The organism is Micromonospora sp. NPDC048930, from assembly GCF_043197935.1.
Taxonomy (GTDB): Bacteria; Actinomycetota; Actinomycetes; order Mycobacteriales; family Micromonosporaceae; genus Micromonospora.
The window spans coordinates 55,724-285,504 of sequence record NZ_JBICUB010000002.1; the positions used below are offsets into that span (position 1 = coordinate 55,724).

Annotated in this window: 203 protein-coding genes, 1 tRNA gene and 2 pseudogenes (2 of these 206 running past the window's edge); 87 read left to right on the top strand and 119 right to left on the bottom strand. The window is 73.4% G+C overall.

Going from position 1 to position 229,781, the window contains the following annotated elements; all coding sequences use genetic code 11:
• The 4 genes from ACGFI9_RS05640 to ACGFI9_RS05655 form a co-directional block, all read right to left on the bottom strand.
• On the bottom strand, positions 1-890 hold the 5' portion of the coding sequence (locus ACGFI9_RS05640) for a DUF4331 domain-containing protein (protein ID WP_393175357.1). Its footprint begins 508 nt before the window's first position; 890 of the gene's 1,398 nt are visible here — the first part of the coding sequence; the start codon lies at positions 888-890; its stop codon lies off the left edge, out of view.
• Positions 891-941: 51 nt separating this feature from the next.
• Positions 942-1,220: a hypothetical protein gene (locus tag ACGFI9_RS05645; RefSeq protein WP_393175359.1), complete on the bottom strand. Its 279-nt coding sequence runs from the start codon at positions 1,218-1,220 to the stop codon at positions 942-944.
• A gap of 151 nt (positions 1,221-1,371) precedes the next feature.
• Positions 1,372-3,879, bottom strand: coding sequence for a bifunctional FO biosynthesis protein CofGH (locus tag ACGFI9_RS05650; protein WP_393175361.1), 2,508 nt, complete (start codon positions 3,877-3,879; stop codon positions 1,372-1,374).
• A 304-nt stretch (positions 3,880-4,183) separates the two neighbouring features.
• Positions 4,184-5,062 carry a hypothetical protein gene (locus tag ACGFI9_RS05655; RefSeq protein WP_393175363.1) on the bottom strand — a complete coding sequence of 293 codons (879 nt, stop codon included), beginning with the start codon at positions 5,060-5,062 and terminating at the stop codon, positions 4,184-4,186.
• 117 nt (positions 5,063-5,179) lie between these two features.
• Here ACGFI9_RS05655 and ACGFI9_RS05660 point away from each other — a divergent pair, with 117 nt between their 5' ends.
• Positions 5,180-5,959, top strand: coding sequence for a transposase family protein (locus tag ACGFI9_RS05660; RefSeq protein WP_393175365.1), 780 nt, complete (start codon positions 5,180-5,182; stop codon positions 5,957-5,959).
• Positions 5,960-5,994: 35 nt separating this feature from the next.
• On the opposite strand, the gene ACGFI9_RS05665 is transcribed toward ACGFI9_RS05660, so the two are convergent.
• The gene (locus ACGFI9_RS05665) at positions 5,995-7,974 is read right to left on the bottom strand and encodes a zinc ribbon domain-containing protein (RefSeq protein WP_393175367.1); all 1,980 of its coding nucleotides are present in this window, start codon (positions 7,972-7,974) and stop codon (positions 5,995-5,997) included.
• Positions 7,975-8,218: 244 nt separating this feature from the next.
• Between ACGFI9_RS05665 and cofD the strand changes: the two genes are divergently transcribed.
• Positions 8,219-9,166 carry a 2-phospho-L-lactate transferase gene (cofD, locus tag ACGFI9_RS05670; protein ID WP_393175369.1) on the top strand — a complete coding sequence of 316 codons (948 nt, stop codon included), beginning with the start codon at positions 8,219-8,221 and terminating at the stop codon, positions 9,164-9,166.
• Complete coding sequence (locus ACGFI9_RS05675; RefSeq protein ID WP_393175371.1) at positions 9,163-10,251, top strand: coenzyme F420-0:L-glutamate ligase; 1,089 nt, start codon at positions 9,163-9,165, stop codon at positions 10,249-10,251. The genes cofD and ACGFI9_RS05675 overlap by 4 nt, the downstream gene beginning before the upstream one ends.
• A 52-nt stretch (positions 10,252-10,303) precedes the next feature.
• Here ACGFI9_RS05675 and ACGFI9_RS05680 read toward each other — a convergent pair whose 3' ends face one another.
• Both ACGFI9_RS05680 and ACGFI9_RS05685 read right to left on the bottom strand, forming a co-directional pair.
• A complete protein-coding gene (locus tag ACGFI9_RS05680) occupies positions 10,304-11,287 on the bottom strand; it encodes a winged helix-turn-helix domain-containing protein (protein ID WP_393175373.1) in 984 nt (327 codons plus the stop codon).
• 255 nt (positions 11,288-11,542) lie between these two features.
• Positions 11,543-12,628 (bottom strand): hypothetical protein, encoded by a 1,086-nt coding sequence (locus tag ACGFI9_RS05685; RefSeq protein WP_393175375.1) that lies wholly within the window; start codon positions 12,626-12,628, stop codon positions 11,543-11,545.
• 39 nt (positions 12,629-12,667) lie between these two features.
• Between ACGFI9_RS05685 and ACGFI9_RS05690 the strand changes: the two genes are divergently transcribed.
• The gene (locus ACGFI9_RS05690) at positions 12,668-13,243 is read left to right on the top strand and encodes an NUDIX hydrolase (RefSeq protein ID WP_393175377.1); all 576 of its coding nucleotides are present in this window, start codon (positions 12,668-12,670) and stop codon (positions 13,241-13,243) included.
• 21 nt (positions 13,244-13,264) lie between these two features.
• Here ACGFI9_RS05690 and ACGFI9_RS05695 read toward each other — a convergent pair whose 3' ends face one another.
• Entirely contained in the window at positions 13,265-14,356 is a 1,092-nt protein-coding gene (locus ACGFI9_RS05695; RefSeq protein ID WP_393175379.1) for a mannose-1-phosphate guanylyltransferase, read from the bottom strand.
• A gap of 63 nt (positions 14,357-14,419) precedes the next feature.
• On the bottom strand, positions 14,420-15,565 hold the full coding sequence (locus tag ACGFI9_RS05700) for a glycosyltransferase family 4 protein (RefSeq protein WP_393175381.1): 1,146 nt from the start codon (positions 15,563-15,565) through the stop codon (positions 14,420-14,422).
• Positions 15,566-15,716: 151 nt separating this feature from the next.
• On the opposite strand from ACGFI9_RS05700, the gene ACGFI9_RS05705 reads away from it, so the two are divergent.
• Positions 15,717-16,406, top strand: coding sequence for a TIGR03089 family protein (locus ACGFI9_RS05705; RefSeq protein ID WP_393175383.1), 690 nt, complete (start codon positions 15,717-15,719; stop codon positions 16,404-16,406).
• A gap of 187 nt (positions 16,407-16,593) precedes the next feature.
• Here ACGFI9_RS05705 and ACGFI9_RS05710 read toward each other — a convergent pair whose 3' ends face one another.
• The gene (locus tag ACGFI9_RS05710; RefSeq protein ID WP_393175385.1) at positions 16,594-18,582 is read right to left on the bottom strand and encodes an acetoacetate--CoA ligase; all 1,989 of its coding nucleotides are present in this window, start codon (positions 18,580-18,582) and stop codon (positions 16,594-16,596) included.
• 151 nt (positions 18,583-18,733) lie between these two features.
• A complete protein-coding gene (locus ACGFI9_RS05715) occupies positions 18,734-19,252 on the bottom strand; it encodes an acyl-CoA thioesterase (protein WP_393175387.1) in 519 nt (172 codons plus the stop codon).
• Positions 19,253-19,275: 23 nt separating this feature from the next.
• Between ACGFI9_RS05715 and ACGFI9_RS05720 the strand changes: the two genes are divergently transcribed.
• Complete coding sequence (locus ACGFI9_RS05720; RefSeq protein ID WP_393175389.1) at positions 19,276-19,935, top strand: hypothetical protein; 660 nt, start codon at positions 19,276-19,278, stop codon at positions 19,933-19,935.
• A gap of 54 nt (positions 19,936-19,989) precedes the next feature.
• Here the strand turns inward: ACGFI9_RS05720 and ACGFI9_RS05725 are convergent, their stop codons facing one another.
• Entirely contained in the window at positions 19,990-21,153 is a 1,164-nt protein-coding gene (locus ACGFI9_RS05725) for an acyl-CoA dehydrogenase family protein (protein ID WP_393175391.1), read from the bottom strand.
• 249 nt (positions 21,154-21,402) lie between these two features.
• On the opposite strand from ACGFI9_RS05725, the gene ACGFI9_RS05730 reads away from it, so the two are divergent.
• Both ACGFI9_RS05730 and ACGFI9_RS05735 read left to right on the top strand, forming a co-directional pair.
• Positions 21,403-22,830 carry a UDP-glucose dehydrogenase family protein gene (locus tag ACGFI9_RS05730; RefSeq protein WP_393175393.1) on the top strand — a complete coding sequence of 476 codons (1,428 nt, stop codon included), beginning with the start codon at positions 21,403-21,405 and terminating at the stop codon, positions 22,828-22,830.
• Positions 22,831-22,981: 151 nt separating this feature from the next.
• On the top strand, positions 22,982-27,889 hold the full coding sequence (locus tag ACGFI9_RS05735) for an SCO7613 C-terminal domain-containing membrane protein (protein WP_393175396.1): 4,908 nt from the start codon (positions 22,982-22,984) through the stop codon (positions 27,887-27,889).
• A 74-nt stretch (positions 27,890-27,963) separates the two neighbouring features.
• On the opposite strand, the gene purE is transcribed toward ACGFI9_RS05735, so the two are convergent.
• Together purE and ACGFI9_RS05745 are read right to left on the bottom strand one after the other, a co-directional pair.
• Positions 27,964-28,452, bottom strand: a complete 489-nt coding sequence (gene purE / locus ACGFI9_RS05740; protein WP_393175398.1) for a 5-(carboxyamino)imidazole ribonucleotide mutase — start codon at positions 28,450-28,452, stop codon at positions 27,964-27,966.
• Positions 28,449-29,609 carry a 5-(carboxyamino)imidazole ribonucleotide synthase gene (locus ACGFI9_RS05745; protein WP_393175400.1) on the bottom strand — a complete coding sequence of 387 codons (1,161 nt, stop codon included), beginning with the start codon at positions 29,607-29,609 and terminating at the stop codon, positions 28,449-28,451. The genes purE and ACGFI9_RS05745 overlap by 4 nt, the downstream gene beginning before the upstream one ends.
• Before the next feature lie 129 nt (positions 29,610-29,738).
• Between ACGFI9_RS05745 and ACGFI9_RS05750 the strand changes: the two genes are divergently transcribed.
• The gene (locus tag ACGFI9_RS05750) at positions 29,739-30,389 is read left to right on the top strand and encodes a pyridoxal 5'-phosphate synthase (protein WP_393175402.1); all 651 of its coding nucleotides are present in this window, start codon (positions 29,739-29,741) and stop codon (positions 30,387-30,389) included.
• Positions 30,390-30,393: 4 nt separating this feature from the next.
• Here ACGFI9_RS05750 and ACGFI9_RS05755 read toward each other — a convergent pair whose 3' ends face one another.
• From ACGFI9_RS05755 to mca, 4 genes are all read right to left on the bottom strand, one after another.
• Positions 30,394-32,487 carry a thioredoxin domain-containing protein gene (locus ACGFI9_RS05755; protein WP_393175404.1) on the bottom strand — a complete coding sequence of 698 codons (2,094 nt, stop codon included), beginning with the start codon at positions 32,485-32,487 and terminating at the stop codon, positions 30,394-30,396.
• A 184-nt stretch (positions 32,488-32,671) separates the two neighbouring features.
• A complete protein-coding gene (locus ACGFI9_RS05760) occupies positions 32,672-35,203 on the bottom strand; it encodes a putative bifunctional diguanylate cyclase/phosphodiesterase (RefSeq protein ID WP_393175406.1) in 2,532 nt (843 codons plus the stop codon).
• A 181-nt stretch (positions 35,204-35,384) separates the two neighbouring features.
• On the bottom strand, positions 35,385-35,678 hold the full coding sequence (locus tag ACGFI9_RS05765) for a hypothetical protein (protein ID WP_393175408.1): 294 nt from the start codon (positions 35,676-35,678) through the stop codon (positions 35,385-35,387).
• Between the two features lie 48 nt (positions 35,679-35,726).
• Positions 35,727-36,608 (bottom strand): mycothiol conjugate amidase Mca, encoded by an 882-nt coding sequence (gene mca, locus ACGFI9_RS05770; protein WP_393175410.1) that lies wholly within the window; start codon positions 36,606-36,608, stop codon positions 35,727-35,729.
• A 212-nt stretch (positions 36,609-36,820) separates the two neighbouring features.
• On the opposite strand from mca, the gene ACGFI9_RS05775 reads away from it, so the two are divergent.
• A complete protein-coding gene (locus ACGFI9_RS05775; protein WP_393175412.1) occupies positions 36,821-37,255 on the top strand; it encodes a DUF4307 domain-containing protein in 435 nt (144 codons plus the stop codon).
• Between the two features lie 144 nt (positions 37,256-37,399).
• Positions 37,400-37,900, top strand: a complete 501-nt coding sequence (gene greA / locus ACGFI9_RS05780) for a transcription elongation factor GreA (protein WP_393175414.1) — start codon at positions 37,400-37,402, stop codon at positions 37,898-37,900.
• Positions 37,901-38,026: 126 nt separating this feature from the next.
• Here greA and ilvA read toward each other — a convergent pair whose 3' ends face one another.
• From ilvA to ACGFI9_RS05800, 4 genes are read right to left on the bottom strand one after another with little or no spacing between them, the layout of a single operon-like run.
• Positions 38,027-39,247, bottom strand: coding sequence for a threonine ammonia-lyase (gene ilvA / locus ACGFI9_RS05785; RefSeq protein WP_393175416.1), 1,221 nt, complete (start codon positions 39,245-39,247; stop codon positions 38,027-38,029).
• Entirely contained in the window at positions 39,244-40,161 is a 918-nt protein-coding gene (locus ACGFI9_RS05790; RefSeq protein ID WP_393175418.1) for a DUF4328 domain-containing protein, read from the bottom strand. The genes ilvA and ACGFI9_RS05790 overlap by 4 nt, the downstream gene beginning before the upstream one ends.
• 48 nt (positions 40,162-40,209) lie before the next feature.
• The gene (locus ACGFI9_RS05795; protein ID WP_393175420.1) at positions 40,210-41,622 is read right to left on the bottom strand and encodes an amidase; all 1,413 of its coding nucleotides are present in this window, start codon (positions 41,620-41,622) and stop codon (positions 40,210-40,212) included.
• A 16-nt stretch (positions 41,623-41,638) separates the two neighbouring features.
• The gene (locus tag ACGFI9_RS05800; RefSeq protein ID WP_393175422.1) at positions 41,639-42,781 is read right to left on the bottom strand and encodes a cystathionine gamma-synthase; all 1,143 of its coding nucleotides are present in this window, start codon (positions 42,779-42,781) and stop codon (positions 41,639-41,641) included.
• Positions 42,782-42,890: 109 nt separating this feature from the next.
• Between ACGFI9_RS05800 and ACGFI9_RS05805 the strand changes: the two are divergent.
• From ACGFI9_RS05805 to ACGFI9_RS05840, 8 genes and pseudogenes are all read left to right on the top strand, one after another.
• Positions 42,891-43,308 (top strand): annotated as a pseudogene (locus ACGFI9_RS05805) (HIT family protein).
• 57 nt (positions 43,309-43,365) lie between these two features.
• Positions 43,366-44,028 (top strand): peptide-methionine (S)-S-oxide reductase MsrA, encoded by a 663-nt coding sequence (gene msrA / locus ACGFI9_RS05810; RefSeq protein WP_393175424.1) that lies wholly within the window; start codon positions 43,366-43,368, stop codon positions 44,026-44,028.
• A gap of 204 nt (positions 44,029-44,232) precedes the next feature.
• Entirely contained in the window at positions 44,233-46,017 is a 1,785-nt protein-coding gene (locus tag ACGFI9_RS05815) for an N-acetylglutaminylglutamine amidotransferase (protein ID WP_393175426.1), read from the top strand.
• Positions 46,018-46,019: 2 nt separating this feature from the next.
• Positions 46,020-47,846: an N-acetylglutaminylglutamine synthetase gene (ngg, locus tag ACGFI9_RS05820; protein WP_393175428.1), complete on the top strand. Its 1,827-nt coding sequence runs from the start codon at positions 46,020-46,022 to the stop codon at positions 47,844-47,846.
• Positions 47,843-49,018, top strand: a complete 1,176-nt coding sequence (locus tag ACGFI9_RS05825) for an osmoprotectant NAGGN system M42 family peptidase (protein ID WP_393175430.1) — start codon at positions 47,843-47,845, stop codon at positions 49,016-49,018. Before ngg ends, ACGFI9_RS05825 begins: the two co-directional genes overlap by 4 nt.
• A 588-nt stretch (positions 49,019-49,606) precedes the next feature.
• Entirely contained in the window at positions 49,607-50,536 is a 930-nt protein-coding gene (locus ACGFI9_RS05830; protein WP_393175432.1) for a ribonuclease Z, read from the top strand.
• A complete protein-coding gene (locus ACGFI9_RS05835; RefSeq protein WP_393175434.1) occupies positions 50,533-51,042 on the top strand; it encodes a GNAT family N-acetyltransferase in 510 nt (169 codons plus the stop codon). Before ACGFI9_RS05830 ends, ACGFI9_RS05835 begins: the two co-directional genes overlap by 4 nt.
• Before the next feature lie 70 nt (positions 51,043-51,112).
• Positions 51,113-52,063 (top strand): S1C family serine protease, encoded by a 951-nt coding sequence (locus tag ACGFI9_RS05840; protein WP_393175436.1) that lies wholly within the window; start codon positions 51,113-51,115, stop codon positions 52,061-52,063.
• Between the two features lie 51 nt (positions 52,064-52,114).
• Here ACGFI9_RS05840 and ACGFI9_RS05845 read toward each other — a convergent pair whose 3' ends face one another.
• Positions 52,115-53,485 (bottom strand): cystathionine beta-synthase, encoded by a 1,371-nt coding sequence (locus ACGFI9_RS05845; RefSeq protein ID WP_393175438.1) that lies wholly within the window; start codon positions 53,483-53,485, stop codon positions 52,115-52,117.
• 75 nt (positions 53,486-53,560) lie between these two features.
• A complete protein-coding gene (locus ACGFI9_RS05850) occupies positions 53,561-53,917 on the bottom strand; it encodes a YkvA family protein (protein WP_393175440.1) in 357 nt (118 codons plus the stop codon).
• A 144-nt stretch (positions 53,918-54,061) separates the two neighbouring features.
• Between ACGFI9_RS05850 and ACGFI9_RS05855 the strand changes: the two are divergent.
• From ACGFI9_RS05855 to ACGFI9_RS05870, 4 genes and pseudogenes are all read left to right on the top strand, one after another.
• A pseudogene (locus ACGFI9_RS05855) lies at positions 54,062-55,185 on the top strand (SGNH/GDSL hydrolase family protein).
• Between the two features lie 111 nt (positions 55,186-55,296).
• Positions 55,297-56,094 (top strand): SGNH/GDSL hydrolase family protein, encoded by a 798-nt coding sequence (locus tag ACGFI9_RS05860; protein WP_393175442.1) that lies wholly within the window; start codon positions 55,297-55,299, stop codon positions 56,092-56,094.
• A gap of 76 nt (positions 56,095-56,170) precedes the next feature.
• Positions 56,171-57,433 carry an acetyl-CoA C-acetyltransferase gene (locus ACGFI9_RS05865; protein ID WP_393175444.1) on the top strand — a complete coding sequence of 421 codons (1,263 nt, stop codon included), beginning with the start codon at positions 56,171-56,173 and terminating at the stop codon, positions 57,431-57,433.
• A 40-nt stretch (positions 57,434-57,473) separates the two neighbouring features.
• Complete coding sequence (locus ACGFI9_RS05870) at positions 57,474-58,955, top strand: CHAD domain-containing protein (RefSeq protein ID WP_393175446.1); 1,482 nt, start codon at positions 57,474-57,476, stop codon at positions 58,953-58,955.
• 22 nt (positions 58,956-58,977) lie between these two features.
• Here ACGFI9_RS05870 and ACGFI9_RS05875 read toward each other — a convergent pair whose 3' ends face one another.
• The 4 genes from ACGFI9_RS05875 to ACGFI9_RS05890 form a co-directional block, all read right to left on the bottom strand.
• Positions 58,978-59,298: a hypothetical protein gene (locus ACGFI9_RS05875; protein ID WP_393175448.1), complete on the bottom strand. Its 321-nt coding sequence runs from the start codon at positions 59,296-59,298 to the stop codon at positions 58,978-58,980.
• A 16-nt stretch (positions 59,299-59,314) separates the two neighbouring features.
• A complete protein-coding gene (locus ACGFI9_RS05880; protein WP_393175450.1) occupies positions 59,315-60,073 on the bottom strand; it encodes a Bax inhibitor-1/YccA family protein in 759 nt (252 codons plus the stop codon).
• 123 nt (positions 60,074-60,196) lie between these two features.
• Positions 60,197-61,033, bottom strand: a complete 837-nt coding sequence (locus ACGFI9_RS05885) for a Bax inhibitor-1/YccA family protein (RefSeq protein ID WP_393175452.1) — start codon at positions 61,031-61,033, stop codon at positions 60,197-60,199.
• Between the two features lie 110 nt (positions 61,034-61,143).
• Positions 61,144-61,224, bottom strand: a tRNA-Leu gene (locus ACGFI9_RS05890).
• A 103-nt stretch (positions 61,225-61,327) separates the two neighbouring features.
• Between ACGFI9_RS05890 and ACGFI9_RS05895 the strand changes: the two genes are divergently transcribed.
• Positions 61,328-63,166, top strand: coding sequence for a hypothetical protein (locus ACGFI9_RS05895; protein ID WP_393175454.1), 1,839 nt, complete (start codon positions 61,328-61,330; stop codon positions 63,164-63,166).
• A gap of 52 nt (positions 63,167-63,218) precedes the next feature.
• On the opposite strand, the gene ACGFI9_RS05900 is transcribed toward ACGFI9_RS05895, so the two are convergent.
• The 10 genes from ACGFI9_RS05900 to ACGFI9_RS05945 all read right to left on the bottom strand — a co-directional run bounded on the left by ACGFI9_RS05900 (position 63,219) and on the right by ACGFI9_RS05945 (position 71,960).
• The gene (locus ACGFI9_RS05900; RefSeq protein WP_393175456.1) at positions 63,219-64,547 is read right to left on the bottom strand and encodes an NAD(P)/FAD-dependent oxidoreductase; all 1,329 of its coding nucleotides are present in this window, start codon (positions 64,545-64,547) and stop codon (positions 63,219-63,221) included.
• 102 nt (positions 64,548-64,649) lie between these two features.
• The gene (locus ACGFI9_RS05905; protein WP_393175458.1) at positions 64,650-65,222 is read right to left on the bottom strand and encodes a hypothetical protein; all 573 of its coding nucleotides are present in this window, start codon (positions 65,220-65,222) and stop codon (positions 64,650-64,652) included.
• Positions 65,219-66,583, bottom strand: a complete 1,365-nt coding sequence (locus ACGFI9_RS05910; protein WP_393175460.1) for a DUF58 domain-containing protein — start codon at positions 66,581-66,583, stop codon at positions 65,219-65,221. Before ACGFI9_RS05910 ends, ACGFI9_RS05905 begins: the two co-directional genes overlap by 4 nt.
• Entirely contained in the window at positions 66,583-67,569 is a 987-nt protein-coding gene (locus ACGFI9_RS05915) for an AAA family ATPase (protein WP_393176614.1), read from the bottom strand. Before ACGFI9_RS05915 ends, ACGFI9_RS05910 begins: the two co-directional genes overlap by 1 nt.
• Before the next feature lie 20 nt (positions 67,570-67,589).
• Positions 67,590-68,174, bottom strand: coding sequence for a hypothetical protein (locus tag ACGFI9_RS05920; protein WP_393175462.1), 585 nt, complete (start codon positions 68,172-68,174; stop codon positions 67,590-67,592).
• Positions 68,175-68,208: 34 nt separating this feature from the next.
• Positions 68,209-68,955 carry a DUF4129 domain-containing protein gene (locus ACGFI9_RS05925; protein ID WP_393175464.1) on the bottom strand — a complete coding sequence of 249 codons (747 nt, stop codon included), beginning with the start codon at positions 68,953-68,955 and terminating at the stop codon, positions 68,209-68,211.
• Positions 68,956-68,975: 20 nt separating this feature from the next.
• Positions 68,976-69,689 (bottom strand): uracil-DNA glycosylase, encoded by a 714-nt coding sequence (locus tag ACGFI9_RS05930; protein WP_393176616.1) that lies wholly within the window; start codon positions 69,687-69,689, stop codon positions 68,976-68,978.
• A gap of 19 nt (positions 69,690-69,708) precedes the next feature.
• Entirely contained in the window at positions 69,709-70,395 is a 687-nt protein-coding gene (locus ACGFI9_RS05935) for a dienelactone hydrolase family protein (RefSeq protein WP_393175466.1), read from the bottom strand.
• A gap of 246 nt (positions 70,396-70,641) precedes the next feature.
• Entirely contained in the window at positions 70,642-71,631 is a 990-nt protein-coding gene (locus ACGFI9_RS05940; RefSeq protein ID WP_393175468.1) for an HAAS signaling domain-containing protein, read from the bottom strand.
• Positions 71,628-71,960 (bottom strand): PadR family transcriptional regulator, encoded by a 333-nt coding sequence (locus tag ACGFI9_RS05945; protein WP_393175470.1) that lies wholly within the window; start codon positions 71,958-71,960, stop codon positions 71,628-71,630. The genes ACGFI9_RS05940 and ACGFI9_RS05945 overlap by 4 nt, the downstream gene beginning before the upstream one ends.
• Positions 71,961-72,033: 73 nt before the next feature.
• Here ACGFI9_RS05945 and ACGFI9_RS05950 point away from each other — a divergent pair, with 73 nt between their 5' ends.
• Positions 72,034-72,663, top strand: a complete 630-nt coding sequence (locus ACGFI9_RS05950) for a LysE family translocator (RefSeq protein ID WP_393175472.1) — start codon at positions 72,034-72,036, stop codon at positions 72,661-72,663.
• Positions 72,664-72,734: 71 nt separating this feature from the next.
• Positions 72,735-73,406 carry a hypothetical protein gene (locus ACGFI9_RS05955; RefSeq protein ID WP_393175474.1) on the top strand — a complete coding sequence of 224 codons (672 nt, stop codon included), beginning with the start codon at positions 72,735-72,737 and terminating at the stop codon, positions 73,404-73,406.
• An 80-nt stretch (positions 73,407-73,486) separates the two neighbouring features.
• Here ACGFI9_RS05955 and ACGFI9_RS05960 read toward each other — a convergent pair whose 3' ends face one another.
• From ACGFI9_RS05960 to eno, 5 genes are all read right to left on the bottom strand, one after another.
• Entirely contained in the window at positions 73,487-74,416 is a 930-nt protein-coding gene (locus ACGFI9_RS05960) for an exopolyphosphatase (protein ID WP_393176618.1), read from the bottom strand.
• Between the two features lie 343 nt (positions 74,417-74,759).
• Positions 74,760-75,272: an amino-acid N-acetyltransferase gene (locus tag ACGFI9_RS05965; RefSeq protein ID WP_393175476.1), complete on the bottom strand. Its 513-nt coding sequence runs from the start codon at positions 75,270-75,272 to the stop codon at positions 74,760-74,762.
• Position 75,273: 1 nt separating this feature from the next.
• Positions 75,274-75,831 carry a DUF501 domain-containing protein gene (locus ACGFI9_RS05970; RefSeq protein ID WP_393175478.1) on the bottom strand — a complete coding sequence of 186 codons (558 nt, stop codon included), beginning with the start codon at positions 75,829-75,831 and terminating at the stop codon, positions 75,274-75,276.
• A gap of 23 nt (positions 75,832-75,854) precedes the next feature.
• The gene (locus ACGFI9_RS05975) at positions 75,855-76,490 is read right to left on the bottom strand and encodes a septum formation initiator family protein (RefSeq protein WP_393175480.1); all 636 of its coding nucleotides are present in this window, start codon (positions 76,488-76,490) and stop codon (positions 75,855-75,857) included.
• A gap of 29 nt (positions 76,491-76,519) precedes the next feature.
• Positions 76,520-77,803 carry a phosphopyruvate hydratase gene (gene eno / locus ACGFI9_RS05980; protein WP_393175482.1) on the bottom strand — a complete coding sequence of 428 codons (1,284 nt, stop codon included), beginning with the start codon at positions 77,801-77,803 and terminating at the stop codon, positions 76,520-76,522.
• Positions 77,804-78,014: 211 nt separating this feature from the next.
• On the opposite strand from eno, the gene ACGFI9_RS05985 reads away from it, so the two are divergent.
• Both ACGFI9_RS05985 and ACGFI9_RS05990 read left to right on the top strand, forming a co-directional pair.
• Positions 78,015-78,707 carry a hypothetical protein gene (locus ACGFI9_RS05985; protein WP_393175484.1) on the top strand — a complete coding sequence of 231 codons (693 nt, stop codon included), beginning with the start codon at positions 78,015-78,017 and terminating at the stop codon, positions 78,705-78,707.
• Positions 78,704-79,597, top strand: a complete 894-nt coding sequence (locus tag ACGFI9_RS05990) for an NAD(+) diphosphatase (protein WP_393175486.1) — start codon at positions 78,704-78,706, stop codon at positions 79,595-79,597. The genes ACGFI9_RS05985 and ACGFI9_RS05990 overlap by 4 nt, the downstream gene beginning before the upstream one ends.
• 18 nt (positions 79,598-79,615) lie before the next feature.
• Here ACGFI9_RS05990 and ACGFI9_RS05995 read toward each other — a convergent pair whose 3' ends face one another.
• From ACGFI9_RS05995 to mfd, 4 genes are all read right to left on the bottom strand, one after another.
• Positions 79,616-81,235, bottom strand: coding sequence for a DUF885 domain-containing protein (locus ACGFI9_RS05995; protein WP_393175488.1), 1,620 nt, complete (start codon positions 81,233-81,235; stop codon positions 79,616-79,618).
• A gap of 91 nt (positions 81,236-81,326) precedes the next feature.
• A complete protein-coding gene (locus tag ACGFI9_RS06000; RefSeq protein WP_393175491.1) occupies positions 81,327-82,325 on the bottom strand; it encodes a nucleoside triphosphate pyrophosphohydrolase in 999 nt (332 codons plus the stop codon).
• A gap of 5 nt (positions 82,326-82,330) precedes the next feature.
• The gene (locus ACGFI9_RS06005; protein WP_393175493.1) at positions 82,331-83,104 is read right to left on the bottom strand and encodes a hypothetical protein; all 774 of its coding nucleotides are present in this window, start codon (positions 83,102-83,104) and stop codon (positions 82,331-82,333) included.
• Positions 83,105-83,160: 56 nt separating this feature from the next.
• Complete coding sequence (mfd, locus tag ACGFI9_RS06010) at positions 83,161-86,805, bottom strand: transcription-repair coupling factor (RefSeq protein ID WP_393175495.1); 3,645 nt, start codon at positions 86,803-86,805, stop codon at positions 83,161-83,163.
• A gap of 132 nt (positions 86,806-86,937) precedes the next feature.
• Between mfd and ACGFI9_RS06015 the strand changes: the two genes are divergently transcribed.
• Positions 86,938-87,858, top strand: coding sequence for a helix-turn-helix domain-containing protein (locus tag ACGFI9_RS06015; protein ID WP_393175497.1), 921 nt, complete (start codon positions 86,938-86,940; stop codon positions 87,856-87,858).
• A gap of 233 nt (positions 87,859-88,091) precedes the next feature.
• Here ACGFI9_RS06015 and ACGFI9_RS06020 read toward each other — a convergent pair whose 3' ends face one another.
• A complete protein-coding gene (locus ACGFI9_RS06020) occupies positions 88,092-89,132 on the bottom strand; it encodes a S66 peptidase family protein (protein WP_393175499.1) in 1,041 nt (346 codons plus the stop codon).
• An 83-nt stretch (positions 89,133-89,215) separates the two neighbouring features.
• Here ACGFI9_RS06020 and ACGFI9_RS06025 point away from each other — a divergent pair, with 83 nt between their 5' ends.
• Both ACGFI9_RS06025 and ppc read left to right on the top strand, forming a co-directional pair.
• Complete coding sequence (locus ACGFI9_RS06025) at positions 89,216-90,268, top strand: hypothetical protein (RefSeq protein ID WP_393175501.1); 1,053 nt, start codon at positions 89,216-89,218, stop codon at positions 90,266-90,268.
• Positions 90,269-90,392: 124 nt separating this feature from the next.
• Positions 90,393-93,179, top strand: a complete 2,787-nt coding sequence (ppc, locus tag ACGFI9_RS06030) for a phosphoenolpyruvate carboxylase (RefSeq protein WP_393175503.1) — start codon at positions 90,393-90,395, stop codon at positions 93,177-93,179.
• Between the two features lie 196 nt (positions 93,180-93,375).
• Here the strand turns inward: ppc and ACGFI9_RS06035 are convergent, their stop codons facing one another.
• The gene (locus ACGFI9_RS06035) at positions 93,376-94,185 is read right to left on the bottom strand and encodes a hypothetical protein (protein ID WP_393175505.1); all 810 of its coding nucleotides are present in this window, start codon (positions 94,183-94,185) and stop codon (positions 93,376-93,378) included.
• Positions 94,186-94,238: 53 nt separating this feature from the next.
• Here ACGFI9_RS06035 and ACGFI9_RS06040 point away from each other — a divergent pair, with 53 nt between their 5' ends.
• Both ACGFI9_RS06040 and ACGFI9_RS06045 read left to right on the top strand, forming a co-directional pair.
• The gene (locus ACGFI9_RS06040) at positions 94,239-95,483 is read left to right on the top strand and encodes a DNA recombination protein RmuC (protein WP_393175507.1); all 1,245 of its coding nucleotides are present in this window, start codon (positions 94,239-94,241) and stop codon (positions 95,481-95,483) included.
• A gap of 82 nt (positions 95,484-95,565) precedes the next feature.
• Positions 95,566-98,874 carry a S8 family serine peptidase gene (locus ACGFI9_RS06045; RefSeq protein WP_393175509.1) on the top strand — a complete coding sequence of 1,103 codons (3,309 nt, stop codon included), beginning with the start codon at positions 95,566-95,568 and terminating at the stop codon, positions 98,872-98,874.
• A gap of 74 nt (positions 98,875-98,948) precedes the next feature.
• Here ACGFI9_RS06045 and ACGFI9_RS06050 read toward each other — a convergent pair whose 3' ends face one another.
• Positions 98,949-99,359, bottom strand: coding sequence for a hypothetical protein (locus tag ACGFI9_RS06050; protein WP_393175511.1), 411 nt, complete (start codon positions 99,357-99,359; stop codon positions 98,949-98,951).
• Positions 99,360-99,402: 43 nt separating this feature from the next.
• Positions 99,403-100,389, bottom strand: coding sequence for a 4-hydroxy-3-methylbut-2-enyl diphosphate reductase (locus ACGFI9_RS06055; protein WP_393175513.1), 987 nt, complete (start codon positions 100,387-100,389; stop codon positions 99,403-99,405).
• 149 nt (positions 100,390-100,538) lie between these two features.
• On the opposite strand from ACGFI9_RS06055, the gene xseA reads away from it, so the two are divergent.
• Together xseA and ACGFI9_RS06065 are read left to right on the top strand one after the other, a co-directional pair.
• Positions 100,539-101,705 carry an exodeoxyribonuclease VII large subunit gene (xseA, locus tag ACGFI9_RS06060; RefSeq protein WP_393176620.1) on the top strand — a complete coding sequence of 389 codons (1,167 nt, stop codon included), beginning with the start codon at positions 100,539-100,541 and terminating at the stop codon, positions 101,703-101,705.
• Between the two features lie 13 nt (positions 101,706-101,718).
• Positions 101,719-101,931 carry an exodeoxyribonuclease VII small subunit gene (locus tag ACGFI9_RS06065; protein WP_393175515.1) on the top strand — a complete coding sequence of 71 codons (213 nt, stop codon included), beginning with the start codon at positions 101,719-101,721 and terminating at the stop codon, positions 101,929-101,931.
• 47 nt (positions 101,932-101,978) lie between these two features.
• On the opposite strand, the gene ACGFI9_RS06070 is transcribed toward ACGFI9_RS06065, so the two are convergent.
• The 3 genes from ACGFI9_RS06070 to ACGFI9_RS06080 form a co-directional block, all read right to left on the bottom strand.
• Entirely contained in the window at positions 101,979-102,821 is an 843-nt protein-coding gene (locus tag ACGFI9_RS06070; protein ID WP_393175517.1) for a hypothetical protein, read from the bottom strand.
• 215 nt (positions 102,822-103,036) lie between these two features.
• Complete coding sequence (locus tag ACGFI9_RS06075) at positions 103,037-103,846, bottom strand: hypothetical protein (RefSeq protein WP_393175519.1); 810 nt, start codon at positions 103,844-103,846, stop codon at positions 103,037-103,039.
• A gap of 112 nt (positions 103,847-103,958) precedes the next feature.
• Entirely contained in the window at positions 103,959-104,726 is a 768-nt protein-coding gene (locus ACGFI9_RS06080; protein ID WP_393175521.1) for a DUF4245 family protein, read from the bottom strand.
• Positions 104,727-104,885: 159 nt separating this feature from the next.
• On the opposite strand from ACGFI9_RS06080, the gene glpX reads away from it, so the two are divergent.
• Positions 104,886-105,917 carry a class II fructose-bisphosphatase gene (glpX, locus tag ACGFI9_RS06085; RefSeq protein ID WP_393175523.1) on the top strand — a complete coding sequence of 344 codons (1,032 nt, stop codon included), beginning with the start codon at positions 104,886-104,888 and terminating at the stop codon, positions 105,915-105,917.
• Entirely contained in the window at positions 105,914-106,879 is a 966-nt protein-coding gene (locus ACGFI9_RS06090; protein ID WP_393175525.1) for a DMT family transporter, read from the top strand. The genes glpX and ACGFI9_RS06090 overlap by 4 nt, the downstream gene beginning before the upstream one ends.
• Positions 106,880-106,931: 52 nt before the next feature.
• Here the strand turns inward: ACGFI9_RS06090 and ACGFI9_RS06095 are convergent, their stop codons facing one another.
• The gene (locus tag ACGFI9_RS06095; protein ID WP_393175527.1) at positions 106,932-107,849 is read right to left on the bottom strand and encodes an NAD-dependent epimerase/dehydratase family protein; all 918 of its coding nucleotides are present in this window, start codon (positions 107,847-107,849) and stop codon (positions 106,932-106,934) included.
• Between the two features lie 137 nt (positions 107,850-107,986).
• Here ACGFI9_RS06095 and ACGFI9_RS06100 point away from each other — a divergent pair, with 137 nt between their 5' ends.
• Positions 107,987-108,679 (top strand): TetR/AcrR family transcriptional regulator, encoded by a 693-nt coding sequence (locus ACGFI9_RS06100; protein WP_393175529.1) that lies wholly within the window; start codon positions 107,987-107,989, stop codon positions 108,677-108,679.
• A 7-nt stretch (positions 108,680-108,686) separates the two neighbouring features.
• Here the strand turns inward: ACGFI9_RS06100 and ACGFI9_RS06105 are convergent, their stop codons facing one another.
• The 6 genes from ACGFI9_RS06105 to ACGFI9_RS06130 form a co-directional block, all read right to left on the bottom strand.
• On the bottom strand, positions 108,687-109,655 hold the full coding sequence (locus tag ACGFI9_RS06105; protein WP_393175531.1) for an NAD(P)/FAD-dependent oxidoreductase: 969 nt from the start codon (positions 109,653-109,655) through the stop codon (positions 108,687-108,689).
• An 85-nt stretch (positions 109,656-109,740) separates the two neighbouring features.
• Positions 109,741-110,421, bottom strand: a complete 681-nt coding sequence (locus tag ACGFI9_RS06110) for a rhomboid family intramembrane serine protease (RefSeq protein WP_393175533.1) — start codon at positions 110,419-110,421, stop codon at positions 109,741-109,743.
• Positions 110,422-110,537: 116 nt separating this feature from the next.
• A complete protein-coding gene (locus ACGFI9_RS06115; RefSeq protein ID WP_393175535.1) occupies positions 110,538-111,212 on the bottom strand; it encodes a lytic transglycosylase domain-containing protein in 675 nt (224 codons plus the stop codon).
• A gap of 320 nt (positions 111,213-111,532) precedes the next feature.
• Positions 111,533-112,945 (bottom strand): PhoH family protein, encoded by a 1,413-nt coding sequence (locus tag ACGFI9_RS06120; protein ID WP_393175537.1) that lies wholly within the window; start codon positions 112,943-112,945, stop codon positions 111,533-111,535.
• A gap of 346 nt (positions 112,946-113,291) precedes the next feature.
• Positions 113,292-113,717: a hypothetical protein gene (locus ACGFI9_RS06125; RefSeq protein ID WP_393175539.1), complete on the bottom strand. Its 426-nt coding sequence runs from the start codon at positions 113,715-113,717 to the stop codon at positions 113,292-113,294.
• 31 nt (positions 113,718-113,748) lie between these two features.
• Positions 113,749-114,090 carry a hypothetical protein gene (locus ACGFI9_RS06130; protein ID WP_393175541.1) on the bottom strand — a complete coding sequence of 114 codons (342 nt, stop codon included), beginning with the start codon at positions 114,088-114,090 and terminating at the stop codon, positions 113,749-113,751.
• 264 nt (positions 114,091-114,354) lie between these two features.
• Here ACGFI9_RS06130 and ACGFI9_RS06135 point away from each other — a divergent pair, with 264 nt between their 5' ends.
• The 3 genes from ACGFI9_RS06135 to otsB all read left to right on the top strand — a co-directional run bounded on the left by ACGFI9_RS06135 (position 114,355) and on the right by otsB (position 116,221).
• Positions 114,355-114,795 carry a helix-turn-helix domain-containing protein gene (locus tag ACGFI9_RS06135; RefSeq protein WP_393175543.1) on the top strand — a complete coding sequence of 147 codons (441 nt, stop codon included), beginning with the start codon at positions 114,355-114,357 and terminating at the stop codon, positions 114,793-114,795.
• Between the two features lie 179 nt (positions 114,796-114,974).
• Positions 114,975-115,328, top strand: coding sequence for a hypothetical protein (locus tag ACGFI9_RS06140; protein ID WP_393175545.1), 354 nt, complete (start codon positions 114,975-114,977; stop codon positions 115,326-115,328).
• Positions 115,329-115,396: 68 nt separating this feature from the next.
• Positions 115,397-116,221 (top strand): trehalose-phosphatase, encoded by an 825-nt coding sequence (gene otsB / locus ACGFI9_RS06145; RefSeq protein ID WP_393175547.1) that lies wholly within the window; start codon positions 115,397-115,399, stop codon positions 116,219-116,221.
• Positions 116,222-116,423: 202 nt separating this feature from the next.
• On the opposite strand, the gene ACGFI9_RS06150 is transcribed toward otsB, so the two are convergent.
• From ACGFI9_RS06150 to ACGFI9_RS06165, 4 genes are all read right to left on the bottom strand, one after another.
• Positions 116,424-117,194, bottom strand: coding sequence for an isoprenyl transferase (locus ACGFI9_RS06150; RefSeq protein WP_393175549.1), 771 nt, complete (start codon positions 117,192-117,194; stop codon positions 116,424-116,426).
• A gap of 31 nt (positions 117,195-117,225) precedes the next feature.
• Positions 117,226-118,392 (bottom strand): geranylgeranyl reductase family protein, encoded by a 1,167-nt coding sequence (locus ACGFI9_RS06155; protein WP_393175551.1) that lies wholly within the window; start codon positions 118,390-118,392, stop codon positions 117,226-117,228.
• Between the two features lie 94 nt (positions 118,393-118,486).
• Positions 118,487-119,350: a hypothetical protein gene (locus ACGFI9_RS06160; RefSeq protein ID WP_393175553.1), complete on the bottom strand. Its 864-nt coding sequence runs from the start codon at positions 119,348-119,350 to the stop codon at positions 118,487-118,489.
• Between the two features lie 40 nt (positions 119,351-119,390).
• Entirely contained in the window at positions 119,391-121,232 is a 1,842-nt protein-coding gene (locus ACGFI9_RS06165) for a phosphoenolpyruvate carboxykinase (GTP) (protein ID WP_393175555.1), read from the bottom strand.
• A gap of 135 nt (positions 121,233-121,367) precedes the next feature.
• Between ACGFI9_RS06165 and ACGFI9_RS06170 the strand changes: the two genes are divergently transcribed.
• On the top strand, positions 121,368-122,246 hold the full coding sequence (locus ACGFI9_RS06170; RefSeq protein WP_393176622.1) for a GtrA family protein: 879 nt from the start codon (positions 121,368-121,370) through the stop codon (positions 122,244-122,246).
• A 63-nt stretch (positions 122,247-122,309) separates the two neighbouring features.
• Complete coding sequence (locus ACGFI9_RS06175) at positions 122,310-123,008, top strand: GtrA family protein (RefSeq protein ID WP_393175557.1); 699 nt, start codon at positions 122,310-122,312, stop codon at positions 123,006-123,008.
• Between the two features lie 100 nt (positions 123,009-123,108).
• Here ACGFI9_RS06175 and ACGFI9_RS06180 read toward each other — a convergent pair whose 3' ends face one another.
• Positions 123,109-123,681 carry a PH domain-containing protein gene (locus tag ACGFI9_RS06180; RefSeq protein ID WP_393175559.1) on the bottom strand — a complete coding sequence of 191 codons (573 nt, stop codon included), beginning with the start codon at positions 123,679-123,681 and terminating at the stop codon, positions 123,109-123,111.
• Positions 123,682-123,809: 128 nt separating this feature from the next.
• Positions 123,810-124,685, bottom strand: coding sequence for a biotin--[acetyl-CoA-carboxylase] ligase (locus tag ACGFI9_RS06185; RefSeq protein ID WP_393175561.1), 876 nt, complete (start codon positions 124,683-124,685; stop codon positions 123,810-123,812).
• A gap of 97 nt (positions 124,686-124,782) precedes the next feature.
• Here ACGFI9_RS06185 and ACGFI9_RS06190 point away from each other — a divergent pair, with 97 nt between their 5' ends.
• A complete protein-coding gene (locus ACGFI9_RS06190; protein ID WP_393175563.1) occupies positions 124,783-126,366 on the top strand; it encodes an acyl-CoA carboxylase subunit beta in 1,584 nt (527 codons plus the stop codon).
• 47 nt (positions 126,367-126,413) lie between these two features.
• Here ACGFI9_RS06190 and ACGFI9_RS06195 read toward each other — a convergent pair whose 3' ends face one another.
• From ACGFI9_RS06195 to ACGFI9_RS06210, 4 genes are all read right to left on the bottom strand, one after another.
• Positions 126,414-127,283 carry a hypothetical protein gene (locus ACGFI9_RS06195; RefSeq protein WP_393175566.1) on the bottom strand — a complete coding sequence of 290 codons (870 nt, stop codon included), beginning with the start codon at positions 127,281-127,283 and terminating at the stop codon, positions 126,414-126,416.
• Complete coding sequence (locus tag ACGFI9_RS06200) at positions 127,276-127,779, bottom strand: SigE family RNA polymerase sigma factor (RefSeq protein WP_393175568.1); 504 nt, start codon at positions 127,777-127,779, stop codon at positions 127,276-127,278. Before ACGFI9_RS06200 ends, ACGFI9_RS06195 begins: the two co-directional genes overlap by 8 nt.
• A gap of 58 nt (positions 127,780-127,837) precedes the next feature.
• Positions 127,838-128,821 (bottom strand): ketopantoate reductase family protein, encoded by a 984-nt coding sequence (locus ACGFI9_RS06205; protein WP_393175570.1) that lies wholly within the window; start codon positions 128,819-128,821, stop codon positions 127,838-127,840.
• A gap of 65 nt (positions 128,822-128,886) precedes the next feature.
• Positions 128,887-129,630: a M50 family metallopeptidase gene (locus ACGFI9_RS06210; protein WP_393175572.1), complete on the bottom strand. Its 744-nt coding sequence runs from the start codon at positions 129,628-129,630 to the stop codon at positions 128,887-128,889.
• A gap of 200 nt (positions 129,631-129,830) precedes the next feature.
• Between ACGFI9_RS06210 and ACGFI9_RS06215 the strand changes: the two genes are divergently transcribed.
• The gene (locus tag ACGFI9_RS06215; protein WP_393175574.1) at positions 129,831-130,583 is read left to right on the top strand and encodes a GH25 family lysozyme; all 753 of its coding nucleotides are present in this window, start codon (positions 129,831-129,833) and stop codon (positions 130,581-130,583) included.
• A 73-nt stretch (positions 130,584-130,656) separates the two neighbouring features.
• On the opposite strand, the gene ACGFI9_RS06220 is transcribed toward ACGFI9_RS06215, so the two are convergent.
• Together ACGFI9_RS06220 and ACGFI9_RS06225 are read right to left on the bottom strand one after the other, a co-directional pair.
• On the bottom strand, positions 130,657-130,887 hold the full coding sequence (locus ACGFI9_RS06220) for a hypothetical protein (RefSeq protein ID WP_393175576.1): 231 nt from the start codon (positions 130,885-130,887) through the stop codon (positions 130,657-130,659).
• An 85-nt stretch (positions 130,888-130,972) separates the two neighbouring features.
• Positions 130,973-132,925, bottom strand: coding sequence for a protein kinase (locus ACGFI9_RS06225; RefSeq protein ID WP_393175578.1), 1,953 nt, complete (start codon positions 132,923-132,925; stop codon positions 130,973-130,975).
• 91 nt (positions 132,926-133,016) lie between these two features.
• Here ACGFI9_RS06225 and ACGFI9_RS06230 point away from each other — a divergent pair, with 91 nt between their 5' ends.
• The 5 genes from ACGFI9_RS06230 to ACGFI9_RS06250 all read left to right on the top strand — a co-directional run bounded on the left by ACGFI9_RS06230 (position 133,017) and on the right by ACGFI9_RS06250 (position 137,626).
• Positions 133,017-133,229, top strand: coding sequence for an acyl-CoA carboxylase subunit epsilon (locus ACGFI9_RS06230; protein WP_393175580.1), 213 nt, complete (start codon positions 133,017-133,019; stop codon positions 133,227-133,229).
• An 87-nt stretch (positions 133,230-133,316) separates the two neighbouring features.
• Positions 133,317-133,769 (top strand): hypothetical protein, encoded by a 453-nt coding sequence (locus ACGFI9_RS06235; protein ID WP_393175582.1) that lies wholly within the window; start codon positions 133,317-133,319, stop codon positions 133,767-133,769.
• Between the two features lie 1,435 nt (positions 133,770-135,204).
• Positions 135,205-136,296: a type VII secretion-associated serine protease mycosin gene (gene mycP / locus ACGFI9_RS06240; RefSeq protein ID WP_393176624.1), complete on the top strand. Its 1,092-nt coding sequence runs from the start codon at positions 135,205-135,207 to the stop codon at positions 136,294-136,296.
• Positions 136,297-136,306: 10 nt separating this feature from the next.
• Entirely contained in the window at positions 136,307-136,963 is a 657-nt protein-coding gene (locus ACGFI9_RS06245) for a Maf family protein (RefSeq protein ID WP_393175584.1), read from the top strand.
• A gap of 9 nt (positions 136,964-136,972) precedes the next feature.
• The gene (locus tag ACGFI9_RS06250; protein ID WP_393175586.1) at positions 136,973-137,626 is read left to right on the top strand and encodes an O-methyltransferase; all 654 of its coding nucleotides are present in this window, start codon (positions 136,973-136,975) and stop codon (positions 137,624-137,626) included.
• A 223-nt stretch (positions 137,627-137,849) separates the two neighbouring features.
• Here the strand turns inward: ACGFI9_RS06250 and ACGFI9_RS06255 are convergent, their stop codons facing one another.
• From ACGFI9_RS06255 to ACGFI9_RS06270, 4 genes are all read right to left on the bottom strand, one after another.
• Entirely contained in the window at positions 137,850-139,127 is a 1,278-nt protein-coding gene (locus ACGFI9_RS06255) for an MFS transporter (protein WP_393175588.1), read from the bottom strand.
• A gap of 66 nt (positions 139,128-139,193) precedes the next feature.
• Entirely contained in the window at positions 139,194-139,949 is a 756-nt protein-coding gene (locus ACGFI9_RS06260; RefSeq protein ID WP_393175590.1) for an ABC transporter permease, read from the bottom strand.
• Between the two features lie 23 nt (positions 139,950-139,972).
• Complete coding sequence (locus ACGFI9_RS06265; RefSeq protein ID WP_393175592.1) at positions 139,973-140,932, bottom strand: ATP-binding cassette domain-containing protein; 960 nt, start codon at positions 140,930-140,932, stop codon at positions 139,973-139,975.
• 120 nt (positions 140,933-141,052) lie between these two features.
• Positions 141,053-141,664, bottom strand: a complete 612-nt coding sequence (locus tag ACGFI9_RS06270; RefSeq protein ID WP_393176626.1) for a PadR family transcriptional regulator — start codon at positions 141,662-141,664, stop codon at positions 141,053-141,055.
• Positions 141,665-141,796: 132 nt separating this feature from the next.
• Between ACGFI9_RS06270 and ACGFI9_RS06275 the strand changes: the two genes are divergently transcribed.
• Both ACGFI9_RS06275 and ACGFI9_RS06280 read left to right on the top strand, forming a co-directional pair.
• Entirely contained in the window at positions 141,797-143,548 is a 1,752-nt protein-coding gene (locus ACGFI9_RS06275; RefSeq protein WP_393175594.1) for an acetyl/propionyl/methylcrotonyl-CoA carboxylase subunit alpha, read from the top strand.
• A 157-nt stretch (positions 143,549-143,705) separates the two neighbouring features.
• Entirely contained in the window at positions 143,706-145,145 is a 1,440-nt protein-coding gene (locus tag ACGFI9_RS06280) for a GuaB1 family IMP dehydrogenase-related protein (protein WP_393175596.1), read from the top strand.
• Between the two features lie 39 nt (positions 145,146-145,184).
• Here ACGFI9_RS06280 and ACGFI9_RS06285 read toward each other — a convergent pair whose 3' ends face one another.
• On the bottom strand, positions 145,185-145,733 hold the full coding sequence (locus tag ACGFI9_RS06285; protein WP_393175598.1) for a TetR/AcrR family transcriptional regulator: 549 nt from the start codon (positions 145,731-145,733) through the stop codon (positions 145,185-145,187).
• Between the two features lie 87 nt (positions 145,734-145,820).
• Here ACGFI9_RS06285 and ACGFI9_RS06290 point away from each other — a divergent pair, with 87 nt between their 5' ends.
• From ACGFI9_RS06290 to ACGFI9_RS06305, 4 genes are all read left to right on the top strand, one after another.
• A complete protein-coding gene (locus tag ACGFI9_RS06290) occupies positions 145,821-146,264 on the top strand; it encodes a DoxX family membrane protein (protein WP_393175600.1) in 444 nt (147 codons plus the stop codon).
• 95 nt (positions 146,265-146,359) lie between these two features.
• Entirely contained in the window at positions 146,360-146,881 is a 522-nt protein-coding gene (locus ACGFI9_RS06295; protein WP_393176628.1) for a MarR family winged helix-turn-helix transcriptional regulator, read from the top strand.
• Positions 146,875-148,608, top strand: coding sequence for an ABC transporter ATP-binding protein (locus ACGFI9_RS06300; RefSeq protein ID WP_393175602.1), 1,734 nt, complete (start codon positions 146,875-146,877; stop codon positions 148,606-148,608). Before ACGFI9_RS06295 ends, ACGFI9_RS06300 begins: the two co-directional genes overlap by 7 nt.
• On the top strand, positions 148,605-150,680 hold the full coding sequence (locus tag ACGFI9_RS06305; RefSeq protein WP_393175604.1) for an ABC transporter ATP-binding protein: 2,076 nt from the start codon (positions 148,605-148,607) through the stop codon (positions 150,678-150,680). Before ACGFI9_RS06300 ends, ACGFI9_RS06305 begins: the two co-directional genes overlap by 4 nt.
• A 109-nt stretch (positions 150,681-150,789) precedes the next feature.
• Here the strand turns inward: ACGFI9_RS06305 and thrS are convergent, their stop codons facing one another.
• Positions 150,790-152,022, bottom strand: coding sequence for a threonine--tRNA ligase (thrS, locus tag ACGFI9_RS06310; RefSeq protein ID WP_393176630.1), 1,233 nt, complete (start codon positions 152,020-152,022; stop codon positions 150,790-150,792).
• A 493-nt stretch (positions 152,023-152,515) separates the two neighbouring features.
• Between thrS and ACGFI9_RS06315 the strand changes: the two genes are divergently transcribed.
• The gene (locus ACGFI9_RS06315; RefSeq protein WP_393175606.1) at positions 152,516-153,142 is read left to right on the top strand and encodes a DedA family protein; all 627 of its coding nucleotides are present in this window, start codon (positions 152,516-152,518) and stop codon (positions 153,140-153,142) included.
• Between the two features lie 348 nt (positions 153,143-153,490).
• Positions 153,491-154,105, top strand: coding sequence for a DUF998 domain-containing protein (locus ACGFI9_RS06320; RefSeq protein WP_393175608.1), 615 nt, complete (start codon positions 153,491-153,493; stop codon positions 154,103-154,105).
• Here the strand turns inward: ACGFI9_RS06320 and ACGFI9_RS06325 are convergent.
• Positions 154,083-155,486, bottom strand: a complete 1,404-nt coding sequence (locus ACGFI9_RS06325; protein WP_393175610.1) for an NAD(P)H-quinone dehydrogenase — start codon at positions 155,484-155,486, stop codon at positions 154,083-154,085. The two genes, ACGFI9_RS06320 and ACGFI9_RS06325, sit on opposite strands and share 23 nt — an antisense overlap.
• Before the next feature lie 106 nt (positions 155,487-155,592).
• On the opposite strand from ACGFI9_RS06325, the gene ACGFI9_RS06330 reads away from it, so the two are divergent.
• Complete coding sequence (locus ACGFI9_RS06330; RefSeq protein ID WP_393175612.1) at positions 155,593-156,048, top strand: gamma-glutamylcyclotransferase; 456 nt, start codon at positions 155,593-155,595, stop codon at positions 156,046-156,048.
• 74 nt (positions 156,049-156,122) lie between these two features.
• Here ACGFI9_RS06330 and ACGFI9_RS06335 read toward each other — a convergent pair whose 3' ends face one another.
• Genes ACGFI9_RS06335 through ACGFI9_RS06350 form a run of 4 tightly spaced genes read right to left on the bottom strand, consistent with a single transcriptional unit; the run spans position 156,123 to position 159,481 of the window.
• Positions 156,123-157,085, bottom strand: coding sequence for a GNAT family N-acetyltransferase (locus ACGFI9_RS06335; RefSeq protein WP_393175614.1), 963 nt, complete (start codon positions 157,083-157,085; stop codon positions 156,123-156,125).
• Positions 157,086-157,126: 41 nt separating this feature from the next.
• Positions 157,127-157,867 (bottom strand): hypothetical protein, encoded by a 741-nt coding sequence (locus ACGFI9_RS06340; RefSeq protein ID WP_393175616.1) that lies wholly within the window; start codon positions 157,865-157,867, stop codon positions 157,127-157,129.
• Positions 157,868-157,904: 37 nt separating this feature from the next.
• Positions 157,905-158,846 carry a hypothetical protein gene (locus tag ACGFI9_RS06345; protein ID WP_393175618.1) on the bottom strand — a complete coding sequence of 314 codons (942 nt, stop codon included), beginning with the start codon at positions 158,844-158,846 and terminating at the stop codon, positions 157,905-157,907.
• A gap of 5 nt (positions 158,847-158,851) precedes the next feature.
• Complete coding sequence (locus ACGFI9_RS06350) at positions 158,852-159,481, bottom strand: MBL fold metallo-hydrolase (RefSeq protein ID WP_393175620.1); 630 nt, start codon at positions 159,479-159,481, stop codon at positions 158,852-158,854.
• 122 nt (positions 159,482-159,603) lie between these two features.
• Between ACGFI9_RS06350 and ACGFI9_RS06355 the strand changes: the two genes are divergently transcribed.
• Complete coding sequence (locus ACGFI9_RS06355; protein WP_393175622.1) at positions 159,604-160,620, top strand: DUF4349 domain-containing protein; 1,017 nt, start codon at positions 159,604-159,606, stop codon at positions 160,618-160,620.
• On the opposite strand, the gene ACGFI9_RS06360 is transcribed toward ACGFI9_RS06355, so the two are convergent.
• Positions 160,577-161,836, bottom strand: coding sequence for an amidohydrolase (locus ACGFI9_RS06360; RefSeq protein ID WP_393175624.1), 1,260 nt, complete (start codon positions 161,834-161,836; stop codon positions 160,577-160,579). The two genes, ACGFI9_RS06355 and ACGFI9_RS06360, sit on opposite strands and share 44 nt — an antisense overlap.
• A 750-nt stretch (positions 161,837-162,586) precedes the next feature.
• A complete protein-coding gene (locus ACGFI9_RS06365; protein WP_393175626.1) occupies positions 162,587-164,170 on the bottom strand; it encodes a methylmalonyl-CoA mutase in 1,584 nt (527 codons plus the stop codon).
• Positions 164,171-164,378: 208 nt separating this feature from the next.
• Between ACGFI9_RS06365 and ACGFI9_RS06370 the strand changes: the two genes are divergently transcribed.
• The 4 genes from ACGFI9_RS06370 to lepB all read left to right on the top strand — a co-directional run bounded on the left by ACGFI9_RS06370 (position 164,379) and on the right by lepB (position 169,520).
• Entirely contained in the window at positions 164,379-166,457 is a 2,079-nt protein-coding gene (locus ACGFI9_RS06370; RefSeq protein ID WP_393175628.1) for a serine/threonine-protein kinase, read from the top strand.
• A 49-nt stretch (positions 166,458-166,506) separates the two neighbouring features.
• Entirely contained in the window at positions 166,507-168,177 is a 1,671-nt protein-coding gene (locus ACGFI9_RS06375) for a phospho-sugar mutase (protein ID WP_393175629.1), read from the top strand.
• A 66-nt stretch (positions 168,178-168,243) separates the two neighbouring features.
• Positions 168,244-168,759 (top strand): SigE family RNA polymerase sigma factor, encoded by a 516-nt coding sequence (locus tag ACGFI9_RS06380; protein WP_393175631.1) that lies wholly within the window; start codon positions 168,244-168,246, stop codon positions 168,757-168,759.
• A complete protein-coding gene (gene lepB, locus ACGFI9_RS06385) occupies positions 168,756-169,520 on the top strand; it encodes a signal peptidase I (protein WP_393175633.1) in 765 nt (254 codons plus the stop codon). The genes ACGFI9_RS06380 and lepB overlap by 4 nt, the downstream gene beginning before the upstream one ends.
• A 41-nt stretch (positions 169,521-169,561) precedes the next feature.
• On the opposite strand, the gene ACGFI9_RS06390 is transcribed toward lepB, so the two are convergent.
• The 4 genes from ACGFI9_RS06390 to upp form a co-directional block, all read right to left on the bottom strand.
• Positions 169,562-170,242, bottom strand: a complete 681-nt coding sequence (locus ACGFI9_RS06390) for a GPP34 family phosphoprotein (RefSeq protein ID WP_393175635.1) — start codon at positions 170,240-170,242, stop codon at positions 169,562-169,564.
• A gap of 109 nt (positions 170,243-170,351) precedes the next feature.
• Positions 170,352-171,377 carry a CU044_5270 family protein gene (locus tag ACGFI9_RS06395; protein WP_393175637.1) on the bottom strand — a complete coding sequence of 342 codons (1,026 nt, stop codon included), beginning with the start codon at positions 171,375-171,377 and terminating at the stop codon, positions 170,352-170,354.
• A 100-nt stretch (positions 171,378-171,477) separates the two neighbouring features.
• Positions 171,478-172,017, bottom strand: coding sequence for an RNA polymerase sigma factor (locus ACGFI9_RS06400; RefSeq protein WP_393175639.1), 540 nt, complete (start codon positions 172,015-172,017; stop codon positions 171,478-171,480).
• A gap of 147 nt (positions 172,018-172,164) precedes the next feature.
• Positions 172,165-172,797 carry a uracil phosphoribosyltransferase gene (gene upp, locus ACGFI9_RS06405; RefSeq protein ID WP_393175641.1) on the bottom strand — a complete coding sequence of 211 codons (633 nt, stop codon included), beginning with the start codon at positions 172,795-172,797 and terminating at the stop codon, positions 172,165-172,167.
• A gap of 136 nt (positions 172,798-172,933) precedes the next feature.
• On the opposite strand from upp, the gene deoC reads away from it, so the two are divergent.
• The 10 genes from deoC to ACGFI9_RS06455 all read left to right on the top strand — a co-directional run bounded on the left by deoC (position 172,934) and on the right by ACGFI9_RS06455 (position 184,777).
• Positions 172,934-173,893: a deoxyribose-phosphate aldolase gene (gene deoC / locus ACGFI9_RS06410; RefSeq protein ID WP_393175643.1), complete on the top strand. Its 960-nt coding sequence runs from the start codon at positions 172,934-172,936 to the stop codon at positions 173,891-173,893.
• 5 nt (positions 173,894-173,898) lie between these two features.
• Positions 173,899-175,329 (top strand): aldehyde dehydrogenase family protein, encoded by a 1,431-nt coding sequence (locus tag ACGFI9_RS06415; RefSeq protein ID WP_393175645.1) that lies wholly within the window; start codon positions 173,899-173,901, stop codon positions 175,327-175,329.
• Entirely contained in the window at positions 175,322-176,146 is an 825-nt protein-coding gene (locus ACGFI9_RS06420; RefSeq protein WP_393175647.1) for an aldehyde dehydrogenase family protein, read from the top strand. The genes ACGFI9_RS06415 and ACGFI9_RS06420 overlap by 8 nt, the downstream gene beginning before the upstream one ends.
• Before the next feature lie 195 nt (positions 176,147-176,341).
• Complete coding sequence (locus ACGFI9_RS06425) at positions 176,342-176,773, top strand: BlaI/MecI/CopY family transcriptional regulator (RefSeq protein ID WP_393175649.1); 432 nt, start codon at positions 176,342-176,344, stop codon at positions 176,771-176,773.
• A gap of 10 nt (positions 176,774-176,783) precedes the next feature.
• Positions 176,784-177,689: a M56 family metallopeptidase gene (locus ACGFI9_RS06430; protein WP_393175651.1), complete on the top strand. Its 906-nt coding sequence runs from the start codon at positions 176,784-176,786 to the stop codon at positions 177,687-177,689.
• Between the two features lie 90 nt (positions 177,690-177,779).
• A complete protein-coding gene (locus ACGFI9_RS06435) occupies positions 177,780-179,027 on the top strand; it encodes a cytochrome ubiquinol oxidase subunit I (RefSeq protein WP_393175653.1) in 1,248 nt (415 codons plus the stop codon).
• 11 nt (positions 179,028-179,038) lie between these two features.
• On the top strand, positions 179,039-180,046 hold the full coding sequence (locus tag ACGFI9_RS06440) for a cytochrome d ubiquinol oxidase subunit II (RefSeq protein WP_393175655.1): 1,008 nt from the start codon (positions 179,039-179,041) through the stop codon (positions 180,044-180,046).
• Positions 180,043-181,722, top strand: a complete 1,680-nt coding sequence (gene cydD, locus ACGFI9_RS06445) for a thiol reductant ABC exporter subunit CydD (protein WP_393175657.1) — start codon at positions 180,043-180,045, stop codon at positions 181,720-181,722. Before ACGFI9_RS06440 ends, cydD begins: the two co-directional genes overlap by 4 nt.
• The gene (gene cydC / locus ACGFI9_RS06450; protein ID WP_393175659.1) at positions 181,719-183,893 is read left to right on the top strand and encodes a thiol reductant ABC exporter subunit CydC; all 2,175 of its coding nucleotides are present in this window, start codon (positions 181,719-181,721) and stop codon (positions 183,891-183,893) included. The genes cydD and cydC overlap by 4 nt, the downstream gene beginning before the upstream one ends.
• Before the next feature lie 212 nt (positions 183,894-184,105).
• Positions 184,106-184,777 (top strand): permease prefix domain 1-containing protein, encoded by a 672-nt coding sequence (locus tag ACGFI9_RS06455; RefSeq protein ID WP_393175661.1) that lies wholly within the window; start codon positions 184,106-184,108, stop codon positions 184,775-184,777.
• 134 nt (positions 184,778-184,911) lie between these two features.
• On the opposite strand, the gene ACGFI9_RS06460 is transcribed toward ACGFI9_RS06455, so the two are convergent.
• A complete protein-coding gene (locus ACGFI9_RS06460; RefSeq protein WP_393175663.1) occupies positions 184,912-185,253 on the bottom strand; it encodes a PadR family transcriptional regulator in 342 nt (113 codons plus the stop codon).
• Positions 185,254-185,371: 118 nt separating this feature from the next.
• Between ACGFI9_RS06460 and ACGFI9_RS06465 the strand changes: the two genes are divergently transcribed.
• The 3 genes from ACGFI9_RS06465 to ACGFI9_RS06475 all read left to right on the top strand — a co-directional run bounded on the left by ACGFI9_RS06465 (position 185,372) and on the right by ACGFI9_RS06475 (position 190,080).
• Positions 185,372-186,334: a DNA primase gene (locus tag ACGFI9_RS06465; protein ID WP_393175665.1), complete on the top strand. Its 963-nt coding sequence runs from the start codon at positions 185,372-185,374 to the stop codon at positions 186,332-186,334.
• Positions 186,335-186,374: 40 nt separating this feature from the next.
• Positions 186,375-188,720 (top strand): transposase, encoded by a 2,346-nt coding sequence (locus tag ACGFI9_RS06470; protein WP_393175667.1) that lies wholly within the window; start codon positions 186,375-186,377, stop codon positions 188,718-188,720.
• Positions 188,721-188,853: 133 nt separating this feature from the next.
• Positions 188,854-190,080 (top strand): ABC transporter substrate-binding protein, encoded by a 1,227-nt coding sequence (locus ACGFI9_RS06475; RefSeq protein WP_393175669.1) that lies wholly within the window; start codon positions 188,854-188,856, stop codon positions 190,078-190,080.
• Positions 190,081-190,229: 149 nt separating this feature from the next.
• Here the strand turns inward: ACGFI9_RS06475 and ACGFI9_RS06480 are convergent, their stop codons facing one another.
• The 4 genes from ACGFI9_RS06480 to ACGFI9_RS06495 all read right to left on the bottom strand — a co-directional run bounded on the left by ACGFI9_RS06480 (position 190,230) and on the right by ACGFI9_RS06495 (position 195,261).
• On the bottom strand, positions 190,230-190,823 hold the full coding sequence (locus ACGFI9_RS06480) for an ATP/GTP-binding protein (RefSeq protein WP_393175671.1): 594 nt from the start codon (positions 190,821-190,823) through the stop codon (positions 190,230-190,232).
• 1 nt (position 190,824) lies between these two features.
• Entirely contained in the window at positions 190,825-191,202 is a 378-nt protein-coding gene (locus tag ACGFI9_RS06485; RefSeq protein WP_393176632.1) for a DUF742 domain-containing protein, read from the bottom strand.
• A gap of 100 nt (positions 191,203-191,302) precedes the next feature.
• Positions 191,303-191,707, bottom strand: a complete 405-nt coding sequence (locus ACGFI9_RS06490; RefSeq protein WP_013731521.1) for a roadblock/LC7 domain-containing protein — start codon at positions 191,705-191,707, stop codon at positions 191,303-191,305.
• On the bottom strand, positions 191,704-195,261 hold the full coding sequence (locus ACGFI9_RS06495; RefSeq protein ID WP_393175673.1) for a nitrate- and nitrite sensing domain-containing protein: 3,558 nt from the start codon (positions 195,259-195,261) through the stop codon (positions 191,704-191,706). The genes ACGFI9_RS06490 and ACGFI9_RS06495 overlap by 4 nt, the downstream gene beginning before the upstream one ends.
• Before the next feature lie 343 nt (positions 195,262-195,604).
• Here ACGFI9_RS06495 and ACGFI9_RS06500 point away from each other — a divergent pair, with 343 nt between their 5' ends.
• Positions 195,605-196,063 carry an ATP-binding protein gene (locus ACGFI9_RS06500; protein ID WP_393175675.1) on the top strand — a complete coding sequence of 153 codons (459 nt, stop codon included), beginning with the start codon at positions 195,605-195,607 and terminating at the stop codon, positions 196,061-196,063.
• Here ACGFI9_RS06500 and ACGFI9_RS06505 read toward each other — a convergent pair whose 3' ends face one another.
• Genes ACGFI9_RS06505 through ACGFI9_RS06520 form a run of 4 tightly spaced genes read right to left on the bottom strand, consistent with a single transcriptional unit; the run spans position 196,064 to position 198,782 of the window.
• Positions 196,064-197,140: an adenosine deaminase gene (locus ACGFI9_RS06505; RefSeq protein WP_393175677.1), complete on the bottom strand. Its 1,077-nt coding sequence runs from the start codon at positions 197,138-197,140 to the stop codon at positions 196,064-196,066.
• Positions 197,141-197,185: 45 nt separating this feature from the next.
• Complete coding sequence (locus tag ACGFI9_RS06510; RefSeq protein ID WP_393175679.1) at positions 197,186-197,599, bottom strand: PPOX class F420-dependent oxidoreductase; 414 nt, start codon at positions 197,597-197,599, stop codon at positions 197,186-197,188.
• A complete protein-coding gene (locus ACGFI9_RS06515) occupies positions 197,596-198,165 on the bottom strand; it encodes an NADPH-dependent FMN reductase (RefSeq protein WP_393175681.1) in 570 nt (189 codons plus the stop codon). The genes ACGFI9_RS06510 and ACGFI9_RS06515 overlap by 4 nt, the downstream gene beginning before the upstream one ends.
• A complete protein-coding gene (locus ACGFI9_RS06520; protein WP_393175683.1) occupies positions 198,153-198,782 on the bottom strand; it encodes a YitT family protein in 630 nt (209 codons plus the stop codon). The genes ACGFI9_RS06515 and ACGFI9_RS06520 overlap by 13 nt, the downstream gene beginning before the upstream one ends.
• A 57-nt stretch (positions 198,783-198,839) precedes the next feature.
• Here ACGFI9_RS06520 and ACGFI9_RS06525 point away from each other — a divergent pair, with 57 nt between their 5' ends.
• Both ACGFI9_RS06525 and ACGFI9_RS06530 read left to right on the top strand, forming a co-directional pair.
• Positions 198,840-199,316: a MarR family winged helix-turn-helix transcriptional regulator gene (locus ACGFI9_RS06525; protein ID WP_393175685.1), complete on the top strand. Its 477-nt coding sequence runs from the start codon at positions 198,840-198,842 to the stop codon at positions 199,314-199,316.
• 1 nt (position 199,317) lies between these two features.
• A complete protein-coding gene (locus ACGFI9_RS06530) occupies positions 199,318-200,223 on the top strand; it encodes a putative RNA methyltransferase (RefSeq protein ID WP_393175687.1) in 906 nt (301 codons plus the stop codon).
• A 7-nt stretch (positions 200,224-200,230) separates the two neighbouring features.
• Here the strand turns inward: ACGFI9_RS06530 and ACGFI9_RS06535 are convergent, their stop codons facing one another.
• From ACGFI9_RS06535 to ACGFI9_RS06575, 9 genes are all read right to left on the bottom strand, one after another.
• Complete coding sequence (locus ACGFI9_RS06535; protein WP_393175689.1) at positions 200,231-200,911, bottom strand: DUF4272 domain-containing protein; 681 nt, start codon at positions 200,909-200,911, stop codon at positions 200,231-200,233.
• A 102-nt stretch (positions 200,912-201,013) separates the two neighbouring features.
• The gene (locus ACGFI9_RS06540) at positions 201,014-202,294 is read right to left on the bottom strand and encodes a thymidine phosphorylase (protein WP_393175691.1); all 1,281 of its coding nucleotides are present in this window, start codon (positions 202,292-202,294) and stop codon (positions 201,014-201,016) included.
• Between the two features lie 156 nt (positions 202,295-202,450).
• Entirely contained in the window at positions 202,451-203,170 is a 720-nt protein-coding gene (locus ACGFI9_RS06545; RefSeq protein WP_393175693.1) for a cytidine deaminase, read from the bottom strand.
• Between the two features lie 93 nt (positions 203,171-203,263).
• Positions 203,264-204,544 carry an ABC transporter permease gene (locus tag ACGFI9_RS06550; protein ID WP_393175695.1) on the bottom strand — a complete coding sequence of 427 codons (1,281 nt, stop codon included), beginning with the start codon at positions 204,542-204,544 and terminating at the stop codon, positions 203,264-203,266.
• Positions 204,545-204,546: 2 nt separating this feature from the next.
• Positions 204,547-205,905 (bottom strand): ABC transporter permease, encoded by a 1,359-nt coding sequence (locus ACGFI9_RS06555; RefSeq protein WP_393175697.1) that lies wholly within the window; start codon positions 205,903-205,905, stop codon positions 204,547-204,549.
• On the bottom strand, positions 205,902-207,473 hold the full coding sequence (locus ACGFI9_RS06560) for an ABC transporter ATP-binding protein (RefSeq protein WP_393176634.1): 1,572 nt from the start codon (positions 207,471-207,473) through the stop codon (positions 205,902-205,904). The genes ACGFI9_RS06555 and ACGFI9_RS06560 overlap by 4 nt, the downstream gene beginning before the upstream one ends.
• Before the next feature lie 209 nt (positions 207,474-207,682).
• Positions 207,683-208,753, bottom strand: coding sequence for a BMP family protein (locus ACGFI9_RS06565; protein WP_393176636.1), 1,071 nt, complete (start codon positions 208,751-208,753; stop codon positions 207,683-207,685).
• A 276-nt stretch (positions 208,754-209,029) separates the two neighbouring features.
• Positions 209,030-209,374, bottom strand: coding sequence for a hypothetical protein (locus ACGFI9_RS06570; protein ID WP_393175699.1), 345 nt, complete (start codon positions 209,372-209,374; stop codon positions 209,030-209,032).
• Positions 209,375-209,432: 58 nt separating this feature from the next.
• On the bottom strand, positions 209,433-210,440 hold the full coding sequence (locus ACGFI9_RS06575) for a hypothetical protein (protein WP_393175701.1): 1,008 nt from the start codon (positions 210,438-210,440) through the stop codon (positions 209,433-209,435).
• A gap of 100 nt (positions 210,441-210,540) precedes the next feature.
• On the opposite strand from ACGFI9_RS06575, the gene ACGFI9_RS06580 reads away from it, so the two are divergent.
• Positions 210,541-211,149 carry a TetR/AcrR family transcriptional regulator gene (locus ACGFI9_RS06580; protein WP_393175703.1) on the top strand — a complete coding sequence of 203 codons (609 nt, stop codon included), beginning with the start codon at positions 210,541-210,543 and terminating at the stop codon, positions 211,147-211,149.
• Between the two features lie 107 nt (positions 211,150-211,256).
• On the opposite strand, the gene ACGFI9_RS06585 is transcribed toward ACGFI9_RS06580, so the two are convergent.
• The 4 genes from ACGFI9_RS06585 to ACGFI9_RS06600 all read right to left on the bottom strand — a co-directional run bounded on the left by ACGFI9_RS06585 (position 211,257) and on the right by ACGFI9_RS06600 (position 217,000).
• Positions 211,257-213,068: a glycoside hydrolase family 13 protein gene (locus tag ACGFI9_RS06585; RefSeq protein WP_393175705.1), complete on the bottom strand. Its 1,812-nt coding sequence runs from the start codon at positions 213,066-213,068 to the stop codon at positions 211,257-211,259.
• A gap of 142 nt (positions 213,069-213,210) precedes the next feature.
• Entirely contained in the window at positions 213,211-214,110 is a 900-nt protein-coding gene (locus ACGFI9_RS06590) for a sugar ABC transporter permease (RefSeq protein WP_393175707.1), read from the bottom strand.
• Complete coding sequence (locus tag ACGFI9_RS06595) at positions 214,107-215,750, bottom strand: ABC transporter permease subunit (RefSeq protein WP_393175709.1); 1,644 nt, start codon at positions 215,748-215,750, stop codon at positions 214,107-214,109. The genes ACGFI9_RS06590 and ACGFI9_RS06595 overlap by 4 nt, the downstream gene beginning before the upstream one ends.
• A complete protein-coding gene (locus ACGFI9_RS06600) occupies positions 215,750-217,000 on the bottom strand; it encodes an extracellular solute-binding protein (protein WP_393175711.1) in 1,251 nt (416 codons plus the stop codon). The genes ACGFI9_RS06595 and ACGFI9_RS06600 overlap by 1 nt, the downstream gene beginning before the upstream one ends.
• A 197-nt stretch (positions 217,001-217,197) precedes the next feature.
• Here ACGFI9_RS06600 and ACGFI9_RS06605 point away from each other — a divergent pair, with 197 nt between their 5' ends.
• The 3 genes from ACGFI9_RS06605 (at position 217,198) to ACGFI9_RS06615 (ending at position 220,743) form a co-directional block, all read left to right on the top strand.
• Positions 217,198-218,274 carry a LacI family DNA-binding transcriptional regulator gene (locus ACGFI9_RS06605; RefSeq protein ID WP_393175713.1) on the top strand — a complete coding sequence of 359 codons (1,077 nt, stop codon included), beginning with the start codon at positions 217,198-217,200 and terminating at the stop codon, positions 218,272-218,274.
• A 305-nt stretch (positions 218,275-218,579) separates the two neighbouring features.
• Positions 218,580-220,223, top strand: coding sequence for a glycoside hydrolase family 13 protein (locus ACGFI9_RS06610; RefSeq protein WP_393175715.1), 1,644 nt, complete (start codon positions 218,580-218,582; stop codon positions 220,221-220,223).
• A 154-nt stretch (positions 220,224-220,377) separates the two neighbouring features.
• Complete coding sequence (locus tag ACGFI9_RS06615) at positions 220,378-220,743, top strand: VOC family protein (protein WP_393175717.1); 366 nt, start codon at positions 220,378-220,380, stop codon at positions 220,741-220,743.
• A gap of 6 nt (positions 220,744-220,749) precedes the next feature.
• On the opposite strand, the gene ACGFI9_RS06620 is transcribed toward ACGFI9_RS06615, so the two are convergent.
• The 6 genes from ACGFI9_RS06620 to ACGFI9_RS06645 form a co-directional block, all read right to left on the bottom strand.
• A complete protein-coding gene (locus tag ACGFI9_RS06620) occupies positions 220,750-221,193 on the bottom strand; it encodes a hypothetical protein (RefSeq protein ID WP_393175719.1) in 444 nt (147 codons plus the stop codon).
• Between the two features lie 324 nt (positions 221,194-221,517).
• Positions 221,518-221,886, bottom strand: a complete 369-nt coding sequence (locus ACGFI9_RS06625) for a GntR family transcriptional regulator (RefSeq protein WP_393175721.1) — start codon at positions 221,884-221,886, stop codon at positions 221,518-221,520.
• Complete coding sequence (locus ACGFI9_RS06630) at positions 221,883-222,818, bottom strand: YihY/virulence factor BrkB family protein (RefSeq protein WP_393175723.1); 936 nt, start codon at positions 222,816-222,818, stop codon at positions 221,883-221,885. The genes ACGFI9_RS06625 and ACGFI9_RS06630 overlap by 4 nt, the downstream gene beginning before the upstream one ends.
• A 57-nt stretch (positions 222,819-222,875) precedes the next feature.
• Positions 222,876-223,460, bottom strand: coding sequence for a 2'-5' RNA ligase family protein (locus tag ACGFI9_RS06635; protein WP_393175725.1), 585 nt, complete (start codon positions 223,458-223,460; stop codon positions 222,876-222,878).
• A 22-nt stretch (positions 223,461-223,482) separates the two neighbouring features.
• Entirely contained in the window at positions 223,483-224,508 is a 1,026-nt protein-coding gene (trpS, locus tag ACGFI9_RS06640) for a tryptophan--tRNA ligase (RefSeq protein WP_393175727.1), read from the bottom strand.
• 33 nt (positions 224,509-224,541) lie between these two features.
• Positions 224,542-225,567, bottom strand: a complete 1,026-nt coding sequence (locus tag ACGFI9_RS06645; RefSeq protein WP_393175729.1) for a hemolysin family protein — start codon at positions 225,565-225,567, stop codon at positions 224,542-224,544.
• Between the two features lie 176 nt (positions 225,568-225,743).
• On the opposite strand from ACGFI9_RS06645, the gene galE reads away from it, so the two are divergent.
• Genes galE through ACGFI9_RS06660 form a run of 3 tightly spaced genes read left to right on the top strand, consistent with a single transcriptional unit; the run spans position 225,744 to position 229,073 of the window.
• Positions 225,744-226,727, top strand: a complete 984-nt coding sequence (gene galE, locus ACGFI9_RS06650) for a UDP-glucose 4-epimerase GalE (protein ID WP_393175731.1) — start codon at positions 225,744-225,746, stop codon at positions 226,725-226,727.
• Positions 226,724-227,923 (top strand): galactokinase, encoded by a 1,200-nt coding sequence (galK, locus tag ACGFI9_RS06655; protein WP_393175733.1) that lies wholly within the window; start codon positions 226,724-226,726, stop codon positions 227,921-227,923. Before galE ends, galK begins: the two co-directional genes overlap by 4 nt.
• A gap of 31 nt (positions 227,924-227,954) precedes the next feature.
• Positions 227,955-229,073 (top strand): tetratricopeptide repeat protein, encoded by a 1,119-nt coding sequence (locus ACGFI9_RS06660; RefSeq protein ID WP_393175735.1) that lies wholly within the window; start codon positions 227,955-227,957, stop codon positions 229,071-229,073.
• Positions 229,074-229,293: 220 nt separating this feature from the next.
• Here ACGFI9_RS06660 and cysN read toward each other — a convergent pair whose 3' ends face one another.
• On the bottom strand, positions 229,294-229,781 hold the 3' end of the coding sequence (gene cysN / locus ACGFI9_RS06665; RefSeq protein ID WP_393175737.1) for a sulfate adenylyltransferase subunit CysN. 817 nt of this gene lie beyond the right edge of the window; only the last 488 of its 1,305 coding nucleotides appear in the window; its start codon lies beyond the right edge, outside the window; its stop codon occupies positions 229,294-229,296.

Below are 229,781 nucleotides of genomic sequence, written 5' to 3' on the forward strand. Positions count from 1 at the left end.
TCGGTGGGCGGCAGGCTGTTCCACAGGTCCTTCCTGGACATCGGCACGACGACCTCGTTGAACAGCGGGTTGCCCAGCCGGGAGACCTGCGTGAAGGGGCCGGCGGCGGTGTCCGCGGCCACCCGGTCGCCGAGCACCCGCACCTGCTGCCGGGAGGCGGTGGTCCACACGCCGATGGTGGCGGCCCGGTCGGCGTAGCCGTACCGGCTGGCCTTGCGGCGTACCCGGCTCAGCGGCACCTGGACGGCGATGCTGTGCACGTTGGTCCGGTCCAGCGCGTTGACCGGCTCTCCCTCGGTCTTGAAGATCTTCTTGCCGGCGACGTGGAGCTGCTGGAACGGCCGCAGCGTACCGAGGTCGAAGATGGCGCCCAGATCGACGAAGAAGCCGTCCGCCCGCTGCCCCGCGAAGACCTTCTCCCCCGTCGACAGCCGGTACGTGGCCTGCCGGACGAGGTCGTGGTATTTCGGCGTGGAGAGCGGACCGACGTTGCACGGCGGGCAGGGCAGTTTGTGCGCAAGCACCCGCTCCCGCCCGTCCGCGACCCGGGTCAACCGGTAGAACTGCCGCCGGTTCCAGTTCTTGCTGTCCAGCGACTCGATCGGTCCGGTGTTGTAAAGAAAACTGTTCGGATTCGTGATCTCGGTGGTGAATTCGAACCGGTAGGTGACATCCGGATAACCATCACCATCGTTGTCGATGTGAATCTCGTACCGGACGTCGTCGCCGAACTCGAAGAAGTTCGGGCCGCCGGACGGAAGCTGCACCGGCACGTAGTTGGCGATCAACGTGACCGTGTCCGGGTGGTCGGGACTGACGAACGCGTACAGGTCGGAACTGTCGGCCACCGGATCCTTGGCTATCTCCGGGGCCTCACGGTGAGAGGACATGACGGACCACACCTTCGTCGGAAAAGAAGAGGTCGAGGGAAAGAGCGGCGGTCAGCGTCGACCGGCAGCGCGCACCAGCCGGTCCGCCAGGGCCCGGTCGCGTACCTGGATCCGGGTCGCGCCGACGAAGACGTCCATCGCGCCGGAGGCCGCGTCGCGGAGGTGGACCACGATCGGCTCGTCCCGGCGGCCCGCGGAGGGCGCGTTCTGTGCGGCCGACAGGCCCGGCACGGTGAGGGCGGCGGCGCCCAGGGTGGCGCTCGCGGCGGCGGTCAACGTCTGCCGGCGGGTCAGTCGCGGCCAGGGCCGCTTCCGCTGATCACTGGTCATGGGCAACCTTTCCGGGCCGGCGCCGCAGCGCCCGCGGTGGGCGGGAGACCCGGACGCCGCCGGGTGTCCCGAGGGGGTCACCGGCGGCGGCCCTCGCCGCAACCGCCGCCGGCATCCACTGGTACGGCCGGCGGCGGGGAAAGGTTCGACGTCAGGCCGGGGCGTGACCGTACGCGGTCGTCCGCTTGCGGGCCGGTCGACCGGCCGCCGCCGCGATCGCCCGGAGCTGCTCCTCGGTCCGGGCCGAGCCGTTGCCCGAGCCGGCCATCCGGGAGATGGTCTCCTCCATCAGGGTGCCGCCCAGGTCGTTGCAACCGCCCTTGAGCATCGCCACGGTCCCCTCGTCGCCGAGCTTCACCCAGGAGCACTGGATGTTGGCGATCCGGCCGTGCAGCAGCAGCCGGGCCATCGCGTGCACCGCCCGGTTCTCCCGCCAGGTCGGCCCGGGACGGGCAATCCCGGCCAGGTAGATCGGCGCGTTGGTGTGTACGAACGGCAGCGCCACGAACTCGGTGAAGCCGCCGGTCCGGTCCTGCACCCCGGCCAGCACCCGGAAGTGGGCGAGCCACTGGCCCGGATGGTCCACGTGGCCGTACATCATCGTGGAGCTGGACCGGATGCCCAGCTCGTGGGCCGTGCTCACCACCTCGACCCAGGCGGCGGCCGGCAGCTTGCCCTTGGTGAGCACCCAGCGCACCTCGTCGTCGAGGATCTCCGCGGCGGTGCCCGGGATGGTGTCCAGCCCGGCCTCGCGGAGCTGGAGCAGCCACTCCTTCACCGGTACGCCGGCCTTCGCGGCAGCGGTGACGATCTCCATCGGGGAGAACGCGTGCACGTGCATCTCCGGCACCCGGGCCTTGATCGCCCGGACGATGTCGGCGTACCCGGTGACCGGCAGCTTCGGGTCGATGCCGCCCTGGAGGCAGACCTCGCTGGCGCCGGCCGCCCACGCCTCCTCGGCCCGGTCGGCCACCTCGTCCAGGGAGAGCCGGAACGCGTCCGCGTCGGTCTCCCGCTGGGCGAAGGCGCAGAACCGGCAGCCGACGTAGCAGACGTTGCTGAAGTTGATGTTGCGGTTGACCACGTACGTGACGTCGTCGCCGACCGCGTCCCGGCGGACGTCGTCGGCGATCCGACACAGCTCGTCCAGCGCCGGCCCGTCCGCCCCGAACAGCGCCAGCGCCTTCGCCTCGTGCGCCGGATCGAGCAGCGCCGCCGGGTCGTCGGCGGCCAACCGCAGGCCCGCCGCCAGGTCACCCGCGCCCAGAGGTACGCCGCCCGCGGTGACCCGGCCGGCCACCGCCGACCAGTCACCGTAGACGCTGTCGAAGTCGCCGCGCCGGTCCCCGGTCCGGCCGGTGGTGTCGATGGTGACGTGCAGGTCGGTCCGCCCACCGAACACCTCCTCCGGCTCCTGCCAGGGCCGGCCCACCGGACGGGCCGCCTCCACGGCGAGCCCGGTCTCCGGGTCCGCGAGGGCGGTGACGTGCGGCAGCAGGCGCGGGTCCAGCCACGGGTCGCCGGCCCGCACGTACTCCGGGTAGATGGTCAGCCGCTCGCGCAGGGTGAAGCCGGCCTGCGCGGTGTGCCGGGCCAGCTCGTCGAGCTGCGGCCAGGGGCGCTCCGGGTTGACGTGGTCCGGGGTGACCGGCGAGACGCCGCCCCAGTCGTCGATGCCGGCACGCAGCAACAGGTCGTACTCGCCCTCGATGAGGTTCGGCGGGGCCTGGATGCGGGCCTTCGGGCCGAGCAGGATCCGGGCCACCGCCACCGTGGCGGCCAGGTCGTGCAGCTCCGCGTCGGGCATCCCACGCATCGCGGTGTCCGGCTTGGCGCGGAAGTTCTGCACGATCACCTCCTGGAGGTGGCCGTACTCCCGCATGCTCCGGCGGATCGCGAAGAGCGCGTCCACCCGCTCGGGCAGGGTCTCCCCGATGCCGATCAGGATGCCGGTGGTGAACGGCACCCCGACCCGGCCGGCGTCGTCGAGCACCCGGAGCCGGACGGCCGGCTCCTTGTCGGGCGACCCGAAGTGCGGGCCGCCCGGCTCGGACCAGAGCCGGGTGGCGGTGGTCTCCAGCATCATGCCCATGCTCGGCGCCACCGGCTTGAGCCGTTGCAGCTCCGACCAGGAGAGCACGCCCGGGTTGAGGTGGGGCAGCAGTCCCGTCTCCTCCAGCACCGCCACCGCACAGGCGCGCAGGTAGTCGAGGGTGGAGTCGTAGCCGCGCTCGTCCAGCCACCGCCGGGCCGCCGGCCAGCGCTCCTCCGGACGGTCCCCGAGGGTGAACAGCGCCTCCTTGCAGCCCTGCGCGGCGCCCTCCCGGGCGATCGCGAGGACCTCGTCCCGCTCCAGGTACGCGGCCGGCAGCCGGTGCGGCACCGTGGCGAAGGTGCAGTAGTGGCAACGGTCCCGGCAGAGCCGGGTCAGCGGGATGAAGACCTTCTTGGAAAAGGTGACCACGCCCGGCCGGCCGGCCTCGCGCAGCCCGGCGTCACGCACCTCACCGGCCACCCGCAGCAGCTCATCCAGCGCCGCGCCGCGCGCGGTCAGCAGGGCGCTCGCCTCGTCGACGTCGAGCGCCCGCCCGGTCGCGGCCCGGCGCAGCGCCCGCCGGACACTCGCCTCCGTCGGGGCGGCCTCGGTGCGATCAACCATCCGCCCAGCCTAGGCGCTGGACCACCCACGCCCACCCGACCCCGTCATCCGCGCCGCAATCCGGGCACCGCGACACCCCGCCGGGTGGCCACCCGTTCCCGGAAGGAGTGGCCACCGCGACGTCCCGCATGGCCACTCGTTCCCGGAAGAGTGGCCATGCGGGACCTCCCGCATAGGCACTCGTTCACGGAAAGAGTGGCCTCCCGACGTGGGGAAGCCACTCTTTCCGTAAATCAGTCGCCTCGCCGCGCGGCGCGCGGCGCGCGGTGCGCGGTGCGCGGTGCGGCGCGGCGAGGCGGGGTGGTCAGCGGGGGTGGTTCGGGTCGTCGCGGTCGAAGCGCTGGGTGCGGTCGTTGTCCTGCGGGGCCGGCTGGCCGAACTCGGCCGGCTGCCGCGGGATGGCCTGGGTCGGGTCCGCCGACGGCGGCTGACCGAACGGCGGGGCCGGGTGCGGCGCGCCGAACGGTGGGGCGGACTGCGGGGCGTGCGGCGGCGCGGCGTTGAACGGCGGGGCCGACTGCGGCGGGCCGTACTGGCCGGGCACCGGGTAGCCGCCGGGCTGGTGGGGCTGGCCGCCGGGGGCGTACCCACCCTGGCCGGGGGCCGGGTAAGCGCCCGGCTGGCCGGGGTAGCCACCCGCCTGCTGCGGCCAGCCCGGCTGGGGCTGCCCGTACACGCCGGGCTGCGGCTTGGGCTTCGGGACGTAGTAGAGGCGGCGCCAGATGTGGAACACCACGAACGCCGCGATCGCGAAGATGGCCAGCCAGGCCACCCGGATCAGCATGCTGAGGAAGGCGTCCAGCACCTCGCCATCGGTGAGCCGGCCGAAAAGCGCGATCAGGAAGGTCAGCGCGCCGAACAGGGCGGCGAAGGCGTACTCGCCCAGCGCCGCCTGGGTGATCAGCTTCGCTCGGGGCAGCACCGGGCTCACGTGGGTGGCGAGCAGGACGGCCAGCAGCGGCAACGCAGCCGACTCGAGGCCGATGAAGACGAAGAAGGTGCTGCTCGCTCGGCCGGTGAAGGTGCTGTAGTCGTCCATCGGCACCAGCAGCCGGAGCAGGCCGACGAAGAGCAGCACGGCGTTCGCGCCGAGCAGGACGAGCGCGGCCAGTTCGCGCAGTGGCTTGGTCACCTGGCTGGCCTGCGTCGCGTCGCCGGACGCGGGCTCGGCGGGGCTGGTCACGAACTCCCCCTGGGGACGAAAACGGACAGTTGCCGACGTGAGCTTCTCTGATCAGCTTAAGGGACGTCTCGTAACCCCGGCCTCTATCCGTTGAGGACGGTCGTCGATGATGCCTGGGTGCAGGTAATCTCCGCAGCTCGGGCCGAGTGGATCTTCCCGTTCACCGGGCTGACGCCAGCCCAGTTCCGCCGGCTGGTCCGGCTGGTCGCCGAGCGTGGCGGGGACTCGATCGCCGACGGCCGGCCGGGCCGGCAATGGGCCCTCGACCTGTCCGACCGGGTGCTGCTGGTCGCCGCGTACTGGCGGACCAACCTGACCATGCGGCAGATCGGCCCGCTGTTCGGGGTATCGCACTCCGCCGCCCACCGGGTCATCGACACCCTCGGGCCGCTCCTCGCACTCGCCCCGATGCGGCGGCGGCCGGTCGACCAGATCGCGATCGTCGACGGCACCCTCATCCCGACACGCGATCACCGCCTGGCCGCGGCGAGCAAGAACTACCGGTACTCGACGAACCTGCAGGTCGCCATCGACGCCAGCACCCGCCTGGTCATCGCCCTCGGCGACCCGCAGCCGGGCAACCGCAACGACACGATCGTCTACCGCACCTCCGGCATAGACCAGAAGCTCGCCGGGCGCCCGGTCATGGCCGACGGCGCCTACCGCGGAAACCCCGAGGTGATCATCCCGTACCGCAAGCCCGCCGACGGCAGCGACCTGCCAACCTGGAAGGAAGACCTAAACCGCGAACACCGCACCATCCGCGCCCGCGTCGAACACACCCTGGCCAGGATGAAGAACTGGAAGATCTTGCGCGACTACCGCCGCGCCGCCCACACATTGACCGATGCTGCTTCCGGCATTGCCAACCTGCACAACATCGCTTTGACCTGGTGACCGAGAAGCCCGGCGCAGGCAACCACTCCATCCAGTTACGAGACAGCCCTTAGTGATCCTGGGCCGGGTTGAGTTTCCGGGATCGTTTCCCATCGTGGTGGGGTCGCGTGGGCGTGGAAGTGGAATCCCGCGCCCAGTGCGGCTCCTCGGGGCCGGTGGCCGGTGGTGGGTGTGCTGATCGTTGTCACGCTCTGGTGCCGGTGGGCTGCGCGGGGCAGCTTCCGGTCCGTTGGTGCGTGTCCCTCCGGACGCTTGCCCGCCAGGCCGTGAGGCCGGGTGGGGGAGGGTGCCCTGCGTCGCCTGGGCGCGGGGCGTGGTGGCGTGTGCCGGGTAGGGCCGGTCTTCGACCGCTCCTCCCGGCTGGTCCTGGTGGTGGGGGTGAGGACGGCTGTGGCTTCGAGGGGGTCCACGACTGAGCGGATCACCATCTGCCCGCTGGTCTTGTCGGTGACGGTCTTGGCCTGGTGGGTCAGGCCGCGGGCGGCGATGCGCCGCCATGCACCCTGGTCGCGGTCGCCCTGCCAGCCGCAGCTTTCCGTGGGGCAGATGGCCCACTTCCAGCCCGCCATGGTCGGCTTGTCGGGCGCTTTGCGGTGTTGCAGCGGGGTCAGGCATTGCGGGCAGTGTTTGGAGGTGTTGCGGGCCGGGACGGTGACCACGGCGATACCGGTCTCGGCGGCGAGGTGCCGCATCCGGTCGACGATCTGCCCGCGGACCTGCTGGGACAGTCGCGTGTTCAGAGTGGCGCCCATGCCCCGTGCTTCCAACGACCGCAGGTCTTCCACATAGATCACGCTCGCCCCGGCGGCGATCGCCTGGTCCACGGCCCACCGGGCGGCAGCCCACGCGAGCGCGTCGTTCAGGTTCGAGCGGCGCTCCGACACGTGCCGGATCTCGCCGCGCAGCACGGCAAGCTTGCCGACGAGTTGATGCTGCGAGTCGACGCCGATGAGCCGCACGTACTGGTCGGCCTTGGCGTGCAGCCGCTCACTCTGGCGGCGCAGGCGGTGCTGCTTGGCGAGAACCCCGGCGGCCCGGAACTGGCCAACCGCCCTCAACCCGGTGATCCGCCCGTCGGTGTGCAGTCGCAGGGCCCCCGCGCACAGCAGGGTATTCAGGCCCCAGTCCACGCCAAGCGCCACCCTGTGCCCGGCGCGCCGGACCTTCGGCACCGCATGGCTGTATGCGACATCGGCGCGCACCGTGCCGCCGGTGACGGCCAGGGTGGGCAGGTGCAGCACCGCCGAGGCAGGAACCGTGGGCGGCAAGCTGATCCGGCAGGCCACCCACGTCCAGTCCCGATACCCTCGCGGATCCGCACGGGTGGGCAACTGCAAGCGCAGCAACGCCCTCCCGGGATCAGTGTCGCAGCGCTCGATCGTGGCCTGCTGCCTGTCACACGCGGCCAGCAGCAGCATCCGCGCGACTCGCGGGACGCCTTCCAGCTCGAACACATCCACCGGCAGCCGGCCATGCGCGGCGAGGAACTTGACGGCCTGCCGGGTGCGGCCCTTGATGACGCTCGACGGCAGATGCTCCCCACCCGGGACCGCCTCGCGCACCTGCGCCCACTCCTGCCCGGTGCGCATACCCGGGTAGACCGGCCAGGTCGCCACGATCCCCGCGGTCAGCTCAGCCCGCCACTTCACCGACCGAAGAGCACGTCCCGCCTGCTCCTGCGCCATCCGCACGACCCGGTCGTTGACCTTCACACCCTCCGCAGTGGTGACGGTCCAACCCAGGCGCCGCAACGCCATCCACGCGTTCGACGGCAGTTTTCGGCCACCCGCATCCACGCCGCAGGCCAACACCTCCACATCCACGGCGTTCCAATGCTCAACCAACAAGCCGGAAACCATGCCCGCCACCAGATCGGCACACCAGCCGACACGCTGCGCAAGCACCGCCCGGGACAGCACCTCGCCGGTCTTCTCATCCACACCCGCACGCACAAGACTGCGGGCACACGCAATGCGGGTGGTCACGCCCTCGGCCAGCGGCAGCTTCCCGCTCACCAACTCACCGCCTCGACAACGATCCAGGAAAGCCCCCGCTCACGCCCGACCCACGTCACCGGAACACTCCCCGAAACCCGAAGAAACATCACCGGGAAACCCGAAACGCCTCACGCCCCTGCGGAAGCCGAAGAGGTTCCACACCGTCAAACTATGATCACTGAGGATTCCTAATCAAGCCGGTCAGCCTAGTCTCTCCAGCCGGCACCCGATCGACGGCCGCGCGTGCGGAAGGATGGACGTCATGCGCATCGTGGTTCTGACCGGCGGAATCGGGGGTGCCCGGTTCCTGCTCGGGGTCCGGGCGTACGCCCGGGAGGTGGGGGCCGAGGTGACGGCCGTGGTCAACGTCGGCGACGATCTGCTGCTGCACGGGTTGAAGGTCTGCCCCGACCTGGACAGCGTGATGTACACGCTGGGCGGCGGCGCCGACCCGGAGCGGGGCTGGGGCCGGGTGGGCGAGAGCTGGACGGTCAAGTCGGAGCTGGCCGCGTACGGCGCCGAGCCGACCTGGTTCGGGCTGGGCGACAAGGACATCGCCACGCACCTGGTCCGTACGGCGATGCTGAACGCCGGCTATCCGCTGTCCCAGGTGACCGAGGCGCTCGCCACCCGCTGGCAGCCCGGCGTACGACTGCTGCCGGCGACGGACGACCGGCTGGAGACGCACGTGGTGGTCGACCTCGACGGCGGCCAGCGGGCGATCCACTTCCAGGAGTGGTGGGTGCGGTACCGGGCCGACGTCCCGACCCACCGGTTCGTCTTCGTGGGGGCGGAGACGGCGAAGCCGGCGGCCGGTGTGCTGGAGGCGATCGGCGCGGCCGACGTGGTGCTGGTCGCGCCCAGCAACCCGGTGGTGAGCATCGCCCCGATCCTGGCCGTGCCCGGGCTGCGCGAGGCGGTGACCGACGGGCCGGCCCCGGTGGTCGGGGTGTCCCCGATCATCGGCGGCGCCCCGGTGCGCGGCATGGCCGACCGCTGCCTCGCCGTGCTCGGCGTGGAGTGCAGCGCGGCCGGGGTGGGCGGCCTCTACGGTGGCCGGTCGGCCGGCGGCCTGCTCGACGGCTGGTTGGTCGCGCCCGAGGACGAGGGGACACTGGTGCCGGACGTGACGGTACGGTCGGCACCGCTGCGGATGACCGACGAAGCGGCCACGGCGACGATGGTCCGGGCCGCGTTGGAGCTGGCGTGAGGCTGGAGATCCTGCCGGTGCTGGGCATCGGCGACGTGACCGAGGGCGACGACCTGGCGGCGGTGATCGCCACCGCCGCGCCGTGGCTGCGCGACGGCGACGTGCTGGTGGTGACCAGCAAGATCGTCTCGAAGGCGGAGGGCCGGCTGGTCGACGTGCCGGCGGACGGCCCCGAGCGGCTCGCCGCCCGGGACGAGGTGCTCGCCGGGGAGACGGCCCGGGTGGTGGCCACCCGCGGCGCGACCCGGATCGTGCAGACCCACCACGGCTTCGTGATGGCCTCCGCCGGGATCGACGCGTCGAACGTGGACAAGACCCGCCTGGTGCTGCTGCCGAAGGACCCGGACGCGTCCGCGCGGGCGCTGCGGGCCGCGCTGCGCGAGCGGTACCACCTGGACGTCGCGGTGATCGTCAGCGACACCATGGGCCGGCCGTGGCGCAACGGCCTCACCGACGTGGCCCTCGGGGTCGCCGGGATGCCGGCGATCCGCGACCACCGCGGCGAGATCGACCCGTACGGCAACGAGCTCCAGCTGACCCAGCTCGCGGTGGTGGACGAGCTGGCCGGCGCCGGTGAACTGATCAAGGGCAAGTGCGACCAGGTGCCGGTCGCCGTCGTCCGGGGCTACCCGGGCGTGGCCGGGGCCGAGGACGGCGAGGGCGCCCGCGCCCTGGTCCGGGACGCCACGCTGGACCTTTTCTCGCTGGGCACCGCCGAGGCGAAGGCCGCCGGGTTCCGGGAGGCCGCCACCCTGGCCGAAGGCCCGGGCGCCGAGCCGGCCGACCCGGCTGCCGTCGACCGGGCGATCGCCGCGGTCGCCGAGGTGGTCGCGCCCGGCACCGTCTTCACCCACGTCACCGACGAGGAGGTACGCGCCGGCCTGGTCGCCGGCGTGCCCGGCTGGCCCGAGCAGGCCACCGGGCTGGTGCTGGGCGCGCCGCCGGCCCCGGTCGGTCCGGTGGAGCTGGTGCGGTTCGGCGCCGATCTGCAGCGGCTGCGTACCGCGCTGGCCGCCGAGGGTGTCCCCTCCGCGCTGCTCCCGCCACCGGCGGGCAGCACCGCCAGCGCCGCCCTGGCGATCTGACCCCCGAGCCGCAGCAGGGCGGCGGGCGGCGCGCGCGGCGGGCGGCGCGGCGTCAGGCGTCGAGGACGGCGCGGCCGAGCGGGGTCAGGGTGTGCAGCACGGTGTTGCGGTCGCGGTGGCTGACCAGCAGCCCGGCGTTGCGCAGCACGCTGGCGTGCTGGCTGGCCGCGGCGGCGGAGATGTCCAGCCGGCGGGCCACCTCCCCGGTGGTGCAGCCGTTGTCGGCGGCCGCCAGCACGGCGGCCCGGGTACGCCCGAGCAGGGCGGCGAGCGCCTCGCGGTCGCCGTCCGGGTCCCGGGAGACGGCGAGCCCGCCGAGCCGGTCGACCGGGTAGACCAGCACCGGGGGCAGCGTCGGGTCGAGGAGGGCGACCGGGATCCGGGCACAGAAGAACGACGGGACCAGCAGCAGGCCGCGCCCGTCCAGGCGCAGCTCACGGGTGTCCGGGTAGTCGAGCACCTCGAGGACCCCGTCCGCCCACCGCATGCTGGGCCGCAGGCTGGCGAGCAGCCCCTCCGGTCCGCCGTCGAGCATGGCCCGGGCGCGCCGTGCCCGGTCCGCCTCCACGGCGGCCTGGATCCGGGTCCAGTACGGGGCGACCGCGAGCGCCTGGTAGCGCGCCATCGAGTCGGTGAGGTGCCGCAGCACCTCGGGCTCGCCCCGGGCCAGCGCGTCGGCCGGGGCGGGCAGGCTGTTCTCTTCGGCCAGCACGGTGAGGTCCCGGCGCAGCATGCCGATCGGGGTGCCCCGGACCGCCGCCAGCCCCGCCTCGAACCCGTCCCGCGAGGCGTACGGGGTGAGGAAGTCGGGGAAGTAGCCGCGGGGCGGGTTGAGGGCGAAGAGGAGCCGGAACTGCTCGGAGCCGCTCTCCGTACGCAGGGCGCGGGCCACGGCCCGGCGCCACTCGAGCATCAGCGGTTCCCGCCCGCGACCCTGAAGCAGGTGCAGGCTGAGGACCAGTTCCCAGACCGGGTCCGCGGCGGAGGCCACCCTGGTGCGCAGGATGTCCTCGCTCGAGAAGATGATCTTCAGCATGGAGCGCTCTCCTGGGGGCGGGCAGAGGGATTACCCACCTCCCCTGGCACTGTACCCGCCGGCACTAATCTCCACTTTTAAGCGTGAACTGAAAAACCTCGACGGCGATCTGAGGGGTTGGGCACACTACCGTTGCCCGGCGCGGCCGGCGGTGCCACCACCGGTCCTGGGCAACCGGGCGACCGGGCGGCACCACGAGGGTCTGCGGCTTCCTCCGCAGGGGTGCCCCCGGTCGTTCTCCCGGCACCCGCCGGCTCAGCCGATCCAGAGCGCCACCCGGTGGTCCTCGTCGGTGACGTAGAAGCAGCTTCCGTCCAGCTCGGCCAGCCCCTCCACGTGGTGGAACGGCGCCAGTTCGGTTACCAGCTTCCCCGCCACCCGGGCGTCCGGCGTCGGCTCCCACCGGAAGGCGACGTGCCGCGAGGTCACCTCGCCGCCGTGCGGATGGTCGTCCAGCAGCACCGAGCCCTTGCCCAGCGCGTCGATCGAGCCGATCACCGCCGCGTACCCGCCGTCGGGGGTGGGGGCGACCGCCCGGAAGCCGGTCAGCGTGCCCGCCGGGGTCACCCCGGTCAGGGCGTACGCCCCGACAGCGCGGGGCGAGCCGTCCGACAACTCCAGCTCGGCGCGTCTGACGCCGCGCCGCGACCTGGAGCCGTCGTCCACGAACATGTCGGCCACCCCGGCCAGCTCGACCAGGATCGGCTCCCCCTCGGCGGTCACCGGGAACCGCAGCCCGAGCAGCACCGTCCCGGCCGGCGTGAACGCCGCCGCCTCGACGTTGACCGGCAGGTCGTCCTCGGCGAGCCGGGTCACCCAGCTCTTGGCCCGGGCGGTGCCCCGGGCCAGGGTCTCCACGATGAACCGGTCCCGGACCCGGTCCCCGGCCGGCAGCGTGCTGAACGGCGCGGCGGCGAGCGCGTCATTGACCGCCCGGTGCAGCCGGAACCGGTTGCGCACCACCTCCAGCGGCAGCGTCCCGGCGGCGGCGTCCGCCTCGCGGAACCGGGCCACGAACGCCCGGCGAGGGCGCAGCGGGCCGGCCTTCGAACCGAACTGCGAGCCGAAGACGTACACCCAGCCGTCGTGGTGGGCGAGCGCCTCGCCGTCCTCGGTGCGGCCGTTCTCCCGGCCGGCGTCGGCGGCCACGTGGTGCGCGACCCACTCGCCGTCGTCCCGCTCCAGCAGCAGGGCCAGGCAGCGTTCCACCGGTCCCTCGTCCAGCACCGTCCAGAAGCCCCGACGGGCGCGGTGTGCGCGCAGCAGCGCCGGGGAACAGACCGGCAACAGGTCGCTCGCCTCGTTGCCGGCGACGACGAACTCCAGGAGTCGCAGGGTCACCCGGCCAGGGTACGGAGCGACCGCTCGTAGAGTGTCCGGGTGCACACCGACCTGGGGACGTACGCCGACCTGCACGCCGACGCCGTCGCGGTGCTGAGCCGCTGGACGGCGACCAGCCCGACCGCCGCCGCGAACCGGGACCGGACCCTGGAGCTGCTGGCCGCCGGGCCGGTGGCGATGAGCCGGGAGCACCGGCCCGGGCACGTCACCGCCAGCGCCCTGGTGCTCGACGCCGACGGCGCCCGGGTGCTGCTCTGCCTGCACGGGAAGTTCCGCAAGTGGGTGCAGCTCGGCGGGCACTGCGAGCCCGGCGACCGGACGCTGGCCGCCGCCGCGCTGCGCGAGGCCGCCGAGGAGTCCGGGATCACCGGGCTGGTGGTGGACCCGGTGCCGATCGACGTGGACGTCCACCCGGTCGCCTGCCAGGGCGGTTCCCTGCACTACGACGTCCGGTTCGCCGTGCTCGCCCCGGCCGGGGCGATCGAACGGGTCAGCGACGAGTCCGAGGCGCTGGGCTGGTTCCCGCCGGACCGGCTGCCCGAGCCGCTGGCCGACGGTACCGTCCAACTCGTCGCGCCGGCCCTGGCCACGCTGGCCCGCCGCGCCGCCGGCTGACCGGCGGCGCGGCGCACCCGGTCAGGTCAGGCTCTCCTCGCCGCGTTCCTTGAGCTCGTCGACGACCTTCTTCACGTCCTGCGCGCGGTCCCGCGGGCAGACCAGCAAGGCGTCCGGGGTGTCCACGACGATCAGGTCGTGGAGGCCGACGGCGGCCACCAGCCGGCCGGACTGGGGCACCACCACGGTGCCGGTGGTGTCGTGCAGCACCACCCCCGGCTTGCCCTCGCCGCCGAGCACCACGTTCCCCCGGGCGTCGGCGGGGAGCACCTCGCCGAGGGTGTGGAAGTCGCCGACGTCGTTCCAGCCGAAGTCGCCGGGCACCGTCGCCACCCGGCCCGCGGTCGCCGCGCCCTCCATCACCGCGTAGTCGACGGAGATCTTCGGCAGGGTCGGCCAGACGGTGCCGAGGACGTCGTCCTGCTCCGGGGTCCCCCACGCGGCCGCGATCGCGGTGATCCCGGCGTGCAGGGCCGGCTGCTGCCGGGCCAGCTCCGCCAGGAAGACGTCCACCCGCCAGACGAACATGCTGGCGTTCCAGAGGTGCCGGCCCGAGCGGACGTAGACCTCCGCCACCTCGGCGGCGGGCTTCTCCTTGAACTCGGCGACCGGGCGCAGCGGGCCGTCACCCACCGGCTCGCCGGTCTCCAGATAGCCGTAGCCGGTCTCCGGCCGGGTCGGGGTGATGCCCACCGTCATCAGCAGCCCCTGCTCGGCGCCCCGGATCGCCTGCCGCACCACCTCGGCCCACCGGGCCGGGTCGCCGATCAGGTGGTCGGCGGCGAACGAGCCCATCACCGCCGCCGGCTCGCGCTCGGCGATCACCGCCGCCGCCAGGGCGATCGCCGCGCAGGAGTCCCGTGGCGAGGGCTCGACCAGGATGTTCTCCTCCGGCAGGCCAGCCAGTTGCCGGGCCACCGCCGCGACGTGCGCGGCCCCGGTGACCACCAGCGTGCGCTCGGGTGTGGTCAGCGGCGCCAACCGGTCCACCGTCGCCTGGAGCAGCGAGGCCGGGGTGCCGGTCAGCGGGTGGAGGAACTTCGGATGGCCGGCACGGGACAGCGGCCACAACCGTGTGCCACTGCCTCCCGCCGGGATGACGGCGTAGAACATCAGCACATCATGCCCGAACCGTCATGCTACGGACGCGGGGTCGCTAGGACGGGCATCTGACATTCAGGAACGGGCCCGGCTCCACGCGGCGATGTGCACCTCCGCGCTGGACTCCCAGGTGAACTCCTTGGCCCGGTCGAAACCGGCCTTGGCCAGGGCGAGCCGCCGCTGCTCGTCGTCCAGCAGGGCGGCCAGGTCGGCAGCGATCTGGTCCGGGTCCTCGCTGGTGTACGCCACGGCGTCCCCGCCCACCTCGGGCAGGGAGAGCCGCGGTGTGGTCAGCACCGGCGCCGCGCAGGCCATCGCCTCCAGGATCGGCAGGCCGAACCCCTCACCGTACGACGGGTAGGCGGCGACCAGCGCCCCGCCGAGGAAGCCCGGCAGGTCGGCGTAGCGGAGGTAGCCCGGACGGAGCAGCCGCAGGTGCGACGGGACCTCGGCCACGGCCCGGTCGATGTCGTCGTCGTGCCCCTGGCCACCGGCGATCACCAGCGCCGGCGGGTTGGTCCGGTCGGCCACCGCGCGGGCCCAGCCACGGATCAGGTTGGGTACGTTCTTGCGCGGCTCCTTGGCCCCGAGGAAGGCGATGTAGCTGCTGCTGCCCAGGCCGAGGCGGGCGCGGACGCGGGCCTTCTCCTCCTCGCTCGGGGCGTGGAAGGCGGCCTGGTCGACCCCGTGGTAGGCCACGTCGATCCGGGTCGGATCGGCGTCCAGCAGCCGGATCAGCTCGTCCCGGGTGGCCTTGCTCGGCACGATCACCCGGTCGGCGCGGCGCAGCGAGGTCTTGATGGCGCTGCGGAAGAACGTCCGGCGGGACTTGTCGTAGTGCTCCGGCTCGGTGAAGAAGGTCGCGTCGTGCACGGTGACCGTCACCGGACAGCCGGCCCGTAGCGGGCAGGTGTAGAAGGGCGAGTGCAGCACCTCGGCGCCGACCTGCTGGGCCAGCAGCGGCAGGCCGGTCTGCTCCCAGGCGAGCCGGGCCGGACGGTGCGCGACCGCCGCCGGAGCGGGGATCACCTCGGCCCCGGGCAGCATCCGGGTGTAGCGCTCGAGATCGGTGCGGAGGCTGACCACGGCCAGGTCCACGGCGGACCCGCAGACGCCGCCGAGCGCGCCGAGCAGGCCGTCGACGTATCTACCGACGCCGCCACGGTCGGCGGGGACACTCGTGGCGTCGATGAGCACGCGGGGCGGGCGACCGGCGGTCACGGGGCGACTCCTCAGGCTGGCGGGTCTGTGGGGAACAACACTGTCGGCAAGCCTACGCCGGGCCGGGGTCCCGACGCTGACTGCGACCCGACGGTACGCCGACTTGTCGTTGTCATCGAGTACGGGCATCGACCGCGTATCGTTCGCGCCGATGGCCGACAACATTGCCCGGGTGTTCGCCGACGCGATCGCGACCGACCCGACCCGACCCCTGCTCACCTGGTACGACGACGCCACCGGCGAGCGCACCGAACTGTCCGGCGCGACGCTGGCGAACTGGGTGGCCAAGACGGCGAACCTGCTCGTCGACGAGGTCGCCCTCGCCCCCGGCGACCGGGCCGCCGTGCTGCTGCCCCCGCACTGGCAGACTGCGGCCGTGCTGCTCGGCTGCTGGTCGGCGAAGCTGACCGTGCTCGACACCCCGGGCGACGTGGACGTGCTCTTCGCCGCCGCGACCGGGGCGGACGCGGCACAGCGGTGGTCGGCCGGCGAGCGGTACGTCCTCGCGCTGGACCCGTTCGCCCTGCCGATGCGGGCGGTGCCGGCCGGCTTCGCCGACTTCGTCACCGCGGTCCGCGGGCACGGCGACCACTTCACCCCGTACCCGCAGGGTGGCGAGGCGGACGCGGAGCTGCTGGCCCGCGCGGAGGCCCGGGCCGCGGAGCTCTGCCTCACCCCCGGCGACCGGATCCTGGTGGACGCGACGGCCTATCCGGACCCGGCCGACTGGCTCCTCGCCCCGCTCACCGCCGGCGCCACCCTGGTCGCCTGCGCCAACCTCGACCCGTCCCGCCTCGACGCCCGCACGGCCACGGAAAAGGTCACCCGCACCCTCGCCTAACCCCCACCCCCCGTCCCCTCCCGTCCCCGGGCGAGGCCCGCCTCGGCGATCTTGCACCTTGGGTTGGCCTTTTGCGGCTTTGCGCCTGTTTAGCGGGCACCGCAAGTGCAAGATCGCCGGCGCGCAGAGCGCGGACGGCGCGGGGGCGGGGGGCGGCGGTGGGGTGGGGTGGGGTGGGGTGGGGTGGTCAGGCTGGGGTTGGGTGGTCTGACTCGGCGCGGCGCTGGGCGAAGGCGGCGAAGGCGGTCAGGGAGTCGGGGTTGGCCAGGGCGCCCTTGGCCGCGGCGCTGTCGACCGGGGTGCCGGTGAGGATCTTCTTGACCGGCACCTCCAGCTTCTTCGCCGAGAGGGTGCGCGGCACGGCACGGACCTGGTGGATCTCGTCGGGGACGTGCCGGGGCGACAGCGCGGTACGCAGCTCGCGGCAGATCTTCTTCCGCAGCTCGTCGTCGAGCTCCAGCCCCTCGGCGAGCACCACGAACAGCAGCAGCTCGCCCGCCCCGCCCTGGTCGTCCTCCAGGTGCACGACCACCGAGTCGACCACCTCGTCCAGCCCTTCGACCACCGAGTAGAACTCGGCGGTGCCGAGCCGGACGCCGCCCCGGTTGAGGGTGGCGTCGGAACGGCCGGTGATCACGCAGCCGCCCCGCTCGTTGACGGTGATCCAGTCACCGTGCCGCCAGACGCCCGGGTAGACCTCGAAGTACGCCTCCCGGTAGCGGGTGCCCTCCGGGTCGTTCCAGAAGCCGACCGGCATGCTCGGCATCGGCTCGGTGATCACCAACTCGCCCAGCTGGCCGATGACCGGGGTGCCGTCGGCCGAGCGGGCCTCGACCTTGGCGCCGAGCGCCCGGCAGGTGATCTCCCCGGCGTGCACCGGCAGCAGTGGCACGCCGCCGACGAAGCCGGTGCAGACGTCCGTGCCGCCGGAGAGCGACTGGAGCTGGAGGGTGTCGCCGACGTTCTCGTACACCCAGGTGAAGCCCTCGGCGGGCAGCGGCGCGCCGGTCGAGCCGACCCCGCGCAGCGCGGAGAGGTCGGCGATCGCCTTCGGGACCAGGTTGGCCTTGCGGCAGGCCAGCAGGAACGGCGCCGAGGTGCCGAAGTACGTGGTGCCGGTCTCGGCGGCCAGCCGCCAGAGCGCCCCCAGGTCCGGGTGGCCCGGGTTGCCGTCGAAGAGCACGATGGTGGCGCCCACCGCCGGTCCGGAGACCAGGAAGTTCCACATCATCCAGCCGGTGGTGGTGAACCAGAAGAACCGGTCGGACGGGCCCAGGTCGTGGTGCAGGGCCAGCATCTTCAGGTGCTCCAGCAGGATGCCCCCGTGGCCGTGCACGATCGGCTTGGGCAGGCCGGTGGTGCCGGAGGAGTAGAGCACGTAGAGCGGGTGGTCGAACGGCACCGGCGTGAAGGTCAGCGGCTCGTCCGTCTCCGCCGCCAGCTCGGCCCAGGAGATCGCGCCCTCTGGTGGGGCACCGGCCGGATCGAGGTACGCGATGCCGACGGTGTGCGCCACCGACGGCAGCGCGGCCCGGATCGCGGCCACCTCGCCCCGGCGGTCGACCGGCTTGTCGCCGTACCGGTAGCCGTCGACGGCAACCAGCACCTTCGGCTCGATCTGCTGCCAGCGGTCGGTGACGCTGCGGGTGCCGAACTCGGGGGCGCAGGAGGAGAAGATCGCGCCCAGGCTGCTGGTGGCCAGCAGCAGCACGAAGGTCTCCGGGATGTTCGGCGCGTACGCCGCCACCCGGTCGCCCCGGCCGACGCCGAGCCGGCGCAGCCCGGCGGCCACCCGGCGGACCTGCTCGCGCAGCTGCGCGGCGGTCAGCGTCTCCGGCGCGCGGGTCTGCCCGTACGCGACCAGCACCGGGTCGTCGTCGCCCCGGCCCGGCATCCGCAGCACGTTCTCGGCGTAGTTGAGCGTCGCCCCGGGGAACCACCGGGTGCCCGGCATGGCCCGGTCGGCGAGCGTGGCGGTCGGCGGGGTGTGCGCGATCACCGCGAAGTAGTCCCAGATCGACCGCCAGAAGGCGTCGAGGTCGGTCACCGACCAGCGCCACAGCGCGTCGTAGTCGGCGAACTCCAGCCCGCGGTGCTCGGCCAGCCAGCGCAGGTAGTCGCCGATCCGGGACCGCTCACGTACGTCGGCCGGCGGCGTCCACAGCACGTCACCCACTGCTCCACCCTCCCTGAGGCCCCGTCACGACACTGTGCATGGGCCGTGGCGCCATCTTGCCCTACCTCGCCAGGCCATTGTCCGCACCGGGTGCCGCCGAGGGGGCGTGGCCGGGCCACACCCCCTGGCCCTGGTATGTGTGGACCGGCCCTCAGCCGGCCCGGTGCGCCTGGATGGCCCGGCGCCGCGCCAGCCGGTGGGCGCGGCGGATCTCCGCCTCCCGGTAGCGCCGCTCGTCCTCCGCGGTCTCCGGCAGCACCGGCCGGACCGGCCGGGGCGCGCCGCCGACGTCCACCCCGACGAAGACCAGGTACGCGGTGGCCACCCGGACGGGCTCGTCCTCGGCCGAGTCCCAGCGCTCGGCGACCACCTTCACCCCCACCTCCATGGAGGTGTTCCCGGTCCAGTTCACCTGGGCGTGGGCGTGCACCAGGTCACCCACCCGGACCGGCTCGGAGAAGACGATCTCGTCGATCGAGGCGGTGACCGCGGTGCCACCGCTGTGCCGGGCGGCGGCCGCCCCGGCGACGTCGTCGACGAACTTCATCAGTACCCCACCGTGCACGGTCCCGTACAGATTGACATCGACTGCGGTCATGATCCGGCTGAGCGTGACCCGCGAGTAGGAGGTCGGCTTGCCGGCCGGCCCGGTGGAGGGGTGATCTGTCATGCCAGAAACGGTACGGTGCGCGGATGCGACATCTCTGGAGCTTCCTCGCCGGGTTGGTGGTGGCGCCCGTCACCTGGGTGCTCGTCACCCTCGGTCAGGACGGATCTGGACGCACCATCCACCGCTGGGTGGATCTGGGTACGTACAGCACCCCCAACCTGATCGAGCCGGCCGTCTACCTGGGCGTCGCCGGCATCCTGCTCGGCCTGCTCGCCACGCTGCGCTTCTCGCCGTCCGGCCCGCTGGTGGCCGGGCTGCTGCTGGTCGTCCCGTACCTCGGGATGTTCGTCGCGCCGTTCACTGTCCGTGACTGGATCCCCGAGAGCTGGAAGCTGCTCGGGGACCCGATGCCGCTGCGCCAGCCGCTGGAGAACGGGACGCTGTTCCTGATCGGCATGCTGCTGCTGATGGCCGTGTTCAGCGGCCAGCGCTGGCGGCAGTGGCCCGGACGGCCGGCGACCGAGGCGGAGCTGACCCCGGTCGACAAGCCGAGCGAGAGCCCCGGTTCGTTCGGCGACTGGCCCGCGACCGACCCGAAGAAGGACGCCGCCACCGCCCCGCTGAGCCTGGGCCATCCCGACACCACCCCCACCGAACCCCTGCCCCGCCGCACCGCCGGCGAGTCGCCCTGGTCCGCGCCCCCGCGCGCCGGGCGACCGGAGGGCACCACCGAGATCCGTTGAACAGCCGCGGGCGGGCCGTGACCCCGGCCCGCCCGCCCGATCATCGCGCCGGCGTCAGCCCTTGAGCAGCTGACGGGCCATGACGATGCGCTGCACCTGGTTGGTGCCCTCGTAGATCTGGGTGATCTTGGCGTCCCGCATCATCCGCTCGACCGGGTAGTCGCGGGTGTAGCCGTACCCGCCCAGGAGCTGCACCGCGTCGGTGGTGATCTCCATGGCGGCGTCCGAGGCGAAGCACTTCGCGGCGGCGCCGAAGTAGGTCAGGTCCGCGTCGCCCCGCTCCGACTTGCCGGCGGCGGCGTAGGTGAGCTGGCGGGCCGCCTCCAGCTTCATGCCCATGTCGGCGAGCATGAACTGGATGCCCTGGAAGTCGGCGACCGGCTTGCCGAACTGCTTGCGCTCCTGGACGTACCCCTTGGCGTAGTCCAGCGCGCCCTGCGCGATGCCGACCGCCTGGGCGGCGATGGTCACCCGGGTGTGGTCCAGGGTGCGCATGGCGGTGGCGAAACCGGTGCCCTCGGCGCCGATCATGCGGTCCGCCGGGATGCGCACGTTGTCGAAGTAGACCTCGCGGGTGGGCGAGCCCTTGATGCCGAGCTTCTTCTCCGGCGCGCCGAAGCTCACCCCGGCGTCGGACTTCTCCACCACGAAGGCCGAGATGCCCTTGGACCGCGCTGTGGGATCGGTCACAGCGAAGACCGTGTAGTACTCGGAGACGCCGGCGTTGGTGATCCACCGCTTCACGCCGTTGAGCACCCAGTGGTCGCCGTCGCGGACCGCCTTGGTGGTCATCGAGGCGGCGTCGCTGCCCGCCTCGGGCTCCGAGAGGCAGTACGAGAACATCGCGTCCCCGGCGGCGACCGGGGTCAGGTACCGGCGCTTCAGCTCCTCGGAACCCGCCAGCAGCAGCGGCATGGTGCCGAGCTTGTTCACCGCCGGGATCAGCGAGGACGAGGCGCAGGCCCGGGCCACCTCCTCGATCACGATCGCGGTGGCCAGCGCATCCGCACCGGCGCCGCCGTACTCGACGGGGATGTGCGGGGCGTGGAAGTCCGCGGCCCGCAGCGCGTCGTACGACGCCTTCGGGAACTCACCGGTCTCATCCGCCTCGGCGGCGTGCGGAGCCACCTTCGCCGCACACACCTCACGGACCGCTTCCCGGATCGCGTCGTGCTCCTCGGGCAACCGGTAGACGTCGAACGACTGCTCTGCGGCCATGTCGGCCCCTCTCCTTCACCGCTAAGATGCGCAGTCTGTGGCGCCCGGTGGCCGCCGACTGCCGCAGACTGAAGAATAGCCACCAGGGTTCGCCAGACATTACCGGCGGGTAGGCTCGCGCCGGGCAGGCGTGGCCATCTCACAACTACCCTCACACGTAGACGACAAGGTCCCCTCGGTGTCCGGCCCTGGCGCCGGAGCAGAATGCGACGCAAGGAAGCGCCGCCAGTGCGAGCGGAGAAGACAGGCGTGACCATCCCGTACCCGAACACCCAGCCGGTACCGGCCATCGCGGCGGTGACCCCGCCCTCGGGCGCGGCCCGGCCCCGCGTCACCTTCCTCGGCACCGGCTACCTCGGTGCGACCTACGCCATCTGCTACGCCGAACTGGGCTACGAGGTGCTCGGCTTCGACGTCGACGCGGACAAGATCGCCAAGCTGAACGCCGGCGAGGTCCCGATCCACGAGCCCGGGCTGGACGAGCTGCTCCGGCGCAACCTGGCCGCCGGCCGGCTGCGGTTCAGCACCGACATCCAGGAGACCGCCGACTTCGGTGACGTGCACTTCATCTGCGTCGGCACCCCGCAGCGGGCCGATGGCATGGGCGCCGACCTGTCGTACGTCGAGGCCTCGGTGACCAGCCTGGCCCAGCACCTGACCCGCAAGGCGCTGATCGTGGGCAAGTCGACCGTGCCGGTGGGCACCGCCGAGTGGGTGGAGCAGCTGGTCGGCAAGCACACCCCGGCCGACCTGGGCGTCGAGGTGGCGTGGAGCCCCGAGTTCCTCCAGGAGGGCTTCGCCGTCGACGACGTGCTGCGGCCCAACCGGATCGTGGTCGGGGTCAAGAGCGAGTGGGCCAACGGCATGCTCTACGCCGCCCACAAGGGCGTCTTCGACTTGGCCGCCACCGAGGACCGCGAGGTGCCCCTGGTGGTCACCGACTTCGCCACCGCCGAGCTGGTCAAGGTCGCCGCGAACGCCTTCCTGGCCACCAAGATCTCCTTCATCAACGCGATGGCCGAGGTCTGCGAGGCCGCCGGCGGCGACGTCACCCAACTGGCCCGCTCGATCGGGTACGACCCCCGGATCGGCAACCGCTTCCTCCAGGCCGGCCTCGGCTTCGGCGGGGCCTGCCTACCGAAGGACATCCGGGCCTTCCAGGCCCGCGCCCAGGAGCTCGGCGCCGGCGAGGCGCTGCGCTTCCTGCACGAGGTCGACCTGATCAACCTGCGCCGGCGCACCCGGGTGGTCCAGCTCGCCGCCGACCTGCTCGGCCGCCGCTCCGGGCCGGCCGGACCGGACCTCTCCGGCACCCGGATCGCCGTGCTCGGCGCCACCTTCAAGCCCAACACCGACGACGTCCGGGACGCCCCGGCGCTGGCGGTCGCCGCGCTGCTCGACAAGGCCGGCGCCGAGGTGCACGTGTTCGACCCGCAGGGCATGGAGAACGCCCGCCGGGCGGTGCCCGAGCTGACGTACGAGGCGAGCATGACCGACGCGGTCCGCGACGCCGACCTGGTCTGCGTCCTCACCGAGTGGGCCGAGTTCCGCAACGCCGACCCGGTCGCCCTCGGCGAGCTGGTCAACGGCCGCAAGGTGGTCGACGGGCGCAACTGCCTGGACTCCACACTGTGGACGCAGGCGGGCTGGGAGTACCGCGGCATGGGCCGCCCCTGACCCCTGGACACCTCGACCGGCCGTGGCGCATCGCCACGGCCGGTCCTTTTTGTGCTCCGAACGCGCCGGCAACGGTCGAAATCCGCGCTCCGCCAAGGCATGCTGCGACAGTGGGGGTCCGTACCACGGGCCGGCCGGACGGAGGAATGTCGTGCAGACCTTCAGGTGCGCCTCGTGCGGACGGGAGATCAAGCCGGCCGTGATCTGCCCGTACTGCGGGGCGGACCAGCCACAGTGGGCCGAGCACCTGGCGGACATCGAGCGCTCGATCGCCGAGATGAAGGCGCGCGACGCCGAGATCGCCCGCGAGCAGCGGCAGATCGCCGCCAAGATGCAGGCCGCCCTCTTCCAGCGGGACATCCTCGCGCACGCCGGTGAGGAACGGGTCAAGCAGGCCAGCCGGCCCCGCCGGGTGCTGCGCCGCCGGCCCGGCCGACGCCCGCCGACGGCCACCACCGGCGCGCCGCCCCGGGTGCCTCGGCAGGGCACCCCGCCGCCCGGCCCGGACGACCTCCCGCCGCCGTCCCGGACCAGGGCGCAGTGGCTCGACGTGGACGACCCGGAGCACCCGCCGGAGGCCTCCTCCCGCGAGGTGCAGAACATCCCCCTCGGGCTCGGCGCGCTGCTGCTCGGCGTCGCGGCGGTGGTCTTCGCGGCCGTCGCCACCAGCTCGATGGACGCGCTGGCCCGGCTCGGCGTGCTGCTGGTCGCGACGGTGCTGATGCTGCTCGCCCCACCGGTGCTGGCCCGCCGGGGGCTGACCTCGACCGCCGAGACGATCGCCGCGGTGGGCCTGCTCCTGCTGCCGCTGGCCGGATACGCGCTCTGGGCCGTGGACCGGATCGGCGGCGCCACCTCCGGGCCGGCCTTCGCCGGATCGATCTTCCTGATCACCACCGTGGTCTCCGTCGGGTACGCGTACGGGACCGGCCTGCGCGCTCCCCGTTTCGCCACCGTCCTGGCCGCCCAGCCGGTGCTGCCGCTGCTGGCGTACGAGCGGATCACCGGGCCGGCCGGCTGGGCGCTGGTGCTCACCGTGGTGGCCGTCGTCGACCTCGCCCTGGCCCGCTCGGCGGTGGTCGTCGAGCGGCCGGTCCGGCGGGACCTGCCCACCCCGCCGGCCGAGCCCGCCCCGCCCCGGCAGCGCTCGGCCGACGATCGGCCCGAGGCGGACCCGGAGGAGTCGGCCGAGGTGCTCGGGGCAGAGCCGGCCGACGGGGACCCGGCGGTCCGGCCGGCCCGTCCGGTGCCGTGGCTGCGCGAGCTGACCTGGCTGCTGCACGGCGTTGCGGTCGCGGTCGCGTTGGCGTACGCGGTCACCGCGCTGCTGCGCGCCGACACGGTGCCGGCCGCCGCCGGCGCGGGCAGCGCGCTGCTGCTGGCCGCTCTGGTGGGGCTGGCCGGCACGCTGGTGCTGCGCCGGCCGCCGCTGCCCGACGTGGGCGCCGGCCTGGTCACCCTGGCCGTGATCGGCGCCCTGGGCCGGGTCGCCTCGGTGGCCGTTCCCGGCCGGTCGCTGCTGCTCATCGCCGCGGTCATCGCGGTCACCGGGTTCGCCGTCCGGGCCGTACCCCAAGCGGCCCGGCGCGGCCCGCAACTCGCCTCGGCGGTGGCGTTGACGGTCAGCGGCCTGGTGGTGGCCGGCGGCGCGCTGCGCGCCGGGCTGGCGCCGGTCCGCGCGTCGCTGCCCGCCTGGTCGGCGGACCTGAGCCGGTGGCCCGCCGAGCTGGCCACGGCGGTCGGACCGACCGGCTGGCAGCTCGCCGCGAGCGCCCTGCTGCTGACGGTCGCCGCGGTGATCGCCCTGCCGCCGGAGATCCGGCGCGAGTTCGCGGTGGTCGGCGCGGCGCTGACCGCGCTCGCCGTACCGGCCTCCCTCGGGCTGGGCTGGGCCGCCGCCTGCTGGCCGATGCTGCTGACCGCGGTGGGCATCGGCGTGCTGGGCCTCAACGCCGGCACCCGGCGCGCGGCGGTGGTGCACGCGGCCACCGCCGCCGGGCTGGGCCTGATCGGCGCCGGTGCCTCGCTCGCCCGGCCCGCGCTCACCGCCGCCGCGCTGACCCTGCTCTTCCTGGCCGGCGCGTTGGTGTCGCTCGCGCCCCGGGTCCGGATCGCCGCCGCCGCGGCCGACACGGTGTGCGCCTGGGCGGCCGGCGGGGCCGCGTTCGCCCTGCCCGGGGCGGTGGCCGCGTTCGTCGCCGCCACCGAGCCGGCCGTCCCGGCCGTCACCCCGACGGTGCTGCGTGAGGTCACCGTCCCGATCCTCGCCGCGAGCTTCCTCGGCGTCTGCGTCACCCTCGGCTACGCCGCCCTGGTGCAGGTCGCGCAGCGGCACCTCAGCGTGCCGCACACGGTCGGCACCGTGCTGGGCGCGGTCGGGGTCGCCGCGGCCGCGTTCGGGGCACCGGGCGCCACCGCCGCCGACGCCTGGGTGGGCGGCCTGCTGCTGCTCGCCGCCGCGCTGCTGGCGCTGGCCCCCAGGATCGACGCCGGCCGCCGCTCCGACCTGTCGCTGGACGGCTCCGACCTGGCCCTGGCCGCCACCACCGCGGCGCTGATCGCCACCCTGGCCCGGATCGCCGCCGTGCTAGCCCCGGGTGGTCAGCTCGTGGTGGCGGCCGCGCTGGTGCTGGTGGTGGCCGTCGCCGCACGGGCGATGCCCGAGGAGTGGCGGCGCGGTCCGATCCTCGGCATCGCGGTCGGCGGCACGTTGATCGGTCTGATCGCCAGCTGGAGCGCGCTGCGCGGCGGCGTCGGCGTGCTGGCCACCCCGGGTCCCATCTGGGCCGGTGACCTGAGCGGTTGGCCGGCCGCCCCGACCGGCGGGGCCACCTGGCAGGCCCCGGTCGCGCTGGCCCTGCTGGCGGTGGCCGCCGGCATCCTGCTGCCGCCGCCCTGGAAGTACGACGTCGCCGGGGCGGCCGCCGTGCTCGCCACCATCGGCGCCCCGGCCGCCTTCGACCTGCCCTGGTGGTCGCCGGTGCTGGTGGGCGCCATGGTCGCCACGGTCTTCGGGACGGCGGCGGTGGCGGCGGTGGACCCGCGCGCCGCGCTGTCCCGGGCCACCGTCGCGGGGGTGGTCACCCTGCACGCCGCCGGTGCCGGGCTGGTCCGCCCGTGGACCACCGCACTCGCCCTGGGCAGCATCGCGCTCATCGGGGTGGTGGTGGCGGCCCTGGCCCGGGTGCTCGCGCCGGCGCTGATCGAGGACGTACGTACCGAGGGGATGCCGGCGCACCTGGTGCAGGTGGGCGGAGCCGCGGCGGGCGCCGCCCTGCTCGCGCTGCCCGGGGCGGTTGCCGCCCTGGCCGCCGAGTCCGGGCGGTCACCGCAGGTGGTGCTCACCGCCGCGCTGGCCGCGTCCAGCATCGGCCTGGCCGCGGTCGCCACGGTCCGCCGGCAGGTCCCGCAGTACCTGCCGTACGCGAGCGTGGCCGTGGTGGGCGGTGCCACGATCAGCGCGGTCGCCGCCGTGCTCACCCACCTGCCCTCCGGGGTGTACGCCGCCGCGGCGGCGCTGCTCGGCGTGCTCGCCGAGCTGGTCCGGGCCGCCACCGTCCCGCCGGCCGGCTCCGCCCAGCCGGTACGCCGCTGGTCGGTGCTGCTGAACGGGGCGCTGCGCCGGCTGCCGGACGACGGTTCGGAACTGCGCTGGCGGGTCAGCCCGGCGGCCGGGGCGCTGGCCGCGGCGGTGCTGCCGGTCGCCCTCGCCCTGGTGACCCTCGCGCCGCCGCTGCTGGTGGCGCTGGTGGAGCCGATGCGGGTGCTGCCCCGGATCTGGCAGGGGCCGCCGCCCGGGCTGCTCACCCCACCCGCCGAGGCGGTGGACCCCACGCACGTGCTGACGGCGCTGCTGCTCACCGCCACGGCGGCGCTCGCCGCCACCGGGTTCAGCGGCGGCCGGCGGTCACGGGCCGTGCCGGTGGTGCTGCCGGGCGCGGCCGTCACCCTGCTCATCACGCCGGTGGCACTGGGTCACGGCTGGCCGGAGAGCGCGCTGGCCGGGCTCGCCGTCTTCACGCTGGCCATGCTCGGCCTGGCGCTCACCCCGCCGCCGCCGCTGGCCGAGCCGGCCCGCTCGCTGCGGGTGACCCGGGTGCTGGTCTTCGCCATCGGGCTGGCCGCCGGGGGCGCCGGCCTGGCCGGCAGTCTCGCCACCCGGGAGCTGACCCTCTTCACGCTCGGCGGGGCGGTCGGCGTCGGCGTGGTCGCCGCGCTCTTCGGCACCACCCAGCGGGCCCGCATCCTGGGCTGGCTCTTCGCCTCGCTGATGGCCCAGCTCTTCGTGCTCACCCTCGGGCTGGTGGCCGGGCTCGCCGCGGTCTGGTCGGCGTTCGGGGTACTGGCGGTCGGGGCCGCGCTCCAGGTCGTCGCCGCCACCCTCCCCCGGCTGCGCCGGCCGGAGGCGTACCGGGAGGCGGCCACCGTGGAGTGGAGCGGCTACGCCGCCGCCCTCATCGCGCTGGCGCTGGCGTACGACTCGCCCCGGCACATCGCCGCGCTGCTGGCCGCGTGGGGTGCCGTGCTCGGCGTGGCGGCGGGCCGCCCCGGCCGGCGGCCGGTGGAACGGCGGATCCTGTTCTGGTCCGTGGTGGCCTGCGAGATCAGCGCCTGGTGGATCCTGATGCGGGTGGCCGACGTGGCGCTGCCCGAGGCGTACACCCTGCCGTTCGCCCTGCTCGCCCTGCTGGTGGGGGTGCTGGAGCTGCGCCACCACCCCGACCAGTCGAGCTGGGTGGCGTACGGCCCGGCCCTGGTCGCCGCGTTCCTGCCCACGCTGGCGATCGTGCTGGCCACCGACACCAGCATGCTGCGCCAGGTCCTGCTGCTGCTCGGCGCCGTGGCGGTGCTGATCTTCGGCTCGACGACCCGGCAGCAGGCGCCGGTGATCGTGGGCGCCACGGTCACCGCGATCGCGGCGGTGCACGCGCTGATCAGCCTCGGCCCGTGGCTGGTGCTGATCCCGGCTGGCTTCCTCCTGCTGGTGCTCGGCGCGAGCAACGAGCGCCGCCGCCGCGCCCAGGAGCGCCTGCAGACCGCGCTGCGCGGCATGAGATGAAAACGGAGGGCCTGGCGTCCGCCGTCGGGGGCGGGCAGCGGGTGCCGGGTCCCCGGCCAGAGGCGGGCGGGTGGTCAGAGGGAGGCGCGGAGGGCGGCGTCCTTCTCGGCGACCAGGTTCTCCAGGCTCGCCTGGTAGTCCGCCATCCGCCTGAGCAGGACCGGGTCGCTCGCGGCCAGGATCCGCACCGCCAGGAGCCCGGCGTTGCGGGCGTTGCCGATGGAGACCGTGGCCACCGGCACGCCGGCCGGCATCTGCACGATGGAGAGCAGCGAGTCCATCCCGTCCAGGTGCTTGAGCGGCACCGGCACGCCGATCACCGGCAGCGGGGTGACCGAGGCGACCATGCCCGGCAGGGCAGCCGCCCCGCCGGCCCCCGCGATGATCACCTTTACCCCCCGGGCGGCGGCCTCGCGCCCGTAGTCGATCATCTTGACCGGAGTACGGTGCGCCGAGATCACCTGGACCTCGTACGGCACCTCGAACTCGTCCAGCGCCTCGGCGGCGGCCTTCATGGTCGGCCAGTCCGAGTCGCTGCCCATGATCAGCCCGACGGTGCTCATTCGCGCCCCTCCCGGAGCCAGCGGGCGGCTCGTGCGGCCCGGGCCCGTACATCGTCCAGGTCGTCACCGAGCACCGTGACGTGCCCGATCTTGCGGCCCGGGCGCACCTGCTTGCCGTACAGGTGGACCTTGGCCCCTGGCTCGGCGGCGAACAGGTGGTGCAGCCGCTCGTCGATGGACATGCCGCCCGGCTCGCCGCCGAGCACGTTCGCCATCACCACGACCGGCGCGGTGAGCGAGGTGTCCCCCATCGGGTAGTCCAGCACCGCCCGCAGGTGCTGCTCGAACTGGGAGGTCCGGGCCCCCTCGATGGTCCAGTGCCCGGAGTTGTGCGGCCGCATGGCCAGCTCGTTGACCACCAGCCCGGCGGGCGTCTCGAACAGCTCCACGGCCAGCAGGCCGACCACGCCGAGCGCGGTGGCCAGGTCGATGGCGAGCTGCTGGGCGCCGACCGCCAGCTCCTCGGGCACGCCGGGCGCCGGGGCGAGCACCTCCACGCAGATCCCGTCCCGCTGCACCGTCTCCACCACCGGGTACGCGGCGACCTGCCCGAACGGCGAGCGGGCCACCTGCACGGCCAACTCCCGGCGCAACGCGACCCGCTCCTCGACGATCAACGGGGTGCCCCCGGCGAGCAGGGTCGCGGCCAGCTCCTCGGCCTGGACGGCGTCCTCCACCAGCCAGACGCCCCGGCCGTCGTAGCCGCCCCGGGCCGCCTTGAGCACCACCGGCCAGCCGACCTCGGCCCCGAAGGCGACCAGGTCGGCGGGCTGCTCGACCGGCTGCCAGGCCGGGTTCGGCGCGCCCAGCTCGGCGAGCCGCTCGCGCATCACCCGCTTGTCCTGGGCGTGCAGCAGCGCGTCGGCCGGCGGGAAGAGCTTCACCCCCTCCTCGGCGAGGGTGCGGATGTGCCCGCTGGGCACGTGCTCGTGGTCGAAGGTGACCACGTCGCACCCCTTGGCGAAGGTGCGCAGGGCGGCGAGGTCGGTGTGGTCGCCGTACTGGACGTCGGCCGCGACCAGCGCGGCACCGTCGTCCGGGGCGAGGGCCAGCACGCGCAGCGACTGGCCGAGGGCGATGGCGGCCTGGTGGGTCATTCGGGCGAGCTGGCCGCCGCCCACCATGCCGACGACAGGCAGTCCGGTACGGGAATCCATAGCGCCGCCAGCCTATCCGGGCGGCCGGCCGCCCCGGCCCGGAGGTCCAGGAAGCGGCAGGCGGCATGGACGACGGCCCGGGGACCGGCGGGGGCCGCACCGCCACACGTCAATTGGCATGATCAGGTCATGAGCATCCGCGACCTGCTGCGTGGGCTTCCCGTGCTCGCCCACGAGATGCCCCCGTTCGACCCCGGCGACGTGCCCGACGCGCCGGTTCCGCTCTTCGCGTCCTGGCTGGCCGGGGCGATCGCCGCCGGCGTGGACGAACCGCACGCGATGACCCTCTCGACCGTGGACGCGGACGGCGCCCCGGACGCCCGGGTGCTCATCCTGAAGGATCTTGACGACGAGGGCTGGTCCTTCGCCACCAGCTCGACCAGCGCCAAGGGGCGGCAGCTCGCCACCGAGCCGCGGGTGGCGCTGAGCTTTCACTGGCGGGAGCAGGGCCGGCAGGTCCGGGTCCGCGGGGTTGCCCGGCCAGCCGACCCCGAGGTGTCCCGGCGCGACTTCCTGGCCCGCCCGCTCGGCTCCCGGATCGCCACCATGGCCGGCCGGCAGAGCGAGCCGCTCGACCGCCGGGAGGCGCTCGACGGAGCGTTCGCGCGGGCTCGCGCGCTGGTGCTCAACACGCCGGATCTCGCCCCCGAGGCGCACACCGTCTACCTCGTCCGTCCGGAGACGGTCGAGTTCTGGCAGGCCGACCGGGAGCGCCGGCACGTCCGGCTGCGCTACCGCCGTGCCGGGGAGGGCTGGGAGCGGGAGCTGCTCTGGCCGTAACGGCTCAGCGGAGCTCGGCGATCAGGTCGTCGACCGAGGTCACCGGCCGCTGGCAGACGAAACCGCGACAGACGTACGCGGCGGGCCGCCCGTCGACCATCGGCCGGTCGGCCAGCAGCGGCACGCCCGGCTGGTCGCTCCGGCCGGCCACCACCACCGCGCCGGGCGGGGCGTGCCGGCGGGCGGCCGCCACGAGCGGGTCGCCCGCCGGGTCGTCGGTGACCACGGCGATCTCGTACGGCCCGGAGAGCAGCGCCTCCCCGACGGTGGCCGCGTACCCGGTGAACCGGGCGTGCCGGCCGACGAGCGGCGCGACGGTCGACAGCGTGGCCTCGGCCGCCTCCCGGTACCGGGTCTCCCCGCTCAGCGCCGCGTACGCCACCAGCGCCGCGACGATCGCCGACCGGCCCGACGGGGTGGCGTTGTCGGTGGGGTCGGCCGGCCGGGTGACCAGCCGCTCGGCGTCGTCGGCGGTGTCGTAGAAGCCGCCGTCCGGGGCGGCGAAGCGGGCCAGCGCCACGTCGAGCAGCTGTCCGGCCAGGGTCAGCCACCGCCCCTCGCCGGTGAGCTGGTGCAGGGCGCAGAACGCCTCGGCCACGCAGCCGTAGTCCTCCAGCACCCCGGCCGGCTCGCCGACCGCCTTGTCCCGGGAGACCCGGCGCAGCCGCCCGTCCACGATGTGCACGCTCGCCAGGTGATCGGCGGCGTCGCGCATCGCGCCGTCGGCGACGATGGTGATCCCCTCCATCAGGTTGGCGTCCTCGTCGTCGGGGGACGCGTAGAGCGCGGCGACCTGCTGGAACTCGGCGATCGCGGTGATCGCCAGCCCGTTCCAGGCGGCCACCACCTTGTCGTCCCGGGCGGGCTGGGGGCGGGTGTCGCGGGCGGCCAGCAGCCGGCCGACCACGTCCTGCCAGCGGGCGCGGACCGCCGGGTCGGCGTCGTCGATGTCCCGGGCCAGCTTCAACACGCTGCTGCCCTGCTCAACGCCCCTCCTTCCGTCCGGAGTGCCGTCTTGCGGCGCGGAGGCGGAATGAGGGGCGAAGGTGCCCGCCTCGGTCACGCCGAACAGGTCGGCCGCGAAACGGCCGTCCTCCTCCCCCAGCACCTCGACGAGTTGGGCCGGCGTCCAGACGTAGGTGAGTCCCTCGACGCCCTGGGTGTCCGCGTCCAGCGCCGACGCGAAGCCCTCGCCGGGCCGGTGCAGCTCGTCGGCGAGGAACCGGGCCGTGTCCCGGGCCACCCGCCGGGCCAGCCGGTCCCCGGTGAGCCGCCACAGCTGGGTGTAGACCCGCAGCAGCAGGGCGTTGTCGTAGAGCATCTTCTCGAAGTGCGGCACGGTCCAGTGACCGTCCACCGAGTAGCGGGCGAACCCGCCGGCGAGCTGGTCGTGCAGGCCACCCCGGGCCATCGCCTCGCAGGTGTGCCGGACGATCTCCAGGCTCCGGGGCGAGCCGGTGCGCTGGTGGTGCCGGAGCAGGAAGAGCAGGTTCATGTGCGGGGGGAACTTCGGCGCCCCGCCGAAGCCGCCGTTGGTCTCGTCGTACTCCTCGGCGAGCTGTGCGGCGGCGGCGTCGAGCAGCTCGGCGGTGAGCGGGGCGGTGAGGCCGCCCACGGCCTGGGCGCCCCCGATCGCCTCGACCACGGCGGCGCCCTGCCGCAGCACCGCCTCCCGCTGGTCCCGCCAGGCGGTGGCGACCGAGCCGAGCAGGCGGATGAAGTTCGGCCGGGGGAAGTAGGTGCCGCAGAAGAACGGGGTGCCGTCCGGGGTGGCGAAGACCGTCATCGGCCAGCCGCCCTGCCCGGTCATCGCCTGGGTGGCGGTCATGTAGACCGCGTCGACGTCCGGGCGCTCCTCCCGGTCCACCTTGACGCAGACGAAGTCGTCGTTCATCAGCTGGGCGACGGCCTCGTTCTCGAACGACTCGTGCGCCATCACGTGGCACCAGTGGCAGGCGGCGTAGCCGACCGAGATGAGCACCGGCACGTCGCGCCGCCTGGCCTCGGCGAACGCCTCCTCGCACCAGGGCCACCAGTCGACCGGATTGTCGGCGTGCTGGAGCAGGTACGGCGAGGTGGCCTCGGCAAGTCGGTTCACCCGACGACCATATCCAGCCCGGGCGGCCATCGCCGGGTCACCCGGGGAGCTTTCCCTTATTCATATACATCTATTTAGTTCTGCGCATGCCCGGCGGCGGGCGCCGTCGGGTCGTCCGAAGGAGACGGCATGCGCAGACTCCCCGCCCCGCCCCCGGGCGCGGGCCGGCCCCGGGCGGAGGCGGTCAGGACGCGCCGTCGGCGCGGAGCGGGAAGACGTTGCCCTGGGCGCCGTCCCGCAGCGACCCCAGCACCGCGCCGATCTTGTCCGCCGGCATCGGCTTGAAGAAGTGGTAGCCCTGGGCGGCGGTGCAGCCCAGTTCGGCCAGGGCGGTCCGCTGCTCGGCCGTCTCCACCCCCTCGGCCACCACCCGCAGCCCCAGCTCGTGGGCGAGCCCGACGGTGGTCCGTACGATCGCCGCCGCCTCCGGGGAGTCGGCCATCCGGATCACGAAGGAGCGGTCGACCTTCAGCTCGTCGACGGCGATCCGGGTCAGGAAGGTCAGCGACGAGAAGCCGGTGCCGAAGTCGTCGACGGCGAGCTGCACCCCCATCGAGCGCAGGGTGGCCAGCACCTCGTCGATGACCTCCAGCTCGCTCATCACCACTGTCTCGGTGATCTCCAGGACCAGCCGGTGCGGCGGGACCTGGTGCCGGCGCAGCGCCTCGCCGATCTCGCCGGGCAGCCGCGGGTCGAGCAGGCTGCGGGCCGAGAGGTTCACCGAGATCGGCACGTCGAGCCCCTCGCGGGCCCAGTCGGCCGCCACCGCCAGCGCCTTGTCCAGCACGTACCGGGTGAAGGTGCCGAGCTGCTCGCTGTTCTCCACCGGACGGATGAAGTCGGCCGGGTTGAGCCAGCCGCGCCGGGGGTGCCGCCAGCGGATCAGCGCCTCCACGCCGGTCGGCGCGCCGGTGGCCAGGTCCACCGCCGGCTGCAACGCCAGCACGAGCTGGTCGTCGGCCTCCAGCGCCTCCCGCAGCTCGGCGAGGAGCGCCAGCTGGTCGGTGCTCGCCGCGTCCCGGGAGCTGTCGTACGCGGCGACGCTGCCGCCGCCCTCCTTCGCCTGGTACATGGCGATGTCGGCCCGGCGCAGCAGCTCCGTCATGTCCGCGGCGCCCGCGGCGGCGACCACCACCCCGACCGCCACCTCGACGGACATCCGCACCCCGGCCACCTCGGTCGGCGCGGCCAGCCGCTCGGCGATCTCCCGGGCCTGCCGCAGCGCGTACGTGACCGGGGCGGTGCGCTCGTCGACCACCGGGACGGCGGTCAGCAGCAGGGCGAACTCGTCGCCGCCGAGCCGCCCGAGCAGGTCACCGGGGCGGCCCAGCGCGGCCAGCCGGTTCGCGGTCAGCCGGAGCAACTGGTCCCCGGCGGCGTGCCCGAGCGTGTCGTTGACCTCTTTGAACTGGTTGACGTCGAGCAGCAGCAGCGCGACCGGGTGGTCGTGGGCGAGCTGCCGCAGCGCCTGGTCGCCCTGGGTGAGCATGGCGGCCCGGTTGAGCAGCCCGGTGAGCTGGTCGTGCACCGCCTCGTACGAGGAGCGGGCGGTGACCAGCCGCAGCTCGCGGTGGGTGGCGGCGTCGTGCAGGGCGGCGGCCAGCGCGTCGCCGAACGCGGCGACGGCGTCCCGTTCCCGGGCGTTCGGCGGGGCCGACCGGGGAAAGTGGACGCGCAGCTGACCCACCTCGACGCTGCTCACGGTCATCGACCGCACCAGCTCGTGCTCGCCGGACTCGGCCAGCGTCGGGGGCACCACCTCGCGGTCGCGGACCTGGCCACCGGTGTCCGCCCGGTAGCGCCGCCACCGGCCGTCGCCCCGGGCCACGTCCACCTCGACCAGTTCGGCGCCGAAGAGCGAGAGCGCGCCGGTCACCGCCGCGGTCGCCACCCCCCGCTCGTCGAGCTGGTTGAGCGCGGCGGTGGTCTCGGCGAACGCCCGCCAGGTGCGTCGTTCCTGGTCGGCCCGGAGCCGGTGCCGGTAGGTCTGCTGGAGCAGCCACAGCGCCGGCGGGAGGAGCAGCAGCCAGCGGGCGTCGAGCTCCAGCAGCGCGACCACCACCAGGCCGACCGCCACGTTGCCGACGAACATGAGCAGCTTGCCGCGGAGCGCGGCGAGCAGCGGCGGACCGATCGGGATGCCGTGCCGCAGCGCCAGGGTCACGCCGCCCAGCCACGCGGTGGTGAGCAGGTAGGTCACCGAGCCGGCGATCAACGCGAGGGCCAGTTCCGGGGTCGGCGCGGCGAGCATCGGCCGGCCGAGCGCGCTGGCCACGGCCGCGGCGAGGGCGGTGGCGGCGGTCAGCGAGGCCGCGATCCGGACCAGTTCCAGCACCGGCCGGCGGTCGGCGAGCAGGGACATCCCGGTCCAGGCGGCCCCGGCGCCGAGCAGGGCCGCGGCCGGCAGCCAGCCGGCCGGTACGAGGTAGAGGCAGACGACGAGGGCGGCCTCGCCCCAGGTGATGCTGACCATGCCGGCGGCGGTGCGGAACCGCAGGCGGGCGAGGTGGGCGACGGCGAAGGCGGCGACCGCCAGGCCGAACCGGGCCGGCGCCGGCAGCGGGTCGTCGGGCGGGAGGGACTCGGGGACGGTGAGCCCGAGCAGGGCGGCCGCCAGCGCGGTGGCCGCGACGGCGGCGGTCACCACGAGCACCCCGGCCGGCGTGCCGTGCAGGCCGAGCCGATCGGGGGGATGGCCCTCCCCGCCGGGGGTCACGGGCCCACCCTGTCCGGCGGCGGTCCGAGGGCACGCCGGGTGGCCACTGTTGCCACGGACATCGGCGCCCCCCTTCCGCGCACGGCTCAGGGACTTTTCGGTCCCCCCGGCGGAAGGCTAAGCCAAAGCCGGTGGTCGCAACAGGGGGCGACGACCGGCTTCGACGTGATTCACGCGCCGACTACCCGTTCCGGCGCTGCTGGGAGCCGTTGGGAGCGTTCGTGGGTGATTCCTGCGCGGCGGTCCCGTCTGTCGGATCGACGACTGCGGCGTCGGCCCGATTCTGGTCGGCCGGACCGGTCTGCGGCGGGAACCGGTCGGGCAGCCGGCGCAGCCGGGCGTTCATGTTGCGGATCAGCAGGATGGTGACGGTGGCCAGCGCGACGATGAGGAAGAGGCCCATCGGACCGGCCAGACCACCCGTACGGGTGTCACCGAAGTTGTTCTCCGCGAGCACCTGGGCGGTGGTCAGCATGGTGTTCCTCCGATGTGCGACTGACCACCAGGGTACGCCGCCGCCGGATCAGCGGGCATGGGCCGTCTCGCGGACCCCGGCGAACAGGTCGGACTCGGGCAGCGGGCTGTCTACCAGCGAACGGGCGAGCTGGTAGTCCTCGGTCGGCCAGGCGCGCTGCTGGAGGTCCATCGGCACCTGGAACCAGAAGCCGTCCGGGTCGATCTGGGTGGCGTGGGCGCGCAGGGCGTCGTCGCGGACCGGGAAGTATTCGGCGCACTCCACCCGGGTGGTGATCCGGCCGCCCTTGTCCGGCCGGTCCTCCCAGCGCTTCATCCATTCGCCGTACGGCGACTCCAGGCCGGCGGCGAGCATCGCCTCGTGCAGGGCCATGATCTTGGCGCGGGAGAAACCGATGTCGTAGTAGAGCTTCAGCGGCTGCCAGGGCTCGCCCAGCTCCGGGTACCGCTCCGGGTCACCGGCGGCCTCGAAGGCCGCGACGGTCACCTTGTGGGTCATGATGTGGTCCGGGTGGGGGTAGCCACCCTCCTCGTCGTACGTGGTGACGACGTGCGGACGGAACTGGCGCATCAGCCGCACCAGCGGGGCCGCGGCGGTCTCGACGTCCTGGAGGGCGAAGCACCCCTCGGGCAGCGGCGGCAGCGGATCGCCCTCGGGCAGCCCGGAGTCGACGAAACCGAGCCAGGCCTGCTCGATGCCGAGGATCGCGCGGGCCGCGTCCATCTCGGCGCGGCGGATCTCGGCGATGTTGGCCCACACGTCCGGGCGGTCCATCTTCGGGTTGAGCACGCTCCCCCGCTCGCCACCGGTGCAGGTGACGACCAGGACGTCCACGCCCTCGGCGACGTATTTCGCCGTGGTCGCGGCCCCCTTGCTCGACTCGTCGTCGGGATGGGCGTGCACCGCCATGAGACGCAGCTGCTCTGCCACCTTCGGCGCTCCTCGTCTGTGCCGACCGGGCCGGGCCCACCTGGGCCGGACCGGCTGACCTGCCGGAATCTTCCCCGCGCCCGCGGAAACCCCCGTGCTGGCTGGTCGGCGGGTCGGCCGACCTGCCATCCTTGGCTCAGCGCCGGGCTGGGAAGATGGACTTTGCCATTCTTGCCGATGCCGCCGACAACAACGCCAGGAGATACCCGCCGGTGAGCGAGACGCACGCCACAATCAGCCCGGGCGCACCCGTCTTCCCGCCCGGGCGGTACGGCCGCCGCCGCGAGCCCGGCCGCCGCCGGCCGTTCCTGCTCGCCCTGGTGGCGGCCGTCCTCCTGGCGATCCTCGGGCTGGTCGCCGGCAAGCTCTACAGCCAGTACGGCGACCCCGAGTACCGGGCCGAGGTGATCACCTACACCGGGATCACCGATTCCCGGGTGGTGGTCGACTTCCGGGTGACCGTGCCGCCGGGCGGCTCGGCGACCTGTCTGCTGCGGGCCCGGTCGCACGACGGGGCCGAGGTCGGACACGCCGAGGTGACTATCACCGCCCGCCCCGGCCAGCGACACGTCACCGTCTCGCACGAGGTGCCCACCACCGCCCGCCCGTTCATCGGCGAGGTGCTGCGCTGCCGGCCGGGCGGCTGACCCGGTCCCGCCCGACCTGCCGGAACGCGTACCGGCGGTCCCGTCGCCGGCACCCGGGGTGATCGGCGCCACCCTGGCGTGTCCGGCACTGGTAACTTGGTAGTTCACCTGTCAGCCAGTCCGTACCAACCGAGGAGACCGCCTGTGTCCACCAATGGCAACGAGGCGCCCGCCACCTGGCTGTCCCAGGACGCTTACGACCGCCTGCAGGCCGAGCTCGACGAGCTGATCGCCAACCGGCCGGTCATCGCCGCCGAGATCAACGCCCGGCGGGAGGAGGGCGACCTGCGGGAGAACGGCGGCTACCACGCCGCCCGCGAGGAGCAGGGCAAGGCCGAGGGGCGCATCCGCTACCTCCAGGAACTGCTCCGCACCGCCCAGGTGGGCGAGGCCCCGACCGCCGACGCGGTGTCGCCCGGCATGGTGGTGACGATCTACTTCGACGACGACGCCGACGACACGGAGACCTTCCTGCTCGGCTCCCGGGAGATCGCCTCCACCACCGACCTGACCGTCTACAGCCCCGAGTCCGCGCTCGGCAAGGCGATCCTGGGCGGCAAGGCCGGCCAGACCTGCACCTACACGGCACCCAGTGGCGCCGACATCAAGGTGACCGTGGTCAAGTTCGAGCCGTTCTCCGGCTAGCCCATCCGGACCCGTGCCGGACGGCTCGGGTCCGACCCGACCGAGGCTGACAGGCTCCCTCGGACCCGAGCCAACCGCGACCGCCCCGGCCCACCGGCCGGGGCGGTCGCGTCGTCCCGGACGAGATCACGACTCGGCGGCGAACACCACCTGGTAGCCGCTGGCCCGCAGGGCGCTGATCAGCGTGTCCGAGTGCTCCACCCCGCGGGTCTCGACCGAGAGCGCCACCTCCACCTCGCCGAGGCGCAGGTGCGGGTTGGCCCGCTGGTGCTCCACGTCCACCACGTTGGCCCGGTGCTCGGCTATCTCGCCGAGCAGGGAGGCGAGCTGACCCGGCCGGTCCGTGCAGCGCACGGTGACCCGCAGGTAGCGGCCGGCCGCCGCCAGGCCGTGCTCGATCACCCGCAGCATGAGCAGCGGGTCGATGTTGCCGCCGGAGAGCACCGCCACCACCGGCGCCTGCACCTCCACCGCGCCGGCCAGCAGCGCCGCCACCCCGACCGCGCCGGCCGGCTCCACCACCTGCTTGCCGCGTTCCAGCAGCATCAGCAGGGCCCGGGAGATGTCCTCCTCGGAGACCGTGACGACGTCGTCGACCAGCTTGCGGACGTGGGTGAAGGTGAGGTCGCCGGGACGGCCGACCGCGATGCCGTCGGCGATCGTCGAGAACGCCGGCAGGCGGACCGGCTCGCCGGCCTTCAGCGAGGGCGGGAAGGCGGCCGCGGTGGCCGCCTGCACCCCGATCACGCGGACGTCGGGACGCAGCGCCTTGGCGGCCACCGCCATCCCGGAGATCAGGCCACCGCCGCCCACCCCGGTGACGATCGTCTTGACGTCCGGGCACTGCTCCAGGATCTCCAGGGCCACCGTGCCCTGGCCGGCGATGACGTCCGGGTGGTCGAACGGGTGGATGAACACCGCCCCGGTCCGCTCGGCGAAGGTCTGCGCCGCGACCAGCGACTCGTCCACCGTGTTGCCGACCAGCTCCACCGTGGCGCCGTACCCCTTGGTGGCGGCGACCTTGGGCAGCGGCGCGTTGACCGGCATGAAGACCGTGGCGTGCGTGCCGACCAGGCCGGCGGCGAGCGCCACCCCCTGCGCGTGGTTACCGGCGCTCGCCGCGACCACGCCGCGTTCCCGCTCCTCGGCCGAGAGCCGGGAGATCCGCACGTACGCCCCGCGCACCTTGTACGACCCGGCGCGCTGCACGTTCTCGCACTTCAACCACGCCGGGCCGCCGAGCACGGCGCTGAGTGGGCGGGAGGGCTCCAGCGGGGTGGTCCGGGTGACGCCGGCGAGCAACTCCCGCGCGGCCTGTACGTCGGCGAGACCGACCAGTTCCGTCATGCCCCGATCGTGCCACCCGCCCCCGGGTGAACCTGCGGCGACGCCACGGTCGGATCGCTCGGGACCTGCGGCGACGGCCCGCTCACGGGCTGCGTCGGGTAGCCCGGGGCGTACCCGATCGGCGCGCCGGGCCAGCCGGGGGCGATCGGCCAGGCCGGCACGGCACGCGCGATCCGGTCCTGCTGGGCGGCGGAGATCCGGCGGATCAGCACGACGAACGAGACCCCGGCGATCAGGCAGGCGATCGTGGGGATCAGCCGCGGGCCGATCGCGTCCTGGTAGTAGCGGACGTAGGTCTGGAACTCCGCGTCGCTGCGGGGCCACTCGGTCAGTCTGGCGTACCGCTGGTCGTCGAATTTGCTGACGACGCGCTCGCCGAAGGTGAACACCAGCCAGGCCGCCCACCAGACGCCGACCAGGCCGGTGCTCCGGCGCCACAGGCTGTCCCGGGCCACGTTGGCCACCACCCGCGCCGGCACCACGAAGTTGGCGAACGGCACCAGCCACCCGGCGATCGCCCAGCCCGGACCCATCGTCGGCAGGGCCCCCGGAAACGCTTCGAGGTTCTTCCGCACCCGCCAGGTCCAGATGATCACCAGTACCGCGGCGGTCAGGAAGGCCAGCAGGTAGGGCAGGTAGAGCAGGACTTCGGCCACCGCCGCGCCCATCAGCAGGTCGCGGTCGGCCTGCTCGGCCGCCGCGCGGGCCACCCGCACCCCGACGACGGGGAACAGCGCGCTCGGCAGGTAGAGCACGCTGGCCGCGCCGACCGCGATGGCAGCGGCCGTGCCCAGGCCGCGCACCGCGTACGCGGGCACGCCGGGGCTCACCGCCGGCTGGCCGAGCGGGGTGCCGCAGCGCTGGCACTCGTTGAAGGCCGGGGACGTGGCGTCCCCGCAGGTCCGGCAGTACATCGGCGTCGTCCCCCGTGGTCCGCGTGTGAGTGCGGACACGTTAGACGATCACGCGGTGGCCGGCGACCCCGTTGCGGCCCGGGGGTAGCCGGGGGCGTGCCGCTGCCAGGGGGCCTGCATCTCGAACTGACCGGCGACGCCGAGCAGCAGCAGCTCCGAGCCGGGCGGCCCGACGAACTGCACGCCGACCGGCAGGCCGTCCGGGCGGCGGCCGACGGGCACCACGATCGACGGCAGGCCGGCGATGTTCCACGGCGCGGCGTACGGGGCGTACCGGATGTTGGCCGACATGTTCGCCAGCCAGGACCGGCCGGACCAGCCGGCGGCCTCCGGCGGCGGCCCGGCCAGCGCCGGGGTGAGCAGCAGGTCCACCGAGTGGTCGGCGAAGAAGTTCACCGACCGCTCGCGCCAGGCGAGCCGGTCGGCCTCGCGGACGTACCCCCGGCGCTGCGCCCACTCGCCGAACGCGACGTGCCGGCGGCTGCGCCGCTGGAGCTGGCGCGGCGCCACCCCGGACGCCCGCACGTCGGCGGCGGCCGCGGCGAACCAGGTGGCGATGCCCTGCAGGCCGAGCCGGGTCGGGTAGACCGGGTCGGCGGGGACGGTGTCGTGCCCGGCGGCGGCCAGCAGCCGGCCGGCGGCGGCCACCGCGTCCCGGTTGGGGGCGTCCGGCGAGACGCCGCGCACCGGCGAGCGCAGCGAGACGCCGACCCGCAGCCGCGGCGGCGGGACCAACTTGTCCGGGCGGCGCCCGGCCAGCACCGAGAAGCCGACCACCGCGTCGGCGACGGTGCTGGTGAGCATGCCGTGCTCGGTCAGGCCGAACCAGTCGTCGGCGCCGAGCTGGCAGGGCACCACGCCCCGGCCGGGCTTGAGCCCGACCAGGCCGCAGCAGGCCGCAGGGATGCGGATCGAGCCGAGACCGTCGTTGCCGTGCGCGATCGGCACCAGCCCGGCGGCCACCGCGGCGGCCGCCCCACCGGAGGAGCCGCCGGGGGTACGCGACAGGTCCCAGGGGTTGCGGGTGACCCCGGTGTCGTCATCGGTGAGCGCCCAGAGGCCGAGCTCCGGCATCCGGGTCACCCCGAGGATCACCGCGCCGGCGCCGCGCAGCCGGCGGACCACCTCGTGGTCGGCCTCCGCCACCGGGGTACGCACGGCGGCCGACCCGTTCCAGGTGGGCAGGCCGGCGACCGGGGTGTTCTCCTTGACCGCGACCGGCACCCCGGCCAGCGGAAGGTTGGCCAGGTCCTCCTGCTCGTCGACCTTCTCCGCCTCGGTGATCGCCTCCCCGCCGCGTACCGTGCGGAACGCGGCGAGGTCGGCGTCGGCCCGGGCGAGGTGATCCAGGTGATCGGCGACGACCTGGGTGGCGGAGACGTCGCCCCGGCGTACGCCCCGGGCGATCTGCTTGGCCGTCGCCCCCACCCAGGTCGTCGGCATGAAGTCCTGCACGGCCACCCTCCCCAGCCAGCGGTCAGCCCAGTGCCTGCTCCAGATCGGCGAGCAGGTCGTCGACCGTCTCGATGCCGACAGACAGTCGCACGAGATCGGCGGGAACTTCAAGCGGCGAGCCGGCAGCGCTCGCGTGTGTCATCCGTCCCGGGTGCTCGATGAGGGACTCGACCCCGCCGAGCGACTCCGCGAGCACGAACAGCTTGGCCCGGTTGCAGATCTCCACGGCGTGCTCCTCGCCGCCCGCGGCGCGGAACGAGATCATGCCGCCGAACCGGCGCATCTGCTTGGCGGCAACCTCGTGACCGGGGTGGGTGGGCAGGCCCGGGTAGATGACCTGGGCGACCTTGGCGTGACCGTCCAGGTAGGCCGCGATCCGCTCAGCGTTGTCGCAGTGCCGGTCCATCCGTACGCCGAGGGTCTTGATGCCGCGCAGGGTGAGCCAGGCGTCGAACGGCCCGTTGATCGCGCCCATCGCGTTCTGGTGGTAGCGCAGTTCCTCGCCGAGCGCCCGGTCGGCGGCGATCAGCGCGCCACCGACCACGTCGGAGTGCCCGCCGATGTACTTGGTGGTGGAGTGGACCACCACGTCCGCACCGAACGCGATCGGCTGCTGCAGGTACGGCGAGGCGAAGGTGTTGTCGACCACCAGCAGCGCGTCGGCCTCGTGCGCGACGGCGGCGAGGCCGGCGATGTCGGCGATGCCGAGCAGCGGGTTGGTGGGCGTCTCCACCCACACGATCCGCGTGGCGCCGGGGCGGATCGCGGCCCGCACCGCGTCCGGGTCGGAGACCTTGGCCGGGGTGTACTCCAGCCCCCAGCGCTCGGCGACCCTGGCGAAGAGCCGGTAGGTGCCGCCGTACGCGTCGTCCGGGATGACCACGTGGTCACCCGGCTTGCACACGGTGCGCAGCAGCGTGTCCTCGGCGGCCAGGCCGCTGGCGAAGGCGAGCGCCACCGGCCCGCCCTCCAGCGCGGCCAGGCACTCCTGGAGCGCGTCCCGGGTGGGGTTGCCGGAGCGGCTGTACTCGTAGCCCTGCCGGGGCGCGCCGACGGCGTCCTGGGCGTAGGTGCTGGTCTGGTAGATCGGTGGGATCACCGCGCCGGTGCGGGCCTCGGGGTCCTGACCGGCGTGGATGGCGAGCGTCTCGAAGCCGTGACTCATTCCCGAGACGTTAGTCCGCCCGTACGTCCCAGTGCGTGGAACCCGGGGCGGTAGGGGTCGGCGCTCACGCTGCCCGGCCACTGTCGGGGCCCCGGATTACGCTGCCACGGTGAGCGGGTGCGTGTTCTGCGGGATCGTGGCGGGCGAGGTGCCCGCGTTCACCGTCGCCGACGAGCCGGACGGGGTGGCGTTCCTGGACACCCGGCCGGTGTTCAAGGGGCACGTGCTGGTGGTGCCGCGCGCCCATCTGGTCACCCTCGACACGCTGCCGGCCGACGTGCTGCCCGGCTACTTCCGGCTGGTGCAGCGGATCATCGTCGCGGTGGAGACCGGCCTGGGGTCCGGTGGGACGTTCGTGGCGGTCAACAACAAGGTGTCCCAGTCGGTGCCGCACCTGCACACCCACGTGGTGCCCCCGGACCAAGGGCGACGGCCTGCGCGGCTTCTTCTGGCCGCGTACCCGCTACGCCGACGACGCCGAGGCCCGGGAGTGCGCCGACCGGATCGCCGCCGCCCTCACCGGGTAAGGAAGCGGGGAACGTCGGTGTTGCACACGCTGGGAAAGCCAAGAGAGGAGTCCCACCGTGTTCCTTCGCCGCATGAAGGCCGAGATGATCTCTCCCGACCAGGCCCTGCCGGGCCGCCCGATCGCGATGCCGATCGCCGACCGGCACGAGGTGCTGCCCTCCTCGCTGACGGGCCCGTTCCCCGAGCGCGCGCAGGTCGCGGTCTTCGGGATGGGCTGCTTCTGGGGCGCCGAGCGGCTGTTCTGGACCCTCCCGGGCGTGCTCACCACGTCGGCCGGCTACGCGGGTGGCTACACCAGGAACCCGACGTACGAGGAGGTCTGCTCGGGGCTGACCGGGCATGCCGAGGTGGTCCAGGTGGTCTACGACCCCGCGCAGATCAGCTACGAGGACCTGCTCAAGGTCTTCTGGGAGAACCACGACCCGACCCAGGGCATGCGCCAGGGCAACGACGTCGGTACGCAGTACCGCTCGGCGATCTACGCCACCACCGACGAGCAGCTGGCCACCGCGCAGGCCTCCCGGGACGCGTTCGCGCCGATCGTGGCGCGGGCCGGCAAGGGCGAGATCACCACGGAGATCGCCCGGCTCGGTGACTACTACTTCGCCGAGGACTACCACCAGCAGTACCTGGCCCCCACCAAGAACCCGAACGGGTACTGCAACCACGGCCCGAACGGGCTGAGCTGCCCGGTCGGCGTGGCCCGTACCGCCGGCTGAGCGACCGGACGTCCGTTTTCCCGGGCCTGCGGTGTTTGTCACACCGTGGGCCCGGATCATTTCGGGCACCTGGCGGGCCGCCGACCGAAACCCGAGCCTGGTCGACGGCTGGATCGGCGAGGGCGCGCATCCTAGCAAAGACGTAACACCACCAACATCAGCTCAACAGGCGAGGCGCACCAACCTCTGGCAGCATTGCCTCGCATGTGCGGACTGGCTGGAGAGTTCCGCCGTGACGGTTCACGGGCCGACGTGTCGGCCGTGGAGCGGATGGCGGCCACGATGAGTGACCGAGGCCCCGACGACAGCGGAGTCTGGTCCCAGGGACCGACGGCGCTGGGACACCGACGCCTGAAGATCATCGACCTCTCGGCGGCCAGCGGCCAACCGATCGTCGACCCCGCCGCCGGGCTCACCGGCGTCTTCAACGGCTGCATCTACAACTACCGGGAGCTGCGCGAGGAGCTGCAGGCCAGGGGCCACCGCTTCTTCTCCTCCGGCGACAGCGAGGTCGTGGTCAAGGCGTACGCCGAGTGGGGCCTCGACTTCGTCGACCACCTGATCGGCATGTTCGCGGTGGCGATCAGCGAGCGGGACACCGGCCGGCTGGTGCTGGCCCGGGACCGGCTCGGCATCAAGCCGCTCTACCTGGCCGAGACCCCCGGCGTGGTGCGCTTCGCCAGCACCCTGCCGGCGCTGCTGGCCGGCGGCGGGGTGGACACCTCGATCGACCCGGTGGCGCTCGCCCACTACCTGAGCTTCCACAGCATCGTGCCGCCGCCGCGGACCATCCTGCGCGGCGTCGCCAAGCTCCCGCCGGCCACGGTGCGGGTGTACGAGCCGGACGGCTCCGCCCACGAACGGGTCTACTGGGACCCGTCCTTCACCCGGGCCGCCGAGCGAGCCGACTGGACCGAGCGGGACTGGCAGGACGCGCTGCTGGCGTCGCTGACCACCGCCGTACGCCGCCGGATGGTGGCCGACGTGCCGGTCGGCGTGCTGCTCTCCGGCGGGCTGGACTCCAGCCTGGTGGTGGCGCTGCTGGCCGGCGAGGGGCAGTCCGGGCTGGCCACCTTCTCCATCGGCTTCGACGCGGTCGGCGGCCGGGAGGGCGACGAGTTCGTCTACTCCGACCTGGTCGCGAAGACGTTCGACACCGACCACCACCAGATCAAGGTGCCCACCGGCGACCTGCTGCCGCCCCTGGAGGCCGCCGTCGCGGCCATGAGCGAGCCCATGGTCAGCCACGACTGCGTGGCGTTCTACCTGCTCAGCCAGGAGGTCGCCCGGCACGTCAAGGTGGTCCAGTCCGGTCAGGGCGCGGACGAGATCCTCGGCGGCTACCACTGGTACCCGCCGCTGGCCGGCGTCGACCGGGAACGGGCGCTGGAGACGTACGCGAAGGCGTTCTTCGACCGCGACGCGGCCGGCCTGGCACGGGTGCTGAACCCGGCGTGGCTGGCCGACGGCGACCCGGCGCGGGAGTTCGTCGCCGCGCACCTGGCCCGGCCCGGGGCGCAGACCGCGGTCGACGCCGGCCTGCGGATCGACACCCAGGTCATGCTGACCGACGACCCGGTGAAGCGGGTGGACAACATGACCATGGCGCACGGGCTGGAGGCCCGGGTGCCGTTCCTGGACCACGAGTTCGTCGAGCTGGCCGCGAGCTGCCCGCCCGAGCTGAAGCTCGCCCAGGGCGGCAAGGGCGTGCTCAAGGAGATCGGCCGGCGGGTCCTCCCGCACGAGGTGATCGACCGGCCGAAGGGCTACTTCCCGGTGCCCGGCCTCACCCACCTCGAGGGCAAGCTCCTCGACCGGGTACGCGACGCCCTCACCGCCCCCGAGGCGCGCCGCCGGGACCTGTTCCGCGCCGACTACGTCGGCGCGCTGCTCGCCGACCCGAACGCCGAACTGACCCCGTTGAACGGAAACAAGCTGTGGCAGCTGGGACTCCTGGAAATGTGGCTCCAGAGCCACGGAATCGACTGACCGTGACCGACACCCTCGCCACCGGAACCGCCCGCACCGACCGGGAACGGATGCTGGGCCGCCGCCGGGAACGCGTCGGCCCGGGCGGCGACCCGGTCGCACCCGGCACCCCCGAGCCGCGCCGGCAGCCCGCCGACGAGTCGGGTGTGGTGCTGGACTGCGGCTGGGGCCGGCTGGTCTTCGGGCAGACCTTCGCCGAGCAGGCGGCGGTCGCCGACGTGCTGCGCTCCGAGGCGGCCGGCGCCCGGGACATCTGCATCTACCTGCGCGACCCGCACGTGCTCGTCTCCCGGCTCCCGGACGAGCTGTTCATCGACCCGTCGCTGACCTACCGACTGCCGCTGGGCGGGCGGCGACCGGCCGCCACCGGGAGCGGCGAGATCCCCGGCCTGACCATCCGCCCGCTCCGGGACGCCGACGACGCGGACGCGGTCAACCGGATCTACGCCCGCAACGGCATGGTCACCGCGCCGGTCGAGGTGCTGGTCGGGAACGCCGGCACCGACCGCTTCCTGCACCTGGTCGCCGAGGACGGTGCCGGCGAGGTGGTCGGCACGATCACCGGCGTGGACCACGTCGCGGTCTTCGCCGACCCGGAGAACGGCGCCAGCCTCTGGTGCCTGACCGTGGACTTCAACACCGCACCGCCCGGCACCGGGCAGGCGCTGCTCACCGCGCTGGCCGACCGGCTCGACGCGCGGGGCCGGGCGTACGTGGACCTGTCGGTGCTGGCCGAGAACTCGGGCGCGATCCGGCTCTACGAGCGGCTCGGCTTCCACCGCACCGGGACGCTCTGCGTGAAGCGGAAGAACCCCATCAACGAGCGGCTGTTCCTGCCCGCCACCCCTGAGGGGTACGACGAGCTGAACCCGTACGCGAGGATCGTCGCGGACGAGGCGATGCGGCGCGGCATCCGGGTGGAGGTCACCGACCCGCACTGGGGTGAGCTGAGGCTGAGCAACGGCGGCCGGACCGTCCACACCCGGGAGTCGCTGTCGGAGCTGACCTCGGCGGTGGCGATGGGCCGCTGCGACGACAAGCGGGTGACCCGGCGGATCCTCACCCAGGCGGGGCTGGCGGTGCCACGCGGGCGGACGGCCACCGGCGACGCGGACGACCTCGCCTTCCTGGCCGACGTCGGCCCGGTGGTGGTCAAGCCGGCCCGGGGCGAGCAGGGCAACGGCATCACCGTCGGGGTACGCACGCCCGAGGCGTTGATCGCCGCCGTCGAGCTGGCCCGCCGGTTCTGCCCGGACGTGCTGATCGAGGAACTGCGCGCGGGCGAGGACCTGCGGGTGGTCGTCATCGACCACGAGGTGGTCGCCGCCGCCGTACGCCGGCCCGCGCAGATCACCGGGGACGGGGTGCACGACGTCACCGAGTTGATCGAGCGGCAGAGCCGGCGCCGGGCCGCCGCGACCGGGGGCGAATCGAGGATCCCGATCGACGACATGACCCGCGAGGTGGTGGCCGAGGCCGGGTACCGGATGCACGACGTGCTCCCGGAGGGACAGGTGCTGGCCGTACGCCGGACCGCGAACCTGCACACCGGCGGGACCATCCACGACGTGACCGCCGAGCTGCATCCGGCGATCGCCGAGGCGTGCGTGACGGCCAGCCGGGCGTTGGACATCCCGGTCACCGGGTTGGACCTGCTGGTGCCCGCCCCCGACCGGCCGGAGCACGTGTTCATCGAGGCGAACGAGCGACCTGGCCTGGCCAACCACGAGCCGCAGCCGACCGCCGAACGCTTCGTCGACCTGCTCTTCCCCGGCACCCGGGCACCGCAGCGGCTCTGGTCGCCGGCCGGTACGGGAGGCGCCGCGTGAGCCCGAAGCCGCTGGAGATCGACGTCGACTACCTGCGCCAGGTGCTGGTGGAGCTGCTGGAGATCCCCAGCCCGTCGGGGCGTACCGACCACGTCCAGCAGTACGTGGGGGAACGCCTCTCCGCGCTCGGCATCGGCTCGACGCTGACCCGGCGGGGGGCGCTCAGCGCCTGCCTGCCCGGGCCCCGGGAGACCGGCGCCGACCGGGCGATCGTGGTGCACACCGACACCATCGGCGGCATGGTGAAGCGGCTCAAGGAGAACGGGCGGCTGGAGCTGAAGCCGATCGGCACGCACAGCGCGCGCTTCGCCGAGGGCGCCCAGGTGCGGATCTTCACCGACGACCTGGACCGGGTGATCACCGGCCAGGTGCTGCCGCTCAAGGCCAGCGGGCACCGCTACAACGAGGCCGTCGACCTCCAGGGCGTCGGCTGGGAGCTGGTCGAGGTACGGGTCGACGAGCCGGTGGCGGACATCGCTGGTCTGCGTGCGCTCGGCATCGACGCCGGCGACTTCGTCGCGCTGCTGGCCAACCCGGCGATCACCCCCGGCGGGTACGTCAAGTCCCGGCACCTCGACGACAAGGCCGGCGTGGCCGCGGTGCTGACCGCGTTCAAGGCGATGGTCGACGCGGGGATCACCCCGGCGGTCACCGCGCACCTGCTGGTCACCGTCACCGAGGAGATCGGCCACGGGGCGAGCCACGGGCTCGACCCGGACGTGGCGGAGATCGTCTCGGTGGACGCGGCGGTGGTCGCCCCCGGCCAGCAGTCCCGGGAGGACGCGGCCACCCTGGCCATGGGCGACGGGGTGGGCCCGTTCGACTACCACCTGACCCGCAACCTGGCCTCGATCGCCCGCGAGCACGGCGTCGACCTGGTCCGGGACGTCTTCGACTACTACCGCTCCGACGTGGCGGCCGCGGTGGAGGCGGGCGCGCACGCCCGGGTGGCGCTGCTCGGCTTCGGCGTGGACGCCACCCACGGGCACGAGCGCACCCACCTCGACTGCCTGCGCCACCTCACCCAGCTGCTCTGCCTCTACCTGCAGAGCCCGCTGGTCTTCCCGGAGTGGGACGCCGAGCCGGAGGGCGATCTGGTCGACTTCCCGTCGCTGGCCGTGCAGCCGGCCTCCGAGGAAGGCCCCCGCGAGGGCCCGATCGGCCTGGACTGAGCGGTCCGCGCCCCGCGACGCGAGCTGCCAGCCGCAGGCAGCACGCTGCGGCTGCGCATACCTTGTCGCTCCCTTTGGAGCTGATATCACCAACGACTCACGGCAGCCGCCGGACCACCTCGCCGGACCCCATTTCGCCGCGCCGAGCCCCCGCGCGACCGCGCGGTGAGTCGTCTGCGATATCAGCTCCACAGGCGGCCGACAACCATGCCGCGCCCCCGCGCCCGAGCCTCAGGCTCCCGAGGCGGCCGAGTCCGCGGAGGGCCTCGATCCCGGATTCCCGCTCCGCCCTGTGATCGAAATCCGTTGCCGGGCTCACCGGGAAGTGGATAGCGTGGCGGTACACGGGAAAGGAGGTGGTCCAGACTTGTATAGCAATCGGACTCGTGAGGTGGCTGTCCGCTAGCCGCTGTCCTCGACAGTAATCCCGTCCGCCGCGAGGCGGGCACAGGCACCATCGTCGAGACCGTGTGGCAGCGGTGCGGCGAATCCACGACAGCCACCCGACCCCCGGGGTGCCGGCCCAGTCCAGCCGGCCCGCGCGCGAGCGCGGAAACCCCGGGGGTCGCTTCATGTCCGGGAGATCACGTGTCGATGCGCGAGCTGGCGGTGCTGGGTACGGCCAGCCAGGCCCCGACCCGACAGCGCAACCACAACGGCTACCTGCTGCGCTGGGACGACGAGGTGCTCCTCTTCGACCCGGGCGAGGGCAGCCAGCGGCAGATGCTGCACACCGGGATATCCGCCACGGACCTCACCCGGATCTGCGTCACCCACTTCCACGGCGACCACTGCCTGGGCCTGCCCGGCATGATCCAGCGGCTCTCCCTGGACCGGGTGCCGCACCCGGTGGCCGTGCACTTCCCCGCCGGCGGCACGGAGTACTTCGACCGGCTGCACCATGCGTCCAGCTTCTACGAGGCCGCCGAGCTGGTGGTCGAGCCGATCCACACCGACGGGCAGCGGATCAAGCTACGGATCGGCACCCTGGAGGCCCGCCGGCTGCGGCACCCGATCGAGACGTACGGCTACCGGTTGATCGAGCCGGACGGCTGCCGGATGCTGCCGGAGAAGCTGGCGGCGTACGGCATCGCCGGTCCGGCCGTCGGCAAGCTGATCCGCGACGGCCACCTGGACCTGGACGGACGCCGCGTCACCCGGGACGAGGTGAGCGTGGCCCGGCCGGGCCAGCGGTTCGCCTTCGTGATGGACACCGGGCTCTGCGACGGGGTGTGGGCTCTCGCCGAGCACGCCGACCTGCTGGTCATCGAGTCGACGTTCCTGGACTCGGAGGCGGCGCTCGCCGCCGAGGTCGGCCACCTCACCGCGGCCCAGGCCGCGCGGGTGGCGGCCGAGTCGGGGGTACGCACCCTGGTGCTCACCCACTTCTCCCAGCGGTACGCCGACCCGCGCCGGTTCGCCGACGAGGCCCGCGCGCACTTCGCCGGGAAGCTGGTGATCGCCGAGGACCTGATGACCGTTCCGGTCCCGCCCCGGCGGGTAGCCTCGGGCGGGTGACGGTCTCCTTACGCCCCGCCAGCGAGGCCGATCTGATGGCGGTCGGCGCGCTGCACCAGCGTTCCCGGGTGGCGGCGTACTCGCCGTTCCTGCCGGCGGAGGCGCTGGCCGTACCGACGCCGGAGCAGATGGGCCGGTACTGGGTGGAGCGGCTGGCCTGGGAGGGGACGGACCACCGGATGACCGTCGCGGTACGCGGCGGCCGGCTGGTCGGCTTCAGCTACCTCGGCCCGGACGACGCCGGGGATCCGGCCACCGGCCTGCTCAACGCCATCCACCTGGAGCCGGACGAGCGGGGTCGGGGCACCGGCCGGGCGCTGATGGTCGACGCCCTGGCCGCGATGCGGGCGCGGGGCTGGCGCCGGGCGGTGCTCTGGGTACTCCGGGACAACGCGCACGCCCGGCGCTTCTACGAGCGCGGCGGCTGGGCCGCCACCGGCGAGGAACGCGACGACCGGATCGGCCCCGCGCTGGTGCCCCAGCTCCGCTACGCCCGGGAGCTGTGACCAACCGGTCCGGCCGTTCGCCCTGAGCGGATCGGGGCATGGGCGTCGGCGGCGGCGCGTTGGCACCGGCATGGACACCGAGCACAGCGAGCGGGCGGAGGACGCCGCGCTCGACGCGTACTCCCGGGTGGTGACCGGCGTGGCCGCCCGGGTGCTGCCCAGCGTGGCCGCGCTGTCGGTACGGACCCCGCGCGGGGCCGGGGCCGGCTCGGCCGTGGTGATCGGCCCGGACGGGCTGCTGCTCACCAGCGCCCACGTCGTGCAGGGGGCCGGGGGCGGCACGGCCGCCTTCGGTGACGGCACCGAGACCCGGTTCCGGGTGATCGGGGCCGACCCGCTGTCGGACCTGGCCGTGCTGCGGGCCGAGCAGGCCACCGTGTCACCGGCGGAGCTGGGCGACGCCGACCGGCTGCGGATCGGCCAGCTCGTGGTGGCGGTCGGCAACCCGATGGGGTTGGCCGGCTCGGTCACCGCCGGGGTGGTCTCCGGGCTGGGCCGGTCCCTGCCTGCGCGGGACGGGCGGGTCACCCGCCTGATCGAGGACGTCATCCAGACCGACGCGGCGCTGAACCCGGGCAACTCGGGCGGCGCGCTGGCCGACTCGACCGGCCGCGTGGTCGGGGTGAACACGGCCGTCGCCGGGTACGGCCTCGGGCTGGCCGTGCCGATCAACTCGACCACCCGGCAGATCATCGACGACCTCACCAGCGACGGCCGGGTACGCCGGGCGTGGCTGGGGGTCGCCGGGGTGCCCGTGCCGCTGCCGCCGGAGATCACCGCCCGGACCGGGCAGCGGCGTGGGCTGCGGGTGGTCGAGGTGGTGCCGGGCAGCCCGGCCGGGCTGGCCGGGATCTACCTGGGCGACGTGATCGTGGCGGCCGGCGGCCGGCCGGTGCAGGACGGCCAGGGTCTGCAACGGTTGATGCTCGGCCCGGCGATCGGCGCCCGCCTGCCGGTCACCGTGCTGCGCAGGGGGGCCTACGTCGACGTGGTGGCGGTCCCCACCGAGCTCACCCGCTGAAGCGCCGAGGGCCGCCCGGGTAAGGGACGGCCCTCGGGTGGTACGTACAGGTCAGCGTGCGCCGAGATGGGCGAGCAGGTCCTGCCGGGTCAGCACGCCCTTGGGCTTGCCGTCCACCAGCACCAGGGCGGCGTCGGCCTTCTCCAGCAGCGCGACCGCCTCGCTGACCGGCTGCCCGCCACCGATCATCGGCAGCGGCTCACCCATGTGCCGCTCGATGGTGTCGTGCAGGTGCGCCTGCCCGGTGAAGAGCGCGTCGAGCAGGTCCTTCTCGGCGATCGAGCCGGCCACCTCACCGGTGACCACGGGCGGCTCGGCCTTGAGCACCGGGAGCTGGGAGACGCCGTACTCGCGCATGTAGTCGATGGCGTCGCGGACCGTCTCGGTCGGGTGCACGTGCACCAGCTCGGGCAGGCCGCCCGGCTTGCCGGCGAGCGCGTCGGCGACGGTCGGCTCGGTGCCGGAGTCGTCGAGGAAGCCGTACCGGGCCATCCACTTGTCGTTGAAGATCTTGGAGAGGTAGCCCCGGCCGCCGTCCGGCAGCAGCACCACGACCACGTCGTCCGGGCCGGCCTTGCGGGCCACCTCCAGCGCGCCCACCACGGCCATGCCGCACGAGCCGCCGACCAGCAGCCCCTCCTCGCGGGCCAGCCGCCGGGTCATCTCGAAGGACTCCTTGTCGGAGACCTCGACGATCTCGTCGGCGATGTTCCGGTCGTACGTCTCCGGCCAGAAGTCCTCACCGACGCCCTCGACCAGGTACGGCCGGCCGGTGCCGCCGGAGTAGACCGAGCCCTCCGGGTCCGCGCCGACGACCTTGACCCGCCCCTCCGAGGCCTCCTTGAGGTAGCGGCCGATGCCGGAGATGGTGCCGCCGGTGCCGACGCCCGCGACGAAGTGGGTGATCCGCCCCTCGGTCTGCTTCCAGATCTCCGGGCCGGTGGTCTCGTAGTGCGAGCGCGGGTTGGCCGGGTTGCTGTACTGGTTGGGCTTCCAGGCGCCGGGGATCTCCCGGGCCAGCCGGTCGGAGACGTTGTAGTAGGAGCGCGGGTCCTCCGGCGCGACAGCGGTCGGGCAGACCACCACCTCGGCGCCGTACGCCCGCAGCACGTCCTGCTTGTCCTGGCTGACCTTGTCGGGGCAGACGAAGACGCACTTGTAGCCCTTGAGCTGGGCCACCAGGGCCAGGCCGACGCCGGTGTTGCCGCTGGTCGGCTCGACGATCGTGCCGCCCGGCTTGAGGATCCCGGCGCGCTCGGCGTCCTCCACCATCCGCAGCGCGATCCGGTCCTTCACCGAGCCGCCCGGGTTGACGTACTCCACCTTCGCCAGCACGGTCGCCTGGATGCCCTCGGTGACGTTGCGCAGGCGTACCAGCGGGGTGTTGCCGATCAGCTCGACGACGTTGTCGTAGTACTGCACCTCGTTGTGCCCTTCGTTGCGCCGCCGCCGACGGCGGCCGGGAAGACTTCTGTTCGCCGCCCAGGGTACGGGGCCTCAGGGCACCACATGCCCGGGGATGACGGAGCTGCGACGCGCCTCCCACTCCAGGAACCGCTCGGTCTCGGCGAGCACGCTGCCCGCCAGCCAGGTCACCATCACCGCGTCGTCGGCCAGGCCGAAGATCGCCAACGGGATCTCCGGCAGCAGGTCGATCGGCGAGACGATGTACGCCGTCGCCGCGGTCATCAGGGCCAGCCGCAGGCCGCCGTCGTACTCCCCCTTGGCGGTGGCCCGGATCATCCGGGGCAGCGCCGCCAGCCGGGCACCCAGCGACGGCCCGCCCCGGGCGCCCGTCGCCAGCGCCCGGGCCAGCGCGGCGAAGGCCGCGCTCCGCTTCAACGTCCTGTCCATCCGTTCGCCCCTTTCCGCTCGACCAGGGTGCGGTGCCGGCGCAAGCCCGCGCCGCCTGCCGGAACAGGTACCCGGAACGGTCCTCGCCCAGCCTCCCGATCACGGGGAGGGCGGGTGTCGTGGCGGCGCGATAATGTCGACCTCATGGGGGACGCTGGTTCCGTCGTACCGGTCGGCTGGCAGCGCGCCCGGCGGATCGCCCGCCTGGCGGCGATCGGCACGGGCGCGACGGTGGCGGCCACCGTCGCGACGGGCGGGGTGCTGCTCGGCCAGGCCCGGCAGGCCCGGCGCACCATCCCGATGGCCGAGGCGCCCCCGCCGCGCTGTGACGGGGTGTACGGCGCGAAGCTGCCCGGCCCGCCAGTCACCATGGTCATCCTCGGCGACTCCTCCGCCGCCGGCTACGGCGTGCACCGCCGCCGGGAGACCCCGGGGGCGCTGCTGGCCACCGGGCTGTCCCGCCGGCTGCACCGGCCGGTCCGGCTGCACCGCCTCGCCGTGGTCGGGGCGCTGTCGGCCGGGCTCAAGCCGCAGGTCGAGTCGGCCCTGGAGGTCGCGCCCGACATCGCGGTCATCCTGATCGGCGGCAACGACGTCACCAACCGCACCCCACCGTCGGTGGCCGTGCGTTACCTGGTCGACGCGGTCCGTACGCTGCGGGCGGCGGGCTGCGAGGTGGTCGTGGGCACCTGCCCCGACCTGGGCGCGATCCGGCCGATCCAGCCGCCGCTGCGCTGGCTGGCCCGCCGGTGGAGTCGACAGCTCGCCGCTGCCCAGACGGTCGCGGTGGTCGAGGCCGGCGGCTGGACGGTCTCCCTCGGCGACCTGCTCGGTCCCCGCTTCGCCGCCGAGCCGGCCCGGATGTTCGCCTGGGACCGGTTCCATCCGTCCGCCGAGGGGTACGCGGTCGCCGCGGCGGCGCTGCTGCCCACCTTGCTCTCCGCGCTCGGCGCCGGTCCGGACCGCCGGGCTCCGCTCGGCGGGCGGCAGGGCGTCCGGTCGCTGCCGGAGGCGGCCCACGAGGCGGCCCGGCACGCCGGCACCGAGGTCAGCGGCGCGCAGGTCCGGGGCCGCGACCGGGGTCCCGGCGGGCGCTGGGCGCAGCTTCGGCGGCGGGCGTTCTTCGGCGTCGGCACGGTGCCGCAGCCCGGCGCCGCCGACGCGGCCCAGGTGGAGGGACTGGCATGAGCGAGCGTCAGCGAGCGAATCATCGGTGCAGCGCCGTGGTGCCTCATGCCGGCGCCGAGCGAAGCGAGGGGCTGGCATGAGCGAGGCGGCGGGGGCATCATCAGCAGGCACAACGTGTGCCATGCTCATGTCGACGCCGTTCGCCACGAGCAGACCGGCCCGCGTGTCGTGGGAGCTGGGGAGGTGTCGTCATGACGGAGCGTAACGAGCTCGCGGTCCGGCTGGGTCGGGCCGCCGCGGTCTCCCTGGTCGCCGGCACGGTGGGCGGGGCGGCCGTCCTCGCCGGTCAGGCCATCGCCGCCCGCAACCGCCAGTACGCGCAGCCCGAGATGAGCCTGGCGCTGCGGGCCACGGTGGGCCGGGCGGGCGCCCCGCCGCTGCGGCTGGTGCTGCTCGGCGACTCCTCGGCGCTCGGCGTCGGGGTGGACCGTTTCGAGGACACGATCGGCGGCCAGCTCGCCCACCTGCTCGCCGAGGGGCCGACCGGCCGGCGGGTGCACCTGTCCAGCGTGGGGGTCTCCGGCTCCCGCTCCACCGACCTGGCCACCCAGGTGGCCCGGGCGCTGCTCGGCGAGCGGCCCGACGTGGCGGTGATCCTGGTCGGGGCGAACGACGCCACCGCGCTGGCCCGCCCGACGGACGCGGCGGCGTACCTCGGCTCGGCGGTACGCCGGCTGCGCGAGGCGCACGTCGAGGTGGTCGTGGGCACCTGCCCCGACCTCGGCGCCGTCCGCGCGGTCGCGTCGCCGCTGCGGCACGTGCTCGCCTGGTCCGGGCGGCGGGTCGCCCGCGCCCAGACGGCGGCGGTGCTGGACGCCGGGGGCAGCGTGGTCGACCTGGGCACCGAGACCGGCCCGGTGTTCCGGGCGGACGCCGGAACGCTCTGCCACGACGGCTACCACCCCTCCGCCGACGGCTACCGGGTCTGGGCGCACGCCCTGCTGCCGGCGGTCGAGGCCGCCGCGACGGTCGCCTCCCGGCACCACTGAGCGACCGGGGCGGGGTGACATTTCCCGCCCGCCGGCCAGCTTCCGCGCCAAGTTACTCGCGGGTTAACGTTGGTTCATGCCGATTGAGTCGCCCCGCGACGCCGTCATCGTCGCCACCGCCCGGTCCCCCATCGGCCGCGCGTTCAAGGGTTCCCTGCGGGACGTCCGCCCGGACGACCTCGCCGCCACCATCGTCCAGGCCGCCCTCGACAAGGTCCCCGCGCTGGACCCGGCCACGATCGAAGACCTCTACCTGGGCTGCGGCCTGCCCGGCGGTGAGCAGGGCTTCAACATGGCCCGGGTGGTCGCCACCCTGCTCGGGCTGGACGGCCTGCCCGGCGCCACGCTGACCCGGTACTGCGCCTCTTCGCTGCAGACCACCCGGATGGCGATGCACGCGATCAAGGCCGGCGAGGGCGACGTCTTCATCTCCGCGGGCGTCGAGACCGTCTCCCGGTACGCGCGGGGCAACTCGGACACCCTGCCCCCCGAGGCGCAGGCGCTGGTCGGCGGCGGCTGGGAGAACCCGCGCTTCGCCGAGGCGCGGCAACGCTCGACGGCCCGCGCCCAGGGCGGCGCCGAGGTGTGGACCGACCCGCGCGAGGCCGGCCAACTCCCCGACATCTACCTGGCCATGGGCCAGACCGCGGAGAACCTCGCCCAGGTCTACGACATCACCCGCGAGGACATGGACGCCTTCGGCGTCCGCAGCCAGAACCTGGCCGAGAAGGCCATCGCCGACGGCTTCTGGGCCCGGGAGATCACGCCGGTGACCACGCCGGACGGCACCGTGGTCAGCACCGACGACGGCCCGCGCCCGGGGGTGACCCTGGAGGGTGTCGCCGGCCTGAAGCCGGTCTTCCGCCCGGACGGCCGGATCACCGCCGGCAACTGCTGCCCGCTCAACGACGGCGCCGCCGCCGTGGTGATCATGAGCGCCCAGCGCGCCCGGGACCTGGGCCTCACCCCGCTGGCCCGGATCGTCTCCACCGGCGTCACCGCGCTGTCGCCGGAGATCATGGGCCTGGGCCCGGTCGAGGCGTCCAAGCAGGCGCTCCGGCGGGCCGGCATGACCATCGACGACGTCGACCTGGTCGAGATCAACGAGGCGTTCGCCGCCCAGGTGATCCCGTCGTACCGGCAGCTGGGCATCCCGGAGGAGAAGCTGAACGTGATGGGCGGCGCGATCGCCGTCGGCCACCCGTTCGGCATGACCGGCGCCCGGATCACCGGCACCCTGCTCAACGCCCTGGAGTGGCACGACAAGACCATCGGCCTGGAGACCATGTGCGTCGGTGGTGGCCAGGGCATGGCGATGGTGCTCGAGCGGCTGAACTGAGGTCGATTCCCCCGGACAGGAGCCGGGTACGGGAGGCGCCATGGCAACCGTCGTGGAACGCGAACGGAAGTACTCCGGCGACGCGGGGTTCCGGCTGCCCGACCTGACGGGGTGCGGTGGCGTCGAGACGACGTCCGACGCCACCGCCCACGACCTGGACGCGGTCTACCTGGACACCCCCGACCTCCGGCTGGCCCGCAGCGGCTTCGCCCTGCGCCGGCGTACCGGGGGGCACGATGCGGGCTGGCACCTCAAGGTCGGGGCGGCCGGCGGCGCCCGGACCGAGTACCAGTTCCCGGCCGGGCCGGACGACGCCGCTCCGCCGCCCGAGCTGGCCGCGCTGGTCCGGGCCGCGTCCCGGGGCGGTCCGGTCGCCCCGGCCGCCCGGATCGTCACCCGCCGCCGGGAACGCCGCCTCCTGGACGGGGCCGGGCGGACCCTGGCCGATGTCGCCGAGGACAGCGTCGAGTCCCACGACCTCGTCAGCGGCGAGCGGCAGGCGTGGCACGAGCTCGAGGTCGAGCTGGTTGACGGCGACGAGGCGGTGCTCGACGCGGTGGACGCCCGGCTGCGTGCGGCCGGCGCCCTACCGGTGCCGGTCTCCAAGTCGCAGCGCGCGCTCGGTGCCCGGCTCGCCGCCGCCCGCCCGGCGCCCGCCGACCCGGGGGCGGCCCCGGTGCTCGACTACCTGACCGCCCAGCGCGACACGCTGATCGGCCACCACCCGGGCGCGTGGGGCGGCGACGAGGACGCCGTGCACGACATGCGGGTCGCGGTCCGCCGGCTCCGCTCCACGCTGCGTACGTTCCGTGGGCTGTGGGACCGGCGGGAGAGCGAGGAACTGCGGGCGGAGCTGAGCTGGCTGGGCGGCCGGCTCGGGCCGGTACGGGACACCCAGGTGCTGGCCGCCCGGCTCGCCGCGGCGGTCCGGGCGGAACCGGACGAGCTGGTGCTCGGCCAGGTCGCCGCGCGGCTCGCCGAGCGGTTCGCCGCCGACCTGGCCGCCGCCCTCGACGACCTGCGCGCGGCGCTCGGCTCCGACCGGTACACCGACCTGCTGCGCCGGCTCGACGCGCTGGTCGAAGGGCCGACCGCCCGTACGGTCGACGCCCGCTGGGTGGCCCGCCGGGTCCGCCGCGCGGTGCGCCGGGCGGACGACCGCCTGGATCGCGCGCTGACCGCCGGGGCGGACGACGTGGCGCTGCACGAGGCGCGGAAGGCGTACAAGCGGGCCCGGTACGCGGTGGAGGTGCGCGAGCCGGCCGTCGGTGGGCCCGCCGCCAAGCTGGTGGACCGGCTCAAGGAACTCCAGGACCAGCTCGGCGCGCACCAGGACTCGGTGGTGACCCGCGAGGTGCTGCGCGAGCAGGCGCTGCGCGCGTACGCCGACGGCGAGAACACCTTCACCTACGGGATCCTGCACGCGCGGCAGGCCACCGTGGCGGAGCGGGACGTGCCGGCCCTGGTCCGGACCGCGCGCCGGGCCCGCCGGCGGAAGGTCCGGCGCTGGCTGAAGCGGTGAGCCCAGGGCCTGGAGACACGTCCTAGAGGGCCGAGCGGGTCTTGGCGATCGCGGCGGCGGCCTCGGCCAGCACCGCCTCGGGCGCGCCGGCCGCCACCAGGTCGGCGGCGACCACCCGGAGCTGGTCGGGCAGGACCAGGTCGGTGCCGAGCCGGGGCACGTCCCGGCGCGGCTCACCCTCCGCGTCCGCGGCCAGGTTGGCGATCTCCTGCACCAGCTTGTGCACCAGGTCGGCCCGGGACACGTTGCCCCCCTCGGCCTGCGCCGACCAGCGCGGCTGCTCCCAGTGCCCGACCTGACGGACCAGCAGTTCCACCGCCCGGTCCAGTTCCGCTGCGCTCATCGCGGCCGAGTCTAGATCAGCGGCGGACGTAGCTGAGCAGGCGCAGGATCTGCCAGTACAGGAAGATCAACCCGACCAGCAGCCCGAACGCGCAGTACCAGGCGTACCGGCGGGGCAGGCCGGCGCGGGCCGAACGCTCGACCAGGTCGAAGTCGAGCACGAAGCTGAACGCCCCGGCGATGATCGCCACCACCGAGAAGACGTACGGCAGCCAGCCGACCTGGGCCGTCAGGCTGTAGACCTCCAGCCCCTGCCGGCCGGTGAGCAGGTAGGTGACCAGGTTGACCAGGCTGATCGCCACGATCCCGATCAGCGTGCCGACGACCAGGCGGGCCAGCCGCGGGGAGGCCCGCACGATCCGGGCCCGGTAGAGCAGGGCCATGCCGAGGAAGACGCCGAAGGTGCCGATCACCGCCTGCGCCACGATCCCCGGGTAGACCAGTTCGAAGGCCCGGCTGGCCACCCCCAGCAGCAGCCCCTGGAGCACCGCGTACGCGGCGATCAGCGGCGGGTTGGTGACCTGCTTCAACGAGATGAACAGCACCAGCACCAGGCTGGCCAGGGCGCTGCCGGCCAGCGCCGCCGAGATCCACCACGCCTGCGGCACGACCACCCAGGCGACCGTCGCCGTGACGCCGGTGAGCAGCAGCAGGCCGACGGTCCGGCTGACCACGTCGGCGACCGTCATCGACTCGACGGCGCCGACCCCCAGCACCTGGCGTTCCGTCCGGCCGACGTCGTCCAGCCGGTCCAGCACCGGATTGGCACTCCGCACCGCGACCTCCTCGGCGACGTACCCCGGTCTTCACTCTGCCCCGGGCGGCCGGGCGGCGGCGGGAAAACGACGACGCCCGCCGCCGCGGTCGCGGCAGGCGGGCGTCGCCGGGAGTACGGGCGGTCAGTCGTCGCCCTGGAAGTAGCTGAGCAGGCGCAGCACCTCCAGGTAGAGCCAGACCAGGCCGACCACGATGCCGAAGGCGGCGGTCCAGGAGTAGCGCTGCGGGAGCCCCATCCGGACGCCGTCCTCGATGTTGGCGAAGTCGAGCACGAAGCTCAGCGAGGCGACCACGATGCAGACCAGGCTGAAGCCGATGGCCAGCGGGCTGCCGTCGCGCAGGTGGGTGTTGACGCCGAAGAGCGCGAGCACCAGGTTGATCAGCATGACCGCGAAGAGGCCACCCATGACCGCGATCATGATCCGGGCGAACTTCGGGGTGGCCCGGATGACGCGCGACTTGTAGAGCATCGCCATCAGGAAGAAGACGCCGAAGGTCGCCACCACGGCCTGGAGCACGATGCCGTCGTAGAGGGTGTTGAAGGTCTTGCTCACCGCGCCGAGGAAGACGCCCTCGACGACCGAGTACGCGATGACCAGCGCCGGGTTGGCCATCCGGGAGAACGAGATGATCAGGCCGAGCACCAGACCGACGACGGCGCCGCCGATCCAGGCCAGGCCGAGCAGCTGGTCCGGCAGGACGGCCCAGGTGGCGGCCGCCGTGGCGCCCAGGATCCCCAGCAGGGTGACCGTCTTGACGACCACGTCGTCGAGGGTCATCGGGGTCACGGTGGGCGGGGCCACCGGGTAGCCGGGGCCGGCCGGGTACTGCTGCGGGTAGGGCTGGTACTGCTGCGGGTATCCGGGCTGACCGTACGGCCCGGGCTGGGCGTACCCGGCCGCCCGCTCGCGGTCGGCCGCCTGGCCGAGCCGGGCGAGCACCGGGTTCGAGGTCTTCACTTCTCAGGCCTCCCTCAGGGGGTCGATGCACGTGAACGTGCAACCTCCAGGGTAAACGGGACCCGCACCCCCGCGCCGGGCGCAAAGCTGTGGGAAACCTGAGAGTCTCGTGCCCGGGGCGGGGGTCGAACCCGCACGCCTTGCGGCAGCCGCTTTTAAGGCGGCCGTGTCTGCCGTTCCACCACCCGGGCGGGTGACACCGGCGCGCCGACACGCGGCGGTGCAGGTCTCACCGTAGCCGTTGGGCGGCGACCCGGCGTACCCCGTGGGTGTCGCGCGGCTATGGTCGAGGCCGTGACCAGCGCCGCCCCCACGGCCCCCGGGCCCGGGCCCGAGCCCGACCAGGCCGTCCGCCTCGACCCGGCGGTAGCCCGCCCGACCCGGACGGCCCGCCTGCTGGCCACCGTCGTCCGCCACCGCACGGACCTACTGGTCGCGCTGCTCTTCGCGCTGCTGGCCGGATGGCTCACCCACGGGCTGTGGCCGGCCCCGGGGCAGCGGGTGCTCGCGCACAACCCGGCCGACCAGACCCTCTACGAGTGGTTCCTGGCCGTCGACTCGCGGGCGCTGCTCGGCGACTTCAGCCTGCTCACCGACCGGCTCAACGCGCCGGACGGGGTCAACCTGATGGCCAACACGACGGTGATCGCGCTCGGCGTGCTGCTCGCCCCGGTCACCCTGGCATTCGGGGCGCCGGTCAGCTTCGCCCTGCTCGTCGCCGGGAACCTGGCCGGCACGGCCGTCGCCTGGTACCTGCTCCTCACCCGGACGCTGCGGGCCCGCCGGCTCGCCGCCGGGCTGGGCGCGGCGCTCTGCGGATTCGGCCCCGGCATGATCTCGCAGAGCAACGCCCATCTGCACATGACCGCCCAGTGGCTGGTGCCGGTGATCATCTGGCTGGTGCTCCGGCTGCTGCGGGCCGCCGACCCGGCCGGCCGCCCGGACGGCCCGGACCGGCGCCGGTTGGTCACCTCGGCCGTCGGGCTGGCCGCGGCGGTCACCGTCCAGGTCTTCATCGGCGAGGAGGTGCTCTTCCTCACCGCGCTCACCCTGCTGGTGATGAGCGTCGCGTACGGCGTGGCCGACCCGGCGCTGCTGCGCCGGGCGCTGCCCGCCTTCGCCGGCGGGCTGATGATGGCGGCCGGACTGGCCCTGCTGGTGCTGGGGTACCCGCTGTGGCACCAGTTCGCCGGGCCGCAGGGCGTCGCCGACGGGATGTTCAGCCCGTACTACTTCTCCGCCGACCTGACGAGCTGGCCGACCCTCAGCCCGCTCTCGGTGTTGGGCAGCGACACCTCGTCCCGGCTGACCACCGGTGCGGCCGAGTACAACACCTTCCTCGGCTGGCCGCTGCTGCTGGTCACCCTCGGCTGCGCGGCCTGGCTGGGTCGGCGCCCGCTGGTGGCCGCCTGCCTCACCGGCGGGCTGGTCATGGCCGTGCTGTCGCTCGGCCCCGAGGTCGTGGTCGGCGGCGAGCGGACCGGGGTCCCCGGCCCGTACGCCCTGCTGGCCGGGCTGCCGGTGGTGGACGGGGCGCTGCCGATGCGGTTCGCGCTGGCGGTGCTGCCGCTGGCCGGCACGGTGCTGGCCCTCGCCGTGGACCGCGCCCTCGCCGAGCGGGGCCGGGCCCGGCGGCTGGTGCCGCTGGCCGTCGGCGCGGCGCTGCTCAGCGTCTTCCCGGCGCCGCTGCCCAGCGCCGACCGGCCGGCGCTGCCCGAGTTCGTCACGGCCGGTCACTGGCGGCAGTGCGTACGCCCCGGCGGGGTGCTGGTGCCGGTGCCCGCGGCCACCCCGGCGGACCCCTGGCCGATGCGCTGGGCCACCGCGGCCGACGCGGCGTTCGGCATACCGGAGGGCTTCTTCATCGCCTCGTACGGCAAGGACGGTTCGGCGGCGATGGGCACCTACAAGCGTCCGACCTCGGCACTGCTGGCCGACGTGGCGAAGCGCGGGGTGCCCCCGGCGATCGGGGATCAGCAGCGCCGGCAGGCCGCCCGGGACATCGAGTTCTGGGGCGCCTCCTGCGTGGCGGTGACCGACGACGCCCCGCACGCGGAGACCCTCCGGCGGACCCTGGAACAGCTTTTCGGCCCCGGCACCCGGGTGGCCGACGCCTGGACCTGGCGGTTCTGACCAAGCGGAAAGGGCCCCTCCCCGACCTGGGAAGGGGCCCTTTCCGACGGACTCAGCGGGACGCGCCCACCGGGGCCGACGCCTCGGCGAACTCCTCGCGCGGGTCGTGCAGCTGGCCCAGCGCCACCACCTCACGCTTGAGGAAGAACGCAAGCGTCCAGTCGACCACCACCCGGACCTTGCGGTTGAAGGACGGGATCCGCGACATGTGGTACGTGCGGTGCATGAACCAGGCCGGCCAGCCGGTCATCTTCACGCCGTACACCTGGGCCACGCCCTTGTGCAGGCCGAGGCTGGCCACGCTGCCCGCGTGCTTGTGCTTGTAGTCGACCGGTTCCCGCCCGCGGATCACGTTCGCGATGTTGTCGGCCATCCGGGCGGCCTGCCGGACCGCGTGCTGGGCGCTGGGCGAGCAGAAGTTGCCCGGCTCCTTGGTCAGGTCCGGCACGGCGGCGCAGTCGCCGGCGCTCCAGGCGCCCTCGACGACCCGGTCGCCGTCCACGATCTGCAGGGTGGGCAGGCAGGTGACGCGGCGCCGCTCGTCCCGCGGGAAGTTGGTCGCGTCGAGCATCGGCGAGGGCTTGACGCCGGCCGTCCAGACGATGGTGTCCGCCGGGAAGCTGTCGCCGTCGGAGAGCTTCACGACGCCGTCGACGCAGGACTCCAGCCGGGTGTCCAGCCGGATGTCCATGTTCCGCTTGAGCAGCTGCTGCACCGTGTAGGCGCCCATGTCCCGGTCGACCTCGGGCAGCACCCGCTGGGTGGCCTCGACCAGGACCCAGCGCATGTCCCCCGGCTCCAGCTCCGGGTAGTAGCGCAGCGCGTCTCGGGCCATGTCCTCCATCTCGGCCAGCGCCTCGATGCCGGCGTAGCCACCGCCGACGAAGACGAAGGTCAGCGCGCGCCGGCGGACCTCCGGGTCGGTCGTGGCGGCCGCCACGTCGAGCCGGTCCAGCACGTGGTTGCGCAGGAAGATGGCCTCACCGATGGTCTTGAACCCGATGCCGTGCTCGTGCAGGCCGGGGATCGGCAGGGTGCGGGAGACCGAACCGGGGGCGACCACCACGTGGTCGTACTGGACCTCCCGGGTCGGGCCGCTGATCGGCTGCACGATGGCGGTCTTGCGGTCGTGGTCGATCCGGGTGACGGTCCCGGCCAGCACCGTGCACTTCCGCAACTCCCGCCGCAGCGGCACCACCGCGTGCCGGGGCGAGATGTTGCCCGCCGAAGCCTCCGGGAGGAACGGCTGGTAGGTCATGTGCGGCTGCGGGTCGACGACGATGACCTCGGCCTCACGGGAGCTCAGCTTCTTGGACAGGCGCAGAGCGGCGTACAGGCCCACGTGCCCGGCACCCACGACAAGGATCCGCTTCGGATTCACGTCATCTATCTTTCCCCGGGCGGCTTGGCTAATCCCGTTCGAGACCCGCTTCTGTGACGGAGCACAACCGCTGTGACCTGCACAACGTTCCGTGACGTCCCGTTATCTGCGACGCAGGAGCCAGCCGAGAAGGGCGCTGAGCCCCACCGCGACCAGCAGTCCGGCGACCGTCGCCGCCTGGGACCCGCGGTCCCCGCCGATCCCGCCGAGCCAGCCCAGCACGATGCCGAGCACGGCGCTCGCCAGGACCACCCCGCCGGCCCGGGTCAGCCAGCGGACCACCAGGTCGGGATCGACCACCGCGTCGAACGGCAGCAGCGCGGCAAGCGCGCAGAGGGTGTGCGCCAGGTAGAGCAGGCTGGCCACGGCGACCAGCCGCCAGAGCGCCGGCGGCCGGTCGAAGCCCACCGTGGCGAGCAGCCAGCCACCGACCGTGACCAGCGCCGCGAAGGTCGGCCACACCCGGCGCGGCCCGACCGCCGGCAGCACCGCCACCACCGTGAGGGCCAGCAGCGACCGCGGGACGAACGCCTCCGCCGGGTACGCGACCAGGAAACCGACCAGCACCGTGACGAAGATGCCGGCGCGGATCAGCAGCGGAACCGGGCTGATCCGGTTGACCAGGTACCGGGCCCCCCGCAGCCGCTCGTTCAGCCCCTCCAGCAACTCGTTCATCGGGCTCCCACCCGCGGGGCGGTGGCCAGGCGGGCCACGTCGCGCAGCACCTGGTCGAGGCTGCCGGCGCCGGCCCAGCGCACCACCGGTACGCCGTGCTCCCGGAGCTGGCCGATCATCGTGTCCCGGTCCAGCCGCCACAGCCGGTACGCCACCTCCGCCCAGCCCTGGTCCTTCGGGGGCGGCAGGTCGGCCGGGAGGGTGTCCACCGCCACCACGAACCGTCCGCCCCGGGCCATCCGGGCCAGCATCTGGGCCGAACGCTCGTCGAGCAGCGGGGTGAGCACCACCACCAGCGCGTCCGACGACAGCAGCTGCGGGCCGAAGACCTGGTCGTACGGCTCGTACGGGGAGGACTCCGCCTTGACGTCGAGCAGCCACTCCAGCACGGTCAGGTACTGCCGGCGACCGGTGGCCGGGCGGAGCCGGCGGGCGGCCGGACCGTACTCCAGCAACGCCACCCGGTCGCCCCGGTGCAGGTAGTGCTCGGCGATGGCGGCGGCCGCCCGGACCGTGGTGTCCAGCACGGACGCCGGGCCGCGTACGCCGCCGGAGCGGCCCGCCTCGGCCAGCACGTCGAGCAGGACCACCACCTCGGCGTCCCGGTCGGAGAGGGTGGCCGCCACGTGCAGCTGCCGGGCCCGCAGCGAGACCCGCCAGTCGATCCGGCGCAGCCGGTCCCCGGGGGCGAAGACCCGTACGCCGGCCAGCTCGCCGCCCTCCCCCGGCCGCCGCGAGTGGTGCGCCCCGACCAGGCCGGCCGCCCGGGGCATCGCCTCGACCGCCTCGAACGGCTCGGTCATCGGGTAGACCCGCATCCGGACCGGCTCGGTGATCACCGACCGGGAGACCAGCAGCCCGTCGGCGACAGCCACCCGGGTACCGGCCGGGCCGATCGGGTGCCGGCCCCAGCGCAGGGCCGTCCCGGTCAGCGACAGGTCCACGGCCGTGCCGCGGGGCACCGAGGTGACGAAGGGACGGTCGGCGCCGCCGGAGCGGCTCACGTCCACCCCGGCCCCGCCGAAGCTGACCTTCTCCACCCGCAGCCAGCGGGACATCCGGGTCCGGACCACCGCCACGTCGTACGACACGGTGTCCGGGTTGGCGACGGTGACCGTGGCGGCCATCGGCGAGCCCTCCACCAGGTGGGCGTCCCCGGTGCCCAGCGCCAACTCCGGCAGCGTGCCGGGCCGCCGGCGCAGCCCGTACGCGGTGCCCAGGGCGAACGGCGTGGCCAGCACCACCAGCTCGATCCGGCCGAGCAGCACGGCGGCGACGAGCAGCAGCCCGGTGAGCAGCACGGCCCGGCCGAGCGCCCAGGTGGGCGCCCAGCCACCGGCCGGCTCGTGACGGTCGGCCATCAGCGCCCGACGGCCCCGGCCGCGTAGCTGGGCAGGGCGCCGCTGGCCGGGGCGGGCGTGGACTCCAGCACCTCGCCGACGACGAAGGACGGGTCGACCCGGCGCAGCCACATCTCCGGGCGGAGGGTGATCCGGTGTGCCAGGGCGGGCACCGCCACCGCCTTGACGTCCTCCGGCACCACGTAGTCCCGGTTGGCGAGCACCGCCCGGACCCGGGAGAGCAGCAGCAGCGCCAACGAACCCCGGGGCGAGGCGCCGACCAGCGCGGACGGGTGCTCCCGGGTGGCCGCGGTCAGCGCCACGATGTACCGGCCGATGGAGTCCTCGACCACGACGTCCTCCAGCGCGGCCTGCATGGCGCGCAGCGTGCCGGCGTCCACCACCGGCTTGATCTCCGCCTCCTCGCGGCGGCGGGCGATCCGCCGGCGCAGCACGTCCCACTCCTCCTCATGGTCCGGGTAGCCGAACGACACCCGGAGCAGGAACCGGTCGAGCTGGGCCTCGGGCAGCGGGTACGTGCCCTCGTACTCGATCGGGTTGGCGGTGGCGAGCACGTGGAACGGCTCGTCCAGCCGGTAGGTGACCCCCTCGACCGACACCTGCTTCTCCTGCATCGCCTCCAGCAGCGCGGACTGGGTCTTCGGCGGGGTGCGGTTGATCTCGTCGGCGAGCAGCAGGTTGGTGAAGACCGGGCCGGCCCGGAACGAGAAGTCGCCGCTGCGCTGGTCGTAGAGGAAGGAGCCGGTGACGTCGGCGGGGAGCAGGTCCGGGGTGAACTGGAGGCGGCGAAAGTCCAGCCCGAGGGCCTGCGCGAACGACCGGGCGGTCAGGGTCTTGCCCAGGCCGGGTAGGTCCTCCAGCAGCACGTGGCCGCCGGCCAGGATGCCGGCGAGGACCAGCTCCAGCGCCTCCCGCTTGCCGACCACCACCGTGCCGACCGCGTCCAGCACCGCCCGGGCCAGCCGGCCCACCTCGGCGGGGGGCATGCTCCGGTCCACGTCGTTCTTCACAGCTTCTCCAGTTCGGCGACGATCGCCGCGAGGTCGCGCGGCGACGGGGGGCGGCGGGAGGGGGTGCTCAGGAACGTCCACAGCGGCTCGCCCAGCAGGGTGCGGGCGCGGGCCGGGTCGGACTCGCGGGTGATCCCGTGCTTCTGGCGCAGCCGCTCGTCGGCCAGCTCGCCGAGGCGCGGCAGGATCCGTTCGGCGAACCGGTCCCGGTTGCCGCCGCACCAGTCCAGCGGACGCTCCCAGCCGTTGATCGCGGCGCGCAGCGCGTCCCGGGCGGCCCAGTTCCAGGTGCCCGGTTCCTCACCGGCGGGAGCCCGGGCGCCGGCCCGGGGCGGGGGCGGGGGCGACAGCGCGGCGGTCACCCGGCGGACCGCGAGCACGGCGAGCACGCCCGCCACGAGGATCCACAGCGACACCTGCAGCCCGACGGCCCGCAACGCCACCACCACGACCACCACGATCGCCGCGGTGACGGCGAGCGTACGCAGCACCGGCCGCAGCGGTCCGCGCCGCGCCTCGCCCGGCTCCTCGGCAGGCTCCTCGCCGAACGACAGCAGCTCGTCGATGCTGCTCGTACTCATGCCGTCACCGCCCTGAGCCCGCCGCTCCGCTCGCTCATGCCGCCGCCTCGGGGGAGCCGGCGGTGGCCAGGCTGGTCAGCTCGCCGCGCAGCCGGCGTAGCGCGGACCGGGCCTGGTCGCGCATCCGCTCGTCGACGGTGTGGGTGGCGTACCGGGCCTCGCGGTAGACGTGCGCGAAGCCGTCCAGCACGTCGGCGCTGGCGATCGCCGGGACGCCGGCGGCCGGGTCGCCGCGCAGCAGCCGGCTCACCAGGTCGGTGGGGGTGTCCCCGGCGAGCCGGGGCACCCCGGCCTCCTCGGCGGCCTCCTCCAACCGGACCCAGCAGGCGATCACCGCGGTCCGCGGGTCGGTGGCCCGGTCGTCCAGCTCCACCAGGCCCGCGTCCAGGGCGGCGACCACGTCGCGGGCGGTGCCCTCGGCGGTACGCCGGATCCGCTGCGCCGGCACCGCCCGGGTGGTGCGGCGCAGCGTCCCGCTGACCACCGTCCACAGCACGTACCCGATGACGGCGAGCACGCCCAGGGCGAGCATCGCGAGGGCCGTCCAGAGGATCCACCGGGGAATCTCGGCGGAGGTGGCCGGGCCCGCGTCCCGGGGTTCGACCGGGATCGAGGGCGCCGGCTCGGCGGTGGGGTATTCCGGCACGTACGGGATGTCGTCGGCGGCGGGCGGGATGCGGCTGGCGCCGATCGAGGAGTGTCCGGCGGCGAGCGCGGCGACGGCCAGCAGCAGGGTCACCGCCGCGATCGGCCACCACCTGCGCAGCACGCCGAGATCCATCCCACCGCCAAACGCGTTCCTCAGTCCACCCCGGCCAACTGCTTCGCCTGGGCGAACACCTCGTCCAACATCGCCGGTGTCAACCGACCGGTGAAGGTGTTCTGCTGGCTGACGTGGTAACAGCCGAGCACCTCCGGTGCGGGCCCGCCGGACCAGTGTGCCCCATGGCCGAAGGCCGGGCGCGGCGTGGGCGGGCGCTGGCCGTACACCTCGCGTAGCACCGGCCACCAGGCGGCCCAGGCGAACGCGCCCAGCGCCACCACGACGCGCAGGGTGGGCCGGATCAGCGCGATCTCACGGTGCAGCCACGGCGCGCAAGTGTCCCGCTCCACCGGGGTGGGCTTGTTGTCCGGCGGGGCGCAGCGTACGGCGGCGAAGATCCGGGTGGTCCGCAGGGTGAGGCCGTCGTCGGCGGCGACGCTGGTCGGCTGGTTGGCCAGGCCCGCGCGGTACAGCGCGGCGAACAGCACGTCGCCGGAGCGGTCGCCGGTGAAGATCCGGCCGGTGCGGTTGCCGCCGTGCGCGGCCGGCGCCAGGCCGAGGATGCCGATCCGGGCGTCGGGTGGGCCGAAGCCGGGCACCGGACGGCCCCAGTACTCCTGGTCGCGGAACGCGGCCCGCTTGGTCCGCGCGACCTCCTCGCGCCAGGCGACCAGGCGCGGGCAGGCGAAGCAGTCGCTGACCGCGCCGTCGAGGTCGGCCAGGTCGGTCGCCCGCGCGGCGCGGGCGACCACCTCGGCGGGGGTACGCGCCTCAGCCAAGCCGGGCCCGGAAGAGTTCCAGGGTGCGGGCCCACGCCGTGGCGGCGGCCCGCTGGTCGAAGTGCTCCGGCCGGTCCTCGTTGAAGAACGCGTGGGCGGTGCCCGGGTAGTCGTACGTCTGGCAGGTGCCGCCGGCGGCCTCGATGGCCCGGCGTACGCTCTGCACCCCGTCGGCGGCCGAGGTGCCGTCCGCTTCCGAGCAGTGGATGAGGGCGGCCTTGCCGGCGTAGTCGGCCCAGTCGGTGCGCATGCCCTCCCAGGGCAGGCGGGGGTAGAAGCCGGCGGTGGCGACGATCCGCTCGGAGAACGTGCCGGACCAGAGGGCCAGGCTGGCCCCGGCGCAGAAGCCGGCGCAGCCGATCTTGCCGGTGACCTCGGGGCGGCCGGCGAGGAACTCCGCGGCGGCGGCGATGTCGGTCGCCGCCTCGTCCATCTGCGTGCTGTTCAGCATCTGCCGGGGCTCACTCGGCTTGCTGGCCGGGCCGCCGTGCCGGAAGTCCGGCGCGAGGGCGACGAAGCCGGCCTCCGCGAACCGGTCCACGACCGCCCGCACGTGGGGCACCAGGCCCCACCAGTCCTGGATGACGATGACCGCCGGGCTGGCCGCACCGCCGGAGGGTATCGCGAGATACCCCTCGCTCGTCCCCCCGTTGCCGGTGAAGCTCACCATCTCGCCCATGGGCGCGTCCTCCTAGCGGTCAGTCATCGTTGGCTGGTCGCACAGTGGCTGTTACGTGCGGGTAGCGTGCCACGCCGTCACGGGCCCGGGGAAGACGCGCGACGAGTGGCGTTCACCTCCTGTTCGTGCGGCGGGCGGGACCCCCGCGATCCCGGCGCCGCGCCCGCGGCACCTCCGGCCGCGGCTCGGTCCACCATGGACGTGCGAAGGGGCGCCCGCCGTCGGCGGGCGCCCCTCGCGCGGGATTCAGCGGGTCGGTGCCGGGGTCGGCGCCGTCGGCGCCGGGGTGCCGGCCGGTGAGCCGGGGGAAGGCGTCGCGCTGCCGGTCGGCGCCGGGGTGGCGGGTGACGCGCTACCGGTGGGTGCGGGCGGCACCGCGGACGGCGCCGGCGGCGCGAAGGGCGCCTGCTCCGGGCAGTACGGGTAGACGTACCGGGGCGGCGGCACGACCCCGTTGGCGTCGGCACAGGTCGGCCAGCCGAGCCGGATCGGCACCCCGTTCTGGTCGAAGAGCCGGGCGTTGCGCACCAGCCGGCCCTGCTCGTCGTAGACGAAGACGTCCTGCACGGAGTCGTACGGGCTGCCGACCGAGACCTCGTGGTAGCTGCCGAACTGGTCAGAGCTGGCGTGCTGGTCCACGTTGACCAGCATCGCGAAGGAGAACAGCAGCAGGGCCGCCGTGCCCAGCCGCAGCAGCCGGCGCGGCCAGCCCCGGAACCCGGCGGAGCGGCGGCCGAGCCAGACCGAGGCGAGGACCGTGCCGGCGAGCAGGAAGAGGCCGGCCAGCACGCTGCCGTCGAGCCGGGGCAGCAACCCGGACGGCTCGCCCAGCACGACGCAGACCAGCAGCGCCGCCAGCCAGCCGCGCAGCAGCCACCACGCGGGTCGCAACGGCCGGAGGAACTCGCTCACCGAGGCGTGCCCGAGCAGCGGGCCGAGCTGGGTGTCGAGGGTGCGCAACTGGGTGCCGACCCGGGCCCGGGCGGCGGTCAACCGACGGTCGAGGGACGACCGCCCGGCCCTGCCCTCCGCGCCGGCGGCGGCCCGCAGCTCGGCCGCGTACGCCTCCGGCTCGCCGAGCCGGTCGACCAGGGTGCCGTCGGTCTCGGCGGCCACCTCGGCCAGGTGCTCCGGGAGATCCTCGGTCAACTCGTCGCGGACGGCCGGTGGCAGGTCGGCCAGGGCGGCCCGCACCCGGTCGACGTAGTCCGCGATCTCCTGCCCAGTGACGGTCATGCCGCCATCCCCCGATCATCGAGCAGTGCGTCCATGGTGCTGGCGAAGGAGCGCCAGGTCTTGCCGGAGCGGGCGAGCTGGTCCCGGCCGGCGGAGTTGAGGGCGTAGTACTTCCGGTGCGGGCCGGACTCGCTCGGCACCACGTACGTGGTCAGCAGCCCGGCGGCGAAGAGCCGGCGCAGGGTGCCGTAGACCGAGGCGTCGCCGACCTCCTCCAGCCCGGCCTCGCGCAGCCGGCGGAGGATGTCGTAGCCGTAGCCGTCCTCCTCCTTGAGCACGGCGAGCACGGCCAGGTCGAGCACGCCCTTGAGGAGCTGCGTCGTATCCACGCTCCGCACAGTACTGTGGATTGCGAAGTACCGTCAAGAAAACAGTAGCCTCGGCGGGTCGTACGCTCGAAGGATGTCGTGGAGCAGCTATGCGTCGTTCCTGGTCTTCGCCGCCGTGCTCATCCTGATCCCGGGGCCGGACTTCGCGGTGGTCACCCGCAACACGCTGGCCGCCGGTCGGGCCCGCGGCAGGTGGAGCGCGATCGGGGTGGCCGCGTCGAACGCCGTGCAGGGCATGGCCGCCGCAGCCGGCCTGGGTGCCCTCGTCGTCCGCTCCCAGCCGCTGTTCGAGACGATCCGCTGGGCCGGCGTCGCCTACCTCGCGTACCTCGGGGTGCAGGCGTGGCGCTCCGCCTGGCGCGGGGACTACCCGCCCCTGGCCGGCGACGCCACCGCCGCACCGGGCCAGGCGGTCACCGGGTTCCGGCAGGGTTTCCTGTCCAACATCACCAACCCCAAGGTGCTGGCGTTCTACCTGGCCGTCCTGCCGCAGTTCGTCGGCGGCCCGGCGCCGCTGGCGGTGCTGCTCGGATACGCGCTCAGTCACGCGGTGCTCAGCCTGGCGTACCTGCTGGTGCTGGTCGCGGCGCTGAACCGGGCCCGCGAACTGCTCTCCCGGCGCCGGGTACGGCGCTGGCTCGACGGGCTGACCGGGGTGGCCCTGCTCGGATTCGGCGCCCGCCTCGCCAGCGAACGGACCTGAGTTCCCTTCGGCGCTTTAAGTTTCGCTTATGAGGTCTGCTGATCCAGGAAAATGATCGGTACCTTGCCCGGATGCGACACATCGGAACGGTGCTCGCCGCGGCCATCGTGGGTCCACTGGCCTGGATCCTCTTCTCCCTCGGCCAGACCCGATCGGCGCAGGCGTTCGCGGACGCACAGAACGGCGGTTCCCTGGACAGCGGCGACTTTGTTCGACCCGCACTGGTCCTGGCGGCTGCCGGGATCCTGCTCGGGCTCATCGCCACGCTGCGGTTCTCCCCGCTGGGCGCGACCCTGGCCGGATTGGTCTACTCGGTCAGCTACCTGGGCCTGCTGGTCAGCCCGACCGCGGTGATGAAACTGCTCGACCACAAGCCGACCTTGAGCGGCCACCAGGTCGACCTGGCGGCCCCTGTCCGGACCGGGACGACACTGCTGGTGGGCTCGCTGCTGCTCGTCGGGGTGGTCAGCGTCCGTCGTTGGCAGCGGTGGCCGCAGCCCGGGTCCGACGCGCCCGCGGCGCTGCAACCGGACGACATCATCCCGTCCGCGGAGTCACGGAACCGCCCGCTGGGCGTGGACGGTCTCGGCCTGGGCAGCCCGGCCAGGACGCCCGAGCCGGAACTGGTCAAGACCGGCAGTTCGGACTGGGCCGGTCGTTCGGACTGGGCCGGCGTGCTGTCGGGCGGCTCCGCAGACCGGCTCGGGCGAAAGTCGAACTGGCCGCGCCAGCCGTCGCGGTGAACCTCTGACGCCTCGCGCCGCGCTTCGACCCCCGGCCCGCCGACGAACGCGCCGGGGGCCGGTCGGCGCGCCGTGGCGCCTCAGGCCAGGGACCAGGCGATGCCGTCGAGGATGTCGTGCTCGGAGGCGACCACCGAGGGCATCCCGGCCCGCTCCATGATCACGCGGAGCACCAGGGCGCCGGCGCCGATCACGTCGGCCCGGCCGGGGTGCATCACCGGGATGGCCAGCCGCTGCTCGCGGGTCTTCGCCAGCAGGTCGGCGGTGACCTGGGCGACCTGGTCGTACGACACCCGGGCGTGGTGGATGCGCGCGGGGTCGTACTCGTGGAGGCCCTGGGCGACGGCGACCACGGTGGTGACCGACCCGGCGAGCCCGACCAGGGTGGCCGCCGCGCGGCCCGGCACCGCCTCCAGCGCGCGGTCCACCGCGACGGCGATGTCCGCCTGCGCGGCGGCGACCTCGTCGAGGCCCGGCGGATCGCCGTGCAGGTGCCGCTCGGTCATCCGGACGCAGCCGATGTCCATCGAGATGGCCGCCTGCACCCCGCCCTCGCGGGTCCCGACCACGAACTCGGTCGAGCCGCCGCCGATGTCGACCACCAGGTACGGCGGCTCGGCGTCGGCGGGCAGGCCCCGCACCGCGCCGGTGAACGAGAGGCGCGCCTCCTCGTCGCCGGTGACCACCTCGGGCGCCACGCCGAGGGTCTGCTCGACCATCGTGCGGAAGTCGGCGGCGTTCGAGGCGTCCCGGGTCGCCGAGGTGGCACACATCCGCACCCGCTCGGCACCCAGCTTCTCGATCTCGGCCGCGTAGTCGGCGAGCGCGACCCGGGTGCGCTCGATCGCCTCGGGTGCGAGCCGGCCGGTCCTGTCGACGCCCTGGCCCAGCCGGACGATCTCCATCCGGCGGCTCAGGTCGACCAGCGGCGCCTGCGGCCCGGCGGACGGGTCGGGCAGGTCGGCGACCAGCAGTCGGATCGAGTTGGTCCCGCAGTCGATGGCGGCCACGCGCGTCGTCACGGCTGCCACCCTACGGCAGGCCGGTCCTCGGGACGCGGCGGTCGCCCGGGCGGCGTAGCCGGTGACCCGGGTGCGGCGGTCGCCGGTTGCCGGGCCCGCTGATCCGGGCGGCGGCGCGGGGCAGCGCGGCTCGGCGCGGGGCAGCGGGGGGGCGACAAGCCGATCAAGCGTCATGTCTCTCAGACATATTCATGTCTCAGAGACATGGCGCTTATGAGTTGGCTCGCTCCTGCCCGCGACACGCCGACGCGCCGCAGCGGACCGGCGGCAGACCCCCGGCGCCACCGGCGAGAGCGACCAGCACGGCGACCCCGGGCCGGTCAAGGCGTGGTCAGAGCCGCAGCAGCATCCGGGTGTTGCCGAGCGTGTTCGGCTTCACCCGTTCCAGGTCCAGGAACTCGGCCACGCCCTCGTCGTACGAGCGCAGCAGCTGCTCGTATACCGGCTGCGGCACCGGCGCGCCGTCGATCTCCCGGAAGCCGAACGAGCCGAAGAAGCGGGTCTCGAAGGTCAGTACGAAGATCCGGGCCACGCCCAGCTCGCGGGCCGCGTCGATCAGCTCCCCGACGATCCGGTGCCCGATCTTGCGCCCCCGGCAGGACGGGTCGACCGCCACCGTACGGATCTCGGCCAGGTCCTCCCACATCACGTGCAGCGCGCCGCAGCCGACCACCGTGCCGTCCGGGGTGACCGCCACCCGGAACTCCTGCACGTCCTCGTAGAGGGTGACGGTGGCCTTGCTGAGCAGCCGCCGGTCGTCGGTGTAGGTGTCGACCAGCCGGCGGATGCCGCGGACGTCCCCGGTGCGGGCCCGGCGGACGGTGATCTCGTCGGTGGCGGTCATCTCACTCCGCCGCCGGGACGTCCACGCACGGCCCGGCGGCCCACCACTTCTCCACCAGCGCCAGGGTCTCGTCGCCGAACGGGTTGACCCCCGGCCCGGCGGCCAGCGCGTGCCCGAGGTGGACGTGCAGGCACTTCACCCGGCCCGGCATGCCACCGGCCGAGATGCCGGCGATCTCCGGCACCTGGCCGATCGCCTCCCGGCGGGCCAGGTAGTCCTCGTGGGCGGCTCGGTAGCGGGCGGCCAGGTCCGGGTCCTCGGCGAGCCGCTCGGCCATCTCCTTCATCAGCCCGGCCGACTCCAGCCGGCTGCACGCCGCCGTGGCCCGCGGGCAGGTCAGGTAGAACAGCGTCGGGAAGGGCGTGCCGTCGGCCAGCCGGGGCGTCGTCTCCACCACGTCGGGCAGCCCGCACGGGCAGCGGTGGGCCACCGCCCGGGTGCCGCGCGGCGGGCGTCCGAGCTGCGCGGCCACCGCGGCCAGGTCGGCCTCGGTGGCCGGTTGCCGGTCCGGCAGGGGTACGGAATCCGCCGCCGGGTCCTGCGGTGGTACGACGCTCACTGGTACCTGTCTCTCGTTCGGGCTCACTTGTCGGGGCGCTCGGCGTTGGCCGCCTGCACGCTCGACCACAGCGTGTCGTACCAGGGATCGGGCGGCTTCGGCGGCCCCGCCTGCGGGCTCCTGCCGGCGTCCTTCGCGGCGCCGTCCGGGTCGGAGAGCACGACCAGCAGCGTCTCGCCCGGCTTGCCCATGAAGAACCGCTCCCGGGCCTGCGTCTCGATGTACGCCGGGTCCTGCCACTTGGCCGCCTCGACGGTGAGTTTCTCGATCTCCCTACGCTGGTCGGCCTGGGCGGCCTCCATCCGCGCGATGTCCGCCTGCTGGTCCAGGTAGACCCGGACCGGATAGGTGTACGCCAGCGCGAGCGCGATCAGCACCGCGAACAGCACGGTGGCGCGCCCGGTGAAGCGCCGGGGTTGGGGTGCGGTGAGGCGCTTGACCGTGCCGCCGGCCGCCGTACGCCGGGCCGCGGCCGGGCGGCTCGCGGAGCGTACGCCCTCGGTGGCCCGGGCCGCGCCCGGCGACCGGCCGGCGGCCCGCGGCTCGGCGCGGACGCCGCCGTCGCGGACCGACGACCGGGACCGGGCCCCGGCCGGCCGGCCGGCCTGACCCGGCCGACGGGCGGGACGCTGACCACCCGGTGTGCGGCGCTGCTGCATCGTCACACCCCTCCCCCGGAGCTCGTGGCTCAGGCCGAACGGTAGCGCGGGAACGCGCCGGCGCCGGCGTACCGCGCCGCGTCGGCCAGCTCCTCCTCGATCCGCAGGAGCTGGTTGTACTTCGCGACCCGGTCCGAACGGGCCGGGGCGCCGGTCTTGATCTGGCCGCAGCCGGTGGCGACGGCCAGGTCGGCGATGGTGGTGTCCTCGGTCTCGCCGGAGCGGTGGCTCATCATGCACGTGAAGCCGGCCCGGTGGGCCAGGTCCACCGCGTCCAGGGTCTCGGTGAGCGAGCCGATCTGGTTGACCTTCACCAGCACCGCGTTGGCGGCCTTCTCGGTGATGCCCCGGGCGATGCGCTGCGGGTTGGTGACGAACAGGTCGTCGCCGACGATCTGGATCCGGTCGCCCAGCGCCGCGGTCAGGGTGGCCCAGCCGCTCCAGTCGTCCTCGGACAGCGGGTCCTCGATGGAGACGATCGGGTAGTCGCCGACGAGCTTGGTGTAGTAGTTGCTCATGTCCTCGGCGGTCTTGGCGCTGCCCTCGAAGGTGTAGGTGCCGTTGTCGAAGAACTCGGTGGCGGCGACGTCGAGGGCGAAGACGATGTCGGTGCCGAGCCGGTAGCCGGCCTTCTCCACCGCCTCGGCGATCAGGTCCAGCGCGGCGGCGTTGGTCGGCAGGTTCGGCGCGAAGCCGCCCTCGTCGCCCAGGCCGGTCGACAGGTCCTTCTTCTTCAGCACCGACTTGAGCGCGTGGTAGACCTCGGCGCCGGAGCGGAGCGCGTCGCGGAAGGTGGGCGCGCCGATCGGCGCGATCATGAACTCCTGGATGTCGACGTTCGAGTCGGCGTGCGCGCCACCGTTGAGGATGTTCATCATCGGCACCGGCAGCAGGTGCGCGTTCGGGCCGCCGAGGTAGCGGAAGAGGCTCAGCTCGGCGCTGCCCGCGGCGGCCTTCGCCACGGCCAGCGAGACGCCGAGGATGGCGTTGGCGCCCAGCTCGGCCTTGTTGTCCGTACCGTCGATGTCGATCATCTTCTGGTCGATCAGCCGCTGCTCGCTGGCCTCGTACCCGATGAGCTGGTCGACGATCTTGTCCTCGATGTTGGCGACCGCCTTCTCGACACCCTTGCCCTGGTAGCGGTCCTTGTCACCGTCGCGCAGCTCGATCGCCTCGAAGGCGCCGGTGGAGGCGCCGGACGGCACCGCGGCGCGGGCGATCGTGCCGTCGTCGAGCCCGACCTCGACCTCGACCGTCGGGTTGCCCCGCGAGTCCAGGATCTCCCGGGCGACGATTCCCTCGATGGTTGCCACTGAGTCGCTCCTCGTTTGTGTGTTCCGGTCCGGTATGGGCCGCGACGGTGCGGCTGAGGCAGGTGTTGAACGCAGCGTATCGGTCGGCGCTCGAGCGCACGTCGTTCGGGGCGCACCCGGCCCGCCGGGAGACACGGACATTCCCGGATTCTCCGGCCTCAACCGGCAACGGGTTTGCGAGAGGTTGCGCCGATCGACAAGGCTGGGCACCATGCCCGCCGCCTCGACGACTCTCCGCGTGCTCGCCACCTCGGTCATCGCGTCGCTCTCGGTCACCGGCTGTCAGGCCATCGACGACGCCGGGGCCGCGCTCGGACGGGCTGATCTGGTCAACGACCTCGCCTCCCGGATGGACCGGTCGCTGGAGCAGACCTGGGCCGCCGATTACCAGCTCGCCGGCGGGCGGAGCGCCGCCATCGCGCAGACCACGGAGCCGCTGCAGTCGTCGTACACCTGGCCGGACGGCAAGATCACGGTGACCCAGCAGGCGGTGACCCGGTGCGCGACCGCCGCCGGGCGTACCTCCTGCACGGTGTCGCCGCCGGTGCTGACCGCCGGCAAGCCGTCCGTGATCGTCTACGCCGAGGCGCGCAAGCACGGGCTGGTCACGCCGCCGGCGGTGATCCGGCTGCTCACCGACGCCGCGTTCGACCCCGAGGCGGTCATCGAGCAGAGCGACACCACCCTGGCCGGACACCACGCCACCTGCGTCGACGTCACCCGCTCCGGGGAGCGTTTCACCGCCTGCGTCACCACCGAGGGCGTGCTGGGCAGCTTCACCGGCACCCTCGACGGCAAGCCGGCGGAGCTGACGCTGAGCCGCTACACCGACACCGTCGAGCCGACGTCGTTCGCCGTGCCGGCCGGGGCGGGCGTGGTCGACCGCCGTACGGCCACGTCGTGACGACCGGCCTCGCCGCGGACGCGCCCGGCGACGCCGGGCCGGGCCGAGCCAGCCCGGACGGCCGGGGCCGCTTCGTCCCGGGCGCCGACCGGAGCCGCCCGCCCGCGCCCGGCGACCTGGCCCTGCCGGTGGCCGGGCGCAAGCTGCTGACCGGCCCCGACGGCGGCCTGCCCCGGATCGGGGAGCTGCCGGCCGACCTCGACTGGGTACCGGTCGGCACGCTGGACGGGATCCCCGCCTGGACGGCCGAGGTGGCCGACCCCGAGGCGCTGGCCGGCCGGTGGCGCGGCTGGCGGAGCCTCGCCACCGAGCTACCGCAGCCGCTGGCCGACCTGGCCGGCCGGGCGCTCGCCGTGGTCACCTGGCGGCGTACGCACCGGTGGTGCGGGGCCTGCCGGACCGAACTGGCCGACGTGCCGGGCGAGACCGCCCGGCGCTGTCCCGGCTGCGGGCTGACCGTGTTCGTGCCGCTCTCCGTCGCGGTGCTGGTGGCGATCACCCGCCCGGGGCGCGCCGGCCGCCCCGACGAGCTGCTCCTGGTCCGGCACGCGTACGGGCCGACCGAGCTGTGGGCGCTGGTGGCCGGGTTCGTCGAGGCCGGCGAGTCGCTGGAGGCGGCCGCGCACCGGGAGGTGGGCGAGGAGGTCGGGCTCACCATCGGGCGGCCCGGCTACGTCGACAGCCAGCCCTGGGCGATGTCCGGCCCGGGCACCCTGCTGGCCGGCTTCACCGCCACCGTCACCGACCCGGACGCCGAGCCGGTGGTCGATCCGAAGGAGCTGACCGAGGCGCGCTGGTTCCCGGTGGACGCGCTGCCGGCGGAGCTGCCCCCGGCGTACTCCATCTCGCGCTGGCTGATCGACGCGGTCGCCGCCCGCCCGCGCGGCTGAACCGGCGCGGCCGCCCGGTCAGATGCCCAGCAGGGTCCGGAGGTGGCGCGGCGGCGGGCAGTCGTGCGCCAGCATCGCGTCGTGCCACTCGCGCACCGACACCCCGTCGGGGCGGGCGCGGGCGATGTCGGCCATCTCGCTGTACCCGACGAAGTAGGTGGAGAGCTGGGTGGAGGTGAGCAGGGCCCGCCGCCACTTGCCGGCCGCCTCGCCCTCCTCCTGAAAGCCGCGCCCGGTCATCAGCGCCATCGCCTCGGCCTCGGGCAGGTCCTCGCAGTGCACGAGCTGGTCGAGCAGCGCGTTGATGGTCATCCGGAGCTGCATCTTGAGCTGCTGGAGTCGGACCGGCAGCCCGCCGAAGCCGAGCCCGGCCATCAGCTCCTCGGTGTACACCGCCCAGCCCTCGACGAACACCCCGGACTCGGTGAGCGCCCGGACCCGGGTCGGACCGGCGTACCGGCGGGCGTGGGCGAGCTGGAGGAAGTGACCGGGCATCGCCTCGTGCACGGTCAGGTTGCGGATCATGTGGTCGTTGTACTCCCGGTAGAACGACTCGACCCGGTGCGCGGGCCAGTCCGCCGGGGTGGGCGCGATGCAGTAGAAGGTCGGCACGTCCGCGGTCTCCAGCGGGCCGGGCGAGTCGCAGTAGGCGACCGCCACGCCCCGGGCGAACTCCGGCATCTCCTGGATCACGCACGGGTCGGAGACCAGGGTGATCAGGTCGTGCGCCCGGACGAAGTCGGTCGTTTCGTCGAGGGTGACCGAGGCGAGGTCCACGATGGTGGCGTCGTCGGGGTGCTCGGCGGCGAGCAGGTCCAGGGCCCGCCGCACGGTCTCGTCGTCGGCCGGGCCACCGACCAGCTCGACGGCCGCCTCGCGGATCTCGGCGGTGACCCGCTCGAGGTTGTCCCAGGCCCGGCGCTGGATCTCGGCGGCGCTCAGCTCGGTGTCCAGGGTGTGCCAGAGCCGCGCCTCCCAGCGCCGCCGGCCCAGCCGGGGGTCGCGCCCCGGGCCGGCGTCGGCGGCCAGCCCCATCCGCAGCCACGCCACCAACTCCTCGATGGCGGCGATCGCCGCGGTGGCCGCCGGTTCGACCGTGTTGTAGAGCCCGGGCGCCTGGGCGAGCAGCCCCGGCACCTCGTCCCGGATCAGGGCGGCCGTGCCGGTGAACTGCCCGACCGCGGTCTCGGCGTGGATCCGGGGCATGTCCCGCAGGGTGGCGCGGGCGGTGGCCAGGGCGTCCGGTACGGCGGCGAGCCGGCCGGCGAGACTCTGCAACCGCACCTCGGCGGGGGCGAACGGGCGGGCCAGCAGGGCGTGCAGCAGCGGGCCCGGGTTGTGCCGCAGCGGGTCCCACTCGTGCGCGCGGATCTCGGTCGCCTCGAACAGCCCCTGGTCGACCAGGCTGCTCAGCAGCGCGTGGTCGACCCGTTCCTCGACGTCGAGCGTGTCCGGGTCGATCTCGGAGAGCGCGTCGGCCGCGTCCTTGAGCATCGCCTGATCGGCGGCGAGGCCGTCGGCGGAGAGATCCGGCAGCCGGTCGTCGTACCGGTGGTCCCCGGCGGACGTGGCCAGCCCCGGCCGGCTCTCCAGCAACGCCTCCACGATCCGCTCCGCGAGCGGCACGAACGCCTCCATGTCCAAGACCCTACCGATCTCCCCCGACTTTCCGGTTGATCAAGGAGTTCGCGTCGGCAGAGCGGCGCCCCTTCCTGACGCGAACTCTTGTTCAACTCGCCTGGTCGTGGGTGGGGCGGGCGGCGCGTTCGGCGGTGCGGACGGCGTCGGCGTAGGCGAGGGTGGCGCGGCGGAGGGCGGCCTCGGGGTCGATTCCCGCCTGCCTGGCGGCGGCGACCGTGGCGAGCAGGCCGGCACCGAGCCTCGCCTCCGGATCCACCTGGGACTCGGCCAGCGGCGGCGGCACGGCCAGGCCGATCCGGCCGGCCCGGTCCAGGATCTTCGCGGCGAGCGCGAGCGCCGGCTGGCTCAGCGCGATGCCGTCGAGCACCGACTCGCGGGTCTTCTCGGCCCGCTTGATCCGCTCCCAGTTCGCCTCGATCTCCTCCAGCGAACCGGCCTGCTCCCCGGAGAAGACGTGCGGGTTGCGCCGGACCATCTTGTCGACCAGGCCGCCGGCCACGTCGTCGACCGTCCAGCGCTTCCCCTCCGGCAGGTCCTCGGCGAGCCGGGCGTGCAGCAGCACCTGGAGCAGCACGTCGCCCAGCTCCTCGCGGAGCGCGTCGGTGTCCTCGGCGCTGATCGCGTCGTACGCCTCGTAGCACTCCTCGAGCAGGAAACCGGCGAGGCTGCGGTGGGTCTGCGCCCGCTTCCACGGGTCGCCACCGGGAGACGCGAGCCGGTCCATCACCTCGACCGCGTCGAGCAGCCGGGCGCCCGGCGGGTCCCACGAGCCGTACATCAGCTCCAGCTCGGCCAGGCCCGGCTCGCGGGCCAGCCGCAGCCCCAGCTCCCGGGCCAGCGCCTCGTCACCGGTCGGCCCGGCCAGCCAGACGGCCGTGCCCCGGGCCGCCGCCGCGTCGAGCAACGCCTGCGTCGCGCCGTCGGCCACCACGCTCACCTCGGCGCCCGCCGTGCGGACCACCCGGGCCAGCTCGCTCTCCGCGCCGGTCAGCACCGGCGCGGCGCGTACGACGTCCCAGGCGGCGGCCGTCAGCAGGCCGGCCGGCAGCCGGGGCGAGGTGACCAGCAGGACGATCCGGGCGGTCATGCCGGTCAGGGCGCGACCGCGCCGGTGGTCTGCGGTGCCTCGGGGGTCGAGATGTCGGTGACCGGGCCGTCGTGGTTGATGTACGGCAGCGAGTAGAAGACCAACGACTGCCCGGTGCTGACCACCGACGGCACGCCGATCGGGCCGTACTTCGGGTTGATCGAGGCGTCGACCTTCTCCGCCTCCTCGCGCAGCGCGGAGCTGAGCGCGGTGGCGCTGCGGACGAAGCCACCCTCGCCGAACGCCTCCCGGACCTGGGCGACGGAGAGCCCGGACTTGATCGCGCCGGTCTTCTCGATGGCGTGGTAGACGGCCATCACGGCGTCGTCGCTGAGGTCGGCCGGGGGAAGCTTCTCCTGGAGCGCGGAGGAGATGTCCACCCACTCGCCCCAGAGCTTCGCGTACTCGGCGCTGGCCGGCATCTGGAGCTGCGCCTGGAGCTGCTCCGGGGAGACCTCGTCGGGGGCCTGGATGTCCTTCTCGGCCAGCAGGCGCTTGCCGAGGTCGACGGCGACGAGCAGGTTCAGCACGTCCTGCCGGGTCACCGAGGAGCGCAGCTCCTCCGGTGCCGGCGTGGCGCCGGTCTGCGCCCGCTGGCTCTGGACCGCGTCGGCGTACTGCGTCTGGGCGTCGTTGTAGATCTCGTCCACCCGGTCGACGGAGTACCTGGTGTCCCCCACGTACGCGGCGACGTCCGGCGCGGACCGGCCGCAGGCGGCGAGGGACAGCACAGCGAGGGCCGCGACGCTGGCGGCGGCGAAGAGACGGCGAGCACGCATGACGGCCACTCTCTCACGCCCGGTACGCGGCTGTGACGCCGCCCACCCCGCCGGGGTCACCGGGCCCCCGCCCCGGCCGGCTCGACCGCCGCCGGCTCGCCCAGCACATCCTTGAGGAGCTGGGCGCACCACTCCAGCAGCGCCTGGTCGCGCAACGGCTCGCCGCCGACCCGCCGGGTGCTCGGCCGGGGCACGCTGACCTGGTCGAGCGCCTGCTTGTAGACCGAGTCCGGGTGGTAGCGCTTCAGGCGCAGCTGCTTCGAGTCGGGCAGCGGCAGCGGGCCGAACCGGATGTGCTTGCCCTGCATCGACACGTCGGCGAGGCCGTACCGGCGGGCGAGCAGCCGGAACCGGGCCACCGCGACCAGGTTCTGCACCGGGGCGGGCGGCTCGCCGTACCGGTCGGTCATCTCGGCGACCACCTCGCGCAGCCGCTCCTCGTCCCGGGCCTCGGCGAGCTTGCGGTACATCTCCAGGCGCAGCCGCTCCACGCCGACGTAGTCGTGCGGCAGGTGCGCGTCGACCGGCAGGTCGACCTTGACCTCGGCCTCCTCCTCCGGGTGTTCGCCCTTGAAGGCGGAGACCGCCTCGCCGACCATCCGCACGTACAGGTCGAAGCCGACGCCCTCGATGTGGCCGGACTGCTCGCCGCCGAGCAGGTTGCCGGCGCCCCGGATCTCCAGGTCCTTCATCGCCACGTACATGCCGGCACCCAGCTCGGTGTGCTGGGCGATGGTGGCCAGCCGCTCGTGCGCGTTCTCGGTGAGCGGCTTGTCCGACGGGTAGAGGAAGTACGCGTACGCCCGCTCCCGGCCGCGGCCGACCCGGCCCCGGATCTGGTGCAGCTGGGCCAGGCCGAGCAGGTCGGCCCGCTCCACGATCAGCGTATTGGCGTTCGGGATGTCGATGCCCGACTCGACGATCGTGGTGCAGACCAGGACGTCGAACTCCTTCTCCCAGAAGCCGACCATCACCTTCTCGAGCGCTTCCTCGCCCATCTGCCCGTGCGCCACCGCCACCCGGGCCTCGGGCACCAGCTCACGGATCCGCCGGGCCGCCTTCTCGATCGACTCGACCCGGTTGTGCAGGTAGAACACCTGCCCGTCGCGGAGCAGCTCCCGGTGGATGGAGGCGGCCACCTGCCGGTCGTCGTACGCCCCGACGAAGGTGAGCACGGGGTGCCGCTCCTCCGGCGGGGTGGCGATGGTGGACATCTCCCGGATGCCGGTGATCGCCATCTCCAGGGTGCGCGGGATCGGGGTGGCCGACATGGCCAGCACGTCCACCGAGGCGCGCAGGCTCTTCAGGTGCTCCTTGTGCTCGACGCCGAAGCGCTGCTCCTCGTCGATGATGACCAGCCCGAGCTGCTTGAACCGGGTGGACGCCTGGAGCAGCCGGTGGGTGCCGATCACGATGTCGACGCTGCCGTTGGCGACCATCTCCAGCGTCTGCTCGGTCTCCTTCGGCGTCTGGAACCGGGAGAGCTGCCGGATCGTCACCGGGAACTGGCTCATCCGCTCGGCGAAGGTGTTGTAGTGCTGCTGCACCAGCAGGGTGGTGGGCACCAGCACGGCCACCTGCTTGCCGTCCTGCACCGCCTTGAACGCGGCCCGGACCGCGATCTCGGTCTTGCCGTACCCGACGTCACCGCAGATCAGGCGGTCCATCGGGACGGTCTGCTCCATGTCCCGCTTGACCTCCTCGATGGCGGCGAGCTGGTCCGGCGTCTCCTGCCAGGGGAAGGCGTCCTCCAGCTCCCGCTGCCACGGGGTGTCCGGGCCGAAGTTGTGCCCCTTGGACGCCTTGCGGGCCGCGTAGAGCTGGATGAGCTGCGCGGCGATCTCGCGGACCGCCTTGCGGGCCCGGGCCTTGGACTTCTGCCAGTCCGAGCCGCCCATCTTGTGCAGGGTGGGCTGCTCGCCGCCGACGTAGCGGGAGAGCTGGTCGAGCTGGTCGGTGGGGACGAAGAGCCGGTCACCGGGCTGGCCACGCTTGCTCGGCGCGTACTCGATGACCAGGTATTCCCGGCTGGCTCCGTTCACCGTGCGCTGCACCAGCTCGACGTACCGGCCGATGCCGTGCTGCTCGTGCACGACGTGGTCGCCGGCCTTCAGCTCCAGCGGGTCGATGGTGTTGCGCCGCCGGCTCGGCAGCTTGCGCATGTCCCGGGTGGAGCTGCCCCGGCCGCCGGTCACGTCGTTGCCCGTGAGCAGCACGAACCGGGACGCCTCGTCGACGAAGCCGGCGGTCAGGCAGCCGCACGAGACCAGCAGCTCACCGGGGGCCGGAGCGGCCGGCACCTCCTCGGTGAGCCGGGCGCCGAGGCCGGCGTCGCGGAGCACCTCGACGGCCCGCTGGGCGGGGCCGTGCCCCTCGAAGACCAGCGCGATCGACCAGCCCTCGCCGGCCCAGCGCTTGAGGTCGTCGACCACCCGGGCGGTCTCGCCGTGGTAGAGCGGGGCGGGCTGGGCGGCCAGGGTCACCGCGATCGCGTCGTCCGGGGTGACATCGACCTCGGTCGGCTCGTCCTCCCACGGCTGCCGGGCCGGGGCGGCCTCCGCCTCGATCAAACCGAACGGCGACAGCGTCCACCAGGGCTGACGCAGGGCGCGGGCCGCCGTGCGTACGTCGGCCAGGGTCTTGAAGGCGGCGGCGCCGAGGTCGACCGGGGCCTGCCCGCCGACGGCGGCCGCGGCCCAGCTGGCCTGGAGGAACTCCTCGGAGGTACGGACCAGGTCATGCGCCCGGGTGCGGATCCGCTCCGGGTCGCAGAGCAGCACGTGGGTGCCGGCGGGCATGGTGTCGACCAGCAGCTCCAGACTGTCGCTGCCGAGCAGCGCCGGGACCAGCGACTCCATCCCCTCGACCGGGATGCCCTCGGCGAGCTTGTCGAGGATCTCGCCCAGCTCGGGGTGCTCCTGCGCCAGCGCGGCGGCCCGCTTGCGTACCCCGGGGGTGAGCAGCAGCTCGCGGCAGGGCGGGGCCCAGAGCTGCGGAACCCCCTCGATGGTGCGCTGGTCGGCGACGGCGAAGGTGCGGATCTCCTCCACCTCGTCGCCCCAGAACTCGACCCGGGACGGGTGCTCGTCGGTCGGCGGGAAGACGTCGAGGATGCCGCCCCGCACCGCGAACTCGCCCCGCTTGGTGACCAGGTCCACCCGGGCGTACGCCATGTCGGTGAGCCGGCGGGCGATCTCCTCCAGGTCCGCCTCGTCGCCGGCGGCGAGCTGCACCGGCTCCAGGTCCCCGAGCCCCTTGAGCTGCGGCTGGAGCAGCGACCGGACCGGGGCGACGACCACCCGCAGCGGCCCGGTGCGCCCGTGCGCGTCGGCCGCCTCGGGGTGGGCCAGCCGGCGGAGCACGGCCAGCCGCCGGCCGACCGTGTCCGAACGGGGCGAGAGGCGCTCGTGCGGCAGCGTCTCCCAGGACGGGAACACGGCCACCTGCTCCGGCGGCAGCAGGCTGCCCAGCGCGGCGGCGAGGTCGTCGGCCTCGCGGGTGGTGGCGGTCACGGCCAGGACCGGTCGTCCGGCGCCCCCGGCGCGCTCGTCGGCGGCCACGGCCGCCACGGCGAACGGGCGCAGCGCGGCGGGGGCGGTGAGGTCGAGGCCGTCGACCTGCGCGGCACCGGAGCGCGCCAGGTCACGCGCCCGGGCCAGCCCCGGGTCGGCCAGGGCGGCGGCAAACAGTCCGGTGAGCATCAGTGATCACTTCCCCGCGGATGGCACACGACGATGACCCCTCGCCCGGTCTGGACGGGGGGTTCCCGCATCGACAGTATCTCTTCGGGGGACGTTCGGCCGCTGGCCGACGCCGAGTGCCGGAGGAGACGCATGCCCGTCGAGGGAGTCGGCAGTGATCCGCGCCGCAAGACCACGCCCGCCCGCTGGCGGGTGCTCGGCCACCCCGACGGGATGCTCATCTACCAGGTCCGTTGCATCGTCGAGAACCACGGCTGGACGGACCCCGTGGCCGAGGACCGGTACCAGGTCTTCATCGGGCGGTCGGGGGCGTACCAGCGTCGGCTCAACGGGCGAAGCGCGGTCGCCGACGCGACATCGATCCTGCTGAGCCGGCCCGGGGACGAGATGGCGGTCGCCCACCCGTACGGCTGCGGCGACTCGTACACCTGCCTCGAGGTGGCTCCGGAGGTGCTGGAGAGCCGGCCGGACGCGGCCCGCTGGTTCACCCGGGACGGCTGGGAGGGCAGCACCGACCCCTCGTTCGACCTGGCGCACCGGTTGCTCGTGGCGGAGCTGCGCCGCGGGCTGGACGGCTTCGAGATGGCCGAACGGCTGCACCGTTTCCTCGGCCGCCTGCTGGAGCACAGCGCACTGGCCGGCGAGGGCGCCGTCGACGCGGAGCTGGGCCGGTCGGTGCGCCGGCGGCCGGCCACGCTCGCCGCCCACCGCCGGCTCGCCGACCGCGCCCGGGAGGTGCTGGCAACCTCGGACTTCACCCTCGGGCTGGCGGAGGTCGCGCGCGAGGTGGGCGCCTCACCGCACCACCTGAGCCGGGTGTTCCAGCGGGTCACCGGCAGCAGCCTGACCGCGTACCGGAACCGGCTGCGGGTCCGGGCGGTGCTGGACACGCTCGCGGAACCCGACGGCCGACCGCTCGGCGACCTGGCCTCCGCGTACGGCTTCGCCGACCAGGCGCACCTGACCCGGGTGGTACGGGAGCAGGTCGGGCACCCACCCGCCCGGCTGCGCCGGCTGCTGACCCCTCGGGAACGGGGCGCTGGCGCGGGGTGAGCCGCGGCGGTGGCCCATCCGCGCACATTTCTTCAAGAAACCACGCCCGCCGACCCGGAGGATGGACCGCGTCAGTCCCGGCGGCGATGGGGGCAGGAAGGGGTACGCGGACCTGTTCGGGGAGGTCCGACGCCCCTCGCCGGGCCTTCGGGCGGCCCGCCCCGGGACACGCCCCATGGAGGTGCCGTACTCCCCCCAGTACGGCACCTCCGCCGGCCGGTCGCCGGCAGGGGTCAATAGCGCACGGCGATCCGCTGCTCCACCGCGTCGACCCGGATCTCCCCGCCGTACGGGATGATCAGCTGCGGGTCGGTGTGACCCAGGTCGACGTCGAAGACCACCACCGGGTCGTCGGCGTAGTCCGCGAGGGCCCGCGTGATCGCCTCCCGCTGGGCCTCGCCCCAGGCCACCCGCTCGGCGGGCGAGTGCGGCTTGTCGAAGTCCCACGCCTTGGGCCGGCCGACCACGACGGCCGGGAAGGCGGCGAGCAGCCCGCGCTCGCCCATGTTGCGCACGATCCGGAAGACCTCCCGCGCCGACGGCAGTTCGTTGGAGGTCTCGAAGACCAGCACCGACCCGGCCAGCTGCGCGACCGACGGCACCCGGTCGGCGGCCATCAGCCAGTGGATGATCTCCAGGCAGCCGCCCCAGGTCCGCCCCTGCACCACCCGCGCCGGCCCCTGCCAGCGCCAACCCTCGCCGGGGAACATCACCGGCTCCTCGACCAGCGTCGCCGGGTCCCGCCAGTCGCGCGGCTCGTCGCCCCACTCGGCGGCCGGGGTCAGCTCGTACCAGCCGGAGGTGAAGAGGGCGGCGCGCAGCGAGTCGAAGGTGACCGGGTTGGGCTTGCCGGACCTGCCGAGGTGCACCAGCACCGAGCCGCCGTGGTACGCCACCATGCCGAGCCGGTAGAGGTGGTTGAGGATGTTGGTGTTGTCCGAGTACCCGTAGTAGGGCTTCGGGTTGGCCCGCAGCACCGCGTCGTCCAGGTACGGGGTGACCGTGATCAGGTCGTCCCCGCCGACGGTGGCGAGCACCGCGGTGATCGTCGGGTCGGCGAAGGCGGCGGTCATGTCCCGCGCCCGGTCCCGCGGGTCGGCCCCCATCCGGCGGGTGGTCGGATATTCCACCGGCTCCAGCCCGAACTCCTCGCGCAGCCGGCGCAGGCCCAGCTCGTGCACGTGCGGGAAGAGTCCCGGCAGGCCGGCCGAGGGCGAGACGACGGCGACCCGGTCGCCCGGCTTCGGCTTGGCGGGATAGCTCGGCGGCGTCATGTTCCGACGCTATCGGGCCGGGCCAGCGATTTCCGCCCCGGAAACCGCCCGGGCCGGGCATTTCTGGGCAATAGGCTGAGCCCGTGGAAGAGGCGGAGCGGGTCCTTCCGGTACGCGAATGGCTGCCGCGCACCGCGGCGCTGCTGGTCGGCACGCTCGCCCTGGCCACCGCGTTCATCGCCGCCTACGTGGGGGCGCTGCACCAGCCCACCCCGCGCGACGTGCCGGTCGGGGTCGTCCTCGGCGACCAGCGCGCGCAGGCGGTGATGGCCGCCGTGCGCGACCGGACCGACAAGATCAAACCCATCGAGTACGACGATCCGGACGCCGCCGACGACGGCCTCACCGCCCGCGAGGTGTACGGGGTGCTCAGCTCCGGTCCGGACAACGGGTTGCGCCTCACCACCGCAAGCGCCTCCGCGCCCGCCGCCGCCGAGGTGGTGACCCAGGTGTTCACCCAGGCCGCGCAACAGGCCAACCTGCCGATCCAGGTCAGCGACGAGGTGCCGGTGGAGCGGACCGACCCGCGCGGCCTCGTGCCGTTCTACCTGGCCGTGGGCTACGTGCTGGGCGGCTACCTGGCCTCCACCGCGCTGGGCCTGAGGACCGGCACCGCCCCGGTCAGCCTGCCCCGGGCCGGGCTGCGGGTCGCCGCGCTCGCCGTCTACTCGATCGTGCTGGGCATCGTCGGCGCAGCCGTCGTCGGGCCGATCCTCGACGTGTGGCACCACGACATCCCGGCGGTCGCCGCGGTGGGCGCGCTGGCGGTCTTCGCCGCCGCGATGGTGGCCTCCGCCGTGCAGGCCTGGCTCGGCCTGCTCGGCACCGGCATCGTGATCCTGCTGCTGGTGGTGCTCGGCAACCCCGGCTCCGGCGGGATCTACGCCCCGGAGTTCCTGCGCGGCTGGCTGCGTGGGATGCACCGGTGGAACGTGCCCGGGCTGACCACCGACCTGATCAAGTCGGCGGTCTACTTCGACCGTCGCTCGACGGGCTGGGCGCTGACCGGGCTCACCGTGTGGACCCTCGCCGGCATCCTCGGACTGCTCACCGCGACGCTCTTCCGCGCCCACCGGCGGGCCGTCCGCGACCGGCCCCGCCCCGCCCCCGCCGCCGGGCCGCGCGCCGATGGCTGAGCCGGTCCGCCCGTCCCAGAGTGCAGATCATCACGCGGTCCCCCTCCTGCGACCGGGGCCGACGCGGATACGATCCAGGGAGTCGGACAGCGCTGTCCTTCGTACTCGCGTAAGGAGCGCACCCGTGACCGACCAGCACGACCACGACGGCCCGGACGCCGCGCTGCGGGCCGACATCCGCCGCCTCGGGACCCTGCTCGGACAGACCCTGGCCCGCCAGGAGGGCCGACCGCTGCTCGACCTGGTCGAGGAGATCCGCGCCCAGGTCCGCTCCGACGCCCCGGCCGCCGCCCAGCGCCTCGCCGGCCTCGACGTCACCACCGGGACCAAGCTGGCCCGGGCCTTCTCCACCTACTTCCACCTGGCCAACATCACCGAACAGGTGCACCGCGCCCGCGACCTGCGCCGCCGCCGGGCCGTGCACGGCGGCTGGCTGGACCAGGCGGCCAAGATGATCGCCGAGCGCGGGGTGCCGGCCGAGGAGATCGCCGCCGCGGCCCGCCGGCTCGCGGTCCGCCCGGTCTTCACCGCCCACCCCACGGAGGCGGCCCGCCGCTCCATCCTGTCCAAGCTGCGCGCGGTCGCCGACGAACTGGACGCCGAGACCGCCAACGCCATCCTCTACGGGGCCAGCGACGAGGGCCCGGCCAACCGGCGCCTGGCCGAGCTGCTGGACCTGATGTGGCAGACCGACGAGCTGCGGCTGGACCGGCCGGACCCGACCGACGAGGCCCGCAACGCCATCTACTACCTGCGCGACCTGTACGCCGAGGCCGCCCCGCAGGTCCTCGACGACCTCGCCGACACGCTGCGCACCCTGGGCGTGGAGACCTCGCCGACCGCGCGCCCGCTGACCTTCGGCACCTGGATCGGCGGTGACCGGGACGGCAACCCGTTCGTCACCCCGATGGTCACCCGCGAGGTGCTGCGGATCCAGCACGAGCACGGCATCGAGGCCACCGAGAAGGCCATGGACGGGCTCATCAACGAGGTCTCCGTCTCCCGCCGGCTGCGCGCGGTCTCGCTGGACCTCTCCGCCAGCCTCGCCGCCGACCTGGACGCGCTGCCCGAGGTGGCACCCCGGTTCCGCCGGGTCAACGCCGAGGAGCCGTACCGGCTCAAGGCGCGCTGCGTGAAGGCGAAGCTGGCCAACACCCGGGAACGGCTGCGCAACGGCACGGCGCACGTGCCGGGGCGGGACTACCGCGGCTCGGCGGAGCTGATCGCCGACCTGGAGCTGCTGCGCGCCTCGCTGGCCCGCAACTCCGGGCAGCTCACCGCCGTGGGCCGGCTCGCCTCGACGATCCGTACGGTGTCCGCGTTCGGGCTGCACCTGGCGACCATGGACGTCCGCGAGCACGCCGAGGCGCACCACGCCGTGCTCGCCCAGCTCTACGCGGCGGTCGGCGAGGTGTCCGACTACCCTTCGCTGACCCGGCTGGAGCGCACCAAGCTGCTCGCCGACGAGTTGGCCGGCCGGCGGCCGCTCTCCACGCTGGACAGCCCGCTCACCGAGTCGGCGCAGAAGACGTTCGACGTGTTCGGGGCGATCCGGGAGGCGCAGGACCGGTTCGGCACCGAGGTGATCGAGTCGTACATCATCTCGATGACCCTCGGCGTGGACGACGTGCTCGCCGCCGTGGTGCTGGCCCGCGAGGCCGGCCTGATCGACGTGCACAGCGGCCGGGCCCGGATCGGCTTCGTGCCGCTGCTGGAGACCCCGGGCGAGCTGAACGCCGGCGGCGAGCTGCTGGACGAGCTGCTGTCGCTGCCGGCGTACCGGGCGCTGGTGGCGGCCCGGGGCGACGTGCAGGAGGTGATGCTGGGCTACTCCGACTCCAACAAGGAGGCCGGCATCACCACCAGCCAGTGGTCGATCCACCGGGCACAGCGCGCGCTGCGCGACGTGGCCGCCCGGCACGGCGTACACCTGCGGCTCTTCCACGGCCGGGGCGGCACGGTCGGCCGGGGCGGCGGCCCCACCCACGACGCCATCCTGGCCCAGCCCTACGGCACCCTGGACGGCGCGATCAAGGTGACCGAGCAGGGCGAGGTCATCTCCGACAAGTACACCCTGCCCGCGCTGGCCCGGGAGAACCTGGAGCTGACCGTGGCGGCGGTGCTCCAGGCCACACTGCTGCACACCGCGCCCCGGCAGCCGGCCGAGATGCTGGAACGCTGGGACGCCACCATGGACGTGGTCTCCGAGTCGGCGTTCCGGTCGTACCGGTCGCTGGTGGAGGACCCGGACCTGCCCGCGTACTTCTGGGCCTCCACCCCGACCGAGCTGCTCGGCGCGCTGAACATCGGCTCCCGGCCGGCGAAGCGGCCCAACACCGGCGCCGGTCTGGCCGGCCTGCGGGCCATCCCGTGGGTGTTCGGCTGGACGCAGACCCGGCAGATCGTGCCCGGCTGGTTCGGCGTCGGGTCCGGGCTGGCCGCCGCGCGGGCGGCCGGGCTGGAGGACGTGCTCGCCGAGATGAACCGGAACTGGCACTTCTTCCGCACGTTCCTGTCGAACGTCGAGATGATGCTGACCAAGACCGACCTCACCATCGCCCGGCGCTACGTGGAGACGCTGGTGCCGAAGAAGCTGCACCCGATCTTCGCGAAGATCGAGCAGGAGTACGAGCTGACCAAGCAGGAGGTGCTGGCGGTCACCGCCTCGCCGGCCCTGCTGGAGAACTCGCCGGTGCTCCAGCGCACCCTGGCGGTGCGGGACACCTACCTGGAGCCGCTGCACCACCTCCAGGTGGCGCTGCTGCGCCAGTACCGGGACTCCGGCGCCGCCGGGCGTGCGGTGGCGACCGCGCCGGGCGGCCGACGCGGCCCGAACGACGGTACGGCGCTGGAGCGGGCGCTGCTGACCACGGTCAACGGCATCGCCGCCGGCATGCGCAACACCGGCTGAGCCGCGCCCTCGCTGTCACGCGTCGCCTGAGGGCGTCTCGCTCGACGGCACCGCCGCGGGCGGCACACTACTCACCAGCGATATGTCGCAGAGTCATAAATATGCCTCTGCGACATGTCGCTTCCAGGTCATGTGCCCGCCGGCCCGCGACGCGCCCGCGAAGGCGGCCAAGTGCCGCCGGCCGCCGCCCCTGGGATCACCAGTCCCCGCCGCCGAAATCGCCCCCGAAGTCGCCACCGCCGTAGTCCCCGCCGCCATAGTCGCCGCCGGACCAGTCGCCCTGGTCGCCGGCGAACTGGTCGCCGCCGACGTCGTTGCCGCCCTGGTCGCCGTAGTCCTGGCCGTCGCCGAACCCGTCCTGGAAGCCCTCCTGGTAGCCGGCCTCGTAGCCGTAACCGGGGTCGGCGAAGGCCGGCGAGAAGAGCGCGTCGGCGATCAGGATGCCGCCGAGCACCCCGGCGCCGGTGCCGAGCGCGGTCTTCCACCACGGCGTCGAGTACCAGCCCGCCGGCACCCGCCGCCCCTGCCAGGTCCCGCCCGGGTAGTAGTAGGGCGTCCCGTTGCCCGGCTGCGGCCCGGCCCGGTAGGTCTGCCCCTGCACGTTGACCTCACGCTCCTTGGTCAGCATCCCGGCGCCCCGGGCGGCGGCCAGCGGCGGCAGCTCCGGCCCCGGGTCGATGCCCATCGCGGTACGCGCCGCCCGGATGTACGCCAGCCCCTCCAGCGCCGTCTCCCGGGCGAGCGCGAACTGGTGCGGGGTACGCGCCTGCTCCAGCTGGGAGCCGGCCGCGTTGTACCGCTCGCCGGCGTCGGCCAGCGCCTGGCGTACCGCCGGGGCGTCGCCGTGCAGGTTCATCAACTGCCCGCCGAGCCGCTCGTACCACCGCTGCGCCTCGGCGCGCGCGTCGGCCAGTTCGGTCGCCCGCCGGGACCTGCTCCCCCACCGCCAGAACACCAAGGCACCTCCGAGCATCAGGACCAGGACCAGCCCCAGCGCAACTTCCATGACTCGACGGTACCCACCGGGGGCACGTCGTACCCGTTTGGCAAGCTGCGGTCATGAGCTTCTCGACGCTGGCCGTGGTGATCGTCTGCCTCGCCGCGGGCGGCGCGGTCGGCTGGCTGGCCGCTCGGTCCCGATCGGCGACCGAGATCGCCCGGCTGGAGGCCACCCTCGCCGCCACCCGGGCGGGCGAGGGGCGGCTGGAGCAGTCCATGCGGGCGCTCAGCTACGAGGCGACCGCCCAGTCCCAGGAGGCCGTGGCGCGGGCGGTCGCCCCGCTGCACGACACCCTCCGCCGCTACGAGCAGCGGGTCGCCGAGCTGGAGCGGGACCGGGTCGACGCGTACGCCGAACTGCGCGAGCAGGTCCGGGCGATGAGCACCGTCTCCGGGGAGCTGCGCACCGAGACCAAGCAGCTCGTCGCCGCGCTGCGCGCCCCGCAGGTGCGCGGCCGGTGGGGCGAGCACCAGCTCCGCCGGATCGTCGAGGCGGCCGGCATGCTCGAGCACTGCGACTTCAACGAGCAGGTCACCGCCGCCACCGACCACCAGGGGGTACGCCCCGACCTGGTGGTCCGGCTGCACGGCGGCCGGACGGTGGTGGTGGACGCCAAGGCGCCCTTCGACGCGTACCTGACCGCGATGGAGGCGCGCGACGAGCGGGGGCGGGACACCCAGCTCGACGCGCACGCGCGGCATCTGCGGGCGCACGTGGACTCGCTCGCCGCCAAGTCCTACTGGGCGGCGTTCGACCAGACCCCGGAGTTCGTGGTGCTCTTCGTGCCGGCCGACCCGTTCCTCGACGTGGCGTTGCAGCGCGACCCGACGCTGCTGGAGCACGCCTTCGCCCGCAACGTGGTGCTCGCGACGCCGGCCACCCTGGTGGCGCTGCTGCGTACGGTCGCCTACTCCTGGCGGCAGGAGGCGCTGGCCCGTAACGCCGCCACCGTCCACTCGCTGGCCCGTGAGCTGTACGGCCGACTGTCCACGCTGGGGGACCACGTCGGCAAGCTCGGCGCCTCGCTCGGCGGGGCGGTGACCGCGTACAACCGCGCGGTCGGGTCGCTGGAGGCGCGGGTGCTGGTGAGCGCCCGCAAACTGGCCGAGCTGGGCGTCTCCGACCAGGAGCTGATCGCCCCGGCGCAGGTGGAGATCACACCGCGCCAGCCGCAGGCGCCGGAACTGCTCGACGGGCCGTCCACATCGGCCGAACGGTCGGCGGGCATCGACGTTCCACACGGTCCGCGTGACGAGGACGGCCTATCGGAGTCACGGACCGGTCACAAATCTACTCCGGAGTAGTGACACGGATCAGGGCACCCCGAAGGATCACGGGCACACGTGCCCTGTTTCTGAAGGGCCCTGTTCTCTGGAGGAAGAGAACGTGAGTCAACCCCGCAACCGGAGCCGGCGTACCTCCGCCGCGCTCTTCGCCTCGGTCCTGGCGGCCGGCGCCATGACCGTCGGGGGCGGCGCCGCGACCGCGAGCGCAGCCCCCGCCGCCGCACCCGACGCCTCGCAGCCGACCGCCGTCGAGGCCCTGGGCGCGCACGACGCCAAGCTCCTCGACGAGGCGGAGGCGAAGCACGCGCCGACCGTCACCCTGATCATCGCCGCCAGGAAGGGCTCCGCCGACCGGGTCGCCGACGGCCTCGAAGGGCTCGGCGCCACCGTCAGCCAGCGGTACGACCAGGTCGGCTACCTGCTGGCCAAGGTCCCCACCGCGAAGGTGCTGAAGGCCGCCACCCTGCCCGGTGTCTCCGCCGTCGACCTCGACGAGACCATCAAGCTCCCCGACCCGACCCCCGAGGCCGCTCCCGCCGGCGCCAGGACCGCCGAGCAGGGCGAGACCCTCGCCGGGCCGGGTGCCGACACCGGCGCGGTCAACCCGTACATGCCGACCAACGAGACCGGGGCGGAGGCGTTCAAGGCCGCGCACCCGACGTGGGACGGCCGGGGCGTGACCATCGGCATCATGGACTCCGGTGTGGACCTGGACCAGCCGGCGCTGCAGAAGACCACCACGGGCGAGCGGAAGATCGTCGACTGGGTCACCGCCACCGACCCGCTGGAGGACGCCAGCTGGCGGCCGATGCTGACCGAGGTGACCGGCCCGACGTTCACCACCGGCAGCGGCGCCTCCGCCGTCACCTGGACCCTGCCGGCGGGCACGTACAAGTTCAACACCTTCCGGGAGTCCATCACCGCGGCCAGCGACCCGCGGGGTGACGTCAACCGCGACGGCGACACCACCGACGCCTGGGGCGTCCTCTACGACCCGGTCAGCCACGACATCCGGGTGGACGTCAACCAGAACCGCGACTTCACCGACGACGAGGTGATGCGGCCGTACAAGGAGAAGTTCCAGGTCGGCCACTTCGGCACGGACAACCCGGCCACCGCGGTCCGGGAGCAGATGCCCTTCGTGGTGGAGTACCGGGAGGACGTCAACACCGCCCCGGTCGGCGGCCCCGGCCTGGTCGACTACGTGAACATCGGGATCATCGAGAGCACCCACGGCACCCACGTCGCCGGCATCACCGCCGCCAACGACATGCTGGGCAACAGCGCCTTCGACGGCGCCGCCCCGGGCGCCAAGCTGGTCTCCGCCCGGGCCTGCTCGTGGGGTGGCGGCTGCACCGCCGCGGCGCTCACCACCGGCATGGTCGACCTGGTGGTCAACCGCAAGGTCGACGTGATCAACATGTCGATCGGCGGCCTGCCGGCGCTGAACGACGGCGGCAACGCCCGGGCCGAGCTCTACAACACCCTGATCACCACGTACGGCGTGCAGATGTTCATCTCGGCCGGCAACTCCGGCCCGGGCCTGAACACGGTCGGCGACCCCTCGGTGGCCAGCAACGTGGTCAGCGTCGCGGCGAACGTCAGCAAGGACACCTGGCTGGCCAACTACGGCTCTGTGGTCCGCAAGGAGAACGCGCTGTTCAACTTCTCCTCGCGCGGCCCGCGTGAGGACGGCGGCTTCAAGCCGAACATCACCGCCCCCGGCTCGGCCATCTCCACCGCGCCGACCTGGCAGCCCGGCGTCCCGGTCGCCGAGGCCGGCTACCCGCTGCCCCCGGGCTACCAGATGCTGAACGGCACCTCGATGGCCTCGCCGCAGGCCACCGGCGCCGCCGCGCTGCTGCTCTCCGCCGCCAAGGCCACCGGCCAGGCGGTCACCCCGGCCGCGCTGCGTCGGGCCGTCTACACCTCGGCCGAGCCGATCGCGGGCGTCCCGACGTACGCCCAGGGCTATGGCATGTTCAACGTGCCGGGCGCGTGGGACCTGCTCGCCGACGGCGTGCCGACCCGCTCGTACACCTCCGAGGCCCCGGTCTGCACCGAGCTGTCGGAGAACCTGACGAAGTACAACCCGGACAGCGGCGTGTTCGAGAAGAACCCGAACGTGGGCACCGGCGTCTACAACCGCTGCGCCATCGGCCAGGGCGGCCAGCAGGTCAAGGAGGACCGCCACTACGCGGTCAAGCTGACCCGCACCAGCGGCCCGAACAGGACCATAAAGCACACGATCGCCTTCCGGGGCAACGACGGCACCTTCTCCGCGCCGAGGATCGTGCCGCTGCCGCTGAACCAGACCGTCACCGTCGACCTGAAGGCGAAGGCGCTGACCACCGGCGCCCACGGCGCCATCATGACGATCGACGACCCGGCCACCCCGGTGGTCGACTTCGAGGTCTCCACCGTTGTGGTGGTTCCGCATGCGGTCTCCGCCCCCGACTACTCCTTCACCACCGAGGGATCGGTCGAGCGGAACAGCTTCACCTCGTACTTCGTGACGGTTCCGGAGGGCGCGGGCGCGCTCCAGGTCAACCTCTCCGGCATCGCCACCGGCTCGCAGACCCGGTTCATCGCCTTCAACCCGTACGGCGTGCCGGTCGAGAGCACCGCGAGCACCGGCTGCTACACCAACTTCTCCGACCCCGCCGTCTGCAAGCCGCAGGAGCGGGACTACCAGAACCCGATCGCGGGCGTCTGGGAGATCGAGGTGGAGGCCCGGCGTACCTCGCCGAGCCTGGACAACCCGTTCCAGCTCCAGGCGCGGGTGCAGGGTGTCGCGGTCGAGCCGGCCGTCGTCGAACTGCCGTCGGTCACCGCCGGCACCCCGGCCGAGGTGAGCTGGGGCCTGACCAACACCTTCGGCCCGGTTCGGGTGACCGGCGTCGGCGGCCCGTTGGCCAGCGTGCACACCGAGCGGCCGAGCATCCTCCAGGGTGGTCGCCAGGAGTACCTGGTGGACGTCCCGGCGGGCGCCACCTCGTTCACCGCCCGGATCGGCAACACCACGGACCTCGGCGCCGACCTGGACCTGTACGTCTTCCGCGGGACCACCGAGGTCGGCCGCTCGGCCGACGGCGACTCGGAGGAGGCCGTCACCCTGACCAACCCGGTCCCGGGCACCTACCGGGTCCGGGTCGACGGCTACGCGGTCGCCGCCGGTGGCACCACGTACGACTACCGGGACTCGTTCTCGGCCCCGGCGCTGGGTTCGCTCTCCGCGCCCAGCACCCCGCTGTTCCTGGCCAACGGCGCCACCGCCACCCTGACCGGTTCGGTGACCGCCCTGTCCACCCCGGCCGCCGGCCGGGAGCTCTACGGTGACCTGGCCGTCACCACCATCGAGGGCGCGGTCGTCGGCCGCGGCTCGGTGGCCGTCGGCACGGTCAACTGACCACCGCCGGACCCGAGGAGCCCCGCCCCCCCGTTCGGGGGCGGGGCTCCTTCCTGTTCGGTACGGGCGTGCGGTCAGGCCGGGCGGACGGACTCGACGACGAAGGGCGTGCCCTGCTGGCAGGTGGTCACCAGGTCGGGCTGGGAGTGCCCGGTGACGGTCACCCGGGCGCCGGCCTTGAGCGCACCCCGTGGCGCGCCGACCAGCAGGTTGCCGTCGAGCAGGAAGCAGTTCGGTTCCACCCCGGCCTGCACCGTCCCGGTGAGGGTGGTGCTGCCGCCGGCCGGCTTGGACGCGCCGCCTCTCGGGGGCGTCGGGTCGAGCGGGTTGGACGGGTCGTTGGACGTGGCGCTGGGGTCGGGGGCGCTGGTCATCGGGGTGGCTCCCGTCGTTCCGGGGCTGGCGGGGTCGGCGCCCGGGGCGGCGCAGGCGGTCAGCGCCGCCGCGGCGACCAGGGCGACGAGCACCGTCCGAGGAGTCTTCATACCCCGTTGGACGGCCCCGACGCCTGATCCGTTCCGGCTCCCGTCAGCCGCGGGCGGTCGCCGCCCGCATGTCCCGCTTGAGCTCCTGCGGCAGCGAGAAGGTCAGCCGCTCGTTGGCGGTGGTGATCTCCTCGACGTCGGCGAAGCCCCGCTCGGCCAGGTGCGCGAGCACCTGCTGGACCAGCTCGTCCGGCACGCTGGCGCCGGAGGTGACCCCGACGGTACGGGCGTCGGCCAGCCAGGCGTCGTCGATCTCGTGGGCGAAGTCGACCAGGTGCCCGGCGCGGGCGCCCGCGTCCAGGGCGACCTCGACCAGGCGTACCGAGTTGGAGGAGTTGCGCGAGCCGACCACGATCACCACGTCGCAGTCCGCCGCGATCTCCTTGACCACGTGCTGCCGGTTGGAGGTGGCGTAGCAGATGTCGTCGCTGGGCGGCGACTGGAGCAGCGGCAGCTTCTGCTTGAGCCGGGCCACGGTCTCCAGCGTCTCGTCGACCGAGAGGGTGGTCTGGGAGAGCCAGACGACCTTGTTCGGGTCGCGGACGGTGACCTTGTCGACGCCGTCCGGGCCGTCGACCAGCTGGATGTGCGCGGGGGCCTCACCGGCCGTGCCGATGACCTCCTCGTGGCCCTCGTGGCCGATCAGCAGGATGTCGTAGTCCTCGGCGGCGAACCGGCGGGCCTCCTGGTGCACCTTGGTGACCAGCGGGCAGGTCGCGTCGATCGCCTTGAGGGAGCGCTCCCTGGCCTGCTCGTAGACCTCGGGGGCGACGCCGTGCGCGGAGAAGATCACGGTGGCGCCCTCCGGCACCTCCTCGTTCTCCTCCACGAAGATCGCGCCCTTGGCCTCCAGGGTCTGCACCACGTGCTTGTTGTGCACGATCTGCTTGCGGACGTAGATCGGGGCGCCGTAGAGCTTCAACGCCTCCTCGACGGTCTGCACCGCCCGGTCCACGCCCGCGCAGTAGCCGCGGGGCTTGGCCAGGAGCACGCGCTTGCCGGTCCGGGGAGTGGTGTCAGGCTCAGTCACCCGACCATCGTACGTGCCCGATTTTTCCTCGGCAGCGGCCGCGACCCGGAGGTGTCGGTCCCGGGCCGTAGGGTGGGCGGGTGAGCGAGGTGGGGCAGGGCGGCGCGGAGGCGGGGCGGAGCACGTCCGAGGAGCCGTGGCCGGTCCGGGTGGTCAGCCAGAAGATCAGCGCCTGGATCGCCCGACTGGGCTGGGTCTGGGTCGACGGGCAGGTCGCCCAGATCAGCCGCCGCCCCGGCGCCACCACCGTGTTCCTCACCCTGCGTGATCCGTCGGCGGATCTCAGCCTCACCGTCACCACCAACCGCGACGTGCTCGACACGGGCGCGCCGGAGCTGCGCGAGGGCGCCCGGGTGGTGCTGCACGCCAAGCCGGAGTTCTACGCCGCCCGCGGCACGCTCAGCCTGCGCGCCGACGAGATCCGCCAGGTCGGGCTGGGCGAGCTGCTGGCCCGGTTGGAGAAGCTCAAGAAGCTGCTCGCCGCCGAGGGGCTCTTCGACCGGTCCCGCAAGCGGCGCCCCCCGTTCCTGCCCGGCCGGATCGGGCTGATCACCGGCCGCGCCTCGGCGGCCGAACGGGACGTGCTGACCAACGCGCGGCGGCGCTGGCCGGCGGTGGAGTTCCGGACCGTGAACGTCGCGGTGCAGGGGCCGAGCGCGGTGCCGCAGATCGTCGACGCGCTCAAGGTGCTCGACGCCGACCCGGCGGTCGACGTGATCGTCATCGCCCGGGGCGGCGGCAGCATCGAGGACCTGCTCCCCTTCTCCGACGAGGCGCTCTGCCGGGCGGTCTTCGCCTGCCGTACGCCGGTGGTCAGCGCGATCGGGCACGAGACCGACGCGCCGCTGCTGGACTACGTCGCCGACGTCCGCGCGTCCACGCCGACCGACGCGGCCAAGCGGATCGTCCCCGACCTCACCGAGGAGGTACGCCTCATCGGCCAGGCCCGCTCCCGGTTGGAGCGGGCGGTCCGCAACCTGGTCGACCGGGAGTCGCACCGCCTCGACCTGCTGCGCTCCCGCCCGGTGCTGGCCCGCCCGCAGGTGATGATCGACCAGCGGGCGACCGAGGTCATCGCGCTGCGGGACCGGGCCGGCCGCTGCCTGGACCACCGGCTCGGCGCGGCCGGCGACGACCTGCGGCACACCCTGGCCCGGCTGCGGGCCCTCTCCCCCGCGGCGACCCTCGACCGGGGATACGCGATCGTCCAGCGCGCCGACGGCCACGTGGTCCGCGCGGCGTCGGAGGTGACCAAGGGCGACCCGCTGCGGGTACGCCTCGCCGAGGGCGAGCTGGCCGCGACCGTGAACGGCTGATGAGATGGGACCGATGACTGACGAGAAGCAGGACGAGCGGCTCAGCTACGAGCAGGCCCGCGCCGAGCTGGCCCAGGTGGTCGAGCGGCTGGAGGCCGGCGGCACGTCGCTGGAGGAGTCGCTGGCGCTCTGGGAGCGCGGCGAGCAGCTCGCCGGGATCTGCCAGCGCTGGCTGGACGGCGCCCGGGCCCGGATCGACGCCGCCCGGCAGCGCGCCGAGGAGTAGCCGGGTACGCCGACGGGACGGCCGGGGCCGTCCCGTCGAACGCGTGCTCAGTTGAACAGGTTGTAGAACTCCGGCGGCGCCTCGACGACCTGGTCGGCCGGGGGCTTCTGCGCGGCGGTCGCGTTGCCGTAGTCCGAGTACGTGATCTTGATGTCCTGCGCGGCGTTCTGCCCGGCCGCCGGCACCTGGAGCACCAACTCGGTGAGCCGGCCCTGCGGGTCGACCTTGGCGGTGAAGGGCACGGTCTTCGCCTGCGCCCCGAGCGCGGTGATCACGGCCGGGTCGAGCGAGCCGGCCTGGGCCGCCTTCGACACGTCGACGGTGCCCGCGTACGCGCCGTCGCCGGTCTGCCGGACCTCGGTGATGCCCTGGGTCAGCACGGCGCTGCCGGCCGGGTCGAGCTGGTCGAAGTCGAAGCCGAGCGCCCGGTTGCCCTTGATCCGGGTCTGGTCGAGGTGCTGGTACTTGCCGAGGTTGAGCTTCTGTACCCCGGGGACGCTGCTCGCCGCCTTGCCGCCCAGCTCCAGCTTCACCCAGCTGTCCGGCTTGGCGTGGATCAGGTCCAGCTTCATCATCAGGTCGGACGACGGGTCGCCGATGGTCATCCGCATCTCCGCGCTCTGGCTCGGCTCGTGCACCTGCCCCTCGGCGGTGGAGCCCGCGCCGGACATGGTGAACCGGAAGTTCCCCTCGCGGATCGCGTTGGTGGAGTTGAGCAGCGCCTGCTTTGCGTCGCCGGTGCCCGGCGTACCGCTCGGGGCGATGCTGCCCGAGATCGTGGGGGACGCGGAGGCCCCCGCCTCGCCGGTCCCGGTGCCGTTGCAGGCCGTCAGGCCGGGGATGAGCAGTGCCGCGGCGAAGGCCGCCGCGCTGAAGCGTCGAATCTTCACGTGAACCCCTCCAGGTGGGTCGTCCGGCCCACGAGGTGCCGGAGGCGTGGCGCCGCAGCCCTCACGCCGGCTCCGGCGCACGAGCCCCGTCCGGCCGCCGTGGCGGCCCGGTCGGCTCGTACCCTCTTCTGTTCCCTGAAGCGGTGTTTCGCAATCCCTGTCCGGTCCGAGGCGCCGGGTGGGGACGGCCGACGCCGCCCCCACCCGGACCCGGATCAGGCCTGGAACATCTCGTAGACCTTGTCGGACGCCTCGACGACCTGGCCGGCCGGCGGCGCCTGGACGGCGGTGGCGGCGCCGTAGTCGGCGTACTTGACGGTCACGGTCGACGCCGGGATGCTGCCGGCGGCGGGCACCTCGACGGTGAACTCGGTCAGCCGGCCCTGCGCGTCGAGCTTCGCGGTGAACGGCACGGCCTTGGCCTTGTCGCCGAGGGCCCTGACCGCCTCGGCGTCGAGCACGTCGGAGTCGGTGGCCTTGGTGGCGTCGATGGTGCCCGCGTACGTGCCCTCACCGGTCTTCTTGACGTCGGTGATCGCCGCGATCATCTTGTCGCTGCCGGCCGGGTCGACGTCCGTGAAGTCGAAGTTCAGGTTCTTGGCGTCCTTGATCTTGCTGCGATCCAGGTGCTGGTACTTGCCCTTCATCTCCTTGAAGCCGGGGATGGAGTCGGCCATCGCGCCGAGGTCCAGCTGGACCCAGCTGTCGGTGTCGATGAAGACCAGGTGCATCTTCATGTCCTCGGCGGAACCGGTACCGCTGCTGAGCTTCATCTCGGCGCTCTTGGAGGGCATGTGCACGGTGCCCTCGCCGTTGAACTCGCCGCCGGAGATGGTGAAGGTGAAGTTGCCCTTCTTGATCTCCTGGGTGGAGGCCACCACGGCCTCCTTCGCGTCCGCGGGAACCGCTGGGGCGGTGGACTTGCTCTCGGCGGTCGGCGAGTCGGCCTCGGTCTTGCAGGCGGCCAGACCGGGCACGAACAGGGCGGCGGCGAGGACGCCGACGCTGAACCGTCGAATGTTCACGTTGTAACTCTTTCCGGTGAGCTGTCCGGACACGTCGCGTGTGCCGGTTCCGTCAGGTCTGGGCAGCCTAGCGGACGGGTGCGACGGCCGGGGGGCACGCGGCGGCGACGGGTCAGCGCAGGGCGCCCACGAGCTGGCGCAACTCGTTCTCACCGGCATCGCCCACCACGATCACCGTACGGTTCGGTTCCAGCAGCACGAGGGCCTGCTCGTTGTCCCGGGCGGTGTAGCGCTGCCAGGTCCGGCCCGGCAGGTCGACCGGCCCCTGCGGCCGGCCACCCTTCAGCTCCGCGGGCAGCAGCTTGTCGGCGGGCACGCTGCTCTCCACCAGCTGGGCACCCCGACCCTCCGGGGTCAGGTAGCCGATCCGCAGCGTCGCGCCGCCCGCCTCGGCCTGGTAGCGGGCGCTGACCGTACGCCAGCCCTTGCCGAGGCCCTCCGGTTGACTGACCGGGAAGGCACCGGCCGACCGGGCCTGCTCGACGGCGGGCGCCGGGTCGACGGTGGCCGGCGCGTCCCCGCCGAGGAAGCCCCGGTAGAAGGCGAGCAGCAGCGCGATCGGCACCAGCAGCACCAGCAGCGAGAGGGCCATGTCGCGGGGCGACCGCTCGGACCGCGACTTCTCGGTACGGGCGGGCGGCGCCGGCTGGTCGCCGGAGACGGCCGGGTGGCTGCTCGCGCCGCCCCGGGCCGGGCCGTCGACCGGTTCGACCAGGGCCGGCTCCCCCGCCTCGGGCAGCGGCGCGGGCGCGGTCGACGGCTCGGCCAGGGCCGGCTCGCCGGCCTCCGGGGCCGGTCCGGCGGTGGACCGGACCGGCGGCTGGCCGTCGGGTGGGGTGGCGTCGGCCGGTACGCGGTCGGCAGGCTGTGCGGGTTCCACCGGGCCATTCTCGCAGCCGTCCGGGTGACGTGATCCTGGCCTCCTCCGCCCCGCTCCGGCGCCGAACCTGAGATCGTGTGAGGATCAGCGACAAAACCGGCGGCGGCGACGGACGGGTCCCGCCGGTCCACCCCGCAACGTCGCGAGGAGGAAGCCGTCATGACAACCACCAGGACGCGGACGCCGCAGAATCTCGACCGTAACCTCGCCCTCGATCTGGTCCGGGTCACCGAGGCCGCGGCGATGGCCGCCGGCCGCTGGGTCGGCCGGGGCGACAAGGAGGGCGGCGACGGCGCAGCCGTCGACGCCATGCGCAAGCTGATCAACTCGATCCCGATGAAGGGTGTCGTGGTGATCGGCGAGGGCGAGAAGGACAACGCCCCGATGCTCTTCAACGGCGAGGAGGTCGGCGACGGGACCGGTCCCGAGGTGGACGTGGCGGTCGACCCGATCGACGGCACCACCCTGATGAGCAAGGGCATGCCGAACGCCCTCGCGGTGCTCGCGGTGGCCGAGCGCGGCGCGATGTTCGACCCGAGCGCCGTCTTCTACATGGAGAAGCTGGCCGTCGGCCCGATGTACGCCGACGTGGTCGACATCAACGCCGGGGTGGCCGAGAACATCCGGCGGATCGCCAAGGTCAAGGGCACCGACACCGCGGAGGTGACGGTCTGCGTGCTGGACCGGCCGCGCCACGACGACCTGGTGAAGCAGATCCGGCGTACCGGGGCGGGCATCCGGTTCATCTCCGACGGTGACATCGCGGGCGCCATCGCGGCGGCCCGCGGCGAGTCCGACGTCGACGTGCTGATGGGCGTCGGCGGCACCCCGGAGGGCATCACCGCGGCCTGCGCGCTCAAGTGCATGGGCGGCATGATGCAGGCCAAGCTCTGGCCGAAGGACGCCGAGGAGCGGGAGAAGGCGCTCGCCGCCGGGCACGACCTGGACCGGGTGCTGTTCACCGACGACCTGGTCACCGGGGACAACTGCTTCTTCGTGGCCACCGGGGTCACCTCCGGCGACCTGCTGCGCGGTGTCCGCTACCGGGCCGGCGGGGCGTACACCCAGTCGATCGTGATGCGCTCCAAGAGCGGCACGATCCGGGTGATCGACTCGTACCACCGGCTGGAGAAGCTCGCGCTCTACTCGGCGGTCGACTTCGACGGCCGCCCCCTGGCCGAGCAGGAGTGACCGCGACCGGGACGGCGGCGCCCCCCACGCTGCCGACCACGCGGCGGATCGCCGGCGTCGGGCTGGCCACCGCCTCGGGGGTCGCGGTGGCCGTGCAGTCCCGGATCAACGGCGAGCTCGGCGTACGCCTGGCCGACGGGATCGCCGCGGCGGTGGTGTCGTTCGGCCTGGGCCTGCTGATCCTGCTGGTGCTGGTCCCCGCCACCCCCGGTGGCCGGCGGGGACTGGCCGCCCTCCGGGCGGCGCTGCGGGACGGCTCGCTCCGGCCGTGGCAGTGCCTCGGCGGGGTGTGCGGCGCCTTCCTGGTGGCCACCCAGGGGCTGACCATCGGCACGCTGGGCGTCGCGGTGTTCACCGTGGCGGTGGTGGCCGGGCAGTCCGGCAGCAGCCTGCTGGTGGACCGGGCCGGCATCGGGCCGGCCGGCCCTCAGCCGGTCACCCCGAACCGCCTGGTCGGCGCGGCGCTCACCGTGCTGGCCGTGGTGCTGGCGGTGGGCGACCGGCTCGGTGACCCGGCCGCCCTGGCCCTCGCCCTGCTGCCGCTCGCGGCCGGGGTGGGTATCGCCTGGCAGCAGGCGGTGAACGGCCGGGTGCGGGCGGCCGCCGGCAGCGCCACGACGGCCACCCTGGTCAACTTCACCGTCGGCACGGCGGCGCTGCTCGCCACCTTCGCTGTGGAGGCGGCGCTCCGCGGTCGGCCGGGCGGCGGCCTCCCGAGCGAATTCTGGCTCTACCTGGGCGGACCGATCGGCATCGTGTTCATCGCACTCGCCGCCGCCATCGTCCGCTTCACCGGGGTGCTGCTGCTCGGCTTGGCCACCATCGCCGGGCAGATCGTCGGGGCGGTCCTGCTGGACCTGGTGCTGCCGACCAAGGCGTCGCACCCCGGACCGACCACCCTGCTCGGGGCGGCGTTGACCCTCGTCGCGGTGCTGATCGCCGCGCTGAGCCCGCGCCGGTGAGGAAGGGGCCCTCGTCAACGCCCGCCGCACAGAAGGCCCCTCCCGACGCCAGTCAGCCCCGCAGCCCGGCCACCGTCTCCTTGACCACCTGGTCCAGCGGGGTCGGCTCGACGCCCAGGGTGGCGGTGGCCGCGGTGGAGTCCATCACGAACGGCCGGTCGAACTGGTAGGCGGTCTCCCGCAGCTCACGGGCCATCGGGTTGGCGAACCCGGCCAGCCACAGCAGCGGGTAGGGCATCCGGGTCAGCTTCGGCGCGGGCGCGCCGACCAGGGCCGCCGCGCGGGCGGCCAGGCCCCGCATCGGCACGGCGGGCGCGCTGGGCACGTGCCACGGCCGCCCCCAGGCCCGTTCGTCGGTCGCGGCGGCGACCAGGGTACGGGCGACATCCGGGATGTACGTCCAGGTGTGCGGGGCGTCCCAGTCGACCGGCAGGAAGACCCGCTGCCCGGCGAGCACCCGGGGCAGCACCATCATGGCCAGCGAGGTCCCGCCGACCCCGACGTAGTCGGAGCCGCGTACCTCGGTGACCCGGACCCGGCCGGCCCGGTGCGCGGCGAGCGCGTCGGCCCACATCCGGTTCCGCACCTGCCCCTTGTGGCCGGTGGCGGCGAGCGGGGTCGCCTCGGTCATCGGACCGTCGACCGGCCCGTACCCGTAGAGGTTGCCGACCGCGGCCAGCACCGCGCCGGTCCGCTCGGCGGCGGTGAGCAGCGCGGCGGCCAGCGGCGGCCAGTCCACCGGCCACCGGTGGTACGCCGGGTTGGCGCAGTTGTAGAGGGCGGCGGCGCCCTCGGTCAGCGCGGTGAGCCGTTCGGCGTCGGCGGCGTCGGCGGCGATCCGCTCGATGGCCGGGTGCTCGGGGCCGGTGCCGCGCCGGGTCACCACCCGCACCCGTTCGCCGCGCTCGGCGAGGAGTCGGGCGATGGCAGTGCCGACCGGGCCGGCGCCGACGATCACGTCCAGGGACATGGGGTCCACCCTTCGGAAGCAGAAGCCTGTTTCGAGAGCACCGCTCTCGCAACAGAGCATGCCTCCTCGGACGACCCGCCGTCAAGAGCAGTGCTCTCTATTTTGATTGGCGCTCTCAGTCGTGGCAGAGTGGGGGCATGGTCGCTCCCTCGCTCCGCGCCCGGGTCCGCGCCGGCATGATCGAAGAGATCAAGGCGGTGGCCCGCCGCCACCTGGCCACCGACGGCGCCAACCTCTCGCTGCGCGCCGTCGCCCGGGACATGGGCATGGTCTCCTCCGCGATCTACCGCTACTTCCCCAGCCGCGACGACCTGCTCACCGCGCTGATCCTGGAGGCGTACGAGTCGCTCGGGGACGCGGTGGAGGCGGCGGACGCCGGGGTCGACCGGGCCGACCTGCGCGGACGCTGGCACGCCGTGTGCCGGGCGGCCCGGACCTGGGCACTCGACCACCCCGCCGAGTACGCCCTGCTCTACGGCAGCCCGGTCCCCGGGTACGCGGCCCCGCAGGACACCGTCGCGCCGGCGTCCCGGCCCCCGCTGACCCTGGTCGGCATCCTGCGCGACGGTGTCGCCGCCGGCCGGCTGGACCCGCCCGACGACGACCTGCCCGAGCCGGTCCGCGCCGACCTCGCGGAGCTGGCCGCCGCCTTCTTCCCCGGGCTGCCCGAACCGCTGCTGGCCCGGGGCATGGCCGGCTGGACCCAGCTCTTCGGGCTGATCAGCTTCGAGCTGTTCGGCCGGACCAACGGGATGCTGCCGCACCGCGACGAGTACTTCGACCACCAGACCGGGCTGATGGCCGACCTGATCGGCCTGCCCGCCGCTTGACCCCCGGTCAACTCCCGTCCGAGGAGTGGCCCGGGAAGAGGTGGGCGGTGGGGTCGATGGCCACGGCCGCGTTGTTCACCGCCGTCGCCGCCTCGCCGAACCCGGTGGCGATCAGCCGCACCTTGCCCGGGTACTCGGTGATGTCGCCCGCCGCGAAGACCCGGGGCAGGTTGGTCGCCATCGTGCTGTCCACCACGATGTGCCGGCGGTCCAGCCGCAGGCCCCACTCGGCGAGCGGTCCCAGGTCGGCGGTGAAGCCGAGGGCGGCCACCACGGTGTCCACCGGCAGCGTCTCCACCGCGCCGCCGCGTACGGCGATCTCGGCGCCGGTGACGCGCTCGTCGCCGTACAGCCGGGTCACCTCGGCGTTGACCACCACCCGGATCGGCAGGGCCCGGACCCGCTCGACGGTCGAGGCGTGCGCCCGGAACTTCTCCCGCCGGTGCACCAGGGTCACCGAGCGGGCGATCGGCTGGAGCGTGACCGCCCAGTCGAACGCCGAGTCGCCACCGCCCACGATCAGCACGTCCCGGCCGGCCAGCTCGTCCGGCTGCGGTACGAAGTAGACGATCCCGGTGCCCACGAAGCTGTCGGCCACCGGCAGCGGGCGGGGGGTGAAGCTGCCCAGCCCGCCGGTCACCAGCACCGCCCCGCAGCCCAGTTGCTCACCCCCGGCCAGGCCCAGCACCGGCCGGCCGTCGACGTGGGAGAGCTTCTCCGCCCGCGTGTTGAGCAGGTACTCGGGGTGGAAGGGCGCGGCCTGGGCGACCAGGTTCGCGACGAGGTCCCGCCCCTTGATCGCCGGGAACCCGGCGACGTCGAGGATGAGCTTCTCCGGGTACATCGCGGTCACCTGCCCACCCGGCTCGGGCAGCGCGTCGACCACGGCCACGGAGAGTCCGCGGAACCCGGCGTAGTACGCGGCGAAGAGGCCGGTCGGACCGGCTCCGATCACGGCGACATCGACCTCGCGCATGGCGTACCGTCACTTTCGCCAACGGATCAACGCGTGTTGATCCCGACGGTAGGCCCCGGGTCGGCCCCGGGCAAGCACATCCCAGCTACACGTCGACGCCTGGTCGGGGCATGGTCACGGTGGGCGACTCCGTACGCTCCGGCTCCGGCGGCTCGGCCCGGCGGCGCCGGAACAGGATCGCCGCGACCGCCCCGCCGAGCAGCCCGAACAGGTGCCCCTGCCAGGAGATGCGCTCGTCGGTGGGGAGGATGCCGAGCAACTGCCAGCCGTAGAGCAGGCCGACCAGCAGCACCACCGCGAAGTTCCACCAGCTCCGCTCCACCACGCCCCGGGTGAGCAGGATGCCGAGGTAACCGAAGATGACCCCGCTCGCGCCGACCACGACCGAGTTGGGCGAGCCGGTGAACCACACGCCCAGCCCGCTGACCAAAATGATCACCAGGGTCGACCAGAGGAACCGGCGGGTGCCGGCGGCCAGCACGAAGGTGCCGAGCAGGATCAGCGGGATGCTGTTGCTGTAGAGGTGGTTCCAGCCGGCGTGCAGGAACGGGGAGAACAACACCCCGTCGAGACCCTGGATCCGGCGGGGGATGATGCCGGCGGTGACGTCCAGGTTGGCGTGCAGCCCGACGTCGAGGGCCTCGACGAGGAAGAGCACCGGGACGACCGCGCACATCGCCACGAAGGCCCGGCCGAGCGAGGCGTAGAACGCCTCGGTGCCGAACCGTTGGGAATCGCCGCCCGTCGGGCCGCCGCGCCAGGTCACGTACCAACAGCTATCAGCAATCACCGCCGGCCGCCACCCAGGCGGGCGGTTCCGCCGGCGGACGACGGTGGCGGAGTGTGCGGATCCCCGCACCCTCCGCCGCCGTCAACGTCCGATCAGTACCAGCCGGTGCTCTGCGAGTGCTGCCAGGCGCCGCACGGGTCGTCGTACCGGCCCTCGATGTAGCCGAGGCCCCACTTGATCTGGGTGGCCGGGTTGGTCTTCCAGTCGTCGGCGACCGAGCCCATCTTGCTGCCCGGGAGCGCCTGCGGGATCCCGTACGCCCCGGACGACTCGTTGTAGGCCTTGTGGTTCCAGCCGCTCTCCTTGGTCCAGAGCTTGTCCAGACACGGGAACTGGTCGATGCCGAAACCCTCGTCCAGCATGATCGCGCAGCCGATCTGCCGGTTGCCGGTGTACTCCTCGCACGAGGTCGGGATCGGCCCGTCGTACGGCTTCGCCGCGGCCGCCGCCTCGCGCTCCTTCTTCCGGGACGCGGCGGCCGCCTCGGCCTCCTTGGCCCGCTCGGCGGCCTCCTTGGCCGCCGCCGCCGCGCGCAGCTTCGCCTGGTACTCGGCGGCCCGCTGCTTGGCGGAGTCCAGCCGGTGGTCGGCCTGCCGGTCGCGCTGGTACGCGTACTCCGCCTGGTCGACCTCAAGGCCGACCTGCGCGGTCAGGCCCTGTTGCTGGGTCTGTCGGTCTTCGCCCAGATAGAAGCCGCCGGCAACGCCCACGGAGAGCAGTGCGACAGCGGCCGTACGGGCGCCGAACCGGCTCCACAGCCGACTCACGAAGTGGTCCCTTCGTCGGGGGCAAGGACACGACGCGACGCGTGGCTCGATCACCACGCCGGCGTCGTGAGCGCCCCGACCCTGCGGTCACAGCCGGCGCACCGGAGTCAGTGGATCTCCGCCCTGGCACGGCGGATGACGCCTGACGATCTTCCGGGCGGGCCTCCAGGTCCCCGCGCGGCCTCCGCCGGGGTGAACTGGAGTTGTCGGAGTCGCTCGATGGACACCATTGCGCACAGTGAGGCGGATGGGAAACCAAGGACGCATTTTGTGACCTGCACCACAAAGCGAAAGCCATCAAAACCGGGCAAAGGGGCGCTTCAGAGCGGGATGTCCTCCAACAGATCCGTGACCATTGCGGCGATCGGAGAACGCTCCGAACGGCTGAGGGTGACGTGCGCGAAGAGGTGATGACCCTTCAACGCCTCGATGACCGCGGTCACCCCGTCGTGCCGCCCGACCCGGAGGTTGTCCCGCTGCGCCACGTCGTGGGTGAGCACCACCCGCGACCCCTGGCCGATCCGGGACAGCACGGTGAGCAGGACGCCCCGCTCCAGCGACTGCGCCTCGTCCACGATCACGAAGGCGTCGTGCAGGCTCCGCCCCCGGATGTGGGTCAGCGGCAGCACCTCCAGCAGGCCGCGCGAGGTGACCTCCTCCAGCACGTTCTCGTGCACCACGGCACCGAGCGTGTCGAAGACCGCCTGGGCCCAGGGGGACATCTTCTCCGTCTCGGAGCCCGGCAGGTAGCCCAGCTCCTGGCCGCCGACCGCGTAGAGCGGGCGGAAGACGATCACCTTCTTGTGCCGGCGGCGCTCCATCACCGCCTCCAGCCCCGCGCAGAGCGCCAGGGCGGACTTGCCGGTGCCCGCCCGGCCGCCCAGCGACACGATGCCGATCGACTCGTCCAGCAGCAGGTCGAGTGCCACCCGCTGCTCGGCCGAACGACCGTGCACGCCGAACGCCTCCCGGTCGCCCCGGACCAGCCGGACGGTCTTGTCCGGCAGCACCCGCCCGAGCGCCGAGCCCCGCCCGGAGTGCAGCACCAGCCCGGTGTGGCAGGGCAGGCCGGCGGCCCCGTCCAGGTCCAGCGTCTCGCCCGCGTACAGCCGGGAGATCTCCTCCTCGCCCAGCTCCAGCTCGGCCATCCCGGTCCAGGTCGGGTCGCTGGCCTGATCGTGCCGGTACTCGTCGGCACGCAGGCCGACCGAGGCCGCCTTCACCCGCAGCGGCATGTCCTTGCTGACCAGGGTGACCTCACGCCCCTCGGCGGCGAGGTTGAGCGCCACGGAGAGGATCCGGGCGTCGTTCGAGTCGCTGCGGAAGCCGGCCGGCAGCACCCCGTCGTCGGTGTGGTTGAGCTCCACCCGCAGGGTGCCGCCCTGGTCGTTGGCGGGGACCGGCCGGTCCAGCCGGCCGTGCTTCACCCGCAGCTCGTCCAGCATGCGCAGGGACTGGCGGGCGAACCAGCCGAGTTCGGGATGGTGCCGCTTCCCCTCCAGCTCGGAGATGACCACCAGCGGCAGCACCACCTCGTGCTCGGCGAAGCGGTGGAACGCCGCGGGGTCGGAGAGCAGGACCGAGGTGTCCAGGACGAAAGCCTGGCCGGATGGTCGGGGCTCCTCGGTGCCGGCCGACCCGGCGGCCGCGCGGCGGCTGCGGGTGGTCCGGCGGGTCGTGGCGGTCGCGGCCGGCGGCTGGTCGGCACCGGCGGGGGTACGGCGAGTGGTCACAGGCCTGCTCCGCGGATGGGCACCCGGCCACCCGAGTTCCGCCTCTTCCGGTGCCCGGTCGGACACGGGGTCGGATGCGGGCCCCGTGCGCGAGGTCGCAGGTCCGGGCGATCCGGCTGGCCCGGGAAAACCCCGTGCCATGGCTAGACGCTAGCGGCAGTTCAAGCCGTCGGCTAGTGGTCCATGTGGATCTCACCTGACCGCGAGGTGAACGGGGTGCGGCGGAACCGGCCGGGATGCATGCCCCCTGCGCGCATCCCGGCCGGCGGAGCCACCGTCACCGGTCTGACGTGACTCCGACGGTGCGTGTCCGCCGCGGACGCCGCACCGTGCTCGTGGGGCCGGGTCAGCCCTGCCGGCGGACCAGGGTGCCGGTCTGCCGCCCGCCCACCGGTGCGGCGGCGCTGAACGAGGACCCGGTGTAGGTGGTGCCGGACCGGGTGACGAGCCCACCGAGCTGTGCGGTCGCGGTGGCCCGCGGCGACGGCCGGGCGGTGACCGCGGCCGGGGCGGCCGTGCCGGCGAAGGGAGCCGTGGCGCGGGTCGCCGCGGCGGTCCCCGTCGTCGGGGCGGGGCGGGCCAACGCCGAGGCGATCGCGGCCTGCGCGTCGCGGCGCCGCCGGTTCCAGGCGCCCCGGTCCCCGTCGAAGTACCCCTGCCGGTAGCCGAAGCGGTAGCCGATCCGGTAACTGAGCTGGCCGTGCAGCCGACCGGCGGCGTAGCAGGTCGAGCCGAGCACGAGCACGAGCACGACGGCCACGAACGGGCTCATCCCATCACCCCCGTCGGCGTGGCGGCCCGGCTCATCGCTCCTCCGGCTCGGCCAGCGGATCGATCACCAGCAGCCGCTCCAGGTCGTCGACGCTGACCTCCTCGACCAGCTCCACGCTGATCCGACAGCCGTCCAGCATCACCTCGGCGACCGACGCCCGCCGGATCTCACCGCCGGCGTCGTAGACCCGCACGCTCAGTTCGGGGCAGCCGAGGTGGGTACGCCAGGCGTTCCACTCGGCCCGGTCGCCGACGCTCAGCGAGAGGTACCGGCAGCCCCGGGCGAGGTAGAGACGCCACGGGGCGCTGAGCCCGGCGGCCACCCCGTCCGCGATCAGGCCGAAGGCCTGGGCACGCGTCGCGAGCTCGGTCACGAGACCCCCTCGGCACCCGCGGAGTGACGCATGTGAGCACTAGTCGTCTCATGCACGTGACACACCGTAAGTTGTCCCATGAGCGTGACAGTATCAGCTTTTCGTCTGTTTACCGCCGTACTGGCGTCCATCTATTCTGCCCGGGTGACACCCCTCAGAAGCAGCGGAGAATCGTTTACCGGGAATCCGAATCCGCCGTCACGTTCGCGTGACAACAGCGTGCCGGGTCACCCCGGCACGGGAGACTGGTCGTACCGTCACGGGGTGACCGAGACGGCCAACGCACGGAAGATCGCCTTCGCCACCTTCGTCCGCCGGGCACTGGACGACGCGCGCGCGATGCGGGCCTGGAGCGGCACCGAGGTCTCCCGGCGCACCGGCGTCTCCCGGCAGACCATCAACCGTTGGGTACGCGGCGACTGGGCCAGCGACCCCGAGGTGGAGCGGGTGGTCGCCTTCTGCGAGGGGCTGGGCCTCAACCCGGCGGCGGCGTTCGCCGCACTGGGCTGGGACCGGGCCACGGCACCACGCACCGCCCCCACCCCGCCCCCGATGGACCCCGACGTCGAGGCGCTGCTGCGCCGGCTGGTGGACCCGAACGTCTCCGACGCGGAGAAGTTCCACATTCGAGAAACCATTCGCTACCTCGCTTACCGCCCGACGATGCCGGCTGATGCGGGAAAACGAGGCAGACAGGCCGGATAGCCGACCCGCCAGGTAGTTCCGCAAATGGCGAAAGAACGGCAGGACAGATCCGATCGATCCCCACCGGGCCCGGATCGGACACGCTAGCGTCCCTGTTTGTACTGCTCGGGGCTCGTCATCGGCGGGGGGACGGGACACAGCCGAACTCAGCCCTGCGGGACAGAAGGAGGGGTCTGTCCATGACCCTGAAATGGTTGGCAGTCGTGGTCGCGGTGGTGTCGGTGACATCGTGCGTGACCGGCAATGTGGTGGTCGGTGTGCTGAACGGCGGACAGCTTCCCCTGGTCGTCAACCTCTTCGCCCTCACCACGGCCGGCACCGCGGTGGTTCTCGCCGTCGTCGCCGAACTGCACGACCGGCTGAACGACCGGGTCAGCGCGCTCACCGAATTCCTGGTGGCGCGGCTCAACGAGATCGAGGCGCACACCGGCGACCGGAACACCGGTTTCGTGGAGGGCTACCTGCTCAGCCACGGCCAGGACGCGGCCGTGGTGCCGTTCGGGCGCCGGGGACGGGGAGCCGCCGAACGCTGACCCGAGCGCCGCAGGACGTCACATCTCGGCCACGAATATGCCACCGTGCCCGGGGTACGCTGACGCGCGTGCCGCCGTTGAATCTGGGCAACCAGCAGCCGAGGACCCCGTTGGACGCTGAGCACGCGTGGCGCGCCACGGCCGCCCGCGCGGCCGACGTGGTGTTCTTCTTCGACTTCGACGGCACTCTCGCGCCGGTTGACGACGACCCCACCGCAGTACAGCCCGCGCCGAAGGTGCTGGCCGCGCTGGAGGCGCTCGCCCCCCGCGTACGCCGGGTCGCCATCGTCTCGGCCCGCCCGGTGGAGTTCCTCCGCGACCAGCTCGGCGGTCTCGCCGGCATCGACCTGTACGGGCTCTACGGCCTGGAGCACAGCCACTCCGGCGGCGAGACGGTCACCGAGCCGGCGGCCCTGCCCTGGGTGCCCACCATGGCCGAACTGGCCGAGCAGGCCCGGGCCGAGCTGCCGCCGGGCGCCCTGGTGGAGTTCAAGCGGCTCTCCGTCGCGTTGCACTGGCGGACCGCCCCGCAGCTCGGCGACCTGGTGCAGGAGTGGGGCCGGGCCCGGGCCGATCGGCTGGGGCTGCGCTGCCAGGCCGGGCGGATGGTGCTGGAGCTGAAGCCTCCGGTCGACCGGGACAAGGGCATGGTCATCGGCGAGGTGGTCCGGGAGGCCGGCGGCGCCTGGTACTTCGGCGACGACGTCTCCGACATCAAGGCCTTCGCCGCGCTGCGCGCCCGGGCCGCCGCCGACCCGGACTTCCTGGGCGTCTGCGTCGCGGTCGCCAACCCGGAGACCGGTCACGAGGTCGCCGACGCCGCCGACCTCACCCTCGACTCCCCCGCCGCCCTCGCCGACTTCCTCACCCACGCCCTCCCCCAACTGCCCTGACCCACCCCACCCCCAGCCCCAGCCCCAGCCCCAGCCCCAGCCCCAGCCCCAGCCCCAGCCCCAGCCCCAGCCCCAGCCCCAGCGATCTTGCACTTTCGGTGGGAACAAAAGCGGCAAAGGCCTGCGAAACGCCAACCGGAACTGCAAGATCGCCGCGCGCCCGGGGGGGGCGACGCCGGCGGGGCGGGGCGGGTGGGAGCGGTCAGACGCCGAAGCGGCGTTGGCGGGTGGCGTAGGAGCGGAGGGCGCGGAGGAAGTCGACCCGGCGGAAGTCGGGCCAGTTGAGTTCGCAGAAGTAGAACTCGGAGTGGGCGCTCTGCCAGAGCATGAACCCGGAGAGCCGCTGCTCGCCGCTGGTCCGGATGATCAGATCCGGGTCGGGCAGGCCCTTGGTGTAGAGGTGCTCGGAGATGTGGTCGACGTCGATCGAGTTGGCCAGCTCCTCGATGGTGCCGCCGGCCGCCGCGTGCTCCAGCAGCAGCGAGCGGACCGCGTCGGCGATCTCGCGCCGGCCGCCGTACCCGACCGCGATGTTGACCTGCGCCCCGCCGCTGCGCTCCCGGGTGCGCTCCTCGGCCGCCTTGAGGGCCGCGGCGTGGTGGGCGGGCAGCACGTCCAGCGCGCCGACCATCCGCAGCCGCCACGGGTTGCCCTCCTCGGCCAGCTCCGTGGTGAGGTCCTCGATGATCTGGAGCAGCGGATCCAGCTCGGCGGCCGGCCGGGAGAGGTTGTCGGTGGAGAGCAGCCAGAGCGTGACGTGCCCGACGCCGGCCGCGTCGCACCAGCGCAGCAGCTCCTTGATCCGCTCGGCGCCCATCCGGTGGCCGTCGTTCGGATCCACGAAGCCCATCTCCCGGGCCCATCTGCGGTTGCCGTCGCACATCACGCCGACGTGCCGGGGCACCGGCTTGCCCGCGAGCTTCGCCGTCAGCCGGCGCTCGTACACGGAGTAGAGGAGTTTCCGCAGAGTCATCACCTTGCAGGGTAGCGACCAGGATTGAAGATCAGTGCCGCGGTGGCCGATCCCGCGTGCCGAGACCGATGCCGATCATGGCCAGGGTACGCGCATCGAGACGTCCGTCACCCAGTCCCAGCTCCACCACGGTCCGGTAGACCCGGTCGTCCCGGCGGGCGGCCCGGACCGCCCCGTCCACCACCCACCGGCGCCGGGCCAGCCAGGCCGCGGCCGAGCTGTGCCGCAGGTGCGTCCCGAGCCGGCGGCGCAGGGTGTCGGCGTACCGGCGGGCGGCCCGGTCCGGGGCCGCGACGGCCGCCGCGCCGGCCAGCGCCCCGGACCGCAGCGCGTAGAAGATCCCCTCACCGGTGAACGGATTGATCAGCGAGAGCGCGTCGCCGGCCAGCACGACCCGGCCCCGGCCCGGTGCCGGCCGGTGCGTGGAGAGCGGCAGGTGGTGGGCGCGCAGGTCGGTCACCGTGGCCGGATCGGTGCCGGGGAGCAGGGCGGCCAGCCGGTCCAGCAGGTGCGCCCGGGTCAACGGCTCGCCGCGTAGCACCTCCCCGTACCCGACGTTCGCCCGGCCGTCCCCGATCGGGAAGGACCAGGCGTACGCCGGCCAGCGCGGCGACGAGGTGACGATGAGCTGCTCGGGCGGGCCGGGCAGCGCCGGAGCGTAGCCCCGGATGGCGAGCGCGAGGTGGCGGTCCGGGTTGACCGGGTGGCCGAGCGCCCGGCGCAGCACCGAGCCGGCGCCGTCCGCCCCGACCACCGCCCGCGCGGCCAGTTCCCCGTCGAGCACCACCCGGTCGGCGCGCTGCTCCACCCGGCGTACGGTGTGCCGGCGCACCTCGGCGCCGGCCGCGACCGCCGCCGCCACGAGGCGGGCGTCGAACACCTGCCGGGGCACCGTGTACGCGGGCCGGGGCAGCGCCCGGGCCACCGTGCCGCCACCGGGGCCGACGAGGCGCAACGCCGGCAACGGGGCGTACCCGTCGACCGCGCCGGTCACCCCCAGCTCGGCGAGGACGTCCAATGCGTGCGCCGCGATCCCGTCCCCGCAGGCCTTGTCCCGCGGGAAGTCGTACCGGTCCAGCAGCAGCACCCGGCCCCCGCCCCGCCGCGCCGCCAGCGCGGCGGCGACCCCCGCCGGCCCGGCTCCGACCACGATCACGTCGTACTCGTCCGCCACCCCACCATCCTCCCCCGCACCCACCCCGCTTCCGCCCCGCCGCGCCCCACCGCCCGCCACCCACCCGCGTTGATCATGAAGTTGGCGGCAGTGGCGGAGATCGAGATGGCCGCCAAACTCATGATCGACGTGACGGGTCACCGGGAGAGGTGGCGCGGTGGAGGGACCAGAGGCAGAGCAGGGCGGCGGCCAGGAGGGGGGCACCGTCGCGGACGAGGCCGTCCACGCCGAGGAGCCACCAGCACAGCGGCAGGTCGATCGCGAGGCTGCCGAGGGTGACGACGACCAGGAACTTCCGCGCCCAGCGCCGGTCACGCAGCAGGAACGCGGTGCAGAACAGCACCAGGTAGCTGACCACGATGCCGGCGGCGAACCAGAACAGCACCGCCGGCACCGCGCTGAGCCGGCCGTCGAGTACGGAGCCACCGGCGACCAGCGCCGGGACCAGCATCAGTGGGCTGTAGGTGAACGCGGCCACCCGGGCGGTGAGCAGCCAGCCGGTGACCGGCGGCCGTTTCGGCGTGACCTCCCGCCAGGAGATCACCCCGCCCTCGACGACCAGGCCCTTGCGGTGCCGGACCAAATGCCCGGCGACCGCGTCCGAGCGGTACAGCAGCACCACCACGGCCAGACAGAGCGCGGTGAGCAGCCCGAACCCGAGCAGGCCGGGCAGCGGCGGCACCCCCGACCGGGGTACGACCAGTCGCCCCACCGCGAAGACCGTGGTGACCGCCAGGATCAGCCCGAACGGCCTGGCCGCCACCCGGCCCCGGTTGACGTGCCCGATCAGCACCAGGAAACCGAGCGAGCGGAGCAGCGCCCAGCCGGTGCGTACCGCGAGGCCGAACTCCTGCTCCGGGGCGTACCAGTAGTTGAGCAGCTCGACCACGACGGTGGCCGCGGCCGTGACGGCGAGCAGGGTGGTGAGCGCCCGGACGGCGGACGGCCGCCGAACCTCGACAGGTTCGGCGGCCGTCCTCATGGGATCCGATGGTGCCCGGTACGGGCAACCGTCACACCTCCTACCGCTGCGGCTCCGCGTCCAGCCGGGCGCGCAGCGCGTCCAGCTCGGCCCAGAGGACGCCGGGGAGCTTGTCCCCGAACTTCTCGAACCACTCGGTGACCAGCGGCAGCTCGTTGCGCCACTCCTCCGGGTCGACCTTGAGCGCGATCCGGACGTCCTCCGGGGTCATGTCCAGGCCCTCGACGTCGAGCGCGTCCAGGGCGGGAACCATGCCGATCGGGGTCTCGACGGCCTCGGCGGTGCCCTCGATCCGCTCGATGACCCACTTGAGCACCCGGGAGTTCTCGCCGAAGCCCGGCCAGAGGAAGTTGCCCTCGGGGTCCTTGCGGAACCAGTTCACGTAGTAGATCTTGGGCAGCTTGGCCTCGTCGCCGTCGACGCCCTTGCCCATCTCGATCCAGTGCCGGAAGTAGTCACCGGCGTGGTATCCGATGAACGGCAGCATGGCCATCGGGTCGCGGCGCACGACGCCGACCGCGCCGGACGCGGCGGCGGTCGTCTCCGAGGAGAGCGTGGCCCCCATGTAGACGCCGTGCACCCAGTCCCGGGCCTCGGTGACCAGCGGGACGGTGTCCCGGCGCCGGCCGCCGAACAGGATCGCGTCGATCGGGACGCCGTTCGGGTCGTAGTAGTCCTCGGCCAGGATCGGGCACTGCGTGATCGGGGTGCAGAACCGGCTGTTCGCGTGCGAGGAGAGGTTCTCGCTCTCCGGCGTCCAGTCGTTGCCCTTCCAGTCGATCAGGTGGGCCGGCGGCTCGCCCATGCCCTCCCACCAGATGTCGCCGTCGTCGGTGAGGGCCACGTTGGTGAAGACGGAGTTGCCGCGGTCCAGCGTCCGCATCGCGTTGGCGTTGGTCTTCCAGTCGGTGCCCGGCGCGACGCCGAAGAGGCCGAACTCCGGGTTGATCGCGTAGAGGCGGCCGTCCGGGCCGAACCGCATCCAGGCGATGTCGTCGCCGATGGTCTCGACCTTCCAGCCCGGGATGGTCGGCTCCAGCATGGCGAGGTTGGTCTTGCCGCAGGCCGACGGGAAGGCGCCGGCGATGTGGTAGACCTTGCCCTCCGGCGAGGTGATCTTGAGGATCAGCATGTGCTCGGCGAGCCAGCCCTCGTCGCGGCCCATCACGCTGGCGATGCGCAGCGAGTAGCACTTCTTGCCGAGCAGCGAGTTGCCGCCGTAACCGGAGCCGAACGACCAGATCTCCCGGGTCTCCGGGAAGTGCGAGATGTACTTGGTGTCGTTGCACGGCCACGGCACGTCCTGCTGGCCCGGCGCGAGCGGGGCGCCGATCGAGTGCAGCGCCTGCACGAAGTCGGCGTCGTCGCCCATCGCCTCCAGGATCTTGGCGCCCATCCGGGTCATGATGCGCATCGAGGCGACCACGTAGCCGCTGTCGGTGATCTCGACACCGAACATGGGCTTCTCCGCCTCGACCGGGCCCATGACGAACGGGATGACGTACATCGTGCGTCCGCGCATGCAGCCGCGGTACAGCTCCGTCATCGTCCGCTTCATCTCGGCCGGCGCCATCCAGTTGTTGGTGGGGCCGGCGTCCGCCTCGTCGACGGAGCAGATGAAGGTCCGCTCCTCGACCCGGGCGACGTCCGTCGGGTCGGTCCGCGCGTAGAACGAGTTGGGCTTCTTCTCGGGATTCAGCCGGATCAGGGTGCCGTTCTCGACGAGCTCGTCGGTGAGGCGACGCCACTCCTCATCGGACCCGTCCACCCAGACCACCCGGTCGGGGGTGGTCAGTTCCGCGACCTCACGTACCCAGGCGAGCAGTTTGGGGTGGGACGTCGGGGCCTGATCGATACCCCGAACAGTAGCCGGAGCAACCATGTCACATCTCCTTGTGGTCGACGCTGACCGATGTATGGGATGCACGAGTTCTGGCGAGCTGGTGCGTCGCCTCGTGGAAACCTGGGATTGGGCTCAGCGTAAACCGGCCTGCCTCGCGAGTCAGTGGGACTGGTTGTGAAGAACTGCACAAGGTACGGCCACGCTGCGGCATCGCGATCTGATACCCGCTTTCGCGCGCAGTTTCACGCAAATCTTGCGGAGAACCTTGGACAGGCCCCGACGACGCGGACCGGTGACGGACGCCCGATGCGCCTAAGCACACCTCGGTGTCGCGAACGACGATTCCGTGATCCCGTCCACAATTACGCGACAGCCGGTCACCCTCCGCTCACGCGGCCCGGAAACGCCGGTGGCCGTCGGGCGCGGCCCGGGTCGCCGGGCACGCGGGTCCCACTCTCTGTCTTGTTACCGCTCCCACGGGCATGGAACCGGTACTCTCGGCGGGTGGCCGCGACGATGACCCGGGACCAGGAGGGGTCTCCGCACACCCGCCCGGGCCTGTTCGGCGCACTCGTCGACCGCTTCGGGCACCTGGTCCGCGAACTGAGCAAGTTCGCCACGGTGGGCGGGTTCGCGTTCCTGGTCGACTTCGCGCTCTTCAACTACCTGGCCAGCGTCCGGCACGTACCGCCGGTGGCGGCGAAGACCATCTCCACGGTGATCGCGGCCACCCTGGCGTTCCTCGGCAACCGGTTCTGGACCTGGCGGCACCGCCAGCGCTCCCACCCGGCCCGGGAGTACGCGCTCTTCTTCTTCTTCAACGGGGTGGGCCTGGGCATCGCGGTCGCCTGCCTCGCCATCAGTCGCTACGGGTTGGGCAGCATCTGGCCCGAGGTGTTCCAGACCCCACTGGCCGACAACATCGCCAGCTTCATCGTCGGCACCGGCCTCGGGACGCTGTTCCGATTCTGGTCGTACCGGCGGTTCGTTTTCGTGGAGGCGGGAACTCCCCCCGTTCCGGGAACGAGCCACGACCGAGAGTCCGGGGCGTGACCTACCGCCCACCCCGTCCCGCCGGGCCGAGTCGGCCCTGCCCGCTGCCCTAAGGTGTTCCGCATGCCTCTTGTCCGTCTACTGCCCGAGCGCTGGCAGAAGTTCGTCCACGAGGCGCTCAAATTCGGCGTCGTCGGCGGCATCAACACCGTCATCAATTACGCGGTGTTCAATGCGCTGGCACTCACGGTTTTCCGTAACGGCCAGCTCAAGGCGACGGTGGTCGCGACCATCGTGGCCACGATCACGTCGTATCTGATGAACCGGCACTGGACGTACCGGGACCGACCGAAGTCCGCACTCAAGCGCGAATACGCGCTGTTCTTCCTGTTCAACGCCACCGGCCTGCTCATCGAACTCGGCGTGCTGGCGGCGGCGAAGTACGGCCTCGGCGTGACCAGCCTGCTGATGCTGAACGTGGCGAAGACCGGGGGCGTGCTGCTGGCCACCCTGTTCCGCTTCTGGTCGTACCGGACCTTCGTCTTCCAACCGGTCCCGCAGCACGCCGAGGAGAACTGGCACGCCATTCCCCGGGACGAGTGGGACAACGTGGCGGAGCTGGACCCGGTGGCCGAACTGGCCGAGTCGGTCAGCGAGCTGGAGGAGACCGAGCCCCGGCCGGGGCACGTGGTGAAGCGACGGGGCGACTTCGCCCCGCCGCAGGGTCGCCCCGCCCCCGCGGAAGCCGGCCTCGGCGGCACCCTGGACGCCGAGCTGGCCGCCGAACTCCAGCCCACCCTCCGCCGCTCGCCCCGCCGCTGACCGCCGCTGACCCGGTCCTGGTCGATCAAGGAGTTCGCGTCGGGAAAGTTCCCGATCCCGACACGAACTCCTTGATCATCACCGCGATGGATCCGGGGGGTCAGGCGGAGGGGTCGCGGAGGGGCTTGCCCTCGGTCATGTCGGCCAGGATCTCGCGCATCTCGCCGTCGCCCAGGCTGTGCTTGTCGTGGTGGGCCTCGACCAGCTCGTAGAGCTTGGTCTGCACCTTGTCGACGTGCGGCACGTCGGTGAGCACCGACTGGCCACGCTCACCCGCCGACTCGATGGTCAGCGTGCCGCAGCCGAGCAGCCGCTCCACGAACCGCTGGTGCATCGAGTGGTCGTTGATCCGGGTCAGCGGCAGGTCCCGCCGGTTGCGGGAGAAGACCCCCTCCTGGAGCAGCACCCGCTCGTTGGTGAAGAGGTAGTGGGTGGTGCGCCAGATCAGGAACGGCCACAGGCCCAGCCAGAGCACCAGCGCCAGGCCGAGCGCGGCGATCACGTAGAGCGCGATCGTGCCGCCGTCACCTTCGGGCAGCAGGACCCAGCCCGCGACCACCGCCGCGACGGCGAGCACCAGCACCAGGATCGGCCGGATCAGGGCCTTCCAGTGCGGGTGCAGGTGCAGCACGACGTGCTCGTCCTCGGTGAGCACGTCTTCGGGGAACGCCACGGGAACCTCCTCGCAGAACAGGACGCGCTGACCGTAACCGGTCGGCGCTCGCCCGGGGATCAGCCGCGCGGCGGGTGTTAAGAAGCGGCCCCTCCTCTACCGGAGGCGTTAACAAGGGGCCCTTCCTTTCAGCGCAGATGCAGCACGTCGCCCGCCGCGAGACGCAACTGGCCCTCCGCCCCGTCGACCAGGAGCTGGCCGTCGGCGTCCACCCCGGTGGCCGTGCCCTGCACCTCCCGCCCGTCCGGGAGCAGCACCCGGACCTGCCGGCCCACCGTCGCGCAGGCCGCCACGTACGCCTCCCGCAGGCCGCTGGCGACCGCGTCACCGCCGGCCGAGCGCCACCGGTCGTACCAGTCGGCGAGGGCGCGGAGCAGGGCGCGCAGCAGCGGGTCGCGGTCGGTGGCGGCGGCCCCGGCGAGCTGGAGCGAGGTGGCCGGCAGCCCGGTGGGGTTCTCCGGCAGCTCGTCGGCGCGGAGGGTGACGTTCAGGCCGATGCCGACCACGATGGCTGGCGGCTGGGCCGCTGAGTCGCCCGGCACCGCCTCGGCCAGCACTCCGGCGCACTTCGCGCCGTCGATCAGCAGGTCGTTGGGCCACTTCAGGCGGGCGTCCAGCTCGGCCAGCCGGGCCACCGCCTCGACCAGGGCGACCCCGGCGAGCAGCGGCAGCCAGCCGTACCCCTGGGGTGGCACGGGCGACCAGCCGCGCTCCGCGACGGCCTCACCGGGGCGGAGCAGGACGCTGGTCGCGATGCCGGCCCGGGGCGGCGACTGCCAGACCCGGCCCCGGCGGCCGCGCCCGGCGGTCTGCCGCTCGGCCACCACCACCAGGCCCTCCGGCTCGCCGGCCCGCGCCGCCTCGACGGCGTCCGCGTTGGTCGAGCCGGTCTCGGCGCGCAGCTCCAGGCGGCGCCAGGGCCCGTGTGGGGCGACCAGCGCGCGCCGCAGCCGGGCCGCCGAGAGCGGCGGGCGGTCGAGATCGGTGTACGGCGAGCCGGACATCCCGTCAGCCTACGGCCCGGCACCGCGCCGGTCGCCGGGAAGCTGGTGAGGCACACTGCACAGCCGCACCGACCTGAACCATCGTTATATTCCGTGGGTGACTACCGAGACCGGGATCAACATCCACACGACCGCCGGCAAGCTGGCGGACCTGGAGCGACGGCTCGACGAGGCGGTGCACGCCGGGTCGGCGCGGGCGGTCGAGAAGCAGCACGCGCGGGGCAAGAAGACCGCCCGGGAGCGGATCGAGATGCTCCTCGACGAGGGCTCCTTCGTCGAGATGGACGAGTTCGCCCGGCACCGCTCCACCAACTTCGGCCTGGAGCGGACCCGGCCGTACGGCGACGGCGTGGTGACCGGCTACGGCACGGTGGACGGCCGGCAGGTCTGCGTCTTCGCGCAGGACTTCACCGTCTTCGGCGGTTCCCTCGGCGAGGTCTTCGGCGAGAAGATCGTCAAGCTGATGGACCTGGCCATGAAGATCGGCTGCCCGGTCATCGGCATCAACGACTCCGGCGGCGCCCGGATCCAGGAGGGGGTCGCCTCGCTCGGCCTCTACGGGGAGATCTTCTTCCGCAACGTCCGGGCCAGCGGCGTCATCCCGCAGATCTCCCTGATCATGGGCCCCTGCGCGGGCGGCGCGGTCTACTCCCCGGCGGTCACCGACTTCACCGTGATGGTCGACCAGACCTCGCACATGTTCATCACCGGCCCCGACGTGATCAAGACGGTCACCGGCGAGGACGTGGGCATGGAGGAGCTGGGCGGCGCGCGCACCCACAACGCGCGCAGCGGCAACGCGCACTACCTCGGCACCGACGAGGAGGACGCGATCGAGTACGTCAAGGCGCTGCTGTCGTACCTGCCGTCGAACAACCTGGACGAGCCGGTCGTCTACGACGCCCCGGCCGAGCTGGAGATCACCGACGCGGACCGGGAGCTGGACACGCTGATCCCGGACTCGGCGAACCAGCCGTACGACATGCACCGGGTGCTCGAGCACGTCCTCGACGACGGCGAGTTCCTCGAGGTCCAGCCGCTGTACGCGCAGAACATCGTGGTCGGCTTCGGCCGGGTCGAGGGCCGCCCGGTGGGCGTGGTCGCCAACCAGCCGATGCAGTTCGCCGGCACCCTCGACATCGCCGCCTCGGAGAAGGCGGCCCGGTTCGTCCGGACCTGCGACGCGTTCAACATCCCGGTGCTGACCTTCGTGGACGTGCCCGGCTTCCTCCCCGGCACCGGGCAGGAGTGGGACGGCATCATCCGGCGCGGCGCGAAGCTCATCTATGCGTACGCCGAGGCCACCGTCCCGAAGGTCACCGTGATCACCCGGAAGGCGTACGGCGGCGCGTACGACGTGATGGGCTCCAAGCACCTCGGCGCCGACCTGAACTTCGCCTGGCCCACCGCGCAGATCGCGGTGATGGGCGCGCAGGGCGCGGTGAACATCCTCTACCGGCAGGAACTGGCCAACGCCGAGGACCCGGCCGCGGTCCGGGCCGAGAAGATCGCCGAGTACGAGGACACCCTGGCCAACCCGTACATCGCCGCCGAGCGCGGGTACGTCGACGGGGTCATCCCGCCGCACGAGACCCGTACCCAGATCGTCCGGGCGCTGCGGGTGCTGCGTACCAAGCGCGAGACGCTGCCGCCGAAGAAGCACGGCAACATCCCGCTGTAGTGGTTCCCGTCGAGGCCCTGCCGGACGTCCGGCAGGGCCTCGACGCGTCAGCAGCCGGGGTTCGCGGCGAGGCACATCCGGTCGGCCGCGGCCCGCCCCACGTCGAGCAGTCTCGCCTCGGTGACCGTGCTGCCCGGCACACCGGGGCGGAGCGGCTCTCCCGGCCGCAGCACGGTGACCAGGTCGCCGACCCGGACGACCAGCGTGTACTCGGCCGCCATCGGAAATTGGGCCGGCCCGCCGGTGGCCGAGTCCGTCAGCTGGGTCACCGTGTGCCGCAGCAGGGCCGACCGGTCACCGGCGAAGTCGCGGGCGGCCACGCTCCAGCCGTGCACGAACGTGAGGGTGACCGGGCCGCCGTCCCGCTGGACGGTGTTCGCCTGCCGCCACGACGCGCAGGCCGCGACGAGTCGGTCGAGGTCGGTGAAGACGGCGTCCGCCGACGCCGACCGGTAGACGTCCTGACTGATCACCGGGCTCCGGTGGGTGGCGAACCCGTCCACCGCCTGGGTGCCGATCAGGGTCTGCGAGCGGGAGAAGCGCGACTCGGCCGGGGCCGGCGACACCCCCTGGTCCCGCCCGCAGCCGGCGAGCACGTCGTCGACCCGGACCCGCTCGCCGAGGCCGGTGTCGCCGAGCCGCTCGTCGCTGCTCACCGGCACGTCGGCCGGGTCCAGCATCGCCTCGGTCGGGATCTCCGCATGTCCGCCGACGGAAGCGGCCGGGGACGGCGCCGGGGCCTGGGCCCGGCCCACGAGGACGGCGGAGACCGAGGCGACCGCCAGCACCGCCGCAGCGGCGGCGATCGCCGTACGCCGGCTGCGGCGCCGGGCCGTGGCCCGGATCTCGGCCGGCTCGGGCCAGCGGACGTCCCGCAGGTCCCGCGCCAACAGTTCGACGAACGTATCGTCACGCATCTGCGGCCTCCTCCTCCAGATCCACGACGGCGAGCAGCCCGGCGAGCGCGGCCCGCCCCCGGGACAACCGGGCCTTGACGGTGCCCACCGGCGCCTCGGTCTCCCGCGCCACCTCGGCCACCGGCATGCCGAGCAGGTAGTGCAACGCGATGGCGGTGCGCTGGGCCTCGGGCAGCCGGCGCAACGCGGCCACCACCTCCAGCGTTTCGGTGCTCGGCGCGGGGACGTCCGCCGGCGCCCCGTGCCGCAGGTACGCGTGGGCCCGGCTCCGCAGGCTGCGCCACCGGCTCACCGCGACCCGGCTGGCCACCACCCGCACCCAGGACTCCGGGTCGTCATACCCGGACACCGTCGACCAGCGCTGCCAGGCCCGGATGTACGCCTCCTGCACGGCGTCCTGCGCCTCGGCCAGGTCACCGGTGAGCACGTAGACGAAGCCGAGCAGCCGTTGCCGGCTGCCCCGGTAGAACTCGTCGAATCCGTCGCTGTCGGGCACCTGTCACCTCCCCGTGTTCGCAGGGGACACGCCTGGCGCCCGGCGTGCGGTTGCCCGGTCAGCCGACCATTTTCTCCAGCTCGGCGAGGGGGAAGCGGCCGGCGGGGATCCGCTCGCGGACCGCCCGACGGACGGCGGCCTGGACGGCCTCGTTCGCCGGGGTCGGTACGCCGTGCAGCCGGCCGAGCAGCACGATCTCGCCGTTGAGGTGGTCGGCCTCGGCGGAACCGGCGCCCCGGGCCAGGCTCTGCCAGGTGGAGCCGCCGGCCCGCTCCTCCCCGTCGACGGGCCGGTGCCGTACCCGGTCACCCCGCTCGGCGGCCTCCTCCTCCCGCGTGGTGTGCGGGATGCCGGCGGCGGCGAGCGCCGCCTCCCCCTCGGCGCGTACCCGGGCGGCGAGCGGCTCGGGGATGTCCGAGCCGAGCAGGGCCTGCAGGCCGTTGCCGAGGTTGCCGAGCAGCTTGCCGTACTTCCAGCGCATCACGTCGTCGCGCACCGGGGCGACGAACCCGGCGGCGCCCAGGTCGGCGGCGATCGCCCGGCTGGTGTCGTCCGATCCGGACGGGTAGCGGCCGAGGTGGAGCATGCCCGGATGCGGGTGCCCGTTGGCGACGACCACACCCGGTTCCAGGTGGGTGGCGGGCAGCCAGACGCAGACCGGGTGCACCCGGGCGAAGAGCCGCAGCGCGGCCCGCTCGTTGGCGACGCCGTTCTGGGCGAGCACGACCGGCAGCCGCTCGCCCGCCGTGCCGCCGCCCTCGACCGGGGCGTCCACCCAGGTGGCCAGCGCGGCCTCGGTGTCCTGCGACTTGACGGTCAGCACCAGCACCGTGTCGGCGGGCAGCGGGTGCTCGTCGGGCCCGGCCACCGCGGGCAGCCGGCCGGTCACCGTGCCGTCCGGCGTCCGCAGGGTCAGGCCCCGCTCCTGGATCGCGGCCAGGTGCGCGCCGCGGGCCACCAGCGTCACGTCGCGGCCGGCCTCCCCCAGCCGTACGCCGATGGTGCCGCCGACCGCGCCCGCTCCGATGATCACGTACCGCATCTGTCCGATTCTGCCCTGGCCCGGGTCGGGCCGCCGCAGCCAGGTGGCAGAGCCAGCGTGGGGGGTCAGATGGTGAGGCCGGCGTCGGTGAGGATCGGGCCGGCGAGCAGCAGCGCGCCGACGGCGAGCGTGGCCAGGCTGACCAGCATGAAGACGCCCACCCAGAACAGCGGCGGGAACGGCGTGAGCCGGGCGAGCTGATCGGCGTCGGACTGCGGCATCCGGCCCCGGCTGCGCAGCCGTTGCAGCTCCACCACCGGGCGTACGCCGCCGAGCAGCAGGAACCACACCGAGGTCCAGGCGAAGGCGGCCTGCACCTGCGGGGACGCGTACCAGGAGACGGCGAGCACCACACCGCCGGTGACCAGCAGCGACAGCACGCCGAACACGTTGCGGATCATGACCAGCATGGCCAGCAGCAGCGCCACCGCGACCCAGAGCAGCAGGGTGATCCGGTTGCCGGCGAGCAGCCACGCCCCGGCGAGACCGACCAGCGACGGGGCGACGTACCCGGCGAGCAGGGTGAGGATCATGCCCGGGCCGGTGGGGCGCCCGGCCGAGAGGGTCAGCCCGGAGGTGTCCGAGTGCAGCCGGATGCCGCGCAGCTTCCGGCCGGTGAGCAGCGCCACCAGCGCGTGGCCGCCCTCGTGGGCGATGGTCACCGCGTTGCGGGCGATCCGCCAGGGCAGCCGGGTGGCCACCACCACGACCGCGACGACGGCGGTGAGCAGGACCAGCAACGGCGGCGGGTCGGGCTGCGCGCTCATCAACTTGTCCCAGATGGTGGTCAGGCCGTCGAGGAGGGGCATGGCCGGGGAGCCTACCGCCCAGAACGCAGTTGTCGATCGTCTGGTCAAGATGCGGCTTTACGCAATCGTCCGGATCCCGTGCTCGATGAGACATCCGGGCGACGATGACCGTCGATGAAAATTTCTTTAAGCCCTCTTGTGATCTTGGGTAGTTACCTCCAAGTATGGTCGTCAATCAATTGACGTCCATGGAGGCTTCAATGGTCCGTAGACTGTCCGTACGCCGGCTGCTCGCCGCCGGTCTCACCGTCGTCGCCACCGCGGCGGCGGCCCTCGTCGCCACCGCCGGACCGGCGGCCGCGGCTACCACCCCCGGCATCGACGTCTCCCACTACCAGGGCACGATCAACTGGACCAGCGTGCGCAACGCCGGCATCCAGTTCGCCTTCATCAAGGCCACCGAGGGCACCAGCTACAAGGACCCGGCCTTCAACTCCAACTACACCAACGCCTACTACGCCGGCGTGATCCGCGGCGCCTACCATTTCGCCCGGCCGAACATCTCCGGCGGCGCGGCCCAGGCCGACTACCTGGCCAGCAACGGCGGCGCCTGGTCCGCCGACAGCCGTACCCTGCCGGCCGCCCTCGACCTGGAGGCCAACCCCTACAGCGGCGGCTACTGCTACGGCCTGACCACCTCCGGGATGCGCACCTGGATCAGCGACTTCCTCAACCGCTACAAGGCCCGCACCACCCGCTACGCGGTCATCTACACCACCACCAGCTGGTGGAACCAGTGCACCGGCAGCTGGACCGGCCCCTGGGCCAACCACCCCCTCTGGATCGCCCGCTGGTCCACCTCCCCGGGCACCCTGCCCGCCGGCGCCCCCGTCTGGAGCTTCTGGCAGTACACCGCCAGCGGCTCGGTCTCCGGCATCAGCGGCAGCGTCGACCGCGACTACTGGAACGGCGACCGTACCCGCCTGATCGCCCTGGCCAACAACACCGCCTGATCCCCAGCCACGACAGCGACCGGCGGCAGCGGGACCACCCGGTCCGGCTGCCGCCGTCGTCTGTGCTGCCTGGTCAGGCCCTGCGTCGCGGGCCGGCCGACACGGGGACGGCGCCCCGCCCGGTCAGGGTGGTCCACCGGGCCAGCCGCCACGTCGCCACCCCCGCGACGACGAGGGCCACGACCGTGAGCACCGCGACCGGCGCGGACAGACCCGCGCTCACCAGCAGCAGGACGATGTCCCCGAGCGCGACCAGCATCCACAGTGCCAGCCGGGGCCCGGTGTCCTTGTGTCGGTGGCCCATGTCGTACCTCCTTCCGTCGTCGCGGGTTCAGTACCCCGTACGACGGAAGGCCATGCGAGCCAGTTTCACAGCGGGAGTCCCCGACTCAGTTCTCCCGGTCCGGCTGGAAGCCCTTGATGATGGTGTTCCAGCTCGCCAGGTCGGCCTCCCAGGAACTCGCGGGCACCTCCCAGCGCAGGGCATAGCCCCGGTTGCTGGCGGTGGCCACGCCGCGGTTGCGGACGTGGAAGCGAACCCCGTCCCGCGTCTCCAACCAGTCCCAGTCCGCGCAGGTCCGGTACCAGTCGCAGCGCTTGATTCCCAAGTTCTGATAGTTGTCCACGCGGCTCGCGCGGTTCGGCTCCTGCTGCTGCCAGTCCGCGACCGCGTCCTTCTTTGGCGTCGGCGTCCACTGGATGAGCAGCACTCGGTTCGCGCCACCGACCTCGTACAGCACCACCGAGTTGTCGGCGGAGCGCACCCTCGCCTTCCACCCCTTCGGGATCGGCACCTTGAACCCGATCGGCCCCTCGTACAACTGCCAGCCCGCCGGCAGGGCGAAGCCGGTGGCAGAGGGGGTCGCCGACGGGGTCGGGCTGGGGGCTGCGCTGCTCGGGGCGGCCGAGGTGGGTGCGGCGCTGGTCGGGGCCGGGGCACCCGTCGTGGCGGCGGCCGGCTGCCCGCCGTCGTCGCCCTTGTCGTCGCCGCGGTTGAGCAGCGGCACCGCCACCAGGAGGCCGAGCAGCAGCAGCGCGACCAGCGCGCCGATCAGCAGGTTGCGGCGGTTGCGCTCCGGCTTCGTACCCGGAATGACCGCGGCCCGGCCGGTCGACGGCGCCGGGCTCACCGGCGCGGCCAGGACGGAGGTCGGGTTCTTCGGCGGAGACGGCGGCGTGTTCGGGACGGCCGGCGCGTCGTCCACCCGGGTCTCGTCGAGGGCCGGGGAGGGATCGTCCACCCGGGTGTCGTCGACGGCCGGCGGTGGCGTGGGGTCGAGCTTCGTGGTCGGCTCGGCCGCAGGCGGACTCACCTTCGCGGTCGGTGCCGCGTCGGCGGAGTCGGTCGCCCCGACGGCGGCCCCCGCAGCCGCCGTACCCGGGGCGAACACGCGCGGGGTGGACGGCCGCGCGGAGCGCTCGTCCGTGGGGCGCGGCGGCGGCACCAGCGGCGGGCGCGGCTCGCGCGGACCGTTCGGCCCCGGCCGGCGTACGCCGTCCAGCAGCGAGATGCTCTTCGCGCGCCGGCCGGCGGCCTTGCGGAGCAGGCGCTCCGCCACGTCGGCGGTGATCCGCTCGGCCGGGTCCTTGCGCAGCAGCCCTTGGAGGACCGGCTTGAGCGGCCCGGCGTTCTTCGGCGGCGGCAGCGGCTCGGTGGCCAGCGCGGCCAGGGTGGCGATCGCCGACGGCCGGGCGTACGGCGACTTGCCCTCCACGGCCGCGTAGAGGGTCGCGCCCAGCGACCAGAGGTCGGCCTCCGGACCCGCCGTGCCGTCCCGCGCCCGCTCCGGCGCGATGTACGCGGGCGAGCCGAGCACCATGCCGGTGCGGGTGACGTTCGGGTCGCCCGGGATGGTGGCCAGGCCGAAGTCGGTGAGCACCACCCGGCCGTCGTTGCCGAGCAGCACGTTGCCCGGCTTGACGTCGCGGTGCATGATGCCGGCCTTGTGCGCGGCCTTCAGCGCGCCCAGCACCCCGAGGCCGATCTCGACGGCCTTCGCCGGCGACACCGGGCCGTCCTCGGCGATGGTGTCCTGCAAGGACTTCGACGGCACGTACTCCATGACGATCCACGGATCGCCGTCGGTACGCAGCACGTCGAAGATGCGGACCACGTTGATGTTGTTGAGCCGGGCGATCGCCCGCGCCTCCCGCAGCGAGCGCTCGCGCATCTCCCGGCGTTCCTCCGGGGTGAGGCTGGGCGGCGGGACGAGTTCCTTGATCGCCACGTCCCGGTGCAGCACCTCGTCACGCGCTTTCCACACCCGACCCATGCCGCCCTGCCCGAGCGGCGAGATGAGCCGGTACCGGTCGGCGACAAGTTGGGGAAGCGCGTTAGACATCGCTGAGACGGTACCCGGCAGCCTCAACCCGCACACCGCCGGCACGCCACTGTGCGGCGAAGGTCAAGTTCTCGACGCGTACCCTGAAGGCATGTCTGCCGAAGAGCCGCTGTTCCGGATCGTCCGCGGGGTGCCCACCGCCGAGGAGCTGGCCGCGCTGGTCGGCGCGATCGTCGTGCGGACCCGACCGACGGCCGCCCCCGCGCCGGCCACCGTCTCGCACTGGGCGCGCAGCGCCCGTCCGGCGGGCGCCGCGCCCGTCGCCGGTCCGGGCGCGTGGCGCGCCTCCGGCCTGCCCCGCTGACCCTTCTCGGAGTACGCCCCTGCCGGTATCCGCCGCGAGCCGTTAACCTCACTCAGGGAAACGGCTCGGTGACAGGCAGGAGGGTCGATGATCCCCGAGGAGAACCAGCCGGCGGGTTGGCTGCGCGGCTACGGCGGCATCGAGGCCGACATCCGGCAGATGCGCGAGTTCGCCGACCGGCTCCAGGACGAGGTCGCGCGCAACTACGCGCCGCACCTGTCGTACATCGCGGACGACCTGAAGGCGGAGATCCCCAACCCGGCCGACGCGTTCGTCGAGCTGGTGCAGTTCCTCCAGGCGCACCACGAGACCCAGACGGCCGCCGCCCAGGTGGTGTGGGGCATGGTCCCCGCCACCGGCCACCTGGCCGAGGCCGCCGGCCTCATCGCCAGCAAATACCAGCACTCGGATGCCTTCACCGCGGCCCGCGTCGCCGACGTCGAACGGGCGCTCGCCCGGCCGACCACAACCATGCCCCGCCCCACACCGCCGCTGCACGATCCGACCGGGCCGGAGGACGGGCCGGTGGTGCTGCCGTGATCGAACGGGGCAGCGGCCGCACCTCGGGCCTCACCGACTGGCGCCTGATGGACGTGAACAGCATGTGGGCGTGCCTCCAGGACCAGGACACCACCGGGCAGTGGAAGCAGGTCGCCGGCTGGCGCAAGATCTGCGACCTCGCCCTGGCCCACCTCGGCCGCCTCCGGGAGTACCGGCGGGGGCTCGCCGAGGCGTGGCCGCCGGAGACCAACGCCGCCGCCCGGGCGTACATCGGCGAACTGGACCAGCTCATCGACAAGGTGCAACGCACCCACGACGCCGCCGCCGCCAACTACGACGCGCTCGCCGCCGCCACCCGCGCCATCGGCAGCACCCGCGCCGAACTCAAGCCCCTCCACGACGAGTACGCGGCCAAACTCCAGCAGAAGCAGGCGTACGAGGAGATCGCCGCCGACCCGAACGCGGTGGCCGGCAGCCGCCTGCCGGCCCAGTCACCGGTGACGGACGCGGACCTGGAGCGGCTGAACGTTCAGGCCCGGAACCTGATGTCGGGCTTGAGCGGCGAACTCCAACAAGCCCAAGCCATGCTCCGCCAACCGCCACAACGGGCGTGGCCCAGCATCGACCATCCATCAGGGCCGTCGGAGCCGTCAGCGCAGCCGCCTGTCATCCCACCCGTCATGCCTGTGCCTATAGCCGTGTCCGGCACGACCGCACGCCTTAGCCGGCCAACAACCCCAGGGCAGTCCATATCGGCTCCTGTGGCACCCGGCATCGGTCCCATCCTCGGTGGGGCCGGGCCGGCGCTGGCACCTACTCACCCAGGCGCACCCCCTCTCGCGCCACCTCAGTCCCCGATGCCTCAGCCAAGCCTCGGGACCCCGCCTTCCCTTCCCGCGCTCCGAGGTCCCGCAGGCCGACCCACGCCGCCAAGCCATCTCAGCGAACCGAAGGCGCCCCCCAGCCGACCAAATTCAGGAAGCACGAACGGTCTTCTCCCTAACAACCCCGTCAAATCCCAGCCGTTCGGCGGGTTGATCGGCGGCCCGCCTGGGAGCAACCTGGGCCAGCCAGGATCGGTGGTCCCGCCCCGTCGTGTGAATCCGGTTGGTGGAGTCATCGGTGGCGGGGCGGCAGGAACCGCACCGGCAGGTGCCGCTGGTTCCCGGCCCGGTGCGGGAAGAGCCTCCCAACTTGCTGGCCCCCACGGCATCACTCCAATCGGCGGCTCGCCGACGTCGGGCAATCCGGGCAGCAGCACTCCCAGTCGCTTTCCGAGGGGGTCTCGCGGCGACCATTGCCCTCGGCCATGGGATCCAGATCATCCATGGGAGACTGAGGAAGGCGTACCCCCTATCGTCCGCCCACCCGACGACAAGGGCCCGATCGACCCCGGCCCAGCCATTGGGTTCGATAGGTGAGAGGTTCTGTAGCTCAAGCTGTCGTCACAACAGCAGCTATATACGTAACAGCACTGGCTACGACAGCTCCCGCATTCGCAGCGCCACCATCTCCTTTTGTTGCAGATATTCGAGACAATCAGTGGCATCTGCGCTATTTGAAGGTGGAAGAAGCGCAAAAAATAAATCGGGGAGCCGGCGTCACAGTGGCCGTTCCAGACACAGGCGTGGCACCGCACCCAGATCTGCGGAGAAACTTGCTTGCCGGCGTCGATTTAACAGTAGATACGACAGCCGACGGCCGTCAAGACTCCGATGGCCATGGAACTGGGATGGCTGGATTAATTGCCGCGCACGGCAGAGCTGAAGGCGCAGGCGCCTTGGGAATAGCGCCCGAGGCAAAGATACTTCCAATCCGAGGCAAACAAGCGAGCGACGGTGAAAACACAGACGATCTGGCAGCCGGAATAGAATTCGCTATAACTCGCGGGGCGGACGTAATCAGCATCTCCGCTGTCGCCAGCGCAACCGCCCGTATGCAACAGGCAGTAAGGGCGGCCCTACAGGCAAACATTGTAGTGGTGGCGGGAGCGGGAAATGTTCCCGCCGATCTAAACGTCGGATACCCGGCGAGCGAGCCTGGGGTTATCGCTGTCGGGGGCGTCGACAGGAACGGGAACCACGCTGCCATCTCGGTCACGGGTCCGCAGATCGATGTGGTGGCGCCTGCGGTCGACATCTACAGCACGAGTATCAACGGCACCTACCGGGTCGGCACCGGCACCTCTGATGCCACGGCGATCGTTGCTGGTGCCGCTGCCCTCGTCCGCTCCAAATACCCCGACCTGCCCGCCCAGGAAGTCGCCCACCGCCTGACCGCGACCGCCATCGACAAGGGTCCGCCCGGCCGCGACGACGAGTACGGCTACGGGGTCATCGATCTGGTCGCCGCGCTCACCGCGGACGTACCCCCGCTGGGCTTCGAGTCGTCGACGGTGACCGCACCCCCTTCGACCAGGGCGGAGCAGACAGGCGCCGGTGGCGGCGGCGGGGCGACCGCGCGCGGGCTGGCGACGCTGGGTGTGCTGGTGGCGGCCGGTGGGGGGTACGTCGTCTGGCGCCGGCGTCGCCGTGCCGACGACCCGCCGCCAAGGACCAGCCGGTAGCGTCGGTGGGGTGTTGACCTCCGTACCGCTGCGCCTCGTGCTCGCCTCGCAGAGTCCCGCCCGCCGCAAGCTGCTCCAGGCCGCCGGGATCGAACCCGACGTGCTGGTGAGCGGCGTCGACGAGTCGCAGGTGGTCAGTGACCGGGCCGAGGAGCTGTGCCTGGAGCTGGCCCGGCTGAAGGCGCAGGCGGTGCTGGGGCGGCTGCGGGCCACGCCGGACGAGCGGACGTTGGTGCTGGGTTGCGACTCGGTGCTGGAGTTCGACGGGGAGATCCTCGGCAAGCCGGCCGACGCGGCGGACGCGACCCGCCGCTGGCAGCGGATGCGTGGGCGCAGCGGGGTGCTGCACACCGGGCACTGCCTGATCGACGTGACCCACGAGTCGCGGGCGGAGGGGGTCGCCTCGACCACGGTGCACTTCGCCGACGTCAGCGACGAGGAGATCGCCGCCTACGTGGGCACGGGCGAGCCGCTGGCGGTGGCCGGGGCGTTCACCATCGACGGGCTGGGCGGGGCGTTCCTGACCGGCATCGAGGGTGATCCGGGGACCGTGGTGGGGCTCTCCCTGCCGCTGCTGCGTACGCTCCTCGGCGAGTTGGAGCTGAGCGTCACCGACCTGTGGACGAAGGTCGCGCCGGGGGGCCAGGAGATCGAACATCTCGGTTAGCGTCCACTCATGACCACCAAACCGCTGCCACTCACCCCGGAACTGCACGCGTACCTCGTCGCGCACGGTTCGGCCCCGGACGAGGTCGTCCGCGAGCTCGCCGAGGAGACCCGGGCTGCCCTTCCCGCGCAGGCGGGCATGCAGGTCGCGCCGGAGCAGGCCGCGTTCCTGACCTTCCTCACCCGACTGCTCGGCGTCCGGCAGGCCGTCGAGGTGGGCACGTTCACCGGGCTCTCCTCCCTGGCCATCGCCCGGGGGCTGCCCGACGGCGGCCGGCTGACCTGCTTCGACATCTCCGAGGAATACACCGGCATCGCCCGGCGGTACTGGGCGCGGGCCGGCGTGCAGGACCGGATCGAGCTGCGTATCGGCCCGGCGGCGGAGACGCTGCGCGAGCTGCCCCGGGAGCGGTACCTGGACTTCGCGTTCATCGACGCGGACAAGGTGGGCTACCCGGTCTACTGGGACGAACTGGTGCCCCGGATGCGTCCGGGTGGGGTCGTCGCGGTGGACAACACGTTGCGCGGTGGCCGGGTGCTCGCCCCGCAGAACGCCGACGACCGGGCGATCGCCGCGTTCAACGACGAGGTCCTCTCCGACGTCCGCGTCGAGGTGGTCATGCTCCCCATCGCGGACGGGGTCACCCTCGCCCGCGTGCGCTGAGCCAGCTCGCCGAGGTGGCGGCGTCCCAGCGCCGCTGATACCGCCAGCTCGGCGATTTTGCGCCGCCAGCCGTGATGGGCCACCCGGGATGCGGCATGGCGGGGCATCCGGTGGACGGGAAGACGCGAACTGCCGCAACGCGAGTCGATCAAGCGCGGCCAAACGCGACGCGGCCACCCGCCGTCAAGCGCGGTCAAGCGCGGGCCGGCGGGCCAGGCGGGGATCAGGCGGGGACCGGGGCGGGGTCGTCGGTGGGTTCGTCGGCTGGGCGCGGTGCGCGCAGGGCGCGGCCGAGGCGGCCGGTGAGCAGCAGGGCCACCGCGATGAAGGCGGGCAGCAGCAGGAAGGCCAGGTGGGGTCCGACGCCGTCGGCCACCCAGCCGAGCGCGACCGGCGCGATCCCGAAACCCACCCCCATCGAGTACGAGGACCAGCCGGCCGCCTTGTCGGCGGCCGGCCCGGCCACGGCGAGGGCGATGGAGATCGCCAGCGGGTAGTGCAGGGCGTTGCCCAGCCCGAGCACGACCAGACCGGTCACCGCCAGCCAGCCGACCGGGGCGGACCAGAAGAGGGCGAAGCCGGCCAGGGAGACGGTCAGCGCGCCGAGCAGCAGCGGCACCGGCCGCCAGCGCAGCGCGAACCGGCCGCCGGCCAGCCGGCCGGCGAACATTCCGCAGACGATCGCGGCGACGGCGGCGGAGGCCCCGCCGGCACTCAACCCGGCATGGGTACGCAGCACGTCGGCGGTCCAGAGCGACAGGCAGACCTCGATCGAGCCGGTCACCGCCATCAGCAGCCAGGCGATCCAGTACGCCCGGGGCAGGCGCGCCGTCGACCCGGTCACCCCGTCCCGGTGGGCGGCAGCCGCGGCAGCCGTCGGCTCCAGGTCACTGCGCGGCGCCAGACGCGCTGAGCTGGAGTTGTCGTAGCGGGCGGCCTTCGGCAGGCGTACCCGGAAGGTCAGGGCGGCGAGGGCGACCAGCGCGATCAGGCCGACCTCGACGGCCATCACCGGCCGCCAGCCGAGCCCGGCGTCGACGCATGCGCCGATGACCAGCGGCGCGAGGATGCCCATGCCGGCGCAGGCGGCGTTGGCCTCGGCGAGCGCGGCAGGCGCGGCCGGCCCGTGGTGGGCGACGAGCACGACGTTGACCCCGCTGACCACCATCATGCCGAAGGTGGCGATCACCGCGACCGCGGTGATGGTGGCGGGCAGTGGCCGGAGCAGGCCGAGGGCGGCGACGCCGGCGGCCACGCCGGCGAGGCCGAGCCAGATCGCCGGGCCCCGGCCGAGCCGGCGGGCGACCGGCGCGAAGAGCGCCCCGCCGAGCAGCGCGCCCACCGCGATGCCGGTGCTGTGCAGGCCGGCGACGGCGGCGCTGGTGCCCTGGTCGTCACGGAGCAGCGGTACGACGGGGCCGAACCCGTAGAGGAAGAAGCCCCACAGGCCCAGCTGGGCGTAGGTCAGCCAGGTCGTCTTGTCATGGGTGAGGCGGGGCACCGGCCTTACGCTACGCGGGCAGGCCCGGTGCCCCGCCCCAGGTGAGAGGCAGCTCTCTCCGCCGGCTCAGCGGACGCTGCGGGCGAACTGCCGGGCGGCCCAGACCACGCCGGCGACCGCGAGCACCGCGATGATCGACAGTCCCTGCCAGACCCGGTCGTTGCTCAGGTCCCCGGCGAAGAGCGCCCGGGTCCCGTCGACCGCCCAGGAGAACGGGTTCCACTTGGCGACGCCCTGCAGCCAGCCGGGGGCGAAGGTCAGCGGCAGCAAGATGCCGGAGAGCAGCAGCACCGGCTGGGCGACGGTGTTCATCAGCGGGGCGAGGGCGTCCTCGCTCTTGACCTTGAGCGCGACGCCGTACGAGACGGCCGAGGTCATCAGCGCGATCAGGGCCAGCATCAGGTACGCCAGGAGCAGGTACCCGATGAAGACGCGCAGGTCGAACAGGAGCGCCAGCAGGGTGATGATGACCGCCTGCACGACCAGCGAGACCACGTCGCGCAGCGAGCGGCCGAGCAGCAGGGCGAGCCGGCTGACCGGGGTGACCCGGGAGCGCTCGATCACGCCGGCGCGCAGCTCGGCGATCAGGCCGAAGCCCTGGAACAGGCCGCCGAAGATGGCCAGCAGGACCAGCAGGCCGGGGACGAAGATCTTGTACGCCTCGGCCTGGCTGGGCGCGTTCAGCGCGGGCTTGAGCAGCGGGGCGAAGAGCAGCAGGTACATCACCGGCTGGAAGACGCCGACGAAGACCCAGACCGGGTTGCGCAGCAGCAGCTGGATCTGGCGCTGGAAGATGAGCCAGGTGTCGCGGGCGAGTTTCATGAGATCTCTCCGGTTGTCAGTGCTCAGGACTCGCGCAGCGAGCGGCCGGTCTTGGTGAGGAACACGTCGTCGAGGCTGGGGCGGTGCAGCTCGACGGAGCGCAGGTCCAGCCCGGCGCCGTCGAGGCGGCGCAGCACCTGCGGGATGGCGGTGGCGCCGTCGTCGACGTAGAGGCGCAGGCCGCCCTCGTCGGCGGTCTCCAGCTTGTTCACGTACGCCTCGGTGTCGAGCAGCTCGGCGGCGCGCGGGGTGGTGGCGGCGTCCAGGCCGACGAGCACCACCTCGCCGGAGATCTCCCGCTTCAGCTCGGCCGGCGTGCCCTCCGCCACCACCTCGCCGTGATCCATGATCGCGATCCGGTCGCAGAGCGCGTCCGCCTCGTCGAGGTAGTGCGTGGTGATGAAGACGGTCATGCCCTCGGTGCGCAGCCGCCGGATCTCGTCCCACATGTGCGCGCGGCTCTGCGGGTCGAGGCCGGTGGTCGGCTCGTCCAGGAAGACGATCTTCGGCTCGTGGATGATGCCGAGCGCGATCTCCACCCGGCGGCGCTGGCCGCCGGAGTAGGTCTTGCACTTGCGGTCGGCGTACTCGCTGAGCTGGAAGGCGTCCAGGGCGCGGGCGGCGCGCCGGTGCGCCTCGGCCTTGGCGATGCCGTAGAGCCGGGCGTGGAGCACCAGTTCCTCGCGGGCGGTGGACTCGTCCCAGGTGCTGCCGCCCTGGGCCACGTACCCGATCCGGCGGCGGACCTCGGCCGGGTCCTTGCGCAGGTCTGCCCCGGCGATGGTGGCCTCGCCGCCGTCCGGCTCGATGAGGGTGGCGAGCATCCGCAGCGTGGTGGTCTTGCCGGCGCCGTTGGGGCCGAGGAAACCGAAGATCTCCCCCTCGGCGACCTCGAGGTTGACCCCCCGGACCGCGTCCACGGTCTTCGTCTCGCGACCCGCGCGGGAGCGGAACGACTTCCGCAGCCCTCTGGTCTCGATCATGTCTGCTCCTGGTCGTCCGGGCCGGACGTCACCGGCCGCCGATCGTCCGCGACGGGGCGCACCTCTCCCGCGCGGCTCGCGCTGAGGCTATCGCGATATAGCTCTTATGGTCAACGTTGATTAATCCGCGTCCTCGCCGTCGGGCGCGGAGGCGTCCTGCCACCCCGACCACCCCTCGGCCCGCTCCAGTCCAGCAGGCAGGTACGACACTCCAGACTCGATCCGCTCCGCGACGCGTTCGCACCAGGCCATGTCCGCCTCGGCCCGGGCCAGCCAGAGCTCGAACATCCAGCCGACGTGCACCGGCTTGCGGTTACGGATCCAGTCGGACTCCAGCGAGGCGCGCATCGACTCGATGCCCGCACGGATCAGGTTGGCCCGGTTCCGCAGCGCCGCCGCCGCCTCCTCCCGGGGCATCGCCGGCAGAAAGGAGAACGCCGCCACGAACGGGTCCGGGGTCTCGTGCAGCTGCCACCACTGGGCCCGCAGCAGGGTCTCGAACTCCTCCTCGCCCTTGGCGGTCACCGCATAGCTGGTGCGCGCGGGGCGGGCGCCGACCTGCTCCGTGGACACGGCCCGCAGCAGGCCCTCGTCGGTCAGCTTGCGCAACGCGTGATAGATCGAGCCCGGCTGCACGTTGGCCCACCTGTCCGCGCTCCAACTCAGCAGCTCACGGCGTACGTCGTAGCCGTGCACCGGCTGCATCCACCTGACGAGACCCAGAATCATCATTCGCGTTGCCGACACCGGACAAGCGTAATAGCCAAATTTGACTACAGTGCGGCATCCCACACTGAGCGATCGTTAGGGTCGAATCGCTGGCCGATACACTCCCGGCATCGACCTCCCGGGAGGAGCCACAAGGTGCGCAAGGTACTCATCGCCAACCGCGGCGAGATCGCCGTCCGCGTCATCCGGGCCTGCCGCGACGCCGGCCTGGCGAGCGTCGCCGTCTACGCGGACTCCGATCGGGACGCCCTGCACGCCACCCTCGCCGACGAGGCGTACGCCCTGGGCGGCGACACCGCCGCGGACAGCTACCTGCGCATCGACAAGCTGATCGACGTCGCCGCGCGGTCGGGCGCCGACGCGGTGCACCCCGGCTACGGCTTCCTCTCCGAGAACGCCGACTTCGCCCAGGCCGTCATCGACGCCGGGCTGACCTGGATCGGTCCGACCCCGCAGGCGATCCGCGACCTCGGCGACAAGGTGACCGCCCGGCACATCGCCCAGCGCGCCGGCGCTCCCCTGGTCCCCGGCACCCCGGACCCGGTCGGCAACGCCGACGAGGTGATGGCCTTCGCGGTCGACCACGGCCTGCCGGTCGCCATCAAGGCGGCGTTCGGTGGCGGCGGGCGCGGGCTCAAGGTGGCCCGCACCATGGAGGAGATCCCGCACCTGTTCGAGTCGGCCACCCGCGAGGCGGTCGCCGCGTTCGGCCGGGGCGAGTGCTTCGTCGAGCGGTACCTGGACAAGCCCCGCCACGTCGAGGCGCAGGTCCTGGCCGACCAGCACGGCAACGTGATCGTCGTGGGTACCCGCGACTGCTCGCTCCAGCGCCGGCACCAGAAGCTGGTCGAGGAGGCCCCGGCGCCGTTCCTCACCGAGGCGCAGCGCCGGCAGATCCACGACAGCGCCAAGGCGATCTGCCGCGAGGCCGGATACCACGGCGCCGGCACGGTGGAATACCTCGTCGGCGCGGACGGCACCATCTCGTTCCTGGAGGTCAACACCCGGCTTCAGGTGGAGCACCCGGTGACGGAGGAGACCGCCGGCATCGACCTGGTCCGCGAGCAGTTCCGGATCGCCGACGGCGAGAAGCTGCGCTTCACCGAGGACCCGACCCCGCGCGGGCACGCCATCGAGTTCCGGATCAACGGCGAGGACCCCGGCCGCAACTTCCTGCCCGCCCCGGGCTCCATCACCGCGCTGCGGCTGCCGAGCGGCCCGGGCGTCCGGGTCGACACCGGCATCTCGGCCGGCGACGTGATCGGCGGCAACTTCGACTCGCTGCTCGCCAAGGTGATCATCACCGGTGAGACGCGTACCGAGGCGCTGGAGCGGGCCCGCCGGGCGCTGGACGAGATGGTCGTCGAGGGCATGGCCACCGCACTGCCCTTCCACCGGCTGGTGGTCCGGGACGAGGCGTTCACCGCCGAGCCGTTCACCGTGCACACCCGGTGGATCGAGACCGAGTTCGACAACACCGTGCCGGCCTTCACCGCCACCCCCGGCGCCGTCGAGGGCCCGGCCGAGCGCGAGACCGTCGTGATCGAGGTGGGCGGCAAGCGGCTCGAGGTCAGCCTTCCCGCCGGCCTGGGCGGGGGTACGGCGGCCGCCGCGCCCGCCACGAAGAAGCCGGCCCGCCGGGGCGGTGGGGCCAAGGCCGGCGCCGCGGTCAGCGGCGACGCGCTCACCTCCCCGATGCAGGGCACCATCGTCAAGATCGCCGTAGCGGACGGGGACACCGTCGCCGAGGGCGACCTGGTCGTCGTCCTGGAGGCGATGAAGATGGAGCAGCCGCTGCACGCCCACAAGGCGGGCACCGTGAGTGGCCTCTCCGCCGAGGTCGGCGCGGTGATCACCGCCGGCGCGGCGATCTGCACGATCTCCTGACCCGCACCGCACCCCGATCGACCCGGTACCCCACCGGGTCGATCGTCGTTCCGGCCCCCTGTCGCGTGCGGCCCGCGGCCGGGGCCGCGGGCGGGCGGCGGGGTGGTTTGGGCCACCAGCGGCGGCGGGACCGGCCGCGAGCAGGAATGATGTTCGGGTGCGGTTCCTTCATGGCGCGGTTCCCGCGCACGACCTGACCTACAACGACGTCTTCATGGCGCCCAACCGCTCCGAGGTGGGCTCCCGGCTCGACGTCGACCTGGCCACGGCCGACGGCACGGGCACCACCATTCCGCTGGTGGTGGCGAACATGACGGCGGTCGCCGGCCGGCGGATGGCCGAGACGGTGGCCCGGCGCGGCGCGATCGCGGTGATCCCGCAGGACATCCCGATCGAGGTGGTGGCCAACGTCGTCGCCTGGGTCAAGCAGCGGCACCTGGTGCACGACACGCCAATCACCCTCGGTCCGACCGACACCGTCGGCGACGCGATCCACCTGCTGCCGAAGCGCTCGCACGGCGCGGTGATCGTGGTGGACGAGGCCGGCCGGCCGCTCGGCGTGGTCACCGAGGCGGACACCGTGGGGGTGGACCGCTTCGCCCAGCTCCGGCACGTCATGTCGACCGAGCTGCACACCGTGCCGGCGGACGCGGATCCGCGTACCGGCTTCGACCGGCTCTCCGCGGGCCGGCGCCGGCTCGCCCCGGTGGTGGACGCCGAGGGGCGGCTGATCGGCGTGCTGACCCGGCAGGGCGCGTTGCGCGCCACCCTCTACAAGCCGGCGGTGGACGGCCAGGGCCGGCTGCGGATCGCCGCGGCGGTGGGCATCAACGGCGATGTGACCGGCAAGGCCGCAGCCCTGCTGGAGGCCGGGGTGGACACCCTGGTGGTGGACACCGCGCACGGCCACCAGGAGCGGATGATCTCCGCGCTGCGGGCGGTCCGCAAGCTCGACCCGGCGGTCCCGGTCGCGGCCGGCAACGTGGTCACCGCCGAGGGCGTACGCGACCTGGTGGAGGCGGGCGCCGACATCGTCAAGGTGGGCGTCGGGCCGGGCGCGATGTGCACCACCCGGATGATGACCGGCGTCGGCCGGCCGCAGTTCTCCGCGGTGCTCGACTGCGCCGCGGCGGCCCGCTCGCTCGGGCGGCACGTCTGGGCCGACGGCGGCGTACGGCACCCGCGGGACGTGGCGCTGGCCCTGGCCGCCGGTGCCTCGAACGTGATGATCGGGTCCTGGTTCGCCGGCACCTACGAGTCCCCCGGGGACCTCTACACGGAGCCGGACGGCCGGCGGTACAAGGAGAGCTTCGGCATGGCCTCGGCCCGGGCGGTCAGCGCCCGTACCGCTGAGGACAGCGCGTTCGACCGGGCCCGGAAGGCGATCTTCGAGGAGGGCATCTCCTCGGCGCGGATGTACCTGGACCCGGCCCGGCCCGGCGTGGAGGATCTGATCGACGAGATCATCTCCGGGGTGCGCAGCGCCTTCACCTACGCCGGCGCGCGCAGCCTGGAGGAGTTCCACGAGCGCGCCCTGGTCGGCGTGCAGAGCGCCGCCGGCTACACCGAGGGCATGCCGCTGCCGACCAGCTGGTGACCGGGCGGGCCCTCATCGCGCCGGCGTGGGCCCGGCCCGTCACGGGAAGAGCCGGCTGATCACCGTACGGGCGGCGGCCTCGGCGTCGGAGCCGACCCGGGGCGGCAGGGCGCCGGAGAGCCAGAGCGTCGCGAAGCCGTGCACGATCGACCAGGCCGCCAGGGAGTCGACGTCCGGACCTCGCCCGGTGCGCCGGGACACGCCGGTACGCAGCAGCTCGCCGGCCCGGTTGCGGGCGGCCACCACCTCGGGATCGTCGGCGCGGTAGAGGTCGGGACGGAACATCACCTCGAAGTGCGCCCGGTGCCGGACCGCGAACCCGACGTACGCCACCCCGGTCTCCACGAGGTCGTCCCCCGCGCCCCGCAGGGCCTCGCCCAGCAGCTCGAACCCCTGCGCGGCGAGCGCGGTCAGCAGCCCCCGTTTGTCGCCGAAATGGTGGGCCGGGGCGGCGTGCGAGACGCCGGCCCGACGGGCCAGGTCGCGGAGGCTCAGGGCGGCCGGCCCGGACTCCGCCATCACCTCCACCGCCGCGTCGAGCAGGGCGCGGCGCAGGTCGCCGTGGTGGTACGCGCGGGATTGGGTCATGCGCATCACTGTAACTTGCCATTGACAAGATGGCTCCCCGGGACGGAATCTTGTCGACGACAAGTTCGCTCCTCGGGAGGCGCACCGATGACACCCCTGATCGCCCTGCTCGCCGGCACCGCGGCAGCCCGGACCGCCGGCCTGCTCGGAGTGGCCGCCCTCGACGGCTGGCACCCCGCCCTGCGGGTGGGCCTGGCGCTGATGTTCGTGCTGACCGCCTCGGCCCACTTCCTGTCCCGCCGCGCCGACCTGATCGCCATGGTGCCGCCCGGCCTGCCCCGACCCGACGTGCTGGTCACGCTCACCGGCGTGCTTGAACTCGTCGGCGCGCTCGGGCTGCTCGTGCCGGCCACCGCCCGCCCGGCCGCCGCGGGCCTGGCGGCGCTGATGCTGGCCATGTTCCCGGCCAACGTCTCGGCCGCCCGCCGCGGGCTCACCCTGGCCGGCCGCCCGGTCACCCCGATCGGCGTCCGGACGGCGCTCCAGGTCGTGTTCGTCGCCGCCGCCCTCGCGGTGGCGTTCGGAGCCTGACGGGTGCCGACGGCCGGGCCGCACACCCGGCCGGACGGGTTCCGGAAATTAGTTTGGGCCCTGACGGTCCGGGGGCTAATCTAACGACCGTGAAGATGGGACCGCTCGTCACGTTCCCCGACGCCCTGCGCCAGGCGCCGCTCGGCCGGCTGATCTCGATCGCCGGCCACGTCGTCGAACAGCACTGGGGTCGGTACCTCGCCGAACACCACGGCCTCACCTCGGCCGGGATGCGGGTGCTGCTCATTCTGCTCCGGGCGGGCGACAGCACGCACCGGGAAATGGCCGAGCGGTGCTTCGTCCGGCCGGCGACGCTGACCGGCATCGTGGACACGCTCGAACGCGACGGCTTCGTCGCCCGGCGGCAGAACCCCCACGACCGGCGCAGCGTGCAGCTCGCCCTGACCGACAAGGGCCGGGAGAAGGCCCTCGCGATCATCGACCTGATCCACAGCGACCGCCCACTCACCTCGGTCGACGCCGATCCGGCGAAGAGGGCGGTGGTGCGGGAATTCCTCACGGAAATCATCACGACCATGTCCGATGGAGACCTTCGCCGGTTGAACCGGGACAGCGAGCCCAACACCGAGAACCCATCGGGGAGCCGTCCGTGCTGATTCGTCTGCTCCGTACCCACCTGCGCCCGTACCGGCGGTTGCTGGCCGCGGTGGTGGCGTTCCAGTTCGTCGGCACGATGGCCTCGCTCTACCTGCCGAGCCTCAACGCCGACATCATCGACCGGGGCGTGGCCGTCGGCGACACCGGTCAGATCATGCGTACGGGCGGCTGGATGCTGGTCGTCAGCCTGCTCCAGATCGCCTGCTCGATCACCGCCGTCTACCTCGGCGCGAAGACCGCGATGGGCTTCGGCCGGGACGTCCGGGCCGGCATCTTCCGCCACGTCAACCGGTTCTCCGCCCGGGAGGTGGCCCGGTTCGGTGCGCCCTCGCTGATCACCCGGAACACCAACGACGTGCAGCAGGTGCAGATGCTCGTGCTGATGAGCTGCACCATGCTGGTGGCCGCGCCGATCATGAGCGTCGGCGGCGTGGTGATGGCGCTCCAGGAGGATGTGGGGCTGTCCTGGCTGATGCTGGTCTGCGTACCGGTCCTGGCGGTCGCGCTCGGCCTGATCACCCGGCGGATGGTGCCGGGCTTCCGGCTGATGCAGACCCGGATCGACACGGTCAACCGGGTGCTGCGCGAGCAGATCACCGGCATCCGGGTGGTCCGCGCCTTCGTCCGCGAGCCGTACGAGACGAAGCGCTTCGCCGCCGCCAACGAGGACCTGACGGCCACCGCCCTGCGGGTCGGCCGGCTCCAAGCGCTGATCTTCCCGGTGGTCATGCTGGTGTTGAACGTCTCCAGCGTCGCGGTGCTCTGGTTCGGGGCCGGCCGGGTGGACTCCGGTCAGATCCAGGTCGGCGCGCTCACCGCGTTCCTGCAGTACCTGATGCAGATCCTGATGGCGGTCATGATGGCCACCTTCATGCTGATGATGGTGCCGCGCGCCGCGGTGTGCTCCGAGCGGATCGTCGAGGTGCTGGACACCGAGTCGTCGGTGCTGCCGCCCGTCGAGCCGATGATCGCGATGACCCGGCGGGCCGAGCTGGAGTTCCGGGACGTCTCCTTCCAGTACCCCGGGGCCAGCGCGCCGGTGCTGCAAGACATCTCGTTCCGGGCCAGCCCCGGCCGGACCACGGCCATCATCGGGTCCACCGGTGCCGGCAAGACCACGCTGCTCACGCTGATCCCGCGGCTGGTCGACCCGACCGACGGCGCGGTGCTGGTCGACGGGGTGGACGTGCGGCTGCTCGAACCGGACGAGGTGTGGCGCCGGATCGGCCTGGTGCCGCAGCGGCCGTACCTGTTCACCGGCACGGTCGCCAGCAACCTCCGGTACGGCAACCCGGACGCGACCGACGCCGAACTCTGGGCGGCGCTGGAGATCGCCCAGGCCCGCGACTTCGTCGCGGAGATGCCGGGTGGGCTGGACGCGCCGATCGCGCAGGGCGGCACGAACGTCTCCGGCGGCCAGCGGCAACGGCTCGCCATCGCCCGCGCGCTGGTCCGCAAACCGGAGATCTACCTCTTCGACGATTCGTTCTCGGCGCTCGACCTCGGCACGGACGCCCGCCTGCGGGCCGCGCTGAAGCCGGTCACCGCGAACGCGGTGGTGCTGATCGTGGCCCAGCGGGTCTCCACGATCGTCGACGCCGACCAGATCATCGTGCTCGAGGACGGGGGAGTCGTCGGCATGGGACGACACGAGGAACTGCTGAAGAACTGCCCGACGTACGCCGAGATCGTGGCGTCCCAGCAGACCGCGGAGGTGGCGGCATGACGGCGGTACCCGGGCAGAAGCCGGCCCCGGACCCGAAGGCCGCCGCCGACGGGCGGGCGCCGAACCGGCTGCCGGCGGCCGGAGCGGCCGGACGGCGCGGCGGGGGCCCGCCGTGGATGGGCGCCGCCATGCCGGCGGAGAAGTCGATGAACTTCGGGCCGTCCGCCCGGCGGCTGCTGGGCCGCCTCCGGCCGCACCGGCTGCAGCTGGGCGCGATCATCGCGCTGGCCGTGGCGAGCGTCGGGGCGAGCGTGACCGGTCCCAAGATCCTCGGCCACGCCACCGACCTCATCTTCGCCGGGGTGATCGGCCGGCAGATCCCCGCCGGCACCACCGCCGAACAGGCGGTGGCCGCGGCCCGGGCCGCCGGCAACGACAACTTCGCCGACATGCTGGCCCGGATGGACGTGGTGCCCGGTGCGGGCATCGACTTCACCGCGCTGGGCCGCACGCTCACGCTGGCGCTCGCGCTCTACCTGGGCGCCAGCCTGCTGATGTGGTGGCAGGGCTGGCTGCTCAACGGGCTGGTGCAGCGGACCGTGCTGAAGCTGCGCGCCGACGTGGAGGACAAGCTCAACCGGCTGCCGCTGCCCTACTTCGACCGGCAGCCGCGCGGCGAGCTGTTGAGCCGGGTCACCAACGACATCGACAACATCTCGCAGACCCTGTCGCAGACGCTCAGCCAACTGCTCAGCGCGCTGCTCACCGTGGTCGGCGTACTGGTCATGATGTTCTGGATCTCGCCGCTGCTGGCCCTGGTGGCCCTGGTGGCGGTGCCGCTGTCGGTGGTGGTCACCCAGCAGATCGCGAAGCGCTCGCAGCGCCGGTTCATCGCCCAGTGGCGGCACACCGGTGAGCTGAACGGCCTGATCGAGGAGGCGTACACCGGCCACGAGCTGGTCAAGGTCTTCGGCCGGCAGCGCGAGGTGCAGGCCGCCTTCGCGGAGAAGAACGAGGAGCTGTTCCGGGCCAGCTTCGGGGCCCAGTTCATCTCCGGGATCATCATGCCGGCGATGATGTTCGTCGGGAACCTCAGCTACGTCGCCATCGCGGTGGTCGGCGGGCTGCGGGTGGCCTCCGGGTCGATGAGCCTCGGCGACGTGCAGGCGTTCATCCAGTACTCGCGGCAGTTCACCCAGCCGCTCACCCAGATCGCCTCGATGGCGAACCTGCTCCAGTCCGGGGTGGCCTCCGCCGAGCGGGTCTTCGAGGTGCTCGACGCCGAGGAGCAGACCCCGGAGCGACCCGCGCCGCCGCGGGTCACCGGCCGGGTCGAGTTCGAGCACATCTCCTTCCGGTACGCGCCGGACAAGCCGCTGATCGACGACCTCTCGCTGGTGGCCGAGCCCGGGCACACGGTGGCCATCGTCGGCCCGACCGGGGCCGGCAAGACCACCCTGGTCAACCTGATCATGCGGTTCTACGAGCTGGACGCCGGCCGGATCACCCTGGACGGGGTGGACATCAGCAGCATGCCCCGGGACGAGCTGCGCAGCCGGATCGGCATGGTGCTCCAGGACACCTGGCTCTTCGGCGGCACCATCCGGGACAACATCGCGTACGGGCGGCCGGACGCCACCGAGGAGGACATCCTGGCCGCGGCCCGGGCCACCTTCGTGGACCGCTTCGTGCGCAGCCTCCCGGACGGGTACGACACGGTCATCGACGAGGAAGGCAGCAACGTCAGCGCCGGCGAGAAGCAGCTCATCACCATCGCCCGGGCGTTCCTCGCCGAGCCGTCGCTGCTGATCCTCGACGAGGCGACCAGCTCGGTGGACACCCGTACCGAGGTGCTACTCCAGCGGGCGATGGCGGCGCTGCGCTCGGACCGGACCAGTTTCGTCATCGCGCACCGGCTCTCCACCATCCGCGACGCCGACCTGATCCTGATGATGGAGCAGGGCCGGATCGTCGAGCAGGGCACCCACGACGAGCTGCTCGCCGCCGACGGCGCGTACGCCCGGCTCTACCGGTCGCAGTTCGCCGGTGCGGCGATCGACGAGGAGGCGCCCGGGCCGCTGCCGGCCGCCGGGCCGCCCGGGAGGCCGGCGGCGGCGTCGGCCGGGCGCTGACGTGGACGCCACGAGCGGCCCGGCCCCGGCTCCCCGCCACCAGGGCGGGGAGCCGGGTCCGCCGGACACCGCCGGGCACGGCGACCCGGCCGGGGCCGTGCGCCGGCGGTCAGGCCGGCGGGAGCAGCTCGGCCGAGCGGGCCGCCACCACGGCGCCGATCAGCCGCAACGCGTCGCCGGCGGGCATCGGGTCGAGCCCACGCCCGTCGCGCAGGCGCAGGGAGACGGAACCGTCGGCCGCCTCCCGGGCGCCGACCACCCCGACGTACGGCACCTTCCGGCGGGCCGCGTCGCGGATCCGGGCACCCAGCGAACCGGCATGGTCGACCTCGGCCCGCAGTCCGGCCGCCTCGGCCAGGCGGGCCAGGTCCAGGGCGGCCTCCGCCTGGCCGTCGTCGACCGGGAGCAGCACCAGCTGCACCGGGGCGTACCAGGCCGGGAAGGCTCCGGCGTGCACCTCGATCAGGTACGCGAAGAGCCGTTCCATGCTGCCGACGAGGCTCCGGTGCACCATCACCGGCCGCTTCCGGCCGCCGTCCGCGTCGGTGTACGACAGATCGAACTTCTCGGGCTTGTCGAAGTCGAGCTGGATGGTGGAGATGGTCGACTCCCGGCCGGCCGCGTCGGCGATCTGGATGTCGATCTTCGGGCCGTAGAAGGCGGCCTCGCCGGGGCCCTCGTGGTAGTCGACCCCGTCGAGCGCGGCGCGGAGCAACTCCTCCGCCCGCGCCCACTGGGCGTCGTCGCCGACGTACTTCTCCCCCGGCCCGCGCAGCGACAGCCGGAACCCGGCCGGCCGCACGCCGAGCGCCGCGTGCGCCTCGCGGATCAGCCGGAGGATCTCGCGTACCTCGTCGCCGACCTGCTCCAGCGCGCAGAAGTTGTGCGAGTCGTTCAGCGAGATGGCGCGTACCCGGGACAGCCCGCCGAGCACCCCGGACCGCTCCGCCCGGTACATTCCGCCGATCTCGGCGACCCGCAGCGGCAGGTCCCGGTAGGAGCGGCCGCGGGCCCGGTAGACCAGCGCGTGGTGCGGGCAGAGCGCGGGGCGCAGCACGAACTCGTCGTCGGCGCTGAGCCGCATCGGCGGGAACATGTCGTCGGCGAAGTGGCCGAGGTGGCCGGAGAGTTCGAACAGCTCCCGTTTGCCCAGCGGCGGGGAGTAGACGTGCCGGTAGCCGGCCCGGCGCTCCAGGTCCCGCACGTACTCCTCGACGGCGTGCCGGGCGGCGGCGCCGGCCGGCAGCCAGATGGGCAGCCCGGCGCCCGCGAGGGGGTCGGAGACGAACAGCTCCAGCTCCCGGCCGAGCCTGCGGTGGTCGATCATGTCGCTCTCCTTGATCGGGTACGACCCGGAGGCGAGCTGGCCCGGAACGCCGCGAGGCCCCGGGGCGGTTCGCCCCGGGGCCTCGTCGACGGATACGTCAGTGCGGCGCGCCGGGGATTCCCGGCGTCGTGGTCACCACCGCGCTGCGCATGCCGCGACGGTACGCGCGACGGCTCGGCGGGCGCACCCGGATTTGTCGCGCGGGCTCTGAGGAGGGAGGGTGCGGGTCGCCGGCTCGGGACCTGCCGGCGACCCGCCGCGACCCGGTCGCCAGGAACGGGGGACCCGGCGCCAACGTGGTCGCGTCCCGCCAACGGTACGCCGCGGATCGGCGATCCGCCGCCCGCCCCGGCGCCGGCGGTGCGTCACATCCGGCGGTCCCACTTCGTTTTCCATGGGTGGCCCTGCCGTGTCGGCGGTCACCACCGGCCGGGGCTGTCTGCGGTGACGCCGGACACGCCGTCAGGCTCGGACCGGTTCATCGGGGGAATCCGGCGAGGTGACGGTCGTGCCCGAACTCATCTCTGACGTCGCGTCACCCACGTGGGCGTACCTGGTGCTGCTGGCGCTGCTGGCCGCCGACGCGTTCGTGCCGGTCGTGCCGACCCAGGTCGTCATGATCACCAGCGGTGCGCTGACCGTCTACGGCGGGCTGAGCCTGCCGCTCACCATCGCGGTCGGCGCGCTCGGCGTCTTCGCCGGTGACCTGGCCTGCTACCTGCTGGGCCGCAGCGCCCCGGACCGCCGGCAGGCCCGGCACGTCATGCCGGGGCGGGCCCGCCGGGCCGCCGCCCGGGTCACCCGGGGGCTGCGCGAGCCGGGTCCGCTGGTGATACTGCTCTGCCGCTTCGTGCCCGGTGGCCGGATGGCCGCCTGCTTCTCGGCCGGCCGCAGCCGCTACCCGTACCGCCTCTTCCTGCCCTACGAGGCCGCCGCCGCCATCGCCTGGGCCAGCTACGGCACCCTGGTCGGCCACCTGGGCGGCACGGCGCTGACCGAGTCGGCGTGGCGGCTCGTGGTGATCGGCGCGGTGGCGGCGGCCGGATTCGCCGCGGCCGGCTGGGCGATGACCGCGATCAGCGCCCGCAACTCCCGCACCGAGACCCCGGCCAAAGAACCGACCGCAACGCGCTAACCAGCCGGCCGCGCCACACCCCCACGGCTTGAGCCGACACATCGCCGAGAAGCGACATGCCTCTGAGGCATGAATATGCCTCAGAGGCATATCGCTCGTAAGGATTTTCGCCACCGACCCTGACACGCCCGGCCAACGCGCCCGAGCCCGACCGGCCGGGGGCGTCCCCGATCCGCCGGTGCCCGGAGCACCGGACGCGACTCCGCTCAGCTCCTGGGCCTTGGGTGCGTCTGTTGTCGTCCTGGCAGCAACAAAGTGCACCCGAATCACCTCTAGGGGGCGACCCGGGGAGCGAAGTGGGTGGTCGGCCCGGATCCGTTTCGGGTGGTTCCGGCGACAGGCTGAGGCATGCCCGGAAACCGGAAGAGCGGCCTGCTGGCCCTCGGCGGGATCGCCCTGGCGGCGTTGCTCGCCGTACTCGGTCACCTCGAGGTGAACGACGACCTGAATCCGTGGTCGCTGACCGTCAGCGACTTCGCCGTCTCCGACCGGGGCGGCGTCATCGACGCGGCCATGGTGGTGCTCGCCGCGGCGAGCGTCGTACTCCTGTCGGCGCTGCGCCGGGCCGGCGTGCGTCGGCCGGCGCGAGTGCTGCTCGTCACCTGGGCGGCCGGCCTGTTGGTCTCGGCGGTGATACCCACCAACGAGCCCGGTACGGCCATGGGCACGGCCGCCTACCTGCACCGGTACGCGTCGGTGGTGGCCTTCCTGGTCCTGCCGGCCGCCGGCTGGCTGCTCGCCGGCTCCCTGGGCGGACGGGCCGCCGGCTGGCTGCGCGTCCTCGCCCTGACCAGCCTGCTGCTGGCCGGGGCGATGGTCTGGACCGCGTACCCGGGGGACCGGGTGCTGATCGGGCTGGCGGAGCGGCTGCTCATCCTCGCGGAGGTCGCGCTGCTCGCCGTGGTGGCGGCGACCCTGATCCACCGCCCGGCGCGGCGGGTCACTCCAGTTCGTGGAGCATGAGCTGGCGGGCGGCCTCGGTGATCGAGCCCGACAGGCTCGGGTAGATCGTGATGGTCTGGGCCAGCTCGTTGACGGTGAGGTTGTTCTCCACCGCCATGGTGATCGGCAGGATCAGCTCGCTGGCCTTCGGCGCCACCACCACGCCGCCGATCACCTGGCCGCTGGCCGGCCGGCAGAAGAGCTTCACGAAGCCGTCGGCCAGGTCGGCCATCTTCGCCCGGGCGTTGCCGGAGAGCGGCAGCATCACCTGGCGGGCCGGGACCTTGCCGGCGTCCACCTCGTTCTGCGAGACGCCGACGGTGGCCAGCTCGGGGTCGGTGAAGACGTTCGCCGCGACGGTACGCAGCCGCAGCGGCCGGACCGCCTCGCCGAGCGCGTGCCACATCGCGATCCGGCCCTGCATGGCGGCGACGCTGGCCAGCGGCAGGACGCCGGTGCAGTCGCCGGCGGCGTAGATGCCGGGGACGTTGGTACGCGACACCCGGTCGACGGACACGTAGCCGCCCCGGGCCAGCTCGACGCCGTACTCGGCGAGGCCCAGGTTGGCGGTGTTGGGGATCGAGCCGACCGCGATCAGCGCGTGCGAGCCGGCCACCACCCGGCCGTCGGCGAGCACCACCTCGACGCCGTCGCCGATCCGGCGGACCGCCTCGGCGCGGGAGTTGTTGAGGATGGTCATGCCCCGGTTGCGGAACACCCGCTCGATCGCCGACGCGGCGTCGGCGTCCTCGTGCGGCATGACCCGGTCCCGGCTGGAGACCAGGGTGACCTGGACGCCCATCGCCAGGTACGCGCTGGCGAACTCGGCGCCGGTCACGCCGGAGCCGACCACGATCAGGTGCTGGGGCAGCTCCGGCAGGTCGTACACCTGCCGCCAGGTCAGGATGCGCTCGCCGTCCGGGACGGCGGTGGGGAGCTGGCGCGGGGTGGCGCCGGTGGCGATCAGGACGGTCGACGCCGCCACGGAGTACTCCGCGCGAGCCTCCGTCGGGGTGACGATCACCCGGTGGGTGTGACCCAGGGTGTCCTCGCCCAGCCGGGCGGTGCCCGCCACGAACTCGACCCCGGCCTTGACCAGCTTCGCGTGGATGTCCGCGGACTGGGCCAGCGCGAGCCGCTTCACCCGGTCGTGCACCGCCCGGGCATCGACGGTGACCGCCTCCAGCCCGTCGGAGTGCACCCCGAACTCCTCGGTGTCCCGGTAGCCGGTGACCACCTCGGAGCTGGCGATGAAGGTCTTCGACGGGACGCAGTCGGAGAGCACGCAGGCGCCGCCGGCCCCCTCCGCCTCGACCACGGTGACATCAGCGTCCAGCTGGGCGGCGACCAGCGCCGCCTCGTACCCGGCCGGCCCCCCGCCGATGATCACGATCTGGCTCACAGCGCTCGCCCCTTGTCAGTGCTCACAGTGACTTTCTTCTCCCCGTCGCGCTCGACACGCACCGTCGTATTCTCCCCCACCCGCCGACCGGGCTATCGTCATCGCCGTGCGTCTGTACGCCGCTTATGGCTCAAACCTGGACCCCGCTCGCATGCGCGCCTACTGCCCGCATTCGCCGATGGTGGGCACCGGCTGGCTGGAGGGGTGGCGGCTCACCTTCGCGGGCGAGGACGCCATCGGCTGGGAGGGCTCGGTCAGCACCGTGGTCGAGTCCCCGGGCGACCGGGTCTTCGTGGCGCTCTACGACATCAACCCGTACGACGCCGCGCAGCTCGACGAGCTGGAGGGCGTGGCCGCCGGGACGTACCGGAAGCTGACCGTCCGGGTCTCGACGCTGGACGGGGACGTGACCGCGTGGGTCTACGTCTTCGACGGGTACGAGGGCGGCCTGCCGACGTCGTGGTACCTGTCGGAGATCGCGAACGCGGCGGAGAAGGCGGGCGCGCCGGACGACTACGTCACCGAGCTGCGGTCCCGCCCCACCGGCACCGCGTCGGCCTAGAGGCTCTGCCACGCCTCCAGTCTGCTCCGGCCGGGCCCCCGGCCGGTCGGCGACCCCGGAGTGGGGGTCACGGGTCACACAGCCGTGGCGGTCACCGGCCGCTCGTACATGTCGGTCCAGCGCTGCTCGCGCAAGCCGACGGAGCGGTAGAGGGTCACCGGGACGGTCGGGTTGGCCAGGTCGACCCCGAGCCCGGCGCCGGCCCGGCCCTTGGCGGCGTAGACCGCGAAGGCCCGCCGCAGCAGCGCCGCCCCCACCCCGCGCCGCCGGTACGCGGGCAGCACCGAGAGCGTCCTGACCCAGCCCAGGTCGTGGTCCAGCGCCTGGTCCGAGGACTGGAGGGCGCCGGCCGGCACCCCGTCGACCTCGGCGACGAACCACTCGTCCCAGACCTTCCCGTACGAGGGGAGCAGCTCCCGCCACTGCGCGAAGCCGAGCGGCTCGTAATCCGGGGTGTCCCGGAACGCGGTGTCGAAGATCCGGTGGAACTCGCGCAGGTCCGCCTCGTCGTCGGGGCGCAGCGGCCGGACGGTCACCCCGGGCGGGGGCGGCGGCTCGGCGGGCAGGTCGGCCAGCGAGCGGGTCATCCGGACGTACCGCTTGACCAGGGTGAAGCCCGCCTCGGCCAGCTCGGCCGCCCAGCGGGTCTCCGGCGCGAAGACCGCGGTGCGGACGGTGAGCGCGGGCAGGTCACGCTCGGTGGCCCGCTCGGCGACCCGCTCGAGCAGCCGCTCCAGCAGCGGCGCGCGCAGCTCGGCCCCGCGCTCGGGGTCGACGTAGACCTCGACGAACTCCCGGCCCACCCCCGTCGGGTTGCTCAGGATCGACCAGGCGACCACCACCCCGTCCGGGTCGGTGACCAGCCACGAGTCCCGGGCCATGTCGACGAAGGGGGCGGTCAGCGCGTCCCGGACGTCCTCGGCGTCGAAGTCCGGGTAGCCGACGGCGAAGGTGTCGGCGGCGTGCACCACCGTGAGGATCGCGGGCACGTCGTCGAGGGTGGGGCGGCGGGCGGTCCAGCCGGCGGGAAGCGTCACGCCGGCATCCTGGCAGCCGACCCGGCGGTCGCGCCGCTGATTTATCCGCCACGCAGGTGCAGCCGGGCGGCGGTGAGCAGGTTGAGCAGTTCCGCCCCCTCGCCGGGGGCGAGCGCCCGGAACGCGGCCGAGGCGAGCCGGTCGGTCACCGCCTCGGCCCAGAGCCGGCGCCGCACCAGCGGCCCCACCGGCGGGTACGGGGGCGACCAGCCGCACGCGGCGGCCCCCGCCTCCCCCTCGGGTCCGGCCAGCACCGCCTCCAGCGGGGTCATCCCGGCGGCCCGCACGGCCAGCAGGTACGCCCCGGCGAAGTGCTCGCGGAGCAGCAGCAGCGCCACCGCCACCCGGGCGCCCGGCGAGCGGTCCGGGACCGGCATGGCCCGCCAGGCGGCGAAGAGCGGCATCCCGCTGCCCTCGGCGGCGTCGACCGCCCGTTGCAGCAGGCCGGCCAGGCGGGGTGACTCGGGGGCGTCGCCCAGCCGTTCGGCGCCCCACCGGCAGCACTCGGCCAGGTTCGCCTCGGCCACCTCCAGCGGCCGGACGGTACGCACGGCCCCGTCCCAGCCGTCGGCGACCGCGTCCGGGGCGATGAAGCCGAGCGCGGCGGCCACCGTCTCGGCCCGCACGTCGCCGAGCGCGCCGGCCCGCCCGGTAATGTAGAAGGCCCACCCGGAGATGCCGAGCAGCCGGGCCCGGCGCAGGGTCGACGGGCAGCGGGCGAACGCCTCCCCCAGCTCCAGCACCAGCGGCTTGCTGGCGGCGGCGACCTGTTCCGGAGTCATCGGCGCGCCGTCCGTCCACCATGGTCATCCATCACGGTCAGTCTGCCTCGTGACCACCCTCCGATGCATCCTCCTCTTCGGCGTCGAGCGCCTCCAGCGCGCCCTCCACCTCGCCGGTGCGCCGGCGGGCCGCGGTGACCGACCGTTCCGCGCCCCGCCGGGCCAGCTTGGCGCGGCTCAGCTCCTGCTCGGCGGCGGCCCGCCGGCGTTCCAGCTCGGCCAGCTCGGTCTCGATCCGGTCCAGCGTCGCGGCGCCGTCCTGCTCGGCGCCGGTGGCCTCGGCCAGCTCGCGTTCGGCGCGGTCCTGGTCGTCGCGCGCCTTCGCCAGTTCGCGTTCCAGGGCCCGGCGGCGTTTCGCCCGTTCGGCCCGCGCGGCCCGTTCGGCGGCCCGCTCGTCGCGCGCCCGCCGGCTCTCGGCCCGCTCGGCCGCCCGTTCCCGTGCGGGCGGCTCCTCGCCACCGCCCCCGGTGACCAGCCGAAGCTGCGGCCGGGGCACCTCGCCGAAACCGGCGTAGTGGACGGTTCGGAGCAGCCGGCCGGCCCGGACCTGCCCGGCGACCTCCGGGTCGGCGAGGGCGGCGTTGAGGGTCGCCTCCACCTCGGCCAGCGGCAGTTTCCCGGCCGGCGGGGCGGCCGGCTCGGCGGCGGCCAGCTTGCGTACCTCGGCGACGAGGGCGCCGACCACGGCCCGGCGCTGCGCGGAGAGCTCGCGCAGCTTGGCGCCGCGCAGTTCGCGCTGGGCGGTGCGCAGCGAATCGGCGAGGTGGGCCAGATCGGCGACCAGTTCGGGGCGGCGGATCGCGAGCAGGTTGACCAGCCAGGCGGCCACGGTGGGCCGGCGCAGGCGGCCGATCTCCCGGGCGCCCTTCGCGTCGCCGGCCCGGCGCGCCTCGGCCACGGCGGCGTCCCGGGCCGCGACGAACTGGTCCGGTGGCGTCGCGTACAGCCGCTGGACCAGGTCGGGGGTGGGTCCGGGCACGGCGGTCAGGCGTCGATCCGGGTGCCCGGCTCGAGGCGGCGGTAGTCGGTGTTCGACAGCGCGGTGTACTGCCGGTCGAGCACGCCGAAACCGTTGGCGTTGAGCAGCCCGTCGTGCAGCGCGTACGCCCGGCGCGGGGCGACCGCCCGGATGAAGTCGACCACCTCGGAGAACTTGTTCCAGGGCGCGTGGATCGGTGCGAAGAGGGTGTCCACCTGGACGTCGTCGGGGACCACCAGTGAGTCCCCAGGGTGGTACACCACGTCGTTGAACAGGTAGCCCAGGTTCTGGACCACCGGGATGTCCGGGTGGATGACCGCGTGCTGGCCGCCGTACGCCCGGACCGCCACGCCGGCGGCGGTGAACGACTCGCCCGGCGCGACTACGACCAGCGCGTCCGCCGCGTCGCCGAGGACACCGGCGAGCGAGGCCGGGCCGTGGACCGGGATCGGCCGGCGCGCCAGCGCACGGGTCAGCGCCTCGACGTTGACGTGGTCCGGGTGCTCGTGCGTGATCAGCACCGCGTCCGCCCCGTCCAGCGCCTCGGGTTCGCAGTAGACCCCGGGGTCCACGACGAGCACTCCCCCGTCGTGCTCGATCCGGAGGCAGGAGTGGGCGTACTTGGTGACCTGCATCGTGACTCCTCGATTATCGAATCGTGACGTCCTCGTCGCAGTCTGCCGGAACCGGCGCGATGACGCGTCGCGTCCGAGGTATCGACCCCGGGCCCGGGGTCGTCGACGAGCGGAGCGGGGACATGAGCGAGCGTCAGCTGAAGGGCAGCACGCGCGGACGAGGAAGACCGCGCCGGGGCGTACTGCTGGCGGTGGTGGGACTGGCCGCGGTACTGGTCGCCGGGGGCTGCGGCGCGGACGGCGGGAACAGCGCATCGGACTCCGGACGGGCACCCGTCGCGGGCGGGGCCGCGGACGCGGGTGCCGGCGCGGCCCCGGAGAAGGCGGCACCGGCCGCGACCGGCTCCGGCGGGGCGGACCTGCGGGTGGACCAGCGGTCGATCATCTACACCGGAACCATGCGGGTCCGGGTGGCGGACGTGGAGCGGGCGGCCCGCGAGGCGACCGACCGGGTGACGGCGGCGGGCGGTTTCGTCGGCGGCGACCAGCGCAGCAGTGAGTCGTCGGACGCCCGGGCCGAGCTGACCCTGCGGGTGCCGGCGGACCGGTTCACCACGGTCATCGACCAGCTGGCCGGGCTCGGCGAGCAGGAGCGGCGGGAGATCCGGACGGAGGACGTCACCGAGGAGACCGTCGACCTGGACGCCCGGATCGCCACCCAGCGCGCCCGGGTGGACAGCGCCCGGAAGCTGCTGGCCCGGGCCACCACGATCAACGAGCTGGTCACGCTGGAGAACGAGGTGGGCCGGCGGGAGGCCGACCTGGCGTCGCTGGAGGCGAAGAAGCGCCGGCTGGCCGACCTGACCGCGCTCTCCACCATCACGGTGACCTTCCTCGGCCCCGACGACACCACTGCCGACGAGGGACCGGAACTCGGCTTCCTGGTCGGGCTGAAGGGCGGCTGGGACGTCTTCGTCACCACGTTCTTCGTGCTGCTCACCGTGCTGGGCGCGGTGCTGCCGTTCGCTCTGGTGATCGGCGTACCGGTGGTGCTGCTGGTCCGGCGGGCCCGGCGGAGGCGGGCCCGGCGTGCGCCGCCGGCCGGTCCGACCCCGGTGGTGCCGGGACCGGCCGGTCCGTCGGGTGGTCCGGCGCCTAGCGGGCCGCCGCAAGTGCCCGCAACGCGGTCTGCACCATGAGGCGCACGCCGACCGGGATGGCGCGCTCGTCCACGTCGAACGAGGCCCGGTGCAGGTCCACGTTGGGCCCGTTCCGGCCGACACCGAGGCGGGCGAGCGCGCCCGGCACGTGCTCCAGGTACCAGGAGAAGTCCTCGCCGCCCATGCTCTGCGGGGTCTCCGCGATCCCTTCGGGACCGAGGGCCGCCGCGGTGGCGGCGGTGAGCACGCCGATGGCCCGGGCGTCGTTGGTGACCGGCGGGCGGCCGCGCAGGTACTCCAGGTCGACGGTGGCCCCGGTCGGGGCGATGACGTCCCGGACCACCTGAGCCACGATCTTCGGGGCCTGGTCCCAGGTGTCGCGGTCCATCACCCGCAGGGTGCCGGCCGCGCACGCCTCGGACGGGATGACGTTGTAGCGGGTGCCGGCCGACGCGTGGCCGAACACCAGCAGCAGGCCGCTGTTGGCCGGCACCCGGCGGCTGACCAGCGTCGGCACCTCGGTGACCAGCCGGCCGAGCGCGTCGACCAGGTCGACCGTCAGGTGCGGGCGGGCGGTGTGCCCGCCCGGCCCGGTGAGCCGGACGGTGACGTTGTCGGCGGCGGCGGTGATCGGGCCGACCCGCAGGCCGACCTTGCCGACCGGCAGGTTCGGGTCGCAGTGCACGGCGAAGATCTGCACCACGTCGTCCAGGCCGCCGGCCTCGATGACCTCCAGCGAGCCGCAGGGCAGGATCTCCTCGGCCGGCTGGAAGATGAGCCGGACCCGGCCGTCGAGCTGGCCGAGGTCGGCGAGCTGGGCCAGCAGCATGCCGACCCCGAGCATCACCGTGGTGTGCACGTCGTGCCCGCAGGCGTGGCAGACCCCGTCCACGGTGGACCGGTACGGAACGTCCTTCGGATCGGTCAGCGGCAGCGCGTCGATGTCGGCGCGGAGCGCGATCACCGGGCCGTCCGGGCGCCCGTCGATGTCGCAGATGACGCCGTTGCCCTTGGGCAGCAGTCGCGGGTTCAGCCCGGCGAGGGAGAGCTCCCGGTGGATCAGTGCGGCCGTCTCGAACTCCTCGCCCGACAACTCCGGGTGGGAGTGGATGTGACGGCGGGTGGCGATGAGCCCGGGTACCCGGAGGGCGAGCAGATGGTCCAGCTCGAAGGGCAGGGGTTGGGACCCGGATGGCGTCTCCGGCCAGGACGACGCCAGTGGGCTGCCGGAAGGCAGCGTCAACGCACTCGTCACGTCGAATTCTCGATCACTAGAGATGGATGGATCTTCGGGGAGAACAGCAGACAGCCTAGACCTTCGGCGGTGACGCTGTGCAACATCTTTCGCGTAGCGGTCGGACCGCACAGCGTCACGAATGCCCTGGTAAGAGGGCTCAACTATTTGCGGGACAGCAGGTAGATCGGGGTCGAAGGCCGTCATCTGTCCCACACCTCCTACAACGCGTAACCGTTTCAGCGGTCACAAATCCGGGGCCGCCGTTCCGAATTGTCGCATTAGTCGCGCCAATTAACTGCCGCTCGGACAATTGCGCGACAACGCTCGGCTGTCGGGCGACTCCCGAGGGTGACATGCCGGTCCGAAGTGCGACCGCACACGCTGTCCGTCCCGATCACCGGATCGGGTTACCCGCATTCCGACCGACCACTCCGGCCGCGTGTCTGAAAGCCACGCCGCGACCCTGAGCAGTCGTCCGCACACGTGCCCCGACGGCGGGCGCCACTGCCCCGCGGCCGGCGGGCCGGCCCGGGCGACATCGCCCGGGAGGTCCGCACCGAAAGTGCCGCCGGGGGGCCGGCAGGCACGAGCCGCCGGCACCTTCGCAGAGCCGTCACCGCCCCCGCGCGCATGCGGGGAGACCATCGACTGTACGCCCGCAGCGACCACCGTGACGAGAGCGTCCGCCCAGGTCAGGGGTCACCCCTAGCAAAATGGACGGCCCGCGCCGGGCACCCGGGTGGGTGCCCGGCGCGGGCCGTCGTCGGGTCAGAACCGGTCGCTCGGCCGGTACGTCCCCCACACCTCGCGCAGCGTGCCGCAGACCTCGCCGACCGTGGCCCTGGCGCGCAGCGCCTCCTTCATCGGGTAGAGCACGTTCTGGTCGCCCTCCGCGGCCGCGCGCAGCTCGGCCAGGGCCCGCTCGACCGCGCCGCCGTCCCGCTCGGCGCGCAGCTTGGCCAGCCGCTCCGCCTGGGCGGCCTCGATCGCCGGGTCCACCCGCAGCGGCTCGTACGGCTCCTCCTCGTCGATCCGGAACCGGTTGAGCCCGACCACCACCCGCTCGCCGGAGTCGATCTCCTGCGCGATCCGGTACGCGGACTGCTCGATCTCCCGCTTCTGGAAGCCGGCCTCGATCGCGTCCACCGCCGAGCCGTGGTCGAACACCCGCTGCATCAGCTCGTCGGCGGCCGCCTCGATCTCGGCGGTCATCGCCTCCACCACGTACGAGCCGGCGAACGGGTCGACGGTGGCGGTCAGGTCCGTCTCGTACGCCAGCACCTGCTGGGTCCGCAGGGCCAGCCGGGCCGCCTTCTCGGTGGGCAGCGCGATCGCCTCGTCGAAGCTGTTGGTGTGCAGCGACTGGGTGCCGCCGAGCACCGCGCCGAGGCCCTGGATCGCCACCCGGACCAGGTTCACCTCCGGCTGCTGGGCGGTGAGCTGCACGCCGGCGGTCTGGGTGTGGAACCGCAGCATCATCGACTTCGGGTCCTTCGCCCCGAACTCGTCGCGCATCAGCCGGGCCCAGAGCCGCCGGGCCGCCCGGAACTTGGCGACCTCCTCCAGCAGCGTGGTGCGGGCGACGAAGAAGAACGACAGCCGGGGGGCGAAGTCGTCCACGGCCAGCCCGGCCGCGAGCGCCGCGCGGACGTACTCCACGCCGTTGGCCAGGGTGAACGCGATCTCCTGCGCGGGCGTCGCCCCGGCCTCCGCCATGTGGTAGCCGGAGATGGAGATGGTGTTCCACTTCGGCACCTCCTTGCGGCAGTACGCGAAGGTGTCGGCGACCAGCCGCAGCGACGGCTTCGGCGGGAAGATGTACGTGCCCCGGGCGATGTACTCCTTGAGGATGTCGTTCTGGATGGTGCCGTTGAGCGCCGAGCCCGGCACCCCGGACTCCTCGGCGACGAGCTGGTAGAGCAGGAGCAGCACCGAGCCGGGCGCGTTGATGGTCATCGAGGTCGAGACCTTGTCCAGCGGGATGCCGTCGAAGAGCAGCCGCATGTCCTCGATCGAGTCGATGGCGACGCCGACCTTGCCCACCTCGCCGTGCGCGATCGGGTCGTCGGAGTCGTACCCCATCTGGGTGGGCAGGTCGAACGCGACGGAGAGGCCCATGGTGCCGGCGCGCAGCAGCTGGTGGTAGCGCGCGTTGGACTCGGTGGCCGTGCCGAAGCCGGCGTACTGCCGCATGGTCCACGGACGCGAGGTGTACATCGTCGGGTAGACCCCGCGGGTGTACGGGTACTCGCCCGGGGCGCCCAGCCGCTCGGCCAGTTCCCCGGGCAGGTCCTCCGCGGTGTAGACGCCCTTGATCGGGAAACCGGACTCGCTCGACCGCCGTTCGCTCATCCCCGGATGGTAGGACGCGGGAAGACATCGATGAGTGAGGGATTCCGCACATTCGGGGACCGGGCAGGGGTGGCCGGGCCGTGAGTAGGCCGCCACGTACGGTCGAGTAGGTAAAGGTCCGCCGCGTCGGGTTTCGCATCGGCCGTCGGAACCAGCAAGATAGGGGGGTTGTGTCCCAGCCCCCTCGATATCCCCCGGTGGCTTTTCTGTGACTCAGATCCCGACGTGGAGCGGCGGACCGGTCAGTCCCCCCACTGGACGCGCGGCGCCCGGCACCACCATCGGTGGTCGCTACTCGCTGCGGTCGCCGGTGGGCAACGGCGGCATGGGCACGGTCTGGCGCGCGACAGACACGCTGCTGCGCCGCGACGTGGCGGTGAAGGAGGTCGTCCTCCCGCCCGGTCTGGCCCCCAGTGACCGCGACGCGATGTACGAACGGACCCTCCGCGAGGCCCGCGCCGCCGCCGCGATCCAGCACCCGGCCGTGGTCCAGGTGTACGACGTGGTCACCGAGGGTGGCCGCCCGTGGATCGTGATGGAGCTGCTGGACGCCCGCAGCCTCGCCGACATGGTGATCGAGGACGGGCCGGTCGCGCCCCGCGCGGTCGCCAAGATCGGCATCGCGCTGCTCGGCGCCCTGGAGGTGGCGCACGCGATCGGCGTGCTGCACCGCGACGTCAAGCCGGCCAACGTGCTGATCTGCTCCGACGGCCGGTGCGTGCTGACCGACTTCGGCGTCGCCCGGATGCCCACCGACGTGCAGCTGACCACGCCCGGCATGGTGCTCGGCTCACCGCACTTCATCTCGCCGGAGCGGGCCATGGGCCAGGACTTCGGCCCGCCCAGCGACCTGTTCTCGCTCGGCGTCACCCTCTACACGGCGGTCGAGGGGCGCCCCCCGTTCGACCGGGGCGACCCGATCGAGACCATGCACGCCGTGGTCGAGGACCCACCGGCCACGCCCCAGCGCAGCGGCCCGCTGACCCGGGTGCTGATGGGCCTGCTGGAGAAGGACCCGGCCCGCCGGCTGGACGTGCACACCGCCCGCGCCATGCTGCGCGAGCTGCTCGCCGGCCCGCTGACCAGCACCGCCACCGCGGTCAACTCGGTCACCGACCCGTACGCCGTGGTGCCGGTGCAGCGGCCGGCCGCGCCGGCGCCGGCCGCTCCGGAGCCGAAGCCGACCGGGCAGATCGGCGGCCGGGCGATGATCGCCCCCGGTGAGTCGCTGACCGACCGGCTGGCCGCCCTGCGCCGCGGCGAGCGGCCCGAGCCGACCGCGGCCGCCGCGGGGGCGGCGCTCGACGAGACCAGCGCGGACGCGATGGCCGGGGCGCTGCACACCCCCACCGGCGCCATGCCCGACGCGACCCAGCGCATCTCCCCCGACGCCACCCAGCGGATCGGGGACGGCGCGAACCCGGGCGCGACCCAGCGGATCACGCCCGGCGTCCGGCCGGACGCCACCCAACGGATCGGCGGCGGATATCCGGACGCCACCCAACGGATCGGCACCGGCCACCCGGACGCGACCCAGCCCGTCTACGGCCGGGGCGTCGAGGCCACCCAGCCGGTGTACGGCGGCGGCCAGTGGTCGGTGCCGGGCACCGGCCAGCCGTGGGCCGCCCCGGCGCCGGCCGGCGGCCCGGGCAGGGCCAAGGGCGTCGGCCAGCTCGTCGGCACGGTCAAGGGCTGGCCGCGCAAGGTACAGCTCGCGGTGGCCGGCGGCGTCGCCGTGCTGCTGCTGGTCGGGGTGATCGCCCTCTCCGGCGGCGGCGACAAGCAGCCACCGCCGATCGTGTCCTCGCTGCCCACCGGCAGCGCCCAGGCCACGCCCCCGGTGGACATGCAGGAGGAGTCCGTCAAGGGCGTCACCCTCCAGGTGCCGAAGGGCTGGGACAAGCGGACGTCCGGCGGCGTGTTCGTCGACTTCGTCGACCCGCAGCAGGACGGCCGGAAGGTGCGGGTCCTCGCCGAGAAGTGGGACGGCACCCCGACCCGGTGGGCCGAGTCCGCCTCGCGCAACCTCCGGGACCGGAGCAAGGCCTGCGCCAAGCCGTACGAGCAGCTCGCGATGACCGAGACCACGCTGGCCGGCAAGCCGGCGGCCGAGTTCGAGTACACCTGCGGCGACGGCGACACCAAGCGGCACGGGGTGTGGCGGGGCGTCGTGCAGGACGGCAAGGTCTACTCGTTCTACCTGACCGCCAACGAGGCCGACTTCGCCGCCAGCAAGCCGATCTTCGACGCGATGGCGAGCTCGTTCAAGTTCGGCGGAGGCAGCTGAGCCGAGGCCGACGGACCGTGGTGATCCGCCGCCGTGCTATCAAGAGGCAATGGCGGCGGATACCACTGATCTTGACGAACTTCGCGAACAGGCCCGGCGGTGGCTCGACGACGACCCCGACCCGGCCAGCCGCGACGAGCTGCGCGCCGTCCTGGACGGCCTGCCGGGCAGCGCGCCCGAGCTGGCCGACCGGTTCGCCGGGCCGCTGACGTTCGGCACCGCCGGGCTGCGCGGCCCGCTGCGGGCCGGCCCGAACGGCATGAATCTCGCGGTGGTCACCCAGGCCGCCGCCGGGCTGGTCGCCTGGCTCGCCGACCAGGGCGGCGAGGGCCCGCTGGTGATCGGGTACGACGCCCGGCGCGGCTCGCGGGCGTTCGCCGAGCGCACCGCCCAGGTCGCCACCGGCGCCGGCCGGCCGGCGCTGCTGCTGCCCCGCCCGCTGCCCACCCCGGTGCTCGCGTACGCGGTGCGGCACCTCGGCGCGGTGGCCGGCGTCATGGTGACCGCCAGCCACAATCCGCCGCAGGACAACGGCTACAAGGTCTACCTGGGTGCCGGGCTGGGCGGGGAACTCGGCGCGGGGGCGCAGATCGTGCCGCCGGCCGACGCCGGCATCGAAGCGGCCATCCGGGCGGTCGGCCCGCTGGCCGAGGTGCCGCTCGGCCCGCCCGGCGAGGTGCTCGGCGACGACCTGGTCGCCGCGTACGTGCAGCGGGCCGCCCAGGTGGTCGACCCGACCGGTCCGCGCGACCTGAAGGTGGCCTACACCCCGCTGCACGGGGTCGGGGCCGCCGTGCTGACCGCCGCCTTCGCCCAGGCCGGGTTCGCGGTGCCGGGCGTGGTGCCCGACCAGGCCGAACCCGACCCGGCCTTCCCGACCGTGAACTTCCCCAATCCGGAGGAGCCGGGCGCGGTCGACAAGCTCGTCGCGCTGGCCGGCGCGACCGGCGCGGACATCGCCATCGCCAACGACCCCGACGCGGACCGCTGCGCGGTGGCCGTACCGGACCAGGCCGGCGGCTGGCGGATGCTGCGCGGGGACGAGGTGGGCGCGCTGCTCGCCGACCACCTGATGCGGCGTGGGGTCACCGGCCTGTACGCCACCACCATCGTGTCGTCGAGCCTGCTCCGGGCGATGTGCGCGGCCCGCGGCCTGCCGTACGACGAGACGCTGACCGGGTTCAAGTGGATCGTCCGGGCCGGTGGCGGGGCCGAGCCGCTGGTCTTCGGCTACGAGGAGGCGCTCGGCTACTGCGTCGCCCCGGAGCACGTCCGGGACAAGGACGGGATCACGGCCGCGCTGACCGTCGCCGAGCTGGCCGCCGGTCTCAAGGCTCAGGGCCGTACGCTCACCGACCGGCTGGACGAGCTGGCCGCCGAGTTCGGCGTGCACCACACCGACCAGCTCTCGGTCCGGGTGGACGACCTGCGGGTGATCGCGGAGATGATGACCCGGCTCCGGGGGGCCACCCCGACCTCGCTGCTCGGGCACCCGGTCACCGAGGCGTCCGACCTGCTGCCCGGGGCGGACGTGGTGATCCTGCGCACCGACGCGGCCCGGGTGGTGATCCGCCCCTCCGGCACCGAGCCGAAGCTCAAGGCGTACCTCGAGGTGGTGGAACCGGTCGCCGACGGCGACGTCGCCGCCGCGCGCGCCCGCGCCACGACCGCCGTGGCGGCGCTTCGCGCCGAGATCGCTGCCGCCTTGGGCGTTGCCTAGCAGCGGTCGGCGGGGCAGCGCCGGAAGGCGTGCAACCTCGCCGAGCCCGGTCTCGTTCTGCTGGCTGTGACCCCCTCAGAGGAACAGGCCTTCACCCAGTTCGTGCAGGCTCACGGGACGCGTTTGTTACGCCTGGCACGGCTGTTGGTGCCGGACGCGACCGAGGCCGAAGACCTGCTGCAGACCGCCCTGCTCCGGCTCGCCAACCACTGGTCGAGGCGGCTGGACTCGCCCGAAGGGTACGTGCGGACAACGCTGGTCAACCTCGTCAAGGACCGGAGCCGACGCAGCCATCTGGTGCCCGTGCCCGTGCCGGCCGATCCGGACCGGGCGACCGCGGGGCCGGACCACGCCGAGGCGATCGTGGCCCGCGCGCAGCTCGATCAGATCCTCGGACTGCTGCCACCTCGGCAGCGCGTGGCGGTCGTGCTGCGGGTCATCGACGGGCTGAGCGAGGCCGAGACGGCCTCGCTCATGCGGTGCTCGACCGGCACCGTCAAGAGCAACCTGGCGCGCGGGCTCGAGAAGGTTCGCGCTGCGCTGACCACCACCCTTACCGCCGTGGAGGAGACCGCACGATGAACGACACCTTGCAGATGACCGGCGAGGCGGCGGAACGACTGCGCGTCCTCGCCGCAGCGGCGGCGCCAACCGCGCAGGCTCGCCCGGACCTGGCCCGCCTCGTCCTCGACCGAACGCGTCGGCAGCGGCGATTCCGGCGATTGAGCCGTGTCCTGATCGGTGCCGGAGCCGGGGTCGCGGTGGTGAGCACCCTGGCCGCGTCCACGCTGCTCGGTCGCAGCGACTTCTTCACCGTGGCCGAGCCCAGCACCGCCATGGAGCCCAGTATCCGGGTCAGCGAGCAGGTGGTCTTCAACAAGAAGCTGGTGCCTGCCCGTGGCGACGTCGTCCTCGTCCATCTCAGGGACGCCGACACCGGGGCCGAGTACGACGCCATCCTCCGGGTCGCCGCCCTGGCTGGCGACAGCATCGGCTGCCCGGCCAGCCCGAGCGGCCGGTGCGAAGCGCTTGTCGTGAACGGCGCCCCGTTCCCCGAGCCGTACCTCGGGACGGCGGTCACCGACCCGTTCCCCACCACCACGGTCCCCGCGGACACGATGTTCCTGCTCGGCGACAACCGCTCGGCGGCGAACGACTCCCGCTACCGGGGGCCGGTCGAGCTGGATGCCGTGGACGGGGTGGCGGTGGAGATCAAGGGGGCGAACGGTCCGGCTCGGGCCGTGCCGGGGGCCCCGTCCCGCACCGGCCCCGGCGACCGCGACAACGTCGACCCGGCGGGTCCGGTCCCGCCGGCCGGCGTTTCGGTACCCAGCTCCCGATGACGCCCCGACGCATAGGACCCGCGCAGCTCGGGCCTCGGGCCTTACGGCTTGGGCTTGCCGAGGGCGGCGTCGACGGCCTGGGCCAGGGCGGCGATGACCAGGCTGATCGAGGGGCGGACGACGCTGTCGTCCAGGCTGACGTCGCCGGAGAAACCGGCACCGGTGGCGATCTCCTCCAGCCGCTTGCGGGCGTCGTCGGCGGCGTTGCCGGTCAGGCCGAGCGCCGGCTCCATCCGCAGCACCGCCACCAGGGTGGCGAGCGCCGCCGTCCGCTCGTCGGGGAGCTGCCCGCTGGTCAGCGCCTCCGCCAGCCGGCGCCGGATGTCGGCCTCCACCGAGGCGTCGGCGACCGGGTACCGGTGTACGTGGATGAAGCCCAGCTCGGTCTCGTCGACGTCCCGGACCACGCCCCGGCCGCACAGGTCGCCGAGGATCCGGTCGCGCAGCCCGTGCCGCAGCCGCTGCACCCAGGACGACGGGGTGTGCGGCGTGTCGGCCGCGATCTTGGCGAGGACGGCGTCCGCGATGGGCTCGCCGGTCGGGGCCGGGTCGATGACCGCCAGGGAACCCTCGGCGTACGCGATCCGGCCGGCCAGGGCCAGCTCGACCAGCACCGCGGCGGCCATCCCGAGATCCAGGCTGATCCGCGGCATGGTCGCCTTGCCGGTTTCGTCGTCGTAGGCGAGGAGCAGCAGCTCTTCGGCGAGCGCAACACCAGTCATGGCCGCAGACGCTAGCGGGTACGCGCATCCCGCGCACCAACTCGCCACCGATGGCGCGCCGACGCACGGCGTGAGCGGGCCGCCCGCCCCACCCACGCCGGTCTCACCGTCAGCCGAGCGTGTCGGTACGGCGGCCCTCGAGCAGCAGTCCGTAGTGCAGCACCCGGTGCCGCGGGGCCAGCTCCAGGTGCTCGTGGGCGAGCAGCTCACCGGTGGACGGGTCGAAGACCAGCAACATCTGCACCCGCTGCGGCTGGCCCGTCGGCATGGTGAGGTCGGCGGTGACGCCGACGCCGGCGCGGCCGGCCCGGTCGACGACGCGTCCCCGCCACACGAAGCCGGGCTTGCCGGCCAGGATGGTGAGGATGTCGGCGCGGGTCCGCCGCGGGAGCAGGTGCTGGGCGTAGACGTTGTACGCCGCCACGGCCACGTCACCGGCCGCCCGGTCGGACCGGAGCAGGCGGGCGAGGACCGCTCGACCGGTGGGCAGTCGTCTCCCGGCGGCCAGGTCCCGGGGTTCCTCGACCGGCCCCGGGGGGCGCCCGGTCCCCGACGGGGCGGGTCTGGGGGGCTGCCTCGTCCAGTAGTCCCGGGACGCCGCGTCGGGGAACTCGAGGTCCAGCACCGTGCTGTCGGACCACCGGCGCCCGTCGGGCGTCGTCCAGCTGCGGCGCTCGTCCACGTAGCTGGCCAGGTAGCCTTCGGGCGAGAACAGGGTCGTGCGGCCCCAGAACTTGATCCGCTGGTAGGCGTAGCGGCCACCCTCGCGGTCGTAGGACGCGTCGGTGAGGCCACCGGCGAGCGCCCGCAGGTGCGGCCCGGCCGGCTCGCCGTCGGTGGCGATCTCGTAGCCCACCGGCTGGAGCACGGTCCCGCCGGCCTGCGGGACCGGTCCGGTGGGTGCCGGGCCGCGCCGGAGGACCGGCACCAGGCCGGCGGACGCGGCCGCGGTCGCCGCGGCGGCCGCGCCGACGAGGAGGGTACGGCGGCTCGCACGCCGGCGGGTCGGGGGCGGCGCCGAGTTCTCGGCGCGGAGGATCAGGTCGTGCGCGGAGAGCGGCGCCGCCGGCACGACGACGCCACGGGCCGGGTCGGCCGGGCCCAGGAGGTCCCGGACCTGCTGCTGGGTGTGCATGCTGCTCCTCTCGGACAAGGGCGGACGCTCGGACATCGGCGGACGCTCGGACATCGGCGGACGCTCGGACATCGGCGGACGCTCGGACATCGGCGGACGCTCAGACATGGGCGGACGCCGGCCGGGGGTCGTGGCGGGGCGGCCGGGTGGCCAGCGCGGAACGCAGTCGACGGCGGGCCCGGAACAGCCGCACCGCGGCGGCGGACCGGGTGCAGCCCAGCGCGGCGGCGGCGTCCGCGACGCTGAGGTCCTCCCACCCGACCAGCCGGAGGATCTCCTGGTCGGCCTCGGGCAGCGCACGCAGCGCCCGGCGCAGGTCGAGCACCGGCGCCACCGCGTCGGGCCCGACGAGCCCCGCCGGCACCTGGTCGGCCTCGCTGAGCGGGAGCAGGGTGGGCGCATCCCGCCCGTGCCGCCACCGGTTGGCCACGGTGTGGCGGGCGACGGCGTAGAGCCACGGGAGGGCGCGTTCGGGGACCTCACCGCGCCGCCGCCAGACGACGACGAACACGTCCTGGGCGAGTTCCGCGGCCGCGTCGGCGTCCGGTAGCCGCCGCAGGCCGTACCTGAGGATGTCCGGGTAGTGCGCGGCGTAGAGGCTGGTGAACCAGCCTTCGTCCCGCTCACCCACGGGTTTCATCTGATCGCTCTCCCGACCGGAGTTCCTGACAGGGACACCAGGTATGTGTCGTGGGCGGGGCGGATCATTACCGGCGGGTGCGGAACGGGTGTCCGGAAACGGCGCCGCCCCGGCGTGGGCCGGGGCGGTGGGCACGTCTGGGCGGGACTAGAAGCGGGGCATGCCGCCGAACTGGCGGTCGCCGGCGTCGCCGAGGCCCGGGACGATGAACATCCGGTCGTTGAGTCCCTCGTCGATGGAGGCGGTGACCAGGCGCAGCGGCAGGCCGCTCTGCTCGAGCCGCGCGATGCCGACGGGCGCGGCGAGGACGCACAGCACCGTGATGTCGGTGCAGCCGCGGTCGGCGAGCAGCCGGCAGCAGTGCTCCAGCGAGCCGCCGGTGGCCAGCATCGGGTCGAGGACCAGCACCGGCAGGCCGCTCAGGTCCCGGGGCAGCGACTCCATGTACGCGCGCGGCTCGTACGTCTTCTCGTCCCGGGCCAGGCCGACGAAGCCCATCGACGACTCCGGCAGCAGGCCGAGCGCGGCGTCGGCCATGCCGAGACCGGCCCGCAGCACCGGCACCAGCAGCGGCGGGTTCGCCAGCCGGGTCCCCTCGGCGGCGGTGACCGGGGTCTGGATCGGGTACTTCTCCACCGGGAAGGAGCGCGCCGCCTCGTACACCAGCATCGTGGTGAGTTCGTGCAGCGCGGCCCGGAAGGTCGCGGAATCGGTCCGGGCGTCCCGCATGGCGGTCAGCCGTGCCTGGGCGAGCGGGTGGTCAATGACGTGTACGTCCACGAACGCTCAACCTACCGGTCTCCGGGGCGTCGCACTGCGGGTGCCGGTTGACCAGCGACGCCGCTCACGTACGGCGCTCAGCTCCGGACCTGAGTGACCAAGATCACTCGACTCGCGGGTGCGTAGTATTCGGGGCATGACGGCGACAGCGACGTCGGCCCGGTCGGACCTCTCCGAGCTGGGACGATCCGAGACCGCTCTGCGGACCTTCCTGCACGGCCTGCCCGGCGTGGACCAGGTCGGCGCGGAGCAGCGGGCGGCCCAACTCGGCACCCGCTCCATCAAGACCACCGCGAAGGCCCAGGCCATCGACCTGGCGATCCGGATGGTCGACCTGACCACCCTCGAAGGGGCCGACACCCCCGGCAAGGTGCGGGCGCTCGCCGCCAAGGCGGTGCGGCCCGACCCGGCCGACCCGTCCTGCCCGCACGTCGGCGCGGTCTGCGTCTACCCCACGATGGTCCCGTACGTGGCCGAGGTGCTGCGCGGCAGCGGCGTGCACCTGGCCAGCGTGGCGACCGCCTTCCCGTCGGGCCAGGCCCCGCTGGAGGTCAAGCTCGCGGACACCCGGTCGGCGGTCGAGGCCGGGGCCGACGAGATCGACATGGTGATCAACCGGGGTGCCTTCCTGGCCGGCCGCTACAAGGAGGTCTACGACGAGATCGTGGCCACCAAGGAGGCCTGCGGGGACGCCCACCTCAAGGTGATCCTGGAGACCGGCGAGCTGGCCACGTACGACAACGTGCGGCGCGCCTCCTGGCTGGCCATGCTGGCCGGCGGCGACTTCATCAAGACCTCCACGGGAAAGGTGCCCGTCGCGGCCACCCCGCCGGTGACCCTGGTGATGCTGGAGGCGGTCCGCGACTTCCGCGCCGCCACCGGCCGGCAGGTCGGCGTGAAGCCGGCCGGCGGCATCAAGACCACCAAGGACGCGATCAAGTACCTGGTCATGGTCAACGAGACCGTCGGCGCCGACTGGCTGGACCCGGACTGGTTCCGGTTCGGCGCGTCCAGCCTGCTGAACGACCTGCTCATGCAGCGCACCAAGCTGAAGACCGGCGTCTACGCCGGTCCCGACTACTTCACCCTGGACTGAGCGCGATGTTCGAATACGCCCCCGCCCCCGAGTCGCGCTCGGTGGTGGACATCAAGCCCTCGTACGGGCTCTTCGTCGACGGGAAGTTCGTCGACCCGGTCGACGGCGGCAGCTTCAAGTCGATCAACCCGGCGTCCGAGGAGGTCCTCGCCGAGATCGCCGAGGGCGGCAGCGAGGACGTGGACCGCGCGGTCCGCGCCGCCCGGAACGCGTACGAGAAGGTCTGGGGCCCGATGCCGGGCCGCGACCGGGCCAAGTACCTGTTCCGGATCGCCCGGCTGATCCAGGAGCGGTCTCGGGAGCTGGCCGTGCTGGAGTCCCTGGACAACGGCAAGCCGATCAAGGAGTCCCGGGACGTCGACATCCCCCTGGTCGCCGCGCACTTCTTCTACTACGCCGGCTGGGCCGACAAGCTGCCGTACGCGGGCTTCGGCGCGAACCCGCGGCCGCTCGGCGTGGCCGCGCAGGTCATCCCGTGGAACTTCCCGCTGCTCATGCTGGCCTGGAAGATCGCCCCGGCCCTGGCGGCGGGCAACACGGTGGTGCTGAAGCCGGCCGAGACCACCCCGCTGACCGCGCTGCTCTTCGCCGAGATCTGCCAGCAGGCGGACCTGCCGGCCGGCGTGGTCAACATCGTCACCGGCGCCGGCGACACCGGCCGGGCGCTGGTCGAGCACCCGGGCGTGGACAAGGTCGCCTTCACCGGCTCCACCGAGGTCGGCAAGGCCATCGCCCGCGCGGTCGCCGGCACCCGCAAGAAGCTCACCCTGGAGCTGGGCGGCAAGGCCGCCAACATCGTCTTCGACGACGCCCCGGTCGACCAGGCGGTCGAGGGGATCGTCAACGGCATCTTCTTCAACCAGGGCCACGTCTGCTGCGCCGGCTCCCGGCTGCTGGTCCAGGAGTCGGTCGCGGACCGGGTGCTGGAGTCGCTGAAGCGGCGGATGGCCCAGCTCCGGGTCGGCGACCCGCTGGACAAGAACACCGACATCGGCGCGATCAACTCGGCCGCGCAGCTGGCCCGGATCAAGGAGCTGTCCGACGCCGGCTCGGCCGAGGGCGCGGAGCGCTGGTCGCCGCCGTGCGAGCTGCCGGACCGCGGCTTCTGGTTCGCCCCAACCATCTTCACCGGGGTCACCCAGGCGCACCGGATCGCCCGCGAGGAGATCTTCGGCCCGGTGCTGTCGGTGCTGACCTTCCGTACCCCGGCCGAGGCCGTGGAGAAGGCGAACAACACGCCGTACGGGCTGTCGGCCGGGATCTGGACCGACAAGGGCTCCCGGATCCTGTGGACGGCCGACCGGCTCCGCGCCGGCGTGGTCTGGGCCAACACGTTCAACAAGTTCGACCCCACCTCGCCCTTCGGCGGCTACAAGGAGTCGGGCTACGGTCGCGAGGGCGGCCGGCACGGGCTGGAGGCGTACCTCAATGTCTGAGCGGGTCGCGGTACGCAAGACGTACAAGCTCTTCATCGGCGGGAAGTTCCCGCGCAGCGAGTCGGGACGGTCGTACATCGTGCAGGACGCGAACGTGGCGCTCTCCTCCCGCAAGGACGCCCGCGATGCCGTGGTCGCCGCCCGGGCCGCCGTGAAGGGCTGGGCCGGGGCCACCGCGTACAACCGCGGGCAGATCCTCTACCGGGTCGCCGAGATGCTGGAGGGCCGGCGCGACCAGTTCATCGCGCTCGGAGTGCCGGCCGACGAGGTGGACGCGGCGATCGACCGCTGGGTCTGGTACGCCGGCTGGTCCGACAAGCTCCCGCAGGTGTACGGCGGCGCCAACCCGGTGGCCGGCCCGTACTTCAACCTGTCCGCCCCGGAGCCGACCGGCGTGGTGGCCGTGGTGGCCCCCGAGACCCCGGCGCTGCTCGGCCTGGTCAGCGTGATCGCCCCGGCGATCGTCACCGGCAACACCGTGGTGGTGGCGGCCTCGCCGTCGGCGCCCCTCGCGGCGGTCACCCTGGCCGAGGTGCTGGCCACCTCCGACCTGCCGGGCGGGGTGGTCAACATCCTCACCGGCCGGCTGTCGGAGACCGTGCCGACGCTGGCCGCGCACATGGACGTCAACGCGATCGACCTCACCGGGGTGACCGACGCCGACCTGGCGGCGGAACTGGAGGTCAAGGCGGCGGAGAACCTGAAGCGGGTGCTCCGGCCGGCCCCTGCACAGCACGACTGGTTCGCCGATCCTGGGGTGACGCGGATGACTGTGCTCTTGGAGACGAAGACGGTGTGGCACCCGAAGGGTGTCTAGTTCTTGTGGGGGTTTCCGGGAAGCCCCGCCCGCTCCGGCCCCTCACCCCTCAAGATCCGCACTGATTCACGGAAAGAGTGGTGTCCGCGTGGCGGATGGCCACTCTTTCCGCGTATGAGGGCCCTCCGCGTCGGGTGCAAGGCCGCGGGGCGGTGCTGGTGGGGGCGGGTCTACTACGGGGGGTAGGATTTAGGGGTGACTCGGCTGGGCGATCTTGAGCGTGCGGTGATGGACGTGTTGTGGGACTCGGTCCCCGCCACGTCGGACGGCGTGACCGTGCGGGAGGTCGCCGACGCCCTCGCCGGGCGGGAGCTGGCGTACACCACGGTGATGACCGTGCTGGACCGGCTCGCCGGCAAGGGCATGGTGCAGCGCGAGCGGGAGGGGCGGGCCTGGCGCTACCGGGCCGCCGCCAGCCGCGAGGCGCACATCGCCCAGCTCATGCTCGACGCCCTCGACCTCGGCGGCAGCCGGGACGCCGCGCTGGTGCGCTTCGCCCGCTCGGTGACCGGCACCGAGGCGGAGGTGCTGCGCGCGGCGCTCAGCGCCGAGGCCGGGCTCACCGACCGGGTCGATGACCCGCGGGCAGGGCGTCCGGCGCTGGCCGACGAGGCGACGGACCGGTAGGGCGGCTGCCGTGGCGTACGCCCTGCACTTCGCCGCGACCATCCTGGCCTGCTGGCTGACCGCGCAGGTCCTCGCCGTCTCGCGGTGGACCTGGCGGGCGCCGCGGGTGGCCATCCTGTGCTGGCAGTCGGTCGGGCTGGCGCTCGGCCTCTCCGCGATGGGCCTGCCGATGGCGGTCGGCCTGTCCGCGTACGACCAGCCGGCCGGGAGCGCCCTGGTCGCCCTCGCCGACGATCTCGCCCACGGCAAGCTGCCGGCCGGGCTGGGCGCGGCACACCTGGGCCTGGTCGGGGTCGGCTTCGGCATCGGGGCGGTGCTGCTCACCACGACCGTCCGCAGCATCTACGGCACGGTGCGGGCCCAGCGCCGGCACCGCGAGCTGCTCAGCCTGGTCGCCCGCCGGGACCCGACCGTCCCGGGCGCGCTGGTGCTGGACCACCCGAGCGCGGCGGCGTACTGCCTGCCGGGGGTGCGGCCCCGGGTGGTGGTGAGCGCCGGCACGCTGAGCCTGCTGGACCGGGCCGAGCTGGCGGCGGTGCTCACCCACGAGCGGGCGCACGCCCAGGAACGGCACGACCTGGTGCTGCTGCCGTTCACCGCGCTCTGCCGGGCGCTGCCCTGGTTCCGCTGGGTGCGGGACGCGCACGAGCGGGTGGCGCTGCTGGTCGAGATGCGCGCCGACGACAAGGCCCGTGAGCTGCACGCCGAGGCCCCGCTGGCCGGGGCGCTGCGCCGGTTCGCCGCCGCCGGTCACCGGATCACCCCGGCGGGCGCGCTCGGGATCGGCGACCGCGACCTCGACGTACGGGTGCAGCGCCTGCTGGTGGCCGACCGGCCGCCCCGGCTGCTCGGCGGCACCGCGCTGGCGGTGGCGACCGTCCTGGTCGCCCTGCCGATCTCGCTCTTCCTGAGCTGACCCTGATCCTGACCCCTAGGGCCATCATAAGTAGGCAACCTACGTGTAGGCTCCCTACGTCAAGCGAGTCGACCCGTGGGAGTCACGGCCATGGACACCCTGTTCCTCGCCCGCCTTCAGTTCGCCGCCACCACCTCGATCCACTTTCTCTTCGTGGCGGTCACCATCGGTCTGGTCACCCTGCTGGTCGGGGTGCAGACCGCCGGCTTCATCACCGGCAAACCGGTGTACGAGCGGCTGACCCGCTTCTGGGGCCAGCTCTACGTGATCAACTACGTGCTCGGCATCGCCACCGGCCTGGTGATGGAGTTCCAGTTCGGGCTGAACTGGAGCGGGCTGTCGCGCTACGTCGGCAACGTCTTCGGCGCCCCGCTGGCCGTCGAGACGCTGCTCGCCTTCGTCCTGGAGTCCACCTTCCTCGGCATGTGGATCTTCGGCTGGCACCGGCTGCGCCGGGGCGTCCACCTGGCCCTGATCTGGGGCGTCGCGCTCACCGCGTACGCCTCGGCGTTCTGGGTCCTGGTCGGCAACGCCTGGCTGCAACACCCGGTCGGGTACGAGATCCGCGACGGCGTCGCCCACCTCACCGACTTCGGGGCGCTGCTGACCAACCCCACGCTGGGCTTCGCCTTCGGGCACGTGGTCTCGGCCAGCCTGGTCACCGGCGGGATGCTGATGTCCGCAGTGAGCGCGTTCCACCTGATCCGGCGTACCCCCGACTTCGCCCTCTTCCGGAAGTCGCTGCGGATCGGCCTGCTCACCGCGGCGGTCGCGGTGGTGTTCCTGCTCGGCTTCGGCTTCGCCCAGTTCGGCCCGACCGGCGAGGTCCAGCCGACGAAGTTCGGCGGCGGGGCGGACCGGGACGCGCTGATCGCCGAGTGGACGGCGAAGTTCGGCCCCGGCGACTACGTCCCGCCGGCCCTCTCGAACGTCGGGCTCGGCTTCATGATCATCATCGGGATGGGCCTCTTCTTCGGCCTGCTGATCGTTCCGCTGCTCTGGCGGGACTGGCTGATCCGGCTGCGCTTCCCGCTCTGGCTGGTGCTGCTCGCCCTGCCGTTCCCCTTCGTCGCCCTGATCCTCGGCTGGATCGCCCGCGAGGTGGGCCGGCAGCCCTGGGCGGTGTACGGGCTGCTCCCCGTCGAGCGGGCCGTCTCCCCGGTCGGGTCCGGCCTGATGCTCACCTCGCTGATCGGCTTCACCCTGCTGCTCGGCACCCTCGCCGTCACCAACTGGGTGCTGCTGGCCCGGCACGCGGCCCGGGGCGCGGGCGATCCCGCCCTCGGCCGCCCGCCCGAGCCCGACACCGACACCCGCCCGCAACCCGTGTTCGCCTGAGGGAGCCCGCCGTGGAACTCGTCTGGTACGCCCTGTTCGGCCTCTTCCTCGCCACCTACCTCGTCCTCGGCGGCTACGACTACGGCGTCGGGCTGCTGCTGGCCCGGGGCGCCACCGAGGAGCGGCGGCGGGCCGCGCTCACCGCCGTCGGGCCGTTCTTCCTCGGCAACGAGGTGTGGCTGGTGGCCGCCGGCGGCACCCTGCTCGGCGCCTTCCCCACCCTGGAGGGCGAACTCCTCTCCGGCCTCTACCCGGCCGTGCTCGGCGCACTCGTCGGCGTGGTGCTGGTGACCGCCGGGGTCCAGTTGCGCAGCCGGCCCCGGGCCGGGTCGGCCCGGGCCGCCTGGGACCGGGTGGTGGTGGCCGGCAGTGTGCTGGCCGCGCTCGGCTGGGGCGCCCTGCTCGGCGGCCTGCTCCAGGGCGTACCGCTGCACGCCGACGGCCACGTCGAGGGGGTGGGGCACCTCTTCACCCCGTTCGTGGCCGCCGTCGCGCTGGCGCTGCTGACCCTGGTCGCCGTGCAGGGTGCGACCTTCCTCACCCTCCGCCTGCCGGCCGCCGGCGCCGCCTCGCTCGCCCGGGTGGCCCGCCGGCTGGTGCCGGTGGCGCTCGCCGCCGTCGCCGTGGCCACCGTCCTGGGCCTGCTGTCCGACCGGGTACGCGCGGCCGTGGCGCGGCCGGCGGTCGCCGTACTCCTGCCGGTGGTGCTGGTCGCGGCGCTGCTGGTGGCCCGCGCGGCGCTCGGCCGGGGGCGGTCCGGAGTGGCCTTCACGGCGACCAGCGCGGCGCTGGCGCTCCCGGTGCTGCTGGTCGGCGCGGCCCTCTGGCCCCGGGTGCTGGTCTCCACCGTCGACCCGGCCGCCTCGCTGACCGTGGCCGACGGTGCGGCGAGCGGTCCGACCCTCTCCCTGCTGGGCTGGCTCGTGCTGCCGCTGGTGCCGGCCCTACTAGGCTTTCAGGCGATGTGCTGGTGGGTGTTCCGGGGACGGACCGACGGCAGGGCACCGGTGTACTGGTGAATCGCCGCCCGTTCGACCCGCGTCTGCTGCGCCGGGTCCCCGCGGCCCGGCGTGACCTCGCCGTGCTCGCGGTGTTGGGCGGGCTGACCGCGCTGCTGGTGGTCGCGCAGGCCACCGCGCTGGCCACGCTGCTGGCCACGGCGATCGACGGGCGGCTGCACCGGCCGGCGCTGGCCGGCTTCGTCGCGGCGGTGGCCGCCCGCGCGCTGGTCAGCTGGGCCCAGGGGACGGTGGCGGCCCGGGCGGCGGCCACGGTGAAGGCCACGCTCCGCGCCGACCTGCTCCGCGCGGTCGGCCGGCACGGCCCCACCTGGGTCGCCGGGCAGCGGGCCGGGCAGCTCGCCACCCTCACCGGGCGCGGCCTGGACGCGCTCGACCCCTACTTCACCGGCTACCTGCCCCAGCTGGTGCTCAGCGTGACCGTGCCGCTGGCGGTGCTGGCCCGGATCGTCCTGGCCGACTGGAGCTCGGCGCTGATCATCGCGCTGACCATCCCGCTCATCCCGGTCTTCGGGGCGCTGCTCGGCTGGCAGGCGCAGGCCGCCACCGAGCGGCAATGGCGACGGCTGTCCCTGCTCGGCGGGCACTTCCTCGACATGGTGGCCGGGCTGCCCACGCTGCGCGCGTTCGGCCGGGCCCGGGCCCAGGTCGACGTGGTGCGCCGGATGGCCGACGGGCACCGGCAGGCCACCATGCGCACGCTGCGGATCGCGTTCCTCTCCGCGCTCGTCCTGGAACTGGTCGCCACCCTCTCGGTGGCCCTGGTCGCGGTCCCGGTCGGCATCCGGCTGCTCGGCGGCGGGATCACCCTCTCCACCGCGCTGCTGGTGCTGCTGCTCACCCCGGAGGCGTACCTGCCGCTGCGGGCCGCGGGCAGCCGGTTCCACGCCAGCATGGAGGGGCTCACCGCGCTCGACGAGGCGCTCACCCTCTCGGCGACCCCGGCGGCCGCCGCCACGGCCACCACCCCGCTGCCGGCCCCGGACGGCCGCGGCGAGATCCGCTTCGAGGGCGTCACCGTCGAGTACGAGCGGACCGTCGCCCTGCGGGACGTCACGCTGACCATCCGGCCCGGCGAGCGGGTGGCCGTCATCGGCCCCAGCGGCGCCGGCAAGAGCACGCTGCTCAACCTGCTGCTCGGCTTCGTCGCGCCGACCGCCGGCCGGGTCACCGTCGACGGCGTGGACCTCGCCGAGGTCGACCTGGACGCCTGGCGGCGGCAGCTGGCCTGGGTGCCGCAGCGGGCACACCTGTTCGCCGGCTCGCTGGCCGACAACATCCGCCTCGGCGCGCCGGACGCCCCGGACACCACGCTCGCCCGGGCGGTCCGCGACGCCGCGCTGGACGAGGTGGTCGCCGCCCTGCCCGACGGGCTGGCCACCGTGCTCGGGGAGCGCGGGCACGGCCTCTCCAGCGGGCAGCGGCAACGGGTGGCCCTGGCCCGGGCGTTCCTCCGGGACGCCCCGCTGGTCCTCCTCGACGAGCCGACCGCCCGGCTGGACACCGCCAGCGAGGCGATCGTGCTGGCCGCCACCCGGCGGCTGGTCGCCGGGCGTACCGCGCTGCTGGTCGCCCACCGGCCCGCGCTGCTGGAGGACGCCGACCGGATCCTCCGGGTCGAGGACGGCCGGGTCACCGAGCTGACCCCGGCGCCGGCCGGAAAGGTGCCCCGATGAGCGACGCGCGCGACCGACCCGACGACCAGGACGGGGTACGCCGCGCCCCCGTCGACCCCGCGCGCACCGGCGGTTCCGGACCGGACGGCGGCACCGGACCGGCCGGCGAGCCGGGCGGTGTCGTGCCCGGGCGGCCGGACCAGCCGGTCCGTGCCGTGCCGGGCGGCGTCTCCCGGGACGGGACGACCCCGGCCGGGCGCGACCCGGGCGCGCCGAACGCCGCCGAGCAGAACGCCGCCGAACTGCTGCCCGACGGGCCCGCCCCCACCACCGCCGCCCCGGCCACCGCCGCCCCGGCCACCGGGGCCGCGAGCGCGGGGCGCGCCGAGCGGGAGGTGCTCCGGCTGGCCCGGCCGTACCTGGGCCGGCTGGTCGGGGCCGGGCTGCTCGCCGCAGCCACCGAGTTCGCCGGACTGGCCCTGATGGCGACCGCCACCTGGCTGCTGATGAGCGCCGCCGGCCGGCCGACGCTGGACCGGTTGACCGTGGCCATCGTCGCGGTCCGGGCCCTCGCCGTCAGCCGGGGCGTGTTCCGCTACACCGAACGGCTCGCCGGGCATGACGCCGTGCTCCGCATGATCACGGACGTCCGGGCCCGGGTCTTCGCCACCCTCGCCGCCCGCCGGGACGAGGCCGCGCAGCGCACCGGGGATGCGCTGAGCCGCCTGGTGTCCGACGTGGAGGCGGTGCAGGACCTGCTGCTGCGGGTGCTCGTACCGGGGGCGGCAGCCGCGCTGGTGAGCCTGGTCGCGGTCGGCGGGGCCGCGCTGATCTCGCCCCCGGCGGCCGGCGTGCTCGCCGTCGGGCTCCTCGTCGCCGGCCTGGCACTGCCCGCGCTGGCCACCGTGCTGACCCGCCGGGCCGCCGACGAGGTGGCCCCGCTGCGCGGCGCGCTCGCCGTGGACGCGGTCGACCTGACCCACGGGACCGCCGACCTGGCCGCCTTCGGCGCGGCCGGCCGGGCGCTGGCCGCCGCCGAGGGGCGGGCCCACCGGCTCGCCCGGCTGGAACGCCGGCTGGCCGCCACCGGCTTCGCGGTCGACGCGGCCGGCGTGCTGGTCAGCGGGCTCACCGCCGCCGCCGTGGTCGTCGTGGCACTCCGCGCCGGCGTCGGCGGGGTGCAGGTCGGCGTCCTGGCCGTCGGCACCCTGGCCGCCGTCGAGATCGCCCTCGCCCTGGTCGGCGCCGCCCGGCAGCGCACCCAGCTCCGGGCCGGCCTGATCCGGGTGGCCGCCCTGCTCACCGCCCCCGGGCCGGTCCCGCCCGGAGCACCCGCCGAGCCCGCACCCGCTGCTAGGCCCGCACCCGCTGCCGGGCCCGCGCCGGCCGTCGCCGGGCGGGGTGTCGGGCCGGGCGCTGGGCCGGCCGCCGCGCGGGCCTCGGTGCGGGACACGGCGGGGGTCGGGCACGACGTGCGGTTCGACGGGGTGACGGTGCGGTACCGGGCAGGTGCCGCACCCGCCCTGGACGGTGTCGACCTCGACCTGCCCGCCGGCCGCCGGGTCGCCGTGGTCGGCCCGAGCGGCGCCGGCAAGAGCACCCTGGCCGCCGTGCTCACCGGCGCGGTACGCCCCGACGCCGGCCGGGTCACCCTGGACGGCGCGGACGTGAGCGCGTACCCGCCCGAGGAGCTGCCCCGGGCGATCGGCGGCCTACTCGCCGAGGCGTACGTCTTCCACGCCTCGGTCCGGGAGAACCTGCTGCTCGGCCGGCCGGGGGCCGGCGAGGCCGAGCTGACCGCGGCGACCCGGGCGGCCGGCCTGCTGGACTGGGTACGCGCCCAGCCGGAGGGCTGGGACACCGTGGTCGGCGAGCAGGGCGGGCAGCTCTCCGGCGGCCAGCGGCAGCGCCTCGCCCTGGCCCGGGCGCTGCTGGCCGCGCCGGCGGTGCTGGTGCTCGACGAACCGACCGAGGGCCTCGACCCGGCCGCCGCGGACGCCGTGCTCGCCTCGGCGCTGGCCGCCACCCCGGCCGGGCACTCGGTGCTGCTGATCAGCCACCGGCTCAGCGGTCTGGCGGAGCTGGACGAGATCGTGGTGCTCGACGCCGGGCGGGTGGTCCAGCGCGGCCGGCACGCCGAGCTGGTGGCGCGGCCGGGCTGGTACCGCGACCAGTGGCTGCTCCAGGAGGCGGCGGAGCGCGGCTACCTCGCCCTCGGCCCGGTCGCCTGACGCCCGCCCCGCCGGGCCGTCCCCTCCCCGATACCCCTCGAGATCTTGGAAGGAAATGGCCCCCATGGGGGCCGATTGCCTCCAAGATCTTCCGATCGGCGACCGGCGGTCGCTTCCGAGCCGGCCGCGCCGCGCCCCCGCCCGGCCGGGGCGTGCCTCACTCAGGGAAATTCCCGGACGCGGCCGGCCACGCGGGATGGCAGGGTGGTCCCATGCGCGCGTACCAGGACGTGCTCGTGGAGGAGCGGCTGCGCGAGCTGGCCGGCCGGCTGCGGGGGCCGGCCCGGCTCAAGGCCGACCTGCTGACCGAGGCGCGGCACTCGTTGCAGGACGCGGTCGAGGCGTACCGGGAGGGGGGCCTGCCGCGGGCGGAGGCCGAGCGGCGGGCGGTGGCCGAGTTCGGCAGTCCCGCCCAGCTCGCCCCCGACTACCAGGCCGAGCTGGCGGCCGGGGCGTTGCGCCGGCTCGCGGTGCGGGCCCTGGCGGTGGCGGTGGTGCTGATGGCCGGCGGCGACCTGACCTGGCGCGGGTCGAGCTGGAGCGACGGACCCCGGCCGCCGGAGGGTTACCTGCTCCTCTCCGCCTCGCTGAACGGGATCTGGGGGCTGGTCGCCGCGCTGGCGCTGGCCGGGCTGCTGCTCGGGATCCTGGCCGCCCGGTACCGGTCGTCCCGGCTGCCCCGCCTCGGCCGGGCGGTGGGCTACGGGCTGACCGGCGGCCTGCTCGGCGGGGCCCTCGCGGGCAGCGCCCTCTTCGGCTGGTCGATCACCCTCTGGGAGGCGGCCCTCAGCTGGCCCCCGATGATCATCGGCGCGGTGGTGGTCAGCGTGGGCTGGTTCGCGCTGGCCCGGGCGGCCCGCTGCTGGCTCCAGACCACCTGCTGACAGCCGGGCCGGCACCGGTCCGGCCGGTCGGCTTGATCCACTCCAGGTCGGCGAGGTGGCGGGGTCCGTTGCGCCCGAACGCCGCCATGCCGCCGAGGTGGCGGCGCGGGATGCCGCGGGGGGGCGGCGGGCGGTCAGGCCGGGGTGGCGGGCGGGTGCTCGGTGCCGAGGAAGCGGCCCACCGTGGCGCTGAACTCGCGCCAGCCGGCCCGTTCGCCGGCGAGCGCGCGGACGCCGACGTCGGTCAGCCGGTAGGTGCGTCGTTCCCGGCCGTTGACCGTGCTCCACGAACTGGCCACGTAGCCGGCCCGCTCCAGCCGGCGCAGCGCCGGGTAGATGGTCCCGGTGGGCAGGTCGAGGGCGCCGCCGCTGCGGGCCCGGAGCGCGTCGATGATCGCGTAACCGTGCAACTCGCCCTGCTCCAGCACCGCTAGCAGCAGCGCGTCCAGATGTCCGTGCAGCGCCTGGGCCTTCATGTGTAGCAACGCTACTTGTCCGCCGGTCGGGACGCCACCGGGGTGCGGGTCCCGGTGCCGTCGGGACGCCCACTAGGGTATGTGCGCAGAGTCACTCGGCGGCCGGAGGCGTCGCCGGGTGGGCAACCGACAGCACACGGAGGTCAGCGTGGCCCGCCAGTCGCCCCAACGGCCCGACGCCGACGAGCCCGAACTCGACGACACCACCGCGTCGACCGCAGATGACGAGGTCGAGGCCGACCGTCCGGCGGCGGACCGCACGCTCTGGGACGAGCTGCGCATCGACCCGATCGAGATCGCCCTGCCGTCCGGCACCGGCTTCACCCTGCGGGCGTACCGGCCGGCCCGGGAGCTGACCCCGACCGACGTCGCCGAGCGCGACGAGGAGGACCCCTTCCTCGCCCGCCGCCAGGTCGTCGAGACCGAGGACGAGGAGGAGGTGGTGATCCTCGACGAGGAGTACGCCGCCCTCACCGCCGAGGAGGACGAGGAGGAGCAGGCCGAGGGTCGCCGGCGCGGCAAGGCCGAGGCCACCGACGAGGAGGCCGAGGGCGACGAGGCCGACGAGGACGAGGACGAGGAGGCCGCCGGCGACGAGGAGGTGCCCGTCTTCCTCAGCCACCGGGGCAAGCTGCTGCTGTTCAAGACCCCGGAGTCGTTGGTGAGTTTCGTCCGTTCCGGCGCGCCCAACGACCTGTCTCAACTGGACGGCTGGGATGAACTGTCCGAACGGGTGGAACCGGCCGACATCGCCCCGCTGGACGAGGACACCTACGAGCTCGACCTGGTGGTCGAGAACCTCCGCGGCGGCCACGACGCGTGGGATCCCACGCTCCTGATCGAGGCCGGCGAGATCGCCCGTGACCTGGCGTACGCGCTGCGGCTACCAGCCGTGCTGGACATGCTCTCCGCAGGCTCCAGCCTGGACGACCTGGACGAGGCGCTGCGGGCGACGGTCAACGGCGGCATCGGCGGTTTCCTGGGTCGGCGCCGGCTGAAGAAAATCGGGGCACAAACCGCAAGTTTGGGCTGGCGCACCATTGTCGGCAAGATCTCTGCCGTTGTGGACTGGCGCGACTGACCCGGACCGGGGAGCATCAGTCTCTGGCAGAGAAAGACCTGTGTTCCGGGAGGAGGACGACGCCGTGGCGCTCGTGCGCGTGTACTGCGGTCTGGCCTCGGCGGATCCGGCCGACCGGCCGGCTTCGGCCGGTTCGACGCTGACGTCCGCTGTGGTCGACGACGCAGGCCGTCTGCTGCATGTCTGCGAGATCAGCGACGACCCGGCGGGCTACGCCCAGCTGGTCGCGCTGCTCGTGGAGCGGTCGGGCGGGCCGAGCGGTGCGGCCATCGCCGCCGACAGCGACGACCACACGGTCACCTCGCTGCTCAGCGCGGCCGGTCGGCCACTGGCGATCGCGGACGACGACTCGGTCGACGACTTCGCCGAGCGCTTCGCCGACGACGACTCGCTGGAGGAGATGCAGTCGCCGCCGGTCGAGCGCCGGGCGGTCGGGCTGGCCCGCGCGCTGCAGGCCGGCGCGCTCTCCGCGGTCACCCTGCCGGCGCCCCGCGACCTCGCGGGCTACAAGCAGGTCCTCGCCGCGCACGCCGCGCTGACCAGCGGGCGGCACTCCGCTGCGGTGGCCCTGCGCGAGGTGCTCCGCGAGCTCTACCCGGCCGCGCTGCGGGCCTACCCGGACCCGGCCGAGCCGGTCGCGCTCGCCGTGCTGGACGCGCTGCCGGAGTCCGGCATGCTGAGCGGCACGGTGGCCGGCGGTCGGGAGGTCGCGGTCGCCACGGACGCCGTCGTCGCCCACCTCGCGGCCGAGGGTGTCGCCGACGCCGAGACGGTCGACGACGCGGTGACCGCGCTACGGGTCGCCATCTCCGAGACACCCCGACGGGCCGCCGTCAACCGGGCGCTCACCGCCGCCGTCGCCGAGACCGTGCGGCAGGCCGTCGCCTCCGTCCGGGCCTGCGACGCCGGCTGCGACGCGCTGGTCGGCGCCCTCAGCGCCCGGGTCACCACGCCCGCGCAGGTCCCCGGCCGCCGGGCCGCCGCCCGGCGCGGCGAGCCGGTCGGCGAGCTGACCGACCGGCACAACACCGGCACCGGCCTACGACCGGTCCGCCCCGCCGAGCCGGAGCCGGTGGGCCGGCGCAGCCGCCCCGAGCCGGTCTCCGGGCCCGCCACGCCGGCGTCGCCCCGGCCGCTCGGTCCGCCGCCGGTCGCCCCGGCCCCGGTCACGCCGCCGCCCGTCGCCCCCGCCCCGGTCACCCCGGCCGCGGCCGCCGGCCGACCGACCTCCGCGCCGCCGTCCCGCCCCGAGCCGGCCGCCGCCCCGCTGCCGCCGCGCCGGGACGTGCCGACCAACCGGCCGATCTCCGCGCCGCCCCCGCCGCCGCCCGGGATCACCCCGATCGCGCCGGCGCAGCGCGGCAACGTGCCGCCGGCCGAGGCCGGGGAGCCGTTCCGTCCCACGCTCACCACGGCCGCGATCAACAGCGCCCGGGCCGAGCGGCAGCGGACGATCATCCCGCCGCGGCCCAAGACCACCCCGCCGGAGCCGCCGACCGGTGGCTTCAGCGCCACCGACCTGAGCATCCCGGTCCCGGCGCCGCGCCCCGGCGCGGAGTCCGCTCCCCCGGGCTCCCGGGCCAACTGGCCGCTGGTCAACAACGCCGACGACCAGGACGAGCGGGCCAAGGAGGTGCCGGCCGGCTACGGGTACGGCGGTCGCGGCGTGGACGCGCCGAGCGACCCCGGCCGGGTCACCCCGCCGTGGCTCGCGGACGACCTGCCGCAGGAGCCGCCGATGCTGCGGCTGGTGGAGCCGCCGCCGCTGGCCGACCGGGCGCTGCGCGACGAGCTCGACCCGCCGACCGACCCGGGTCTGGAGGCTCCGTCGCTGCGGCTGGTCGAACGGGACCGTGGTGACCGCCCCGGCCGGACCGCACCCCGCGCGGAGCTGCCCACCCCGCCGGAACGGCGTCCCGCGCCCAAGGAGCACCGGCCGCCGCCGGTCTCCGACGAGGGCGACGGCGATCTGCTGATCTTCGCGCAGGCGAAGTCCGCCTGGTTCGTCGGGCACGGTGAGGACGCCGACCTCGACTGGTCGAGCACCGCGGACAGCGGATGGCAGGCGGCCTCGCAGGCGGCCAGCCCGGCGATCGGCTCGGAGACCAAGGCCGGTCTGCCGAAGCGGGTGCCGCAGGCCAACCTGGTGCCGGGCTCGCCGCTGCGCGAAGAGCGTCCACTGCGGATCGTCCGGAACGCGGCCAGCCTCGCCGAGAACACCACGGGCTACTTCCGGGGTTGGCGGCGCGGCCAGGAGATCGGTGGCTTCGCCGTCGGCGGTCGCCCCGGCCGGGAGGCGGCCGGCGGTTGGGACTTCAGCCGCGACACCGGCGACCGCGACGACGACCGGGAGTACGAGTACCGTTCCGCCGGCTACCGGTCCTGATCGGAGTCGCACCGCTTTCCAGCCGCGTGTTCCTGCCCACACCGGGATAATTTGACGCCGGGTCGGGCTGGCCGGGAGCATACCCGGCGGAACAGCCGGCGGCGGGCGTCGCCGGGGCGGGAAGGCGACTCCATTGGCGACACCGGCATTCGACTCGTCCGTGCTGACCCGTCGCGGCGTGCTCGCCGCAGCGGCGAGCACCCTGCTGCTCACCGCGTGCGGGCAACCGGGCCAGCGACCCGACGACCGGGCGGTCAGCAGCGCCGCGCCGGGCGGCCAGGAACTGGTGGTCGGCGCCAGCCTCGAACTGACCGGCAAGGGCGCCGCCTTGGGCGTGCTCCAGCAGCGTGCCCTGGAGATCACCGCCGAGTCGCTGAACGTCTCCGGGTTCCCGGTCGGCAACCTGCGCCGTACGGTGCGGCTGGAGATCCGGGACAACGGCAGCGATCCCCGGCTGGCCGCCCGGCAGGCCACCGAGCTGACCCGGCGGAACGGGGTGCACGCCCTGGTCGGCGGCACCCTCGCCGAGACCTCCATGGCCATCGCCGGGGCGGCCCAGGAGCTCCAGGTGCCGTTCCTGTCCCTGGGCACCGGCGACGGCATCGTGCTGCCCCTGGCCCAGCGCACGTACATCTACAAACTCACGCCGGACGCCGGTGACGTGGCCCGGCGGATGGTCCAGCTGATCGAGTCGCAGCAGGTGCGGCGGGTCGCGCTGCTGGCCGCGGCGGGCCTGCACGGCGACTCGGGCGTACGGGCCGTGCGCGCCGCCCTGCGGGCCGTCGGCATCGAGCTGACCCGGACCACGCGGCTCTCCGCCACCGGCCGGGGCTTCGCCGTCGCCGCCGAGCGGGCGGTGGCCAGCGAGCCGGACGGGGTCATCGTCTGGGCCACCGCACCGGACTCCGGCACCGCGGCGCGGGAGCTGCGTCGGGCCGGCTACCGGGGTCCGCTCTTCTTCGACGCGGGCGCGGTCGCCGACGACACCCTCGCCCGACCGAACGCCGCGGCGGTGGAGGGGGCGTACGCCGTCCATCCGGCCTGCCTGGCCGGCTCCACGCTGACCACGACCACCACGGCGGAGATGGCCCGCCGGGACTTCACCTTCCGCTACCTCCAGCGGTACGGCAGCTTCACCGGCTTCGCCCCGTACGCCTCGGACGCGCTCCAGCTCCTCACCTCGGCGGCGCGGATGGCGACCAGTCTCGACCGTGGGCGGCTGCGGGCGTACCTGCAGACCCAGGTGACCGAGGGCATCGCCGGCGGGTACGCGTTCGCGCCGATCCGGCACGGTGGCATGGAGCCCGACTCGCTCGGGGTCTACGTGGTCAACCGGGGCAGCTGGACGCCCTGGTCCTGACCGTCCACTCCGGCCGTCCGCAGGGGATCGTCCCGTGCGGGCGGCCGTCGCGTTCGCCGTGACCCGACGGGGACTGCACGCCGTGACCCGGACGCGGACAGCACGAGGCACCCGGTGACCACCGGCCACCGGGCGCCTCGGGCCGCCGGTCAGGCGGGCGCGACCGCCCGCGAGCGCCGCATGGTGAGCACGTACTCCACCAGGGAGATCAGCACGTGCTTGGTCGACTCCCGGTTCCGGGCGTCGCAGGCCACGACGGGCACGTCGCTCGAGATCGCCAGCGCGTCCCGGACGTCCTGCGGGTCGTGGTACTGCATCCCGTCGAAGCAGTTGATGGCCACCAGGTACGGCAGCCGCCGGTGCTCGAAGAAGTCGATGGCGGCGAAGCAGTCCGCCAGTCGACGGGTGTCGACCAGCACGACGGCGCCGATGGCACCGCGGACCAGCTCGTCCCACATGAACCAGAACCGGGTCTGACCCGGCGTACCGAACAGGTACAGGATCAGATCACGGTCGATCGAGATACGACCGAAGTCCATGGCCACCGTGGTCGTCGTCTTGCCCGGCACCTGCCGGTTGTCGTCGACGCCCACACCGGCGGAGGTCATGATCGCCTCGGTGGTCAGCGGCGTGATCTCCGAGACCGAGCCGACCAGCGTCGTCTTGCCGACGCCGAATCCACCGGCGATAACGATCTTCGCCGACGTCACGCGGCCGCTCGGGGCCGGCGGCCGGTGCGACATGTCAGAGCCTGCGAAGTCCACTCAGCACCCTCTCCAGCAGTTCAGTGCCCACCGCGTCGTCGGAGTCGTCCAGGATGGTCGGCTCGTGGACCGCGACCAGGCCGTCCGTCGCCATGTCGGCGATGAGCACCCGGGCCACGCCGAGCGGAAGCTGCATCCGCGCCGCGATCTCGGCGAGCGACTGCACGCGTCCGTCACACAGCGCGGCTATGTACTGGTGTTCACGGCCCTGACCGCCATTGCCACTGGCAACGGCGCGGCCGCGCACCGTCGTCTCGACGAGCGCCTCCAGGGCGATCTCCAGCCGGGGCCGGGTACGACCGCGGGTCACGGCGTAGGGACGGACCAACGCTCCGGTCGGCTCGTCACGATCAGCCATGTCGCCGCTCACCTCCCTCGTACCCGGCACCGGCCCACCCCGGTGACATTCGTCGATGTCGTAGTTGTTTCCGCTCCTGACCCACCGGTCAGCGCGTCGTTCAGCCCATCATCCCCACAGCCGTACGCGGCTGTGGGGTCAGGGCGTCGCCCACCCGGTCGACGAGCAGGGCCATCTCGTACCCGACCTGACCGACGTCGCAGCTGCGCGCGGCGAGCACCGCGAACGACGAGCCGTCCGAGATGGACATCAGGAACAGGAAGCCGTTGTCCATCTCGACGACGGTCTGGAGCACCGCCCCGCCCTCGAAGCAGCGCGCCGCGCCCTGGGTCAGGCTGACCAGGCCGGACGCGATTGCCGCTAGCTGGTCCGCGCGGTCCCGCGGAAGGTCACGGGACGAAGCGAGGAGCAGGCCGTCGGCGGAAACCGCGACCGCGTGCGCCACACCGGGCACCCGGTCGGCGAAGTTGGCGAGCAGCCATCCGAGATCCTGCGTACTTGTCATCCTTGTTGCTCCTTCTGCCCGCTCCCGGCCACCGGGCCTGAGCCAGACTGCGAGGACTGCTGCCCGCCCGGAGTCGCCTCCGGGCCGGCCGGGTTGCTGTCGGACGGGTGGTTACGCCCCCGCTGCACGCCCCGATGGTAGGCCGAGAGGAGGCCCCGTACCCCCTCCGGCGTCCGGCGCTGCACCGACGTCGACGGCTTGTCGATGCCACCGGGCACCAGCTGCGCCATCGGCGTCCGCTTGGGCAGGCCCTTCTGCGTGGTCTCGGCCACCGGGACCTCGGTGGCGGCCGAGGCCGCCCGCCAGCCGTCGTCGGCTGCGGTCTGCCAGCCGGGCGACTGCTGCTGGGTCCGCCGGTTGGGCAGCGCCTCGGCGTAACCGGGACGCGCGCCCCCGTTCGCCGATCCGTTGTCGCGCGGCGCCGGGCCGGCCGCCGGAGTGTGTGCCATCGGCGTGTTACCTGTCGTTGCGGGTGTTGGCTGCTGCACGGCCCGACCGGTGGCGTCGACCTTGGCGAACTGCTGGGTCGCCGCACCGTTCGCCGCCGTGGTCTGCGCCGCAGCGGCCTCCTCGTTCGGCCCCGGCCGCCGGGTACGGAACCAGGCCGACTCCAGCTCCCGGAAGATCGGCAGCTCCATCGTCTCGTCCGCGTACCGCTGGCGGTTGGCCGCCTGCTGCGGCGCCGGCCGCGGTGCCGGCGCGGGCGCCGGCCGGCTGACGGCCGGCGGCGTGGCGGCCGGCGGGGTCTCCGGACGCGCCACCCGCGGCAGCTCGGTGGTCATGTCCAGGCCGGCCGCGAGGCGCTCCGGCACCGGCGGGGCGGCCGGGTCGGGCGAGGCGACGGGCGGCCAGACCGGCGGGGCACCGACGGTCGGGGGCCCGGCCTGCGGGGCCGGACGCGGCGGTACCTGGCTCACCGGCGGCACGGACACCGGCTGGCCCGGGGCGGGCGCGGCCGACACCGGCTGCCCGGAGTACGGCTGACCGGAGTAGGGCTGACCGGAGTACGGCTGGCTGGAGATCGGCTGCCCGGACACCGGCGAGGCGGACACCGGCACGCCGGAGACCGGCGGCAGCGGCGGCACGGGCGGGGCCGAGACCGGCGGCGGGTTGTACGGTCGCGCCTCCGGGCTGGCCGGCAGCTGCCGCGGAATGGCCGGCTGCTGGCCGGTGCTGGTCGGGTCGGCCTCGGCCGGGTGGCGCCGCTGCGGCAGCGGGTCGATCGGCTGGCCGTTCGACGGCCGCGGGCTGAAGCTGTCGCCGCCGGAGAGGGCGCTGGCCCCGGTCAGGTCGGACCAGGCCGGCATCGAGCGCGGCCCGCCCGGTGTGGCCGGGGTGCCGGAGCCGTTGCGCGGTTCCGGGTCGAACGCGCGACCGCCGAGGGTCACCTGGTTGCCGGAGGCGCCGGGGCGCTGGGCCGGCGGGGTGTGCGGGCCGTTGCCGAGAGCGGCGAGGGCACCGAACGCCGGGACCGGACCGGCCTGCTGGGGGCCGGTGTTGGCGGCCGGGAGGGCGGGCGCGGCCTGCGGGCCCCGGCCGGAGAGGGCGCGCGGCACCAGGACCGACGGGGGCAGGGTGACGTCGGCGACGGTGCCCCGGTCGGCGCCGGGCCGGAGCTCGACCTTGACGCCGTGCCGGGACGACAGCCGGGCGACCACGACGAGACCCATCATCCGGGAGACCGCCACGTCGACCTGCGGCGGCGTGGCCAGCCGCTCGTTCAGCTCGCGCAGCTGCTCCGGGCCGATGCCGATGCCGCGGTCCTCCACGTAGAGGGAGGCGCGGTCGCCCACCCGCCGGGCCTCGACCATGACGTGGGAGTCCGGCGGGGAGAAGGCGGTGGCGTTGTCGAACAGCTCGGCGACCAGGTGCACGAGGTCGTTGACCGCGTGCGCGGCGATCTCGATGTCCCGGTCGATGACGCCGAACTCGATCCGGGTGTAGTGCTCGACCTCGGACTGGGCGGCGCGGAGCACGTCGATCAGGGCGGCCGGTTCGCGCTGCACGCGGGTGGAGTCCGCACCGGCGAGGACCAGCAGGTTCTCGTCGTTGCGGCGCATCCGGGTGGCCAGGTGGTCGAGCTGGAACAGCTCGGCCAGCCGGTCCGGGTCCTCCTCGCCGCGCTCCAGCCGGTCCAGGTGACCGATCAGGCGGTCGACCAGGATCTGCGACCGGCGGGCCAGGTTGACGAACATCGTCGCGACGGACGCCCGGAGGGCGGCCTGCTCGGCCGCGGTCCGGACCGCCTCCAGGTGGACGGCGTTGAACGCCTCGGTCACCTGGCCGAACTCGTCCTTGCTCCGGACCGGCAGCGGCTCGGCGATCTGGTTGGCCAGCTGCACCGGGGAGAGCTGGCCGGTGACCTGGGGGTCCCGCAGCCGGGCCACCGCCTGCGGCAGGCCGTACTGGGCCACCGAGAGGGCGCCCTGGCGCAGGTCGCGCAGCGAGCGGGCCATCGAGCGGGCGACCAGGTACGCGAAGAGGATCGCCAGCAGCAGCATGCTGAGCAGCAGGCCGGTCTCCAGGAACACCTGGCGCTGCGTGGCGCCGCGCAGGTCGTCGGCCTTGCGGACCACGTTGCCGTCCAGCCGCGACTCGACCGTACGGATCAGCTTGGCGTTGGCCACCATGGCCGCGTCCCACTGGTCCGCGCCGAACTTGAGGCCGACCAGGCTGCCACCGGCCCGGGTGTTGTTGATGATCTCCCGCTGATAGGTGGTCGACTCGCGGAGGTCCGGACCCGAGACCGTCTGGTCGTAGAACTCCGCGTCGGCCTGGCTGGCGACCGACTTGAAGGTCTGCAGCGCCTGGTCCTGGCCGGTGCCGGTGGCGATGAAGTCCTCGCGCAGCACCGGGTTGAGGTTCTTCTGCACCAGCGCCTGGTGGACGACCACCCGGCGCTGGGAGAGCCACTCCTTCTGCCGGGCGACCGCCGCGGCGGCCCGCATCCGGTCGCTCAGGTCGTTGTCGCCGGCCAGCTGGGTCGCCGAGTCGCGGATCGAGAGCAGGTCGTTGATCAGACCCTGGTACGTCTTCTCCGCGTCGCTGATCGTCAGCTTGCCGTTGAGCACCTGGCTGCGGGTGCCCGGCAGGTCGGCGAGGCTCTGATCGATCTTGTCGAGCAGCGCCTCGAAGTTCCTCGGCAGGTTGTCGACGTCGAGCCGCTGCTGGGAGTACGGCGTCTTGGACTGGTCCACCCGCTGGTTGGCCCGGTTGTAGGCCTCCTGGTACTGGGCGTTCTGCTGTGTCTTCTGCGCGTTCGTGGTGCCACTGTTCGCGCCCAGCCACAGCACCGCCGCGACCCGCTCGTCCTGCAGGGTGTCAACCAGGTCACCGGAGTACCCGATGAGGTTGGCCAGGTTGCCGGCCCGGTTGGCATTGTTGAGCGTCTGCAGGTGGTCGACCAGACCGCTGGTGCCCACCACGACCGTGGCGATGGTCGGCACGATCATGATCAGACCGAGCTTGGACCAGATCGGCATGTCGCGGAGCCGGCTGGCCGGCCGGCGCAGACGCGACAGGAAGGAGCCCGCCGTCTTTGGCCGTTTGCTCACGTCACCGCCCTCGCATTACCGCGTACGGACGTCGCCTCTGGGCAACGCCGAGCGACCGACCCGGCGGGTCGGACCTCCGAGATTCCATCACGCCGGTCCGCAAAGAGAAAGCCCAGGCTGTCCCTCGCGGACGGTGTGATGAGATGTTGATGCAATTTGATAGCAATCCGTCTGGCCGGAGTCACTCAAAGTAATGGAACACCCTCACCGCGTCGTCCTCCTCGCCGGTCCCTCCGGCTCCGGAAAGTCGTACATTGCCCAGCGAACCGGACTTCCGGTGCTCTGCCTGGACGACTTCTACAAGGACGGCGATGACCCTACGTGTCCGCGCCGAAACGGACAGGTGGACTGGGAGTCCCCGCTGTCCTGGGACGCGGAGTCGGCGGTGGACACCATTGCCCGACTGGCCCAGGACGGCAAGGCCGAAGTGCCGGTTTATGCGATCGGCGCAGACCGGAGGGTGGCCACCCGGCCATTCGATGTCGCCGGTTCGCCATTTTTCATCGCTGAAGGGATCTTCGCCGCCGAGATCGTCGCCGAGTGCCGGCGCCGCGGCCTGCTCGCCGGGGCGTACGCGCTGCGCCGGCCGCGCGGCGCGACCTTCGTCCGCCGGCTGGCCCGGGACCTGGCCGAGCAGCGCAAGGCACCCCGGGTGCTGATCAGCCGCGGGGTGGCGCTGCTGCGCGCCGAGCCGGCGGTGCTGCGCCGGCAGACCGGGCTGGGCGCCGAGGCGGCCCGGGCCGGCGAGGTGCTGCGCCGGGTGGCCGCCCTGCTCGCCGGCCACCCGCACCCGCACTCCTGATCAGCCGATCAGCTTGGCGTAGGCCGGCTTGATCACCTCGTCGATGATCCGCAGGCGCTCGTCGAACGGGATGAAGGCGCTCTTCATCGCGTTGATGGTGAACCACTGGAGTTCCTTCCAGCCGTAGCCGAAGGCCTCCACCAGCAGCGCCATCTCCCGGGACATCGAGGTGCCGCTCATCAGCCGGTTGTCGGTGTTGACCGTCACCCGGAAGCGCAGGTCGCGCAGCAGCCCGATCGGGTGGTCGGCGATCGACGCCGCCGCCCCGGTCTGCACGTTCGACGACGGGCACAGCTCCAGCGGGATCCGCTTGTCCCGGACGTACGCGGCCAGCCGGCCCAGCACCGGCGGATTCCCGGTGGTGATGTCGTCGACGATGCGGACGCCGTGGCCCAGCCGGTCCGCGCCGCACCACTGGATCGCCTGCCAGATCGACGGCAGCCCGAACGCCTCGCCGGCGTGGATGGTGAAGTGGAAGTTCTCCCGCTGGAGGTACTCGAAGGCGTCCAGGTGCCGGGTGGGTGGGAAGCCCGCCTCGGCCCCGGCGATGTCGAAGCCGACCACCCCGGTGTCCCGGTGCCGGACGGCCAGCTCGGCGATCTCCTGCGACCGGGCCGCGTGCCGCATCGCGGTCAGCAGCGTGCCGACCCGGATCGGGTTGCCCGCCTCGGCGGCCAGCGCGCTCCCCTCCCGGAACCCGGTGACCACCGCGTCGACCACCTCGTCCAGGGTGAGGTTCTGCTCCAGGTGCTGTTCGGGGGCGAACCGGACCTCGGCGTAGACCACGCCGTCGGCGGCCAGGTCCAGGGCGCACTCGCGGGCGACCCGGCGCAGCGCCGGCGCGGTCTGCATGACCGCCACGGTGTGCGCGAAGGTCTCCAGGTAGCGCTCCAGCGAGCCCGAGTTCGCCGCCTCGACGAACCAGCGGCCCAGCGCCTCCGGGTCGGTGGCGGGCAGCTCGTGGCCGACCTCGGCGGCCAGCTCCACGATCGTGGCGGGCCGCAGCCCGCCGTCGAGGTGATCGTGCAGCAACGCCTTCGGGACCTTGACGATGTCCTCGTACGAGATTGCGACCATGCTCAGACACTAGTCACCGTCCGTCGAGGCGCGGTACGGGACCGGTCACGGCCGCCAGCCGTACACCCGCTCGACCGTCAGGCGGAGCACCACCCGGCCGTCGGCCACCATGGCCGCCCGGTAGTCCGCCCAGTCCGGGTGCTCGCCCCGGATCCGCCGGTAGACCTCGACCAGCTCGTCGACCGTGGCGTCGTCGGTGGCCGCCGCCGGCGGGGTGAGCGCCACCGTGCCCTCGGCCACCGCGTACGCCCCGCCGTCGGCGGTGGTGACGTGGAAGCTGGCCCGCGGATCGCGGCGCAGGTTGCGCACCTTCGCCCGGTCCCCCGTCGTGGAGCAGCGGATCAGCCCCGGCTCGGCCAGGTAGTCGACGTTGGAGAGCTGCGGCCGCCCGTCCCGGCGCAGGGTCACCAGCACCCCGCGCCCCCGCTCGCCGAACAGCTCCCACAGCCGGGCGGTCACGCCGGCACCCGCAGCGGCGCGAGCGCGACGGCCAGCCGGGCCAGCTGATCGAGCATCTGATCCGCGGCCGCCTCCCGGCCCGGATCCGGTCGCAGCTCACCGGCCTCGTCCAGCGCCTGCCGCAGGAAGATGGTCACCGCCTCGTTGACCGGCATCATGTTCAACGTGGTCACCACCTGCTTGATCATCTGGACCGCCCGCAGGCCGCCGGAGCTCATGCCGTAGCTCACGAAGCCCACGGGCTTGTGCCGCCACTCGTGGTAGAGGTAGTCGATCGCGTTCTTCAGCGGCGCGCTGAAGCCGTAGTTGTACTCCGGCATCACCAGCACGAAGGCGTCGGCGGCGGCGGTGGTCTCGCTCCACGACCGGGTGTGCTCGTGCAGGTAGACGCCCTCGGAGGGGTGGTGCGGCTCGTCGTGGAACGGCAGCCCGACCTCGGCGAGGTCGACCAGGCGTACCTCGTCGAAGGCGGCGTGGCGGACGGCGGCCGCGGTGAACCAGTCACCGATCCGCCGGCCCACCCGCCCGGGTCGGGTGCTGGCGACGATCACGTTCAGGCGGGGCATGGCGGGGTCACTCCTGTCGTGGTGTGCCGGCCCGAAACGGGCACGGCGAGTCGGGGGATGAGGAACTGGGCGAGCGGCCCGATGGAGAGCGCGTACAGCAGGGTGCCGGGACCGACCGTCCCACCGAGCAGCCAGCCGACGGCGAGCACCGCCAGCTCGATCCCGGTGCGGACCCGGCCGACGGGCAGGCCGCGCGCGGCCAGGCCGGTCATCAGGCCGTCGCGGGGCCCGGGCCCCAGACGGGCGCCGAGGTAGAGACCGGTGGCGACCCCGTTGAGCAGGATGCCGAGGACCAGCAGGCCGACCCGGGTGGGAAGCGCGGACGGTGGCGGCAGCACCGCCAGCACCGCGTCGAGCGCCAGGCCGACCAGCGCGACGTTGGCCACCGTCCCCAGGCCCGGCCGCTGACGCAGCGGGAACCAGAGCAGCAGGACCAGCAGCGCCACGCCGTTGACGATCCACCCGAGCGGCAGACCGGTCCGGGTGGCGAGGCCCTGGTGCAGCACGTCCCAGGAGGACAGGCCGAGATCCGCCCGGACCATCAGCGCCACGCTGGCGCCGAAGAGGGCCAGGCCGGTGAGGAGCCGTACCAGCCGTGTCGGCAATGTGGTTGACATGTCATCGACCGTAGGGCGGGTTTGATGACATGTCAACAAGTAAGTTAGGCTCGGCACATGGACGCCCCACGCTGGCTGGACGCGCGCGAGGCCCGGGCCTGGCGCGGCTACCGCCGCATGCGCCGCCTGCTCGACCTGGAGCTGGCCCGGGAGCTGATGCAGGACGCCGGCCTCTCCGAGCCGGACTACGACGTCCTCTCCGACCTCTCCGAGACGCCCGACCAGCGGCTGCGGCTCAGCGAGCTGGCCGACCGGATGCTCTGGTCGCGCAGCCGGCTGTCCCACCACCTGGCCCGGATGCAGCAGCGCGGCCTGGTCACGCGGGAGGAGCACCCCTCGGACGGCCGCGGCTCCATCGTGGTGCTGACGCCGGCCGGCCGGGCCGCCATCGAGGCCGCCGCCCCGGGCCACGTCGCCGCGGTCCGCCGGCACCTCATCGACCTGCTGAGCCCGGAGGAGATCGACGCGCTGGGCGCGCTGACCCAGCGGGTGGTCGACCGACTGTCCGGCCGCCCGACCGCGCCGGAGGGCTGACGTGGACGACAGCATCCTGGCCCGGCTGCGCTGCCCGGTGTGCGCCGAGCCACTGGCCGAGGCCACCGTCGGCACCGCCCGGGCGCTGCGCTGCCCGCGCCGGCACAGCTTCGACGTCGCCCGCCAGGGGTACGTCAACCTGCTCGCCGGCCGCGCCCCGCACAGCGGAGACAGCGCCGAGATGGTCGCCGCCCGCGCCGACTTCCTCGCCGCCGGTCACTACGACACCGTCGCCGCCGCCCTCGCCGCCACCGCCGGCCAGGTGGCCGACCGGGTACGCGCCGTCGGGCCGCCGGCCCGCTTCAGCCCGGCGGACACCGCGGCAGGCGGGGCGTACCCCCTGGTGGTGGATGCCGGTGCCGGGACCGGCTGGTACCTCGCGGCGGTGCTGGCGGCGCTGCCGGACGCGGTCGGTCTGGCGCTGGACGTCGCCAAGCCGGCGCTGCGCCGGGCGGCCCGGGCCCACCCCCGCGCGGCGGCGGCGCTGGCCGACACCTGGCAGCGGCTGCCGCTGGCCGACCACTCCGCCGCCGTCCTGCTGAACGTCTTCGCCCCGCGCAACGGCGCGGAGTTCCACCGGGTGCTCGACCCGGCGGGCGCGCTGCTGGTGGTCACCCCCACCGCGGACCACCTCGCCGAACTGGTCGGCGCGCTCGACCTGCTGCGGGTCGACCCGGCCAAGGCGGACCGGGTCGCCGGCAGCCTGGGCGCGCACTTCACCGAGGAGTCGGCCACCGTGCACCGGGCGCGGCTGGAGCTGACCCGCACCGAGGTGGCCACCCTGGTCGGGATGGGGCCCAGTGCGTGGCACACCGACCCGGCCCGGCTCGCCGAGCGGATCGCCGCGCTGCCCGAGCCGGTGCCGGTGACCCTCGCCGTCCGGCTCGGCGTGCACCGGCCGCGCTGACCGGTCCTCAGGTGGAGAGGTCCACCTCTTCCCAGCCCGGCGGCTCGTCGTGGTACGGCCCGCGCAGCACCACCGCCCACTCCAGCGCCCAGCGGCGCTGCCCGATGGCGTTGGCGTCCACCAGCCCGGGCAGCGCCCGCCCGGCCTGCTCCGACTCCAGGTACGCCCAGTCCAGGCAGTAGTGCAGGTCGAGCAGGGCGGCGGCGTCGGCCGGGTGCTGCGGGGCGGCCAGGATCCGGGCCCGCCACTGCGCGAAGGTCTCCCCGCCGACGAGGTTCGGCATCCGCTCGACCAGCCGCTCGTCCACCGGCACCGTCGGGTCCAGCTCCTTGGTCAGCCCGAGCACCCAGGCCAGCGAGAAGAGCGCGTCGTGGTGCAGCACGAACGAGCGGTGGTCGCCCTTGCCGCCCATCACGAACTGCCACTCCGGCGGGGTCACCAGCTCGACCAGGTGTGACTCCAGCAGCCAGCTCATCGCCGCCTGCGCGGGCATGCCGAAGCACCGGGCCAGGATCACGTGCAGCACCGCGATCCGGGCCTCGATCTCCGGGGTGGGCCGCAGCTCGATCTCGTCCCCCGGCTCCCACACCAGCGGGAACTGCCGGGGCGGCAGCGGGAGGCCCAGCCGGGACAGCTCGTCGAGGCTCGCCTCACGGACGGCCCGGGGGTCGGGGGCGGGTACGCGCACGGCTCAGGTCCCTGTCTGCTCACCACGGCTCATCGCCGGTCGGTCCCCCCTTGGCCTGGGAGAATAGCGGCTCGGCCGCCCCGGCACCATGTCCGGGAACGATCAGCCGATCCGCTCGATGACCAGCGGCGTCGCTGCCGGGGCGTCCGGCGCGATGCGCACCGCCCGCTCCGCTTCGGAGAGCGCGGCCGGGATCCGCTCGGCGTGCTCGGCCCGCAGCTCGTAGAGGGGCTCGCCGACGCGTACCCGGTCGCCGGGGCGCTTGTGCAGCACCACCCCGGCCGGGATGCTGACCGGGTCCTCCTTGCGGGCCCGCCCGGCGCCCAGCCGCCACGCGGCCACCCCGATGGCGTACGCGTCGATCCCGGCGACGTAACCGTCCTCGGTCGCGCAGACCACCTCGACCTCGTTGGCGGCCGGCATCGGGGCGTCCGGGTCGCCGCCCTGCGCGCGGATCATCGCCCGCCAGGCGTCCATCGCCCGGCCGTCCCGCAGCGCCGCCTCGGGGTCGGCGTCCGGCAGGCCCGCCGCGTCCAGCATCTCCCGGGCCAGCGCCAGGGTCAGCTCCACCACGTCGGCGGGGCCGCCGCCTGCCAGCACCTCGACCGACTCGGTCACCTCGACCGCGTTACCGACGGCAAGGCCGAGCGGGGTGGACATGTCGGTGAGCAACGCGACGGTCTTCACGCCGTGCGCCTTGCCCAGCTCGACCATGGTCCGGGCCAGCTCGCGGGCGTCGTCGACGTGCTTCATGAACGCGCCCGAGCCGACCTTCACGTCGAGCACCAGGGCGCCGGTGCCCTCGGCGATCTTCTTGCTCATGATCGAGCTGGCGATCAGCGGGATCGCCTCGACGGTGCCGGTGACGTCGCGCAGCGCGTACAGCTTGCGGTCGGCGGGGGCCAGCCCCTCGCCGGCCGCGCAGATCACCGCCCCGACGTCGCGGAGCTGGGCGATGAACTCGTCGTTGCTCAGCGCCGCCCGCCAGCCCGGGATCGACTCCAGCTTGTCGAGGGTGCCGCCGGTGTGCCCGAGGCCGCGGCCGGAGAGCTGCGGCACGGCGGCGCCGCAGGCGGCGACGAGCGGGGTCAGCGGCAGGGTGATCTTGTCACCGACGCCGCCGGTGGAGTGCTTGTCCACGGTCGGCCGGGACACCGGGGAGAGGTCCAGCCGCTCCCCGCTGGCGATCATCGCGGCGGTCCACCGGGCGATCTCCGGCGCGGTCATCCCGCGCAGCAGGATCGCCATGGCGAGCGCGGACATCTGCTCGTCGGCCACCAGCCCCTTGGTGTACGCGTCGACGACCCAGTCGATCTGCCCGTCGCTCAGCACGCCCCCGTCCCGCTTGGCCCGGATAACGTCAACCGCCGTAAAAGCACTCACCTTCGAGTTTCCTATCCATAGATCAGACAACGCGTCGGGCACCGGCTGCACCCTCACGACGAGCGCCACCACCGAGGGATCGGGCCGACCGTGACCGGCGGAGGGATCAAGCCTGACCGCCCGGAGCCGGTCACGGTCGGCCCGATCCCCACAAGCTCAAGCGCCAGACCAGCGAACCGGGATCTCCAGAGGAGGCTCACCCTCACCGGCCCAGAAGATGGTGCCCGACGCGTCCACCACCACGACGCGCGGCGTACGGGCCAGCCCCCAGGTGATCGCCTCGGCCGGGTCGTCCCAGGTGGGGCCCTCCTCCAGCACGCCGGTCTCGGCGCCCTCGGTGTCCCCGGCCGCCCGCTCCCAGTAGGCCGTCCAGACCTGCTGGCCGGCGGAGAGGTCGGGGTGCACGAAGACGGTGCCACGCCCGCGCCAGGCGGCCAGCCGGTCCGGCACCACGGGCACCGGGTGCTCGGCGGTCACCGCCTCCAGGTCGGCCACGTCGAAGGCGTGCGGCAGCAGCTCGGCCATCCGCAGCGGGCGCCCCTTCGCCTCGATCAGGCACTCCGGGCCGCCCTGCTCCCAGAGCAGCTGCCGGCACCGGCCGCAGGGCATCAGCGGCTCGCCGGTGGCGTCGACGCAGGACAGCGCGACGATCCGGCCGCCGCCGGTGGCGTGCAGCGAGGAGACCACGCCGCACTCGGCGCAGAGGACCACGCCGTACGCGGCGTTCTCCACGTTGCAGCCGACCACCACCCGACCGTCGTCGACCAGGGCGGCCGCCCCGACCGGGAACTTCGAGTACGGCACGTACGCGTGCCGCATCACCTCGGTGGCGGCGGCCCGCAGCCGCTCCCAGTCGATCTCCATCACGTCTCCCATTCTGCCCAATTCACGCCGCTCTGTGCCGGTGGCGGCCCGGAGACGGTCGTGCCCGGCGGGTCTCCCCCGCCGGGCACGCTGCGTCGTGGGCGGTCAGCCCTTGATGTACGGCTTGCCGTCGGCGGCCGGCGCCCGGACCTTCCCGACCAGCCCGGCCACCGCCAGGATGGTCGCCAGGTAGGGCAGCATCGCCAGGAACTGGCTGGGGATGCTGCTGCCGATCGCCCCCAAATAGGTGGCGAGCTGGTCGGCGAAGCCGAAGAAGAGCGCCGCGAGCAGCGCGCCGGTCGGGCTCCACCGGCCGAAGATCAGCGCGGCCAGGGCGATGAAGCCCTTACCGCCGATCATGTTCTTGGTGAAGGAGTAGAGCGCCAGGGTGTACGACGCGCCGCCGACCCCGGCGACCATGCCCGCCATGATCACATTGCGGTAGCGGAGGCCCAGCACCCGCACGCCGAGGGTGTCCGCGGCGGTCGGATGCTCGCCGACCGACCGGGTCCGCAGACCCCACCGGGTACGGAACAGCGCGATGTGGATGACCAGCACCAGCAGCAGGCCGAGGTAGAGGAAGATGTTGCCCCGGAACAGCGCCGGGCCGAGCAGCGGGATGTCCTTGAGCAGCGGGATCTCCCAGTTGCTGAACCGGGGCGCGCTGTTGTACTTCGTCGCGTCGGTCTGCATCAGCCGCTCGTAGAGGAAGCCGGTGACGCCGACCGCCAGCAGGTTGAGCACGATGCCCATGACCACCTGGTCGACCAGGTAGCGGATGGCGAACACGGCGAGCAGCAACGAGATGAGCGCGCCGCCGATCGCCGCGGCGACCAGCCCCACCCAGACGCTGCCGGTGATGCTGCCGAAGAGCGCGCCGGAGAAGGCGCCCATCAGCAGCTGCCCCTCGATCGCCACGTTCACCACGCCGGACCGCTCGCAGAGCACCCCGGCCAGCGCGCCGAAGATCAGCGGCAGGGCCAGGATGAACGTGCCCCGGACGACGTTGACCAGCGGCATGAAGTTGCGGCCCTCGGGGGCGGCGGACACCTGCCAGCAGAGGAAGCTCAGCACGAAGGCGACCAGCCCGACGCCGAGCACCAGGGTGAACCAGCGCTTCGGCACCCCGGCGAGCAGGGCGGCGCCCGCCGCGGCGGCGATGATCCCGAACAGGATCGCGCCGACCGTGCCGTTGATCTCCAGCGCGGCGCCGCCCTCGGTCTCGCTGAGCGTGAAGCGGGCCTGCTGACCGGTGGCGAGCGCGCCGAACAGCACCGTCGCGAGCACGCCCAGCGCCAGCAGGACGGCGCCGGTCTTGCGGGCGCGCGTCCAGAAGCCCTCGTCGACCGTGGTCACGGCGACCTCGGGGACAGCGGTGGTGGACATGCTCACCAGCCCTTCGCGAGGCTCGTCTGCAACCGGGCCGCGCGGGCCGCCCGGAGCTGGAAGATCGCCTTCACCAGAGCCGGTGCGGCGATGAAGATGACGATGAGCGCCTGGAGCACCGTGACCAGCTCCAGCGAGATCCCGGAGTACGACTGCATCCGGTTGCCGCCGGCCTGGAGGGCGCCGAACAGCAGCGCGGCCAGCAGCACGCCCCACGGCTTCACCCGGCCGAGCAGGGCGACCAGGATGCCGTCGAAGCCGATCTGCGCGATCACCAGCGGGGTCAGCGCGTTCGCGGTCGACCCGAGCACCATCTGGCTGCCACCGAGGCCGGCCAGCAGGCCCGAGATCGCCATCACCAGCACGTACGTCTTGGCGACGCTGATGCCGGCGGTCCGGGCGGCGTCCGGGTTCTCGCCGACCGCGCGGAACTCGAAGCCGAGCGTCGACCGGTTCAGCAGCCAGGCGACGAACCAGGTGACCAGCACCGCGAGCAGGATGCCGGCGTGCACCCGCAGGTTGTCGCCGAGCAGCCGGGGCAGCTGGGCGGAGGACTCGACCGGCTTGCTGATCGCGTCCGACCGGTTCGGGTTCTGCACCCCGTTCTGCACGATGATCCAGGACAGGAAGTAGACCGCGACGTAGTTGAGCATGATCGTGTTGATCACCTCGTGGGCGCCGGTACGCGCCTTGAGGATGCCCGGGACGAAGCCCCAGAGCGCGCCGCCGGCCGCACCGGCGATCAGCGCGACCAGCAGGTGCACACCGGGCGGCAGCGGCAGCGCGAAGCCGATGACGGCGGAGAGGATGACACCGATCGTCGCCTGGCCCTGCGCGCCGATGTTGAACAGGCCGCCGCGGAAGGCGAGCGCCACCGACAGGCCGGTGAAGACCAGCGGCGCGGTGTAGGTCAGCGTTTCCGAGATCGGGCTGAGCGCGGCGGTGAAGCCGCTCGCCTCCGGGTCGAAGATCGCGCCCTTGAACAGGTTCGCGTACGCCTCGCTCACCACGGTCCAGCTGGAGTTGATCGCGTCCGACGGCCGCGCGGTGATGTAGCCGTAGGTGGCCAGCACCTCCGGGTCGGAGACGATGATCAGCACCGCGCCGACCAGCAGCGCCAGCAGCACCGCCAGCACGGTGACGGTGACCGTGTTGGCCGCCCAGAGGTTCTCCAGGAACAGCCGGCCCAGCGAGGGGCGGCGCTCCTCGGCCGCGGGCTGCTTGGTCGCGGTGGCGGGGACCGCGCGCTCGGTGTCGCCGGCGGGCGCGGTCGGGGTCGCCCGCGCCTCGCTCTGCGCCTCCTGCGCCTCGGTCGCCGGCTCCTTGTCCGGGGAGCCCGACACCGGGTTCGGGTTGCTCATGCCTCGTCCTCTTCGACAGGGGCCTCGGGGGCGGCCGCGCCGGGCGTACCGGTGGTCGCGGTGTCCGGGGTGATGCCGGCCATCAGCAGGCCGATCTCCTCGCGCGGGGTGTCGGGGCCGACCACGCCGATGATCCGACCGCGGTACATCACCGCGATCCGGTCGGCCAGGCCGATGACCTCGTCCAGCTCGCTGGAGACCACCATGACGGCGGTGCCGATGTCCCGTTCGCGGATCACCCGGCTGTGGATGAACTCGATCGAGCCGACGTCGACGCCGCGGGTGGGCTGGGCGGCGATGAAGAGCTTCAGCGGCCGGGACAGCTCCCGGGCCACGATGACCTTCTGCTGGTTGCCGCCGGAGAGGGTGCCCACGGCCGCGTCGGCCGAGGACGTGCGGACATCGAACTGCTCGATCCGCTCCTTCGCCGACTTCGCGATGGCGTCCGGCTTCAGCGACAGGCCCTTCGCGAAGGGCGGCCGGTCGTAGATGTCGAGCACCAGGTTCTCCGCCACGGAGAACTCCTTGACCAGGCCGTCCACGCTGCGGTCCTCCGGCACGTAGCCGACGCCGGCGCGGAGCACCTTCTTGGTCGGCCAGCCGTGCACGGCCTCGCCGTCCAGCGTGACGGTGCCGGCCAGCACCGGCCGCAGGCCCATGATCGCCTCGATCAGCTCGGTCTGCCCGTTGCCCTGCACGCCGGCGACGCCGAGCACCTCACCGGCGTGCACGGTCAGGTCGACGCCGTCGACCGCGCGCACCTGCCGGTCGTCGTCGACCACCAGGCCGGCGACCTCCAGGATCGGCTTGCCGGGGGTGGCCGGCTTCTTGTCCACGGTCAGCCGGACGCTGCGACCCACCATCAGCGCGGCCAGCTCGTCCCGGCTGGCGGTGGGCTCGGCGGTGCCGACGGTCTTGCCGCGCCGGATCACCGTGATCCGGTCGGCGATCGCCTTGACCTCGCCCAGCTTGTGGGTGATGAACACGATCGACTTGCCCGCGGCCTTGAGCGACCGCATGACCGTGAGCAGCTCCTCGGTCTCCTGCGGGGTCAGCACGGCCGTCGGCTCGTCGAGGATCAGCAGGTCGACGTCGCGGGTGAGCGCCTTGACGATCTCCACCCGCTGCTGGATGCCGACCGGCAGGTCCTCGATCACCGCGTCCGGGTCGACCCGGAGGTTGTACCGCTCGGAGACCTCGGCGACCTCCCGCCGCGCCCGCCGGCGGTCGAGAAAGCCGGTGAAGCCGCCCTTGACCTGCTCGGCGCCGAGCATGACGTTCTCCGCCACGGTGAAGACCGGCACCAGCATGAAGTGCTGGTGCACCATGCCGATCCCGGCCGCGATGGCATCCGACGGGCCCTTCAGCTTCAGCGGCTTCCCGTCGACCAGGATCTCGCCCTCGTCGGGCTGGTAGAGCCCGTAGAGCACGTTCATCAGGGTCGACTTGCCGGCGCCGTTCTCGCCGAGCAGGGCATGGATCTCTCCAGGCTCCACCGTCAGGTCGATGTGGTCGTTGGCGACCAGATCACCGAACCGTTTGGTGATGCCGCGCAGTTCGAGTCTCAGCGCAACCTCCTGGAGTGCGAGCGATGGTGCAGCGTAGCGGCTGCCCGCCGGCCACCGCGCCGGGTGGGGGTCAGTGGGGGGTGATCGTGGATCGGCCGCCCCGGCGGCGTGGGGAGGTTCCCCACGTACGCCGAGGCGGCCGGATCGTCATGCCTGGTGACCGTCGGCCCCCGCTGCCGATGATCCCATCGCGGAGGCCGACGGTTCGGTCACTTGGTCGGCTGGGCCTTCGAGGTGACCGTGATGGTGCCGGCGGCGATGTCCGCCTTGATCTTGTCGACCTCGGCCTTCAGGTCCGCCGGGACCTTGCTGTCGAAGTCGTGGTACGGGGCGATCGAGACGCCGTTGTTGGCCAGGGTGCCGACGAAGCCGGGCTTGGCCTGGAGCTTCTCGCCACCGGCGGCCTTGAGCACGGCCTCCTTGACGGCGTCCGGGATGTTCTTGACGACGGTGGTCACCAGCGCCGGGCAGTTCGGGGTGCTCTCGCAACCGTCGACGTCCACCCAGATCACCGAGTACTTGCCGTTCGAAGCCTGCGCGGCGGCGGTGGTGCCGAGGCCCGCGCCACCGGCGACCGGCATGATGATGTCCGCGCCCTGGGCGACCAGCGCGTCGGAGACCTTCTTGCCCTCGTCCTGCTTGACGAAGTCGTTGGTGAAGGAGCCCTTCTGGGTCGCCTTGTCCCAGCCGAGGACCTGGACGTTCTTGCCCTTGGCCTTGTTGTAGTAGGCCACACCGTCGGCGAAGCCGTCCATGAAGATGGTCACCGGCGGGATCGGCAGGCCGCCGTAGGTGCCGACCTTGCCGGTCTTGCTCATGCCGGCGGCCAGGTAGCCGGCCTGGAAGGCGGCCTGGGCGGTGTCGAACTGCATCGGGTAGATGTTGTCCAGGCCCGGGTTCGAGTCGACGATCGCGAACTGCTGGTTCGGGTTCGCCTGCGCGGCCTTCTTGGTGGCGTCGGACATCAGGCCGCCGACCGCCAGGATGAAGTCGCACTTCTGGTTGACGAACCCGGTCAGGTTGACCTCGTAGTCCGCCTCGGCCTTCGACTGGACGTTCTTGATGTCGATGTTGTCGTTCTCCTTCTTCGCCTCCTGCAGGCCCTTCCAGGCTGAGGTGTTGAAGGACTTGTCATCGATGCCGCCGACGTCGGTCACCATGCAGGCGCTGAACTTCTTGCCGCCGTTGCCGCCGGCGTTGTTGTCGTCCTTGGGGGCCTCACCACAGGCGGCGGCACCCAGCACGAGGCCACCCGCCACGATCGCGGAGGCGAACCGCATCCCACGCACAGAGCGCAAGACGTCTCCTTCCCATTGCACACCGCGTCGTGCGCGGTGGCAGCCCTTGCGCCGGCCTGCGGTGTGCCGCCGGCGTCCCACGTTACGGACGGGAGCGTACGCCCGCGCCCACCCACCGGCCGACAATCGTGCACGACTGTTGAGCGTCCGTTACCCCTACGTAACCCTTGCGTGGGGCACGTCACTTTTCGTGCCGACAGCCCTCCGGAGAGGTGCCGCGAACGTCCGTTTTTCTTCGGCTTTCCGCTCCTTCCGAGGCTACCGCCAGAAGACCGCCACAGCGGCGTTGAGCAGGGTCAAGCCGATAATCGCGAGGAAGTGGCCACGGTTGACGGACTCCCGCTTACGGGAGAAGAAGACCATGACGAAGATCAGCAGGGCGATCACCAACTTGGTAACAAGTTTCGCCGGCGCCGGCTCGTGGTCCGGCTCGCGCAGCGGCGCGGACAGCCCTATCCCGGTCAACACCTGGATGATCGCGCCCCAGAGCATGGCCGCGTTGATCCGCAGCCGGCCGGTGGCGTACTGGGCGATCGCACCGCCCAGCAGCAACGCGAACCCGATCAGGTGGACGAAGAGAAGTATCAGCCGAAGAGCTTCCATGGCGGCCATCCTTCCCTACCAACGACGGTTTGTAGTAGACGGCCCGCCGAAGCCGCCGTCATACCGTGACCTCCACCGGGCGCCCCCGGTCCGCCGCCGGAACGGCGCCCGCGGCCGGCCGGAACCGTCCCACCAGCACCAGGAGCAGGCCGAACACCGCGTAGCCGGCCAGCACGGCGAGGGCCCGGGACGCGCCGGCCCCGTCGAAGAACGCGGCCGAGCGCAGCAGCGTGCCACCGGCCCCGACCGGCAGGAACTGCCCGATCGTCCCCCACGGCTGCGGCAGCAGTTCCGGCGCGGCGCCGACCGCGGAGAGCGGGTTGCCCACCAGGAAGACCAGCAGCGCGCCGAGCCCGATGCCGGGGCCGCCGAGCAGCGCCCCGAGGCCGGCCACGGTGCTGGCGGCGGCCAGCGCGAACAGCCCGATGGCGCCGGCCTCGAGCAACCAGGAGCCATCCAGGACGCCGAGCCAGCCGTGCAGCACCGCCGCCCCGACCAGGCCGGCGAGGGTGGCGTAGCCGACCAGCCCGAGCAGCCGGGCGCCCCGGCGGGCGACCAGCAGGACGAGCAGCGCCCCGGCCAGCATGCTGGTCAGCGCGAGCGGCAGGAAGCCGGCGGCGAAACCGCTGCCGCGCGGGTCGTCGGGGTCGGCCGGGACGACCGGCACCACCGGCACCGGACGGCCGGCGGAGAGCTGGGCGGAGGCCTCGGTGAGCAGCGCGGCCACGGTGGGGCTGGCCGCCGGGGCGGTGTGCAGCGCGACGCCGTCCGGGCCGGCGACGAACGCGGCGTACACCTCCCGGTCGCGCAGCGCCCGGTCGGCCGCCGCGCCGTCGGGGAGGGTGGTCACGTCGAAGGCGCCGGGGCGTACGGCCTCGATCCGGCCGGCGAGCTGGGCCGCCATCTGGGGCGGCCCGGCGACGGCGACGGGCAGGTCGCGGGGCGCGAGGTGGGTCGCCGGGGCGGCGAACAGCGGTACGAGCAGGGCCTGCACCGCCACCACCAGCGCGGCCAGCAGGACGGCGAGCAACCAGGGTGAGCGGGTCCGGGACGCGGGCAGGGACATGACGTTCTCCTAAAAACGAACGCTCGTTCTCTTTAAGTCTGAGGGTGCGCCCCGACCCGACCTCCAGTCAAGAACGAACGTTCGTTTTACACTGTGCGGCGTGCCACGCGTATCGGAAGAACACCTGGCGGCCCGCCGGCAGCAGATCCTCGACGCCGCCCGCCGCTGCTTCCTGCGCGACGGCTTCCACAACACCTCGATGCAGGACGTGATCGCCGAGGCCGGACTGTCGGTCGGGGCGGTGTACCGCTACTTCCCGAGTAAGAACGACCTCATCACCGCGATCGCCCAGTCGGTGATCGGCGGGGCGGACGGCCTCTTCGCCGAGCTGGCCGGCGCCGAGCCGCCGCTTCCGCTGGTCGAGGCGCTGGACCGGGCACTGGCCTTCGTCGACTCCCAGACCGGCCCCGACGGCCTCCTGCCGTTGGCCATCCAGGTCTGGAGCGAGGCGCAGCGGGACCCGGCGCTGGCCGGATTCGTCCGGGACACGTACACCCGCCTGCGGAACCGCTTCGCGGAGCTGTCCCGGCGGGCCCGGGACGCCGGCGAACTACCCCCGGACGCCGACCCCGAGGCGGTCGGCGCAGCCCTGTTCGGACTGATCCCCGGCTACTTCATGCAACGCATCCTCACCGGCCACCCCGACCGCCACACCTACCTGGCCGGCGTCCGCGCCCTGCTGGCCAGCCACCGCCCGGCGCCCCGCTGACCTGGCCCCGGCCGCGCTGATCGTGCTCGACCACAGCAGTAGTGGTCTCCCGGTGCGGGGAGACCACTACCGCCCGGCCGGAGCGCGATCCTGAGGCGACCGGCGCCTCAGGCCAGGCGCCAGACCTGGAACGTGGGGCCGTCGGCCGGCAGCGTCGCCGCGCCGGTGGGGTCGGGGCGCAGGGCGGCGGCGCCGCCGTAGATGTTCTCGGCCGCCGGGAGGCCGGCGAGCCGGACCGGGGTGCCGGGCGCGCGGCGGGCCAGCACCAGCACCGTGCCGGTGGGCGCCTCGCGGAGGAAGACCAGCGTCTCGGCGTCCGCGTGCACCCAGCGCAGGCCGCCGTGCCGCAGCGCCGGCTCGCCGCGCCGCAGCGCCAGCAGCGACCGGTACGCGTCGAACGTGCGCCGGTCCCAGCTCTCCGGCCGGTGCCAGGGCATCGGGGTACGCGAGCCCTCGCCGTTGGTGCCGGTCAGCCCCAGCTCGTCACCGGCGAAGATCACCGGGGTGCCCGGCATGGTGGCGAGCAGCCCGGCGGCCACCTCCTGCCGCGCCGCGCCGCCGACCACGGTCCGGATCCGGGCCGAGTCGTGCGAGCCGAGCAGCTGCCACGAGTGCACGTACGACCGCCAGGAGATCAGCGACCGGTAGGTGTTCATGGTCGCGAGCATGGCGGCGGCGTCCCGCCGGCGGACCCCGCCGGGCGTGCCGAGGAAGTTCGGCAGCGGCTCGTCGCCGTGGCGCAGCCAGGACCAGACCGGGTCGGTGAAGCCGACGTAGTTCATGGTGCCGTGCCAGCCGTCCCGGTCCAGGTCACCGGTGTGGTCGTGGCCGTGCTCGGCGAGCAGCAGCCCGTCGGCCCGGGTGTCGGCGACGACCTCGCGCAGCAGCCGCGCCACCTCGTGGGTGTACGCGTCCGCGCCCCGCCGGCCGGTCATGTTCGCCACGTCGACCCGCCAGCCGTCCAGCCCGTACGGCGGGCGCAGCCAGCGGCGCAGCAGCGAGTCCTCGGCGGTGGCGAAGCGCCGGCGCAGCTCGGCGCTGCCCCAGTTGAGCTTCGGCAGCGACTTGACCCCGTTCCACGACTCGTAGTCCCCGGTCACCTCGTCGAAGTAGTACAGCTCCCGCTCCGGCGCGTGCACGTTCGAGGCGGCGGCCGTGAACCACTGGTGTGCGTCGCCGGTGTGGTTGCTGGTGATGTCGCCGAGCAGCCGCCAGCCCCGGGCGTGCACCGCGTCGGCGAGCCGGGCCAGGGCGGCGTCCCCGCCGAGCAGCGGGTCCACGGTGTCGAAGCTGGCCGCGTCGTACCGGTGGTTGGAGCGGGCCGGGAAGATCGGAGTGAGGTAGACGGTGTTCACCCCGAGCCGGTCCAGGTGATCCAGGTGCTCGGTGACGCCGTCCAGGTCGCCGCCGTAGAACTGGCGCGGGGTCTCCGGGCCGCGCCCGATCACCGGGGTGTCCCAGTCACAGGGGATGGCCCAGTCCGGGGCGATCCGGCCGTCGGCGGCGGCCGAGCGGGCGAACCGGTCCGGGAAGATCTGGTAGATCACCGCGTCCCGGGCCCAGGCCGGCGGCGGCGCGTAGCTGACCAGCTTGAAGTCACCGTTGTCCGGCACGTCGTGGTCGACCAGGCCGGCGGCGTTGAGCCAGCGGTAGCCCCGCGCGCCCTCGATCATGAACCGGTAGTTGCTGACCGGATTGCGGACCTCGACGTCGGCCCGCCACCACACGTCACCGCCCTCGGTGCGGTCGACGACGGCCTCGGCGAACCGGGGCTCGCCGTCGCCGGTGGTCCGGACGTGCACCTGGCGAACGTCGGCCCCCGCCGGCACCCGGACGAAGACCGGGACGGTCTGCCCGAGCGCGGGCTCCTGCTCGGGTACGTAGGTGGCGGATCCGTCGTGGTGCGGCTGCAGCGACATGGGGGGATGCCTTTCGCGTCGTTCGGACGGGGAGTGGGGCGGGCACCCGCCGCGCCCGGTGACCCGACCGCGGCGATCCGCCCGATAACCGCTCCGGTGTACGTCGACACGACGTCCTTGCCGCAGCGTGAGCCGAGGAGGCTCAGCCTTTGACCGCTCCGGCGGTGAGGCCGGAGACGATGTAGCGCTGGAGCAGTTGGAACACCAGCACCGTGGGGATCGCGGTGAGCAGCGTGCCCGCCGCGAACATCCCGAAGTTGTTGTTGCGCTCCCCGGCCACCAGGCCGAACATCCCGACCGCCAGGGTCTTCGAGTTCGGCTCGGTGAGGAACACGTTGGCGATGATGAACTCGTTGATCGAGCCGATGAAGGCGAGCAGTCCGGTCACCGCCAGGATCGGCGCCACCAGCGGCAGCATGATCCGGAAGAAGACCTGTGCGTGCGAGGCGCCGTCCATGGTGGCCGACTCGTCCAGCTCCTTCGGCAGGGTGTCGAAGAAGCCCTTCATGAGCCAGGTGTTCGCGCCGAGCGCGGTGCCCATGTAGAGCAGGAACAGGCCCCACGGGGTGTTGAAGCCGATCGCCGGCCACAGGGCGGTGACCGTCGTGAAGATCAGGAAGATCGCCACGATGGCCAGGAACTGCGGGAACATCTGGATCAGCAGCAGCGCGAGCAGCCCGACCCGGCGACCGGCGAAGCGCATCCGGGAGAACGCGTACGCCGCCAGCGCCGACAGGAAGATCGACGCGAAGCTGGCCACGCCGGCGAGCAGCAGCGAGTTGAGGAACCAGTGAGCGAACGGCGTGTTCTGGAACAGGTTGGTGAAGTTCTCCAGGGACATCCCGGTCGGCAGCAGCTCCGTCGACGAGAGCGTGCCGAGCGGGTTGAGCGCCGCGGAGATCACGAAGAGGATCGGGAAGAGGCTGAACGCCACCGCCAGCACCCCGACCACGTGCCGCCAGCCCACCTGGGCGAACCAGCGTCCCTTCGACTTCCCCGTTCCGGCCCGGTTGGCGACGGCGGCGTCCGACAAGGTGGTCACGAGTAGACCTCCTCCTGCTTGCGGGTCCGCGAGAAGCTGATCGCCGCCACGATCGCCACGATCGCGAAGATGAAGATCGAGACCGTGGTGGCCAGTCCGTACTCGGCGCCCTGCGCGCCGAAGGCCAGCCGGTAGGTGTAGGTGATGAGCAGGTCGGTGGCGCCGTTGGTCGGGTTGTCCGGCGCGAACGGGCCGCCCTCGGTGGTGAACAGGATCGCGTTGACGTTGTTGAAGTTGTACGCGAACGACGCGATCAACAGGGGCGAGAGGGCCACCAGCAGCAGCGGCAGGGTGACCGCCCGGAACGACTGCCACGGGCTGGCGCCGTCGACCGAGGTGGCCTCGGTCAGCTCGCGCGGGATGGCCTGGAGCGCGCCGGTGGCCACCAGGAACATGTACGGGTAGCCGAGCCAGAGCTGCACCAGCAGCACCGCGATCCGGGCCGACCATCTGCCGCCGAACCAGTCGATGCCGAGTCCGAACAGGTTGTTGATCAGGCCGAAGTCGGTGTTGAACATGTCCCGCCAGACCAGCAGCATCGCGAACGACGGCATGGCGTACGGCAGGATCAGCAGCACCCGGTAGAGGTTCGTCCCCCGCATCCGGGGCGAGTGCAGGGCGAGCGCGATGGCCATGCCGAGCAGGAAGGTGAGGCCGGTCGAGCCGATCGCGAAGGCGAAGTTCCACAGCAGCGTGCCGAAGAACGGTCCGGAGATGTTCGGGTCGGTGAGCACCCGGCTGAAGTTCTTCAGCCCGACGTTGACCTTCCAGCCCTGGGTGAGCCGCTCGCCGTCGGCGGCGACGAAGGAGCCGGTGGCCTCGTCGGCGGTCCAGGTCTTACCGGTCTCGGTGTCCTTGACGCAGTCGCACCCGGCGTCGTACGCGCGGACGGCCTTGCCCTCGTAGGCGCGGGTGAGGCCGTTGGAGCGGATGGCGCCGCCGGAGGTGGGAACAACCAGGGCGGTGATGGCGTCGCTGCGGACGCTGGCCTGACCGATGTTGAGCACGGTGTAGCCGTCGGCGGCGGTGACCTTGCCGGTGAGGCTGCTGACGGTCACCTGGCCGGCGTCGAGCTTGCGCAGCCCGCCCGCGTCGCCCGCGAAGACCTCCTTGGTCTTCGGGTCGCTCAGCAGGAAGACCAGCGGTCCGCTCGCCGGGTCGCCCTTGGTGGCGATGGAGAGGGAGTACTCGGTGGAGCCGGGGACCTGCTTCACCGAGGAGGTCTGGATGGCGACGATCGCGTCCTGCTTGCTGCCGCGGTGTCCGTCGCCGAAGTTCGTGAAGGCGGTGCTCGCGGTGTAGAGCACCGGGAAGACCTGGAAGGCGATGAGGAAGAGCGTGCCGGGAACCAGGTACTTGGCCGGGATGTGCCGCCGGCTGAGGTAGAGGTAGAACAGGCCGGCGGTGGTGACCGCCAGGATGCCCAGTCCGACCCAGTGTTCGGCCTCGATGAGCGGGAACGCCGCCCAGATCGCGATCCCGGCCACCAGGCCGAGCAGGATCACCTTGACGACGAGGCCGGTCGCGGTGATCGGCGCGTGGTTCCGCGCGGTACGGGACTTGCGCGGGAGCCCGCGGCGAACGGGCTCCCGGCCCGGAGCCTGCGTGGCAGGCTCCGGGCCGGACAGCGACGTGCTCATTACTTGATCTGACCAGCGATGGTCTTGCCGGCGGCGGTGATCGTCTTGGCCGGGTCGGCGCCACCGATGACGGCGGCCTCCGCCTTGCCGAACGGGTCCCAGATCGCGGCCATGGCCGGGATCGCCGGGAGCACCTGGCCGTTCTTGCCGGCCTCCTGGAACTTGGCCAGGTCCGGGTCCTCGCCCTTGACCTGGTCGAAGGCGGCGGTCAGCGCCGGCGGGCGCGGCTCGGCCTTGTACAGCGCGACGGCCAGCTCGGGCTTGGTCACGTAGTTGGTGACGAACTCCTGGGCCAGGGCCTTGTTCTTGCCCTTGGCGGCGACGTAGAACGCCTGGACGCCCACGAACGGCTGGGCCTCCTTGCCACCGGCGAAGCCGGGGACCGGGGAGATGTCGTACTTGATGTTGGCCTTCTTGGCGTCGGCGATGGCCCACGGGCCGGAGACCAGGAAGGCGCACTTCTTGCTGGTGAAGGTGGCGATGGAGTTCTCGCCGGTGATGGAGCGCTTGAGCGCGCCCTCGCCCTTCTCACCGAGCTTCGCGATCTTCTGGAAGGCCGCGATCGACTCCGGCTTGCCCACGCCCAGGTCCTTCGGGTCGTAGTCGCCGTTGGCCGCGGTGCCGAACAGGTAGCCGCCGCCGGAGGTGTACAGCGGGTAGATGTGGTACGCGTCGCCGTTCTGGCCGGACTGGAGGCAGAGGATCTCGCTGGCCTTCTTCTCGGCCTTGAGCTTCTTGCCGGCGGTGACCAGGTCCTCGATCGTCTTCGGCGCCTCGGGGGCCAGCTCGGTGTTGCGGATCAGCGCGACGTTCTCGGTGGCGTAGGGGACGCCGTAGACCTGGCCGTTGAAGGTGACGGCCTTGATCGCGGTCTCGTTGAACCCGCTCTTCTGCTCGGCGCCGAGCTGCACCGGGTCGATGGCGCCGTTCTGGACCATGTTGCCGATCCAGTCGTGCGCGCCGACCACGACGTCCGGGCCGCTGCCCTGCTGCGAGGCGGTGACGAAGTTGGTCTGCAGGTCCTTGGAGACGGCCTGGACCTCGACGGTCACGCCGTTCTCCTTGCCGAACTCGTCGGCGAACGGCTTCAGGGCGGCGGCCCGCTTGTCGTCGGCCCAGATGACCAGCTTGCCGCCGGTCGCCTTGGCGGACTCCTTGGCGGCCGGCTTGTCGCTGTCACTGCCACCGCAGCCGGACGCGGCGAGCGCCAGGCCGAGGACAGCGACCACACCCGCGGTACGGATGCGCATCGGTACTCCTGTCGTCATGGCGGCCCGCCGGGGGAAGGGCGGCCCGCCAGTGGAAACCTCTGAAATTTCTTGCTGACCGGCGCGGGGTGCTGCGCCGCTGCTCTCGCGTGTTGCGGGCACGTTAGCAAGAGGTTGCAGAGGATGGAAGGGCTTGCAGGAGTGTACGCAAGACTTTGCTGTTGAGCTAAAGTGCCGCCATGCGCGCTCGACTGTCCGACATCGCCCAACAGGCCGAAGTCAGCGAGGCCACGGTGTCGCGGGTGCTCAACGACCGCCCCGGAGTGGCCCCCGAGACCCGGCAGGCCGTCCTCACCGCCCTCGACGTGCTCGGCTACGAGCGCCCCGCCCGGCTGCGCAAGCGCAGCGCCGGCCTGGTCGGCCTGGTCGTGCCCGAGCTGGACAACCCGATCTTCCCGGCCTTCGCGCAGGTCATCGAGTCGACGCTGGCGCAGAGCGGCTTCACCCCGGTGCTCTGCACCCAGACCCCCGGCGGGGTGACCGAGGACGAGTACGTCGAGATGCTGCTGGACCGGCAGGTCTCCGGAATCGTCTTCGTCTCCGGCCTGCACGCCGACACGGCCGCCAACCACGACCGGTACCGCGCGCTGATCGCCCGCCCGCTGCCGATCGTCATGATCAACGGGTACGCACCCGGCATCGCGGCGCCCTTCGTCTCCTGCGACGACGGCGAGGCCACCGAGCTGGCCATCGCGCACCTGGTCGCGCTCGGCCACCGGCGGATCGGCCTGATCACCGGCCCGGACCGCTTCGTGCCGGTGCAGCGCCGGGTGGCCGGCTTCCGGGCCGCGATGACCCGCCTGGTCGGGGCGACCGAGGCGGAGGTCGGCGAGCTGGCCGAGCTCTCCCTCTTCGGCGTCGAGGGCGGCGAGGCCGCCGCCGGCCGACTGATCGAGCGCGGCGTGACCGGCATCGTCTGCGGCTCCGACCTGATGGCCCTCGGCGCGATCCGGGCCGCCCGCCAGCGCGGCCTCTCCGTCCCCGCGGACGTCTCCGTGGTCGGGTACGACGACTCACCGCTGATGGCCTTCACCGACCCGCCGCTGACCACCATGCGGCAGCCGGTCACCGCCATGGCGGTGGCCGCGGTCCGGGCCCTGGTGGACGAGATCAACGGGCACGCCGCCCCGCACTCCGAGTACCTGTTCCGCCCGGAGCTGGTGGTGCGCGGCTCCACCGCCGTGGTCCGCCAGTCGGGCACGGGCGGCCCGAAGTCGCAGCGACCGGCCCCCTCCTCGCTCGCCATCCCGGCCTAGCGCTGCCACCGCTTCCCCCTGGGGGCCGACCGTCGTCGACCCCTACCCGACCACGCCGCTCCCCACTCCGGTAGCCGGCGTCCGGCGTCCCGCCCGTCCTCGGGCCTCCGCCCGGGGCCTCGTCCCGCGCCTTGGGACAGGCGGACAGGCGATCCGGACCGGCGGACGAGCGGTCGCCATCATTTCTTGCGCAAGGAATGCTTGACTCTTGCAGCGCAAGGGCGGCATTCTGCTCAGACACCCACGCCCGCCACCCAGCCGCGCGGGTGCCGCCGTCGCTTGACAGAGAACGGGGATCGTCACCGATGACCGCCGCCACCGACCCCACGCCGCCGACCGCCGACCACGACTGGTGGCGGTCCGCGGCCATCTACCAGGTCTACGTCCGCAGCTTCGCCGACGCGAACGGGGACGGCGTCGGTGACCTCGAGGGCATCCGGCAGCGCCTGCCGTACCTGCGCGAGCTGGGCGTGGACGCGCTCTGGCTGACGCCCTTCTACACCTCCCCGCAGATCGACGCGGGCTACGACGTGGCCGACTATCGCGACGTGGACCCGCTCTTCGGCACGCTCACCGACTTCGACGCGATGATCACCGACGCGCACGCGCTCGGCCTGCGGATCATCGTGGACCTGGTGCCCAACCACACCTCCAGCGCCCACCCGTGGTTCACCGCGGCCCTGGCCGCCGGCCCCGGCTCCCCGGAGCGTGAGCGCTACCTGTTCGCCGAGGGCAAGGGCGAGCAGGGCGAGCTGCCGCCGAACGACTGGGAGAGCATCTTCGGCGGCCCCGCCTGGACCCGGGTCGCCGACGGCCAGTGGTACCTGCACCTGTTCGACCCGGCCCAGCCCGACCTGAACTGGCGTCACCCCGAGGTACGCGCCGAGTTCCAGGACATCCTGCGGTTCTGGCTCGACCGGGGCGTGGACGGTTTCCGGATCGACGTTGCGCACGGGATGATCAAGGCCGAGGGGCTGCCGGACGTCGGCTTCAACTCGATGACCACCGGCCAGCGGCAGTCCGAACTGCTGGGCAAGGGCCGGCTGCCGTACTTCGACCAGGACGAGGTGCACGACATCTACCGCAGCTGGCGGCCGATCCTCGACAGCTACCCCGGTGGCCGGATGGCGGTGGCCGAGGCCTGGGCGGAGACCCCGCAGCGGCTCGCCCGCTACATCGGCCCGGACGAGCTGCACCAGGCGTTCAGCTTCGACTTCCTCGACGCCACCTGGTCGGCCGACTCGTTCCGCAAGGTGATCGACACCGCGCTCGCCGAGTCGACCATCGTCGGCGCCCCGACCACCTGGGTGCTCTCCAACCACGACCGGCAGCGGCACGTCACCCGGTACGGGGACGGCGAGGTCGGGCTGCGCCGGGCCCGGGCGGCCGCCCTGCTGATGCTCTCCCTGCCCGGCTGCGCGTACGTCTACCAGGGCGAGGAGCTGGGCCTGCCGGAGGTGCTGGACCTCCCCGACGAGCTGCGCCAGGACCCGGCGTTCCTGCGTACCGGGGAGAGCCGGGACGGCTGTCGGGTGCCGATCCCGTGGAGCGGCGAGCTGGCGCCGTACGGCTTCGGCCCGGAGGGCAGCGAGCTGAGCTGGCTGCCGGCCCCGGCGACCTGGCGAGCCCTCTCGGTGGCCGCCCAGGCCGGCGTGCCCGGCTCGACGCTGGAGCTCTACCGGACCGCGCTGCGGATCCGCCACGAGCACCCGGCGCTGGCCGGGACCGGCGGCATCACCTGGCTGGAGACCGAGCCGGGCGTGCTGGCGTTCCGCCGCACCGCCGGCGAGGTCGAGCTGACCTGTGTGGTCAACATCAGCGGCGCGGCGGCGACGGTCACCGGCTACGGCCGGCCGATCGCCGCCAGCGCCGACCTCACCGAGCAGGGCGACGGGCACGTCCTGCCGGTGGACGCGGCTGCGTGGTTCGAACGGCGTTTCGCCGGGTAACCCGCCATTGACCTGGTCGTCCGTTGTGCCCCGCGCCGGCGGGCGGCTGGGCCACCGACCCCTTGTGGTGGGGGGTGAGGTGGCACCGGCCCCTCGGGGAGCCCGCTCCCCGAGGGGCCGGTGTCCATCTGGGACAGCGGGGTATCCCGAAGTGATGACCGCACACGTGGCGCAGTACACCCTCGATGTCACCGACCTCGAACTGATGGCCTCCTTCTGGTCCCGGGCCCTCGGTTACCAGATCCGGCAGGGCGACGACGGCAGCGCGAAGCTCTGGCCCCCACCGGACCGGCCCGGCCCGACGGTCTGGTTGCAGGGCAGCGGGACCCCCAAACGCGAGAAGAACCGGCTGCACCTCGACCTGGTGTCCGACGGAGATCCGCGGGACGAGGTACGCCGGCTGCTGGCGCTCGGTGCCCGCCCGGCCGACGTCGGCCAGTCCGGCGAGGAGGGCTTCGTGGTCCTGGCCGACCCGGAGGGCAACGAGTTCTGCGTGCTCGACCACGCGCCGCGCCGCTGAGCGCGCTCAGTCCCCCTTGCTGGTGAGCAGCTTGGCGATCCGGGCGAAGCCGGCCCGTACCTCGTCCCGGCTGGGCGCTGGCAGCGGCTCGGCCGCCGGCTCCTGCTCGGCGGCCAGCTCCAGCTCCTCGTCGATCACGTCCTCGAAGTCGCCGTACAGGTCCGCCTGGTCGGTCCGGGCCGCCTCGTCCTCGGCGGCGATCTGCGCGGCGGCGATCTCGCCGCGGATCTCCTCGGGCGTCAACGCGGGCAGCAGCGGCTCGACCACCGCCATCAGCTGCTCCTCGGCGACCACCGCTTCGGCCAGGGCGAGCGCGTGCGGCCGCTCGTACGGGCCGCAGACCACCGGCTCCCACTCATCGGCGTCGCCGAGCGGACCGAACGTGATGATCCACGGCAGGCCGAGCATCGGCGAGTCGTCCGGCAGGTCCAGTGTCACGAGTGCGCCCACCGGCTCATCATGGTCGTTACCGGGGGGAACGCGGGTGGCATTCACCCCAACTGCCGATTCTTCACCTGTCACCCTCACGACATCCCACCCTCCCCGCCCCCACCCCCACCCGCGCGCGTCCGCGCCCCGCGCCCCCGCGCCCGCGCCCGCCAAGATCCGCACTCTTTCACGGAAAGAGTGGCCTCGATCGGCCGGGTGACCACTATTTCCGTGAAAGAGTGCCCACGCCCGGAGCGGGCGGCGCGGACGCACACGCGGCGCGGACCCCAGGCGGCGCGGAGCTGGGGCACGGGCCGGGCGGGAGCGCGGGGTGGTGGGTGGAGGTCAGTGGGGGGTGTCGAGGGCGGCGCGGACCAGGGCGAGGGCGCGGTCCGGGGGGACGCCCAGGCGGAGCGCCTCGGCGGCGTACTCGGTCGCGGCGCGGTGCAGCCGGTCGATCGCGTCGTCCCGGCCTGGGGCGACCACCGTCCCGTGCCGGCCCCGGGTCTCCACCAGTCCCGCCCCCTCCAGCTCCCGGTACGCCCGAGCCACGGTGTTCGCCGCCAGCCCCAGGTCGGTGGCGAGCTGCCGGACCGCGGGCAGCCGGGTGCCCACCGGCAGCCGGCCATCCCCGATCATCCGGGCGAGCTGGCCGCGTACCTGCTCGTACGGGGGCACCGCCGAGGTGGGGTCGATCCGGATCCGCGTCGTCATCCCGCTCCTCCCGGCGTACCGGGGTCGGTCTCCTCGTCGATCTCGACGTCCACCTCGCGCGCCGCGGGGCCCTCGGCCAGGTCGACCACGCGGCCGTACCGACTGGTGGCGGCGAGCGCCGCGCCGAAAAGCAGCAACTGGTTGAGCAGGTAGAGGTAGAGCAGCAGCCCGACCGCCGTGGCCACCACGGTATAGGCGGGGTTCCGCTCGGTGCGCACCACGTAGTAGCGCCCGACCGTGTTCAGCAGGGTGATGCCGATCGCCACCACCAGGACCACCGGCCGCAGCCGGCGCCGACTCATCCGCAGCCGGGGCACCGCGACCAGCAACGCCACCGCCAGCACCGCGTTGATCAGGACGCTGAGCAGCGCGCTCACCGTGGTCAGCCCGACCGACCCGGTGCTGCGCAGCAGGAACCGCAGCAGCGACCCCAACGCGTCGACGGCGGCCACCGAGACGCCGAGCAGCACGAAGACCGCGACCAGCACCCCCAGGTCGACCAGGCGGCGGACCACCAGGTTGCCCGGCTGCTGGTTGAGGCCGTACATCAGCCGCTGCGAGGAGCGGATCGCCTCCACCCAGCCGATCCCGGTGATGACCAGGATGATCAGGCCGACCACGCCGACGGCGTTGCTGCTCTGGGCGATCTGCTGCGGGTCGAGGAACGGCAGGTTCCGCTCCAGGAAGTCCGCCGCCGCCTTGCTGACCTCGTCGTTGTCCTCGAGGATCGCGCCGAACACCCAGTACGCGACCAGGGCGAGCGCGAACACGGCGAAGAAGCCGTAGTAGGCGATCGCGGCGGCCAGCCGACCGGCGAGCACGTCGGCGTAGAGCGTCCCGGCCCGCCACAGGTGGTCGAAGGCCGGCAGCCGGTCACGGGCGGCGTCGATCCGACGGTTCGCCGCGGCCTCGATCCGGCCGATCACGTTCACCACGTCATCCTCGCCGATCCCCGGTCGCCGGGGAGGCAGGCCGGCCGGCTGCTCAGCTCAGCCGCCGAGCCGGAAGTCGCGGCGGGGCTGCCACCGCGTCGCCCCGCTGTGCGAGAACAGGGTGAACCCCTCCACCTCGAACAGCGCGGAGAAGTCGGCCAGGTCCTCGTACGCCTTGTCGAGCACCTCGGGCGGGACGTCCTGGGCCACCGTGACGTGCGGGTGGTACGGGAAGCGGGCCTCCCGGTGCAGTTCGGGCGCCGAGTTGATCGCGGCGGCGAGCAGCTCGCACTCGCTGATCCCGGCCGCAACCGCGACGAAGACCACCTGGGTGACCGGCCGGAACGTGCCGGTGCCCCGCAGGTGCAGGGTGAACGGCAGGTGCGTGGCGGCCACCCGGGCCAGGTGCGCCTCGACGGCGGGCAGCGCGGTCACCGGGATCTCGGTGGGCCCGAGCAGGGTGACGTGGGCCGGGACGGCCTGCGGGTCGCCGGCCTCGATCCGGCGGCGGGTGAGCATCCCGCCCCACGGCTCGGGGATGTCCACCGCGATCCCGATCTGGATGGTGTCGCCGACGTCCGGCGCCCCGTCCCTGCGATCCACGCTCCGCGCCACCCCTCCGGCCACCGACTGAGTCCCCACCCGTCCCGTCGCGCCCGGGCCGCTACTCGGCCCGGACCGGGGGGAAGAAGCCGATCCGCTCGTACGCGGTGGCCAGCGTCGCGGCGGCGACCGCCCGCGCCTTCTCCGCACCGTGAGCGAGCAGCTTGTCGAGCTGGGCCGGGTCGTCCAGGTAGGCGCGGGTGCGCTCCTGGATCGGGGCGACGAACTCCCGGACCACCTCGGCGAGGTCCTTCTTCAGGTCCCCGTAGCCCTTGCCGTTGTACGCGGCGACCAGGTCGTCGATGCTGCGCCCGGAGAGCGCCGAGTAGATGGTCAGCAGGTTGGTGATGCCCGGCTTGCCCTCGGCGTCGAAGACGATCTCGCGGCCGGTGTCGGTGACCGCGGAGCGGATCTTCTTGGCCGAGCGGGCCGGGTCCTCCAGCAGGTCGATGATGCCGGCCGGGGAGGAGGACGACTTCGACATCTTGGCCGTCGGGTCCTGCAGGTCGGTGATCTTCGCGGTGTCCTTGACGATGTGCGGCGCGGGCACGGTGAAGGTCGGCCCGAACAGCGAGTTGAACCGCTGGGCCAGGTCCCGGGAGAGCTCCAGGTGCTGCCGCTGGTCCTCGCCGACCGGCACCGCGTGGGCCTGGTAGAGCAGGATGTCGGCGGCCTGCAGGATCGGGTACGTGAAGAGGCCGACGCTGGCCCGCTCGCTGCCCTGCTTCTGCGACTTGTCCTTGAACTGGGTCATCCGGCTGGCCTCGCCGAAACCGGTGATGCAGCCGAGCACCCAGGCCAGCTGCGGGTGCTCGGGCACCTGCGACTGGACGAAGAGGGTGCTGCGCTCCGGGTCGATGCCCAGCGCGAAGAGCTGCGCGGCGGCCACCCGGCTGCGCTGCTTGAGCACCTTCGGGTCGTGCCCGGCGGTGATCGCGTGCAGGTCCACCACGCAGTAGAACGCGTCGTGGCTGTCCTGGAGGGCCACCCAGTGCCGCAGCGCGCCCAGGTAGTTGCCGAGGTGGAACGAGTCGGCCGTCGGCTGGATGCCGGAGAAGACGCGCGGGCGGGCGGGTACGTCGGACATGCCGGCAATTCTGTCAGCAAGGCCGGGCGTACGTCATGACGGGCCGGCCGGTCGCCTCTCGGCGGGCGCGACCGGTCCGCTGACCTCGCGGCGCTGCTCCGGCACGCGCACGGCGGAGACCGCCAGGCGGGACACCCGCCGCCCCTCCAGGGCCAGCACCCGCAGCAGCCACCCACCCGCCGGATCCTCCGGGTCGGGCCCGCCGGCGCCGTCCCCGGCCGGGGCCACCGGGATCTCGTCGCCGGCCACCGGGAGCCGTCCCAGGGCGGCCATCACGTACCCACCGACCGTCTCGTACGGCCCGACGGGCAGCGGCACCCCGGTGCGCTCGGCGAAGTCGGCCAGGTTGAGCCGGCCGTCGACGACGGCGGGCAGGCCGGCGTGGGCCGGGTCGGGCGGGGTGTCGTCGTACTCGTCGTGGATCTCCCCGACCAGCTCCTCGACCAGGTCCTCGCAGGTCACGATGCCGGCGGTGCCGCCGTACTCGTCGACCACCACGGCCAGGTGGTGCCCCTCGCGGCGCATCTCGGTGAGCGCGGCGAGCACCCGCTTGCTGCCCGGGAGCCGCTTCACCTCGCGGGTCAGCTCCCCGACCGTGGCGCAGCGGTCCCGTTCGGGGCGCAACAGCACGTCCCGCAGGTGGACGAAGCCGACCACGTCGTCGTGGGTGCCGTCGACCACCGGGTACCGGGTGTGCGTCTCGGCCCGGACCAGCCGTTCCGCCTCGGCGAGGGTGAGCCCGGAGGAGAGGAACACCACCTCGGTGCGGGGCACCATCACCTCGCGGACCAGCCGCGCCCCGGCGACCAGCACCTCGTCGATGATCCGGCGTTCGTCGGGGTCGAGCACGGTGTTGGCGACCAGGTCGCGCAGCTCGGCCTCGCTGATCCGCTCGCGGCCGGCGGCGGGGCTGGCCCCGAGCAGGTCGGTGACCAGGCGGGTGGCGCCGTCGGCGGCGCGGACCACCAGCCGGGCGACACTCCGGGCCAGCGGTCCGGGTTCGCGGCGCGGCCGCCCCGGGGGTCGTCGCCGGAGTCCGGGACCGCCTGCCTCCCGCATGACAAGGATGGTAGACAGCGGCAGCCGTGCGGTCGGGGTGATGTTCGTATCTGTTCAATCATGGCGGATCGTGGTGGAATAGCGGTGTGTCACGGGCAGCGGAGGCACAGCCGGCGGCCCTAGGGTGATCGACGGACGGCCGGCACGGCGCCCGGCCAGGCAGGGAGGAATCCGACGTGAAACTGCTCGTCACCGGCGGCGCCGGCTACATCGGCAGCGTGGTGACCCGGATGCTGCTGGACAACGGCCACGACGTGACCGTCCTGGACGACCTGCGCACCGGCCACCGGGCGGCCCTCGCCCCCGAGGCGACCCACGTCGACCTGCCGGTCCACGAGGCCGCCCGGGTGCTCACCCCGGACGCCGGGTTCGACGGGGTGCTGCACTTCGCCGCGCTGATCGCCGCCGGCGAGTCGATGGTCAAGCCGGAGCTCTACTGGCACACCAACACCGTCGGGTCGCTCGCCCTGCTCGACGCGGTCCGCGCGGCCCGGGTCCCCCGGCTGGTCTTCTCCTCCACCGCCGCCGTCTACGGCAACCCCACCGAGCTGCCCATCCCGGAGACCGCCGTCAAGGCCCCCACCAACACCTACGGGGCCACCAAGCTGGCCGTCGACATGGCGCTCACCTCCGAGGCCGTCGCGCACGACCTGGCCGCCGTCTCGCTGCGCTACTTCAACGTCGCCGGGGCGTACCTGCACGACGGGCGGGCCATCGGGGAGCGGCACGACCCGGAGACCCACCTCATCCCACTCGCCCTCGACGTGGCCGCCGGCCGGCGCGACAAGCTCCAGCTCTTCGGCGACGACTACCCCACCGTCGACGGCACCTGCGTCCGCGACTACATCCACGTCGAGGACCTGGCCCGGGCCCACCTGCTGGCGCTCGACGCCGCCGCGCCCGGCCGGCACCGGATCTACAACCTGGGTAACGGCAACGGCTTCACCAACCGGCAGGTGATCGAGGTGGTCCGCGAGGTCACCGGGCACCCGGTGCCGGTCGAGGTGGCCCCGCGCCGCGAGGGCGACCCCGCCGAGCTGGTCGCCTCCTCCGCGCTGGCCCGGGCGGAGCTGGGCTGGGTGCCGGCCAAGCCCACCCTGCAGGACATGGTCGGCGACGCCTGGGCGTTCTACCGCGAGCACATCGTGGGGCAGCGATGAACGGTCCCGCCGCGACCGCCACGACCCCACCCGCGCCGGCCGGCGACGTCGCGGCCCGCGCCACCGCCGGCTTCCGGCAGCGGTACGGCGGGGAGCCGGCGGGCCGCTGGGCGGCTCCCGGGCGGGTCAACCTGATCGGCGAGCACACCGACTACAACGAGGGCTTCGTGCTCCCCTTCGCGCTGCCGCTGCGTACCGTGGTCGCCGCGGCGGCCCGCGACGACGAACGCTGGACGGTCTGGTCGGAGCTGGACGACGACCCGGTCGAGTTCGGGCCGGACGAGGCCGACGCGCCGGGCCGGGTCACCGGCTGGGCCGCCTACGTGGCCGGCGTGGTCTGGGCGCTGCGGGCCGCCGGCCACACCGTCCCCGGCGCCCGGCTCGCCATCGCCTCCGACGTGCCGGTCGGCTCCGGGCTCTCCTCGTCGGCGGCCATCGAGTCCGCGGTGCTGGCCGCCCTGGTCGAGCTGGGCGGCCTGGACCTGCCCGCCGAGCGGTGGCCCCGGCTGGCCCAGCGGGCCGAGAACGAGTACGTGGGCGCGCCCACCGGGATCATGGACCAGTCGGCGGTGATCCGGGGCCGGGCGGGGCACGCCCTCTTCCTGGACTGCCGCAACGAGCACGTCGAGCAGATCCCGTTCGACCTGGACGCCGCCGGGCTGGCCATGCTGGTGATCGACAGCCGCGCCCCGCACCGGCACGCCGACGGCGAGTACGCCTCCCGCCGCAGGTCCTGCGAGGAGGCGGCGCGCGCCCTCGGGGTGGCCGCCCTGCGCGACGTGGACGTCGCCGACCTCGACGCGGCGCTGGAGAAGCTGCCCGACGACGAGACCCGCCGCCGGGTCCGGCACGTGGTCACCGAGGACCAGCGGGTGCTCGACACCGTCGCGCTGCTGCGCGCCGGCCGGGTACGCGACATCGGCCCGCTGCTGACCGCCTCGCACGCCTCGATGCGGGACGACTTCGAGATCACCGTGCCGGAGGTCGACACCGCGGTCGAGGCCGCCCTGGCCGCCGGGGCGTACGGGGTGCGGATGACCGGCGGCGGCTTCGGCGGCTGCGTCCTCGCCCTGGTCGACGCGGATTCCGCCGACGCCGTGGCGGCCGCCGTCACCACCGCGTACGCCGAGCGCGGGTTCGCCGCCCCCGGCACGGTGACCGCCCTCCCCGCCGGGGGTGCCGCCCGCCTCGACTGACCGTCCTCAGCGGATCGATAGGGTGTGGCCCGTGACCCAGGCTGCGATCGCCGCCCAGGAACGGGCCAACGCACTGCTCCAGGTCGGCCGGTACGCCGAGGCGGCGAGGGTGCTGCGCGAGGCGCTGGCCGGGCAGCCCGAGCACGTCGGGCTGCTGGTGCTGCTGGCCCGCTGCCTGCGGATGCTGGGCCAGCTCGCCGAGGCGATGCGGCTGGTGGACCGGGCGATCGGGCTGAGCAGGGCGCCGCAGCACCCGCTCGCGGAGAAGGCCCGCATCCTGCTGGACGCCGGCCACCCCGGCTTCGCCGCAGCCGCCGCGCAGCAGGCCCTGGAGCTGGCGCCCCGCTCCTGGGAGTGCCACGCCCTGCTGGCGCAGGCGCTGCTCGGCATGGGCAACCCCAACCGAGTGCTGGCCGCGCGCCGGCACGCCGACACCGCCCTGGACATCGCCCCCGACAACCCGGAGCTGCACGTGCTCGACGCCCGGGTGCACGCCCGGATGGGCCGGCTCCGCGCCGCGCGGGCGGCCTGCGGCCGGGCCCTCGCCGTCGACCCGGCGTTCGAGCCGGCGCTGCGGGAGCTGGCGAGGTTGGCCGCCGGGCAGGACCGGACCAGCGCCGCAGCCCGCGGCTTCGGCGACGCCCTCGCCGCGAACCCCCGCGCCGGTTGGAACGTGAGCGCCCACGAGGTGGTCTCCCTCGCGCTGGGCTGGCGGCTGTTCGACGGCACGGCGCTCGCCGCGCTCGCGTACTGGTCGGCCTTCGCGCTCGTCGACCCCGCACCCGGCGGGGTACGCCCGGTGGCGGCCGGAGTGGTCCTGGCGGTCCTCGCCGGCGCGACCGGGTACGCCTGGCGCCAGCAGCCGGAGCCGGTACGCCACCAGCTGCGGCGATGGGCGCGCGCGGCGGCGGCCGTACCGCTGCTGGTGCTGGTCGTGGCGGCGGTCGCGTCCCTGGTGCTCGGCGGCCTGGCGTCCCGGCTGGAGAGCCCGGCCGGCGGCGCGGCCACGCTGTTGCTGCTCCCGGTCGGCGCGGTGCTGGCCTTCCGCGCCTGGCGGCAGCTCCGCCGCCGGGCCGCCGTGGCGGTCCGTCGCCTCGGTTACGCCCTCTGGGCCCGCCTCGCCGCCCGCCGCACCCCGACCACCACCTGATCCCTGCCCATCGAGGACGCCCTCACGCCCCGCGCCCCGCGCCCCGCGCCCCGCGCCCCGCGCCCCGCGCCCCGCGCCAAGATCGTGCTCGAACAGGAAAGTAGTGGCCTCCGGCGAACAACGAGGCCACTACTTCCCGGTTCGAGCGCGGCCTGCTGCCCTGAGAGGCGGCGAAGGCCCGCGCCGGACAGCGGCGCGGGCCTTCGCGGAGCGTGACGGATCAGCCGGCTTCGACGATCATGCCGGCGCCGACCGTGCGGTTGGTGGTCTCGTCGATGATCACGAAACCGCCGGTGGTGCGGTTGCGCCGGTACTCGTCGGCGAGCAGCGGGACGGTGGTGCGCAGCCGGACCCGGCCGATCTCGTTGAGCTTCAGCTCGCCGGCCGCCTCGTCCCGGTGCAGCGAGTTGATGTCCAGCCGGTAGTGCAGGCCGCGCACGATCGCCCGCGCCGAGCGGGTGGTGTGCTTGATCGCGTACTTGCCGCCGACCTGCAACGGGCGGGTCTCGTCCATCCAGCAGACCATCGCCTCGATGTCCTGCGCGACGGCCGGGGCGTTGTTCGGCCGGCAGATCAGGTCACCGCGCGAGATGTCGATCTCGTCGGTCAGCCGCACCGTCACCGACATCGGCGGGAACGCCTCGGCCACCGGGCCGTCCGCCGTCTCCACCGAGGCGATCCGGCTGGTGAAGCCCGAGGGCAGCACCA

Bases quoted from the DNA above. Each gene is read 5' to 3' on its own strand.
- ACGFI9_RS06265 (WP_393175592.1), bottom strand. From the start codon at position 140,932: ATGATCGAGACCAGAGGGCTGCGGAAGTCGTTCCGCTCCCGCGCGGGT.
- ACGFI9_RS05745 (WP_393175400.1), bottom strand. From the start codon at position 29,609: ATGGATTCCCGTACCGGACTGCCTGTCGTCGGCATGGTGGGCGGCGGC.
- ACGFI9_RS06250 (WP_393175586.1), top strand. From the start codon at position 136,973: ATGACCACCAAACCGCTGCCACTCACCCCGGAACTGCACGCGTACCTC.
- ACGFI9_RS06520 (WP_393175683.1), bottom strand. From the start codon at position 198,782: ATGTCAACCACATTGCCGACACGGCTGGTACGGCTCCTCACCGGCCTG.
- ACGFI9_RS06400 (WP_393175639.1), bottom strand. From the start codon at position 172,017: ATGAAACCCGTGGGTGAGCGGGACGAAGGCTGGTTCACCAGCCTCTAC.
- ACGFI9_RS05925 (WP_393175464.1), bottom strand. From the start codon at position 68,955: ATGGATCTCGGCGTGCTGCGCAGGTGGTGGCCGATCGCGGCGGTGACC.
- ACGFI9_RS06550 (WP_393175695.1), bottom strand. From the start codon at position 204,544: ATGTCCACCACCGCTGTCCCCGAGGTCGCCGTGACCACGGTCGACGAG.
- ACGFI9_RS05860 (WP_393175442.1), top strand. From the start codon at position 55,297: ATGACGGAGCGTAACGAGCTCGCGGTCCGGCTGGGTCGGGCCGCCGCG.
- ACGFI9_RS05870 (WP_393175446.1), top strand. From the start codon at position 57,474: ATGGCAACCGTCGTGGAACGCGAACGGAAGTACTCCGGCGACGCGGGG.
- ACGFI9_RS05875 (WP_393175448.1), bottom strand. From the start codon at position 59,298: ATGAGCGCAGCGGAACTGGACCGGGCGGTGGAACTGCTGGTCCGTCAG.
- ACGFI9_RS06355 (WP_393175622.1), top strand. From the start codon at position 159,604: ATGAGCGAGCGTCAGCTGAAGGGCAGCACGCGCGGACGAGGAAGACCG.
- ACGFI9_RS06270 (WP_393176626.1), bottom strand. From the start codon at position 141,664: ATGATGATTCTGGGTCTCGTCAGGTGGATGCAGCCGGTGCACGGCTAC.
- ACGFI9_RS05765 (WP_393175408.1), bottom strand. From the start codon at position 35,678: ATGCTGACCACCGCCCAGGTGCTCGCGGAGAACAACTTCGGTGACACC.
- ACGFI9_RS06100 (WP_393175529.1), top strand. From the start codon at position 107,987: ATGGTCGCTCCCTCGCTCCGCGCCCGGGTCCGCGCCGGCATGATCGAA.
- ACGFI9_RS06435 (WP_393175653.1), top strand. From the start codon at position 177,780: ATGGACACCCTGTTCCTCGCCCGCCTTCAGTTCGCCGCCACCACCTCG.
- ACGFI9_RS05905 (WP_393175458.1), bottom strand. From the start codon at position 65,222: ATGAACGAGTTGCTGGAGGGGCTGAACGAGCGGCTGCGGGGGGCCCGG.
- ACGFI9_RS06105 (WP_393175531.1), bottom strand. From the start codon at position 109,655: ATGCGCGAGGTCGATGTCGCCGTGATCGGAGCCGGTCCGACCGGCCTC.
- mfd (WP_393175495.1), bottom strand. From the start codon at position 86,805: ATGCTCACCGGACTGTTTGCCGCCGCCCTGGCCGACCCGGGGCTGGCC.
- ACGFI9_RS05955 (WP_393175474.1), top strand. From the start codon at position 72,735: ATGCGACACATCGGAACGGTGCTCGCCGCGGCCATCGTGGGTCCACTG.
- ACGFI9_RS05720 (WP_393175389.1), top strand. From the start codon at position 19,276: ATGCGACATCTCTGGAGCTTCCTCGCCGGGTTGGTGGTGGCGCCCGTC.
- ACGFI9_RS06195 (WP_393175566.1), bottom strand. From the start codon at position 127,283: ATGCGTGACGATACGTTCGTCGAACTGTTGGCGCGGGACCTGCGGGAC.
- ACGFI9_RS06645 (WP_393175729.1), bottom strand. From the start codon at position 225,567: ATGCGGGAGGCAGGCGGTCCCGGACTCCGGCGACGACCCCCGGGGCGG.
- galK (WP_393175733.1), top strand. From the start codon at position 226,724: ATGAACGGTCCCGCCGCGACCGCCACGACCCCACCCGCGCCGGCCGGC.
- ACGFI9_RS05850 (WP_393175440.1), bottom strand. From the start codon at position 53,917: ATGGACAGGACGTTGAAGCGGAGCGCGGCCTTCGCCGCGCTGGCCCGG.
- ACGFI9_RS06625 (WP_393175721.1), bottom strand. From the start codon at position 221,886: ATGACGACGCGGATCCGGATCGACCCCACCTCGGCGGTGCCCCCGTAC.
- ACGFI9_RS06165 (WP_393175555.1), bottom strand. From the start codon at position 121,232: ATGGTTGCTCCGGCTACTGTTCGGGGTATCGATCAGGCCCCGACGTCC.
- ACGFI9_RS05800 (WP_393175422.1), bottom strand. From the start codon at position 42,781: ATGAGTCACGGCTTCGAGACGCTCGCCATCCACGCCGGTCAGGACCCC.
- ACGFI9_RS06230 (WP_393175580.1), top strand. From the start codon at position 133,017: ATGTCTGCCGAAGAGCCGCTGTTCCGGATCGTCCGCGGGGTGCCCACC.
- cydC (WP_393175659.1), top strand. From the start codon at position 181,719: ATGAGCGACGCGCGCGACCGACCCGACGACCAGGACGGGGTACGCCGC.
- ACGFI9_RS05910 (WP_393175460.1), bottom strand. From the start codon at position 66,583: ATGGCCGACCGTCACGAGCCGGCCGGTGGCTGGGCGCCCACCTGGGCG.
- ACGFI9_RS06175 (WP_393175557.1), top strand. From the start codon at position 122,310: ATGCCTCTTGTCCGTCTACTGCCCGAGCGCTGGCAGAAGTTCGTCCAC.
- ACGFI9_RS05950 (WP_393175472.1), top strand. From the start codon at position 72,034: ATGTCGTGGAGCAGCTATGCGTCGTTCCTGGTCTTCGCCGCCGTGCTC.
- ACGFI9_RS06605 (WP_393175713.1), top strand. From the start codon at position 217,198: ATGCGCGCTCGACTGTCCGACATCGCCCAACAGGCCGAAGTCAGCGAG.
- ACGFI9_RS05865 (WP_393175444.1), top strand. From the start codon at position 56,171: ATGCCGATTGAGTCGCCCCGCGACGCCGTCATCGTCGCCACCGCCCGG.
- ACGFI9_RS06340 (WP_393175616.1), bottom strand. From the start codon at position 157,867: ATGACTCCGGAACAGGTCGCCGCCGCCAGCAAGCCGCTGGTGCTGGAG.
- lepB (WP_393175633.1), top strand. From the start codon at position 168,756: ATGAACGACACCTTGCAGATGACCGGCGAGGCGGCGGAACGACTGCGC.
- ACGFI9_RS06320 (WP_393175608.1), top strand. From the start codon at position 153,491: ATGCCCGGAAACCGGAAGAGCGGCCTGCTGGCCCTCGGCGGGATCGCC.
- ACGFI9_RS06160 (WP_393175553.1), bottom strand. From the start codon at position 119,350: ATGAGGACGGCCGCCGAACCTGTCGAGGTTCGGCGGCCGTCCGCCGTC.
- ACGFI9_RS06615 (WP_393175717.1), top strand. From the start codon at position 220,378: ATGACCGCACACGTGGCGCAGTACACCCTCGATGTCACCGACCTCGAA.
- trpS (WP_393175727.1), bottom strand. From the start codon at position 224,508: ATGTCCGACGTACCCGCCCGCCCGCGCGTCTTCTCCGGCATCCAGCCG.
- ACGFI9_RS06575 (WP_393175701.1), bottom strand. From the start codon at position 210,440: ATGTCCCTGCCCGCGTCCCGGACCCGCTCACCCTGGTTGCTCGCCGTC.
- ACGFI9_RS05840 (WP_393175436.1), top strand. From the start codon at position 51,113: ATGGACACCGAGCACAGCGAGCGGGCGGAGGACGCCGCGCTCGACGCG.
- ACGFI9_RS06205 (WP_393175570.1), bottom strand. From the start codon at position 128,821: ATGCGGTACGTGATCATCGGAGCGGGCGCGGTCGGCGGCACCATCGGC.
- ACGFI9_RS06000 (WP_393175491.1), bottom strand. From the start codon at position 82,325: ATGACCGCCCGGATCGTCCTGCTGGTCACCTCGCCCCGGCTGCCGGCC.
- ACGFI9_RS05940 (WP_393175468.1), bottom strand. From the start codon at position 71,631: ATGACCGTCACTGGGCAGGAGATCGCGGACTACGTCGACCGGGTGCGG.
- ACGFI9_RS06365 (WP_393175626.1), bottom strand. From the start codon at position 164,170: ATGAGCGAACGGCGGTCGAGCGAGTCCGGTTTCCCGATCAAGGGCGTC.
- deoC (WP_393175643.1), top strand. From the start codon at position 172,934: ATGACGGCGACAGCGACGTCGGCCCGGTCGGACCTCTCCGAGCTGGGA.
- ACGFI9_RS06350 (WP_393175620.1), bottom strand. From the start codon at position 159,481: ATGCAGGTCACCAAGTACGCCCACTCCTGCCTCCGGATCGAGCACGAC.
- ACGFI9_RS05695 (WP_393175379.1), bottom strand. From the start codon at position 14,356: ATGTTCTACGCCGTCATCCCGGCGGGAGGCAGTGGCACACGGTTGTGG.
- ACGFI9_RS06065 (WP_393175515.1), top strand. From the start codon at position 101,719: ATGACTGACGAGAAGCAGGACGAGCGGCTCAGCTACGAGCAGGCCCGC.
- ilvA (WP_393175416.1), bottom strand. From the start codon at position 39,247: ATGACGGAACTGGTCGGTCTCGCCGACGTACAGGCCGCGCGGGAGTTG.
- ACGFI9_RS06050 (WP_393175511.1), bottom strand. From the start codon at position 99,359: ATGAAGACTCCTCGGACGGTGCTCGTCGCCCTGGTCGCCGCGGCGGCG.
- ACGFI9_RS05645 (WP_393175359.1), bottom strand. From the start codon at position 1,220: ATGACCAGTGATCAGCGGAAGCGGCCCTGGCCGCGACTGACCCGCCGG.
- ACGFI9_RS05915 (WP_393176614.1), bottom strand. From the start codon at position 67,569: ATGCCCCCCGCCGAGGTGGGCCGGCTGGCCCGGGCGGTGCTGGACGCG.
- ACGFI9_RS05965 (WP_393175476.1), bottom strand. From the start codon at position 75,272: ATGACCGCCACCGACGAGATCACCGTCCGCCGGGCCCGCACCGGGGAC.
- ACGFI9_RS06395 (WP_393175637.1), bottom strand. From the start codon at position 171,377: ATGCACACCCAGCAGCAGGTCCGGGACCTCCTGGGCCCGGCCGACCCG.
- purE (WP_393175398.1), bottom strand. From the start codon at position 28,452: ATGAGCACCGTCGGGCTGATCATGGGCAGCGACTCGGACTGGCCGACC.
- ACGFI9_RS06035 (WP_393175505.1), bottom strand. From the start codon at position 94,185: ATGGAAGTTGCGCTGGGGCTGGTCCTGGTCCTGATGCTCGGAGGTGCC.
- ACGFI9_RS05705 (WP_393175383.1), top strand. From the start codon at position 15,717: ATGGCCGACAACATTGCCCGGGTGTTCGCCGACGCGATCGCGACCGAC.
- ACGFI9_RS06260 (WP_393175590.1), bottom strand. From the start codon at position 139,949: ATGAAACTCGCCCGCGACACCTGGCTCATCTTCCAGCGCCAGATCCAG.
- ACGFI9_RS06570 (WP_393175699.1), bottom strand. From the start codon at position 209,374: ATGGAAGCTCTTCGGCTGATACTTCTCTTCGTCCACCTGATCGGGTTC.
- ACGFI9_RS06095 (WP_393175527.1), bottom strand. From the start codon at position 107,849: ATGTCCCTGGACGTGATCGTCGGCGCCGGCCCGGTCGGCACTGCCATC.
- ACGFI9_RS06140 (WP_393175545.1), top strand. From the start codon at position 114,975: ATGACCCTGAAATGGTTGGCAGTCGTGGTCGCGGTGGTGTCGGTGACA.
- ACGFI9_RS05680 (WP_393175373.1), bottom strand. From the start codon at position 11,287: ATGCTGAAGATCATCTTCTCGAGCGAGGACATCCTGCGCACCAGGGTG.
- ACGFI9_RS06420 (WP_393175647.1), top strand. From the start codon at position 175,322: ATGTCTGAGCGGGTCGCGGTACGCAAGACGTACAAGCTCTTCATCGGC.
- ACGFI9_RS06555 (WP_393175697.1), bottom strand. From the start codon at position 205,905: ATGAGCAACCCGAACCCGGTGTCGGGCTCCCCGGACAAGGAGCCGGCG.
- ACGFI9_RS06185 (WP_393175561.1), bottom strand. From the start codon at position 124,685: ATGTCCGGCTCGCCGTACACCGATCTCGACCGCCCGCCGCTCTCGGCG.
- ACGFI9_RS05725 (WP_393175391.1), bottom strand. From the start codon at position 21,153: ATGGCCGCAGAGCAGTCGTTCGACGTCTACCGGTTGCCCGAGGAGCAC.
- ACGFI9_RS06215 (WP_393175574.1), top strand. From the start codon at position 129,831: ATGGTCCGTAGACTGTCCGTACGCCGGCTGCTCGCCGCCGGTCTCACC.
- ACGFI9_RS05995 (WP_393175488.1), bottom strand. From the start codon at position 81,235: ATGGAGGCGTTCGTGCCGCTCGCGGAGCGGATCGTGGAGGCGTTGCTG.
- ACGFI9_RS06565 (WP_393176636.1), bottom strand. From the start codon at position 208,753: ATGCGGTTCGCCTCCGCGATCGTGGCGGGTGGCCTCGTGCTGGGTGCC.
- ACGFI9_RS05715 (WP_393175387.1), bottom strand. From the start codon at position 19,252: ATGACAGATCACCCCTCCACCGGGCCGGCCGGCAAGCCGACCTCCTAC.
- ACGFI9_RS06290 (WP_393175600.1), top strand. From the start codon at position 145,821: ATGACACCCCTGATCGCCCTGCTCGCCGGCACCGCGGCAGCCCGGACC.
- cofD (WP_393175369.1), top strand. From the start codon at position 8,219: ATGCGCATCGTGGTTCTGACCGGCGGAATCGGGGGTGCCCGGTTCCTG.
- ACGFI9_RS06235 (WP_393175582.1), top strand. From the start codon at position 133,317: ATGATCCCCGAGGAGAACCAGCCGGCGGGTTGGCTGCGCGGCTACGGC.
- ACGFI9_RS05750 (WP_393175402.1), top strand. From the start codon at position 29,739: ATGAGCATCCGCGACCTGCTGCGTGGGCTTCCCGTGCTCGCCCACGAG.
- ACGFI9_RS06020 (WP_393175499.1), bottom strand. From the start codon at position 89,132: ATGACGCCGCCGAGCTATCCCGCCAAGCCGAAGCCGGGCGACCGGGTC.
- ACGFI9_RS06285 (WP_393175598.1), bottom strand. From the start codon at position 145,733: ATGACCCAATCCCGCGCGTACCACCACGGCGACCTGCGCCGCGCCCTG.
- ACGFI9_RS05920 (WP_393175462.1), bottom strand. From the start codon at position 68,174: ATGAGTACGAGCAGCATCGACGAGCTGCTGTCGTTCGGCGAGGAGCCT.
- glpX (WP_393175523.1), top strand. From the start codon at position 104,886: ATGACAACCACCAGGACGCGGACGCCGCAGAATCTCGACCGTAACCTC.
- ACGFI9_RS06515 (WP_393175681.1), bottom strand. From the start codon at position 198,165: ATGCCCCGCCTGAACGTGATCGTCGCCAGCACCCGACCCGGGCGGGTG.
- ACGFI9_RS06390 (WP_393175635.1), bottom strand. From the start codon at position 170,242: ATGACTGGTGTTGCGCTCGCCGAAGAGCTGCTGCTCCTCGCCTACGAC.
- ACGFI9_RS06220 (WP_393175576.1), bottom strand. From the start codon at position 130,887: ATGGGCCACCGACACAAGGACACCGGGCCCCGGCTGGCACTGTGGATG.
- ACGFI9_RS06505 (WP_393175677.1), bottom strand. From the start codon at position 197,140: ATGGTCGCAATCTCGTACGAGGACATCGTCAAGGTCCCGAAGGCGTTG.
- ACGFI9_RS06125 (WP_393175539.1), bottom strand. From the start codon at position 113,717: ATGAGCCCGTTCGTGGCCGTCGTGCTCGTGCTCGTGCTCGGCTCGACC.
- ACGFI9_RS06415 (WP_393175645.1), top strand. From the start codon at position 173,899: ATGTTCGAATACGCCCCCGCCCCCGAGTCGCGCTCGGTGGTGGACATC.
- ACGFI9_RS06480 (WP_393175671.1), bottom strand. From the start codon at position 190,823: ATGTCGCACCGGCCGCCGGCCCCGAGCGGCCGCGTGACGTCGGCGAAG.
- ACGFI9_RS06595 (WP_393175709.1), bottom strand. From the start codon at position 215,750: ATGAGCACGTCGCTGTCCGGCCCGGAGCCTGCCACGCAGGCTCCGGGC.
- ACGFI9_RS06490 (WP_013731521.1), bottom strand. From the start codon at position 191,707: ATGACAAGTACGCAGGATCTCGGATGGCTGCTCGCCAACTTCGCCGAC.
- ACGFI9_RS06005 (WP_393175493.1), bottom strand. From the start codon at position 83,104: ATGCGTGCTCGCCGTCTCTTCGCCGCCGCCAGCGTCGCGGCCCTCGCT.
- ACGFI9_RS06485 (WP_393176632.1), bottom strand. From the start codon at position 191,202: ATGGCTGATCGTGACGAGCCGACCGGAGCGTTGGTCCGTCCCTACGCC.
- ACGFI9_RS05650 (WP_393175361.1), bottom strand. From the start codon at position 3,879: ATGGTTGATCGCACCGAGGCCGCCCCGACGGAGGCGAGTGTCCGGCGG.
- ACGFI9_RS05975 (WP_393175480.1), bottom strand. From the start codon at position 76,490: ATGCAGCAGCGCCGCACACCGGGTGGTCAGCGTCCCGCCCGTCGGCCG.
- ACGFI9_RS06525 (WP_393175685.1), top strand. From the start codon at position 198,840: ATGGACGCCCCACGCTGGCTGGACGCGCGCGAGGCCCGGGCCTGGCGC.
- ACGFI9_RS06585 (WP_393175705.1), bottom strand. From the start codon at position 213,068: ATGTCGCTGCAGCCGCACCACGACGGATCCGCCACCTACGTACCCGAG.
- ACGFI9_RS06040 (WP_393175507.1), top strand. From the start codon at position 94,239: ATGAGCTTCTCGACGCTGGCCGTGGTGATCGTCTGCCTCGCCGCGGGC.
- ACGFI9_RS06015 (WP_393175497.1), top strand. From the start codon at position 86,938: ATGCCCGTCGAGGGAGTCGGCAGTGATCCGCGCCGCAAGACCACGCCC.
- ACGFI9_RS06295 (WP_393176628.1), top strand. From the start codon at position 146,360: ATGGGACCGCTCGTCACGTTCCCCGACGCCCTGCGCCAGGCGCCGCTC.
- ACGFI9_RS05985 (WP_393175484.1), top strand. From the start codon at position 78,015: ATGCCCGCCGCCTCGACGACTCTCCGCGTGCTCGCCACCTCGGTCATC.
- ACGFI9_RS06600 (WP_393175711.1), bottom strand. From the start codon at position 217,000: ATGCGCATCCGTACCGCGGGTGTGGTCGCTGTCCTCGGCCTGGCGCTC.
- ACGFI9_RS06375 (WP_393175629.1), top strand. From the start codon at position 166,507: ATGGCGGCGGATACCACTGATCTTGACGAACTTCGCGAACAGGCCCGG.
- ACGFI9_RS06460 (WP_393175663.1), bottom strand. From the start codon at position 185,253: ATGAAGGCCCAGGCGCTGCACGGACATCTGGACGCGCTGCTGCTAGCG.
- ACGFI9_RS06610 (WP_393175715.1), top strand. From the start codon at position 218,580: ATGACCGCCGCCACCGACCCCACGCCGCCGACCGCCGACCACGACTGG.
- ACGFI9_RS06150 (WP_393175549.1), bottom strand. From the start codon at position 117,194: ATGACTCTGCGGAAACTCCTCTACTCCGTGTACGAGCGCCGGCTGACG.
- ACGFI9_RS05815 (WP_393175426.1), top strand. From the start codon at position 44,233: ATGTGCGGACTGGCTGGAGAGTTCCGCCGTGACGGTTCACGGGCCGAC.
- ACGFI9_RS05935 (WP_393175466.1), bottom strand. From the start codon at position 70,395: ATGGGCGAGATGGTGAGCTTCACCGGCAACGGGGGGACGAGCGAGGGG.
- ACGFI9_RS06225 (WP_393175578.1), bottom strand. From the start codon at position 132,925: ATGTCTAACGCGCTTCCCCAACTTGTCGCCGACCGGTACCGGCTCATC.
- ACGFI9_RS06210 (WP_393175572.1), bottom strand. From the start codon at position 129,630: ATGCCCCTCCTCGACGGCCTGACCACCATCTGGGACAAGTTGATGAGC.
- ACGFI9_RS06455 (WP_393175661.1), top strand. From the start codon at position 184,106: ATGCGCGCGTACCAGGACGTGCTCGTGGAGGAGCGGCTGCGCGAGCTG.
- ACGFI9_RS06545 (WP_393175693.1), bottom strand. From the start codon at position 203,170: ATGGGAGACGTGATGGAGATCGACTGGGAGCGGCTGCGGGCCGCCGCC.
- ACGFI9_RS06305 (WP_393175604.1), top strand. From the start codon at position 148,605: ATGACGGCGGTACCCGGGCAGAAGCCGGCCCCGGACCCGAAGGCCGCC.
- ACGFI9_RS05790 (WP_393175418.1), bottom strand. From the start codon at position 40,161: ATGTACTGCCGGACCTGCGGGGACGCCACGTCCCCGGCCTTCAACGAG.